The organism is Nesterenkonia lacusekhoensis (assembly GCF_017876395.1).
Classification (GTDB): domain Bacteria; phylum Actinomycetota; class Actinomycetes; order Actinomycetales; family Micrococcaceae; genus Nesterenkonia; species Nesterenkonia lacusekhoensis.
In genome coordinates this window covers 284742-513958 of sequence record NZ_JAGINX010000001.1, presented here as the reverse complement: position 1 = coordinate 513958, position 229217 = coordinate 284742, and the positions used below count along the sequence as shown (strand labels likewise).

Sequence of the window (229217 nt, the reverse complement as noted above, 5' to 3'; positions counted from 1 at the left end):
AGCCTTTCTCGCTTTACCTGACCGTATCTGCAGGGGTTTTCCGAGAAGTGGTTGGTAAAACGAGGGTGGGGTTCTCGGTAGGCTTCTGCTCATGAGCATCGAACTGACCGGCCGTGAGCGGGTGCGCGCCGACGCTGCGGCGCGCGGAGTGGAGATCGAGTTCGTGGACCGGGGGCCGGCGTCGTCGCTGCCGGAGGCCGCTGCGAACCTGGGCGTCGAGCCGCGGAACATCGTCAAGACGCTGGTCGCCAAGGCCAAACTCACCCAGACCACCACCGAGTACAGCTACGTCATCGCACTGATCCCCGGTGACAAAGCCGTGGACTGGGCCAAGCTGCGCCGGCTGGCCGGCATGAAGAAGATGTCCATGGCCTCACCCGAGGAGGGCTTCGAGGCCAGCGGCTACATGCCGGGCACCATCAACCCCTTCGGGCTGCGCAACCAGCTGCCGATCTACGCCGATGAATCCATCACCGGGCGCATCGCCATGGGCGCCGGTGAGCCGGATCTGAATCTGTTCGTCGACGCCGAACAGCTCTTCGCCGCCTTCGAGGTCACCACCGGCGACATCGGGAAGTGATCCGCGGGGGGCGGCACCCAGCCTGGACGATCGGCTCGGACGATCCGCCCCGCCTCAGGAGAACAGCCGGTTGACCACCGGTTTGCCGTGGACCAGGGTGGCGTACCACTCCAGGCAGGCGCCGTCGGTCATGGAGGCGATCTGGTCGATGATCGCGCGGTGGCGGCCGGACTCGTCCTGAGCATCGCGGAAGTCCGCCTGGAACTGCGGATCCAGGAAGCGGTCCCCGGTCTCGATCAGCAGGCTGTGCAGCCCTTCGATGACCTCGCGCTGACGCATGTAGACCGGCATCTGCTCGCGTGAGGCCATGATGTAGTTCGCCGCGATCCCCTTCATCAGGGAGATCTCCACCAGCGTCTCGCGCGGGACCACCAGATCCGCCTCGTGACGGACCAGCGGATGGTCACCGTGGGCCTCGCGCGTGGCACGGTAGATCGCATCGCAGAAGCGGCCGATGAACTGGCTGGTCATGTTCTTCAGCGCGGCCAGCGCCCGCCGGGACCCGTCCGATTCGCGCACCCAGTGCTCATCGGCGGCGAGCCGCGTCAGCGCCTCTTCGATCTCATCCTCCGGGGTGTCCGGCAGGTACCACTCCTGGGTGGTCTGGATGACCCGAGCGCGCTGGACCGCGTTGTCCAGCAGGGTCAGCTGGAAACGCCCGCTGACGATCCCGTCCTCCACGTCGTGGACGGAGTAGGCGATGTCATCGGCGGCATCCATGACCTGGGCCTCCATGGACTTTCGCCGGCCCTCGATCCCGCTGCGCAGCCAATGGAAGACCTCGAGGTCGTCCTCATAGGCGCCGAACTTCTGGCTGCGGGTGCCGTCGCCCTTCAGCGGTGCCTCGTGCGAGCGCCACGGGTACTTCACCGCCGCGTCCAGGGAGGCGCGGGTCAGGTTCAGTCCGGCGGAGCGGCCGTCGGGGTGGAACCGTTTGGTCTCCAGCTTGGTGAGGATGCGCAGGGTCTGGGCGTTGCCTTCGAAACCCCCACAGTCGGCGGCCAGCTCGTTGAGCACCGTCTCCCCGTTGTGCCCGAACGGCGGGTGCCCGAGATCGTGGGACAGGCATGCGCCGTCGACGACGTCGGGGTCGCAGCCCAGCAGGCGGCCCAGCTCCCGGCCCACCTGGGCGACCTCCAGCGAGTGGGTCAGCCGGGTGCGGGAGAAGTCGTCGATGTCCGGTGAGACCACCTGAGTCTTCGCACCCAGACGCCGCAGCGAGGAGGAGTGCAGCAGCCGGGCGCGATCGCGCTCAAAGCTGGAGCGGTACACGGATTTCCCATGCTCAGGGAGCCAGCGCTCCTCATCGGCCTCGGTGTAGCCGGGTTTGAGGGCCGCGTAGTCCCCCTCCAGTCGCTCGACGTTCTCAGTGCTCACCGCTCCAGCCTATCGGAGACATGACGGCGCACCGCAGGCGCAGGCCGGATCAGCCGCCGGAGGTGTCGACTTCGGCGGCCTGGATCATCTCGCGCTGTTCCTCGTTGAGCTCCTGAGACTCCAGCCAGTCCTCCGGCAGGTGGACCTTCTTCGGCGATCCGGCACGGCCGCGCGGACCCTCGGCGGGCTCCCCCGGGTAGCTGATCGACTGGTCCAACTGTCCCAGGAGGTCCTCGAGCTGGGCCAGGCTCTCCACTGTGACCAGCTGTGAGCGCAGCGCTCCGCCGATCGGATAGCCCTTGAAGTACCAGGCGACATGCTTGCGGATGTCCTGCATGGCCTTGCGCTCGTCTCCGTCGAAGTACGGGATCAGCATCTGCGCGTGGGTCAGCAGCGTCTGGATGACCATCGGCAGATCCGGACGGTGCCGGTCATCACGGCCTTCGAAGGCCGCCTGCAGGTCACCGAAGAGCCACGGCCGCCCCTGGCAGCCGCGCCCGACGACGACGCCGTCGACGCCGGTCTGCTCCACCATGCGCACCGCATCCTCAGCCGACCAGATGTCACCGTTGCCGAGGACCGGGATGTCGGGCAGCGAGTCGCGCAGCGCTGCGATGGCCGACCAGTCGGCCTGACCCGAGTAGTGCTGGCGGGCGGTGCGGCCGTGCAGCGCCACGGCGGCGACGCCGGAGTCCCGCGCGATCTTGCCAGCCTCGATATAGGTCAGGTGGTCCTCGTCGATGCCCTTGCGCATCTTCACGGTCACCGGGATGTCGTTCTTCGAGGCTTCGCGCACCGCAGTGGCCACGATGGATTCGAAGAGCCGGATCTTCCAGGGCAGCGCCGATCCCCCGCCCTTGCGGGTGACCTTGGGAACCGGGCAGCCGAAGTTCAGGTCGATATGGTCCGCCCGATCCTCCTCGACCAGCATCCGCACGGCATGACCGGTGGTGACCGGGTCCACAGAGTAGAGCTGCACGGAGCGCGGCACCTCGTCCGGCTCGTGCCTGATGATCCGCAGCGACTCCGGGCGCCGTTCGACGAGCGCCCGGGCGGTCACCATCTCATTGACGTAGAGGCCGCCGCCGTATTCGCGGCAGAGGCGGCGGAAGGCAGTGTTGGTGATGCCAGCCATGGGGGCCAGCACCACGGGGGTCTTCACCGTGATGGGGCCCAGTGTCAGGGCAGGCAGGAGCGCGGCCGACGTCGTACTGGTCTCTGCGGGGGCTGTGGTCACCCTCCTATTGTCCGCCAGAGCGCGGAAGTCTCAAAAACTCCGCCTCCCCCATGATTCGAGCGGGGTTTCAGCCCTTGTGAGACGCATCTGGGCGTCATAAGGGCCGAAACCCCGCTCGAATCCGGAGAGGGGGTCAATCAGTTCAGGCGCGGAAGCGCGGGAAGGCGCTCGCCCCTGCGTAGGCCGCGGCGTCGCCGAGCTCCTCCTCGATGCGCAGCAGCTGGTTGTACTTGGCCACACGCTCGGAGCGGGCCGGCGCACCGGTCTTGATCTGGCCGGCGTTGGTGGCCACCGCGATGTCCGAGATGGTGGTGTCCTCGGTCTCGCCGGAGCGGTGGGAGATCATCGTGGTGTAGCGGTTGCGCTGCGCCAGAGAGATCGCGTCGAAGGTCTCCGTCAGGGAGCCGATCTGGTTGACCTTCACCAGCAGCGAGTTGGCGGTGTCGTTCTCGATGCCCTTGCCCAGGCGGTCCGGGTTGGTCACGAACAGGTCGTCGCCGACCAGCTGGACCTTCTCGCCGATGGTCTCGGTCAGGGTCTTCCAGCCGGACCAGTCGTCCTCATCCAGCGGGTCCTCGATGGAGACCAGCGGGTAGGCCTCCACGAGCTCCTTGTAGTAGGCGCTCATCTGCTCGGGGGTCTTCTGCTCGCCCTCGAAGGTGTAGGCACCCTCGGCGTAGAACTCGCTGGCGGCGACGTCGAGCGCCAGCGCCACATCCTTGCCCGGGGTGTATCCGGCACGCGTGATGGCCTCGGTGATGAGGTCCAGCGCCTCGCGGTTGGAGGACAGGTCGGGAGCGAAGCCGCCCTCGTCGCCCAGGCCGGTGGCCAGGCCCTTCTCCTTCAGCAGCGACTTCAGCGCGTGGTAGACCTCGACGCCGGCGCGCAGCGCCTCGGAGAAGGTGGCCGCACCGATGGGCGCGATCATGAACTCCTGGATGTCCACGTTGGAGTCCGCGTGGGAGCCGCCGTTGAGGATGTTCATCATCGGCACGGGCAGCAGGTGAGCGTTGGGCCCGCCCAGGTACTTGTACAGGGACAGGTCCGAGGCATCCGCGGCGGCCTTGGCCACAGCCAGGGAGACGCCCAGGATGGCGTTCGCGCCCAGGGAGCCCTTGTTCTCGGTGCCGTCGAGGTCGAGCAGGATCTGGTCGATCACGCGCTGCTCGGTGGCGTCCTGGCCCTCCAGGGCGGGGGCGATGACGTCGTTGACGGCGGAGACCGCGCCGGTGACGCCCTTGCCCAGGTAGCGGCCCTTATCGCCGTCGCGGCGCTCCACGGCCTCGAAAGCACCGGTGGAGGCGCCGGAGGGCACGGCGGCCTGGCCGAAGCTGCCGTCGTCGAGGAGGACGTCCACCTCCACGGTGGGGTTGCCGCGGGAATCGAGGATCTCGCGGCCGTACACACTGGCGATCAGAGACATTGATGCTCCTTATGTCATGGATAGATGAAGAGTCCCCGTTGACTTAGGCACCAGCCTAGTCGACGGAATGGGTCAGGATCGGCCCTGCTCACCCGCAGCTTCCTCAGACTTCTCCTGCTGTTTGATCCGCTGCCAGGCGGCGTCGATCTCCTCCAGGCTCGCCTGGGTGGGCGAGAGCTCGCCCTCAGGGGTGAAGACGTGTGGGCTGCGGCGGATCAGTTTGGCGGTGATGGCCTCGGCCACCCCGCCGAAGTCGAAGTCTCCGCGCTCGGAGGCGATCTGGGCGTGCAGCACGATCTGCAGCAGCAGATCCCCCAGCTCGCGGCGCAGCGGATCTCCGAGGATGCCGGCCTCGATCTCGTCGATGACCTCCTGGGACTCCTCCGCCAAGTAGGGGGTCAGCGCCTCATGGGTGAGCTGCGCGGTCCACGGGCAGTGTTCGCGCAGCGAGGCGATGACCCACTGCAGCTTGGCGAAGGGATCCTCAGGGGGTGTGGTCATCTCAGGCTTTCGTGCTCAGGCGTTCCAGGCCTCGAGGATCACGCCGGCCAGCGCCTCGCGCTCCTCGTAGCCGAGGAAGGAGGACTCCAGGGCGTTGATCTGGAAGTCGGCCAGCTCGGCCAGGCCGTAGTCGAAGGTCACCGCGATCTGGGCCAGCTCATAGGAGAGCGTGACGCCGGAGACCAGGCGGTTATCGGTGTTGACCCCGATGTTGAAGCCCAGCTGGTAGAGCATGTCGAAGGGGTGGTCGGCCAGTGCCGCCTTGCCGCCCTCGGAGAAGCCGTCGGCGGCACCGGTCTGGAGGTTCGACGTCGGGCTGGCCTCCAGGTGGATCTGGCGGTCGCGGACCCAGCGGGCCACCGGACCGAGCTCCACCTCGACCAGCTCCTCCTCGCCGTCCTCGGCGGTCTTGCTGCGCGAGGACTCGCCCACGGTGACGGTGATGTCCTCGGCCACGCGGATGCCGTGGCCCAGGCGCTGGGCACGGCCGGAGACCAGGGCATCGCGAATGGAGTCGACGCCGTCGCCCTCTCCGGCATGGACGGTGGTCGGCAGCATCTCCTCGGCCAGGCGGGTGAAGGCGCCGGCGAACTTCGACGGCGGGAAGCCTGCCTCGGGGCCGGCGATGTCGAAGCCGAGCACGCCCTTGTCGCGGTGGCGCAGGGCGACCTCGACGATCTCATCGGCGCGGTCGGACTGGCGCATCGCGGAGATCAGCTGACCGACCACGATGATCCCGTCCTGAGCCTCCACGGAGGACATGCCCTCCTCCAGGCCGGTCTGGACGGCCTCCACGGCCTCATCCACGCTCAGGCCCTCGGCCTGGTGCTGCTCGGGGGCCCAGCGGACCTCGGCGTAGACGATGCCGTCGGCGGCCAGGTCCTCCACGTATTCCTTGGCCACGCGGCGCAGGTTGGCGGCGGTCTGCATGACCGCAGTGGTGTGGGCGAATGCCTCCAGGTACTTCTCCAGGGAGCCGGAGTTCGCGTTGCGGCTGAAGGTCTCGGCCAGCTCCTCCGGGTCCTGGCTCGGCAGCTCGTGGCCGATCTCAGCGGCGAGCTCCACCAGAGTGGCGGGGCGGAGGGATCCGTCCAGGTGATCGTGGAGGGAGACCTTGGGGAGGTTGCGAAGCTGCTCTTCGAGTTTTGCGGCAGCAGTACGATCTTCGGCTTCGGTGGAAGTCATGCTCCCAGCCTAATCGCTCTCCCCGTCCGTGTGCCGCTTTCGCCTCAGATGGATGGGCGCGGGCAGATCGATGGCTGCGGTGTCCTGGTAGCCCGCCGGGTCCAGCGGAACGCCCTTGCGGTCCAGCCAGCGGGCCAGCAGGCTGAACAGCCGCTCACAGAGCAGTCCCAGCAGCACCGCCATGACGATCCCCAGCGCCATGGCGATCAGTGTGTTGCCGAAGATGGCGTCACCGGCGATCCCCAGCCCGATCAGCCATCCGGCCCAGGCGAGGGAGGCCGCGGCATCGATCAGCAGGAACCGCGGCAGCGAATAGCCGGTGGAGCCTGCCACGAAGTTGATCGCCACCCGCGCCCCAGGGATGAACCGGCCCACGAAGATCACCATGACGCCGCGCTTGTCCAGCTCATGTCGGGCCCACATGAGCGTCTTGAGCATGGTCGGCCGGCGCATCCAGCGGAACCGGCCGCGCCCCTCCAGCATGCCGCGCCCGATGAGGGAACCGAGCCGATAGGCGGTCAGATCGCCGAGCACCGCGGCGGTTCCGGCGGTCAGCACCACCCAGGGCCACCAGGGGGTGCCCGGCTCGTCCTGGACGGAGCCCAGCGTGATGATCAGCGAGTCGGAGGGCAGCGGCGGGAAGAACCCGTTGACCGTGACGAAGCCGAACAGCGCCAGCAGCGTCCACCAGCCGGACGCGGCCTCGACCACCAGGTCCTGGAGCGCGTCGGAATATTCGATCAGGCGCATAAGTCCTCTGCCGTCGGCAGGTCAGAGGTCCTGAGCGGTGATGCGTCCCTGCAGCAGCGGCGGGAGCTCAGCGGGTCCGCCGGAGACGTCCACATCCACGGCGCCGTTCAGCGCTTCCTCAGCCCGGGCGATCCGCTCCTGATCATCGGTGAGCAGGGTGAACAGCGGCTGACCCGCGGCGACCTGATCCCCCGGCTTGGCATGCATCCGCACACCCGCTCCGGCCTGGACGGTGTCCTCCTTGCGCGCACGTCCCGCCCCCAGACGCCAGGCGGCCAGGCCCACGGACATGGCGTCCAGGCGGGTCACCGTCCCGCCGACCGCGGCGGTGATCGTGTGGGAATGGGCGGCCTGCGGCAGCGGGGCCTGCGGATCTCCGCCCTGGGCCGCGATCATCTTCTTCCAGGAGTCCATGGCACGGCCGTTGCGCAGGTTCTCTGCGGGGTCCACATCGGTGACCCCGACGCCGGCGAGCATCTCGCGCGCCAGTTCCACCGTCAGCTCGACGACGTCGGCGGGGCCGCCGCCGGCGAGCACCTCCAGCGATTCCTCGACTTCGATGCCGTTGCCGGCGGTCAGGCCCAGCGGCGTCTCCATCGACGTGATCAGCGCCGTGGTGTTCACCCCGGCGTCGGTGCCCAGGGCCACCATCGTGCGGGCCAGCTCCTCCGAGTCCTCGCGGGTCTTCATGAAGGCACCGGACCCGGTCTTCACATCCAGGACCAGGGCGTCGGTGCCCTCGGCGATCTTCTTGGACATGATGGAGGAGGCGATCAGCGGGATCGCCTCGACGGTGCCGGTGACGTCGCGCAGTGCGTAGAGCTTCTTGTCCGCCGGGGCCAGGCCCGCTCCGGCCGCGCAGATCACCGCGGAGAGGGAGTCCAGCTGGGCGAGCATCTCCTCATTGGTCAGCGAGGCGCGCCATCCGGGGATGGCCTCGAGCTTGTCCAGCGTGCCGCCGGTGTGGCCGAGTCCACGGCCGGAGAGCTGCGGGACCGGCACGCCGTAGCTGGCCACCAGCGGGGCCAGCGGGAGGGTGATCTTGTCCCCCACGCCGCCGGTGGAGTGCTTATCGGCGGTCAGCCGACGTGCGCCGTCGGCGGTCTTCAGGGAGCTGAAGTCCATCGTCTCGCCGGAGGCGATCATCGCGGCGGTCCAGCGGCTGATCTCCTCGCGGCTCATGCCGCGCAGCAGGATCGCCATGGCCATGGCGGACATCTGCTCATCGGCCACATAGCCGTCGGTGTAGGCGGCGATCATCCAGTCGATCTCGGCGTCGCTGAGGCGGCCGCCGTCGCGCTTGGTCCGGATCAGGTCGGTGGCGCTGAAGGCTCCGGGATCGAAGGCGGCGCCGGAGACGGACGAAGGGGTCATGGAGGCTCTCACTTCTCGAGGTCGCGGGGGCCGAAGGCTTCGGGGAGGAAGTCGTCCATGCTCACCACACCTTGGGCGGTGAGGATGAACATGGTCTCGGCACGGAATTCGTTGAGCAGCTGACGGCAGCGGCCGCAGGCGGTGATGTACTCGCCCTCGCCGTTGACGCAGGTGAAGGCGACGATCTTACCCCCGCCGTTCATCTGGAGCTGACCGACCATCGTGCACTCGGCGCAGAGCCCGACGCCGTAGGAGGCGTTCTCCACGTTGCACCCGGAGACCACGCTGCCGTTGTCCAGCAGGGCGGCGGCGCCCACCGGGTACTTCGAGTACGGCACATAGGCCTTGGTCATGGCGATGCGCGCCTGGGTGGTCAGCCGTTCCCAGTCCACATCCTCAGGGACCCGCGGGACCAGGCCGATGGCTCCTGTCAGGCTCAGTCCGGCGGTGTCCGGTCCGGTGGAAGAGATCTCGTCGCTCATGGACTCATCCTAGAACGTAGCGCCACAGCAGCCATCACCTTGACCCCGACGCCGATGGCACGCTCATCCGGAGCGTAGTCACCGCGATGCAGGTCGAAGGAAGGGCCGTCCGGGGTGCGGGTGCCCAGGCGGAACATGGACCCGGGGATCTCCTGAGTCATCCAGGCGAAGTCCTCCCCGCCCATGGACTGTTCGGCCAGAGCCAGGCATCCCGAACCCAGGATCTCCTTGGCGGCGGTGTCCACGCGGGCGGTCTCGGTCTCGTCGTTGATGACCGGGGGCACTCCGCGCACATGTTCGAGCTGGACGTCCACGCCATAGGAGTTCGCGGCCTGCTCCACGATGGGGGCGAGGACTCCCCCGGCCTCCTTCCACGCGTCGGCGTCCAGGATCCGCATGGTCCCGGCGAGAGTGCCGGCGGCAGGGATGGCATTGGCCGCGTTTCCGGCGCGGATGGTGCCCCACACCAGGGAGACGCCGCTGCGCACGTCGATCCGCCGGGCCAACACGGCCGGCACTGTGGTGGCCAGGTGCCCCAGCGCGCCCACCACGTCTTCGGTCAGATGGGGCCGTGAGGTGTGGCCGCCGCGTCCGCTGACGTCGATCCGCACCAGGTCCGAGGCGGAGGTGATGGCCCCGATGCGCGTCCCGACGGAGCCCACCGTGAGCTTGGGGTCGCAGTGCAGGGCGAAGATCCTCGGGAGCGGGGTCAGCAGCCCCTGGCTGACGACCTCCTTGGCACCGCCGGGCATGGTCTCCTCGGCGGGCTGGAAGATCACGCGGTAGCGGTTCTCCAGCCCGACCTCACGGTGCAGGTGGTCCAAGGTGAGCGCCAGGCCCATCATCACGGTGGTGTGGATGTCATGACCACAGGCGTGCGCCGCCCCGGGGTTCTGGGAGGCGTACGGAAGGTCGGTGACCTCATCGAGCGGCAGTGCGTCCATATCGCCGCGGAAGCCCGCTGCGAACGGAGCCTCCTGCGGCCCGATGTCCACGTAGAGGCCTGTGGTCTCGGGCAGGGTCTGCGGTTCCAGACCCGCCTCGCGCAGCCATTCCACCAGGCGTCGGGTCGTCTCCTTCTCCTGGAAGGAGAGCTCAGGGTGCTGGTGCAGCTCGCGGCGGATCTCCACCAGCCGCTCCCCGAGGGAGTCGACGACGCCGGCGGCGCGGGAGATCAGCGCGGGACCGGCACCGGTGGCAGCGGAACCGGTGACCGCGGAGCCGGTCACACCGGATTCGGTGACATCAGAGGACATCAGAATCTCCCTTCTTCTGCAGCGCCTCCACCGCCTGCTTCACGGACTGGGCGTGGTCGGTGGTGGTGACCAGCAGGGCGTCGTCGGTGTCCACCACCACGATGTCCCTGACCCCGATCAGCGCCACCACACGGTCGGTCTCGGAGACGACCACACCGGAGGACTCGTCCGAATAGACCCGGGAGGAATCGCCCAGCACGGTCATCTGATCTTCGTCCTCGGCTGGGTTGAGCCGGGCGATGGCGGCGAAGTCGCCGACGTCGTCCCAGGTGAAGTGCCCGGGGATGACGGCGACGTCGCCGGCCGCGGCGGCCGGCTCGGCGACTGCGTAGTCGATGGCGGTCTTGGGCAGGGTGGGCCAGATCCGGGCCATCACCTCCTGCTGCCGCTCGGTGCCCCAGGCGGCGGCGATCTCCACGAGGCCGTCATGCAGCTGTGGTTCGTTGGCCTTCAGATGTTCCAGCAGCAGGCCCACCGGAGCGACGAACATGCCGGCGTTCCACAGGTGGGATCCGCCGTCGACGTACTCCTGAGCCTTCTGCTCCCCGGGCTTCTCCACGAACTCGGCCACCTCGCAGGCATGCGGGGCGCCGTCGATGCTCAGCGCCTCACCCTGGCGGATGTAGCCGAAGCCGGTGGCCGGCGTCGTAGGTTTGATGCCGATGGTGACGATCCTGCCGGTGGCCGCGGTGACGGCGGCCTCCTTCACCGCCTCCTGGAAGATGTCCACCGGAGCGATGACCTGGTCCGCGGCGAAGGATCCCATGATGATCTCGGGGTCGCGACGGTGAAGGATGGCGGCGGCCAGTCCGATGGCGGCCGCAGAGTCTTTGGGTGAGGGCTCCAGCACCAGGTCTCCCCCGGCGAGCTCCGGGATCTGCTCCCGGACCGCATCCCGGTGGGACTCCCCGGTCACCACCATCACCCGGTCCCCGGTCAGCGGGGCCAGCCGTTCGAAGGTCCCACGGATGAGAGTCGTTCCGGCACCGGTCAGGTCGTGGAGGAACTTGGGCGCATTGGCGCGCGAGAGCGGCCACAGCCTGGTGCCCACTCCACCGGCAGGGATGACGGTGTAGAAGTTCGGGAGCGCTTGAGTCACTCCACCAGGGTACGGCAGGGCGCACTGAGCTGACATCGGAGAACGGCTTTTCCATGTTTCACATTCATTGCGATTTTCTACCGCGTGTAGAACAACATCGGCTCTGTGCGTCGTTTCGGTCCTGGAGCCGAGTTGTGCCTACCATGATCTGCGCAACGACGCGTCCGGGGCAGGAACGCGGTCCACGTCACTGACGGCGGTGCCTTACCCTGGTATGAGATCGCACTCGCACCGGCGTCACACGCCCGCACCGCCGAACGCGATCGACTACGCACCCAAGACAAGGCGGCGCGGAACGCCATGCGACGATGCAGGGAGGTTTGTACACAGTGACGCAGACAAAGAGCGCCCCGACCGGCCGGGGCACCCTCTACAGAGGCCGCGAAGGAATGTGGTCCTGGGTGGGGCACCGGATCACCGGAGTCGGCATCTTCTTCTTCCTTCTGGTCCACGTGCTGGACACTTCGCTCGTGCGAGTGTCCCCGGAGGCCTATGACGCCGTCATCGGCGCCTATAAGAACCCCATCATGATCGTCGGCGAGATCGGCCTGGTGGGCGCCATCGTCTTCCACGCCTTCAACGGCCTGCGGATCATCCTGGTGGACTTCTGGAAGCAGGGAACCCGTTACCACCGTCAGATGCTCTGGGCCGTGCTGGCCCTGTGGTTCGTGACCATGGCCGCATTCAGCGTCCGCCACCTGATGCTCTTCGTCCAGGGAGGATGACCGAATCATGACGACGACGAACTCTGACTCACTCCTCCCCGCGCAGGGCATCGAGGCACCGCGCTCCGGACGGATCGACCCCAAGTACCTCCGCACCAAGGGCTCCAACGGCAGCTTCGAGATGGCCACCTGGGTCTTCATGCGAGTCTCCGGCCTGGCCCTGGTGGTGCTGATCTTCGTCCACCTCTGGGTCAACCTGATGGTCGGCGACGGCATCCACCAGATCGACTTCGGCTTCGTGGCCGGCAAGTGGGCCAACCCCGTCTGGCAGTTCTGGGACCTGACCATGCTGTGGCTGGCCATGCTGCACGGCACCAACGGCATGCGCACGATCATCAACGACTACGCGGAGAAGGACTCCACCCGCCTGTGGCTGAAGTCCATCCTCTTCGTCAGCTCCACGGTGGTCATCGTCCTGGGCACCATGGTGATCTTCACCTTTGAGCCCTGCCTGGTGGACAACCAGACCGGCGAGCTGCTCGAGTCCGTGCCGGCGTTCTGCCACGACCTCTAGAGCGCCGACCGCACCCCTTCTTCACCGCACTGACTGACAGAAAGAGCCCCAAGTTCATGCAGGTTCACAAGTACGACGTGCTCATCGTCGGCGCCGGCGGCGCAGGTATGCGCGCCGCCATCGAATCCGGCCAGCGTGCGCACACCGCAGTGCTGACCAAGCTCTACCCCACCCGGTCCCACACCGGTGCCGCCCAGGGCGGCATGTGCGCCGCACTGGCCAACGTGGAAGAGGACAACTGGGAGTGGCACACCTTCGACACCGTCAAGGGCGGCGACTACCTCGTCGACCAGGACGCGGCCGAGGTCATGGCGAAGGAAGCCATCGACGCCGTCCTCGACCTGGAGAAGATGGGTCTGCCCTTCAACCGCACTCCTGAGGGCAAGATCGACCAGCGCCGCTTCGGCGGCCACACCCGTGACCACGGCAAGGCCGCAGTCCGCCGTGCCTGCTATGCCGCGGACCGCACCGGTCACATGATCCTGCAGACCCTCTACCAGAACTGCGTCAAGCACAACGTCGAGTTCTTCAACGAGTACTACGTGCTGGACCTGCTGACGGTGGACGAAGAGGTCACCGCCGAGGACGGCACCACCTACACCCAGAAGAAGACCGCAGGTGTGGTCTCCTACGATCTGGCCAACGGTGAGATCCACGTCTTCCAGGCCAAGTCGGTGGTCTTCGCCTCCGGCGGTCTGGGCAAGATCTTCAAGACCACCTCCAACGCGCACACCCTGACCGGCGACGGCATGGCCATCGCCTACCGCCGGGGCATCCCGCTGGAAGACATGGAGTTCGTCCAGTTCCACCCCACCGGTCTGGCCGGCCTGGGCATCCTGCTCTCCGAGGCGGCCCGCGGTGAGGGCGGCATCCTCCGCAACTCGGAGGGTGAGCGCTTCATGGAGCGCTACGCCCCGACCATCAAGGACCTCGCACCGCGTGACATCGTGGCCCGTTCCATGGCGAACGAGGTCCGCGAGGGCCGCGGCTGCGGTCCGAACAAGGACTATGTGCTGCTGGACCTGACCCACCTGGAGCCCGAGCACATCGATGCCAAGCTCCCGGACATCACCGAGTTCGCCCGCACCTACCTGGGTGTGGAGCCCTACACCGAGCCGGTGCCGGTCTTCCCGACCTGCCACTACGCGATGGGCGGCATCCCGACCAACGTCGAGGCTGAGGTCCTCCAGGACAACGACACTGTGGTCCCGGGCCTCTACGCCGCCGGCGAGGTCGCCTGTGTGTCCGTGCACGGCTCCAACCGCCTGGGCACCAACTCCCTGCTGGACATCAACGTCTTCGGCAAGCGCGCCGGCATCGCCGCCGCCGAGTACGCCACAACAGCCGAGTTCGTGGAGCTGCCGGAGAACCCGGCCGCCTACACCGAGCAGCTGCTCAACGTGGTCCGCGACGGCCAGGGCGGCGAGCGGGTGGCGACCCTGCGCTCCGAGCTGCAGGAGACCATGGACGCGAACATGCAGGTGTTCCGCTCCGAGACGACCATCAAGGAGGCGCTGGCCAAGATCGAGGAGCTGCGCCAGCGCTACCAGAACGTCCAGATCCAGGACAAGGGCAAGCGCTTCAACCTCGATCTGCTCGAGGCTGTGGAGCTGGGCTTCCTGCTGGATATGGCTGAAGCCATGACCGTGGCGGCCCTGCACCGTCAGGAGTCCCGCGGCGGTCACTACCGCGAGGACTTCCCGGACCGCGACGACGACAACTTCATGCTGCATTCGATGCTCTACAACGATCCTGAGGCCGAGACCGAAGGCACCAAGGGCATCCGCTTCGAGACCAAACCTGTCGTCTTCACCCGCTACGAGCCGATGGAGCGTAAGTACTGATGAGCACCCCCACCCAAGAAGTCGCAGAACCTGCCTCCAAGATCGATCTGGCCGAGGCCGGCGGATCCGGCGGTGAAGTGCCCAGCTTCGACATCACCCTGAAGGTGCGCCGCTACGATCCCGAACGTGCTGAGGATGCCTGGTGGGACGAGTGGACTCTCACCATGTACGGCACCGACCGCGTGCTGGATGCCCTGCACAAGGTCAAGTGGGAGATCGACGGGTCCCTGACCTTCCGCCGCTCCTGCGCCCACGGCATCTGCGGCTCCGATGCGATGCGCATCAACGGCCGCAACCGCCTGGCCTGCAAGACGCTGCTGAAGGACCTGGACACCTCCAAGCCCATCACCGTGGAGGCCATCAAGGGTCTGCCCATCGAGAAGGACCTGATCGTGGACATGGAGCCCTTCTTCCAGTCCTACCGCGAGATCATGCCCTTCCTGGTGAACAACTCCCCCGAGCCGACTGCTGAGCGTCACCAGTCCCCCGAGGACCGTGAGCGGTTCGACGACACCACCAAGTGCATCCTGTGTGCAGCCTGCACCAGCTCCTGCCCGGTGTTCTGGACCGACGGCCAGTACTTCGGCCCGGCAGCGATCGTGAACGCGCACCGCTTCATCTTCGACTCCCGCGACGACGCCGGCGACATGCGCCTGGAGGTCCTCAACGACCGTGAGGGCGTGTGGCGCTGCCGCACCACCTTCAACTGCACGGACGCATGCCCACGCGGCATCGAGGTCACCAAGGCCATCCAAGAGGTCAAGACGGCCATCCTGACCCGCAGCCTCTGAGCGGCTGACCGGCCGCCTCGCCGAGCACAGACGACTGAGGGCCCCTGGGATGTTCCCAGGGGCCCTCAGTCGTCTGTGCAGCTGTGTGCCGGGCTCTCCCCTACTCGCCCAGGGCGAAGCCTGCTTCCAGATCTTGGGAGGAGTAGGTGCGGAAGGCGACCATAGTCTCGGTCTCGTAGATGGTGGCCACTTTGGCGATCTTGGCGGGGATGACTTCGCTGAGGTCTTCGAAGTCGGCCGTCTTCACCGTGGCCACCAGGTCCCACTTCCCGGTGACCGAGTAGACGGCGTCGACCTCTTCGATATCCGCGATCAGCTGAGCCGATTCGGGGATCTTATGCGGCTCGGTCTTCATCATGACCAATGCTGTGACCATTGTGGCTGCTCACCTCTCTGCAGGCTTTCGAAGGGACAGCGGACGCTGTTCCCTACGAGCCTAGTCCAGAACTCAGCCCTGCCGGGTGGGGCCCTTGTGGTGGGCGTGGTCAGAGGCCGCCACAGCGCCCCACGCCGCCGCTACGAGGTAGACCAGCCCGAAGAGGTAGAAGTAGAAGAAGGCTCCCAGGACTGCACCGAAGCCGCTGAGCAGGGGGTTCGGGCTGTCGCTGAAGTTGCTCAGCAGCTGGGCCGAGAGCAGGCGCAGCAGCGAGGCCCCAATGCCGGCGATCAGAGCAGACTGCCACAGGGCGCTCACCGGGATCACCAGGTGCGAGGCCAGGCGCATCAGCAGCACGGCCACCACCATGTCCAGGCCGAAGGAGATGACCAGAGAGGCCAGGCGGGTCAGCTGGGCGAGGCCCCCTTGGGAGTCCCAGTCGAAGAGTTCGAAGATCTCCTCGATGAAGGTATGGCTGATGAAGCCGAGGATCGCCGAGGTCAGTGCGACCACACCCAGCAGAGTCAGGACACCGAGGTCCTTGACCTTGACTGCCACGATGTTCTCGGCCATCAGCGGCCGCTCCCAGATGCTGCGCATCCCGGAGCGCAGTCCGTGCAGCCAGCTCAGCGAGGTGAAGATCGCCAGGATCACCGCGATACTCAGGGAGAGGTTGAACCCGCCCACGTGGAAGAGGGCCTCGACCTGTTCCTCGGTCATCAGGCCGCCGTCGCTCAGCAGGCCGGGCAGCGCGTTGTTCACCGACTGGATGATCAGCTGCTGGTACTCCGGGCTGTTGCCCACCACGATTCCGGCCACGGAGAACCCCGCCCACAGCAGGGCGGCCACGGAGAAGAACATCATGTAGGCCGCACCGGCGGCCATGACCGTGCCGTAGCGGAAGAAGAACAGGTTCACGGCTCGGACGGGCCGAGTCCGGTTCACCCGGGCCAGCCTCCACCCCAGGAGCGCCAGCGCCACGGTGGGGAGTCCGGATCCGTCGCGCCTGCGCCGCCCGAACTCCATCCGCGCCTGCAGCTCGGCCTGGATCAGCTTCTCGGCGTGCAGGGGGTTGGTCTTCTGCGAGGTCTCCTGCGAATCATCGATCTTCTCGATCCGCGACTTCGCGGCGTCGACCAAGGCGTTGTGGTGGCCGGTCCGCGGCCTCAGCCGGCTGGGATTGGTCTGTGGCACTGTCGGACCTAGGACCCCGCCGGCAGGAAACCGATCCTGTCGTAGGCCTGAGCCAGCGTCTCAGAGGCCACAGAACGGGCCTTGGCCGCGCCCTTGGCCAGCAGCGCATCCAGCTCTGCAGGGTCACGGAGCAGCTCTTCGGCCCGGTCCCGCACCGGGCCCAGCTTGGCGACGACGACGTCGGCCAGGTCGACCTTCAGGTGCCCGTACATCTTGCCCTCGTACTCGGCCACCAGCTCATCGATGGTCGTGCCGCTGAGCACCGAGTAGATGCTCAGCAGGTTGGACACCCCAGGCTTGGCCTCACGGTCGAACCTGATCTCGCTGCCGTCGTCGGTGACCGCAGACTTGATCTTCTTGGCGATCTGCTGATCGGTGTCCAGCAGGTTGAGCAGACCGTTGGGCGACTCCGCGGACTTGGACATCTTGGCCGTCGGATTCTGCAGATCGTAGATCCGAGCTCCCTCCGCCGGGATGTAGGGCTCAGGCAGACGGAAGGTCTCGCCGTAGCGGTGGTTGAACCGCTGGGCCAGGTTGCGGGCCAGCTCCACGTGCTGCTTCTGGTCCTCCCCCACCGGGACGCCGTGGGGCTGGTAGAGAAGGATGTCAGCGGCCTGCAGCATGGGGTAGGTGAACAGTCCGACGCTGGCCGCATCGGCGCCTCCCTTGGCCGTCTTGTCCTTGAACTGGGTCATGCGGGAGGCCTCGCCCATGCCGGTGCTGCAGATCATCAGCCAGGCCAGCTGAGCGTGCTCGGGCACATGCGATTGGACGAAGAGCGTGGAGCGCTCCGGGTCGATGCCTCCGGCGATGTACTGGGCAGCGGTGCGCCGGACGCGCTGCCGCAGCTCCTCCGGCGGCTGGGCCACGGTGATGGCGTGCATATCCGGGATGAAGAAGAACGCGTCATAGCGCTCCTGCATCTCAACCCAGTTGACGAGCGCTCCGAGGTAGTTGCCCAGGTGGAGGGAATCAGCGGAGGGCTGCATTCCGGAGAGTACGCGCTCAGTCACAGTTCGTTCCTCAGTCTCGTCACGGCTATGCGGCGGGGCAGAAGAAGACCTGCGCCCGCGCGGAGATATCGCTGTCAGACTACCAAGCAGCGCGTTCTGAACGAATCTACGTCAGAGGCTCAGGGTCCTGTGTCAGGCAGCGGCAGCCTGCTCAGCGCATCACGGCAGGCGGTAGTCCACCATCAGCGGGGCGTGGTCGGACCAGCGCAGCGAGTAGTCCAGCGCGCGGTCCACCTTGGCGTTGGAGGCCAGCTCGGCCAGGGCCGGAGTGGCCATCTGATAGTCGATGCGCCAGCCGGTGTCGTTGTCGAAGGCCTTCCCGCGGTAGGACCACCAGGTGTAGGGCCCCTCAACCTCGCCGGCAAGGGAACGGGCGACGTCGACGTAGCCGGCCTCTCCGAAGTACTGATCGAAGTAGGCGCGCTCCTCCGGCAGGAAGCCGGAGTTCTTCCGATTTCCCTTCCAGTTCTTGATGTCCAGCTCGGTGTGGCCCACGTTGAGGTCACCCATGACCAGCACGTGATCCACTCGCTGGGCCAGCTGCGGCAGGTAGTCCAGCATGTACTGCAGGAAGCGCATCTTGTGGTCCTGCTTCTCGGTTCCGACCTCACCGGAGTGGACGTAGACGCTGACCACGGTCAGCGTGCTGCCGTCGCCCAGCTCATAGTCGGCCTCGATCCAGCGACCGTCGTCCTCGGGGTGGCCCTCGCCGATCCCGGTCCGGGTGGCCACCGGCGCCTGGGTCGAGAGGATGGCGACTCCGGCGCGACCCTTCTGGGCGGCCTCATGTTCGTGGATGTGCCAGGTCTTGCCGGTGGATTCGGTCATGTCCTGGACCAGCTTGGTCAGGGTGGCACCGTCGGCGCGCACCTCCTGAAGAGCGAGGATGTCGATCTCGCGGGAGGCCAGCCACTCCCCCATACCCTTGCGGTGGGCGGCTCGGATGCCGTTGACGTTGACGCTGCCGATCCGGGTCAGCCCGTCGCCCTTGGGGTCGACGATCCGATGCGGGAACTCGCCGAAGGGGTTCTCCTCAGTGGTGGCCTCAGCCATAGGTGCTCTCTCCTGTATCGGAACTGCGGGTCAGCGGACGATATCGCCTTCGATGGTTGCACCGCCGGCGTCGCCGTCGTCGCCCCCGCTCTTCTTCTCACCGCGGCCCACCAGATCGGCCAGCATGTCGCGGCCGTTGGTCGCGGTGATCTCGATGGTCTCCAGGGCGCGCTCGACCATCTCCATGTCGGCCTCCGCACCCTTCTGGAGCTCCTGAGTGATGACGCGCTTCTGGACCTGGACGATCTTGAAGGAGTGGTCCAGCTTCATGTTCCGGGCGTGGGTGTCCTCATCGACCACGGCTGCGGCCCCGGACTGGCCGGCGCGCTGGGCGGCGGCATCGGCGCGGGCCGAATCGAGCGTCTGCCCGACCTTCCGCGAGGCGCGGCGGACGGTGAAGACCAGGACGGTGGCCAGCAGCAGCCAGCCGGCCGAGATGACGACGATGATCCATCCGATGATGTCGTTCTGGTTGGCGGCGAAGATCAGCGCCACCAGCAGCACGGTGATCATCACGGCAAAGGTGATCCCGGAGGTGCGGCGACCGAAATTCCGGACCGCGTGGTCAGCACGTGATGCGCCCGACGACGGCAGAGAAGACTGGGAACTCATAGCCCAGATTATCCCCGGCCACGCACTCGGAACGCTAATCGGACTCCCGCCGGCGGCCCGTCAGGCATAGGCTGGTGTGCGGACCAGATCCGTTCCATCAGGAGGACACCATGACTGAGCTGCCCGAGGGCATCGCAGGAGCCGAACAGGCCGAGCGAACCACGATGATGCGCCGCTACACCACCGACCCGCAGCTGCTCGACGAGTTCGTCCAGTTCCTGCACACCGAGGTCTTCCCGGCCCGCGAGCAGCGCGGCTTCACCGTGGAATCCGTCTGGCTCTCCGCGGAGAAGGACGAGCTGACCTGGTTCGTCAGCCGTCCGGGGACGCGGGAGGAGTTCGACCGGGCTGAGAAGGAGTGGGAGGAGTCCGAGGAACGGGCCCGCATCTTCGACGGGCGTCCGGCCTATGTGCTGGCCAAGGATATCCGGCCGGTGACCCGCCTGCGCTGAGGCGACTCCTCAGGAGGCAGGCTCAGCCGCCCGCGCCCGCCGGGCGGCGAACACGGCGGCCGCCACAGAGCTGACCATGAACACGGCGATGCCCAGGGCGCCGACCACCAGCCCGTCCTGGTGTTCGCCGTGAGCACTGACGCTGAAGTAGATCCCGGTGATCAGGGCGACGCCCACGGCGGTGCAGACACGCTGCGCCGTCTGGGCCACTCCCCCGGCCGCCCCCGCCATCCGCTCAGGGACATCCTGCATGGACAGCGTCTGAGCGCTGGGGATGATCAGCGCTTGGGAGAGCCCTACGCCGGCGACGGCCGCGGTCAGCAGCCACAGGGAGCCGTAGTCGGTGCCCATCAGGGCGGCCGCTCCGGCCACGGCCAGCATCGCGAGCACGGCGAGCACCGTCCCCCACACGAGCATCAGGGAACCGCGGACGGCCACCCGCTTGCCGACAGACGATGAGAGCAGCATGACCATCAGCGCGCTGGGCAGGGTGACCAGCCCGGCGATCAGCGCGCCTTCGCCCAGTCCCTGCTGGACGTAGACCGCCACGATCGCCCAGATCGCGGGCATGCCGGTGAAGTACAGGCCCAGCACCAGGGAGTTCAGCGTGTAGCTGGGCACAGTGAACAGCGCCATGTCCACCATCGGCGCCCCCGCATGACGCCGACCGAGCCGACGCTCCCACAGGACCCAGACCAGCAGAACGGCGGCTCCGAGCACACCCAGCACAGCACCGAAGAGGCTGCGGAACTGGATGAACGGAAGCATGATCAGCACGACGGCGGCCGAGAGCAGCACCACGCCCACCGGATCCAGACGGTGGAGCCCCCGCGGCCCGAGCTCAGAGGCGGCCTCCTCATCCTCAGCCTGCGGGTCGGCGTCGTCATCCACTGACTTCGGCAGCCACATCAGCGCGAAGACCAGCGCAGTCACCGCCACCGGAACGTTGATGAGGAAGGTCAGCCGCCACCCGATCTCCGGGCTCGTGGTGTCGATGATCAACCCGCCCAACGCCGGCCCTGCTGCCACGGCCAGTCCGATCACTGTGGACATCAGCCCGTAGGCCTTCCCGCGTTCGGAGCCGGTGAAGAGGCGCTGAATCATGCCGATGATCTGCGGGGTCAGGATTCCGGCACCGATTCCCATGAGCACGCGGGCAATGTTCAGCAGCAGCGGGTCCGGAGCCAGAGCGGTCAGCAGCGAGGCCACGCCGAAGGAGACCACTCCGAGCAGGAAGAAGCGGCGGCGGCCCCACACATCCCCCGCCCGGCCGGCTGGCACCAGGGCCACGCCGAACGCCAACGCGTAGCCGGAGAGCACCCACTGCAGGTCCGAGTCGGAAGCTCCGAGCCCTGTCTCGATGGCGGGCAGCGCCACGTTGACGATACTGATGCTCAGCAGCGCAGCGAAGAGCGGCAGGAACATGGCAGCCAGCATCCGGCGGGGGTGAGAGGTCATGCCGCCATGCTAAGCGGTGGTCTGCGGGGCATGCTCACACTGCCTCGCCGCGCAGGGCAGTCTTGGCGCGGCGCCGCAGTCATCACGATTCGATGAACATTCCTCCCGGCAGGTCCCGCAGGAGCGCTGGCCTCAGGTGCTATGTATAGGGTGCTCATAGAACTCGCACCCGTTCCGGCGAGCAGATTTCGCGATAAGGAGAGACCTATGTCCGATCAGGACCAGACCATCGAGATGCTGACTACTGAGGGCCCCGCTGCGCGCGGCCTGCTGCGCCCGCGCCTGATGAAGGCGGCCGGCGTCGGCATGGCCGGCCTGCTTGCCCTGAGCGCCTGCGCCTCTGTCGAGGGAGGCGACGACGCCGAGGACGACGGCCAGGATCAGACTGAGGCCGCCGGCGAAGAGGCCAGCGAGGAGGAAGCCCCCGAGGAGGCCGAGGTCCCGGAATTCGAGGACCTCGCTGAGGACATGTTCGATGCCATGGAGGCCCAGGACAACGTAACCATGGTGGGCCAGGGCGCCATCTGGGACGACGAGTTCGAAGACCTCACCGACGAGGATATCGAGGACGTGGAGCAGAGCTTCACCGTCAAGGGTGCCATGGACGGCGAGACCAGCCACATGGAGATGGAGTATGGCGACCAGGTCATGAGCATCCTGGTGGCCGAGGGCGAAGCCTTCATGTCCGGTCAGTTCGTCGCAGACATCTTCCAGTCCGAGGCCGCGGACTACGGCGAGGAGGACTTGGTCGATTGGGATGCCCTCAGCTCTGATCTCGAGGGCACCTGGGTGGACATGACTGCCGAGCTGGGCGAGGGAGACGCAGAGGAGTTCTCCGTCGGGTTCCTGCTTGAGGAGATGCGCGAGGGCTACGAAGAGGGGACGTCGGATTCCGACGATATCTTCGGTGACATGGGCAACGCGCCCGAGGGCGAGGCTGACGAACGCGACGGCGAGGACGTCTGGGTCTACGCAGAGGATGACACCGAGGTCGTCGTCCGAGCCGACGAGGAGGAGCCGCTGCTGCTGGCCGTCAACACAGTGGACGAGGACGGCAACGACGTCGAGATGACTCTCGAGGACTGGAACGAGTCCGAGGTCGAGGCCCCAGACACCAGCGACGTCCTGAGCGAGTCCGACTTCGAAGAGCTTCTGCTCGAGCACGCCGACGAGGAGCTCATCGAGCAGATGTGAGGCACTCCGCAGGGCGAGGAGCGGGCGGCCTGGGCCGCGGCAGGAGACGATCCCCTGCCGCGGCCGCCGTCTACTTCCAGCCCAGCGGCTTGGCCACGTGCTCGATGATGTTCTCCAGCAGCCGGGCGTTGTACTCCACGCCGAGCTGGTTGGGCACAGTCACCAACAAGGTGTCCGACTCCTGGACAGCCGTGTCCTTCGCCAGCTCCTCCACCAGCTCGTCGGGCTCCGCCGTGTAGGAACGGCCGAAGACTGCCCGGGTCGTCTCGTCGATCATTCCGAACTGGTCCTGGCTGTCGCGCTGTCCCAGGAAGTAGGCGCGGTCCTGGTCAGAGACGATCGGGATGATGGACCGGCTCACTGAGACCCGCGGAGTCAAGCCGTGGTCGTGGTTGCTCCACTCATCGCGGAACTTCTGGATCTGCTTGGCCTGCTGGACGTGGAGCGGTTCGCCGGATTCGTCATCCTTGAGCGTGGAGCTCATCAGGTTCATGCCCTTCTGCGCGGCCCACTCGGCAGTGGCATCGGAACCGGCACCCCACCAGATCCGCTCGCGCAGGCCCTGGGAGTAGGGTTCTACACGCAGCAGCCCGGGAGGGTTGGGGAACATCGGGCGGGGGTTCGGCTCGGCGAAGCCCTGACCGGAGAGCACCTGCAGTGCGATCTCAGTGTGCCGGCGGGCCATGTCGGCGTCGCTCTCTCCCTCGGCCGGGTGGAAGCCGAAGTACTTATAGCCCTCCACCACCTGCTCCGGCGAACCTCGAGAGATGCCCAGCTGCAGCCGGCCCTCTGCGATCAGGTCAGCGGAGGCCGCGTCCTCGGCAAAGCGCATCGGCGGCTCATAGCGCATGTCGATCACGCCGGTGCCGATCTCGATGCTGGAGGTCTTCGCTCCCACCGCAGCCAGCAGGGGATACGGCGATCCCAGCTGGCGGGCGAAGTGGTGGACGCGGAAGTAGGCGCCGTCAGCGCCGGCCTCCTCCGCGGCCACGGCCAGGTCGATGCTCTGCAGCAGGGCGTCCTGGGCGGAACGTGTCCCAGAGTGCGGGGACGGAGTCCAATGGCCGAAGGACAGGAAACCGATCTTCTTAGCGCTCATACCTGAGCCAACCCGCTGAACGGCGCCGGCATTCCGAACCGATTCATCCCCCTCAGCACCGTCGGTGGACGGGCGATCGTGCTCGCAGACCTCCTGATCCGGCTCATGAGGCAGAATTGCAGGCATGCGTGATTCTGCCCGTACGCTCGGCGTGGCCGGCGTCGCCCTCCTGCTGCTGACCTCCTGCGGATCCGATGACCAGGAGCGCCCTCCTGAGGATCAGCCCACGGTGATGGAGGGCGCTGGCCACACGGCCGAGGGTGTGGAGCTGCCTGAGACTGCCTCCGGCGAGGCGGCCGGCGACGTGTTGGAGATCCTCAACGCTGAACAGGACAGCACCGCGAGCGACTGGGAAGATCGCCTGGCTGAGGCCTTCACCGAAGAGGTCAGCGCTGAGGAGCTGGCCCAGACCGTCAACAGCCAGTTCCGGCCGGTGGGCCCGTGGACCGCAGTGGAGCATGAAGACTTCGACGACGCTTCCCTCACCTCTTTGGAAGCCCCGGAAGGTCAAGAGCTCGAGATGCAGCTGACCTTGGACGAGGACGGACTGATCGAGACGCTGTTCTTCGCCGAGCCGCGCGAACCGGTGGAGCCCGCTGAGGGCTTCGAAGAGATCGACCAGCGGCTCACAGACCTCCCCGGCGAGGTCCATGCCGTCGTGGTTCAGGACGACGAGACCCTTCTGGAGGCCTCCGGCGGTGAGGCCGCACCGCTGGCCTCTGTGGCCAAGCTCTATGTGGTCCTGGCCCTGGTGGAGGCCGTCGACGCCGGTGAGGTCAGCTGGGATGACACGCTGGAGGTCACCGATCAGCTGCGCAGCCTGCCCTCTGGAACCCTGCAGGATCAGCCCGCAGGATATGAGACCACTGTCTTCGATGTGGCTCAGCGGATGATCCAGTTCAGCGACAACACCGGAACCGACATGCTCATCGACCTGCTCGGCCGTGACGCCGTGGAACAGGCCGTGGCTGATTCCGGTCACCATAATCCCGCGCTCATGGACCCTTTCCCCAGCACCCGTGAGATGTTCCAGCTGCGCTGGGGCTTCCCGGAGCTGGGCGAGGACTGGAAGGAGGGCGACGCCGAGGAACGCCGAGAGATCCTCGCGGAGATCGGTGAGGAGGAGCTGGAGATCACCGACGAGGACGTCGCGGCCGATGATGTTGACTTCGACATCGACTGGTACGCCACCCCGGAGGACCTGACCAGCCTCTACGACCAACTGTTCGAAGCGATGGAGGAACACCCTGAGCTCGAAGCGGTCCTGGCCAGCAATCCGGGGCTGACCTTCGGCGACTTCTCCCCCGAGGACCTCTGGTGGGACACATTGGCGTTCAAGGGCGGCAGCCTGCCCGGCGTCCTGAACGGCGCCTGGCGCGCCCAGGACGAGGACGGAACTGTGCGCACCGTCATCCTGCTGACCCAGCATGAGGACGCCGAGTCGCTCAGCGAAGAGGCCGAGGAGATCTTCTCCCTGGCCGAAGACGCCCTGACGCTGGAAGCTCCCTGACGCGCGGATACCCCTGACCGCCGTACGCCTTTCCCCTGGGGCGACCCTGAATCAACCCTGAACTCTCCCGTAATCATCCTTGCGGCCGATGTGCTCAAGCCTCTCCTCCGTAAGAATGAGTGCCATGACATCATCAGCGCCTGTTCTTGAGACAGAGAACCTGGTGAAGGTCTACGGCAAGGGAGCTTCACGCTTCGATGCCCTCAAAGGCCTCACCTTCGAAATAGCCCACGGCGAATCCGTCGCCATCGTCGGCAAGTCCGGCTCCGGCAAGTCCACTCTCATGCACCTGCTGGCACTCCTGGATCAGCCCACCTCCGGAGTCGTCGCTCTGGAGGGCGACCCGGTCACCGATCTGAAGCCCAAGCAGGTCTCTGCCCTGCGCAACGACACCTTCGGCTTCATCTTCCAGCAGTTCTTCCTCAACGCGAACCAGACGGTGTTGGAGAACGTGACCCTGCCGCTGAAGATCGCCGGCGTCGGCAAGTCCGAGCGCAACCGGCGCGGCATGGAGGTCCTCGAGCAGCTGGAGATGGATTCCAAGGCCAAGAACAAGGCCACGGACCTCTCCGGCGGTCAGAAGCAGCGGGTGTGCATCGCTCGCGCTCTGATCAACGAGCCCTCGGTGCTCTTCGCCGATGAGCCCACCGGCAACTTGGACTCCACCACGTCCGAGATCGTCGAGGACATCCTCTTCGGGCTGCACCGCGACCACGGCATCACCGTGGTGGTCGTCACCCACGACGACGACCTCGCCGCCCGCTGCCAGCGCCGCCTGATCATGCAGGACGGCGAGATCGTCCGCCAGGAGCACGGCGTCCTGTCGACCGGTCAGGAGGCCACCGCATGAAATCTCTGGATGTCACACGCACCGCTCTGAGCAACACCCTGCGGTCGAAGCTGAGGACCTTCCTGACCGTCATCGCCATCGTCATCGGCGCCTTCACCCTCGCGGTGACCTCCGGCCTGGCGGCCGGGGTGAACCAGACCATCGATGAGATGGTTGAAGGCTACGGCGCCCAGGACGAGCTCTATGTGATGACCGCCGACTCCATGGGCCAAGGCGAGGAGACCGGTCCCGGGCCGCAGGAGTACGATCCCGACGCCGCGGCCTCGCAGTCCGAGTTCGGCCAGTCCATGCTCACCGAGGAGGACATCGAGACCATCGAGGGTCTGGACCACGTCACTCAGGTGGACCCGATCTTCTTCGTCTCCCCTGACTACCTGGAGACTTCCGACGGCAACCAGTACACGCTCAACGACCTGGGCATCCCCGCCGATGCTCCGGCCATGGAGCTGGTGGCCGGAGAAGCCCCGGAGCGTGAGGCGATGGAGATCACCGTCCCTGAGTCCTGGCTGGCCGTCTTCGACGAGTCCACCGACGACGCCGAGGAGGCAGACCCTGAGACCGCGATCGGGGAGACCATCGAGGTGGGCATCTCCGATATGGCCTATGAGCAGCACACGGTCGAGGCGGAGGTGGTCGGCGTCTCGGCCCCGAACCTCGCGGGAATCGGCAGCAGCCCCATGCCCTCCCACGCGCTGAACGATGAGCTCTATGACATCCAGAGCACCGGGCTCGACGTGGACCAGCCCGACTCCTTCGTCCAGGCCGCGGCCACTGTGGAGGACTTCTCCGCCAACGAGGACGCCGTCAAGCAGGCTCTTCAGGAGGAGAACCTGGTGGGCATGAGCGTGGATGATCTGATGGGCATGATCCAGACCGTCATCGACGCCATCGCCTGGGTCCTCTACGGGTTCGCGTTCATCGCCCTGCTGGCGGCCTCCTTCGGCATCGTGAACACGCTGCTGATGTCGGTCCAGGAGCGCACCCGGGAGATCGGCCTGATGAAGGCCCTGGGCATGTCCAGCGGCCGAGTCTTCGGGCTGTTCTCCATGGAGGCGGTGATGATCGGCCTGCTCGGCTCGATCATCGGCGTCGGAGGCGGCGTGCTCACCGGCGTGGTCGCCAACGGGCTGCTGACCGGCAGCGGCGGGCCGCTCGGCGAGATCGGCGGGCTCTCCCTCTACGCAGTCAGCCCCACCGCTATCCTGAGCATCACCGCACTGATCATGGTCATCGCGTTCCTGGCCGGTACTCTGCCGGCAGCTCGGGCCGCGAAGAAGGACCCGATCGAGGCCCTGCGCCACGAGTGATCCAGTCACCCCCTGAGCCGCCGAAGCTCCTGCCCTTCGGCGGCTCAGGCACGTAGTATGCACAGCATAAGGACCTGAAGCAGTCGTCCCTCAGAAATGGAGAGAGCTCATGACGAATTCACCCTACGGCGCACCGGAGCCGAACGACCCCGGCCAGCAGCCCAACTGGGGAGCCCCAGCACCTCAGCCCGGCGGCTCCAAGTTCGGCACCAACCCCTATGATCCGGCCATGGCCGGGGCGCCGATGCCCAAGCCGGCCAAACAGAGCCTGCTGGAGAAGCTCACTCTGGTCTCCATGGTCCTGTCCCTGATCTCCACTGTGGCCTACAGCGCCGTCATGGCCGGCGATGACTTCGCCGACTTCATGCGGGAGAGCTACGCCGAGGTGGGCATGCCTGCCGAAGACATCGACGCCATGGTCGACATGATGGGCGGGGCAGCGATCGGTGGTGCCATCTTCGGTGTGGTGATCACCGTGGGCCTCTACCTGCTGGTCTACTTCCCGCTGACCAAGGGCAAGTCCTGGGCCCGTGTGCTGGGCCTGGTGTTCGCCTTCATCGGCGTGGCCGGAGCCCTGATGTCGATGCTCTCCAGCGGCGCATTCATGTTCGGCAGCGCCGTGGGCATCCTCGGCGCCGTCGCCTACCTGGCCTACGCCGTGGTCACCGTGTACTGGATCGTCCTCGCCTTCAGCCAGGACGTGCGCACCTATATGGAGCAGCAGAGCGCCTGAACCTCGCCCGCTTCAGAGACAGGTCCGCCCCGGGAGGTCATCCTCCCGGGGCGGACCTGTCTTCAGGGCCTCAGAGACCTCGGCCGCTCAGGCCCCCGCCGCGAGGGCCGGCACCTGCTGCTCCGCAGACTGGACCACGTTGGCCAGCAGCTCCACGCGAGTCATGGGGCCCACTCCCCCGGGGTTCGGTGAGTACCAGGAGGCCACGTCTTCGATGCCGGGGCCGACGTCGCCGTGGATCTTCGCCTTGCCGGTCTCTGGGTCCACCTCACGGGTCACCCCAACATCGAGCACGATGGCTCCGGGCTTGAGGTCCTTGGGGTCCACGACATGTTTGACCCCGGCGGCCGCGACCACGACGTCGGCCTGAGCCAGGTGCGCAGCCGTATCCCGAGTCCCGGTGTGGCACAGGGTCACCGTGGCGTTGACCTGCTTGCGTGTCAGCAGCAGACCGATCGGCCGTCCGATGGTCACACCGCGCCCGACGACGACCACATGCTTGCCGTTGAGATCCAGGCCGTAGTGCTCCAACAGATCGATGCACCCCTTGGGGGTGCACGGCAACGGAGTGGTGATGTCGCCGTCCACAGCGGAGACCAGACGGCCCAGGTTCATCGGATGCAGGCCATCGGCGTCCTTTTCCGGGGAGATCGCCTCCAGAATCTCATTGGTGTCCAGGTGCTTGGGCAGGGGCAGCTGCACGATGTATCCGGTGCAGGCGTCGTCGTTGTTCAACTTCTCCAGCTCCGCCAGCAGGTCTTCCTGGGAGATGTCCTCCGGAAGCTCCACCTGGATGGAGTTGATCCCGACCTCGGCGCAGTCCCGGTGCTTGCCTGCCACGTAGGTCTGGCTGGCAGGGTCTGCCCCCACCAGGACTGTGCCCAGTCCCGGGGTGACGCCCTGTTCCTTCAGCGCGGCCACCCGGACGGCCAGGTCCTGCTTCAGCGCCGCTGCGGTCGCCTTGCCGTCGAGCTTCTGTGCTGTCGCCTCAGTGCTCATGTCTCACCACTGCTCGAGGCCGTCGTAGAGCGGGAAGTCCGCGGCCAGCGTGGCCACGCGGGACTTCAGGGCCTCAAGGTCGGCCTGCGGCTTGAGGGCCTCCGCGATGATGTCTGCGACCTCGCGGAACTCAGCGTCTCCGAATCCGCGGGAAGCCAGCGCCGGAGTGCCGATGCGCAGCCCGGAGGTGACCATCGGCGGGCGCGGGTCATTGGGCACAGCGTTGCGGTTCACCGTGATGCCGACCTCGTGCAGCCGGTCCTCAGCCTGTTTGCCGTCCAGCTCCGAGTTCCGCAGGTCCACCAGGACCAAGTGCACATCGGTGCCGCCACTGAGCACAGAGACGCCGTGCTCTGCGACGTCGGAAGACTCCAGACGCTCGGCCAGGATGTGTGCGCCCTGAACGGTCCGCTGCTGCTTCTCCTTGAAGTCCTCCGAAGCCGCGATCTTGAAGGCGATCGCCTTGGCCGCGATGACATGCATGAGCGGGCCGCCCTGCTGACCGGGGAACACTGCGGAGTTGATCTTCTTGGCGTGCTCGGCCTTGGACAGGATCATGCCCGAGCGCGGACCGGCCAGCGTCTTGTGCACCGTAGTGGTCACCACGTCCGCATACGGGACCGGGTTGGGGTGCAGACCGGCGGCGACCAGACCGGCGAAGTGCGCCATGTCCACCCACAGCACGGCGCCGACCTCATCAGCGATCTCACGGAACTTCGGGAAGTCGAGCTGGCGCGGGTAGGCGGACCAACCGGCGACGATCATGTCCGGCTTCTCGGCCAGGGCCTGCTCACGGACCTTCTCCATGTCGATCACGCCGGTCTCCGAGTCCACCTCGTAGGCGGCGATCTCGTAGAACTTGCCGGAGTGGTTGAGCTTCATGCCGTGGGTCAGGTGTCCGCCGTGGTCCAGGGAGAGGCCCATGAGCTTGTCCCCCGGCTTGAGGAAGGCAGTCATCACGGCGACGTTCGCCTGGGCGCCCGCATGGGGCTGAACGTTGGCGTGCTCGGCACCGAAGAGGGCCTTGGCACGCTCGATGACCAGGTTCTCGGCCACATCCACGAACTCGCATCCGCCGTAGTAGCGGCGGCCCGGATACCCTTCGGCATATTTGTTGGTCAGCACGGACCCCTGAGCCTCGAGCACCGCACGGGGCACGAAGTTCTCGGAGGCGATCATCTCCAGAGTTCCGCGCTGGCGGCCCAGCTCATCGGCGATCGCCTGGGCGATGTCCGGGTCGACGTCGGACAGGGGCTGGGTGTTGATGTCTTTGCTCAAAGATTCTCCTAAGACCGCGAGGACGTGCCTCGGCCAGTCTAATACCGTCGAAGTCGCCGTCGCCCACCTGTCCTGAACAGTGAAAAACCCCTCCGGGGAGGAGCCGCAGGGCTCTCCCGGAGGGGCTTCTCAGCTCAGAGGCACACCGGAAGACTCGGCGCCTCGGATCTTCATGGGTCAGCCCTTGACCGAGGCCTCGATGCGGGCACCGATCTCAGCGTCCACGTTCTTCCAGTACTGGAAGGCGTTGGAGAGCACCGGCTCCTGAACGCCGTCCAGAGCGCCGGCCACAGTCTCGACCAGGCGGTCGCGCTGAGCGTCATCGAAGACCTCACGGACGAGGATTCCGGCCTGGCCGAAGTCGTCGTCGCCCTCGCGCAGAGCGTAGGCGGAGCGGACGAGCTCGCCGTCGGCCTCCCAGCCGTTGTCCACCGGGCCCTGCTCGTCGGACCAGGTGGAGCCTTCCACCGTGTTCGGGGCGTAGACCGGACGATCGCCGGTGTGGTCGAACCACATGTTGCCCTCGAAGTTGTAGGTGTGGACCGGGTTCTTCGGACGGTTGACCGGCAGCTGCTGGAAGTTGGTGCCGATGCGGTAGCGCTGAGCGTCCGCGTAGGCGAAGTTGCGGCCCAGCAGCATCTTGTCCGGGGAGTTGCCGGTACCCGGAACCATGTTGGCCGGGGAGAACGCCGCCTGCTCGATCTGGGCGAAGAAGTTCTCCGGGTTCCGGTTCAGGGTCAGCTTGCCCACCGGGATGCGCGGGTAGTCCGCCTTCGGCCAGGTCTTGGTGAGGTCGAAGGGGTTGATCCGGTAGGTCTTGGCGTCCTCGTAGGGCATGATCTGCACGTAGAGGGTCCAGCTCGGGTGCTCGCCGTTCTTGATGGCGTCGAACAGGTCGCGACGGTGGAACTCGGCGTCGGCGCCGGCCAGGCGCTCGGCCTCCTCACCGGACATGGTGTCGAAGCCGTCGTCGTTGATGAAGTGATACTTCACCCAGAAGCGCTCGCCCTCGGCGTTGACCCAGGCGTAGGTGTGGGATCCGTAGCCGTTCATGCGGCGCCAGGAGGCCGGCAGACCGCGCTCGCCCATGAGGTAGGTGACCTGGTGGGCAGACTCGGGGTTCTGGGTCCAGAAGTCCCACTGCATGTTCGCATCGCGCAGGCCGGAGTCCGGCAGACGCTTCTGGGAACGGATGAAGTGCGGGAACTTCATGGGGTCACGCACGAAGAACACCGGGGTGTTGTTCCCCACGATGTCCAGGTTGCCCTCTTCGGTGTAGAACTTCAGGGCGAAACCGCGGACGTCGCGCCAGGTGTCCGGAGAGCCGATCTCGCCGGCCACAGTGGAGAAGCGCAGCAGAGACTCGGTGGTCTTACCGGGCTGGAAGACGTCCGCCTTGGTGTACTGGGAGACGTCGTGGGTCACCTCGAAGGTGCCGAATGCGCCGGCGCCCTTGGCGTGCGGGCGGCGCTCCGGAACGTTCATCCGGTTGAAGTGAGCCAGGGTCTCCACGAGGTGGTGGTCATGCAGGACGATCGGGCCATCGGATCCCACGGACAGCGAGAAGCGGTCGCTGACGGCGGGGATGCCTGCCTGGGTCGTGGACCCAGTCGCATTCGGGGTGTTGGGTGCGCTCAAAGCTGACTCTCTCTCTTGTACTTCGGGGGAAACAGCGGGGCTCAGGCTGCGGCCTTGGCCGCGCACTCATCACAGACACCGCGGAAGACGACATCGGCGACGTCTACCTTCATCCCCAGACCTGCCGGTGCTTCGAGGCACGGAGCCTCGCCGTGGACACAGTCGACGTCCTCGATGCGCCCACAGACCGAGCAGATGGCGTGGTGGTGATTGTCATGGGTGCGGGTCTCGTAGCAGGCCGGAGACCCGGGTGGGTCGAACCGGCGCACGAGTTCCTTGGCAGTGAGGTCATGCAGCACGGTGTACACGGACTGGACCGTGATCTCCGGAAGCTGTTCGGTCACAGCGGCATGGACCGCCTCAGCCGGCTGATGCGGATGAGCTGCGACGGCGTCCAGGACCGCAAGGCGCTGACGGGTCACGCGGAGTCCGCGAGCACGCAGCTGTGCCGGCCAGTCCATCGTCTCAGTCATGAGGTCTAGTCTGCCCCAGATCTGAGTGATTCACAATTACGCCACACCACTCTGAGGTGCGGGAACCTGCAGCAACAGCTTCTCGCCTGCCGCAGGAGCGCACAGAGAAGCCCCTCCCGGGAGCCGGAGCTCCTGTCGGAAGGGGCTTCTCTTCGAGAGACCTGCGGCGCTCAGGCCGCGAGAGTCAGCTCAACCTCAGAGGCCGGAGTCCTCCTCAGCATCCTGCTCACCGTTGAGGTCATCCATCGGATCGTCCTCACCGGCCGGGTCCTGAGCCGGATCCTCCTGAGTCGGATCCTCCTCGGCGGGATCCTCAGCGGGGTCCTGTGCCGGATCCTCAGCCGGTGCCTGGGCCGGGTCCTCCTGGGCGGGGTCCTCAGCCGGCTCCTGGGCCGGCTCGTCGACGGTGCCGTCCTCCTCGGCCGGAGCGTCCTCCTCGGTATCGCAGGCGGTGACCCCGAACAGCGCCAGAGAGCCGACGCCGACTGCGGCAGCGAGGGAACGAAGCTTGTTTGCATCGGTGGTTGCCATGGAAGTGCACCTCCGTGGTCTGCATCGAATGGATGCTGCGCGGACTCTCCGCGGTTCCTTCTCTGTCATCCGTAGCGGATGACGTGGACCCATACTGACCAGATCGGAACCGCCTAGAAAAGGCCACAGCGGCAGTTTCGGCACACTCGGAGAAACCTATTACCAGCGTTGGAGGAACTGCTCACCCGAGCCCGCGTTCCTGGACGGGCGCTGGTCACCTCCGCACAGCGCGGGAGCAGCTCCTGGGCACCCCGTGATGGACCGGCAGACAGACTGCGGCCCCGCTCGGATATGTCCGAGCGGGGCCGCAGGCCAGACGCATCAGAGGAAGCTGCTCAGAGCCCCTCATCCTCCTCGCCGGCGGGATCCTCTTCAGCAGGATCCTCTTCAGCGGGATCCTCAGCCGGGTCCTCGGCGGGATCCTCAGCCGGGTCCTCGGCGGGATCTTCGGCCGGGTCCTCAGCTGGGTCCTCAGCGGGGTCCTCTGCCGGATCCTCACCGTTCTCAACTGCGTCATCCTCAGTGTCATCGGTGCCGCCATCGTCACATGCGGTCACGCCGAACAGTGCCAGCGAGCCGATGCCCAGAACGGCGGCGAGGGAACGAAGCTTGTTGTCATCGGTGGTAGCCATGCGGTTAAGTACCTCCGTGGGTGCGCATCGTATGATGCCGTGCGGACTTTCCGCTGCAGATCCGCCCAACATCCGATCTCCTCTGGGCGGTCTGAGACCATCATCACCTTATTCCTGCGTGGGAGAGAAGGCCTGAAAAGGCTTCTCCCCGAAACTCATAGCCAGCATTGATCCGGCATTCAGGCGACGCCGATGTCCGCCGATTCCCTGGGCAGAACCTGGACATTCTCCTGGGGGTTCCGGACGGACCAGCCATCCGGACATGTGACGCCTCTTTCCTCGCGGTGGGACGGGACCGTTCAGAGCTCCTCGACGATCTCCATGGTCTCTTCGGCGCTGTAGACCTCGTCGTCCTCCGGCGCTTCGGGGCCCTCGGACTCATTCCACTCGGTGAACTCGATGGTGGATTCGATGCCCTGGGTGTCGATGTCCATGACGAGCAGCAGCGGCTCCTCTTCATCGGCGAGCACGACGATCTCCACGTCCTCAGTCTCATAGATCCAGACGTCCTGGCCGTCGTGGGTGCCTTCGCTGGCCTCAGCATCCAGATCCGCCAGAGAGTCTTCCAGCAGAAGCATCTCCGTGCTGTCCTGCAGCTCCTCGAGGTACTGCTCGGCGGTGTGGTTCATCTGGATCTCGAAATCTGTGTGATCGATCCACTCGCGGTCGACCGCTTCCTCGATCTCGTCCTGTTCGGGTAGCTCGATGTCCTCAGGAGCGCTCAGCAGCAGATCGCTGATGAAGCTGTCGGCGCTCTGGAAGGCGCTGTCCTCGAAGGAGAGGATCTCTCCCTGATGCTCGACGCCGTCGACCTCGCCGTAGTCATACTCCACGGAGGACCCCGCGCCCGTCAGGTCACCGGTGTAGACCAGCTCGTACCGAGCCATAGCGTCTTCGTCGTCCCGGTCCGAGTCCTCGTCGTCCCGGTCCGAGTCCTCGTCGCCGTCCTGATCGGAGCCGTCGTCGTCATCGGCCTGCGGGGTCAGGCCGAGCAGTCCGTTGTCTTCGCGGTCGCCGAAGTCCTCCTCAGGCTGCTGCTGAACGACGTGGAGGGTCACCGACTCCTGGTCCAGGGAGGAGTCCCAGAGCTCATCCTCGATGTCCTCCAGGGCAGGAGCCTCACCGGCGGCGAGGTCGTCGCCCTCATCGTCCAGGCCTTCCTCGTTCTGACCCTCCTCGCCCTGATCCGATTCCGTATCATCCGAATCCGTGTCATCCGATTCGGAGGCGTCCGTCTCCGCAGCGTCTGAGTCCGGACCCTCAGCTTCGCCCTCGGCGCCGCCCTCATCCTGATCGGCGTCGTCGTAGCCCGCGTCCGCAGCCTCCTGATCGTCCACCCCTACACAGCCGGTCAGAGTCAGCATCCCGATGCCGACCAGCCCCGTGGCCTGAGAGATCCTGCGGTTCACGGTGCGCTTCTTCATCGTTCCTCCTCGCTCGGGATGTTCCTCACTGCCCATCGGGGGCGTCGTCATCGGCTTCGACGTCATCGACATCGTCGATATCATCGATCGGCCAACCCTGCTCCTCGGCCACAGCCTCGAAGATCTCATCGATGGTGATGATGTTCTCCGGCACCTCGGGCTCCTCGGCCTCATCCCACTCGGAGAACGAGTACCGGCTCTGCTCATCCTGCCAAGCCACCAGGTAGGGATCTCCCTGAGCCGCCACCACATACTCGCGGCTGTCGTCGTCCTCGGCGGTATAGACGAAGACTTGCTGGCCGTCGCGCTCCTCAACCTCGCCGGTCAGCCTGTCGAGGTCCTCTCTCTCCAGGTCGGACTGCCATTCGGCGAAGATGTCCTCCGCGGAGTAGGCGCCCCCGCCGTCCTCAGCCGGGAACTCCACCCACTGGTCCTCCATGACACTGTTGAGGAAGTCCTCGTCCACGGCGTCGGCGACCTCCTCGTCCAGCTCAGCCAGCAGCAGAGTGCCGAAGTCCTCGCCGCGGAAGTACTCGGTCCCCTCCACGGTGCGCTGGGTGAAGGTGTTGCCCTCGCCGGCGCTGTAGCTCATCTCAGCATCGTCGCCGTCCAAGGAACCGGAAATGCGGATGTCGCCGACAGCGTCCTCATCGATGCCGTCGAAGAGCTCGTCCAGATCGGCTTCCTCCGCCTGGACCTCTCCCTCGATGGTGACTGAGTCGGCGGCCTGCATGGCCTCCCACATCTCGTCCTGGATCTCACCGAAGGTGGGCGCCTCCTCGGGAGCCTCCTGAGCACCGGTCTCAGCCTCTGTTCCCTCTGCGCCCTCCACAGGTTGGTGGGTCTCCGAGGCGGAGTCTCCTGACTCGGCGTCGAACGGGTTGTCACAGGCAGTCAGGATCAGGAGCCCGGCGGCGGCCAGCCCGACCGGCTTGAGCAGGGCAGACCGGGACCCGGCAGTGTTGACATTCATCATTCCTCCAGTCTTGCAGAGGTTCCCTGGGAATCTCCGCACCGTCGGCACCACGCCGACCGAGCACACTGCCCGCCAGGCGCCCCGCCGCGAGGCTCAGACCAGCCGCGGGTCGCCGTCGCGACGGATGCGCAGCCAGCGGTAGCCGTAGCCCTCCAACGGGACCTCGGCGGCGTGGTCGCTGTCCAGAGCGCAGGAGACCTCGTCGAGCAGATCGATCAGCTCGGCGCCGACCTCCTCATCCTTGAGCGCGACGCTCACCGTGACCGGCTCGGAGCCCAGGTTGTGCAGCAGCACCATGGAACGCTCCTCCCAGGTGACCCGGTGAGCCATGACCTGGTCATGCTCCTGTTCGAGGACTTCGAAGGTGCCCCAGCCGATCTCGGGGGACTCGCGGTAGCGCTTGGCCAGGCGTGTGACGTGGTGGAGCAGGGAGTCCTGGTCACGACGGGCCTCGGCGGCGTTGATGTGCTCCGGAGCGTAAGGGCCCTCCGCCACAGCGCGGGCCAGCTGGGAGGGCTTGGCCGGGGAGAAGCCGCCGTTCTTGGCATCTGACCACTGCATAGGGGTCCGCACCGCTTCCCGACCGGGGACCTCCAGGTTCTCCCCCATGCCGATCTCCTCCCCGTAGAAGAGCACCGGGGTCCCCGGCAGAGAGAAGAGCAGCGAATAGGCCATCTTCAGCCGACGCGGGTCACCTTCGAACATGCCCGGCAGACGACGCCGGATGCCGCGCCCGGCGAAGCGGTGCTCCTCCTTGGGAGCGAAGGCGTCGAGCACCTCCTGGCTCTCGTGCTCCTCGAGCAGGTCCAAGGTCAGTTCGTCGTGGTTGCGCAGAAAGTTGGCGTACTGGGTCTCCACGTTCAGGTTCTGCGGACGCGAGGCCAGCGCGTCGGCCAACGGAGCGGCATCCTGGCGCGCCAGAGCCAGGAAGAGCCGCTGGTTGGTGAAGAAGTCAAACTGCATGGTCAGCTGATCGCCGTCCTCGCCGCCGAAGAAGGTGACCTGCTCATCGTGGGGCAGATTCACCTCCCCCAGCATGATCGCCGAACCGTGCCCGGAGGACCTCCGCTGCAGGAACGCCCGCAGGGCACGCAGGTAGTCATGAGGCTCATCGAGATCATGTTCGTCCCGGCCTTCGAAGGTGGACTGGTTGATGGCGAAGGGCACAGCGTCCACCCGGAAGCCGTCCACACCCACCTGCAGCCAGAAGCCCATGATCTTGGCGATCTCGTCGCGCACAGCAGGGTTGGCGGTGTTCAGATCCGGCTGAGTGTGCAGGAAATGGTGGAGGTACCACTCGTCGGTCTTGTCATCGAAGGTCCAGATCCCGCCCTCCGACTCCGGGAACATGGTCTCATCAGAGGTGTCACCGGGCTCTTCGCTGCGCCAGACGTAGTAGTCGCGGTACGGATTCTTCGTGGAGGCCCGGGACTTCCGGAACCAGGGATGCTGGTCGCTGGTGTGATTGATGACCAGGTCCACGATCACCCGGATGCCGCGATCATGGGCCAGACGGACCAGCTCGACGAAGTCCCCGTGATTGCCGTGACGACTGTCCACCCCGTAGAAGTCCGCGATGTCATATCCGTTGTCCCGCCGCGGCGAGGGGTAGAAGGGCATCAGCCAGATGCAGTTCACCCCGATCTCGGCCAGATAGTCGATCCGTTGGGTGAGTCCGTGGAGGTCACCGATGCCGTCACCGTCGGAATCCAGATAGGTCTCCAGATCGATGCAGTAGACCACGGCGTTCTTATACCAGAGATCTGCGGTCTCGGTGATGCGCATCAGTTCAGCTCCTCGTTCACGGCGGGCAGGATGGTCTCGGCGGCGACCTCCAGCCAGGGCGCCTGCTCCTGGCCCACATGGTGGAGGTAGACGGCGTCGAAGTCCTCGGCGGCCTGGACGATCCATTCGATGTGCTGCTGGGCAGACTCTGAGGTCCACACCGCATCCAGCACCGTCTGGAGCCCGACCTCCGCGGCGGCGGAGTCGAAGTGCTCGGGCGTGGGCAGGTCCTGGTCCAGGGGCGGACCGAAGACGTTGGTGCGCCACTGGTCGTAGGCGATCTCCTCGGCCCGAGCACGAGTCGGCGCCCAGCTCAGATGGGCCTGCAGCATCACCGGTCCGGTGCCCCCGGCCTCTCGGTAGGCCTTCCGGACCTCATGGTGCTGACCGCCGGGCTGGTTCAGCGTGATGATGCCGTCGGCCCAGACGGCGGCACGCTGCGCCGAGGCCGGGGTGATGCAGGCGCCGTAGGTGGGGATGGGGTCGGCCGGCCGGTCATAGAGATAGGCGGTGTCCACCTCGACCAGTCCGGAACGGCTGACCGTCTCACCGCGATGGAGCCGACGGATGATGTCCGCGGACTCCTCGAGCCGGCGTCGTCGGGTCTGATGGTCCGGCCACCGGTCCCCGGTGACGTGCTCGTTCATCGCCTGACCGGCGCCCAGGGCGGCCCAGTACCGGCCGGGGAACATCTCACCCAGCGTGGCCGTGGCCTGGGCGACCACGGCCGGGTGGTAGCGCTGGCCCGGGGCGATGACCGAGCCGATGTTGAACTCAGTGGATGCCAGCGCGGCTCCCAGCCAGGAGGAGGCGAAGCCGGAATGCCCCTGCCGCTGAGACCAGGGCATGAAGTGATCGGAGCACATGGCGGCGTCGAATCCCGCCTGCTCCGCCTGGACCACGTCCTTGAGCAGCTGCGACGGCGCGATCTGCTCATGGGAGGCGTGGAAGCCGATAGCCGTCATCAGTCAGTCACCCTCTTCTTCGTCTGGTCATGCACTCACAGAACCCAGCCTACTGAGAGGAACCTGGAAATCCGCTGGATGTTTCTCAGCAGACGATGCTCAGCCGAGGATCCCTTCCCGGATGGCGCGCAGCACGGCGTTGGTGCGGTCTCGGGCGCCGAGCTTGGTGAGGATCGAGGAGAGATGGTTCTTCACTGTGCCCTCGGCCAGGCGCACCAGAGAGGCGATCTGGCGGTTGGAGTACCCTTCGGCCACCAGGCGCAACACTTCGATCTCCCGGTCGGTGAGCTGCTCGACCACGGTGCCCTGGGTGCCGCTGGGTTCGGCAGAGCTCTTGATGGCCCGCAGCAGCCGGTCGGTGATGGACGGAGCGATGAGCGTCCCACCCTCAGCCAAGGTGTGCACGGCCTGAGACAGCTGATCGACGGTGACATCTTTGAGCAGATAGCCCCGAGCCCCGGCGCGCAGAGCCTCCAGGACCAGCGTGTCATCGTCGAAGGTGGTCAGCACCAGCACCGGGATGCCGTCCAACGGTGCTCCGACCTCCTGAAGCCGGTGCAGCAGCCAGATCCCGTCATACTGCGGCATCCGCAGATCCAACAGCACGACGTCGGGCACCGACTCCGCCTCCCGCAGCACGGCGAGCGCCTCCGCGCCGTCGCCCGACTCAGCCACCACGGTGATGCCGCCGAGCTCCAGCAGAGTGCGGATCCCCTGACGCACCAGAGTCTGGTCGTCGACGACGAGCACCCGCGGGCCGGCGACGGGGTCCGGCTCAGCGGCGTCGGTCATGGCAGCCTCACCTCCACGGTGAATGCGGGCCGAGTGGTCACCTGCAGCTCTCCGCCCAGCAGGCGGACCCTCTCCTGGAGTCCGGAGAGGCCGTTGCCGAAGGTGATGGTCTTGGGCGGGAAGCCGTCGTCGGTGCCGCGCAGCACGATCTCGCCCTGCTCCAGGCTCAGCGTCAGTGCAAGCTCCTGGGCCTCGGCATGCCGGACCGCATTGGTGATGATCTCCTGGGCCGCGCGCAGCAGAGCCTCCTGGCGCTGTTCGTCCAGTTCGGGCAGCTGCTCGGTTCCGACCTCCACGTAGATGTCCATCGACGGGACCGCGGCGGCGAGTCGGCGCAGGTGGGCCTGCAGGTCCCCGGGGCTGCGGCGTCGCAGCTCGCCGACTGTGCCGCGGACCTCGGCCAGCAGATCCTTGGCCACCTGCTGGGCGCGCTGAATATGGTCCCTGCCCGCAGAGGTCTGTTCCACGCGGTGCACGGCGGCCTCCAACTCCAGGTTCAGCACCGTGAGCTGGTGGCCGACGGCGTCGTGGAGCTCTCGGGAGATGCGCAGCCGTTCCGCCGCCTTGGCCGAGTCTTCCAGCAGCACTCCGGCGGTCTCCAGCTCCACGTTCTTCTCCTCCAGTTCGGCCCGCAGCACTGACTCCCGGTAGAGCGCGTAGGTGCTCAACACTGCCGCGATATGAATGATCGTGTAGAAGATGACACCGACGCCCAGATCCGCCAGCGGCGCATCATGGACCAGGAACATGATGAGCACGACGGTCATGTTCAGGGCGATCACAGCCCCGGTGGCCCAGAGCGGCAGCACGTAGCTTCCCACTGCGGCGACGACCACCAGCAGCACCACCAGCATGCCGAAGTTCTGCGCTGGCAGACTGGCGATCAGGACCCAGGAAGACACCACTGAGACTGAGTAGGCGGCCGTTGCCCGACGGCGGGACCGGTTGGGGTCTCCAGCGACGAACAGTCCCGCCACGCAGACCAGCAGGAGGGTCAGCCACAGAACTCCCGGTATAGAGGTCTCTTCCCCGGCGAAGAAGAGCACAGCACCCAAGCCGAGGCAGAGGACCAGGATGGCAGCGCCTGAGTACTGCTCGGCGAACCGGCGCTGCCCGGCTCTCATCCGCTGCCCCGCTGCCGAGGTCTGGTGCTGGTCCATAGGTGTTCAGCCTACTGAAAGCTCACACATGGCACCGGTGCCGAAAGTCATGGCGGCACTGATGACCAGCGGCACCTGTGCGCCCGCCTGCGGCCCGCGAGAGTGGAGCTATGACACAGCAGACTCCGCGACCGGCCATCGATGTTCAGCATCTGGTCAAGAGATATAAGCACAAGACAGCGGTGGACGGGATCAGCCTGGAGATCGGTGCGGGCGAGACCTTCGGGATCCTGGGCACCAACGGCGCCGGCAAGACCACCACCGTGGAGATGATCGCCGGACTGCGCCGCCCCTCGGAGGGGTCGGTGCGGATCCTGGGACTCGACCCGTTCACCGACCGGGCCCAGGTCAGACAGATCCTAGGAGTGCAGCTGCAGCAGGCGTATCTGCATGGTTCGCTGACCTGCCGCGAGCTGGTGGATCTCTACCGCAGCTTCTACCCCGACCCGCTGAGCACTGAGAAGGCGCTGTCGATGGTGGAGCTGACGGAGAAGCATAAGACGAAGTTCGACGACCTCTCCGGAGGCCAGATGCAGCGGCTCTCCATCGCCTTGGCGCTGATCGGGCAGCCCCGGGTGGTGATCCTCGACGAGCTGACCACCGGGCTGGATCCGAAGGCCCGGCGTCGGGTCTGGGGAACCATCGAGTCGCTGACCGACCAGACGGTGATCCTGGTCAGCCATGCCATGGACGAGGTGGAGCGGCTCTGCGACCGGGTCGCGCTGATCGACGAGGGGCGGGTCATCGCCCAGGGCAGTCCGCACGACCTCAGAGAGCAGGCCGGTGCTCCGACCCTGGAGGACGCCTTCGTCTCTCTGACCGGCAGAGATGTCCACGACGACGAGGAGGACGCCTGATCATGTCTGAGACCACCGTTGATGTGCGCAAGCCCGGGATGAGGGCCTGGACGAAGCTGATCGGCGCCGAAGCGAAGATGGTGATCCGCGACTATGCCGGGCTCATCGTCCCGCTGGGGCTTCCGATGCTGATCCTGGTGATGCAGGGCATCTCCATCGAGGAGAGGGGACAGGAAATCGCTGAGGGCGTCACCGTCTTCTCCTACTACGCCCTCCCGGTGGTGATCAGCATGGTGGTGGCCACGATCGCGGTGATCAACATGCCCAGCTTCCTGGCCACCTACCGCAAGACCAAGCTGCTGCGACGACTGGCCGTCACGCCTGCCTCTCCGGCCATGGTGCTGGTGGCCCAGATGGTGGTCAGCTTCATCCAGGTCATCCTGGGGATCAGTTTGGCCTTCGCGGTCGCGATGATCTTCTTCGACGCGGACCTGCCGCTGTCCCCGCTCACCGGTCTCGGCGTTCTGCTGGCCTGCTGTGCGGCGATGTACGGGCTCGGCATGATCGTCGCCTCCATCGCTCCGACTCCCAACTCGTCTGTTGCGATCGGGCTGGTGGTCTTCTTCGGCATCGCCGCCCTGGGTGGCATGTTCGGCCCGGCCGAGAACCTGCCGGACGCTCTGCAGACCCTGGGTTCGTGGCTGCCCTTCGGCGCCTCGGTCGAGGCGTTCCAATCAGCCTGGTTGGGTGAGACCGTGGAGGCTCAGAACTGGCTGGTGCTGGGCGGATCGGCCGTCGTGGGAGCCGGCGTCGCCGCAGCACTGTTCCGCTGGGAGTGAGGCGCTGCCGGAGTGAGGCGCTGCCGGGGTGAGGAGCTGCCGGGTACGGGCCCTGCGCCGGGGCGGTCGTCAGGCCTCCTCGGCACGGAGGTGCTCCTCCTTCAGGCGCAGATAGGTCTGTGCGTTGCGATGCAGATGGGCGACCTCATCCTCGGTCAGCTCACGCCGGACTTTTGCCGGCACCCCTGCCACCAGCGAGCGCGGCGGGATCTCCATCCCCTGAGTGACCAGTGCCCCGGCGGCGATCAGCGACTCCTCCCCGATCACTGCCCGGTTCAGCACGGTGGCCGACATGCCGATCAGGCAGTGGTCACCCACCCGGGCGCCGTGGACCACCGCGTTGTGTCCCACGGAGACGTGCCGGCCCAGCACCGTGGGCGCCCCAGCCTCGGTGTGGAGCACCACGTTGTCCTGAAGATTGGTGCCCTCCCCCACCTCGACGGCGTCGGTGTCTCCGCGCACCGAGACGCCGTAGAACGCAGAGGAGTCGTCGTGCATGACCACGTCTCCGGTGATGCTCGCGGTGGGTGCCAGGAAGACACCCTGGCCGATGCGCGGCGTCGCTCCGGCGACGCTGAGGATATGTGCCATGGTTCGCAGTATGCCACGGCCCTCGGCGCGGTTCAGTCGGCGATGTTCTCCGCCAGCACGTCCACCGTCTGCTGACCGGACAGGCCGATCCGCAGGCGAACCTGCTGAGCCAGAGCCTCCACCGCCACGGTGTAGTGCAGCCTCGACAGCGAGTACAGAGACTCCAGGAAGCTCGACGACGGCGGCACCAGCAGCAGAGTGCTGTCAGTAAGTTCAGCGCCCGGGGACTCCTCCTGGGAGGTCATCAGCACCAGATGCGCCGACGACTCCCTGGCCGCCTGCAGCGAGCGCAGGGTGATGTCGTTGGCTCCGCTGGAAGAGATGGCGAGGCACAGATCCTGCTGCCCCAGCAGACGCACAGACACCTGTTGGGCCAAGGCGTCGGCGAGGAACTCGGCGGGGCGTCCGGCGGCTGTCAGCCGCAGGGACAGATCCATCGCGCAGGGGGCCGACTGCCCGTTGGCCACCACCACGACCCGTCCCGCCTGGACGATCCGGTCCACCAGCTGTTCCACGTCCTCCTCCCGGACCGCGTCGAATGCATGGTCGAGCCCCTCGGTGATGCGCCGAGCCTCCGCCCGCAGGCCGGTCTCCCCATCGGTTGGCTCAGAGACGGCCGGAGACTCCCTGGCCAAAGCCACTCGGAACTGCGGATATCCGGTGAATCCCAGACTGCGGCAGGTGCGCACCACCGTGGTCCGCGACACCCCGATCAGATCCGCCAGCTGTTGGGCTGTGGACTCCACGATCCGCTCAGGCTCCTCCACTGCGAAGCGGGCCACCCGCTGCTCGCTGGGCTGCAGGGCACTCAGCCCGGCGCTGATCCGCCCCCGGACCGAGACGCGCGGCACCGCCGCAGGCTGAGACTGCCGAACAGTCTCGCCCAAGCCGCCGGCGTCGGGCCCCCGCACCTGGGCAGCCACCAGGGCAGAGCGGTCCTTGGGGAGGTGGTGGATGTCCTGGGCGGTGAAGCCCAGGGTGACATGCAGCGCGTGCGGGCCAAATCCCAGCTGATGACGGACCTGTTGGGCCTGAGCAGACTCAGCCACCACGAACCAGGACTCAGTCTCTCTGTCCTGCACCTTTCCCAGGCCGATCAGCTCGACCTCCACGGTCTGGGGCAGCTGCGGCGGCAGGTCGCCCAGCCGCTCCAGCTCCGGCGGGGTGATCAGTGTGATGTGATGCTCCAGATCGGCGTCGGGACTCGCGGTACGCCTCTGATCAGGCAGCTCGTCCCAGACCGCGCCGTCGCGGGTGCGTTTATGATCCTCGAGGAGCCGGGCGTGCTTCTCCCCCACCTGAGCACGGAACGCCTCCCGCCACGGTGCCATCGCCGAGGGCGGGACCGGGGCACCCAGGTATCGGTTGCCGGTGCGGTCCTCGCACAGCTCCACGGGGAGCCTGAGGGAGGCACCGTTCTCAGGTTCCGGCGTCATTTGATCCCCGACCGCATGAAGCTCTGCACGAACTGCCGCTGCATCACCACAAAGAAGACCAGCAGCGGGGTCACGATGATGAAGGTGCCCGCTGTCAGAGCGGCGAAGTCGATCCCGGACTCCGGGGCCATGAACCGCACCACACCCACCGTGACCGGGCGGGCCTCATTGGTGCGGGTGGAGATCATCGGCCACAGGAAGTTGTTCCAGTGGAAGCTGACCGAGACCATCGCGAAGGCCGCCACCGTCGAGCGGCACAGCGGCAGATAGACCCGCCAGAGCACCCGAAGCCGTCCCATACCCTCCATGACCGCGGCTTCGACCAGCTCCTTGGGAACAGTGAGGAATGCCTGGCGCAGCAGGAAGATCGCAAAGGCGCTGGCGGCGTAGGGAAGTCCGACTCCCAGGAGAGTGTCGTCCAGCCCCAAGCGGGAGACCATGAAGAAGTTCTCCGAGATCATGATCTCCGGGTAGATCACCAGCTGGGCCAGCACCACGAAGAACAGCACATCGCGGCCCGGGAATCGGAAACGCGCGAAGGCGTAGGCCGCCAATACGCCCAGGACGATCTGAGTCAGAGTCAGCGCGACCACAAGGATGAAGCTGTTGCGGAAGAACAGCTCGAAGTCCGCCGAGCCCCACACATACGTGATGTTCTCCAGGGTCCACCCGCTGAAGAGGTCCAGATCGGTGGCCGACTCGCGGAAGGCCATGATGAGCACCAGCAGCAGCGGCAGCACCCACACCAGGGCTGCTCCCCAGGCCAAGACGACCATGACCCGATCGCCCCAGGAAGCCTGTGCGTTCTCTGTCATCAGTCCCCTCATCGGTAATGGATCCTCTTGTCCAGCAGACGGATCTGCACAATGGCGATGACCATCAGAATGACGACCAGCAGCACGGTGATCGCAGCCGAGTACTCCTGACGGAACTGCCCGAACGCGGTCTGCCAGACGTAGTAGAGCATCAGGTTGGTGGAGTCGCTCGGCCCGCCCTGGGTCATCACGAACAGCAGGTCCACCTGCTTGAAGGAGTTTGAGGTGGCGATCACGCCCACGAACAGTGTGGTGGGCATCAGCAGCGGCCAGGTGACCCTCCGGAAGAAGGTCCACGGCCGGGTGCCTTCGATCCGCGCTGCCTCACGCAGCTGAGGATCCTGACTCAGCAGAGCGGCCAGGTAGAAGATGACGAACAGGCCGGCCTGCTGCCACACCGCGACCACCATCATCGCGCCCAACGCCGTCTCCGAGGAGCCGAGCCAGTTCATCCCGGGCAGACCCAGGACATCGGCCACCGCGTTGAGCGTCCCGAAGTTCGGCTGGTAGAAGTACAGCCAGATGGCACCCGCAGCCACAGTGGGCAGCATGGCCGGTGCCAGGAAAGAGACCCGGGCGACGGCCCTGCCCCGGACGACTTTGGCACCCAGAACCGCCAGGCCCAGGGATACCGCGATCGTGATCGGCACAGTGACCAGGGTGTAGATCAGCTGATTGGTGATGACCTGGTGGAAGACTCCGTCGTCGAGCATCCGCTGATAGTTCTCCGCACTGAGCTCGCCCCCGCGGCCCTGGACGCTGCGCCAGGCCGAGAGCAGGAAGGGCAGCACGGTGAACCCCACCAGGATGATGAAGGCCGGCGTGAGCGCGGCATAGGAGAAGAGCGCGTCGCCGCGGGCACGCTTGGCCAGCGCCCGCTCTGCCGCCGGGTTCTCCTGGGTCACGCTCATCGATACTCCTCGAGGAGGTCATCAGAGCTGTCCTGAGCCTCGGAGAGCGCCTGCTCCGGTGTGCTGCTGCCATCCAGCGCTGATTCCAAGGCGCTGTCCAACGTGGCCACGATCTCGGAACGGCGATACGGCGCGTACTCGCGGTAGGCCTCCTCAGATGCCTCCTGCAGCGCCTGCACCTGTGGGAGTTCCTCGCTGTGGTCGACCAGGACCTGCTCGTCCCACGCCTGCTGCTGAGGTGGGACGTATCCGGACTGAACCGTCCAGTCCGCTTGGATCTCCGGGCTGGAGAGGTAGCGGGTGAGTTCCACGGCGGCGTCCTGCTCCTCCTCCGAGATGCCCTCCATGATGTAGAGGTTCCCGCCTCCGGTGGGAGCCCCAGGCTGCTGCTGGGCAGGCAGCGGAGCCACGCCGAAGTCGAAGTCTGCGTTCTCCTGGATCTGGGTCAGCGAACCGGTGGTGTGCCACAGAACCGCTGTATCGCCGTTGGCGAAGTCGGTGGGAGCCGTGCCCCAGTCCACGTTGCCCGCAGGGTGGACCCCGTCCTCCTGCAGCCGGGTCCAGTTCTCCAAGGCCGAGACGGTTCCGGGATCATCGAAGCGGACCTCTGTGCCGGTCTCGTCGTCGAGCAGGACCTCGTTCTGGATGGCCATGGCCTCGAAGAGCCAGGAACTCGTGGGCACCTGAACACCCCACGAGGCCTCTGTGGAGTCCTGGACCTGTTGGCCGGCCTCCGCCATCTCCTCCCAGGTCTCCGGAGCGGTCTCAGGATCCAACCCGGCCTCCTCGAAGAGTTCCTTGTTCCAGTACATGACGATGGTCGAGCGCTGGAAGGGAATGGAGGCCACGGTGCCGTCGTCCAACGTCGAGTTGGCCATGAAACCCTCATCGAAGCTGTCGAACCATTCCGGATCCTCAACGACTTCCCCGATGGGAGTGATCAGCTCGGAATCCTCCAGGGATCGGACGTCGGTAGAGAGCAGCACAGTCGCCGCCGGGGAGTTCCCTGCCTGCGCCGCCGACTGCACGGAGGCCAATGTCTGTTCATAGTCTCCGGAGTAGACCGGGGTGACCTCGATGTCGTCATGTTCGGCGTTGAAGTCCTCGATATAGCCGTCCATGACAGATTCCAGGGGCCCGCCCACGGCGATCGGATAGTAGAAGTCGATCTCGGTGACGCCGTCCTCTCCGCCGTCGCCTCCGCAGGCGCTCAGCGCCAGACCGCCGACGACGGCCAGGCTCAGACCGTGCAGGGTCCGTGTGCTGCGGTGAGTGCGGTGGCTGTCGATAGGTGCGTTCTCGGTGTGCTCGTTCATCGTGTCCCCTCAGGCGTGATGCGTGCAGATGTCTGTCGGTCGTACCAATGCAGGTGTTCGAGTCGAGCGGTCAGCTCCACAGGCGAATCCACGGCCACGTCACGCTCCGGGTCTGCGCGGACCAGCACACGCTGCCCGTCCAGAGAGACGGTCAGGATCCGGTCCGCCCCCAACAGCTCGTTGACCTCCACCGTCCCCTCGCCCAGACTGATCCCGCCGTTCTGCGGATCCTTCGTCCGAAGCACCCGCAGATGCTCGGCACGTATCCCCACCGATCCCCCGTCCCGAGCGATCGCTGCCGGGGCACCCAGCACGGAGGCCCGGTGCGCATCGACCTCAAGGACGTTCATCGGGGGCGAGCCGATGAATCGAGCCACCGTGGTCGTGGCCGGCGCGCGGTAGAGCTCTTCCGGCGTGGCGATCTGCTCGATGCGGCCTTGGGAGAGCATCATTACCCGGTCCGCCATGGTCATAGCCTCGACCTGGTCATGGGTGACGTAGATGATGGTCAGACCCAGCTGACGCTGGATGCGCTTGAGCTCGACCCGCATCTCCGCGCGAAGCTTGGCGTCCAGGTTGCTGAGCGGCTCATCCATGAGAATCAGCTGCTGGCCGGAGACCAGTGCCCGAGCCAGAGCGACCCGCTGCCGCTGACCGCCGGAGAGCTCGGCCGGGCGACGGTTGAGCAGCTCCTCCAACCCGAGCAGCCCGGCAGTCTCGGCCAGTCGTTCCCGCTGGACCGCGCGGGACTCTCCGCGGGACTTCAGCCCGAAGAGCACGTTCTCCCTCACGCTCAGGTGCGGGAAGAGGGCGTAGTTCTGGAACACCATGGCGAGACTGCGCTGCTCCGGCGGCGTGCCGGTCACTTCCTCGCCGTCGATGGCGATGATGCCCCCGGAGGCGATCTCCAAACCGGAGATCAGCCGCAGCAGGGTGGACTTGCCGCACCCCGACGCCCCCAGGATGGCGAGGAACTCCCCCTGCTCTACTGCTACGTCGATGCCGCGAAGAACCTCGACCTGCTCCCCACGCCTACCTGGGAATGCTTTGTGCACCCCTGTGAGATCGACTGCCGACACGGAACCTCCTGGACGCTTTGTCCCAACTTCTGACTGTGCTGGGACAGAACGTACCTAGGCCAAGAGACCGGTGGGTTTCGACCTGATGAACGGGGGTCGAACGACTGCGCCGGACCTCGGGGCAGACTCAGCGATACTCCTCCAGGATCTCGTCCGCCCGTTCCTGCGCCTGCTCCAGAGACTCCTGGACATCAGCACCGCCCATGACGTCCTCGATGGCATTGGCCATCACATCGAAGACCTCCTGACGGCGGTAGGTGCCGAACTCGGGCTCTGCCACATCCAGCTGATCCCGGGCGACGCCGGCCTGCGGGAACTCCTCGACGTATCCGGTCAGCGGCTCCATCTCCCAGGCCTCATCCAGCGGGGCCACATAGCCGGACTCCACGCCCCAATCGGACTGGATCTCCGGGCTGGAGAGGTAGCGGGCCAGTTCCACGGCCGCGTCCTGCTCCTGTTCAGAGATCCCCTCCATCACGTAGAGGTTTCCGCCACCGGTGGGTGATCCCGCTTGCTCCTGGGCCGGCAGCGGGGAGACGCCGAAGTCGAAGTCGGCGCTCTGCCGGATGTTGCTCAGCTGACCAGTGGTGGTCCACGCGATGGCGGTGCCACCGTTCGCGAACTCAGTGGGCAGCGTGCCCCAGTCCACGGTGCCCTGCGGCTCCACGCCCTCATTCTGCAGATCCGTCCAGTTCTGCAGGGCGGAGACGGTGGCCTCGTCGTCGAAGGCCACGTCTGTGCCAGTCTCCGGGTCCCAGAGCATGGAGCCGTTCTGGATCACCATCCCTTCCAGCATCCAGACACCCCAGGTGGTCGAGGGGATCTGCACACCCCAGTCAGCTCCGGCCTGATCCTGAGCCTGTTCGCCGAACTCCACCATCTCCTCCCAGGTCTCCGGTGCCGCCTCAGGATCCAGGCCGGCCTCCTCGAAGAGATCCTTGTTCCAGTACTGGACCACCGTGGAGCGCTGGAACGGGATGGAAGCCACTGTGCCGTCGGGCAGGGTGGAATCCCCCATGAACGGCTCGTAGAAACTGTCGAACCACTCCGGGTCGTCGACGATCTCGCCGATCGGGGTGATCACTCCGGCCTCGTGGATGGTCAGCAGCTCATTCGAACCCAGCACTGTCAGGGCCGGGGTGTTTCCGGCCTGTGCCTGGGACTGCACGGAGGCCAGGGTCTGTTCGTAGTCTCCAGAGTAGACCGGGGTGACCTCGACGTCGTCGTGTTCGGCATTGAAGTCCTCGATATATCCATCGATCACCGACTCCAACGGGCCACCCACCGCGATGGGGTAGTAGAAGTCGATCTCGGTGACGCCGTCCTCCCCGCCGTCGCCTCCACAGGCGGTCAGCGCGAGACCTCCGGCCACAGCGAAGCTCAGACCGCGCAGCACGCGCGTACTTCTCCGGGACGGCCTCGCGGTGCCGACAGACGGCATGAGGGCAGGACGAGATGCAGTGATGTTCTCAGGCATGTCTGCGAGCTTCCACGCCGGAAGGATACAGAGGACGACGCCGCAACGGACTGCAGGTGAACTCAGAAGAAACTCACCCAGCCGCCTCCCAGAGACGCCGGGACGATCAGCGGGGAGGCCGCGGTCCCCCGCGGCACCTGCGACTCAGGAACGGGCTCAGTAGCCGTTGATCGGGTCCGCCACGCCGATCGGTGGTTCTCCGTCGCGCAGCCGCCGGTGGTTCTCCAGGATGCGGCTGCGCAGCAGCGGCACCACCATCTCCATCGTGTCCGCGGTGTGCGGGGTGATCAGACAGTTGTCCAGGCTCCAGAGCGGGTGGCCCTCGGGCAGCGGTTCCGGGTCGGTGACGTCGAGTCCTGCACCGAGCAGTCGGCCGGACTCCAACGCCTCCACCAGAGCGTCGGTGTCGACCAGACGGCCGCGGCCGACATTGGCCAGCACAGCACCGTCGGCCAACAGGTCGAGCTGGCGGCGACCGATCATCTTCTCAGTGGCCGGGGTGACTGCAGCGGCCAGTCCGAGTACGTCCGCCCCCTCGAGCACCTCGTCCAAACGGTCGAAGGTGACCGTCTCATCGGCACCTTCCAAGAGGGCCTCGGTGCGGCGGACCACGGTGATATGAGTATCGAAGGCCCGGTACAGGCGGACCATCTCCGCCGCCACGCCCCCGGCGCCGACGACCACGCAGCGCAGCCCGTTCAGCGAGATCCCGCCCTCTGCGCCCCAGCTGGTGGCCCGAGCCCGCACCGTGACCATGCGCAGGGCGGCCAGGGTCAGCAGCAGACCGTGCTCACCGACCGGTCTGGCATAGGCGCCCTTGGCCGAGGTCCAGGTCCGATCAGGATGCTCACTCATGACCTGGCTGTAGGCCTCGATGCCGGCGCTGGGGAGCTGGACCCAGCTGACCTGCGGGTTGGCCTCGAGGATCTCACCGAGATTGAACTCGGCGAACATCTTGGTCACGACGACGCCGGTGGGCCGCTCATCGGCTCCGACGATCTCCGCTCCCTGGTCCTTCAGGCCGGCGATGAGCTCCTCATCGCCGCCCGGCATCAGGTGTATCCGATGCGTCACTGACTCTCCCTTGCTCTGTACTCCGCATCACATCCTACGACACCTGGGCATGACAGAGGCCCGGCACTCCGCAGAGCACCGGGCCTCCATCGGACCTGGTCAGACCCCTGAAGGGTCCGAATGTTCGGCGATCAGGCCTTGATGCCGTCGATGACCGAGTTCAGGGTCTCGGAGGGACGCATAGCCGCGAAGGCCTTGGCGTCGTCGGGACGGTAGTAGCCGCCCAGATCCACCGAGCTGCCCTGTACACCGTTGAGCTCAGAGACGATCTGCTCCTCCCCGGAGGTCAGCGCCTCAGCGACCGGGCCGAAGACCTCGGCCAGGTCCGCGTCCTCGGTCTGCTGTGCCAGCTCCTGGGCCCAGTACTGGGCCAGGTAGAAGTGGCTACCACGGTTGTCGATGCTGCCCAGCTTGCGCCCCGGGGAGCGGTTCTCCATCAGGAAGGTGGCCGTAGCACGGTCCAGGGCGGAGGCCAGCACCTTGGCCCGCGGAGCATCGGCCTGCTCGGCGTACTTCTCCAGGGAGGGCACCAGCGCGAAGAACTCGCCCAGCGAGTCCCAACGCAGGTAGTTCTCCTGAGCCAGCTGCTGGACATGCTTGGGGGCGGAGCCGCCCGCACCGGTCTCGAAGAGGCCGCCGCCGGCCATCAGCGGAACGATGGAGAGCATCTTCGCCGAGGTGCCCAGCTCCAGGATCGGGAACAGGTCGGTCAGGTAGTCGCGCAGCACGTTGCCGGTCACCGAGATGGTGTCCTCGCCGCGGCGGATACGCTCCACCGAGTACTTCGTGGCCTCCACCGGGTCCAGGATCTTGATCTCCAGACCTGCGGTGTCGTGATCACCCAGGTACTTCTCCACCTTGGCGATCAGGTTGGCGTCGTGGGCGCGGTCCTTGTTCAGCCAGAACACGGCGGGAGCACCGGTCTCACGGGCGCGGTTGACGGCCAGCTTCACCCAGTCCTGGATGGGGGCGTCCTTGGTCTGGCAGGCGCGCCAGATGTCGCCGGCCTCGACCTGGTGCTCGATCAGCACATCTCCGCCGGAGCTGACCACCTGGACGGTGCCTGCCTCGGCGATCTCGAAGGTCTTGTCGTGGGAGCCGTACTCCTCGGCCTTCTGCGCCATCAGGCCGACGTTGGGGACAGTACCCATCGTGGTGGGATCGAAGGCCCCGTTGGCCCGGCAGTCATCGATGACGGCCTGGTACACCCCAGCGTAGGAGGAGTCCGGGATGACAGCCAGAGTGTCAGCGGTCTCGCCGGTCGGGCCCCAGCCCTTGCCGCCGTTCCGGATGACCGCCGGCATGGAGGCGTCCACGATGACATCGGAGGGCACGTGGAGGTTGGTGATGCCCTTGGAGTCATCGACCATGTACATGTCCGGGCCGTTCTCCAGGCCCTTCTGGTACTCGGCCTTGATGCCCTCGCCGGCCTCGCCGAGCTCCTCGGCGCCGGCCAGGATGGAGGCCAGGCCGTCGTTGGCCGAGAGGCCGGCCTCTGCCAGTGCCTCGCCGTACTTCTCGAAGAGGCTCGGGAAGAAGGCCTTGACGATGTGGCCGAAGATGATCGGGTCGGAGACCTTCATCATGGTGGCCTTCAGGTGGGCCGAGAAGAGCACGCCGCGGTCCTTGGCCTCCTGGACTGCCTCAGCCAGGAAGGCATCCAGGGCCTTAGCGGACATGAAGGTGCCGTCGACGACCTCTCCGGCCTGGACCTTCAGGCCCTCCTTGAGGACCTTGGTCTCGCCGGCCTCGGTGACCAGCTGGATGGTCAGGGTGTCCTCTGCCTCGAGGACCACCGACTGCTCGTTGGAGGCGAAGTCGTTCTCGCCCATGGTGGCCACGTCGGTCTTGGAGTCCGCGCTCCACTCGCCCATGCGGTGCGGGTTGGAACGCACGAAGTTCTTCACCGAGGCAGGCGCGCGGCGGTCCGAGTTGCCCTCGCGCAGCACGGGGTTCACTGCGGAGCCCTTGACCTTGTCGTAGCGGGCGCGGATGTCGCGCTCCTCATCGGTCTCCGGGGACTCCGGGTAGTCCGGCAGAGCATAGCCCTGGGACTGCAGCTCCGCGATGGCGGCCTTGAGCTGCGGCACCGAGGCGGAGATGTTCGGCAGCTTGATGATGTTGGCCTCGGGGTCCTTGGCCAGCTGGCCCAGCTCAGCCAGGGCATCCTCCTCAGCCTTGTCCTCACCGACGTAGTCGGGGAACTGGGAGACGATGCGGCCGGCCAGCGAGATGTCGCGGGACTCCACCTCCACCCCTGCAGTCGACGCGAAGGCCTCGACGATGGGCTTGAAGGAGTAGGTGGCCAGCATCGGGGCTTCGTCGGTGTGGGTGTAGATGATCTTTGCCATGGGCAGCATCTCCCTCGAGGTCGTTGCGGATTCTGTCATCCAGGTCTCAAATGTCCGCGTATCAATCTACCCGACGACGACGGCGCCCACCGCCCGGTGACGACCGGTCCCGGACTCAGACTCGGCCGGCGCACCGCCGCGTCCCCGCGCAGGGCCAGGGAAGGGCCAGGGCGGCTCAGATGCCCAGGATGGTCTGGGCGATCAGGAAGTAGATGACCAGACCGGTGGCATCGACGAACGTGGCGATGAAGGGGTTCGCGAAGACCGCCGGGTCGAAGCCGAGCTTCTTGGCCAACAGCGGCATCAGACCGCCCACTGAGGCCGCCAGGGAGCACAGGGTGAGCATCGTCAGCCCGATGACGGCGCCGACGTCCCAGCCATAGATCAGTCCCACCAGGATCACCGCGAGCACGCCGAGCGACCCTCCCAGGGTCACGCCCACACGGAATTCTCGCCAGAGGACTCTGAACACGTCTCTGGTGGCGACGTCCCCCAAGGCCAACGCCCGAGTGATGGTGGTGGCCGCCTGGTTGCCGACATTGCCGCCGGTTCCGATCAGCAGCGGCACGAACAGCGCCAGCACCACTACGGAGCCCAACGTGTCTTCGAACCGGTCCAGCACGGTCACCGTCAGCGTGGCACCCACGGCGAGGACCAGCAGCCAGACCACGCGCAGCCGCATCAGGTGCAGCACCGGAGTGGAGAGGTAGGGACGGTTCAGCGGCTCAGCACCACCGTGACGGGCCGCATCCTCGGTCTCTGCCCGTTCCAAGATGTCCAGCGCGTCATCCACGGTGAAGATGCCGACGACCCGGTGCTCCTTATCGGTCACCGGCATGGCCAGGTGCTTACGATCGGCACACAGGCGCGCGGCGTCCTCAGCGTCGTGGTCGGCGTCGACCGAGTCGGCCTCCGCCATGAGCTCTTCGATGAGGACGTCATCATCAGAGGAGACCAGCTCGCGCAGTGAGACCACCCCTTTGAGCAGCCGAGCACGGTCCACCACGGGAAGCGTGTAGAGGGTCTCTGCGTCCTGACCGGAGCGGCGGATCTTCTCCATCGCTTGGGAGACGGTCCAGCGTTCGGGCAGCGCCACGAACTCCGGGGACATCTGGCGCCCGATGGTTCCTTCCGGATAGCCCAGCACGATGTTGGTCAGGCTGCGCTCGCGCGGATCCAGATGACGCATCATCTTCCGCGCCACCGACGCCGGCATCTCGTCCATCAGACGGACACGGTCGTCCGGGTCCAGGGATTCGAAGAAGTGCGCGACGTCGAGGTCTTTGAGCCCCTCGATGATCTCGCGCTGCAGGGACTGGTCCAGCATGTCCAGGACTTCGACAGCGGTGTCTTTGGGCAGCAGACGGAAGGTCACCGCACGGTCTTTGACGCCGAGGCGCTCCAGAAAATCGACGACGGCGCCTGTGCTCAGGGCATCCAGCGACGTACGCAGATCGCGCAGCCGCTCGCCACGGATCATGTCCTCCAGGTCATCGAGCTGTTCGGTCATCGAACAGTGCCTCCTTCATCAGCTTCAGAGGTCTGCTAGTGGTCACGGCATGCCCCACCGGCGCCATGACCCAAGCAGGTCTGCGCCGAGGGGCTAGGTACTGGATCGACTCATCTCACGCTCGCTCTCTGGAGGACTCCTGCGCCCCTGTCTCAGCCCGGCCGCTGCGGGCAGCTGGAGAATGTCTCTCAGTGGAAGAAGTGACGGGCCCCGGTCAGATACATGGTCAGGCCAGCCTCCTCAGCGGCGGCGACGACCTCCTCATCACGCTGAGATCCGCCAGGCTGCACCACGGCGCGCACTCCGGCGGCGATCAGGCTCTGGAGCCCGTCGGCGAAGGGGAAGAAGGCATCCGATGCCGCCACGGAGCCGCGAGCACGGTCCACGCCGTCGCCGGCCAGCGTGTTGGCCCGCTGCACGGCCAGACGGCAGGAGTCCAAGCGGTTGACCTGTCCCATGCCGATGCCCACCGTGGCCTCCTGATCGGCCAACAGGATCGCGTTGGACTTCACCGACCGCACGGCGCGCCAGGCGAAGGCCAGATCGGCCAGAGTCTGCTCATCGGCGGCCGGGCCGGCGGCTAGCTTCCAGTTCTCCGGGTGGTCGCCGTCGGCGTCCAGAGCGTCGGAGGCCTGCAGCAGCATGCCACCGGAGATCTGCTTGTACTCCACGCGTTCGCGGCTGTGCCCCTCGGCCAGCTTCAGCAGACGGATGTTCTTCTTGCGGGAGAGGATCTCCAGCGCCTCATCCTCGAAGTCCGGGGCCACGACCACTTCGGTGAAGATCCCGGAGACGGTCTCGGCCATCTCCCGGGTCACCGGACGGTTCGCGGCGATGACGCCGCCGAAGGCAGAGAGCGGATCGCAGGCGTGCGCCTTCTGGTGAGCCTCTGCCACAGTGGACGCCGTGGCAACACCGCAGGGGTTGGCGTGTTTGATGATCGCCACCGCCGGCTCAGAGAAGTCGAAGGCGGTGCGGACCGCCGCGTCGGCGTCGACGTAGTTGTTGTAGCTCATCGCCTTGCCGTGCAGCGTCTCCGCCTGAGCCAGGCCGGGCCGGCCCTGGGTCTCGGCGTAGAGCGCGGCCGGCTGGTGGGAGTTCTCTCCGTAGCGCAGGCCGGTGACCCGCTCCAGCGCCAGACCGGCATAGGGCGGGAACTGCAGCTTCTTGTCATCGGTCCCCAACGGGGAGGCGGGGAGGCTGGAGGCGTCGAAGTCGTCGTCGAACTGCTGCGAGGTCCAGCGGGCCACGGCCGTGTCATAGGCGGCGGTGTGGGCGAAGGCCAGGGCGGCCAGACGCTTGCGGGCCTGCAGGGTGAAGCCGCCGTCCTGTGCGGCCGCGAGGACCTCTCCGTAGCGCAGCGGGTCCACGACCACGGCCACTGAGGCGTGGTTCTTCGCAGCGGCACGGACCATGGAGGGCCCGCCGATGTCGATCTGCTCGACGATCTGGTCCTCGGATGCTCCCGAGGCCACCGTGTCGGCGAAGGGGTAGAGGTTCACGATCACCAGGTCGAAGGGCTGGATCTCCAGCTCGTCGAGCTGCTCCCGGTGATCCTCACGGCGGCGGTCGGCCAGGATGCCGGCATGCACGCGAGGATGCAGGGTCTTGACCCGACCGTCCAGGCACTCCTGGAAACCGGTGACCTCTGAGACCTCCGTGACCGGGACGCCGGCCGCGGCGATCCGCTTGGCGGTGGAGCCGGTGGAGACCAGCTCGACGCCGGCGCTGTGCAGACCCTTGGCAAGGTCATCCAGACCGGTCTTGTCATAGACGGAGATCAGAGCTCGGCGGATCGGCTGGCTGTTCTCTGTGGTGCTCATACACACTCCTGACCTCAAGACCGGATCTGACCAGGGTCCAGTCTAACGCGCTCTGCGGTGCCGGGAATCTCCGAAGTCGGCGCAGCTGCCTGCCTCCCGCAGGTCATGCCTCGAACTTATAGCCCAGGCCGCGGACGGTGATCAGGTAGCGAGGGTTGGAGGGGTCCGGCTCCAGCTTGGCCCGCAGCCGCTTCACATGGACGTCGAGAGTCTTGGTGTCCCCCACATAGTCCGAGCCCCAGACGCGGTCGATGAGCTGTCCACGGGTGAGCACACGGCCGGCGTTGCGCAGCAGCATCTCCAGCAGTTCGAACTCTTTCAGCGGCAGGGAGGCGGCCTCTCCCCCGACCTCCACCGTGTGACGCTCCACGTCCATCCGGACAGGCCCGGCAGAGACCATCGAGCCCTCGTCGATGTCGGTGTCCACGTGACGGCGCAGCACGGCGCGGACCCGGGCCAGCAGCTCGCGCGAGGAATACGGCTTGGTCACGTAGTCGTCGGCTCCGAGCTCCAGCCCGACCACCTTGTCGATCTCAGAATCTTTGGCGGTCAGCATGATCACCGGGACCTGCGAGCGCTGCCGGATCTGCCGGCAGACCTCAGTGCCCGGCTGTCCCGGGAGCATCAGGTCCAGGAGGACCAGGTCGGCGCCCTCCTGGTCGAAGACATCGACTGCGGAGACTCCATCTTCGGCCACAGTGACGTCGTACCCCTCCTTCTCAAGGGTGTACGCGAGAGCCTCTGAGAATGAGGCCTCGTCTTCGACGATGAGAATCCTGGTCACTCTTTTCCTCCTGCTGGATCAGATCCTGGGCTGTCAGGTGCTGGTGTGCGGTGCGGTGTCTCCGATGCAGCGTGCCGCTGCGGGTTCTGATCGGACGGCTGCCCCTCCGGCTCCGTCCGTGAGCTGCTGGGCAGGTCCACGCTGTCCATGGACTCGTCGAGCTCCGGCAGACGGACGGTGAAGGTGGACCCCCTGCCCTGCTGGGACCAGAGGGAGACCTCACCGCCGTGGTTGCTGATCACGTGTTTGACGATGCTCAGGCCCAGCCCTGTCCCGCCGGTCTGGCGAGAGCGAGCAGTGTCCACCCGGTAGAAGCGTTCGAAGATCCGCTCCTGGTCCTCCTGGGCGATCCCGATCCCCTGGTCGGTGATGGTCACCTGGGCGATCCCATCCCGAGAGGACAGCCCGATCCCCACCCGGGTGTTCTCCGGTGAATAGCGTACGGCGTTGTCGATGAGGTTCCGAAAGGCCATCATCAGCTGGTCGCCGTCGCCGTGGACCCGTCGGGGCAGAGACCCGCCGAGGCGGATCTCGATGTTCTTCGACTCCGCGGGCAGCCGGGAGCGGTCCGCAGCCTCGGAGAGGACCTCGTGGAGATCCACCGGAGTGCCCTGGTGGACGATGTTCTTGCCCTGGACGCGGGAGAGCTCGATGATGTCCTGGACCAGGGCCGCCAGGCGACGGGACTCTTTGTGGAGGCGCTGCGAAAAGCGGGTGACGGCCTCGGGGTCGTCGGCCGCGTCCTCGATGGTCTCGGTGAGCAGACTGATCGCGCCGACCGGGGTCTTCAGCTCGTGGGAGACGTTGGCGACGAAGTCATTGCGGACCGCCTCGATCCGCGAGAACTCGGTGCGATCGTCGGCCAGGATCAGGATGTATTCGTCGCCCAGCGGGGCCACCCTCAGGTGGACCACGATGGACATCTCCCCGCGCAGGCCGCGCGGGAGCTCATATTCCTGGTCGATGATGACGCCGTCGGCGCGGACCCTGGCAGTCAGGTTCAGCAGCTCCTGATGCACCACCGTGTGACCACGGACCAGGCCGAAGGCGTAGGCCGAGGGATTGGCGCGCACGACGCCGTCCACGGTGTCCACCACGATATAGGCCAGTCCCAGCGAGGCCAGGACTTCGGTGGCGCCCTCCGGCATCGTAGGCTCGTCCACATCGATGCCCGCGGCGCGCTGCCGTTCGCTGACCCGGAAGGCGTGCATCCCGACGACGCCGAGTGCGAGGCCGACGACGCCGGAGATGGTCGCGATGATCAAGGGGTCCACCCCTACAGCTTATGCATGCGTTCATATGCGCGTCGCCCTGAGCCGGACACGATGCCAGGCGTTCAACTGACGTTCACCTGAGCGTCGACTGCTGTGATCCGGAGCGTTCACCCGCGGGGAGCAGACTGTCCCGATGGGGAGCAGCCCCAGTCGGGCACCGGCCCATGATGCTCAACGAAAGGACCCCGTTCACGTGCGCAAGCTCTTCCAAGCAGATCTGCAGAACCTCGGCGAACAGCTGATCGAGATCTCCTCTTTGGTGTCCACTGCCATGGACCGGGCGTATGTGTCCTTCGAGAGCGCTGACGTGCAGCTGGCTGAGGAAGTCATCGCCGCTGACACGCAGATCGACAGACTGCAGGTCGAGCTGGACGAGAAGGCGATCGACCTGCTCGCACTCCAGGGACCGGTGGCCTCGGACCTGCGCGTGATCGTGGGCGCACTCCGAATGAGCACCTCCCTGGAGCGCATGGGCGACCTGGCCCGGCACATCGCACAGCTGGTACGGCTGCGCTACCCGGACCAGGTCGCCCCGGCTCAGCTCCACTCCACCTACGAGCAGATGGCCAAGCACTCCTTCGCCGTGGCCGACCACGTCACGAAGCTGCTGGAGACTCGCGAGATGGATCTGGTGGAGAAGATCATGTCGCTCAATGAGCAGATCAACGAGCTCCACGCCGGGATCTTCACCGTGATCGCCACCGATGAGTGGGACGCCTCGGCGGCGACGACGGCCGACTGTGTGCTGACCAGCCGCTTCTTCGAACGCTTCGGGGACCACGGCGTCGCCGTCGCGAAGAAGGTCGAGTACCTGGTCACCGGCGAGTGGGACTCCCGCTACAGCGAGTGACGTCGGGCAGCGCGGGCGGCTGAAGCCGCGTCGAATTGTGTACCCAATTGAAGTGATTGAAGGACGCAATCCCCCTATTCACACTGGTGCGGCACACAATTCTGCTCATCTAGAGGAGTGGAGTCGAAGAACGCGTCGGGTGAACGCTGCGAATCCATCTCGGAAGTCCGTGCGATTTGCGAGCAACACGTCCCACCCGTCAGCCCGGAATTCGGCATTACGACGCTCGTCCTTCGCCTGCTGCTCCGGGACGAAATGGTGCGCGCCCTCGTACTGCAGGGCGATTCTCTTCTCCCGATACCCGGCGTCACTCACCGGAGAGTAGCGCTCCTGCGGCCTCAGCCGGACCTGCAGCTCCGGTTCAGGCAACCCAGCCCTGAGCAGAGCAAGGCGCATCAGCGTCTCCGGCGGCGAGTCGGCGCCCACGCGCACCATCTCCGCCGCCTGGCGGGCCCGGGCGATGCCGGTCCGCCCCCTGCCACGTCGCACCGCTGCGCGGATATCCCCGACGCCGGCCATCGGCTCAGTCTGTACCTCCAGGTCCCGGTGCGGTTCCCTGACCAACCGGTCGCCGAGCACGACGAGCTCATCCACCGTCAGCAGAGCGGCCATCTCGACGAAGACCCAGTGCGCTTGGGTGACACGGACGCCGTCGTGATGCGCCAACGGCGCCGCATGCCGTGCCCGATGAAGGCGGATCTGCGGGTCTTCCGAGCTCCGATGTGACCGACCGAAGCCGCTCAGATGCAGGGGCCACGCACCGAATCGCGGCGGAAGAGGCAACTCATAGAGCTGGGCTGCAGTGACGTGACTGACCCAGACCTGCGGACTCCTCGAGCAGAGAGCGCGCAAAATACCCAGGTCAGGGGCCTGCGACGCGTCGCCTGCGTCGACTGACACCCCCGCGCTGCTGCCCGGACCGAGCCGGTCCAACACCTCGTAAGTCCCATGGGCCACACGGCGGATGTCTTTCGCACGCAAGCGGCTGTCAGTGACTCCGAGCGCGAGGGCTTCGGCTCTGGTGAAAGGCCCGTCTCTCAGGACTGACGGAAGGAGGCCAGGAGTTCGCATACAGGGAGCATGGGGCGTGAGGATTCGACTGCTGTCGAACGCTTCAAGAACTGTGGATTCCCGCGCGCGGCGCAACTCCCATCCGCCGTTTCTGGAGGAATCTCCGTCCCGAAACGTGTACCGACCGAATCGCGTACCGGATTGTCGCGAATAGGAGAGTCGGGGACGGCATTGTCGAGAATGAGGTACGCAATTCGCGAGCGAGCGGCGGGAATCCCGTACGGTGGCAGTGTGAGCAGCGAGAACCAGCACCACCGGCAGACTGAGCGGACCTTCGTCGTCTCCGCCGGCCGGCCCCATGAGCCCAACTCCCCGGTGAACCCGCCGGTGGACTTCACCTCCACCTACACCTACCGCCCCAGCGTGGACCAGCCGCAGGTCTACGCGCGCGAAGGCATCCCCTCCTTCAGGCCCTTGGAGGAGCTGATCGCGGGACTCGAAGCCGGGACCCGCTCGTCTCTCGCCGGCGCGGGCTCGTCGGCCGACGGCAGCCGCGCAGCCAACGACGGCGGCGCAGCAAGCGACAGCGACGTCAGAGCCGGAGCCCCGCAGTCCCCGGAGATCCCGCCGGCTCTGCTCTTCTCCTCCGGACTCTCGGCCATCTCCGCCGTGCTGAACCTGCTGCCCCTGGGCAGCCACGTCATCCTGCCCACGCACTCCTATATGGGCTTCTTCACGATGGCCCAGCAGATGGCCGACAAGGGCATGATCACTCTGCATCGGGTGGACATCGCCGAGACCGACCAGGTCAGGGCCACGTTGGATGAGGTCGCCTCGCTGGCCCGCGGTCAGGAGGCGGAGGTCCTGCTCTGGATCGAGTCCCCCACCAATCCGATGCTCGAGGTCGCCGACCTCCCCGCCCTGACCGCCGAGGCCCGGCGCCACGGCATCCTCACCGCCGTGGACAACACGTTCGCCACCCCGCTGCGCCAGCGGCCGCTCGAGCACGGCGCCGACATCGTGGTCCACTCGGTGACCAAATTCCTCTCCGGCCACTCGGACGTCATCATGGGGGCGGCCGTCACCTCAGATCCGGAGCTGCACCGACGCCTGCACGCCCACCGGAACCTCCACGGCACCATCCCCGGACCGATGGAGGTCTTCCTGGCACTGCGCGGGGCCCGCACCCTAGCCATCCGCCTGGATGCCGCCGAGAAGAACGCCGGCGACCTGGCCCGACGGCTGGAGGCCCTGACCTCTGAGGCCACGCTGCCGCTGCGCTCAGTCTCCTACCCAGGTCTGCCCAGCCATCCCCAGCATGCGCGCGCCTCGGCGCAGCTGGGCGGATTCGGCGCCATCGTCACCCTCGACACCGGCAGCAGACAGGCCGCCGACGCCGTGCTGGAGAACCTGCGCCTGTGGACCCCCGCCACCAGCCTGGGCGGCGTCGAGTCTCTGGCTGAGCGGCGTCGTCGTCACCCCGGAGAGCCCGAGACCGTACCGGAGGGGCTGATCCGACTCTCCGTGGGGATCGAGGACGCCGAGGACCTCTTCGACGACCTGCTCGGCGCGCTGCGCACAGCCGCCGACATCCTCCGCGAGAACGGATAGCATCTACATATGACTTCCTCGCCCATCTGGCATTTCGTCGCGATCGCCGAAGGCTGGCTCTTCCTGGCTTTCGGCCTCGGCTGCCTCGCACTCTCGGTGGTGGCGCTGATCAAATGCCTGCCGAAGAACGCGCAGCGCTTCGAAGCTGCATTCAAACGGACCAAAGGGTTCTGGATGGCGATGACCGGAGGTGCCGTAGCACTGTCGTTCTTCGGCATGATCGGAGGCCCCTTCGGCTTCCTCTTCCCGGTGATCGGCGCATGCATGGCCTCGGTCTACCTCGCCGACGTCGACCCTGAAGTCTCCGGCTGACCTCTCACCCTGCACACGTCTCGAAGGGACCCCACCACTGATGGCATACAACCTGATCCTGCTCCGCCACGGACAGAGCGACTGGAACGAGAAGAACCTGTTCACCGGCTGGGTCGATGTCCAGCTGACCGAGAAGGGCCGGGCCGAGGCCGCCCGCGGAGGCGAGCTGCTCAAGGAGAACGGGCTGCTTCCCGACGTCGTCCACACCTCTCTGTTGCAGCGTGCGATCACCACCTCGCACCTGGCCCTGGAGACCGCCGACCGCCTCTGGATCCCGGTCAAGCGCAACTGGCGGCTCAACGAGCGCCACTACGGCGCGCTGCAGGGCAAGGACAAGACCCAGATCCGCGAGACCTACGGAGACGACCAGTTCATGATCTGGCGCCGCTCCTACGACACCCCGCCCCCGGAGATCGACGCCGATGACGAGTTCTCCCAGGCAGGTGACCCCCGCTATGCAGACCTCGGCGACTCGGCACCGAAGACCGAGTGCCTCAAGGATGTCGTCGAGCGCTTCCTGCCCTACTGGGAGGCCGAGGTCATCCCGGACCTGAAGTCCGGCAAGACCGTCCTGCTGGCCGCCCACGGCAACTCGCTGCGTGCACTGGTGAAGTACCTGGACGGCATCAGCGACGAGGACATCGCCGGGGTGAACATCCCCACCGGAATCCCGCTGCACTACGAGCTGGATGAGAACTTCGCGCCGGTCACCACCGGCGGGACCTATCTGGACCCGGAGGCCGCTGCAGACGCCATCGAGGCTGTGGCCAACCAGGGCAAGAAGTAAGACCGGGCACACCGCCCACTGTGCCGAAGCTGCAGGATCTGCCCGTCTGTGACGGGTACGGTCCTGCAGCTTCTGTCTGTCCGGCGGGTCGGGCCCCCGGACCAGGTCGGTGCAGGTGGGTAGGCTGGTCTCCGTGAACGAGACACCACGGGGACGCTTCCTCGCCGTCGAAGGCGGGGACGGCGCAGGAAAGACCACTCAGATCGACCTGCTCGAAGCCTGGCTGACCGAGCGGGGACTCTCCTGCGACCGCACCCGTGAGCCTGGCGGCACCCCTGTCGGAGAGAAGATCCGCTCGCTGCTGCTGGAGCACGGCCAGGGTGAGATCGACCCGCGGACTGAGGCGCTGCTCTTCGCCGCCTCCCGCGCAGCCCATGTGGTCCAGCGCATCGAGCCGGCCCTGGCCGCCGGCGCCTGGGTGCTCACCGACCGCTACGTGGACTCCTCTGTGGCGTATCAGGGTCTGGGCCGAGAACTCGGCACCGAGGCCGTGGCTCAGGTCAACGAATGGGCCATCGGAGGTCTCCAGCCGGACCTGACCATCGTGCTGGACCTGGATCCGGCGGTGGCCCGTGAGCGCATGGCCTCCCGCGGCGACGGCCGGGCCGACCGGATGGAATCCGCCGGGGAGGAGTTCCATGCCCGGCTGCGTTCGGCCTTCCTGGACCGTGCCGCTGCCGAGCCCCACCGCTACCTGGTGGTCGACGCCGCTCAGGACTCCCAGACCGTGCAGGCCCAGATCCGTGCCCGCACAGAGGAGCTGTTGCATGACTGAGACAGAGACGACGCCGACCTCGGTCTTCGACGAGTTGGTCGGCCAGGACGCTGTGGTGGAGCAGCTGCGGCGCGCCGCCGGCAGCGGCGCCCCGGCCCACGCCTGGCTCTTCACCGGACCCCCGGGGTCCGGACGCTCCAATGCCGCCCGCGCCTTCGCCGCCGCGCTGAACTGCGAACGCCGGGACTCCCCGGGCTGCGGAGAGTGCTCCTCCTGCCGCCTGGTGGCCGCTGAGGGGCACCCCTCGGTGAAGATGGTCTCCACGGAGAACGTCTCCTACCGGATCGAGGACGTCCGCGAGCTGGTGACCACCGCTCAGGACCGGCCGCAGAACGCCCGCTGGCGCGTGATCGTCGTCGAGGATGCCGACCGGATGACCGAGCGGGCCACCAATGTGCTGCTGAAGTCCATCGAGGAGCCGCCGCCGCATACCATCTGGATCCTGTGCGCTCCCAGCCCTGCTGATGTGCTGGTGACCATCCGCTCGCGCTGTCGTCTGGTGAGCCTGCGCATCCCACCGGCTGACGCGGTGGCCGAGCTCCTGGCCGCCCGCGACGGGCTGAACCAGCAGCAGGCCCATTTCGCCGCCCGGGTCTCGCAGAACCATATCGGCGTGGCTCGGCGGCTGGCTCGGGGCCCGGAGGCACGGACCCGCCGTGAGGACATCGTCACCCTGCCGCTGCGCGTGCGCAGCTCCTCAGACGCCGTGCAGGCCGCAGGCAAGCTGGTGGAGATGACTCAGGCCGACGCCGAATCCGATGCCGATCAGCGCTTGGCCCAGGAGCAGGCGGCGCTGCGCCGATCCCTGGGTCTGGACCCGGAGGAGAAGATCCCGCCGAAGCTGCGCAGCCAGTTCAAACGCTTGGAGGAGGACCACACCCGCAGGACCAAGCGTGCTGTGGCCGACTCCCTGGATCGGGCGCTGATCGATCTGACCGCGGTCTACCGGGACGTGCTGAGCCTGAAGCTGGCGACCGGCGTCGAGCTGATCAATGAGCATCTGCGCCGTGAGATCACCGACTACGCCGAGGGCACCAGCCCCGAGCACGCGCTGGCCTGCCTGGACTCCATCAGCACCGCGCGGACACGGATCGCCCAGAACGTCCCGCCGCTGCTGGCGATGGAGGCTCTGATGATGGCCTTCACCTCTGCCCCGAAGTCTGCCTCTGTGAAAGGAAGCCGCTCCGCGTGACACGCTCCTCGTCCCGTTCCCTGCTGGCCGCAGGCTCCGCGCTCGCCCTGCTGCTGACCGCCTGCGGAGCTCAGAACGAGCCCGACCAGTCCTCCGGGGACGAGGAGACGCCGCTGGCGGAGCGGGAGGAGTTCGCTGAGTACTACGGCCAGGAGCTCTCCTGGGAGGACTGTGAGGGCTCGCGGGCCTGCGCCTCGGTCACCGTGCCCATGGACTACTCCGACCCTGAGGGCGAGCAGATCGAGATCGAGATCATCAGCTCAGAGACCGCACAGCACGACGACGCCGACTACCTGCTGACCAATCCTGGCGGTCCGGGATCCTCCGGCTATGACATCGTGGCCGACCAGCTCAACGGCACCTTCACCGACGCGGTGACCGATGAGTATGACGTGGTGGGCTTCGACCCGCGCGGGGTCCACCGTTCGGCCCCGGTGCAGTGCCTGGACGATGAGGGGATGGACGCCTACCGCGAGCAGGTCCAGGAGGACGACCTGGATGAGGAGCAGGCCCAGGAGGAGGCTCGCGAACAGGCCGCCGAGCTCGCCGAAGACTGCGAAGAGGGCACCGGTCCGGTGCTCGAACATGTGGACACCGTCTCCGCGGTCCGGGATATGGACATCATCCGTGCGGCTCTGGGCGAGGACGAGCTGAACTATCTGGGCTTCTCCTACGGGACCAAGCTGGGCATGACCTATGCCGAGCACTATCCGGGGACGGTGGGACGGTTCGTCCTGGACGGCATGATGGACACCTCCGTCGACTCCCATGAGCTGGAGCTGGCCCAGGCGCGCGGCTTCGAGGACGCGCTCCAGGGTTACGCCGAATGGTGCGTGGAGCAGGAGGACTGCCCAGTGGACGGAGAGCCCGACGAGGTGATCAGCACGGTCCAGGACCTCTTCGAGCAGGTCCACCGGGAACCGTGGGAAGCACCCGATGGGCGCAGCGTGACGATCAGCGTGTTCGTCAGCGGCTTCATCCTGCCGATGTATGACCCGCAGGGCTGGGAGTTCCTCAACGAAGGACTGAGCGCGGCCCTGGACCAGGGCCACTTCTCCCATTTCCAGTACTGGGCGGACCAGTCGGCGGGCCGGGCCCAGGACGGCAGCTATGACTGGATGAGCCAGCTGGCCTTCGGTGCCATCATGTGCCTGGACTACCCGGTCTCCTCGGATGCGGAGGACATCGAACAGGAGGTCGAGGAGCTCACAGAGGCAGCTCCGACCTTCGGCCCGTATCTGGGGCATTCGGGCGTGACCTGCGACGAATGGCCGCATGAGCCGGTCGGTGAGCCGTGGGAGCCGGAGCAGGCACAGCAGGCCGGTGAGATGCTCATGATCGGCACCACCGGCGACCCGGCCACTCCGGTGCAGTGGGCGGAGAACATGCACGCACTGGTCCCCGAGTCCTCTCTGCTGATCTCCGAAGGCGAGGGCCATCTGGCCTACCGGCCCGGAGCCGAGTGCGTGACCGACCTCGTCGAGGGCTACCTGCTCGAGGGCGAGCTCTTCGAAGGCCGCCAGGAGTGCCCCGCGCCGGCCTCCTGAGCCTCAGACAGGGCCTGCAGCGTCCTGATGGTCGAGAGTAGACTGGTGCCCCGGCGGCACTGAGGCCGTCGGAACTGATCCAGGAGGCTCTGATGAACGACGAAGTTCAGAACACCGTCCACCCGCTCGGCGTGATCCTCGGTTTCGACGGCTCCCAGCAGGCCACCCGCGCCCTGCACTGGGCCGCACGCGCCGCTCAGCGCCGCGGACTTCCACTGACTGTCATCACCGCCTACACCGTTCCCGCGGCGATCTCGGGCTACAGCGACCCCACCACTGATCTCACCGGTGACTCGCTGGCCCGCCAGGGAGCAGAGGACATCATCGACGAGGCCCGCCGCTACCTGGTCGACTATCCGGGAGAGGTGAGCTTCCGGATCGAGTACGGCGATGCCGCCGGAGTGCTCATCGGGCTCTCCACCCAGGCTTCCTTCGTCGTGGTCGGCAGCCGCGGTCGCGGCGGCTTCATCGGGATGATGCTGGGTTCGGTGGCCTCATCGGTTCCGGCCCACACCGAATGTCCCTGCGTGGTCGTCCCCGCCAGCTATGACCCGCAGGCCCACAGCGGACAGACGCTGTTCTCCCCGTCCGAAGATCCCCGGCCGGTCACAGTAGGCGTCGACGGTTCACCGCACAGCCGCGCTGCGGCCTGGGCAGCAGCAGAGGCAGCCGTGGGACGTGGCACGGTGCTGCGCGTGATCCTGGCCATGCCGCCGCTGGATGCTGCGTTGATCTGGTACCCGGAACTGGCCCCGCGCGATCCCGAATTCACCCAGCGTCATCGCAAGCAGCTGCAGAAGCGCCTCCGTGACGAAAGCAGCAGACTGCTGGAGCACTTCCCGCAGCTGAGGCTCGAGCAGGACGTGGTGGAAGGCTCTGCGGCCGAGGCCCTGGTGGCTGAGACGCCGAAGTCCCAGCTCACCGTGGTGGGGACTCGCGGCCGTGGAGGGATCGCCAGCACGCTGCTGGGCTCGGTGTCCCGCGGCCTGCTGCTCAAGGCCGACGGCCCGGTGATGGTGGTTCCGCAACGCTTTGACCAGTCTGAGCCGCCCGAGTAAAGTGATGACTCGCGCGCTTCGCAGCGCGCAGGCCTCCATAGCTCAGCTGGTAGAGCATTCCACTCGTAATGGAAAGGTCACCGGTTCAAATCCGGTTGGAGGCTCCACTCCGAAGCCCGGAATGACAGGGATGCAGAGCCACCAGCTCGAAGCCGTTCCCCAAAAAATCGGTTCTGTTCCCCAAAGCGGCGGTACAATGGCCCTATGGCAAGCATTGAAGCGCGCCCAGGTAAGCGCGCAACCTCTTACAGGGTCATTTGGGTACACAAGGGTCAGCGAAAGTCAGCAAGCTTCAAGTCTCAGCAGGCCGCGGAAAACTGGAAGCACCTGATCGAGCAGACCGATGGCGACCAGGACGCGGCAGAGCGAGCGCTCCTCAAGTCAGCCTCAGCCGCGCCGCTACTCTCCGAAGTAGCAGAGCTCCACATGAGCCGCCTCATCGACGTAGCACCATTCACGCTCCGCACCTACAGGCAGACACTCCGTCTGCACCTGCACCCGCTGGATGTACCCGTAGACACCATCACAGAAGACGACGTGGCGCGCTGGGTGTCCTGGATGCAACGGGAAGGCAAGCAGACGATCAGCCAGCGCACTGGCGAGGTGGTCTCACGTTCCGGGTACAGCCCGAAGACCATCAAGAATAGCCACGGCTTCCTGTATAGCGTGCTCCAGTTCGCCATCAAGCGCGGCCACATCAAGACCAACCCGGCGGCAGACACCCGACTCCCACGCAAGGGCATCACCAGCGAGCGTGACAAGTTCCTCACCGTGGAGGAGTTCTACGCGCTCCTTCCCCACGTTCCCCAGAAGTACCAGCCTCACGCGCTCTTCCTGTTCTTCACAGGCATGCGTGCCGGTGAGATGCTGGCACTCACCCCGGAGGACTTCACCGTCGCGGATGGGGTCACATACGTCACTGTGAACAAGGCGGTGAAGCACGACGCGGACGGGAAGACGGCCATCATCGGGGAACCAAAGACAACCCGATCACGCCGCCGCATCGATGTGGACGAAGCCACAATGGGCCACGTGTGGCCGCTCATTCGGGCAGCAGCGCACGGAGAACAGGTGTTCAAGGTGCCGAAGCCTCACACGTCGGTTGCCCTGTACAAGTGCATGTGGAAGCCAGCGATGCAGCGAGCCAAAGACGCTGGATTCACAAAGTCGCCCACTGTGCATTCACTCCGGCATTCCCACGCCTCCAACCTCCTCGCGCTCGGCTTCCCGATGCACGAGGTGTCCCGACGACTGGGGCACTCCTCGCTGTCGTTCACTGACGCCGTGTACACACACATGACACCTGCGCGCCAGTCGGCAGCGTCGGCGCTTCTATCCGCTCAGATCCCTGCCGCCTCCACTCCCCCATCGCAGTTGGAAGCCAGCTAGACACAGAAAAAGCGCCCCCTGAAACTAGGATCACCTAGTCTCAGGGGGCGCTTCTGTGTGTTAGCTCATGTCTTGCTCTGTGCCTTGTTGCTTGAGCTTATCGGACGGAGTGTTCGGGAGTGCGAGGACTGCTGATGCGAGACCGAGGATAGCGCCCCCGACTGTGACAGCCTGCTCCTCTGTCAGGAAGCCCAGCACAACAGCCACAGGGATAGCCGCAGAGATGACACCGTAGATGTACTTACGGGTCTTATCGCTCTTGATGATGTGTCCCATGATCAGTAGACCTTTCCGTCGTATCCACGTGTCTTGGAGTGTGCGCTGGGCGGCTGGGGTGCCAGATGCCTTCGCTGGTCGTTGAGGAAAGCCTTCTCTGCCTTCGTCAGTTCGTCGGTCCATGCGCCGTTGGTCACGTCACCGGAGAAGAATCCTCGGTCCCGGAGTGCGCGCTTGAGGCCGCGCCCGTACTTGCCGGTCTGCTTCTTGCCCCAGCCGACGCCGTATCCCTTGCCGGACTTCGCAGAGGGGTTCCAGGCACCGCGTAGCCAGCGTTTGATGGCCGCGTGTACGCTGCCGTCCCGGTCGCTCCAGTCGCCGGTGCGGCGCAGAAGGTCCTCCCAGGCGAGGAAGAACTCGCGGGACCTGTCAGAGGTCAGCGGGAGGTCTCGGTCGGGCCACTGTCCGTGATGCAGGACGTCAGTGGACCCGCCGTACTTGCGCTTCTCGACCGCGGATTTCGGCACCCACAGGTCACCGACGCCGGTCCACCACCGGGAGTCCTGGCCGGACCCGATCAGCAGCTCACCCTGCTTCACGTCCCGGACTTTCTTGTGCGTGGACAGTGGGCCGCTGCGCAGCTCGGTGTCGCGGGTGGCGCGGAGGAAACCGGTCAGGTTGTTCTTCGGCTTGGTGGTGGCCGGGGTTGCGCCGCTGTCGGCCCGGACAGCGCGGAGCGGGCTGACGGAGTTCTTGCCGGAGCAGGCCGTGGCGAAGACATCGCGGTGCAGCGCGGTGAATCGGTCGGTGGTCCACCAGCCCTGCTTCCGGCCGTAGTCCAGAAGCCATGCCGCCGCCGCGACCTGCGCCGCAGTCAGCTGCTCCCGCTCGTAGTTGCCGATGAAGCAGATGCCCACTCCGCCGGTATTCCGATTGATCGTGTGAGCAGAGACCCGACCGATACTCACGCCCTGGAAGATCCGACCCGAGGGCGGGATCAGGAAGGTGTAGGACATGCCGACCCGGTAGATGCTCTGGCCGACCTGCTCCACGGTGCGCACCGCGGCACAGTCCTGGGCGAAGGTCGCCTTCGGGCCGGAGTGTCCGGTCACACTGTGGTGCCCGTAGACGGACAGTCGGCCCACGGGTCGGTTGCCGTATCCGTCCTGGAACCGTGCGCCCCAGGAGGCGCGGGAGATGATCGTGCTCATGCCTCCACCTCCTCTGCTTCAGCCAGCTCCTCGGCGTAGACCTTCTCCAGGTCCAGGCCGCTGTCCTTGTCGTCCGGGTCCGCGTCGAGCAGCGACACATCTACGTCGTCGTCAAGCTCGATAGGGATGTCGTCATGGACCATGTGCTTACCCATAGGCTCCTCCTTCAGGGACATGAGAAAACCCCCGTCCATATGGAGCGGGGGTCAGTTGGTGTGGTCAGTGGCCTTCAGGCCAGGGCGGCAGGCTGTCCGGGTCAGCCTGGTAGGTGACAATCGTGTGCTGTCTCAGTCGGTAGGCGTACTCCCAGTACAGTGCAGTTCGGCGCTGGTGGCGGATGGACTCTGCCCGAACCTCATCGGCCTCAGCCTCAGCGTCCCGGACCTCCTGCTTCAAGGTGGCGATGGTGTCACGGCGGTCCTTAGCCTGGGCTCTTTCTCGCTCGTGTCGGCCTTTGAGCCAGTCCCACGCGCCTTTGATGAACGCGGTCAGCAGTAGTGAGAGTGATCCGCCGCCGAGTAGGTAGATCAGAGGATTCTCGTCCCCCATGAGAGCCCTCCTAGGTCACGGGGTCGTAGTTCGCTTTCCGGATTCTCAGCCACCTTGCGGCGAGCCCTCCGAGGGCGATGATCACGAATCCCAGCTGTAGCCACCGGTTCCCGTCGCTGAGGACTTGGGCCTCGACGATGCTATAGAGGTAGATGCATCCGGCGACGAATAGGAACCCGACTGCCAGGGGTCTTTCGACCCACCACCAGCCGGTGATGCTTGTGACCACACCGATGACCCCGGCGAAGATCATCAGCGAGGAGATACTGGTGACGGTGAAATCACCGAGGATCACTGAGGTAGTGCGTGGCGGGTGCAGGAATGAGAGCGCACCGAAGATTATTGCGGTGGTGTAGACCCCGATTGCTTGGACGAGTGTGACCGACTTCGGTTCCTCGATGAACGCCCAGACCCTCGATACGAGCCCGAGTGGTGCGCGTGGCTTACTCATCGCCCCTCCTCATTGTGGTCAGGCTGTTAGGCATCCTGATCACCTCCACTCATGTACCGCTCACGCGCCATCTCTTCCGGCGACTTGTTCGGCTGGGGCTGCTCATCATCTGCGGTTACTGCTAGGTGCGGTTCGAGAGGGTCAAGCTCGATGCTGGTCTGTGAATGCTGGAACCGTGTCTCCCGATACGCGATATCTAGAGCGTGTTCACGTAGCACCTGCACACACTTTGCCCGGTCCTCTTTGCAGAGGAACCCCTCACGATCACACTGTGATTCTTCTTCACAGGTGGGCGCGGAAATCTTCATCTCCCCCGCCTCCTTGTCCACGCGTGTGACCACAGTGCGACGCACGAGCGACGGGGTGCGCTTCGGCTTAGGCACGCCCAGCGCTTCGCATGATGCTTCTCGCGCCCGGTCCAGTGCGCACACGCCCTGCTCATCACGGGGCAGAGCGTGGAAAGCTGCCAGGGTGCTGCGGAGGAGAGGAGAACGCGGGTCATCGGCGGTCTTGCCTTCGGCCTGAGCCTTCAGGTATTCGCGCTCCCGGGCCTCCTCTCTCTCCCGCAGCATCTCGTAGGGCGCTGTCCACACGTCGTTATACCCAGTGACGGGGCATGACTCCGGCTCCTTCGCGTTCACTCGTGCGTCTATGATCGCGTCTAGGCAGTCGGCTAGGTCGTCGTACCCCAGCAGTTCGGACCATGACGCGACTGCCTGAAGCGGAACCGCAACACCGCGCGACCCCCCGTCGCTGGGCACCTTCTCCAGGTCCACCAGGAATGAGCGAGACTCATCATCATAAGTAATCTTCATAGGTCAGCCTCTCCAGAAAGACACGTAGCGACACCGGAACGTCTCGGCGGCGAGGGGGTCCGCGTACAGTGGCATGAAAATGGCAGTGAAGCCCGACGGCCCCACCCCTACCGTATTCACAGACAGATGCCGCCTCGAGTCGTTCGGCAAAGGCGTCATGACCGGGCCAGAGTTGGAATTAGGGCGCGGCTCCGGATACACCACGTCCCACATAGCGACAGGCCCCTCGGAGCCGCTGAAGTGGAACGCGGGACTCAGCCCGTACACGAACATGTCCCGCGCCGTGCCATCGTCGAACGGCATCCGCCCCTGAACACGAAGTCGCCCCCGGTCTGGGACTAGGCCGCCCTCTGCTGAGCGCGAGCCCATGCGAAGATCGCCCGTGATCGCCAGATATGCCAGCTCATTGCGGCCGCCGCCGAGGCGTGCCACGACGGTGCCGCTGTCGTCAGCCGCGACGAAGTTTCCGTGAGTCCCGTCCTGCCGCATGGTCGCGCCACCGCTGGAAGGCCAGTTGGATGACGTGCGGAATTCCCCGCCGGTGAAGGTGGAGCCTTCCACATCGGCGCCGACGATCCGGGCAGAGCGGATCGTCATAGAATCAATCGCGTTTGCCGCGATCTGATCGGCTTCCACCGTCAGGAACCGGGCAATCTCAGCAGTCAGCGCCGAAGTGACGTTGATGTGAGACACATCGATAGTGCCGGTGGCGATGATGTCGCCCGTGATGATCCGCTCTGTGGTGAGCTGGATTGCCTCGATCACACGTGAGCGCAGGGTGTTGACGAACGCCGAGTCTGCGAACAGGCTGTCAATATCGATCCGCGCCGCTGAGAGCTGCCCGGCAGTGATCCTGCTGGCGTTGAGCTGGATCACATTAGCGATCCGGGCCGCCAGATCAGAGACATTCAGCAGGTTGGTGTCAATCGTGCCTGCCGTGATCTGATCTGCGTGCAGCTCCAAGAACTGCGCCACCGCACCGGCGATCTCTTCTGCGATCACATGACGGGCACGAATCGAGCCGTCCACGATCAGCTCGCCGTTGGTCATGTGCCGGAATTTGAAGTCCTGCCAGTGACCACGCATTGCCTCACCGGAGGGCACGTCAAACTCCACCCGCATGAATTGCTGCGAGTAGACATCGTTGTGGAACTCCAGGGAGTATTCATTCCACCCCGACTGCACCGTCACGGTGTCAACGCGACCGACAAAAGAGCCCGAGGCATCACGCACCAGCAGTGAAATACTCGGCGCTGCACCGGACCCCCCAGCCCATCCGTAGAAGGTAAGCCGGAACGACTCACCACCGCTAATAGGGATGCCCAGGCCCTCGCCCGGCGCATACTCCATAGTGGTACGCGCATGCGATGCTGTTCCGTCGTTGATGCGGATAGCACGCATACCCCGGCCCTGCCCGGTGATGGTGTACCACCTGTTGGTATTGCCGCGAATCCTGGTCCAGGGGGCAGTGTTGTCCCCGTTGGTGGCAAGGTCTTCGATGGCCTGCTGTGGGAGCAGGTTCTCGAAGTCCCCGATAGCCAGGTGCCGTGTACTGATAGCACCGGAAGCGATGGATTCGGCTGTGACCTCAATGATATTGGCGATCTCACCGGCGAGCTGTTCGACGTTGATCTCCAGGGCATCCAGTGCCAGGAAGTTCGCAACCTCGGCGGCGACCTGCTCAGCGTTGAGCCGTGAAGTGTCGATCTTCCCAGAGGTGATCTGGCCAGCGTCCAGCTCAATGATCGTCGCCAAATATGCGGCCAGGTTCTCGGTGTCAATTTGGTCCGCAGTCAGGTTCAGGAACTCACCGACAGCGCCTGCGATTTCTTCGGCCATGATGTGGCGAGCCTGGATCGACCCGTCCACCACCAGATCACCGCCGACGCGCTCGCGCATCTGGAACCGGCTATAATGACCGCCACCAGTGCCAGCATCGGCGTTAAAGGTGATGCACATACGAGCGATACTGTCGTCATCGGGGACCACAAACGTCAGCGAATGTGACGACCACCCATCATCAAGCACATAATTCTCTGGCCCCACGCCGCTGCCTGCGAACTCGCCCGTCTCGGTGTAGTAGCGTGCGCGTGACCGAATCCTCCGGCCACTGCTCTTCCAGCCGTAGAAGCTGACCTGAAACTGCTGTCCGGGCTGCACCCGCATCCCGTTGACGTGACCTGTGGGCCGGTACTCGGTAATACTGGTGAAGCTTGTCTCGCCCTCGATGCACCGGACCAGTCGCGGCATCCCGCCTTGGTCTGTAATGGTTGACCAGTTTGAGCCAAGATTCCAGAACGGTGATGCGCTGCCGCGCTCATGCAGGTCATCCGTGCCGGGATCATCCCAGAGGTTTGACCAGTTGCCGACCCTCATGCTGCTGGCGCTGATCGCGCCAACATCGCGCCACTCGTTGGCATCCTCAAGCCCGGAAGCAAGATCAGACTCCAGGCCAGGCAGTCGCACATCGCGCAAATTGTCAATGTCACCCCGAGCGGAACTCAGACGCCCTTCCGCTTCACCCAATGCCTGCTCATTATCAGCCAGCCGCCCATCCAGGGCAGGCAGAACCTCACCCTCAAGATGCTGACCCGTAGCCTGCGCCTGATCTGCCGCGCTCTGAGCATTGGTGATCCGCCGGTCATAATCCGCGACCGCCGACTCAATCCCATCAAGGGCACTATCCAGCGCAGGCAGACGATTCTCCCGCAGATCGGCCAGGTCAGCCTGAGAGGCAGCGACATCCTGCTCAGCAGCATCCAGGCGAGACTCAGCCTCACTGACTGCTTGCTCTGCGGCCTCCAGGTCAGCCTTGAGCTGCGGGAAATCAACCTCATCCCACTCATCAGCAACCTCATCGACCCGGCCCATCGCCGCATCAATATCATCCTGGGCCTGGTCGATCCGCTGCTGAGCCTCATCCAGATCAGCGCGCATCTGCTCAGCATCCACCAGGTCCGGAACAGGGACGATCAGCGGCTCAGAGAACTCACTGACAGTGATCCCGTCACGGCCCACCATCTGGAACCACACGGCAAACTCGCCACCAGCACCGAAGCCGATAGTTGAGACTCCGCCGCCACGGGTGTGGATATCAGACCCGGTGAAAGCGTCCTCACTATTAGGGGACGGCACCACACCATCAACCAGAGCGGCAACAATGGTCCGGACCCGTCCGAAGCGCTCCGGGATCGTGTCATAGTTACCCTCATGGTCCTGCCCGTTCCACCGGACCTTGCCCGAACCGATAGCCTCAAGAGACTCGAGAATCGGCATGGACGGGCGCGGCTGAGGCCCAGAACGATCCACAGGCCGCGCGTTAGGACCATCCGCAGGACGGCCACTGTCACCGAAGAACGTTCCTTCATTCCGCTCAGACAGGGACTCCGGCACATAGGCAAGCGTCAGATTATTCTCAGACGCATCGCTAGACGTAGTGACAACGCTGACCTCAGCGCGCAGCTTCGCGTCAACCTCGTCATCCCACACATACACCTGATCACCCAGGGACAGGCCAGACAGCTCGAAGTCATCCGAGTAGCTACTACGAGTAGCCGCCGCAGTCAGCTCATAGGTGATCGCCGGGTACGCCTCCTCCTGAAGCCGCTTCTCAGCGTCACGCTTCAGGTTCTCCGGCACCTCGTACCGCTGATCCCGCCAGCGGTCCTCTTTACGGTACAGCTCACGGGCGTCCGCCAGGCTAATCCCCTGCGCCGTGTAGTAGCCGTAATCCTCCACATACGGCACGCCGTCATTCACCGACTCGATACCCATGTCATCGGCACCAGTCGGATAGATGACAGTGGTGATCGGGGCGCGGGACTGCTTGACGATATCGGTCAGCTCACGCTTATACGTGAACACGATTTCGTGAGTCTCACCCATGTCCGGCGCGATATTCACCCGACGCCGCAGAGAGTCAAAGGACAGTCGCGCGTCCTGGTGCCGGGCAAGGAACCGCAGCCCCTCGAGAACGCTCAAGTCTTCGAACTGTGCGCGCCCATACCGGACGCCCATGATGCGGCCCATAGTCCACCGCGTGCCAGACAGAAGCTCCTGCACAGCCTCCTCGAGGGTCCACGCGTTGGGCGCGAACTCCTCGAGCACACGGCCGCTAAGCTCTACCTGAGCCTCATCCGCAGTGACCTCAGCACGATCATCAGACCTCGTGCGACGGACCTGCTGCACGATGAATCGGCGCTGCTTAAAGATCAGCTCCTGCTCATCCTGAATGCCCTCAGCCTCAGCGAGCGAGCACGTCACCCGAAGCTGATTCGTCGAGTCGTCCCGGTCCTCCAGCTTCCAGTGAGCGTCCTGGATCACCCGCTCAGGTGTGCCGTTCCAGTTCAGGACGGCGATTGCATCATCAGCAGGGCGCGACGACATAGGGGAACCTCCAAAAGGGTGAAGAAAAAGCGGCCTGGCTTACAGCCAGCGCCGCTCATAAGAGACCGAAATCGTCCCGCCCGTATTAGTGGTCAGGACGGAGCCGGGACGGAGCCGCGGATACCTGCCGCGCACGTCCTCCACATTCAGGACACCGCCAACACGGGTTTCCATGCGGCGTGCATCAACACGGATCTGCTGCCCAGCCGAGACCGCAGTGTCGATAGTGAGCCGCCGCCCATCCACAGCAACCCACGCGGACCCGACCGCCTCTGTGGTCTCCCACGTCAGCACCGGCTCCACGTAGTAGTTAGTCAGCACGTTCACCACGCCCTCAGCGTCAGGCTCAAGGGTCTCCTGATCGCCATATCGGAACGGGTCAGGGCAGAGGAACGTCATAGTGCCCACATGCATGTGCGCGTGGTTCTGTGTCTTGCCCAGGGCTTGGAGGGTGCCACGGAATAGGCCGTGCTGGTGGGAGAACCGGAGAGGCCGGGGAGCATCAGAGAAGAGCACGCCCTGAAGAACCTCCTCAAGGCGTGCCTGCTCCTCCATCGCATCATGGCCAGGACTCTTACCAGCCTGCGCCTGGTACTCGATAGTGATCTGACGCGGACCCACACGGGTATCCACCCAGCGTGACCCGTCGCCGGGCAAGTCCACCGTGTGAGGGTCACGAGCGATCAGGCCCTCACCCTCGATGTTCCTCACGCCAAACCGGAAGCCCTCATCCTCAAGCACCTCATTGACACTGTTCCCGTTGAAACGGATATCAATATCACGCACGGCTACCCCTTCCCCGGCGGTCACGATTAACCTGACCTTGCAGCGCCTCAGAATTCACACGTGCCACACCCGGATCACGGACAGCGGCCTTCACCTCGCCCAGGAACGAGCCCGAAGAAAGGTAAAGCTCACCAGAGAACTCGCCAGGGCCAGACGGCGCAGACGAAGACCCGCCACCAGCAGAAGCCATTGCCCCCGCCAACTGACGCGCCTGAGCCACCGGCTGATACGCGTCCACCATCGCCCCATCGCCCGAAGCATGGAGCCGCTGACGCATCTCATATACGCCACTCTGACCACCCATAGCGGCCACATCAGCCGCCGTCAGAACATGCTCACCAGGCGACAAAAGCGCAGGAATGTTATCCTGCACCGGGCCGCCCACAGCATCAACAGCGCCACCAGTCGAATAGGTGCGGCCCGTGATGTTCGCCCAGCCGCGGGAAGCAAAGTTCTGTGCCGCACCAATCGTGCGCTGCCTCACCGTGTGGACATGCTCGGTGAAGATCCTCCACCCATCCAGACCAAGCAAGGTGAGGCGGGTCCGTTCAGCCGTTTGCAGAGCCTGATCACTCATCCACGAGTCAATGGTCACGCCATCAGGGACGCCCAGAATCGAGCGGGTCAGGTCTGTGGCCTCCTGCTCAGTAAGGCCGAAAGCCATAGCGCCCGCTACCAAGTCGTCATACGTCCGTTGAAGCTGGCCCTGAAGCTCCTGCTGAGTCGCCCCGTTAGCGGCCATCGACTCCAAAACGCGTTGGCCAGCATCCGCGATACCGTCCAACGCGGCTTCGTTATTTCGGCCCGCCTCAGTAGTCGTGTCTAGCGTGTGCCCGTTCTCAGCGATACTGTCCGTCAGGTTGTCAAGCGCCGCCTCATAATCACGAGACGCCGCACGAGCATCACGAGTCAGCACACCGGCCTCCATGAGTGAATCGACAAGCCCGCGCATAGCTTCCTCCGCAGATTCAGCCTCATCGCCCATGCCGCCCAGTGCGTCATCAAGATCCTCAACGCCCAGCTCAGCCGCCAGGGCCTCGCGCTCCGCGTCAGACATGCGATCAGCAAGATCACCAAGCGTGACCCCGCCATACTCCGAAGCCGCGCCAGCCTCAGTGATGCCCTCAGCCGCCCAGCTAGTAGCCTCAGAAAGCTCCTCAGCAGAGATACCAGCCGACTCAAGAGCCGTCTCGAGCTGTGGAAAATCCTCCATAATTTCGCCAATGGAAGCGTCCGCGTAGTGGGCCTGGTGCCGGATCTCATTGAACCCAGCCGCCAGCGCGTCAATAGACCCAGCCGACACGAGACCGGCCATCGCCCCATCAAGCTCCTGAATGGCCGCATCAGCTTCAGCCGCACCATCTCCGACACCTGGGATAAGCCCACCGATATGCATGATGCCACGGGCAAAAGTGTTATCGTTCTTCAGATTCAGCGCATGGTCCAGGCTCTCAATCCCCGTGCCGGCCACAATCGTCTGCTCAAACAGCTCGTCAAGGCCACCGCTCGCGCCACCAAGCTGGACCTCCATGCCGCTAAGGGCATTAGTGAAGTCCTCGGCGTTACCAGTGGTCCGCTTAGGGTCAAACACATCGTTAGCGATAGAGAGGCCAGCGATAGCGGCGGTGGCGATGCCCGCCGTGCGCCCAAGCCTGCCCATGACGCCACCGGTTCGCCCGGCAGTGCCACGCAGCGCACTAAGCGCCGTCTGAGCCGCAAGCAGGCCAGGAGCAAGCATGATCGCGGCACCCGCAAGCAGAGACAGGCCGCTAGCGAGTCCAGCCACCGCAACAATACTTCCCTGCACCCAACCGGGAAGATCCGCGAACCACGTCACCAGCTCAGACAGCCCAGTGACAACCATCTCAATAGCAGGAAGGAGCACTTGGCCCAGCTCGATAGCCGCATCATTGACGCGGTTTTTGAAGACCTGGATCTGCGCACCCAGCGTCTCCTGAATGTAGGCGTACTCAGCAGACATCGCTGTGTTGTCTTCAAACGCGTCATTGCCGCGACGGATCGAATCGCCCAGCATGTCACCAGCAGCCGCCATCTGAGTCATAGCCGCAACAGTCCGTTGCTCACTGATGCCCAGCTCTGCCAGCACCTCAGCGACGGAGCCGCCCTCCTCTGTGACCCGGCCCAGACCAGAGACGAACGCTTCAAGCCCTGCGGCGGCGTCGTCCTGCCACAATTGCGAGAACTCATCCGCGGACATGCCAGCAACCTCAGCGAAAGCCTCAAGAGACTCGCCACCTTGAGACACCGCGGCATCAATGTCATACATGGTCCGGCTGATCGCAGTACCGCCCGCAGCGGCCTCAACACCCACCGAAGAGAGGGCCGCAGCGATACCGAGCACATCGCCCTCAGTCATGCCCATAGCCTGACCAGCACCAGCCAGCCGCTGAGCCATCGTCATAATCTCTGACTCAGTAGTAGCCGCGTTGTTACCCAAATCCACCACAGCAGACCCGAGACGGTCCATGTCACTAGTGCTGGTGCCCATGACGTTAGCGAATCGAGCCATAGCAGTAGCCGCCTGATCCGCAGTCATATCAGTGGTCGAACCCATCATGACCATCGTCCGCGTGAAGTCCTCGACGTCTTCCACGCTCACGCCCAGCTGAGCCGCAGACGCCGCAACCTCAGCAATCTCCGCATGAGTAGCAGGCATCTCACGAGCAATCCCCCGCAGCCCATCCTCAAGAGCCGCGAGCTGCTGAGGCGTACCATCAGTACGCCGCATAACGTCAGTCCAAGAGGTCTCCCAGTCCATCGCTGACTTCGCCGCCGCACCCAGCGCGGCAGTAGTCACCGCGCCGAAAGCAGTCAGCGCGCGGCCCATCTGCTGGACCTCCGGCTGATTCACCGCCGTCCGCAGAGAGCTGCCCAAGCCGTCAGCAGACTGCCGAGCCGAAGCCAAACGCTGATTAAAGCTGTCAACCTGGGCCTCAAGGATCATCCTTACGCGACGATCAGCCATAACGAAACCTCCAAAAAAGAGCTAAGATGATCGAATGATCAAGAGGGGATTCACACTGGCCATCGGCGCATCACTCGCACTGACAGTCACCGGATGCGGAGGCGTAGAGCCTGACGCGCATTACGAAACCGTTGACGACTTCCACGAAGCGCTAGAGAGCGAAGGCTTCCCCTGCCCTGAGCAGGGGCGCGCTGACGTGTTCGAAGGGCACGGCGAAGAGCTTCGATGCAGCTCAGGAATGGCCCTCATCGCGTGGGAAGAGGACATGCCGGATTACGCGGGGAGCACCACCAGGATTTCCTTTGGGGCGTCGCTCAACGGCAACCAGACGTTGGTCTCGGATACGTGGATGATCATTCACGACAATCCGAACTTGCTGGATGAGATCGCCGAGACATTTGGCGGGGAGCGGTTCGACTAGGAGCCGGAGGGTTTCTGGTCTAGCTCGCTCACCGGAAACACCTTCGCGCCCTTCTCCACGTCATCGCCCTTGTCCTCGCGGTGATCCTCCACCGCGGCACACGCCACACACACAGACTCCTGAGCCACAAACCAGCCGGAATTCTCGTCATCGTGGGCAAGGATGATCGGCTGACCACACGAACACAGCCCATCCTTATAGAGCGTGTAGACCAGAGTCAGCACCTGGTCCTTCTCGCCCCATTCACCATCAAGACCGCCCAACCACGTGGACGGCGGACGACCATACTTCTCGGCCGTCTCTAGCACCTTGGTCAGCCGTCGGTATCGCCGTTGCTGGTGCCAGAGACTGTGAGCAAAAAATCCGGGTCCGGCTCCTGAAGCTTCCCATCAGCACGCTTACGCGCCTCAAGCAGCTCCCCGAACTGGCCCGGACCGATGCGGTCTTCTAGCTCACGAAGAATGTCGGCGTCCCATTCGGCAGGATGACGCACACCATCAGGGCCTTCAACGCCGACAACGGCGGCAGCAACCATCGAGTAAATGAACTCCTCGTTGCCCCATACCTTGGCATCCTGGCGGGTCGCACCGGCCTTAACCTTGGCTTCCTCTGCCTCGTTGACCCGCCTGCGGATCTGGCGAGTCTTCCGCGACGGGACAGCCTGCAAGAACACGGTCAGGCCCGACTCGCCAAACTGGGTCAGCAGCTCCTCATACTCAGAGCGAGCCTGAGACAGCTCCCGCGTGAACGCCTTCGTGTCATCCAGATCAGTGGAAGAGTCCACCGCCGTAGTCAGCTCCCTGATGCGATCCTGAAGCGCGTTAATAGAGCCGAGCAGGTCGCCGCGCCGGTAGATACGGGCAGACTCTTCAGGCAGGTGCGCGTCGTTAAGCCACGCCTCAATATCGTACGTTTCCGGGCTAATGGTCTCAGCGGCGTTCTCAGTCATGGTTCCCTTTCGGATACACGAAAAGGCCCCGCCCTGGTCATCCTCACGATGACCAGACAGCGGGGCCTCCTCTCAAACAATGTGTATAAAGTTGTCAAAAGCTGATCGCGGTATCAGCCTTCAGATGATTCGGGGTAGACCCCCGACCCTGGGTAAACCTCAGAGTCGGGGTAGGTCAGTTTCCCTCTTCACCGCCGCCATCAGAATCTTCCGCAACCTCAATATTGTCGTGAACAATCTGAGGCAGAAGAACAGCGTGACGCTTAATGAAGTCATCACCGTTCTGGCGCTGAGGCACATCGGTCAGGAACGACCCGCCCATGTAAATCTCATCGCCAGCCTCCCAAAGCTCAGCGGAGTCCTTGGAAGTCTCACGCGCATACACGTAAATTTCCTCGTTGTACTCACGAAGAGCCGCATGAAGAGCATGCTGATCCTCAGCCGAAATCTCGCCAGCAGGAGGAACGCTGCGCCCGTCCTCATCGAAGTACAGGTCATAAGTGAACTCCGACTGGTGCTGCTTCTGAGTAGGCGCGTTAGCCTGATTCTTCTGACACAGCAGAGTAACGTCCTGAGTAGTGGACGCCTGCGCCGAGAAATTGAAATCAGCGGTACGAATCAGGCACGACGCATCAATGCCCTCATTCAGCTCAGTCGCAGTAGGTGCTTCCGGGTTAGCCGGCGCAGTAGTCAGCACCGCGAACTTGATCTTTCCCATAGCCAGAACACGACGGCTCATGAATCCTCCTTAGAGTCAGTAGCGCTGTCAGTAACGACAAGCGCAGTAGTATGTGTGGTGGGCTTATTCCGCTTAGCCTTGCGCTGACTCGGAGGAACCCGGAAACCAAATTTCTTCACGTCCAGCCACGCGGCTGGAACCCAGACCTTGCGCCCGTTCTTATCGACGGCACGAACCTTGCCGTCATTCTTTTTACTCACCATCAGGAAGCCTCCTTCGCCCTTGTACCGACCAGCTCGACCTCATCCACCGCATACACCGGGGAGATACCTCCCTCGAGTGTGATCGTCCGATCAATCTCAGACGGGAAGAGGGAGCGCGGACGAAGCCGCCCAATCTGATAACCATCGATGACCAGCTCTGCGTCTTCCAGTGAGGGACGGACACGGTTCACCAGCCAGAACAGCGACGCCGCAGAGGTCGCCGCGTACGTCAGCCGCACAGTCGCTGAGAAAGCGTCAGGCCGATCCGACAACGACGGCTCATCGAACCCGCCACCACTGAACCGGGTAGGCAGATCCGACCAGATCACCACGTAAGGGAAGTCAGACAGCGCAGGCGGCATCGACAGTGGCGCGCTGCCCTGAGCAACGTTCACGGCCGGGTCACTGATCAGCGCCGCGATAGCCTCGAGCGGGTTAGGGACACTCACAGCAGCCCCCTAAGTTCTTTCTCGATCCAGTCCACCGCGTTATCGGCCTCGGCCTCGAGAATGTAGTCCGGCTCCTGCACGGTCCCGCCGCCTCCTCTTGCGCCACCGAAGTAGGCGATGCCAGAAAGCGGAGCAGACGACGACCGGGCCGCATCAGTACCAATCTCAACGGTGGTAGCGCCTCGCCGCTCAACAACGTCATACGTCACCGACCGGCCAACATGACGGAAAGACCTGGACCCCCGGAAATCCGCCTGCATCTTCTTTTTCATCTCCTGGCCACCGCGCTTCATCACCCTGCGGATAGCCCTGTGCGCCTTGTTAGGGGCTACACCAAGATCGCGCACCAGCGCATCCAGATCACCCAGCCCCTGAATGTTCGCGCTCATCCCGTGATCACCTCCACGTTCCAGCGCTGTGCCGTCCGGTGAGTGCCACGGTTCAAATCCCTGAGCCGCATACGCGCACCAACAGACGCGTTCTCAGTCTCAGTAGCCGTCACCACGGCCTCATCCCCCGGCCGCACAGACACATCAATAGGCAGATGCAGCCGCGGAGACTCCACCAGGTAGGAATGCTCACCAGACTCATACGTCTCACCAGTAGACGGAGTAGACGACAGCTTCCCGCGCCCCGCATACACCGTCTCGAAGACCGGCACATCACGGCCCGTCTCCGGATCCAGCGTCGTCCCACCGGTTCGCCGCTCAACACGCACAGTGTCAGTCATCAGCCGCTCAGCGGCCTCCCGGCCACGAGCCAAAAGAGCACGAGTAGGCATCAGTAGCTCCCCGTCACATATGCCTGATTGCCGAACCGGTTCCGCAACCACTCGCGGGTACGGTCCGGAATCTCGGTCAGGTCGATAACCTCGTCCTCGCCACGGACATAAGACTCTTGGAGGCTGTAGTCATCAATGGATTCCTGACGCGACACAAGACCACGCCGGGAAGCAAGACCACCCTCGCTGGTGGCCTCATTCAGGCCAGCCGCCACCAGGTTCACGCCCAGTTTGACCACATCAGGCGGCACCGGGTCCCACCCATGCGAGAACGTGACCGTAACGTCATCCTCAATATCGCCCCACCCGTAACGACGCCAAAGCATCCCGTCACGAATCTTGAAATCCTCAATCGGCTGGGCATTTACAAGCACCTTCTCGACACTCACAACAGGCCCACCAGGCAACGGTAAGAACGCCGTACGCACCCCGTACAATTCGACCGTGCTAGTAGTCCGACTAATCGGCACGCCAGCAGCAGCACGAATACCCGCCGAAACAGACTTAGCTACCTGCTTAGCAAGCTCCTCATCCTCAACATCGACGTTGAATGCAACAAGGTCGGCCACCGTGACCAACGGCGGCAACACATCATCAGCCACGGTGGCCCCCTCTCACATCACACGAAACGATTAGCCCTCAGCATCAGCGGACTCGAGAGCCGCCACACGAGCAACCAGGTCATCCCACTGGGCTTCGGTAGGGAAACCGTCAGACCCGTCAGAGCCGTCAGAGCCCGCCGGTCCGGCCTCGCCCTGCGGTCCCTGCGGACCCTCCGGACCCTCAGGGCCTTCAAGCAGCTCAACCTCAGCGATACCCTGCTCAAGGCTGTTCAGACGCTCCGCAGTAATCGGAGTGCCACCCTCTTCACCATCCGCCCATGTATAAGGCACATAAGCCATCAAAAATCACTCACTCTCAATAGCGGGGAAAACCCCGGCTCCTGGGTAAACCTCAGAGTCGGGGTAGGTCAGTTTCCCTCAGCGCCGCCTTCATCACCATCCGGATCAACCTGCACAGTGCCGCCAGCAAGCTTGTCCCCACGAATAACCTTCGCGCCATACAAGTGAAGGCCGCGAACACCATCAGCGAAAGTGTTCTGAAGCCGCATAGCCTCGGTCTGAGTGATCTGCTCAGCGAAGGTAGTAGCGATACCGTGACCAGCGATGACCCGGTAGCCGCCATCAACTTCAGGCACCCGGTTAGCTTCGATCACGTCGAAGCCAGCAGCGCGACCCACAGAACCATTACGCAGACCCTCAGTAGTGCCAGCAGCATCCGCACGAATGAAACGGTCATCCTGAAGCAGCAGCGCGTAGAACTCCGGCGGCACGATCACCCAACGGCCCTCATCCGGAGCGTTAGAGCGAGTCAGACGAGTGCGCAGCCGCACCAGGTACGCATACGCGTCAGCAGCAGTCAGAACACCGTCATCAGGCAGCTCATTGTCACCAGTGATAGCGTCAGACATCAGGCCAGCGAGGTAAGCGTCAGCCTCAGCAGCCAGGTTGTAAGACGCGCCAGTAGTGGACTCCTCGACGAACCCGCTCAGCGCCTGGCGACGATCAATGTCATCAACGCTGAAAGCAAAGTAGTTCGCCTGGTCCACAACCATAGTCTGCTGAGAAGACTCCAGCAGATCCCAATCAATAGAACCGTTCTTCGTGTAAGAACGAACATCAGGGTCAGCGAACTGAGTAATGTGCACAGTGTCACCAGCGTTAGCAATCTCGCCCTCATACTGGCGATTGATCACACCATCCTGACCATACACAAGACGATCACGCAGCGACTGAAGAAGTGCAGCGCTCCAAATTTCAGGGACAAAGTTCTCAACAGACATGAGACCTCCTAAGAGTTAGCGGCCGAGGAGGTCATCAAGCCGACCCTCAGCGCGCGCACGATTAATTTCTGTAGATGACATTCCAGCCAAATCCGACTGGTGAAGCTGCGCCGGACGAGACTCACCACGTGGGCCACCGTCAGCGCCGCCCTGAAATTTCTTGCCACCTTGCGCGGCTAGGTAGGGCTTCTGCTCTGTAAGGTCGCTAATAGCCGCCGCGATTGCCTCAGAATCAACGGCACCGTCCTCCCCGACCTCAAAGGAAGACAAATCAATATAGAGGAGCGCGTCACCGGGATCATTCAGCTCACCCTTAGCCGCCGCACGAACCTCAGCATCAAGGATGCGTTTGTTAGCCTTCTCGAGAGCCGCCGCCTCAGCTTCACGCTGAGCCTGAGTCTGCTTAAACTCTTCCTCACGGCCCTCCAGCTTCGCCCGAAGCTCCTCATTCTCCTGCTTCAGTGTGCCCGCCTCGCCCTTGAGTTTCTTCTCAAGATCGCGGTTCACCTTCCGCTGAGCCTCATACTTCTCACGGAAATCAGGCTCAGACTGTTCCTGCTCAGTGCCGCCTTCCGCGGGCGAGCGTTCGCCGCCTGGAGATGCCAGCGCTCCTCCAACTTCGGCGTTCTCCTGCTCAACGGGCACACTATTCTCTTCAGGCATTTTCGTTCCCCTTTCGGGACTATAAGTAGTCATTCATTCCATAAGACGGGCGGGAGGCGGCAGCCCCATACCAGCCCGACAATTGCGGGTTGATCCCGCCGTCCGAATCGCGGCGATACTGCGGGTCCGGGTCGCCCTCAACCCCAGACCGGCGCGCATCAGGAACTATGTACCCGTACCGCTCAAGCTGCTCACGAATCAGACGCTGATTACCGTTAGCGCGCTTGTAGATCTCTTCCGGCATCATGCGAGGACCAGAAATGCCATGACGGTCCATCTGCCGCTGCGCGTAGCCTCGAGCCCTGCCGCGCCGGTGCCCAGCGCCAGACTCTGTGATCAGCGATCCGCCAGCCGTCGTGGACATGCCCCGGCGCGCATTCACCACCTGGTAAATATCCGCACCATCACGGATCGCCTGAGCGCCATCCTTCGTGAAGATCCGGTCTTGATCCGCCTCAGACAGGTCATTGAAAAGCTCATAGCTATCCTGGATCGGCGGCGAACCCTGCCCCGAAATAATCGGCACATGCTCACACAAGCAATTAGGGTGCCGAGAAAAGCCCTCAGAACTCCGATAACGGCGACCAGCAAGGATTATGCACCTGGAGCACGCGTTAGCCTCCACCTGCCGCACATAGCCCGTAATGCGCTGATCCGCAGCCGCGATAGCACCATCAGCCGCACGCCCAGCATCAGCAACAGACGACCCACCAATAGTCACCAAAGAATCAAGACCCGAAGCCATCGACCGAGACGACGACGCACCACGCCGCCGACCGTCAAGAGCCGTGAAAGCCGGAAATTCTAACGACTCCTCAAGCGGGCGCGGAGGAGCGTTGCGAGTCGGATACGTGAACCCAGAAAACCCAACCGGATTCACCGCCACGCCAGCCGGACCCATGCCAGCTTGCATAAGCGCCGCATCCATGTAGTTCTGGCCATCCGACGCCGCGCGCTCCTGGCCCTCAGCAACAACCTCAACAGCCTCAGGGATCGTCGCACGCCAAGACCGGAAAATGTCATCCGGATCAACACTGCGAGACCACAACCGAGACAACCGGGCACCAGTAGTAGCAGTCAACAACCGGCGCGCGTTGAAATGCTGATCAGCTAACCCCGCCAGACTCATCAGGAACCCCCTGGCGCACAGCCTCAGTAGCAGCAAACAGCGGATCAGATGCCTGCTCGTCCTTGATCATGTTCATAATCTCTTCAGCCTCTTCAGGAGTATTGCCATCCTGCAAGAGCAGCCACTTCATCGGATAGCCCATCTGTTTCTTCTTGATCAAAGAATCAGCCCGCTGAGACTCAGACCTGATCTCTTTATCCGCCCAAATGATCGAATCAGAAGAAATCTTGTCGGCAAAACCATCCCAGCCGCGAACCTTAGAGCCCAGACGGAAAACCTCAGCAAGAGCAGGCGACGAATACAGCTGAAACTCATCACCCTTCTTCACAAGAGGCGTCTCAGTAGCCTTCAGAGTCTCACCGTTAATGTTACTCATGCCCTTATTCGCAATGAAGTAATGGGCAGGCGTCCTGGTCTGCGCCGCAATGTGGTTAATGTTCTCATTGATAATGTCAGTGAACACGTCCAGCTTCGCGGAATCCCACTGACCAATCGACGCATCCTTGCCAGTCAGCCATAGAAGACGCTTCTGCTGAAGATCATCATTATCAACAGCACGCTCACCAATCTGCTTACCAGAATTATCGAAGATAGGCATCTTCGGCGGTTCCTGGCCCATCACCACACGAGCAGGCATCGACGCATGATCCGCGGCAGAGAACAGGTAAGCCCAAAGCAGGTTAGTAGCGTCCTGCATGGCCATAGTCCCCGAAATATCCGAGATAGGCCCACGATTCAGGCGAGGACGCTTAGGAACCTCCACCATCGGAACCTCACCAATCGGGTTAGGAATCACCCAATCAGCATCAGAACGCTCAGACCAGCCGCCAATAGCGGAAACACCTGAGTAGCCTTCGCGCTGGCCACGCGGCTCCGAAGACGGCCGCTCGAGCTTATACACATAATCACGCGTAAACAGCGTCACGCACTCACGGTCATCCTCTTTCCAAGCCTTAATAGCCGAACGACGACGCCGAGTAACCTCAGGCTCATACTCAACATAAGCCTGCCCCGGATGCTCCCACGAATAAACCGGAAGCCCCTCATCATCGCCCCACACCAGGACAAACGACCGAGACGAGCCAATAGTCTGCAAGAAACCCTGAGACGACTGCGCATCCATCTCATTACGCTTCCAGTCATCCCACAAGGTGCGTGACTCCGTAGTGAGCTCAGAGCCCACCTGGAAGCCGCGAACCTGCAAACGCTCATTCAGCGCATCAATAACAACGCTGCACCAGTTGTCAGCAAACCCCTTATAACGCTCCTGGTGGAACTTCGCCCACTCCTTAGAAGCATACTTAAGCGGCTGCTCACCCTCGTAATACCGGTCATACTGATCAATCAGAGGGCGGCGCTTACGCAACTTCTCATAAAGCTCGTCAGCCTCAGCAGCGGCACCAGCAAACGACAGCACAACACCGCCTCCAATCAGAAAAACACGTACTCTTGTTTAGGCTCCGGCCAACCAGCCGCACGAGCATCAGCCGCAGCCTCATGAGCAAGCACCGAAGTCACCGCAATATCAATCTTCTGATTATTCGCAGGCTTCCCCAGAATGTACCGGTCACCAGGCTTAGCCAACTTCTTGCAATTCTTCAGATGCAACCGGGTCGGCAAACACCCATCAAGCTCAATCTGACGCTTCTGAATATCCGCATGGAACCGAGTCAACGCGCCAAACATGCGCATAACCTGGTTAGTAGGCCACGGAACAAACACGTCAGGCCCATAATCCTGGTCCCACTGCTCGATATCCGACTCCCAAGACCGCTCATCATGGAAACCCGGATCGCAGTAGACGCGCACAAGCTCATAGCGCCGGGAAATCTCTTCCCACGCCGCTTCTACCTCGCCCCGCGGAATTTCACCGTTCCACTCAGACGGATTCCAGTACGCCGGGCGCTGATCAGGCCCATACAGAGGAGTGAACAGCAGCCCTTCCCGCGTCTCGAGCTTAATAGCCGTCCAGTCATCATTCATGGAGCCGTCAAAACCGCCAGCAACCGCAGTACCGTCCGGCGGCAAATCCTGATCAACCGTCAAACCCTCAAAATCAGAATCATGCAACCACGAACCAGACCCATACACCACGCGATTCCCAAAGAAACGCTCAGCCTCAGTTGGATCAGTCCGGATCATCTCAGCCGCCTCAGCCTCAATATCACCCAGATTCACCCACGGAGACCCCGCATAGACATGCTTATGGATCTTCCGGCGCTCACTCTTCACGTGATAGCTCAGATCAGCAGGCGGAGTCCGGTAAAACTTGAAAATATCCTTCGCCGGAGACTCAAACGTCTCCTGCGCATAAGACTCCATCGACGGGTCCCACGCGTTAGTAGTCGCAATCGACCGGCCACCCATACCAGCAAGACCACGACGCTGAGTATTCGCAACCTCAGTCAGCTTGTTCCGCTTCGTATACAGGCCAACCTCATCCTGCACCGCGAAAGTAATCGGCTGACCAAGACGAGACTTAGCAGACGACGACACAACATCGATCCGGTCCGACTTAGGACCGCCATCACCATCTAGTACGCGGATAAAACCCTCACGGATCGCCATAAGATCCGACAACGGCCCATCCATCACAATGGTGGACAACGGCCCGTACACGTTCCCCGCCTGGCCTTCAGACGAAGCTAGGAGCTGAATCAGCGGCCCAGGACGACGCCTGCCCATCGGCTCACCAGGCTCATACTCGAAATACCAGCCACACGAGCAACCGTTGTCCTCGCACCGGTACACGTCACCAGCTCGAGCCCACCCAGCAAACAGCGTCGGCCCAACAGCCTCACCCGCAGTAATAGCAGCAGACCACGGACCCTTACCAGTCTTCTGAGGCGCAACAATCAAAGACCGACGATAAGTGAACGCCTGAGCCAGAAGCGGCTGATCAGGATTCCACACAGCGTCCTCTTTGACACGGTAATGATTCGCCGTACACCAGAACTGCCAATCCGACTGCTGAAACCTAATCCGGCGACCCAAGCTATCCGGGATCGTGCAATGCTGTTCATACCAGGCGTCCAACAGATCGCCCAAAGTCGGAAAGTTCACAACCCCAACATCAGTGTTCTGATTCAATCGCCCACCGCCCTAAGTCGTCGCTGACGCTTAGCCGTGGGCACCTCCTCAGAATCCTCACGGCGCGGCGAAACCTCATCGCGCACAATCTGCCAGCCATTCTCTTTCAACCCAGCAGGAGTCAACCCCAACTGATCACCAAACCGGTGCAAGGCCGTCTTATCCGCCGCCTTAGCCTCCGGACCAGACGCAGTAAGGAACGTGCGACACCACATCGCCACGATGTTCCACCGCCACGGCTCCCGCTCCCACGCAACCGCCTGCGGATACGTCCAAACCTGCTCCCACAGGGACAACTCCGCCTCTTTACGCTCCTCCGAAGCAACAGGATCAAGCTCCTTAACAGGCTTCCCATTGCTCATCGTCTCGATATACACCTGCGGATCAGACAACGGCCAACCAGTCGGAGGCGCACCAACGCGCCCCTCAGAAGGCAACCTGTCAAAGCTCAAGCCCCTACCCTCAGAGCGACCCGACGACGGATCAGCAGCAGGACCAGACCTATTACGCGCACCACCAGAAGCCACAAAATCACCCTTTCGGCGCTGAATCGGCGTTTGCAAACGGCAAGCCGCAAAATGTTTGAACCCTCCGGACCATAGAGATCCCTACCCGGCGGCTAGGGTTGCTATCGCAAACAGGGGGTATCCCCCGCCGTTTTGTTTGGGCTCGCAAATTTTGCGGCCCTATTTTTTGCTCACGAAATTTGCTCGGGGTTTGCTCGCATTTTGTAGTGTGAGCCACCGAAGCCGAATGTTCTTGCTGTCTTGCTGTTGTGACAAGTAACGCAAAGTCCACGACCGAACGTTGGATCGTTCGGGTTGAGTCCTTGGTCTACTAGGTCTCGGCGCTCGGTGGGATAGTGGTCGGCTACGGTAGCCCTGGTGGCTCGGCATAGGACGCATACAGGGTCTTTGGCTAGGACCGCTTCACGGAACTGCTTGTGTCCTGTGGTGCTGTATGGGTTGCCGTCCGGTCGCCGGTCCCTGTCCGCTTTGGCCCTGCATGTTGGGCACCGGCCTGCCTTCCCCTGGTTGCCCCCGTCTTTGGGTAGCAGGTTGGGGCAGCCTGGTGTGCTGCATACGCGTGCGGTCATGCGGGTTTGGCTCCGGGTTAGGGGGTGGTGGTGTTGCCCCTATTGGGTGGGGCCTTTATGGGTGCCCGTGTCTTGGCCTGGGTCTTCGCCCTCGTAGTAGTGCTGGCACTCTGGGTAGACGGTGCCTCCGCAGCAAACAGGTGCCCCGCAGTAGGTTTGGTGCTGGCCGCTCATTGTGCGCCCCCCTTTTCGCTCATCCTCGCGCGTCGCATACGTGCATGGGCGTCTCCCTTGTTCAGAAGAAGGGACCGGCTAACAGGGTGGCGGTGCACTCGCTGGCCCTGACGCTATTTGAGCTTCACTTGGAGAGGCCAGCCCGGTCATTGTGGTGCCTCGTGGACTTGAACCACGCGCCTGATGATCTTCACTCAGCCGCTCTACCTGATGAGCTAAGGCACCGCGTAACCCCGGCCGTTTGATCGACGCCTGAGCGTTACAGGGACGGCTCCGGGGTGTTGGCGTCGTGCGCTTCCCGGTCATGATCCGGGCTTGCCTCGTCAGGCTTTGGCTACCGTGCAAGCGCACCGCACGTTCATCGGCGTGCGGGTTATGCGCCACTGGGACTTCCCTGCGCTTGGCTGAGCATTGAGGAATCGAACCCCAGTTGGCGGGTTTGGAAGCCGCTGTCTTACCACTAGACGAATGCCCATTGAGAACCCGCCCGCGTCTCAGCCTGGAGAAGCGGACGGGCCATAGCACGCTTCCGGGAGTTGAACCCGGCACCACGTCTGGTGGACTCGCGTTGCCTATCCCGTCGCTTCTTGGGCGGCTGGGAAGATGAGCTGTCATCTTGTCGGGCGCGATTCCAGTCAAGCGCTCGGCAGGGCGAGCGGCGGCGGGATTCGAACCCGCGACCCAGTGGCACTGGGTGCAATCACGGCGCGACCCGTGTCGCTCATTTGTCCGCTCTGACACGCCTTCACCCTGCCGATATATGCGCCGCGAATCCCAGCAGGGACCACGGCGAACTAGGGTTGGCCTAAGACGGCATCCTCGTCTCCCCTGGGGTGACTGTGCCCGGCCTTACCATAATTCCCAGGCAGTGGCGTTGGACCCACTTAAGGGGTGCGGTGGCAGCACCGCCCAACGTGACGCCCTGGGAGGAGTGACCCGCGGTCGTTGGTGTTGTGGCCTGCGCGGGTGTTTTAACGCGGCTTAGCGCACCGATAGGGTGACCTTGCCGCAGCCTGCTCGTCGGCGCGTGCGACATGGGCGCACTGTCCCCGTGATAGCCGGGGCGTCAACGGGCGAGGCTGATTTATTCAGTTATGGGTGCAACCATCCTAAGTTGCAGCCCTTCTGCCGGGAGTCGAACCCGGTGCACTTCCCAGCGGTTCTTATGTTTGCTGGGCGCGCGCCGTGCGCAGTCAGAAGGTTGGGGGCGTGTGCCCCAGGAGACTAGATGAGTCGCCGTCTGGGGCACACGCGAGAGGAGAGAACAAGCACAGCTGACCACCACGACAGCGCGCATAAAAAAGACCACCAGTCCTCGTGGGACGGTGGCCAGCTAGAACCGGAGTTGGATACGACTGTATCGCCCGGATGTCACAACTATACCACAGGTTTTCGTTTCTTGTCGTAGTGGAGCCAAATTTCTTTGATGGTGTAGGCGGTGATGTTGCCTCGTGTCTTCCATTGCCGGATTGCGTCGGCGGTTAGGTCGGTGATTCCTGCGTGGTCTTGGAGGTAATCAACGATCTCTTGGGGCTTCTTCTCTGTTTCGAGTCCTACCGCTTTGACTCGCAGCTTGTTGTATTCCTCACTGTTCCCTGCCTCGGTTTCGCCGTTGACCATGAGGTCGGCGTCGTGGACCCATTGGAGGATTTGGGTGTGTGATCGCCATGCGTCTTGGTGTTGTGCGTATTCCTGCGGGGTGAAGATGAGTGCTTGTGAGAGGTTGAGGGCGAGCTGGTAGGCGGACAGGTTCATGGGTGGCTTGCTGCCGGTGGTGCTGCCGCCTCGTTTCTCGGCGTTGGGGAGGCTGAATGCGGTGTCTTGTCCTCGGCTGATGTCTTCGAGGACCGGGATGAGTGGTGGGATTTGGTTCCAGGCTTCTTGTAGTTCGTTGGTGCAGTGGTGGCAGAGGTATTCCTGCGTTGGGGTGTCGCAGGTGTTGACGGTGCAGATCCCTGGTTCTGGGTTCATTTGTTCTCCTCTGGTGTGAGTGTGGCGATGGCCCATAGTGCTGCTACGAGTGCGAGTGCGGCGAGGATGCTGCTCACTGGTCGCCTTCCTGGATTCGCTGGTCTGCGTATTCGCGCACTCGTTTCTTGAAGGTGTAGAACAGGTATGCGGTGAGTGCGGCGAGGACGAGAGTGGCCCAGTGCATGTTGGGTGCGCCGAATCCCCAGGCGATGAGTGCGACGAGAGTGAAGAAGAAGTTCGCGAAGACGAGGACTGCGAGGGGCCCATATTCCTGGTTGATTTCGTCGCGGTGGTTGTTGATGCACTGGCGTCGCTGTTCACGTGTTGTCATTGTTTCTCCTTTTGGGTATAGAAGTGCCCCTGTGCGCTTGTGTGGCGCTTCCAGGGGCTGGGGTGGACGGGTCACTCATCGTCGGCGTCCTCCCTGCCTGCCGTGCAGACGCCTCCGCAAGTGGCGCAGTGTAGGTCTTCGTCATGAGACCAGATCTGTCCGTTTACGGGCCTGCCTTGATCTAGCAGGAACGGTCCTGACCAGTCGTGCATTCGCCCGAATCGGCAGTTGTCTGAGTGGGTCTCACAGCAGGTTCGGGGCTTCACGTGTCCACTCACTTCATCCTCCTGTGGGCTGTCAGTTGATGCCATTGAAGCTGCAGCTTGGCCTTCCACTTCGGCGTTACGAGTCGCTCGTGGAATCCGAATCCTTGCGTTTTGAAACCGCAGTCTCCGCATTGATAGGCGACCCTCTGAGTTGCCCAGTTGAGCAGGATAATCAGGACTACGAGGGTCACTTGTAGTGCAAGCATTGTCAGCATTCCTAGCCAGAACGGTGCGCTCACTTCATCCTCCTTTTGGGTATTAAAAAAGCACCCTCCGTGGGGTGCTCGGTGTGTGGTCACAGCGGGTGTCACATGGGTGTGATGATGATTTCTGTGTGCGGTTCGCTGGTGACGTGTTTGGTCGCCTCGATTCGGTGAATCTGTGTGTCGTCGTGGTAGGCGATGCCGTTGAGTGCGTCGGCGGCGAGTTTGATGAGGTTGTCGATGTCTCTTCTGCGTCGGTCGGGGAGCACGAATAGGAACCGTGCTTCTACCGGCCCGTCGAGTGGTTCGCGCCGGTTCATTGCTGCTTTGGCGTGCCAGGCGATGAGCGCTTCATGGTCGCGCGTGTCTTGGGGTGTGTAGGTGCGACCTGAGCGGGTGAACCGTGGCCGACCTTTGCCGATAGGCTTACCAGGGATGACGATTTCGATCATGGTCATTCGCCCTCCACCCATTCGGGTTTCTTGATCCATTCGGGGCCGATCCCTGTGGCTTCGGAGAACTCGGCCAGCCCTATGATGTATGCGAAAGAAAGGAGTAGTCCGAGCACCAGGCTGATCACACCCTCCCCGATGTTGCGCACCGCGAAGCAGTGTGCGGACACCAAGAGAACAGCCAGGGGTCCGGCTGTGATGGTCAGGAAGACCGCGATGCCGATAGTCCATATGAAGATATCGATGAGAGTCATTCGTCCTCCTGTTCCTTGATGTAGGTGCGTGCCCAGAGTGCGCCGATGTAGAAGTATTCGAGCTGTGCGGCGCGTTCGAACATGGCTTCCCAGTCGCCCTGGGGCACACTGGCTTCTGCTGCTTCCCAGGCGTCTCCTGCGAAGTGGTCGAGGTTCCCGCGCTTGGGCATGGGAAGAGCGCTATTTTCTGGCTTCGGGTAGGTCATGCGCCTTCCCCTTTCTTCATTTGGATGGTCGCCTTGGCAAGGTGGACTTTGGCTTGGATCAGCTCGCCCATTGCCTGCTGGTGGTGGCGCTCCATCTCCTGCACTTCTCGGTCCAGGCGGACGACGAGGAGGTACTGAATCGCGCTGAAGGCGTAGATAACTCCCAGGGCAAGGATGTAGCTGGTACTCATTTGTCCTCCTTGTAGCCGCTGAGCTGGTCGATGCGGTGGGTGTAGTACATCCACCGGCTCTTTGTTCCTTCATCGCCGATCAGGACTGTGTCGTTTTCCATAATGGTTTCTGCGTTGCCGCTGTCTCGTGCGGCTACTAGTGCTTGTAGTTCGAGTGCGTCCGCGATCCTGTTGAGTGCTTCCGTGGTGTCGTCGCTCATGGGGTGCTCCTTCTAGACCCAGATTCCTGGCAGCATTTTTCCTAGCCGGGCGAATAGCTCGATGCGTCGGGCTTCAATCGCGGCCTTCTCGTCGTCGGTCACGATGCCGTGGACGTCGAACATGCGCACGTAATCGAGCTCTGCCTGCTCGAAGTCATCGGCCAGCTGCTCTTCTTCTTCGCTGATGACGGTGATGCCGTTTTGTGTGAATTCACGGATGATTGCGGAAAGGTGTTTCAGTAGCGCGCTGTCGAGATTGCCGTGGCGCTCTGTCTCGAAATCGTTGATGCGTTCCTCGGCTGGTCGCTCCTGGTCGTTTTTGACTCGCTGGATTTCGCGGTCAAGGTTCTCTTGGTGCCGTTGGTCTTCGGTGATGCCACGCTCGGCCAGCATGGCGGCTAGTTCCTCTTTTAGCTTCTCCGCTAATGTGCGGGTGTCGTCGCTCATTTCTGCTCCTTGTCGTTGAGTTGGCTGGCGGCAAAGTGGTCCCAGTCGTCCATAGGCGGCAGTTCCTCCGCTGGGGGCACTTCTGCGGTCAGTCCGCGTTCCTGCTCGTACCGGTCGAGTGCTTCGCCTACGTGTCGGTAGAAGACGCGGATGGACGTGTTCAGCCGGTCTACGGTGTCGCCGTTGATGTATGTGTCGCGCTCTTCGGGGGTCATGCGGCTGGTCTGGCTGACGAGCACGTAGCATGACCGGTCGTCGTCGTGGCAGTAGGGTTTGCCGTTGATGCTGGCTCCCATGAATCCGTGGCGGCCGCAGTGGGTGCAGGTCTTGTTCGGCCCGATGCTCATTTCTGCTCCTGTGGTCGGTGGGTGGCGATGATGTGGTTCTTGTTGATTTTTGGTTTGTCGTATCCGGGTGGCGCGTCGATGGTGATGGTCTTCTGGTTGTTGCGTATGACGCGGCCGAGGTTGCGTGGGCTGCCGTATTTCTCGTAGCGGATGATGTCGCCGGGATGGAGGTCTTCGATGGGTGTTTCGGTGACGGCGGTGTCTCGTATCCGCTGGTTGCGTTCCTGCGCGGATAGCTTGGCTTCTAGGGCCTCCACTTCCCGTTGCGCGTCGATTGCTTCACGCGCCGCGTTGCTTGCTTTGCGGATGTTGTGTGTGACGCGCGCTTGGGTGTCGTTGTATCCCTTGATGCCGGATAGTGCGCCGGGGTCTCGTGTGGCTGGTCCGGTGCGGTCCCATGCGGCTTCTGCTTGTGCGAGTCGCTTCCGTGCTGCTTCGAGTTGCTGTTCCGTGGTCCGGCTCATTTCTGCTCCTGCTCCTTCCTGAGTTCTTGCTGGTGGTGTCGTATGGTGTCGGCCCATTTGCGTGGGTCTAGTGCTCTCAACGCGGCTATGTCGTTGCGCCGCTCCTCGGGGGTCAACGGCATGGCCTATTCCTCCCAGTTGTTTGCGTCGTCTACGGGGGCTGTGTGCTCTTCTGCGGGCCTCGTGGGGCGTTCGTGTGTGGTTGTCCCACCCTGGCCTTGTTCGGCTGTGAGGGCGGCTATGGCCTTGTCTAGCTCGTACGCGGCGCGAGACGTGTCGGAAAGCGAGGCGCGGATACTCTTCAGCTGCTCAATGCACGTCACGATGCTTCCTCCTCGATGGTCCGGATGATGCCGTGTACGACGCCGAGCGCGTAGTGCTGGTCTAGGTGCTTGTCGTAGGCGTCGTCCGTGTTGAGTGATTGGCCTGCTTGGTATGCGGCCTCATTCAACTCCTCGATGGCGGCGAGCATGGCGCGCTTCTGCTTCGTGTTCATGCTTCCCCCTCCACGTAGAAACCAGCCGCACGGAACTGCTCGCGGGCATAGGCGCGGTATCTGGACCGCAGATAATCCGGTGCGTCTTCCCACGGGGTCGGACAGTCCTGCCCGTGGCGGTTGTAGTCATATGCCGCCGCCTGTTCTACCTGCACGATGCTCACGGTTCGGGCGCGGACGTGTACTTGTCGGCAGAGGTGGTCAATCTCGGTCGGGTATGGGTACAGCTCTGCGGCTTCGGCTTCAAGCTGTTCGAGGGTGCTCATGGTGTTTCTCCTTAACTAGGAAGACCCGCCACTGTTGGGCGGGTCATGGTCGTTTCAGGATTCGGTCTAGCTTCTCTTTGATGTGCGTCGGTGGTGCCGTCCCCTTCCTGGTCGGAGGCTCTAGCTGGCGCTGCTTCGTCTCGATCATCGTCTTGTGCTTGATGAGAATGCGGCGGCACTCGGCAGGGGTCAGCACTGGTGGGCTGTCGGGTGCTAGGCGTCCGTAGTATTCACGGATGCCCCAGGTGACTTGGTCGTAGGTGTAGTCCTTGAGGCCCTGGTGCCATGTCTCGGGCAGGGCGGTGATTTCTTTCGAGATGGTCACGCGCCCGTCTACGTTGGACAGGTAGACGACTGCAGCCTTCGCTCCTTCTGGGGTCAACCGGTCTTCTTCTAGTGTCACTCTTCTATCTCCTTCCAGGTGTTGGGTGTGATCGCCCACGGGTCGACGGGGGCTTGGCTGGTGGGCTGTGAGAGCCAGTGCTTAGCGACCTCCACCTTCTTCTCAGCCGCGTTCTGGTATTGCTTCGGGCCGGTGTCTGGTCGGGCTTTGGTGAGCCACATGCTGAAAGCTGAGTTCCAGTTCACGCAGCGGCGGTCGTGTGTCTCAGCGTGGAGCCTGAATGCTTCTGCCTGCTGTTCGAGGTTCACTCCTCTCTCGTGCGCTTTCGCCTTGTGCGCGTCGGTGGGCAGCCAGTCGTCGGGGATGGTGGTGGCTGGTTTCTTGCCGCGTGGGGGTTTGGGGGAAGAAGTACCTTTAGGTACTTCTGGCACGGGTTCGGGTACGGGAGCATCGCTATCCCATACCCCATCCCATCGGTCACTTATAGGTGAGCTATAAGAGGTCTTATAAGTGGTGTTATGGGTGGAGCTATCGCAGTACTCGCAATCCGCCACCGATTTACCCTTGCCCACGTGCCACCGGTTGTGCGCCGAGAGCTTGCCGCCACGCGACTTGTCATCCCGACCCTGCTTCACTGAATCCGCCGTGGGCTGGTACTCGTGCCAGTCACGAAACTGCCAACCACCCTCCACCGGCTCCCAGAGACCAGCCTCTACAAGCTGCTGAGACTCCTCCTCCGTGCCCCCGAGACGACGAATCTGCCCCGTCCTGATGAACCCATCTGTGAGGTAGTCAGCGCACCAAGCACCGGCGAGAGTCCACAACCCGACCGCACTAGGGGTTAGCTCCATTACTTTCGGGTGACTGTGGAACTTGTCATCTACCTTGAACCAAGGCATTAGTCCTCCTCTCTAGTTGAGTCGTTTGATGGTTGATGGTCGTCCGTCGGTGATGTGGATGATGAGTGAGCCTGGGTTTCCTGGTGTGCCGGTGGCGTGTTTCCACCAGACGGATTCTTTCTCCATTGCTGGGGTGCAGATCCGTGTCCGGTGGCCCTGTTCTTCCACCTGGTAGTGGTGCTGGTGCCCGTGCAGTAGCACGTCTGCTTGCCCTTCGTCCTGCCCTCCGAATGCTTGGCCCTGCCACCACTCATATTCTTTGCGTGGTCGGAACTGGTGGCCGTGCACGTGGGCGATGGTGCAGCCGCCGATGTTCATGGTTACGCCGTGCTGGTCGGCTCCAGGCACGTAGCACTCGACTTTCTCTAGCGCGGGGTTGTCGGACAGTGTGAGGGCGTCCTCTACTGATACGAGCGCCTGCACTGCCCATGAGTCATCGGAGCGGGTGGACAGGTCGCGGTGTGCTGCTTCATCGTGGTTGCCGGGCACTGAGATGACGGTGAGCCGGTCGCATTGTGCAGAGAATGCTTTGATCGCGTAGATCATGAAGCGCTGGAGCACGCGGACTTGTTCGGTCATGGTGAGGTTGGTCCGCCACCTGTTCTTGCCGCCCTGTGATTCCTGCCCTTCGATGCAGTCCCCGAGCCAGGCAATATGCACGTGTCCGGGCCGATCCGGTGCGGCAAGGTACTCAGCGAGGGCCTGGTCCACATGGCGGGTGAACAGCTCCCCCAGCTCGTCTACCGGTGATTCGAGTTTCCCGATCTGGGTGTCTCCGATGGCGAGGATGAACGCGCCCGGCCCTGTGGTGCCCTGTGCTGGTGCTGGCGTCCATGCGTCCATTGAGGAGACCAGGGCAGCGACCTCGCTGGCGGTGCTACCTTCGGGCCGCTTGGTCACCTTGAACTTGTACGCCTTCGCGGTGAACGTGTAGGCGTCCTGGTCGTCGTTGCCGCCGGTGTTCTGCCGGTATTCCTTCGGCTTGTGCGCGGTCCACGCTGAATGACGCCACCCGCCGACAATCATGTGGGTGTCAGGGTCGTAGCCGTGGTCCTCCAGAAGTGCGGCCTCAGACGCCTCATAGCTGCCCTCATACGGGCGGCTGGTTACGTCGGTGGTGCCGTCGTCGTTGTGCCGCTCCCCGGCTCTCCACGTCTTTGGGATACGTGCCTCAGCCTGCCTGCGGACAGACGCCTGTGTGGTCTTCAGAAGGTCGTCTTTGATGTTCATGCTTCTCCCCTTTTGAGCTTTCGGGCGTAGTCTGCGACCTGTTTCCCGTTGATGGTGTCGCCGGTGTTGTCGCGTGTGTGCCGGGTGAGCCAGTCGGCCACATCGGCGTGCGTGTAGTCGTCGCTGAGGATGACCTCTCGCACGTCTTCCTGCACTTCTGGTGGGAGTGTGCTGATTGCGTTGGCGGCTTTGTCGTATCGTCGGGATGGCTTCAGGTCGGCTTTGATGTTCACTTGTTGGCTCCTCTGCATTGGTAGGTTTCGCCGTACACGGTCATGGTTCGCATGCACTTGTCGGGCATTCGGGTGATGCAGTATCCGCATTGGAATGTGTTCATGTGCCGATGCCCTTGGTGGGGATTCCGCGTCTGCGCCTGTTGTCGATGAGTGCTTTGAGGTCGGCGGACATTTTGCGTACCTCGGGGTCTGGGTCGTGCAGGGCCGGGTAGGTCATGGGCGTCATCATGTGCTCTTCCAGTTCGGGTAGCAGGCTCCACGTGCCGTCACGGTTCTTGGCGGTGCGGCAGGATCGGCAGTATCCGCGGCCGTCGTGTACTGCTGTGCCGGGGTAGGTGGTTTCGGGTGCGCGTGCTGGTCGCATGGGGCGTTCGCAGTTGTGGCAGGGCGTGTATGGGGTGATGGGTGTTCGAGCCAATGGGTGTCTCTTTCGTTACCGGCGTGTCTGTGCTACTTGGTGGTTGTAGCGGTGTGTGTCTTGTTGGCCGGATTGTGTGAGGTCGTACAGCTCTTGGTCCCATTGGGCGGCCCGGTGGTGATCGCACGCGCCCTTAGTCGCACATACGCCGAAGGGGGTCTTGCAGCAGGACGATTTGCAGGGGTCGGATGGTCGTGTCATGGTGTCTCCTTAACTAGGAAAGACCCGCCGTGGCGAGGCTGCTCATGTGGTTCTCTGCGTCGTTGAGGATGCTCAGCCCCACGCACGGGGGGACCATGTTGCGGAGCACCTGTCTTTTGTTCGGTATCCGGTACTTGCTCAGGTCGATCCCGTGGAGCTCTTGAAGGTCTGGAATCTGTGCCTTCCTCAGTTTCTCCACCTGCTTCGGCGCGTCGGACAGCTCGAAGTTGGACCAGTACAGGTGGCGGTTCAGCTGTCGGGCGGGGATCAGCGGCTCGTACCAGGGCAGGACGTTCTCGATCACCCAAGGCCTCTCCTGCCTCTTGGCGCGAAGGAGCACAATTTCCTCGTACAGGCTCATGTCCGGGTACTTCGGCTCGAACCCCTTGGCCGATCCCAGGTGGTAGCGCATCCGGGAGTGGGTCTGGCAGGGCGGTGATGACCAGATGAAATCAAATTCGTCGTGGTGGTGCAGCAGGTATTCGTGTGCGTCGCCGGTGATGACCTCATCGTCTGGGTAGAGGTCGGCGTATGCGGCTGCGATGGTCGGGTCGTATTCGACGGCGGTTACTTGGTGGTGGCCGGGCCAGAGTCTCCGGTTCCCGCCTACCCCGGCGTATAGGTTCAGGATTCTCACGTGGTGGTCTCCTCTCAAAGGGTGCCCCCGGTAAGACGTGTGCCTTACCGGGGGCATGAGAAAAGCCCCAGCCTTATCGGCGTGGGGCTTGGTGTGTGTGCTGTTTGTGCGTTGCGTGGTGTGCTATGTGCGCACCGGTGATGATCCATTTCAGAATGCTGGCTGTCCGGTGTTGGGCGTGTCCCAGCCGCCACCGGTAGAGGGCTGTCCTCCCCAGGGGTCTGCGGCGTTGTTCTGCTGCCCCCACGGGTCCGCGGCAGGCTGCTGAGCCTGACCCCCGCCGAACCCGCCGCCCTGCTGAGCCTGCGGCTTCCTCTTGGGGATAGCCGGGCCGATAGCGTTCACCAGGATTTCCCGTGACTCCCGCTCCTCTCCCTGCTGGGTGGTGTAAGTGCGGGTGACCGGTGTCCCGGTGACGATGACGCGGGTGCCCTTCTGGAGCTGATCGGCGGCAAGCTCGGCCTGCTCTTCCCACAGGGTGGCGCGATACCAAGAGGTGCCGGCGTCTTCCCATTCGTCGGTCTGCTGGTTCTTCCGGCGATGGTTCTCTGCGAGGCTGAGGTTCAGTGCGGCTTTCCCGGACTGTGTGAACTTCAGCTCTGCGCTGCCGATGTTGCCGATGACGGTGATGCTGCTCATGCTTACTTCTCCTGTGTGGTGTGGCTGGTGATGTGCTCAGCGATCTTGTCTGGTCGGAATCCTGACCAGTGTTCTGCTGTGCCGTCCGCGTATTCGGCAATGACGACGGGTGCCTGCATGTAGCCCATCTCAGTGCGTACTAGCTCGAGTGATTCTGAGTCGGTGGCTAGGTTGATGACCTCGTACTCGACCCCTGCCTTATCCAGCGCCATGTATGTGGCGTTGCACTGCACACACGCTGGTCGGCTGTACACGGTCACGATTGGCTGGGTCACTCGGTCTCCTTTAGCGGTCGGATCTGGATGTATGGGCCGATGAGCGGATCTTTCTGGTCCTCATAGATCGGCTCGGTGTGCTCCTCGCACAGGCGGTTCGGGGTAAGGGGCGATCCCCAGTGGACCCAGTGGGTCGCGGGCCTGTCGCAGCCGTCTGGCTCCAGCTGCCCGTAGTCGCAGGTCATGCGGCCCACGTCCTTTCGACGGCGGTCAGGTACGCGGCCACCTGCTCCGGTTGCGACGTGCGCAACAGGGCAAGGCCGATGTGCTCCCAAACGTCACGCATCATCCGCCCTCTCGTAAGTGGCCTCGAAAATGTCAGGCTTGCACGGGTAGAACTCCCCCTGGACCCCGCGAATGATGTAGTCGCCAGGCCTCGCGAGCATGGAGCCTTCCAAGGTCTCAATGGAAAGCACGTCGGTGAGCAAATCCAGGCTTACTTCTCCGCCGTTCTCCTCGATCCAGTCGGCAATGTCGCCAGCGACCTGGGGTGTCTTGTATTGCATGGCCTCGATGGTGACGGGGCGCTTCCTGTACTTGGTCGGCTCGCTCATGCTGTTCTCTCCTCTAAGCTGTTCATGAGTTGTGTTGCTTCGTCTGCGGTGATCTGCTGGGGTCCGTCAAGTTCTCGTGACAGGAACCCAGCGGCCCACTCCAGCGGCTCGGTGATCCCGCTATTAGCCGCCGCTGTGGTGATCTGCTCCCACTGCCCACGACTGATCATCGCCGGGCCCGTGGGGGACGTGGGCGCGTCAGGAAGCGGGTGGACGGTGACGTGCTCGATCTTCCCCTTCGCCACCTGCAACGGGATCTTCACCGGCGCGTCAATATCACTAGCGCGGCTGATCCTGATCCCACCCACCGGCTGACCCGCCCACTTCACAGACGGCTCGTTATACAGCTCCAGACGACGCCCCACATACACGGATGCGTCCTTGTCCCACACCTTCACGAGCACGCGACGCATGCTCTTAGACGGCTTGTAGGGCTTACCCGGATGCTCCACCAGGTGAAGCTCCACTGGCTGATCCGCGTTACCCTTGCGGACCTCCGAGATAGTCACAACTCGCGGCCCTGAAACATAATCCACAGCGTTCTGCTGGTCGCTCTTCGCCTCAATCGTGTTCGAAATGTCCATCACAGCAAGATCTCCTCCTCTTCAAATACGTCCCGCCATTCAGTAGCCGGGTGCTTGCTGGCGGCTGCGTTGTATGCGGCCATCAGCTCCCGTGCCTGCTGCTCTGCCCGCTCAGCCGCTTGCAGGATTGCCCGGTCCCACACGAGCGACCGCTCTACCCGCGTCACGTACAGGGGCAGGCCGGGGCTGTAGCTGATGTAGTCGATCCATTCCCTATCGCTCACCATCAGGCCCTGGTGGAGCTGGGGCAGGTAGATGCCGGGAACGCGGTCTTCGGTGAGGGTGCGCAGGTGGTGGTGCGGCTTCGGGCTCTTGATTTCAATGAGTCCTTCCTCGCTCACCATGCCATCGGGTGAGTAGCCGAGGGTGAAGTCTCCGAAGTCGCGGGTGATGAACCCGACCTCATCCACCGGTGTGTGGTGCTTCTCGTATTCTTCTCGGGCGTGCGGCTCAGACAAGGAGCCGCGTAGCATGTCGTATGACTGGCTCGTCTCCTCCGGCCTGCCCGTGATCCGCTCAGTGACCAGGCTCCGAATGAGCGTGCGGCTGGTGTCATTGTCCGCTGGCGCGTAGGTTTTCCCACTGAGCAGCTTGCCGACAGTGCTCGCGGTGATGATGCCAGCACGCGCCTGCAACCACGCATCGCTTCCCTGCTCAAGCTCCTCGTACACGGTGATAGTCATGCGTCCTCCCCTTCTCCTGTCAGCTTGCTGGTAAGGGTGCGGACGGTCGGGCAGGGCCATTCGGGCGGTCCGGCCAAACTGGCGGCGTCCTGCATGTCAGCGCATTCGCCACAAGTCCAGTCCTCGACCAGTTCGTGGCAGTAGAACTCCCCGGCATCGTCATCGGATTGGATGTGCTCTTCGCGGTGCTCTTCGTCGGTGTTGGTGCAGTCGTCCTCGTGGCCGTATAGAGGCACCTTCCGATGCTCCTTCAGCACCGCCTCTACGGAGGCGACCAGACGGGGGACGTCGGCCTGCGACTTCTCCATTGCGCCGATAGCGTCCAGGGCGTCATTGGTGGACTCGATTTCCTCCACCCGTGCCTTGATCCGGGCCAGCGCGTCCTGTAGGTCGCTCATGTTGTCGTCTCCTTTTGTGGTTCGGGTAGTAGTGCGCTGATGCCGATGCTGAGCAGCACGATGCCGAAGATTGCTGCCTCACTGGTCTGTGTGAGGGCGATGAAAAGGACTCCCAGCACTGTGGCTGAGAGTCCAAGTAGGTTCTGGAAGTTGAGTGTCTGGCTCATCTGTTATTCGCCCACTCCCACGCGGCTTCCTTCGCCGCTTCCTCATCGTGTGGCGTGTTCCCGTTATCCGCGTCGGCCTGACAATCACCACACAGAAGGAACCCGTAATGCTCCTCGACCTCTTCGAGCAGGTCGCCGTCCTCCTGGACCAGGTTCATGCACTGCCAGCCGCCCGGCGCGGTCCCTTCACAAGGGGCTGTCACGTATGGCCGGGTGTCCTCGCTAACTGCTCTCATGTTTCTCTCCTCTGTTTTTGGGCATGAGAAAGGCCCCCACATGGTGAGGGCCTGAATGTAAGTGGTTGGGTGGTTTGCTTTAAGAGCGCGCCAGAACTGTTAGTAAGCTTGGGTTCCTACTAACAGTTCCGGTCATGCGTCCTCCTCGGGCAGGTGCAGGACAGTGAGCGGAGCATGACTGAGCGCCAGTGAGCTGGAGGCCTGACCCGGCCCTCCAACCATCCACCAGCCTTCACTGCCCCGCTCGAGCGCGTCACCGTAGCGCCCTCGGAGGATGGTTCCCTTCGGCAACTCCTCCAGTTGCTCCAGGGTGCTGATCGTGTCGCCCACCTTCACCGTCTCCGGCTCCTCGGCGGGGGCATCCTCCAGCAGGACGAGGGCGCGCAGGTTGTCCATGCGGGTATAGATCGTCGTGGAGTACTGGCGCTCGAAGACGGCACTTGCTTCATTCGCGTCAAGTACTCGGCCACCAGACACCATCCCGCGCTTGTCGATAAGCGCCACTGACTGCCCCCCCTTCAGCTTGTCGGCGGTGATGACGCGGGGCACGGAGTTCTCTCTGTCGCAGCACTCGGCCGCGACGCCCATCTCCTGCTCCTCGTATGACTCGCAACGGCGCTTGAACTTATCTCGCTCTTTCTTCAACACCTCGTTGCGAAGCTTCTGCTGCTCCATGTTGTGTTCGAACATGTTGATGATGCTGCGAACTTGGTCTGCTGGTTTCTGGCTCATACTGTCTCCTCCTCGTGCTTGTTGCACCTGTTCTTGTTCTCGTACTGTGCTGCTTGCCTGCGCGCCGTGCACTCGGACACATAGAAGTCCGTGTCACACACCGCGCAATGAACCAAGATCCCGAACATCAGCCGATTGGCTCCGGCTCATATCCGGCCAACATCGCCATGACCCGGCGCACAACCTTCTCTCCAACCGGGTCTGTGTGGTTGAAGTTCTTGAAGTTGTCCGTGTTGTGGTGCCACTGGTCGCGGCTGGTCTTGTCGATGATCGCCTGTGCAAGCGCCTTCGACTTACGGTTACTGATCCGCTCCCCCGCCGCGAGAGCCTCGGCCTGCACCTGGCGGCGGATCTCGGTGAACGACATTTGGGCATGGGTAATCAACATGTGTCTCTCCCTCTTGTGGGATGCCGCCTAACAGCGGACTTGGGGGGGGGTGTTCTTAGAGGCCCAGTAGCAGGGCTTCTCGTCGCTTGGGGTCGAGCGCGCTGGGTGGTCGCTCGCGTCTCTGAGCTTCTAGCTCGTGAATGTCGGTCTCTGGTATGCGCCACTCGCTACGTGGCTTGTCGTCTGGGTACTTGCGTGCGTTCGGGAACACGCCTTTTGCGCACCATGCCCGAATCGTCTTCGGCTTGAAGTGCAGAAGCTCAGCCGCATCAGTGACACTCAGACTCCGGGCACTCATGCGGCCTCCAGCTGCTTGCTGGCGACACCGAGCTTCCGGCGGATGAAGTCCACGCCGGACGGCTGAACGCGGGTGGTGTAACTGGTTCCCCGTGTCCCATCGGATCGCTTGTAGTCGTACGCCTTCACTGCGAAGTGGTGCATGTACTGCTGGTAGGGGGTGTTCCTCATTGCGCCCTTGCTGATCAGTACGCCGCTGTTCCGGAGTAGGGTGAACAGTTTGTTCTGGGAGAGGCCCAGCATTTTGGCGACTGCGCCGATGCTGTACAGCCCGTCACCGTCGATGAACTGGTCATACGCCTCTGCCTTGGGTGAGAGTTCCGCGATTTCATCTGCCTGGTCGGCGGCGAGTCGGAGAGCTTCTGAGAGTGACTGCGGGATCCGGAAGTTGTTGGGCTGGACCTGGAGCACTTCGGCTTCTCGGGTGCGGATAGCGAAGTAGGACTGCGCCGCCGCAACCTCCGGCTTCCGCGGGTCGCCATTCATCGCAACCAGATAAGCCGCGTACCGAGTGAGCCGGTAGTTCTGCCGGGGACGGCCACCAGTCTTTTCGGTGGCGTCAACGAAAAGGGCCGGAACAGGCTGGCCTTGGCTCTCCGCTGTGGATTTTGCCCGATCAATAGCTTCCCGGAAGTTTCGCCAGTCGGCCCCGTACCCGAGCAGTGGCATCAGGTCGCGTGCCGCCCAGAACTCGTTCCCGTCCGGGGTGGTCGTCTTGATCTGGTCGAACGGTGCTTCGTGAACCGTGATCATCAGATCGTTCATGGTGTCCTCCTCTGTGGTGTTCATTCGTTGTCTCCCTCAATGGATTCGGCGGTGTCAGTGCACGTGCCGCTCTGACTAAGCGGCGCGCCTTCCCCGCTGGTAGGTGGAACTTGCGGCAGTGGACACCTTGGGCAAAAAAAGAGAACCGATAGGGGCATCGAGTGCTTTCTCGATGCTCTTGGCGATCTCTGGCCCAACGGTGCGCCGCCCCCCGCTATGGAGGTGTCCGATAGTTGCCTTGCTGACTTTGATCCTGTCGGCCAGTCCTTTGACGCTGTAGCCGCGGTACTTCATGTACTGCCGCAGCGCGTCTGTGCTGATGAGTTCCACGTAGAAAACTCCTCGTTTCGTGATGGTCGGTGCCGTCATGGCTCCTCCTGATATGTAAACCCTACTGGACTTTGGCATGTGCCGCAAGCATCAGTGTACACGGATGCGATTACATTGCAAGAAGTTTTTTCTGGCGAGATTTCAGGGAACCGCCGGGCATCCCCCAACTCACTTGTAATCGCCGCGTTTACACTGATGCTTGCTACATTCTCCAAGCCTGATCGAAAGTTGGGACATGGCACGTAGACGAACGCCTCCCGAGTGGCAGGCACTGATGGACGCGGCAGGCGTCAGCTCTCTTCGGAGACTGTCAGAGGCCGCAGGGATCGCCCACACTGGCGCTACCCGAGTGGTCCACGGTGACAACCTGCCAAGCGCGGAGACAGTCGATGCTCTAGCCGGAGCGCTCAACGTGCCTGCGTCCACTATCTACAAGCTGACGCACGGGCAGGACATCAGCACCCGAAGCTGGGAGCCGCCTGCCGACGTGCACAGGCTTACGAAGCGGGAGCAAGACCTGGTGACCGAGATGATCCGAGTCCTTGCTTCCGCTCACGATCAGTCAGGAGAGGGTGAGGAACATGCAGACGGTTCCGCCGCCATGAATCGGGCCGCAGGGAGTGCGGCAGAAGATGAGCTTGAGGCACGCCGCGCAGAGCGTGGCGTCACACGCAAGCACACGCCGCCGTGGGAGCGGGAAGAGACCGCGGCGACGGAAGGCCCGGACGATGGGACCCCCCATGATGATCCGGGCATAGAGGACCCGTAAGGCGCGGCCCCATGTCACCGGTCACACTTAGCCTGCTGGCATGGGGACGCTGATCGATTACTTAGAAGCATTAGGTGTGAAAGTGCTCCACCAGGCACCAGAAGCGCAGCGACGGTGGGCAGAGTGGTGCTCACGGTCTAAGACAATCAGGATCAGGCCGGACTTAGGGGCGGCGCAGTACGCCTACGCACTGGCTCACGAGGCGGGGCACGCCTTCCATGGGCACTCGTGTTCGTGGTCGCGCTGGGAGTGGGAGGCCGACGTTTTCGCCGCGACCTGGCTAATCCGCCCGTGCGAGTGGGCGGCAGCTGTTAAGATCCATGAGACGGTGCAAGGTGTCGCGCACGAGCTGGGAGTGATCCCGCACTTAGTGAGGGTGTATCACTCGATCTGAACATCAGCGTTCCCCGGCGTTTCCCATTGGGGAAACTGAGGGGGTCACCAGGGGGTTATGAGGGACATACTGACCCTCTGCCTTGGGTGGCTGTGATGCCGCTACTTCCCTGTAATGGCGGGGAAGTGGCGGCATTGTAGTGTGTGGTGGGCGGCTGGTTCAAATCCGGTTGGAGGCTCCACTCCTCACTCGCCGCCTCCGGCATCCTTCACACAGGCCAGAACCTGATCAGCACGACGCCGCACAGCGGTCACCTCCGCACTACCCAGCCGCACCATCGCCGCAGCCTCAGCTGCGGTGGCCAGGTGGTTCGCCGCCCGGGAGAGTGCCGCGTGAAGCGGCCTGGCCGCACCAGGAACGTGCATGCCCTCCCCCGGATGCTGAGCGTGGGCCTTCCGGCAGAGCTCATAGATATCGGTGAGGCGTTCGGAGAGCTCATCACCGATCAGCACCAGCTGGTTGTAGACGGCGTCGTCCTCCACGCCTTCGATCACCTGGTGGTAGCGGTCCAGCCCACGGACGTACCGGTCGTGGGCCTGACGCCAGAGCCCCTTGCCGAGATCCTTGTCCAGCCGGCGGGCGCGGCGTCGTCGGGTGAACAGCTTCATAGTGTGGGAAGTCTACCGGCTCATCTCGAGCAGGACCTTGCCGGTGTGCTCGCCGGAGTCGAAGTACTCGTGGGCCTGCTGCGCCTCATCCAGCCCGAAGACCCGGCCGGTCTGCACCGCGATGTCCCCGCTGCTGATCAGCGGCCAGATCTCCTCACCGACGCCGCGGACGATCTCGCCCTTGGCGGCGGCGTCGCGGGAGCGCAGAGTGGTGGCGATGATCCGCAGCCGCCTGCCCAGCATCAGGCCCAGATCCAGCTCAGCCTTCCGGCCGCCCTGCAGCCCGATGACGACCATCCGCCCGTCCACGGCCAGGGACTTCAGGTTGGTCTCCAGGTACTTCGCCCCGACCACGTCGAGGATCACGTCGACGCCGCGCCCCTCGGTGATCTCACGGACTCGGTCCTGCACATCTTCGGCGCGGTAGTCGATCACATGATCGGCACCGAGCTGCGCGGCCAGCTCCGCCTTCTGCGGGCTGCCCACTGTGGTGATGGTGGTGGCCCCGACGTGGCGCAGATATTGCAGAGCGAAGCTGCCGATGCCTCCGGTTCCGCCATGGATGAGGACGGTGTCCTCTGCGGTGACCCCGGCCTCCCCACGCAGATTGGAGTGGACGGTGGCGGCGACTTCGATCAGCCCGGCGGCGTCGGTGAGGCTGACTCCTTCCGGCGCCGGAAGCACCTGACGGGCGTCCACGACGACCTTCTCCGCGTAGCCGCCGCCGGCCAGCAGGGCCACGACATCCGTCCCGATGAGGTCGCGGACTGATTCCTCACTGCCCTCACCGGCGGCCGCCACTGTGCCGGAGACCTCCAGCCCCGGGATGTCAGTGACGCCCTGCGGCGGCGGGTAGACGCCCATACGCTGCATGGAATCGGCACGGTTGAGCCCTGCCGCGGCCACCTCGATCAGCACTTCTCCGGCGGCGGGGACGGGGTCCTCGACGTCCACCGTCCGGATGACCTCTGGGCCTCCTGCCTCTGCGTAGCGGACTGCGCGCATGCGTGGACTCCTCACCTCACGTATAGTCAGTATCTGGAGTTTTCACGATACCGTCGTAGGGCTCAAAAATTTCATCCAGGAGCGTTGTCCGAGCGGCCGAAGGTGACAGTCTTGAAAACTGTTGTGCAGCGACCCTGCACCGTGGGTTCGAATCCCACACGCTCCGCCGATCCACGCAGTGAGGGCCCCGAACCAGTCGGTTCGGGGCCCTCACCGCGTCCGGCGGAAGATGCCTTCCTCACCCCATGGACTCAGGACCCCGCCAGCGGCCAGAATCGAAGTGGTTGAAGCAGTCGCAGCAGACCCTGGTCTGCACAGCGCACACTCCCCAGGAGGGTTCATGACTGAGAGCACCCGCGCTCGGCTTCGGAGGATGCCTTCGTTGACCGGCACCAAAGAGCCTGTGGACCCGGCGTCCTTCCCCGATGAGCCGGTGAGCGCATTTCTGACCTGGCTGGATGAGGCAGAGGCTGCCGGTGTCCCTGAGCCGCACGTCATGTCTCTGAGCACTGTGGATGCCGCCGGCGTCCCGGACACTCGGATGCTCATCCTCAAGGACGTCGACGAACGCGGCTGGGCGTTCGCCACCACGGACTCCTCGCGCAAAGGCGGACAGCTGGCCGCCAACCAGCTCGCCGCTCTGACCTTCTGGTGGCAGCCCCAGATCCGTTCGGTGCGCATCCGCGGGTCCGCCGTGTCGGCTTCACCGGAGGAGAGCCTCAAGGACCTCCGCGCCCGTGCGCCTGAAGCTCAGGCTGAGATCGACCCGGATGATTGGACGCTCTGGTGGGTCCAACCCACACGGGTGGAGTTCTGGCAGGGATCTCCGGACCGCCGCGACACCCGATTGATCTACACCAAAGAGGAGGGCGAGTGGCGGTTCAGCCCTCGTTCTTGAAGACCACCAGGAACTTATGGGCCTCTTCGGGGGTCAGCGGTGAGTGCTCCGCCAGCAACTGGGCCGCCTCGGTCACGTGGTCATCGCGCAGCAGCGCGTAGAGCTGGTCGTGGACCCAAGGCTCCAAGTCCTCATGAGAGAGGGTGATGGTCTCTCCGCCGCGCTGGACCTCCAGGTGGAAGCCGGCCATCTCGTCATCCTCTCGGGCCCATTCCTCCGGGATGGTCAGCTCCTCATCGGGGTCGAAGCCCGATTCGGCCATGAGTTTGCGGGCCTGCTCATCGACGTCCTCCGCCGGTTCGGAACGCTTCTCGCGCGGCTCCTCGCCGCCAGGGATGTCCGGAACGTCGCCGCGGTTCCCGCCGAGGATCTCGCCGGTGTTGGGATCAGCTTCAGCGACCAACCCGCTCTGATCCTCGCCGACGTCGTCGCGCACGCCGTCGATCATGTCCTCCACCGACTCGCCCTCGTCCTCAGCCTCGGGCGCGCTGTGCTCGCTGGAATCGGCACGCGCCCCGCGCTCAGACTCCTCAGAGTCCTCGCGCCCCTGCCAGGAGAGGTCCTCATCCCGGGGATCTGCGGAGGTTCCGGAGGCGCTGTCGGCCGCTGAGACGGCGTCGCCCCCGCCGAGCTCCTCCTCCAGCCGGATCTCAGAAGGCAGCGGCTGGGGGTAGGTGTGCAGAGCCTGCACGGCGATGATGCAGTCCTGGATGGAGGCGCCGCTGTACTGACGGTAGAGCGTCAGGGCGCGGCGGCCGTCCTCGGCCGCGATGGCGCGATAGACCTCGCGGTGCTGCTCATCATCGAGCTGCAGGGCCGCGATCCGGGCGTTCTCCGGAGTCACGCTCTCTTCGATCCGGCTGTTCATCTTCGAGGCCTGACCGCGCATCAGCCTGCGCAGCCCGAAGAACAGCAGGACACCGAAGAGGAGCATCACCAGTATTTCCATGAACCCAGTCTAGGAGTTTCTTGCGCTCAGCGCGCGGTCCAGCGGCCCCTGTTCCCGTACGATGAATGCCGTGAGCATCGATCTGTCTGCATCCTTCAAGGCCTATGACGTCCGCGGACTCGTGGGCGAGACCATCACTGCCGAATCTGTGCGCGCCGTCGGGGCGGCCTTCGTCGACGTGCTGGGCCTGTCCGGCCAGCAGGTCCTGGTCGGAGGGGACATGCGCCCCTCCTCCAGCGAGTTCTCCGAGGCCTTCACCGAGGGGGCCACGGCACGAGGCGCCCATGTCACCCAGCTGGGCCTGATCTCCACCGACCTGCTCTACTTCGCCTCCGGCACCCTGCAGGCCCCCGGGGTGGTCTTCACCGCCAGCCACAACCCGGCCGAGTACAACGGGATGAAGATGTCCAAGGCCGGCGCTGTGCCGCTCTCGGCCGACAGCGGTCTGATGGAGATCCGCGACGCCGCCCAGGCGCTGCTCGACGCCGGCCAGGCCACCGATGCGGGCGCGCTCCCCCAGGCAGGGACCACCGGCCGCGTCGATGCAGCCGATATGCTCACCCCCTACGCCGAGTACCTGCGCTCCCTGGTGGACCTCTCCGGCATCCGCCCGCTGAAGGTGGTGGTGGATGCGGCCAACGGCATGTCCGGGCTGACCACTCCCGCCGTGCTCGGCGATGACACCTTGGACGCCCTCCCCCTGGAGATCGTGCCCCTGTACTTCGAGCTGGACGGCACCTTCCCCAACCACCCGGCCAACCCGCTGGAAGCCGAGAACCTGCGCGACCTGCAGGCCGCGGTGACGGAGCACGGCGCTGACATCGGCCTGGCCTTCGACGGTGACGCCGACCGCTGCTTCGTCATCGACGAGCGCGGCGAGCCAGTCACCCCCTCCGCGGTGACCGCCCTGGTGGCCAAGCGTGAGATCGCCCGGGCACGTGCCGAGGGCGAGGAGACTCCGGTGGTCATCCACAACCTGATCACCTCCAAGGCTGTGCCGGAGACGGTGGAGCGGGAGGCCGGCCGCGCGGTGGAGACCCGGGTGGGTCATTCCTTCATCAAGGCGGTCATGGCACAGGAGGCGGCCGTCTTCGGCGGGGAGCACTCGGCCCACTACTACTTCCGGGACTTCTTCAACGCAGACACCGGCATGCTCGCCGCCATGCACGTGCTGGCCGCGTTGGGTGGCCAGGACCAGCCGCTCTCCGAACTGGCGGCCGAGTACGACCCCTACTTCGCCTCCGGGGAGATCAACTCTGAGGTCGAGGACAAGGAAGGCGCGGCGTCGCGGGTGGAGGCGGCCTTCGCTGAGCGTGAGGTGACCGTCTCCCGCATGGACGGGCTGACCATCTCTGATGCCGAGGGCACCTGGTGGTTCAACCTGCGGCCTTCCAACACTGAGCCCTTCCTGCGGTTCAACGGTGAGGCCCACGATCAGCAGACCATGGAGCAGATCCGCGATGAGGTGCTCTCCATCATCCGCCAGAGCTGAGGGGCTTCAGGCTGCGCCTTCTCAGGTCTGGCCCGAGGTCCTGCGGAACTCCAGCAGGAGCAGATATCCCAGGTAGAGCCCGCCGGCGCCGGCGGTGACGATCCCCACCGGCAGTCCGTCCAGGCCTGGCATCTGTTGGACCAGCAGGTCCGCGCTGACCAGGATGAAGGCGCCCACGGCTGCCGAGACCGTCAGGTTGGGACCCGGAGCGCGGGTCAGCTTCCGGGCGATATGCGGTGCGGTCAGCGCGACGAAGGCCACCGGCCCGGCCACGGAGACCGCAGCCGCCGCCAGCAGGACTGCCAGCAGGATGGCCCAGGTGCGGGTCGCCGTCGCCCGTGCACCCAGGGACTGGGCGAGTTCGTCGCCCAGGTCCATCAGCAGCAGGCGACGGCTGATCAGGAAGACCAGCGGGATCAGCACGGCCAGGGAGACGGCGATGATCAGCACGTGCCCCATGTTCCGAGTGCCCAACGATCCCACCAGGTAGGCGGCCAGATCATGGGCGGAGTCGCGCAGCGCCACCGCCACCACATAGTGGGTGACCGCTGTGGCCATGGCGAAGACTCCGATGCCGGTGATGATCACCCGGGCGGGCGAGGCGAAACCCATCCCGGTGGACCACCACACCACCGCCACGGCCAGCCCAGCGCCCAGCACCGCCCCCACGGGGGCCGGCACCATCCCGGGCCACAGCAGAGTGCTCACCGCGACGCCGGCCCCGGCTCCGGCACCCAGCCCGATGACGTCCGGGCTGCCCAGAGGATTGCGCGTCACGCATTGGAACAGAGCTCCGGCCAGACCGAGCGCGACGCCGGCTCCGACGGCGGCGAGCACCCGTGGGCCCCGCAGCCGCTCCAGGACGAAGAGCGTGGTGGCCTCAGCCTCGCCTCGCAGCGCTGCCAGAAGGTCCCGCGGCCCGGCGCCCATGGGTCCCCAGGCCAATGTGGCCAACCCCAGACCGACGATCAGGGCGGTCAGCCCGGCCAGCACCCAGCCGCTCCGGACCCGCCAGGGCAGCCGGACGCGCTCTCCCCAGCGGAAGACGCGTGCACCATGGATGGGCCTCTCTGCGGTGGCCTCTGTGGTGGTCGTACCTGCAGCTGTCGTGCCTACAGCTGTCGTGTCCAGCGTGCTCATCCGCGGACCTTCCCCTTTCGCACGGCCGCCAGCAGGAAGGGCGCTCCCACGAAGGCGGTGACCACTCCCACCATCAGCTCCTCCGGACGGGCCACGATCCGGGCGGCCACGTCTGCGACCAGCAGCAGGGCAGCGCCCAGGATCAGCGCCAGGGGAAGCTGCCAACGGTGATCGCTTCCCACCAGAGCACGGACCAGATGCGGGACGGCCAGCCCGACGAAGGCGATGGGCCCGACGGCGGCGGTGGCCGCGGCCGCCAGCAGAGTGGCGGCCGCCAGAGCCATGAGCCTGAGCCTGCGGACCTTCACTCCGAGCCCTGCCGCCAGATCCTCCCCCAGGGCGAGAGCGTTGAGCCCACCCACGGAGGCCAGGGCCAGCAGCAGCCCGAGCAGCAGAGCCGGCAGCACCGCCCACAGAGTCTCGAATCGGGCCCCGGCGAGTGAGCCGACCACCCAGTGTCGGTAGGAGTCGAAGACCTCGGGACGAGCGAGGATCATCGCTTGGACATAGGCTCCCAGCACGGCCGAGACCACTGCTCCGGCCAGGATCAGCGGAATCACTGACCTGCTGCCGGAGCGGCTGCCCAGCAGATACACCGCCGTCACGGCCAACACGGCTCCGGGCATGGCCGCCCCGACGACGGCGAAGCCACCGGCTGCGCCGAAGACGGCGGAAGCGGTCACCACCGACGCCGAGGCTCCCATGGTCACGCCCAACAGGCCCGGCTCCCCCAGGGGATTGCGCATCACCGATTGGATGAGTATTCCGGAGACGGCCAGAGCCGCCCCGACCGCGGCACCCATGACGGTGCGCGGCCAGCGGGCGGCCAGGACCTGCTCCATGAACTGGTCGCCCTCCCCCATCAGGACTGCCAGCATGCGCTCGGGCTCCGTCTCGCGGTTGCCCAGGGTGAGGCTGAGGGCTGCCACGATCAGCAGCAGCACCGCCGCCCCGGACAGGGCGAGAGCTCTAGTCGATGTTCTCAACGGCCTCTTCGACGAGCGGCTCGTAGCGTTCGATCACCCACGGCACCGTGAGCGGGGTGATGATCGAGGACGCGGTGACCAGGGAATTGTCCTGTGGGGCGACCACCGCTCCGTCCTCGATGGCGGGGATGGAGGAGTAGAGATCCTGAGCCTCGATCTCCTCACGGTTCTCGTCATCGGAGTACCAGGTGAAGATCAGATCGGAGTCTTCGAGCATGTCGGCGTTCTCCAGGCCGATCATGGCCGAATCGGTGCCCTCGACCTCGTACTCGCCCATCTCATCCACCACCGGGTCCACCGTCAGGCCGAGCTTGCGGACCATGGCCACGCGCTGTTCGTCCTCGAAGAAGACGCCGAGGGTGCCGGGACCGTCGTTATAGACGAAGGAGAAGGTGTGCTCCTCCCACTCGGGCTGGGCGGCGTCGTCGAACTGCTGCTCGATGTCAGCGATGAGCTCATCGGCCCGCTCCTCATACCCCAGAGCCTCGGAGACTGTGTGGATCTGCTCCTCCCAGGTGATGGTCCAGGGCAGCTCCGGGTAGGCCACAGTGGGCGCGATGTCCGAGAGGACGTCGTACTGCTCCTGCGTGATGCCGGACCAGGGGGCGAGGATGACATCGGGCTCGAGCTCCAGGATGGCCTCGACATCGATCTCGGTGCCTCCGGTGAAGAGCTCCGGCAGCTCCTCCCCCTGCTCCGTGACCTCCTCATGGATCCAGGGCAGGTGCCCGGTCTCATCGGCGCCCCACTCGTACTCCTCCATGCCCACCGGGACCACACCCAGGGCGATGGCGGTCTCGGCCGATCCCTGGCCCAGGGTGACCACGCGTTCCGGCTGCTCCTCGATGACGGCCTCGCCGAGGGCGTGCTCGATGGTGGTGGCCTCGAAGTCGCCGTCGCCGGCGGCCTCCGGTCCTGCGGCCTCACCTTCGCCGCAGGCCGAGAGCAACACTGCTCCAGCTGCGGCCGCGGCGAAGATTCGGACAGTGGGGGCTCGGCGGTCCCGCAATGCGCTCATGGATCATCCTCCATTACATGACATGAATCAGAAGTATCGGGGTGAGCCTAACCTAAGTCGAGCGAGGGAAGAAGGCGCGTGTCACATCGCATCAGGTATTGCTCAGACCGCGCCCAGCACCTAGGTTCATCGATATGACTCAACCCATCGGCCCCCGCGACAGCAGCGCCACCCCGCGCTTCGCCGGACGGGCCAACTACGCCCTGCTGCCGAGCCTGGAGGAGGTCGGCACCGCTGATGTGGCGGTGGCCGGTATCCCCTTCGACTCGGGCGTGAGCTACCGCCCGGGAGCTCGCTTCGGCCCCAGTCATGTCCGTGAGGCCTCCCGGCTCCTGCGCCCCTACAACCCGGCGCAGGACATCTCTCCCTTCGCAGTGCAGCAGGTCGCCGACGCCGGCGACATCGTCGCCAACCCCTTCGACCTGGATGAGGCCGTCCGGCAGGTCCATCAGGGGGCGGTCGACCTGCTGGAGAGGGCCGGACGGTTCGTGATGATCGGCGGCGACCACACGGTGGCCTATCCGCTGCTGAAGGCGATGTACGAGAAGCATGGCCCTATTGCAGTGCTGCACGCCGATGCCCACCTGGACACCTGGGACACCTACTTCGGTGCCCCGATCACCCACGGCACCCCCTTCCGCCGGGCCAGCGAGGACGGGTTCATCGACCTGACCGCGAGCGCACACCTGGGCATCCGCGGACCGCTCTACGGCAAGGGCGACCTGGAGGATGATCAGACGCTCGGGTTCGAGATCACCACCACCGACTTCATCGAAGAGCACGGTGTGCTCGCCGCCCTGGAGCGGCTGCGCGCACGGCTGGGCGATAAGCCGGTCTACATCTCCATCGACATCGATGTCCTGGACCCGGCCCATGCCCCCGGAACCGGCACCCCGGAGGCCGCGGGCATGACCAGCCGCGAGCTGCTGAGGATCATCCGCGGCCTCACGGATCTGAACATCGTCGGCGCCGACGTCGTCGAGGTCTCCCCCGCCTATGACCACGCGCAGCTGACGGCCATAGCGGCGGCCCATGTGGTCTATGAGCTGATCTCTGCGATGGGCGCTCAGGCCGAGGGTCGGTGAGCTGCCCTTCCGCTCAGATAGATCCGGATCAGCTGCTCGGCCGCGCAGCTGACCCGGGTCTCCGCCTCAGCAGAGAGCTGGTTCAGAGTCTCGGGGCCCCGCGCAATGGACAGTGCCGCCGACAGCCCCGCGGCGTCGAGCTCCGCAGCCGAGATCTCTACCGATCCGGCCAGCACGAACACCGGAGTCTGATCGGGGGTCAGGCGCCGCACCGTGTCCACCACTTTGCCGCCCAGGGACTGAGAGTCCAGCCTGCCTTCACCGGTCAGCACGATCTCGGCCTCTGCCACGACCTGCTGGACTCCGAGGACCTCGGCCACCAGTTCGCCACCTGGGGCGATCTCTGCGTCGAAGAGGCTCACCAGTGCCATCGGCAGTCCTCCGGCCGCACCCATGCCGGGGGTCTCACGGACGTCCTGCCCGGTCTGGGCGGCCAAGACATCAGCGAAGTGGCCCAGGGCGGCGTCGAGCTCTATGACGTCCTGTGGGTCCGCACCCTTCTGTGGGCCGAAGACCGCAGCCGCACCCTCAGGACCCAGCAGGGGGTTGGTCACGTCGCAGGCGATCCGCCATCGAAGTCCCGGCACCCGCGGATCCAAGCCCTCTGTGTCGATATGTGAAAGATCGGCGAGCGCCCCTCCTCCGGGCCCGATCTGCGCACCGGAGCTGTCGAGGAGCCGTGCGCCCAGTGCCTGCAGAAGTCCCGCACCGCCGTCGGTGGTGGCCGATCCGCCGATGCACAGCAGCACCTCCTCGCAGCCGGCGTCCAGGGCGGCCGTGACCAGAGCGCCCACGCCATAGGTGGTGGCACGCTGAGGCTGCAGCGGCACGTCACTGACAGCAGGCAGACCATTGGCCTCGGCCGCCTCGATCACGCCTGTGGTCCTGCCCTCCACTGTGTGGACCGCGTAACGGCCCTCCGCAGGACGACCCAGCGCATCAGTCACAGCCACCCGCTGAGGCTCGATCCCCCACGCGCTGCAGATCGCGTCCAACGTCCCCTCACCGCCGTCGGCGAAGGGCACGACTGCGCTCCGGGCCGATACCCTGGCGGAGGCGCAGGCTCGCTCCACCCCCTCGGCCATGGCGCGGGCCACCGCACCCGCGGTCGCACTGCCTTTGAAGGAATCCGGGATGACGGCGACGCGCAGTGCTGAGGAGGAGGTTCGGGTCAGTGACATGAAACACAGACTACTAGTGTGTAGTGTCTGTGCGAACGAACCCCACCGCTCAATGACGACTGTGAGGAAGACTTCTTATGACGGCGTATCCACATCCTGCGCGCCGGATCTGGGATGAGCTCTGGAGGTCCCACCACCAGATCAAACGGTTGCTGACCTTCTCCGTGGAGAAGGAGCCCGAACGGCACCGCCAGCACGCCGACGCCGGCAGCCCGGGCCAGCGCTCCAGCGCCTCGGCCCACCGGCCGGACCATCAGGAGCCCGAACCCTCAGTTCGTCCCAGGAGCGGTCCCCCGGGCGGCTATACCCGAGCACGGCTCGTCGGGCTCATCCTGGGGCCCACGCTGTTCCTGCTCACGATGCTCTTCCTCCGCCCAGAGGGCCTCTCCTCCGAGGGTGTGGCCGTGCTGGCCAGCACCCTGTGGATCGGCACCTGGTGGGTCACCGAGGCCATCCCCATCCCAGCCACCTCGCTGCTTCCGCTGATCCTGCTGCCGCTGACCAATGCGATGCCGGGCGACGATGTGGCCTCCTCCTACGGCGATGACATCGTCTTCCTCTTCCTGGGCGGCTTCGCCCTGGCCATCGCCATGGAGAAATGGAACCTGCACCAGCGCATCGCCCTGACCATCGTGCTGATGATCGGCACCAGCCCGCGGCGCATCGTGCTGGGCTTCATGGTGGCCGTGGCCTTCCTGTCCATGTGGGTGACCAACACCGCCGCCGCCATGATGATGATCCCTGTGGCCCTGGCCGTGACCTACCAGGCCGCCCAGGTGATGAAGGGCGGCGAACATGAGAGCGAAGTCCCCAAGTTCGAGAAGTGCCTGATCTTCGGCGTCGGCTATGCCGCCACGATCGGCGGTCTGGGCACCCTGATCGGAACCCCGCCGCTGGCCTTCCTCTCCGGGGTGGTGCGGGAGACCTTCGGCGAGACCATCACCTTCGCCCAGTGGATGCTCTTCGGTGTACCCATGGTGGTCCTGCTGTTGGCCTTCTGCTGGTTCTACCTGACCTTCGTGAAGTTTAAGTTCCGGTTCAAGACGCTGCCCGGAGGCCGTGACGTCATCCGCGACGAGAAGGAGGGACTGGGCAGCCTGGCCACGGAGGAGAAGGCCGTGCTGACGGTCTTCGTCGGTGCCGCCTTCTTCTGGGTCACCCGCGGGTTCATCTGGGACGACCTGATCCCCGGCATCTCCGACGGGCTGATCGCGGTGACCGCCGCCGTCGTGCTCTTCGCCCTGCCCAGCCGCAGCGCCGAGCAGCCGCGGATCCTGGAGTGGGATGACACCAAGAAGGTCCCCTGGGGCGTGCTGCTGCTCTTCGGCGGAGGCCTGGCCGTGGCCGGCGGGTTCACCGAGACCGGGCTCTCCGACTGGATCGGCGAACAGCTGCTGGTGCTGGAGAACGTCAACTTCATCATCACTGTGCTGGTGGCCGCGGCCCTGGTGCTCTTCTTGACCGAGATCACCTCCAACACCGCCACCGGCACGATGATCCTTCCGGTCATGGCGGCCCTGGGCCTGGCCCTGGGCGTCCACCCCTTGGCGCTGATGGTCCCGGCGGCCATGGCCGCGAACTGCGCGTTCATGCTGCCGGTGGGGACTCCGCCGAACGCCATCATCTTCGGCACCGGCAAGATCACCATCATGGACATGATCAGGATCGGGTTCTGGCTGAACGTGACCACGCTGCTGCTGATCGTACTGGCTACCTTCACGCTGCTGCCCCTGCTGTGGGGCATCGAGCTGACCGTCACTCCGGAAGGCTGGTGAGCGGCTGGCGTGGCGCGGGTACTGATCACCACCGACTACCTGAAGCCCGACGACGACGTCGACCGTCTGCTGCGCCGGCACGGCCACCACACCGTCCACCTGCCCCACACCGGTCCGCGTCCGGCCCAGGAGCAGGCACTGCTGCTGCAGGACGTCGACGCCGCGATCCTCGCCAGTGAGCCGATCACCTCGGAGATGCTCGAACGGGCGGATCGGCTGAAGGTCCTGGCCCGCAGCGGAGTCGGCTATGACTCCATCGATGTCTCAGCCGCGTCCGCCCGGGGCGTCCAGGTCTGCAACGCCCCGGGGACCAACCACCATTCGGTGGCTGAGCTGACGCTGGGGCTGATGCTCGCCTCCGTCCGGCAGATCCCCCAAGTCTCTGCGGCGGTGCGCGGGGGAAGCTGGCCTCGGGACGCGGGCCAGGAGCTGCGCGGCAGACGGCTCGGAGTCATCGGCTATGGACCCAGCGGACGTGCGGTGACCCAGTTGGGCGCGGCCTTAGGTATGCACGTCCAGGTGACCACAGCCCATCCTGACCCGTCGGCCGCGGCGGCCTTCGTCGGGCTGGAAGAGAACCTGCGCACTGCCGATGTGCTCACGCTGCACACTCAGGCTCAGATCGGTGCGGGCCCCCTCCTCGACGCCGGACGCTTGGCTCTGATGCAGCCCACCGCCATGCTCATCAACACCGCCCGTGGGTCCCTGGTAGACGAACAGGCCCTGGCCGCAGCCCTGCGCAGCGGGGTTCTCTCCTCCGCCGCCCTGGATGTGCTGGAGGCCGAGCCGCTGCCCCAGGACAGTCCGCTGCGCGGCCTGGACAACGTCATCATCACCTCACATCTGGCCGGGCAGACCGCCGAAGCTCGACGCCGAGCAGGCCTCTCGGCCGCTCAGGCCGTACTCGACGTACTCGACGGCCAGGAGCCCGAGCACCCAGTGGGCAGATGAGCTGCATATGCGTCTGGGCAGCTGAGTGCCTGGCCCGCTCGGCTCATTGCGGCGGTGGGGGCGGCGTCGGGGCACCGCGCGGCGGAATGATCTTCGGATAGGAACCCGCGGTCCCCGCGGAGCTGCCTGCCGGGGCGCCCTCCTGGCCCTCAGCGGCGCCGTCAGCGGTCGGTGCCGGGAACTCCCGGTGCGGTGAGGGGTCCCACCCGCCTCTGACCACGCGCAGCTGGACCAGGATCGCTGAGGTCAGGATCAGCGCTCCGAGCAGAGCGACGACGATCAGTCCGCCCACTGAGCCGATCCCCGCGCCGTAGCCGATCAGCACGCCGAACCACCCGAAGTCGGTGTCCCCGAAGGTGGTGTTGGCCGTGCCGAAGTCGCCCAGCACCAGCAGCAGCACCGCCGGCAGGAAGGTGATCAGCAGGCCGTTGACGAAGCCGCCGGCCGCCGCACCGATGCGTCCGCCGGTGGCATTGCCGTAGACACCGGCCGCACCGCCGGTGAAGAAGTGCGGGACCAGGCCCGGCAGGATCAGTGCCAGACCCAGGGCCGGATTCAGCCACAGCGAGAGCACGGCCAGGCCGATGAGCCCGCCGGAGAAGCTGGTGAGGAAACCGATCAGCACAGCGTTCTGGGCGTAGGGGAAGACGATCGGCGCGTCCAGGGCCGGAGTCGCGCCGGGGACGATCTTGGCGGCGATTCCTTGGAACGCCGGCAAGATCTCGCCCAGGATGGTGCGCACGCCGAAGAGGATCACGGCCACGGCGATGCCGAACTGCAGGCCCTGTGTCACCGACTGCATGACGAAGTTGCCCGAACCGGTGGCGCCGCCGTCGAAAGCCTCATAGGCCGTCTCCCCCTCGCGGGCGAAGAAGACCAGGGACACGACCACGTACATCAGAACCATGGACAGGGCGGTGGCCACCATGGAGTCGCGCAGGAAGCGCAGACCCTCAGGCAGCTTCAGGTCCTCCGTGGATCGGCTGCGCCTGCCACCGGTCAGACGCCCGACGGCGCCGGCGGCCACGTAGCCGGCGGTGCCGAAGTGACCGATGGCGATGCTGTCGTCTCCTGTGATCCGCCGGGTCCAGGGGTGAGCGAAGGCCGGCAGGGAGACCATGAGGATGGCCAGCAGCGCGCCGCCCACCAGGACGGTCACCGAGCCCGAGTAGCCCGCAGTGGCCAGCACGATGGTCAGCAGTGTGGCCATGAACAGGATGTGGTGGCCGGTCAGGAACACATAGCTCAGCGGGGTGAACCGGGCCAACACCAGGCTCAGCGCGAAGCCCAGGATCATCAGCCAGGCCACCTGGGCACCGTACTGCTCCTGGGCGATGCCCACGATCGCCTCATTGGTGGGGATCACGCCCTGAGCCCCGGTGGCGCCCTGGATCATCACCCCCAGCGGATCCAAGGAGGCGACCACCAAGTCGGCGCCGGCCCCGATCAGCAGAAAGCCCAGAGTGGCCTTCACCGCCCCGCCGATCACCTGGCCTGCAGAGCGGCGCAGTGCGATCAGCCCCACGGCGACGATGATGCCGATGAGGAAGGCGGGAACGGACAGGATCTCGTTGACCAGGAATTCTGCGATGACGATGAGCCACTCCATGGTGCTCTCCTCAGATCTCGTAGAGCTCGCGCAGGGCGGCGTCGAGCTCAGTGGTGCTGGTGAAGTTGGTGATCACACGGACGGGGACGCCGACGTCGCCCAGGGTCTTGGCGATCTCTCCGGAGGTCAGAATCGCCTGACACTCTTTGGCACGGCCGCGGGCGGAGATGGTGTCCGTGGCCTCCACGGTGACGTGACGGTCCCAGCCCCACGTGTTCAGCACCGTCTCCAGGGTGTTCTTCAGAAACAGAGAGGTGCCCAAGCCGTTGCCGCAGACGGTGAGGATCAGGTGCTGGTCGAGGGCCGCCGGCTGCTCGGCCGAGGCGCTGTGGTCCTGCTCTCCCGTCAGCACGGCGCGCAGCTGCTCAGGTGTTCTGGCCGCCTCCAGCTGGGCCTGCTGGTGCGCATCCGCGAGCACCCCGGCGAGCTCAGCCATCGCGCTGGTGTGGGCGGCGTCGTCGACGGCGGCCAGGGCGACCACCAGCCGCACCGGATCATTCTCCGGGTGCCCGAAGCTCACCGGTTCGGCCAAGCGGACCCAGGACAGACCGGTGCGGACCACCGAGCTGTCCGGGCGAGCGTGGGCCAGGGCGAAGCCAGGGCTGAGGACGATGTAGGGACCGTGCTCGACCACGCTGTCGATCATCGCGGCGGTGTAGCGCTCATCGGCCACGCCGGTCTGTTCCAACAGCTCCCCGGCGCGACGGATGGCCTCCTGCCAGTCCGAGGCTTCGGAGTCGAGCAGGATCGCCTCCTCCGGAAGCAGGTCAGCCAGAGCTGTACTCATCGAAGTCTCCTTGGTGCGTGCATGCTGAAGCGGCACGTGCGGTGCGACGTGCTTCACAATGATGGCACGCACACAGCACTGAGGCCGCCCCTCCCCGTCCGGGAGAAACGGCCCCAGTGCTGTGTGTTCTGAGCTGCAGGCTCGGCCGCGCGCCGACCGACGAGCTCCGGCGAGCGCCGTCAGGCCACCCGGCTGCGCAGCTCCTCGAGCTCATCCTGGATGGACTGTGGCAGGGACTCGCCGAACCGGGAGAACCAGGCGTCGATGTCCTCCAGCTCGGTCCTCCACTCCTCGGGCCTGACCGTGATGGCGTCCTCGAGCTCCTCCTGCGTGATCTCCAGGCCCTCGACATCCAGGGCATCAGGGGTCGGGGTGAAGCCGATCGGGGTCTCCACGGCCTCGGCAGTTCCTTCCAGACGCTCGATGATCCACTTCAGCACGCGAGTGTTCTCCGCGAACCCGGGCCAGGCGATCGTGCCGTCACGGCCCCGGCGGAACCAGTTGACCAGGAAGATCGCCGGAAGCTTCTCCGGATCCGCTTCAGAGGAGACCTCCACCCAGTGCTTGAGGTAGTCGCCGGCGTCGTAGCCGATGAACGGAAGCATCGCCATCGGATCCCGGCGCAGCGTGCCCACTGCGCCCTCGGCGGCGGCCGTGGTCTCCGAGGAGAGTGTGGCGCCGTAGAAGATGCCGTGGTTCCAGTCGCGGGCCTGAGTCACCAGCGGAACGGTGGTCTTGCGGCGCCCGCCGAAGAGGATGGCATCCAGCTTCACCCCGTCGGGAGCGAAGTACTCGTCAGCCAGCATGTCGGTCTGGTCGATGGGGGTGCAGAACCGGGCGTTGGGGTGGGCCGCAGGCTCCGCAGAGTCAGGGGTCCAGCTGTTGCCCTTCCAGTCGGTCAGGTGCGCCGGAGGCTCCTCTGTCATGCCTTCCCACCAGACGCCGCCGTCGTCGGTCAGCGCGCAGTTGGTGAAGATGCTGTTGCCCTTAGCGATGGCGCGCATGGCGTTGGCGTTGGTGTGCCAGCCGGTGCCCGGAGCGACGCCGAAGTAGCCGGCTTCCGGGTTGATGGCCCGGAACTCGCCGTCCTTGCCGGGGCGGATCCAGGTGATGTCATCTCCGAGGGTCTCGGCCTTCCACCCCTCCAGCGTGGGATCGATCAGCGCCAGGTTGGTCTTTCCGCAGGCGGAGGGGAACGCGGCGGAGAGGTGGTAGCTCCTGCCCTGGGGGCTGGTGAGCTTCAGGATCACCATGTGCTCGGCCAGCCAGCCCTCGTCACGTGCCATGGCAGAGGCGATGCGCAGCGCGTAGCACTTCTTGCCCAGCAGAGCGTTGCCGCCGTAACCGGATCCGTAGGACCAGATCTCCCGGGTCTCCGGGAAGTGGACGATGTACTTCTCCTCATTGCAGGGCCACGGCACATCCTCCTGTCCGGGCTCCAGCGGAGCGCCGACCGAGTGGACCGCGGGGACGAAGAACGCGTCCAGCTCCTCGATCTTGCGCAGGACATCGGCACCGATGCGCGCCATGATGCGCATGCTGGCCACCACGTAGGCGGAGTCGGTGATCTCCACACCGAACTTGGGATCCTCCGCCTCCAGGTGGCCCATGACGAAGGGGATCACGTACATGGTGCGGCCCCTCATGGCGCCGTCGAAGACCCCGCTGAGCGTCTGGCGCATCTCTGAGGGGTCCACCCAGTTGTTGGTGAAGCCGGCGTCGCGCTCCTGCTCTGAACAGATGAACGTACGGGACTCCACCCGGGCCACATCGGCGGGATCCGAGAAGGCGGCGAAGGAGTTCGGGAAGTCCGGACTGGTGAGCCGGGTGAGCGTGCCGGCCTCGACGAGCTCGTCGGTGAGCTGCGTGTATTCCTGCTCAGAACCGTCCACCCAGTGGATGCGATCAGGTGTGGTGAGCTGTGCGATCTCCGTGACGAAGTCCAGCAGCTTCTGGTTGTCAGTCGGAGCTTCTGCCGCGATCGTGGCTGAATCACCGGGCGCCGTTGCAACGGTGTTGACCATCGTTTCCCTCCATTGGGTACTGGTTTGTCAGCTGACCCGGATGGGAATGCACGCGGAAGAACACCGTCGTTCGTCCGCCCCATCGCAGACCAGTCGTCTCCACTGTAGCGCGAGAGAAACGCGCTGGGGCAAAAGACAGCGTGATGATGACCACGTTTTGGAATTCGGGTGTGGTCAGCGAGGCTGATGGCGGCTGCGGGCCCGATCACCCCGCACTCTTCCTCAGAATCGCCGGCGGATTCGAGTGGTTGTCGCAACAACAGTGAACTCAGCTGGTCGTGAGCAACTCTTTCATGCGGTCTGCGGGACTGTCCCATCCCAATGTCTTCCTAGGCCTGCCGTTGAGCTTGTTCGCGACCAGCTCCAGATCCTCTGGGCCATGGACTGAAAGATCAGTTCCCTTAGGGAAGTACTGGCGAAGCAACCCGTTGGTGTTCTCATTCGATCCCCGCTGCCAGGGTGAAGCCGGGTCACAGAAGTAGATCGGAAGATCAGCAGCCACGCTGATCGTGTGATGAGCGGCCATCTCGGCTCCCTGATCCCACGTCAGCGAACCGCGAAGATGCTCAGGAAGCGTCTTCATCCGCTGGGTCAGCGCGGCCGCGACCGTCTGGGCGGTGTGATCACCAGGAAGATGGCAGAGCATCACAAACCGGGTATGACGCTCCACCAAAGTCGCGATCGCGGACTTACTGCCAGCACCGATGATCAGGTCTCCTTCCCAGTGCCCCGGCACTGCCCGGTCCTCGACCTCAGCAGGACGCTGGCTGATCATGACCATCTGCCCACCCAGACTCCGGGATCTGCGCTGGTCACCGGCAGGCTTGCGCATCGCCCGACCAGTGCGCAGCGCGGCTTGGACTTCACGCTTCAATCCACCACGAGCCTGTAGGTACAGGGCCTGGTAGATCGTTTCGTGGCACACACGCATCTCCTGATCTTCGGGGAACTCTTCAGCGAGCTTTCCACTGATCTGCTCCGGGGACCATTCCAGCTGCAGCTTGTCCCAGACGTAGGCGAAGATCCGGCTGCCAGGCACCAGTTTCCTGGGCTTGGGCCGTGCCCGCCGGTCGACGCTCTGCTGATGAGCGAGGTACGGGTGGTAGAGGCCTCTGTGGCTGTTGCGGGTGACCTCTCGGCTGATCGTTGAACGGCTCCGTCCCAGCTCAGCAGCGATCTGAGCGTAGGAACAGCCTCGTCGCAGCAGGTCAGAGATCGCGAGTCTGTCTGCCGCGTTGAGGTACCGCCGGTGAGTCGCGGGCGCGGCGGGATCAGGGAAGGTGCTGTGCATCTTCTTGTTATACCCATTGGGCGCACTCTGACGGTCCCAATTCCGCGCCGATCGCGCAGATGCACCGACTCGTTGGGCAGCCTCTGCACGGCTGAATCCCTCTAACCGCAGTCGATGGTACTCATCTCTGCGTGGATGCGCCCGGCCGGGACGTACCAGGTGATACATCCCGGCGGCTCTGACCCAGTCAGACAAGGTCCTGGCAGAGACTCCGGTCTCAGCTGCGACTGCAACCAGGTTTGGGGTCTGGCCGAAGCGGTGAAGGCAGTCAGCCTTCACCGCTTCGGTATAAGGCTCTCCTCGGGAGGGTTCGCGTGCGGGCATCGCAACTCCTGAACGGTCAGGTCGTTGCGACGTTCACTAGAACCCGAGGCCCGGAAGCGCCGCTTCTCAGGAAGATCCCGGGGTGATCCGCTTATACGACGGCCCCAGACACGAAAAGACCCCTGGTCGGAAGGGTTCTCACCTTCTGACCAGGGGTCTGTCTCTGTGCGCCCATAGGGATTCGAACCCCAGACCTTCGGTTCCGTAGACCGACGCTCTATCCAGCTGAGCTATAGGCGCAAGCACTCTCTCGAGCACTCCGTCCCGATCACTCTGTCGTGATCGCGACCTAGAAGACTATACACACCTCTGAGCCGCCATGCAAAATCGAGCTCTCCACCAGGCCCCTCCTGCAGGATCACAGGCAGCGGAGGGCCGCCTGGAGCCGGACATTCAGGATCCAATCCCTCAGGAGCCGGGCACCTGAAATGCGACCAGGCGCGCGTCGCGTCCATCGAGCTCTGCCCAGGGCTTGTCGAACTGCAGGTGCGCGACGCCGGCAGTGGGCCAGGAACCAGCCATACGGATCACCGGGTCCTCCTCGGAATACACAGAGGCCAGCTCCATGCTGACCTCTTGGACTCCGGGCATATGGGCCACGACCAGCAGAGATTGGACCGTCTCCGGGGTCTCGTTGATCACCGAGAGCACCTGCCGCGGTGCGGCCAGATAGAGCCGGTCGTCCAGATAGGCCGTGGGAGCCTTCTCCCCCAGCTGTTCATTGACCCAGATGCAGGTCTGACGGGTGCGCATGGCATCGGAACAGATCGTGGCATCAGGCACCAGCCCGGAGTCGCGCAGCCACGACCCCACCTGGCGAGCCTGCTGCTCGCCATGAGAGGTCAGCGTGCGGGCGTGATCGTCTCCGGAGAAGGAGTGGCCGGCCTCGCCGTGGCGGAGGATCAGCAGAGATCTCACAGGGATCCAGACTCAGATGGAGTACTCAGGTGCGGCCCAGACCGTCACCTCAGGGTGTTCATAGAAGCGATAGCCCTGGCCCCGCACTGTGCGCACGGTGTTGGCCAGGCGGCCCAGCTTGGAGCGCAGGCGACGGATGTGGACGTCGATGGTCCGCTCATTGGGCATCTGGTCCTCGTCGATGTTGCGCCAGAGGGTCTTGAGCAGCTCTTCGCGGCCCACTGTCCGGGCGCCGTTCTCCACCAGGTAGTTCAGCAGCTCAAACTCCTTGTAGGTGAGGCTCAGATCCTCTCCGTCGAGCTTGACCTCACGACGGGAGAGGTCGATCAGCACGCCCGAGTTCGACGGCGCCGGCGGCGCAGGCACCTGGGCCTCCATCGTGCGGTGAGTGACCGTGGGATCACCGAGCGCCTGACGGACCACGTCCAGGTCGCTGCCCTCGGTCAGCGCTGAGGCCATAGCCATCGCGATGTGAACCTGGGACTCCGGAGCGATGGATTCGACATAGTCGCGCAGCTCGGTGGCGATCTTATGCAGCGAGGTGCCTGCCGCCGTGGCTGTGTCCTCATCGAGGCCCACGTAGACCACGAAGCCGCGGGCGACCACATCGGGCTGAACGACCTGAGGGCCGCCGCCGTTCTGTGCCAGCACGGGCACCGGAGAGGTGGCGGGGTGACCGTTCGCCTGAGCTGAGTCAGATGTCGGCGCCGCGCCGTCGGCGCCAGCTCCGCCGCCCTTCATCCTCCGAGCGATCTCCGCGCGGCGTGCGGCGTTTCGCACGGAGACATGAACGTACCCTGGATTCTGGGCCTGACTCAGATGCGCGGACATAGCCATGCTCTCTCCCTGGCGGTGCTGCCGGTGGACTTGTCACCCCAGACTCTCTGTCATATAAAGATTTTGCAAGTAACATACGGACAGATATTCCGCATATTGAGACAAGTCAGCTTGTACGTGACGAGAAACACATCATCATCGCGATGGACACAGCGTACCCGGATAGCGGACGAGGCCACGGTCTCACAGAAAAACCCCTGGTCAGGGCACCTCACACACGCGAATGCGCGGAGGCAGACAGGCGCTGAAAGCGGCCCATCATAGATGGCTATCGCAGAGTAACCTTAACGGCTCCTCAACGCGCTCGACGCCGACCCACGGTCAGCCCCAGCAACGGTCAGCCCACCGGCGGTGAGCCCCCGGTTCACTCAGCCAGGCCGTAGAGCCGATCTCCGGCGTCGCCCAGACCCGGCACGATGTAGGACTTCTCATTGAGACCCTCGTCGATGGCTGCCACGTAGAGGTCCACGTCGAGATCACCGACGCCCTCACGCAGTCGATCGATCCCCTCCGGGGCGGCGACCAGGCAGATGCAGGTGATCTTCGCAGCGTTGGCGTTCTTCAGGAAGCGGATGGACTCCACCAGCGTGCCTCCGGTGGCGAGCATCGGGTCCAGCACAAAGACGTGGCGGCCGGTCAGGTCATCGGGCAGACGCTCCGCATACGTGATGATGTCGAGGGTCTCCTCGTTCCGGGCCATGCCCAGGAAACCGACCTCGGCCGTGGGGACCATCGCAGTCATCCCCTCCAGCATGCCCAGACCGGCGCGCAGGATCGGCACCACCAGCGGCTTGGGGTCGGAGAGCTCCGTGCCGGTGGTCGTGGCCACCGGAGTCTGGATCTCCACGGGTTCGGTCGCGATGTCGCGGCTTGCCTCATAGGAGAGCAGGGTCACCAGCTCGCCGGTCAGCTGCCGGAAGACGTTGGAGGGAGCCTCCTTGCGGCGGAGCTGGGTGAGCTTATGGGCAATGAGGGGATGTTCCACGACCTGTACGCGCATAGGTCAAAACTACCAGGAGCTAAGCTGGCACCATGCCTTTCTCGCCCCTGCCCGCGCGCGACCCGCAGACTCGGCACCGGCTGATCGGACGCTGCCTGGAGCTGGCTGAGCAGGCGAAAGGTTCCGGCGAAGTGCCGGTGGGCGCCGTCGTGGTCTCCCCCGACGGTGAGACGCTCGGTGAGGGATACAACACCAGAGAGCGCGACGCCGACCCGGCCGGTCATGCTGAGATCGCAGCCCTGCGCGCGGCCGCCACAGCCACAGGCCAGTGGCGCATGGAGGGCTGCACACTCGCGGTGACATTGGAGCCGTGCCCGATGTGTGCCGGGGCGATCAGCCAATCACGGATTCGTACCGTGGTCTTCGGCGCCTGGGACGAGAAGGCGGGGGCGGCCGGGTCAGTGTTCGACATCCTGCGCGAACCCCGACTCAACCACTGGGTGGAGGTCCATCCCGGTGTCCGCGAGGAGGAATGCGCCGCGCAGCTCACCTCGTTCTTCCAGCAGTTCCGGTAGTTCGGCGGACCGCACAGACGTTGAGTCGCACGGGGCGGGATCAGGCAGAGACAGGCTGGAGCAGCTCAGCGTTGTCATTGCGGACGTTGCCGACGGCGCGGCTCACCGGGTAGACCTCCCATCCGGAAGCCACATGGAGCGCCTCCGAGCGGACTCGGTTCACCAGATGCTCGGCGTCGGGTTTGGTGAGCTTCCCCGGAGCCAGCCATTCCTCCAGCGTCTCCTCGGACAGCGGGAGGGGCATCCGATCATGCAGCCAGGCCAGCTCACCCAGGACTCCGTCGTGGCCGTGGTCAGGCGACGGTCCGGTGAGAATGGTGCAGGAGAGCACCCACGGATCGTGGGCTTCGGCGTCCTGGGGGCGCCACCATTCGTAGAGCCCGGCGAAGAGATGGGAGGCGCCGTCGGCCCTCCGCACAGCGTAGGGCTGTTTGGAACCGCCGGAGGCATGCCACTCATAGTAGGCATCCGCTGGTACGGCGCAGCGTTTGGACCGCACGGCCGAGCGGAACGTGGGCTTATCGGCTACCGTCTCGCTGCGTGCGTTGAAGGCGCGGGCCGACTGCGCCTTGTCTTTGGCCCAGATCGGCAGCAGGCCCCACCGTGCGGTGTGCAGCTCCCGGTGTGCCCGATCGCCGTCGGGGCGGTCCACCAGAATGGGCACCGCCGCAGTGGGCGCAATGTTCCACGAGATCGTCTCCTGAAGACCGTCACCGAAACCGGCGCGGAGGTCCAGAGAGAGCTGCCCGGCTGCCTTGGACTGCACATATCGTCCGCACATGGGGCCAGAGTAGCTCAGCGGCACCGAGGTGACGCAGAGAAGAGAATCTGCCGTTCATCGGCAAGACTGAAGAATAAGGATGATCCGTCCGCTCACATTATTGAGGGGCAGTGATAGCCTGCAGATATGGCTACTCGAACTATTCTCCTGGACGATATCGATAATTCGATCACAGAGGATGTACAGACCGTTCAGTTCTCCGTAGGCAACCGCTCTTATGTGATCGACCTCGGGCCTGATCATCGGAAGCAGCTCGAGGAAGCACTGGAACCGTTCATCAAGCATGCGGCCTCCGGCACAGCAGCGACCACGGCCAAGCGTCCTTCTGTCCCTGCCAAGGAGATCCGCGCATGGGCGAAGCAGCAGCCGGAGAAGATCAGCGGTCTTCTCAAGAGCGACCGCGGAGCGGTTCCGAAGGCCGTCATCGAGGCCTACAACAAGGCACACGGCACCAAATACTGAACTTCATACTGATCTTCGGTCCGCCGAGTCTGAAAGAGTCCTTAAGGAATCATGACCAGTAGGCCCTGGTGACGAACCGCTGATTCAGGAAAGGCCCCGAACCTCAACGATCCGGGGCCTTTCCTGTGTTCTCCGAATCATCCGTCCTGGTCTGCAACGATGACGAGATCGCGACGAATACCTCCGTGATCATCGGATCACTCAGACCCGGGGAAGGAAAGCCACCCATGACACTGACGCTTGGTTCCATCATGGACACCGCGGAGATCGATCCGCAGGACGCCCAAGTGATCCGTCACGTGTACATCAAAGAGCACGAGGATTCCGGAAACAGCGGCATTCACCCTGAATCCACTGACACTGAGATCCTCGAGTACACGAGGGAACAGTCCGCGAATCCACGGATCTTCCCCGCTGTGCCGCCTCGAACCTGGGTCGTGTTTCTCCGCGAAGGTGGCGACCGAGCCAGACTCTGGGCAGTGGTCGAGAATCACGGTGAAATGTCGAACGACGGGACACGACGTACCTTCGACCTCGTGGTCTCCGAGCGCATGACAGACCTGCGGAACCGACTCGTGATCGGTTGGAGGTCGCCACGCACCTGGCGACTCAACGCATCCACGGCCGCCGACTACCCGGTTGTGGAGATCGCTGACGCGCGGCCAGTTCCGTTTCCAGGATTCGACGATCTCGTACTGGATCACGCGCAGCTGCAGGCGGTGATGCGCGACCACCGCTATGCCTCATGGCGTACGGCGCTGGCATCTGTGGCTGCCGTCTATCTGATCACCGATCGTCGGGACGGACGGCAATATGTCGGCAAGGCTGACGGCTCGGAGAGCCTGCGACAGCGCTGGAGCGTATACGCGGCCAATGGACACGGTGGCAATGTCGAGTTGCGCGGCCTGGAACCGTCAACGTTTCGCTTCTCGGTCCTGCGCGTGTTCGACCCGACGACACCGACCTCTCGGATCAACGCGGCAGAGAATCACTTCAAGCTCGCCCTCGACTCACGGACGCACGGCCTGAATCGAAACTGAAGCCTGTCACCGGGCCTGAAGGAGTCGATGGCATGAGAAAGGCCCCGGGCCCTTGAGAGATCAAGGGACCGGGGCCTTCGAAGCTGGCGGTGACGGTGGGATTTGAACCCACGGAGCGGGGTTACCGCTCACGACATTTCGAGTGTCGCACCTTCGGCCGCTCGGACACGTCACCAGGCCCGTCTACTATACGAGACGAGACCACGCCTGCCCAAAACGAGACAGCCGCCGGCGACGCCGCGCCCTCCTGCAGGGCCTTGAACCGGCCATTCGCCGGTCCTTCTTCTCCAGTTAACACAGCCTTGATGGGATGGAGCTCACTCGACCGACACCCGCCCTGACGATGAGGGATCCCCTACATGACAGCTGCACCTGATTCTGCCGAACGCACCCCTGACGAGGACGCCCGACAGCGGCGTCCCTGGCCCCGCAGAGCCACGGCCGCCGGCCTGGCCGCCGTGCTCCTGGCCCCCGCCCCCAGCGCCGCGGCCAGCACTGCGGAGAGTCCTCAGGCAGAAGATGCAGAGTCGCAGGCCCAGCAGGCAGAGGAAACTCAGGAGGACGGAGCCACCCAGGAGGGCCCTGATCAGGACGAGGCCTCCAGCCAGGAGGACACCGCTGACCAGGAGTCCGGCCAGGACGACGAGCTGGTGGACTTCTCCATCGTCGCTTCCAATGATTTCCATGGTCGGGTGGAGGAGTCGGCGTCGGTGCTGGCCTGCACGGTGGATGACTACCGTGCGCAGAACCCGAACACCCTCTTCGCCTCGGCCGGAGACAACATCGGGGCATCCACCTTCACCAGCTTCATCCAGCAGGACGAGCCCAGCATCGAAGCGCTCAATGCCATGGACCTCGATGTCTCCGCTCTGGGCAACCATGAGTTCGACCAGGGTGCAGCCGATATGGATGACCGGGTCATCCCGATGTCCGACTTCCCCTGGATCGGCGCGAACATCCGCGACGCCGAAACCGGCGAACACCTCTATGGCCCCTACTCCATCCACGAGGTCGGCGGGGTTCGGGTGGCCTTCATCGGCCTGATCACCGAGGGCATGCCCAGCCTGGTCAGCCCGGATGGGATCGAGGGCATCGAGTGGACCTCCATGAGTCAGGAGGCCAACCACTACGCCGAGCACCTGACCGAGAACGACCTGGCCGATGTGGTCACCGTCCTGGTCCACGAGGGCCTGCCCAGCACCAGTCCCGACAGCGCCTCCGGGCTTCCCTTCGGGGGCCTGATCGAGAACGCACATCCGGAGATCGACGCGATCATGTCCGGCCACACCCACCAGAGCTATGTCCATGACGTGGACGGCACATGGCTGGCCCAGGCCGGCGAGTACGGCGACTACGTGAACGTCCTGGACTTCTCCTTCGACCCCTCCACCGGGGAGCTCGTGGAGTCCGAGGCCGAACTGGTGGAGCTCTTCCCCGGGGGCGAACCCCGCTGCGAGGGCCACCCCGAGGTGGACCAGATCGTCTCCGATGCAGTGTCCACCGCTGATGAGCTCGGCAGTGAGGTCATCGCGGAGACCGCCGGGGAGGTACCCTTCGCCCGGGCGGTCAACAGCGAGGGCTCTGAGAACCGAAGTGCCGCTTCCACACTGGGTGAGCTGATCGCCGATGCCCAGCTCTGGGCCATCCGCCAGAACCAGCCCGACGTCGACTTCGCAGTGACCAACGCCGGCGGCCTGCGCGGCGATCTGCCCCTGGGTCAGCTGACCTACAGGGACCTGGGCGATGTCCAGCCCTTTGCCAACACGCTGGTCAACGTAGAGCTGACCGGGGAGCAGGTTTACCGCCTCTTCGAGGAGCAGTGGCGCGAGGACGGCAGCTTCTCCAAGCACGCCCAGTCCTCCGAGGTCCGCTACACCTATGACGCCTCGGCTCCTGACGGCGAGCACATCGAGCAGGTCATCATCGAGGGCGAGCCGGTCGACCCCGACGCCACCTACACCGTGGGCATGAACTCCTACATGGCCTCCGGCGGAGGCGTGGAGGTGCCGTTGGAGGCTGCCAGCACCCAGGACACGGGCATGAACGACCTGGAGGCGTTCGTGGAGTACGCCCGCGAGCAGGAGGTCCTGGAGCCAGCCTTGGACCGCCGAGCGGTGGGTACCACATGGGTCTCCGGCCACCCCTCGGAGACGGTCTACGCCCCCGGTGACGAGCTCGCCCTGGACCTCTCGGGGCTGGCCTACAGCTCGGAGGACGTCCCGGTCGGCGAATCGGTCAGCGTCTCGCTGGCCGGATTCGACCTCGACGACTTCGACATCGACGCCGAATATGCCGATGCCAGCGATCTGCGCGGCACTGCGGAGATCCGCGCCGAGGTCCCCGCCGCACTGGAGTTCAGCGGCTCAGTGAGCCCCGGGCTGGGCGCGATGAGCGCCAGCTCCGACGGTGCGGAGCAGACTGAGATGCCCCTGGTCATCCAGGAGGAGACCACCGGCACGGAGCTCACCATCCCGATGACGGTGCAGAGCTCGGCGGCGGGCCAGGACAGCACCGGAGGCGACGCCGACGAAGGCGCCCCGGCCGGCACTGACGGCCCTGATAGCTCTGATGGCTCTGCCGGCACTGACGGCACTGACGGCTCCGAAGACACTGAGGAGGCAACAGACACCGACTCCGCCGGGACCGATCCCGCCGGCGCCGATCCTCAGGACGCGTCCGTTGAGGACTCGCCTGACGAAGAGTCCGCGGACCAGCAGGCCGCCTCCGGTGAGGAATCCGAGGACCCTGCCGCAGGCGCTGATGGGCCTGCCGCCGAGACTTCCGCGGCCGGTGCTGGAGAGGCACCTGCACAGGAGTCCGCCGCGGCCCAGGACGGCAGCCTTGCGGTGACCGGTGCTCAGGTGGCCTGGATCGCGATGGCAGCGGCTCTCCTGCTCGGCGTCGGGACTCTGCTGCTGGTCCGTTCCCGTCAGCGGCGAGCCGGCTGACCTGGGAGGACGGCGGCAGGGGCGGCCTACGGCAATTCGCCTCGACGTAGCACGGCGTTCACACGGGCCTGATTGGATCGGAGACTGACTCCTGCCCGCATCACTCGACCTGCTGAGGACTCTGCATGCCGACCCCTGACCGTCCCACCACCGACGCCTCCGGCCGCCGGCTCCCCCGCCTGCTGACCGCAGCGGTGCTGAGCGGAACCATGCTGGGCCCCGCCCCGGCGATGGCCTCTCCGGCTCAGGACGCCGAGGGAGCCGACTGCATCCTGATCGACGAGGTGAACACCCGCGGCGGAAGCAGCGCCCAGGACCTCCCCCGCTACGTGGAGCTGACCAACAGCTGTGACACCGAGGTGGACCTCAGCGATTGGTCCATCCAGGGCTACCAGAGCAGCGGCACCCCCTACAGCGGCGGCAACACTCAGCTCAGCGGCTCCGTCCCTGCCGAGGGCAGCTACCTGATCCTGGGACCGGCTGCCGCGGGCGGGCCGGTCACCGAGCTCCATGCCGACCACGTCGCCGGAGCAGCGCTGAACATGGCAGGCGGCGGCGCCTCTGTGGCCCTGTTCTCCACCGCAGAACCACCCGAGGGCGTCTCCGGCGACCTCACCGATCATCCCGCTGTGGTCGACGCCTTGGGCTGGGGCGAGGCGGAGGTCGGCCTGGGCGACTCCCGTGCGGTCGCTGCGGAGGCTTCCTCCGGGGAGACCCTTCAACGCACCGGCTCCTCCGGGGAGAACGGCGAGGACTTCGGCCCTGCGCCCGCGGCTCCCCGGTACAGCGGCGGCGACGCTCTGATCACGCAGGACCAGGATGAGCCTGAGCCTGCTGATCCTGAACCGTCGGAACCCGCACCGTCAGAGCCTGAGCCTTCAGAGCCGGAACCTTCAGAACCCGAGCCTTCGGATCCGACCGACTCGTCGACCGCAGCGGAGGTCTCGATCTCCGAGGTCCGCGGCGAAGCCGGCACGGATCCCGCCGCCAGCCCCTATATGGGCGAGGAGGTCACCACTCGCGGTGTGGTCACCGCGCGCTACGCCGACACCGAGAACACCTCGCGTCCCTGGGACGGGTTCTACCTCCAGGAGGAGGCAGCCTGCGGCAGCGAGGACTACAGCGATCACGACGTTTCCTGTGCGGTCTTCGTCTGGATGGGCACCGGCTGGGACGGCGCCGTGGTCGAGGAGGGCGACTACGTCGAAGTGACCGGGGAGGTCGGCACCTGGGAGGAGTCCAGCTCCACCAGCTCTGCTCAGCTGCAGATCACCCAGCCCGAAGTCGGAGTCATCGAAGACGAGAGCGTCGACGCTCCGCTCCCCTACCCCGTGGATGGCTTCCTGGAGATCGAGGAGCGCGAGCAGCTGATCGGCATGACGCTCAGCCCGGAGGGCGACTGGACGGTCACCGACAACTACGGGCTGCTCCACGGCGAGGCCGACAGCGTAGGCGGCGTGCTCGGCGTCGTGGACGGCACCGACCCTCTGGTGAACCCCACCGCACAGCACCACCCGGACACCCAGGAGCGCGAGGAGCTGGCCGCCTCCAACGCGGAGCGCTACATCCGACTGGGCCACGGCGGCCGCAACCGCTGGACCAGCTGGTCGGATGAGGCCGATATGCCCCTCCCCTATCTGAGCACAGGGCAGGTCCCCCGCGTGGGCACCTCAGTGGAGTGGAACGCCCCGGTGATCCTGGAGCATCGCTATGACGAGTGGCGCTTCGAGCCGACCTCCTTCCTGCCCGGGAACCCGGAGCAGGAGCCGGTCACCTTCAGCGACACCCGCCCCGAGGCAGACCTTCCCGGACGCGCCGGGGATGTCCGCGTGGCCGGCTTCAACGTCCTGAACTACTTCCCGCACGTCGGTGAGTACGAGGAGGACTGTGACTACCACGAGGACCGGCACGGCGAGCCCACCACAACTGACTACTGCACCAGCCGTGGGGCCTACACCGAGGAGCACTTCGCGGTGCAGCAGCAGCGCATCGTGAACACGATCGTGGGCATGGACGCCGATGTCATCGCGCTGCAGGAGATGGAGAACTCCGTCCACTTCGGCGAGGACCGCGACTACGCCCACCAGGTGCTGGTGGAGGCGCTCAACGCGGTCGAGGGAGAGGGCACTTGGGACTATGTCCCGGTCGAGGACTTTCCCGAGGATGAGGACGTCATCCGCAACGGATACATCTATCGGCCCGAAGCCGTCGAGCTGGTGGATTCGCTGATCCTCTTCGAGGAGGGCGTGGAGCACCTGGCTTCCGATGCCCTGGACGAGTACGACGTGGACGAGATCTACTCCAACGCCCGCGAGCCGATGGCCGCGCTGTTCCAGCCGGTCGACGGCGATGAGGACGACCAGTTCGCCCTGGTGGTCAATCATCTGAAGTCCAAGGGCGGCGAGGGCGAGGGCGACAACGCCGACTCCGGCGACGGCAGCGGCTCCTTCAACGGAGACCGCACACGCCAGGCCGAGGCGATGGTGGCGTTCACCGAAGCTATGCGGGAGGAGTACAGCACCGACCGCTTCTACCTGATGGGCGACTTCAACTCCTATGCGGCCGAGGCTCCGATGGTCACCATCGAGGACGCCGGTTTCACCAACCTCTCGGCCCAGCATTCCGAGGAGACCGGCAACTACTCCTACAACTACAGCGGTGAATCGGGTTCGCTGGACCACGTAGTGGCCTCCGACGCCGCAGTGGAGACAGTGGCCCAGACCCACATCTGGAACACCAACGCTCCGGAGCCCATCGCACTGGAGTACAGCCGCTACGAGGCCTCAGGGACTCCCGGGCTCTACGACGAGCCCGCGTGGAGCGAGTCTCTCTGGCGGGCCTCCGACCACGACCCGATCATCGCGGACATCGTCGTGGGTGAGGAGACCGACGGCGGCGCCGAGGAGGAGGGCGCCACTGAGGAGGACGACGCAGGCCAGGAAGACGATGCAGATCAGGGGGCCGGCACAGGCTCCGGTGAGGACGGGGTGTCTGAAGACGGACCGTCGGCTGGGGAGGAACCGGTCGACGACGAATCCTCAGCCGCAGAAGCGCCAGCCGGCTCCGAAGCAGGCGACGAACGTGCGGACGCCGAGGCCGGAACGGATCTGGGAGCCGCAGGCTCGAACGCTGCTCCCGACGACACCTCCCCCACAGCTGCCTCCAGCGAGGGAGACCTGGCGCTGACCGGTGCCCAGAACTTCTGGATCGCCGCGATCGCGGCCGGGCTGCTCGGCGTCGGGACTCTGCTGGCCTACCGTTCCCGCCTGGGCCAGCCCTGACCGAAGAAAAGATTGGGCGAAGAACCACCGTCCCAGAGCAGATCTGCTGCTCAGACGGCGGTTCTTCGCCCAATCAACTGTGGGAGACGATCAACGGTGAGGGCTGCTCAGCGGTCCTGCTGGCTCAGCGGGGAGACGATGGCGTCGACCCGCTGGAACGACTTCACGTCCACGTAGCCGGTGGTGGCCATGGCCCGCTTGAGCCCGCCCATCAGGTTGGAGGTCCCGTCGGTGTGGTGGCTGGGGCCCCAGAGGACCTCCTCCAGCGGCCCGACGGTGCCCACGTGGGTGCGGTGGCCGCGCGGGAACTCCTCATGGACGGCTTCCAGGCCCCAGTGCCAGCCCCGGCCGGGGGCCTCCTCCGCCCGGGCCAGAGTGGCCCCGAGCATCACGGCGTCGGCGCCCATGGCCAGAGCTTTGACGATGTCGCCGGAGGTGCCCAGGCCGCCGTCGGCGATCACATGCACGTAGCGCCCGCCGGACTCATCCAGGTAGTCCCGGCGCGCGGCTGCGATGTCGCTGATGGCCGTGGCCATCGGCACGCGGATGCCCAGTGCCCGGCGAGTGGTGGTGGACGAGCCGCCGCCGAAGCCCACCAGGACACCGGCGGCACCGGTGCGCATCAGGTGCAGCGCCGGGGTGTACCCGGCCGCACCGCCGACGATCACCGGAACATCAAGCTCGTAGATGAACTTCTTCAGGTTCAGCGGCTCAGTGCCGTCCGCACCGTTGTCCGTGACGTGCTCGGCCGAGACAGTGGTCCCGCGGATGACGAACATGTCGACGCCGGCGTCGACCACTGTCTGGTAGAACTCCTGGGTCCGCTGCGGAGTCAGGGACCCGGAGACCACGACGCCGGCCTCACGGATCTCTGCCAGCCGCGCAGTGATCAGCTCCGCCTTGATCGGCTCGGCGTAGAGCTCCTGCAGCCGCTGAGTGTTCTCCGGAGAGACGTCGCTGGCCTCCAGCGCGGCGATCTCCTCGAGGATGGGCTCGGGGTTCTCATACCGGGTCCACAGACCCTCCAGGTTCAGCACGCCCAGGCCGCCCAGCTTGCCCAGGGCGATGGCCGTCGCCGGGGACATGACCGAGTCCATCGGCGCACCGATGACCGGCATGTCGAACTTATAGGCGTCGATCTGCCACTCCAGGCTGACGTCCTGCGGGCTGCGGGTCCGGCGGCTGGGCACGACGGCGACATCGTCCAGTGCCCAGGCCCGGCGCGCGTTCTTGGCCAGGCCGATGGGGAGTTCGTTGCTCAAGAGGTGGTGTCCTTACTTCCGGCCGTAGTTGGGGGCTTCGACGGTCATCATCACATCATGCGGGTGGGATTCCTTCAGCCCGGCCGAGGTGATGCGGACGAACTTGCCCTTGGCCTTCAGATCATCGGTGGTGTGGGCTCCCACGTAGAACATGGTCTGGCGCAGGCCGCCGGTCAGCTGGTGCACCACGGCCGAGAGCGGTCCGCGGTAGGGCACCTGACCCTCGATGCCCTCGGGGATGAGCTTCTCATCGGTGGGGACATCAGCCTGGAAGTACCGGTCCTTGGAGTAGGAGGTGTTCTTGCCGCGGGTCTGCATGGCACCCAAGGAGCCCATTCCGCGGTAGGCCTTGAACTGCTTGCCCTGGTAGAAGACCAGATCGCCCGGGGACTCCTTGGCCCCGGCCAGCAGAGAGCCGAGCATCACTGAGTTCGCACCGGCCACCAGCGCCTTGCCGATGTCGCCGGGGTGCTGCAGCCCACCGTCGGCGATCAGCGGCACACCGGCCGGGCCGGCTGCCTTGCTCGCCTCATAGATGGCGGTCACCTGGGGCACGCCGACGCCGGCGACCACGCGGGTGGTGCAGATCGAGCCCGGTCCGACGCCGACCTTGATGGCGTCGGCGCCGGCGTCGACCAGTGCCTGAGCACCCTCACGAGTGGCGGCCTGGCCCCCGATCACGTCCACATGGGCGGCCTTGGGCTCAGCCTTGAGCTTGGCGATCATGTCCAGCACACCGCGGGTGTGACCGTTGGCGGTGTCCACCACCAGCGCGTCCACACCGGCCTCCACCAGAGCCATGGCACGGTCGAAGCCCTCTCCGAAGAAGCCCACGGCGGCTCCGACGCGCAGCCGGCCCTCGTCGTCCTTGGTGGCCTGGGGGTACTTATCGGCCTTGTCGAAGTCCTTGATGGTGATCAGGCCGGTGAGCCGATCTTCGTCGTCGACCAGCGGCAGCTTCTCCACGCGGTGCTTGGAGAACAGCTCCAACACCTCAGCGTTGGTGATGCCCTCCTTGGCGGTGATCAGCGGCTGAGGAGTCATCTTCTCGTAGACCTTGGTGGTCAGGTACTCCTCATGCGGGATGAACCGGATGTCCCGATTGGTGATGACGCCCAGCAGCTTCTTCTCCTCGTCCACCACCGGCAGGCCGGAGACGCGGTAGTGGGCGCAGAGGTCGTCCAGATCCTTGATGGTCGCATCCGGGGTGATGGTCACCGGGTCGGTGATCATGCCGGACTCGGAGCGCTTGACCTGATCCACCTGCTTGGCCTGCTCCTCGATGGAGAGGTTGCGGTGCAGGATGCCGATCCCGCCCAGGCGCGCCAGGGCGATCGCCATCGGCGCTTCGGTCACCGTGTCCATAGCGGCTGAGACCACCGGCGAGGCGATGTCGATGTTCCTCGACAGCCGGGTGGTGGTGTCAGCGTCCGAGGGGATGACGTCGGTGGCGCCGGGCAGCAGCAGGACATCGTCATAGGTCAGGCCGACGAAGCCGAAGGGATCGTTCGCCTCTGCGGGGGTATGTGTCACGGTGGACCTCTCGAATATCACGGCGGCGGAAAGAATGTGAGACCACAACAAGTCTACTGGGCAGGCGATTCCCTTTTCATGCTGAGCCCCTGCACCTCACCACCAGCCGGCATGGAGCATCCGTTGTGCTGCAGGCCCTACGGTGCAGACTTGTCCACGTGTGAGGAGAACGCTGTGCATAAGAAACTGCTGACCGGTGCGGCCGCCACCACCCTGCTCCTGGGATTGGCCGCCTGCGACCAGAACGCCGAGCCCGACGCCGAAGCCTCCGGAGGAGCCGAGGAAGAGGGCCAGGAGGCCCCCATGGGCCAGGAAGACATGGAGATGCCTGAGCCGGACACCGAGGACATCCCTGATGTCGTCGCCACTGTCAACGGCGAGGAGCTCTCCAGCGAGGAGTTCATCCCGCTCTATGAGCAGCAGTTCCAGCAGATGGCCATGCAGGCCCAGATGTCTGGCGAGGAGCCGGACGAGGCCACCATCCAGGAACAGGTCCTGGACACTGCCATCGGCACTGAGCTGCTCCTCCAGGACGCTGAGCAGCAGGGCTTCGAGGCCTCGGAGGAGGACATCGACGCCGCTCTGGAGGACGCCGCCGAACAGGGCGGCATGGAGTCGGCCGACGAACTCATCGAGGCCTATGAGGAGCAGGGCAACTCCGAGGAGGAGCTGCGTGAGGATGCCTCCGATCAGGCCCTGATCAACCAGGTCACCGAGAGCCTGGACATTGAGGAGCCCTCGGAGGAGGAGCTCCAGGAGCTCTATGACCAGCAGGAGCAGCAGCAGGAGATGATGGCTGAGGCTCAGGGCGGCGAAGGCGGCGGCGAGGGCGCCCCCGGCGCCGAGCAGCAGGAGATGCCTCCCTTCGATGAGGTCCGCGATGAGCTCGAGGAGCAGGCCGCCCAGCAGAACGAGAATGAGGCCCTGATGTCTCATATCGAGGAGCTGCGCGAGGACGCCGACGTCGAGACCCACCTGTGAGCCGCACTCGTTGAACCGTTGAGGAATCGCTGAACCGTTGAGGAGCCGCTGACGCTCCGGCGTCGGGACCGACACCCGACGCGCCCAACCGGATATCGCCGCTACGACTCCCTTGGCACTCTCCTTGATCGAGTGCTAAGGGAGTCATATAGTTTGTCCTAGCACTCGCCGTCACCGGGTGCTAATGCCAAAGGGGCGCTAACCGGCGGAGGCACGCCTCCGGTACCCGCGACGACGGTTGGTCACTCCCACGGCGCGCAACCTGTACCGATTCACCATCTGCAAAGGAGAGAACTGACGTGTCAGTCTCCATCAAGCCCCTCGAGGATCGTATTGTTGTCCGCCCCCTGGAGGCCGAGCAGACCACCGCTTCCGGCCTGGTCATCCCGGACACCGCCAAGGAGAAGCCCCAGGAGGGCGAAGTCGTCGCAGTGGGCCCGGGTCGCGTCGGCGACTCCGGCGATCGCCTGCCGGTCGACGTCTCTGAAGGCGACGTCGTCATCTACTCCAAGTTCGGCGGCACCGAGGTCAAGGTCGGCGGCGACGAGTTCCTCGTCCTGAACGCCCGCGACGTCCTCGCTGTCATCGAGAAGTAAATCCGGAGGTATCCACACCTATGGCAAAGCAGCTTGAATTCGACGATGCCGCCCGGAAGGCTCTCGAGGCCGGCATCGACAAGCTCGCAGACACGGTCAAGGTCACTCTGGGCCCCAAGGGCCGCAACGTGGTCCTGGACAAGTCCTGGGGCGCACCCACCATCACCAACGACGGTGTGACCATCGCCCGCGAGGTGGAGGTCGAGGACTCCTACGAGAACCTCGGCGCCCAGCTCGCCAAGGAGGTCGCCACCAAGACCAACGACGTCGCCGGCGACGGCACCACCACTGCGACCGTGCTGGCTCAGGCCCTGGTCAAGGAAGGCCTGCGCAATGTGGCCGCCGGTGCAGCACCCGGTGAGATCAAGCGCGGCATCGAGACCGCGGTCGACGCAGTGACCCGCCGTCTGCGCGAGAACGCTGTGCCCGTGGAGGGTCAGCAGGTGGCCAACGTCGCCGCCATCTCTGCTCAGAACGACGAGGTCGGCGAGCTGCTGGCCCGCGCCTTCGATTCGGTGGGCACCGACGGCGTCATCACCATCGAAGAGTCCTCCACGACGTCGACCGAGCTCGACATCACCGAGGGCATGCAGTTCGACAAGGGCTACCTCTCCCCGCACTTCGTCACCGACGCAGAGCGTCAGGAGGCCGTCCTCGAGGACCCGCTGATCCTGATCAACCAGGGCAAGATCTCCAACATGCAGGAGTTCCTCCCGGTCCTGGAGAAGGTCATGCAGGCCAAGAAGCCCCTGTTCATCATCGCGGAGGACGTCGAGGGCGAGGCCCTGTCCACCCTGGTGGTCAACAAGCTCAAGGGCACGCTGAACGTGGTGGTTGTGAAGGCTCCCGGCTTCGGCGACCGCCGCAAGGCCATGCTCGAGGACATCGCCGTGCTGACCGGCGGCCAGGTCATCTCCCCCGACCTCGGCCTGAAGCTGGACCAGGTCGGCATGGACCAGCTGGGCACCGCACGCCGCGTGACCGTCACCAAGGACGCCACCACCGTCGTCGACGGTGCGGGCTCCAAGGAGGACGTGGACGCACGTGCCGCTCAGATCAAGGCCCAGGCTGAGGCCACCGACTCCGAGTGGGACCGCGAGAAGCTCCAGGAGCGCCTCGCCAAGCTCGCCGGCGGCATCGGCGTCATCAAGGTCGGCGCCGCCACTGAGGTGGAGCTCAAGGAGCGCAAGCACCGCATCGAGGATGCCGTGGCCTCCACCCGCGCCGCACTGGAAGAGGGCATCGTGGCCGGCGGCGGCACCGCACTGATCAACGCGCTCTCCTCCCTGGATGAGGACGCCGAGGTCAAGGCGCTCTCCGGCGACGCCGCCGCTGCGGTGGGCATCGTCAAGCGTGCCCTGGTGCAGCCGCTGCGCTGGATCGCTCAGAACGCCGGCGAGGACGGCTTCGTGGTCGCCTCCAAGGTTGCGGAGCTGGAGCCGAACCACGGCTTCAACGCCAAGACCGGTGTCTACGGCGACCTGATCGCCGACGGCGTCATCGACCCGGTGAAGGTGACCCGCTCTGCTCTGCAGAACGCCTCCTCCATCGCCGCCCTGGTGCTCACCACTGAGACCCTGGTGGTCGAGAAGAAGGACGAGGAAGAGGAGTGATCCTCTCCCTCTGAAGCTTCTTCAGGCTGCGAGAAGGCCGGTCCGGGATACGCTCCCGGGCCGGCCTTTTTCGTGCTCGGGAGGACTTTCCGCGCGTCTGATGGAATGGAGGCATGGATCGCTCGCCCCACTCCCCTGCCGCCGACCCTGACGCCGTCAGCACGCTCAGCCAGCCCGAACGCCCGGCCTATGTGCTCATCTATGGCCTGCTCGGCTTCACCGCGCTCATCGTGCTGACGGTCTTCCTGCTGGTCCCGGAGGAGTCGGGCCTGGCCGACCTGGTGCTGACCTTCAGCGTGATCGGCACCACTGCCCTGCTGTGCACTGTGCTGGTGAAGGCCTGCGTGGTCCATGTGGAGGCCTCTGCCCAGAGTGGGCTCACCATGTCCATGGGACATGTGGTCACCCGGAACCTCCCCTGGGAGGCCATCGCCTCCATCGAGGAGGCACCGCGCGGCGGCAGCTTCGACGTGGGCTGGAAACTCATGGGCGGAGGCCGCATCGGCTACCTGGCCGGCTCTGAGACGCTGCTGGTGAAGATCCGGCCGGAGTTCCGCCAGGCGGTCCGCAGCGGCGAGATCAGCATCGGCGGAAGTCCCCGCCTGGCTGAGTGGTATTACGTCTCAGCGCCCGACGCCAGCCGCGTGGCCGCCCAGTTGGAGCAGCTGAGGATGCGGAACTCGCCCTCTGCCTGAGCGCCCCCGTTCAGCCGATCACCAGCTTGTTGTATCTGCGAACTATGAAAGAATCGTGGCGTGACTGATGATGCGAGGCTCTTCACCAAGGACTTCTTCCTCGCGATCATCATCAATCTCTTCCTGGCCATCGTCTTCTTCCTGCTGGTCACCGGCATGGCCGTCTATGCGACCGAAGAGTTCGCCGCCGGAGAGACGGCCGCCGGCTTCGCCGCCTCCGCATTCGTGGTCGGAGCCCTGTGCGCCCGGGTCTTCGCCGGCAAGTATGTGAACTTCCTGGGCCGGCGTCGGACCATCCTGGCCTGCCTGGTGGCCTATGTGATCGCCGGACTGGCCTATCTGGTGGTGGACTCCTACACCACGCTGATCCTGCTGCGCCTAGCTCACGGCGCGGCCTTCGCCTTCGGGCAGACCGCGCTGAACGCCGCCGTCTTCGAGCTCATCCCCAAGTCGCGCCGCGGCGAAGGTGCCGGCTACTATCTGCTGGCCAATGCGCTGCCGCCCGCACTGGGTCCGCTGGGTGCCATCCAGCTGACCGCCCACTACGGCTTCTGGGCGATGTTCGTGGCCACCACAGTGCTCTCAGCCGTGGCTCTGGCCGCCGCGCTGCTCATCCGCCTTCCCGAGCAGAAGACGCGGCAGGCCAGGCTGCGCGACCGGCTGATGCTGCGCCCGCAGGACATCATCGAGCCCGGAGCCTTCGCCATCGCCCTGGTGGCCGCCCTGCTGGGCCTGGGCTTCGCCTCGGTGATGACCTTCCTCAACGGATTCGCCCACAGCGAGGGGATGGTCGACTCCGCCTCCATCTTCTTCGTGGTCTACGCCTCCGCCGTGCTCGCCTCCCGCCTGTTCATGGGCAAGATCCAGGATCGGTTCGGCGACAATGTGGCCGTCTACCCGGCCATCCTGGCCTATGCGGCCTCACTGGTCCTGCTGGCCTGGACCCCCAACCAGGCGGTGCTGCTGACCGCCGGAGCGCTGGCCGGGTTCGGTTTCGGCTCCATCCTGCCGGTGCTGCAGGCGATCATCGCCTCGGCCCTGCCGGCCCACCGGACCAGCATCGGCATATCCACCTTCTTCCTGATGATGGATATGGGTTTCGGCCTGGGACCGCTGGTGCTGGGCCAGCTGGTGGAGCTTGGCAGCTACCGCACCATGTACGCCAGCTGCGCCGGCGTCGTCGCCGTCTCCCTGCTGCTCTACTGGTTCGTCCACGGCCGCTATGACGTGAAGCAGGGCGAGGCCCGGAGGCCCCGCCCAGGCCGCTCGCCGGAGTAGTCAGCGCATCAGCCGACGCACGAACACCGAGAGCCCCTCGATCAGCAGCACGATGGCGACCACGGTGATCAGGATGTAGGTCACCACCTCCCACTGCAGGGTCCGCCGGGCCATCTCCAGCTGATAACCGATGCCTCCGGCTCCGACGATCCCCAGCAGGGTGGCCGAGCGGAAGTTCACATCCAGCTGGTAGAGCACGTGGGAGACCACAGCGGGGGCGGATTGGCGCATCGTCGCGGCAAAGAAGACCTGTGCCCGTCCAGCCCCGCCGGTGACCAGGGCGTCCTGGACGCGTACGTCAGTCTCCTCGATCGAGTCGGCCACGAGTTTGGAGAGCAGGCCCATAGCGCCCAAGGCCAGAGCCAGCGTGCCGGCCACCGCTCCGAGACCCATGATGATGATCAGCAGCAGCGCCAGGATCAGCTCCGGGATGCCACGGGTCACCACGATGATCATGCGGAAGAACTGGGCCACACCCGGGCGCGGAGCAACGTTCCGCGCCGCCAGCGCGCCCACCGGCAGGGCCAGCAGCGCACCCAGGAAGGTGGCGGCCAAGGCGATCTGGATGGTCACCAGGATCTGAGCGAAGATCGTGGATGGGATGTCACCGTCTTGGGGTGGGAACCACCGCTGACTCTCCTCCGGCATCTCCGCGAACCCGGCGAAGAAGGCAGAGATGTGGAACTCCCCGGTCAGCACCTCCCAGGAGCTGACATCGGCGTCGGTCCAGGAGGCGGCGAAGGCCAGCAGGGCGCTCCACTCGATGTAGATGATCGAGGCCAGGATCAGCGCCACGGTCAGTCCGATGTAGCTGAATCGGGCGATCCGCGCGCCGTCCCAGGGCGGGATGGTCCGGCTGCCCAGCACGGGCCGAGATTCCAGCCGCTCCCCCGACCAGCGGCCCCGCAGCTTCTGCCAGGCCCACAGCACGCCGAATCGGCTGGGTTCAGCCCGTCCGAGCAGCTTCATGCGCAGGCGCCCAGAGATGATCTCCACCAGGATGCACAGCAGCAGGACGACCAGGCCCAGGGCCAGCAGCCGCGGATAGTTGCCCACGCCCTGGGCGGCACGCAGGTCGGCACCCAGACCGGCCACACCGACCCAGCCGAGGAGCACCGAGGCACGCAGGTTGATGTCGAACCGGTGCAGAGCGTGAGCGATGATCGCCGGCATGATGCCCGGCAGGACCGAGCCGAAGATCTGCTGGACCCGCTTGGCCCCGGCGGTCTCCTGCGCTTGGCGGGGGCCATCGTCGTGGTCCTCGATGGCATCGGCGTACATCTTGCCGAGCATGCCGACCGAGTGCAGACCCAAGGCAAGGATCCCGGCGATGGCACCGGCGCCGAATCCATAGACGCGCAGGAAGAACAGCGCGAGGATGAGCTCGGGGATGGCTCGCATGATCACGATGAACACACGGGATGAGGTCCGCAGCGCCGCCGAACGGCAGGTGCTCCGCGCGGCCAACAGGGCACACGGGATGGAGAGCAGCACTGCCAGCAGCGTGGCCAGCAGCACGATGCTCAGAGTGGTCAGTGTCCCCTGCAGCAGCTCTCCCGCCGCCGGGAAGTCCAGCGGCAGGGCACGCTGCATGAAGTTCTGAGTGTTGGACCAGGAGTCCAGCAGGGAGGCCAGGTTGATCCGCAGATCGATGACCGACCAGATGCCCCCTGCCAGGAACAGACCCATCACCACCGCGACGGTGATGCCGCGGGGCGAGGGGCTGGGCAGAGTCCGGCGGTCGCTCGGGGGCGCAGGGGTGCCGGAGCCGGCGTCGGCGTCGGGCGCTGGGACTGTCCGTGGACGTTCGTCTGTCGGGACGGCCATGATCAGACTGGGGCTCCGCTCGATGCGGGGACCGCGGGCAGCACGGCGGAGTTCCCATAGATGGACATCGCCCGTTCGTGGGTGATGTTGGCCGAGCTGTCGTCGAGGACCAGTTCCCCGTGCCGCAGGCCGAAGACGCGTTCGCCCCACTGCAGAGCCAGCTCCACCTGATGCAGACTGCACACCACGGTCAGGCTGTCCTCCCGGGCGATACGCGCGATCAGCGACATCACCTGGTTGCTGGACTCCGGATCCAGGGACGCCACCGGCTCATCGGCCAGCAGGATCTTGGGCTGCTGCACCAGGGCGCGGGCTACGGCCACACGCTGCTGCTGGCCGCCGGAGAGGGTGTCGGCGCGCTGGAAGCGCTGATCGGCCAGCCCCACGCGCTCCAGCTGCTCCAGGGCGCGCTCACGCACGTCCTTCGGATAGCTGAAGAGCCCGACGCGCGGCCCGCGCAGGCTCCCCAGCGCCCCGGTGCATACGTTCTCCAGAGTGGACATGGAGCCCACCAGGTGGAACTGCTGGAAGACCATTCCGATGTCCCTGCGGAGCCGGCGCAGCTCAGACCTGCCGGCCTGGGCGACGTCGGTGCCCAGCACACGCACCTCCCCCTCGGTGGGGAGGTGCAGTCCGTTGAGCAGGCGCAGCAGGGTCGACTTCCCTGAGCCTGAGAGTCCCAGGAGGATGGTGAAGGTCCCCGGGCTGACATCGAAGCTCACGTCCTGCACCGCGGTGGTGGAGGGCGCGAAGAGCTTCGTGACGCCTCTCAGGCTCAGGTCATAGTCGTTCGGCACAGACAATGGGTCTCCTTGAAGGGGCGGCGAGGGGCGGCGTCAGCTGTCGCAGGCTTCGGCTTCGGTGATCTCGCAGACTTCGCGGATGCCGTCGTAGAGCTCGTCGTCCACCGGGGTGTACTCGTAGGACTCCTCCGGCAGGGAGCACTCCTCAGCGGAGTCGCAGTAGCCGGCCTCCACCAGGTTGTCCACGTTGATCAGCTCGTCCTCGAACAGGCCGCGCAGCGTCTCCTGGGTCTCCTCATCGAGCGTCTCAGTGTTCATAAAGATCGGGGAGGCCGGGATCATCGGAGACTCCCAGACGATCTCGTAGTCGTCCTCCTCGAGCTCACCGCGCTCAGGAAGCAGCGTGGTGACCATGGAGTCATAGGCGAAGGCCATATCGCACTGCCCGTCCAGCATGGCCAGCACCGAACCGTCGTGGGAGCCCGGAAGCTGAGCGTCCACGTCCTCCATCGGGTCCAGACCGGCCTCCATCATGCCGGCCGAGGGGTAGAGGTAGCCGGAGGTGGAGCCCTGCTCCACGTAGCAGACGCTGCGTCCCTCGGCGTCCTCCAGCGACTCGATGTCCGAGCCTTCGGGGACCAGTGCGTAGGAGACGTAGCCGGCCTCCTCGCCCTCCTCCTCGACGCGGCCGCCGAGGACCTCGACCTCGGCGCCCTGGTCACCGGAGCGGACATAGGTGAAGGGGGATCCGATGGCCATGTCGGCCTGACCTGCGATCAGCGACTCGATGACGGCGTTGTAGTCGGTGACGCTGCTGAACTCGACCTCACGACCGGTCTCCTCCTCGAGGACCTCCATGAACAGCTCGAAGCCGGCCTCGAGATGGGTGGAGTCCTCGGCGGGCACACCGGTGAGGGTGATGACGTCGTCGCTGGTCTCCGAGGCCTCGGCGTCGCCGTTCTCCGCCCCGTCGTTCTCATCGGCGGCGGATTCGCCGCAGGCGGTCAGGGCGAAGATGCCGGCGATCCCGACGGTGGCCAACCGCGCAAAAGGGGTCCTTCGGACGGTCTCGGTGGTCTCAGCTGACATACGTCGGCTCCTCCTGCTCGAATGTGAGTGATTCGGATCTGGGCACAGCAGAACTGCGCACATTCGGCCACTGAACCGATCCGAGGTGAACAGGAGGAGGCCCTGATGCGGGACCGCGGTGAACCCTCGGCAAAACCGGTGAAGCCGCTCGATGCCCGAGGAGACCTGGGACGGGCGGCCCTGCCAGGCCGAACCTCAGCGGGCAGTTCAGCGGACCTGTGAGGACGCCAGATGCCTCGGCGCCAGCACCGCGGAGATCAGCGCGACGCCGGCGGCCGCAGTGAAGGCCGGCGCAGCGCCGAGCCCTTCTAGAAGCCCACCCACCAAAGAGCCTCCGATGCTCTGCCCCAGCGCCAGCATCAGGAAGGCCACCCCGACGCCGGCCGCCGGCTGCTCGCAGTAGGTGGCCGCCGCGGAGATCAGGATCAGACCGCTCATCGCGATATAGACCGCGCCGAAGGCTCCGCAGGCCGCTGCGGTGAGCCCCACCTGGCCGGGCAGCAGACCGATCACCGCAGTAGCCAGGGCGATGAGCACCGCACTGCCGCCCCAGGCCACGCGCATTCCGACACGATGGGCGATGTCCCCCACGGCCGCTCCGAGCAGCCCGCAGAGTCCCAGCCCCGACCAGGCCACCGTGGCGGTGAACTGACTCTGACCGCCGCTGCCGGTGAGGACGTCCTGGCCGAACACCCACACGGCGGCGGTGGCTGCGCCCATCAGCACGGCGGTGGCGTGGAGCCGCAGCGCGCCGTCGGGAAGCAGCGGATCCGGCAGCAGAGAACGCAGGCGCTCGCCCGTGCCCTGCCGCTCCGCACCAGGGCGGGCGAGCCGAGCATGGGGCACGCTCTGAGCCGCCCAGAGCGTGGCCAGCAGCGCGACGGCGGCGAAGATCAGCCAGGCGCTGCGCCAGTGGGCCAGGGTCACAAGGGCCACCGGACCGGAGACGGCCACACCCAGTCCGGTGCCGGCGTTGATGATGGTCTGCACCCGGTCCCGGTGGGGCCATGCGACCCGTGCGGACACGGCGTGCGCCAGCGGTGGAGAGGCCAGTCCGGTGCTCATCCCACCCAGCACCACACCCACAGCGAGCACTGCCGCATGGGGAGCCAGGCCCACCAGGGCCGTGCCGAGTGTGGCCAGCGTGCCGGTGATGACGACCATGGTGCGGCTGCCCAGCCGCGGAGTGAGCATCATGGCCGGATAGATGGCCAGACAGTAGGCCACGTAGCTGGATGAGCCGATCAGACCGACCACGCCGGGGTCCAGGCCGAACTCAGCGCGAAAGGCCGGCACGAACAGCCCGTAGGCGAAGCGCGCCAGCCCGTAGGCCACTGCGATCAGCACCAGCCCGGAGGCTGCCAGCTGTGCGGTCTGCCGCGGACCGAGCGGCGCGGCGGTGGTCTGGAGCAGGGCAGGGGTCGTCACGGCGGGCCTCCTAGACTGGGTGGGAAAGGACAGCGCCAGAGGTATACAGATCGGTAACCGCAAGCCCTGTCAGACTAGGTATACAGACCTGTTAAGTCAAGGAGTCCACGTGGCCATCGAGACCGCCCCGATCGAGAACCTGACCCCAGGAGCCCACCGCATCCTGGACGTGGCCTCGCGGCTGTTCTACGAACAGGGAATCCACTCGGTGGGCGTCGACACCATCGCCGCCGAGGCGGAGGTGACCAAGCCGATCCTGTACAAGAACTTCGGCAATAAGGACGGCCTGGTCCAGGCCTATCTGACCCAGCGGCACCACAGCTGGTGGCCCACGCTGGAGGCCGCCGTCGAGGCAGCGGAGGCGCCGCGGGCGCTCTCGTTCTTCGACGTCTATACGGAGGACGCGAAGACGATCACGCGTGGCTGCGCCTATCTGAATGCGGCCGCAGAGCTGAGCGAGGACCACCCCGCCTACCCGATCATCCACGAGCATAAGCACGCGATCTGCCAGCGGCTGCGCGAGCTGATCGAGGAGGACTGCCCGCAGATCTCCGATCCCCAGCGCACCGCCGACCACCTCTTTCTCCTATTGGAAGGCGCCTTCACCCACCACCGCATCTACGGCGGACAGCTTCTGACCGAGGCCCGCGAGATCGCAGAGGGCATCCTGCGCGCCTGAGGCAAGCTCGACGCAGACAGGATCCGACTTCACCCTCCGAGACTCGCGCGGACAGCAGGAGGCCCCGCAGGATCTCCTGCGGGGCCTCCTGTGTCGACTGAGACTGAGCCTGCCGCTCAGATCACTCGCCGGTCAGCTCCTCGATGATCTCAGGGTGAGCCTCGGCCCACTCCACGGCACCCTCGGCGTCACCGTCGTGCTCCTCCACGACCAGACGCTCCAGCTCAGCGTACTCATCATCGCTGAGCTCGAGAGCACTCATCCACTCGGCGACATCCGGGAACTCCTCCGAGAAGTCCGCGCTGGCCACGAGGTTCAGCGTCTCCTCCTCGCCGTAGAGGCCCTCCGGATCCTCGAGATCCTTCAGGTCCCAGGAACCGTAGGCCCAGAAAGGACGCCACAGGGTGACCACGATGTCCTCTTCGGCCTCGATCGCGTTGTCCAGCTCAGAGAGCATGGCCGCGGTGGAGGACTCCACCAGATCGAAGTCGTCCAGACCATAGCCCGGCATGACGTCATTCTCCGTAGTGGCCATGTGACCGGCGCCGGCCTCGATACCCACGATCTGGCTGTCGAAGTCGGCGGCGTTCTCGCTGAGCTCCTCGATGGAGTCGATCTCGGTGTACTCCGGCACCGCCAGCGTCAGCACAGCACCCTCGTAGTAGGCGCCGAGGTCCTCGAGGTCGTCTCCGTGGGAGTCCATGTACTCGGCGTGGGTTCCGGGCAGCCACGCCGAGGGGTAGACGTCGATATCTCCGTCGGCCAGACCCTGGTAGACCGGGGCGGCGTCGCCGAGCGCCTCGATCTCGACGTCGTAGCCCTGCTCCTCCAGGATGTGCTGCCACAGGAACGTGGTCGAGGAACCGTCGGTCCATCCGTCGATGTAGCCGAGGGTGATGGTGCCGCCGTCACCGTTTCCGCCGTTGTCGTCACCGTTGCCGTCGTCCCCGCCGTCGCCGCAGGCGCTCAGCGCCAAGATGGCGGCGGCCGAGAGTCCGGTGAGGGTGGTGAGCCTTCCGTTGCGTACTGCCATTGTTCTGTTCCTTCTCTCCTCTGGTGCGTTGTGTACTGCCTGTAGGTCTGTGTGGTGCCTATAGGTCTAGACGGAGGCCGGCCCGGCGGCCTTGCGGAAGCCCATGCCCTTGGTGCGGAGAAGGCGTCCCGCCAGGCTTCCCCCGGAGCCGATGGAGGCGGTGACGCGGTCGAGATAGATGGCCAGCATGACCACGCAGAGGCCGGCTTCCAGCCCGAGGCCGAGGTCCAGGGTGTTGATCGCTCGGCTGACCTCATTGCCCAGCCCGCCGGCGCCGACGAACCCGCCGAAGACCGCCATGGACAGGGCGAGCATGATCACCTGGTTGACTCCAGCCATGATGGTCTTGGTGGCCAGGGGAAGCTGGATGCGCATCAGGATCTGCCAGGGTGTGGAGCCGAAGGCATGGCCGGCCTCCACGACTTCCTGGTCCACTTGGCGGATCGCCAATTCGGTGAGGCGCACCCCCGGAGGCAGCGCGAAGATGACCGTGGCGAAGATGCCGGCTGCCATGCCGAGGCCGAACATGGCCATGGCCGGGATCAGCCAGACCAGAGCGGGCATAGTCTGCATCAGGTCCATCACCGGTCTGACGGCGTTGGAGACCACGCTGTTCTTCGCCGCGAGCACGCCCAGAGGGATGCCTATGATCAGCGCGACGACGGCGGCCACCGCCACCAGCGCCAGGGTCTCCATGGTGTTCTCCCACTGGTCCGCACTGATGATGAAGAACATCAGCGGGGCGGTCAGCAGGGCCATCTTCCAGTCGCGCAGGAGCCAGCCGACCAGTACGAAGATCAGTGCCAGCACCAGCGCATCAGGTCCGGCCAACAGGTCGGCCAGGCTGCCGGAGACCGTGCTGAGGGCGGCGTCGGCACCATCGACCACTGCACTGAACGTGCCGGTGAGCCAGTTGAAGCCGTCCTCCAACCAGGTGTCGTATGGGATCCGCGGGACTCCGGTGCCCTCGGTCTCCTCGGCCAGGATCACGCCCTCATTCATGCCGCACCTCCCGGAGCCGGAATGCTCGCCGGATCGATCTCCTCGACGAACCGTGCCACGTAGTCATCGGCCGGCTGGGTCACCAGCTCGTAGGCGGTGCCCTGCTGAACGATCCGCCCGTCCTTCATCATCGCGATCCTGTCCCCCAGACGGATGGCCTCATTGAGGTCGTGGGTGATGAAGACGATGGTCTTTCCCAAGTCCTTCTGCAGCTCCAACAGCTGGGTCTGCATATCGCGACGGATCAGCGGATCCAAGGCGGAGAAGGCCTCATCCATGAGCATGATGTCGGTGTCGGCGGCCAAGGCACGGGCGAGTCCCACGCGCTGGCGCATGCCGCCGGAGAGCTCATCGGGACGGTGGTCGCCCCACCCGTCCAGGCCGACCATGGCCAGAGCCTCCTCGGCTCGCTGCCGCTGCGCCTCTTTGGACTCGCCCCGGACCTCCAGGGCGTAGGCGGCGTTCTGGGCGACTGTGCGGTGCGGAAGCAGTGCGAAGTGCTGGAAGACCATCGCAAGGTGTTCGCGTCGGATGGCGCGCAGCTCAGCCGGGGAGGCCGCGGTGATGTCCTGGCCCATGATCTCCACGACGCCGTCGGTGGGCGGCTGGAGCCCGTTGAGCGTACGGATGAGCGTGGACTTGCCGGAGCCGGAGAGGCCCATCACCACGTAGATCTGTCCGGGTGGAATGTCGAAGCTGGCGTCGATCACCGCTGCCGTGCCGAGGTGGGTGAGGTCAGAGCGCTCAGCACCCTCCTTCACCTGGCGCACGATCTCCTGAGGCCGCTTTCCGAAGGCCTTATACACATTCCGAACACTCACTGCCGGTTCGGCGGTGCTGGAGGTCACGTCATTTCCTTCGTCGAGGCTGAGAACTCTAGTGACCTTACCAAAACCTGGGAATCATCGTTTTACATGCTAGTAACAATAAATGCGTGTGATGCCGCTGTCGCGCTCTGACCTGCGACGACGCACCAGAAGTCACACAGAGAGCCGCACGGATCCACGCTCCCACCGCGCAGAGATGAGCCCTCAGCACGCACAGAGGCCCCAGGATCTCCTGCGGGGCCTCTGTGCGTGCTGATGTCCCGCGTCAAGTAGTTGGCAGGATTTCCTTGGTTTTGAATGTCGGGGTGGTGGGGTCGGCCAGGCCCAGGTGCACCTCCTTGGGCCGGTTCCATGAGATGGCCTCGTGGGGCCGGAGCTCGTTGTACTCGATCCGGTAGTCCTCGGCCCGCTCGGCGAGCACGATCGCGTCGTCGATCTCGTCCAGGTAGAGCCGTTCGTACTTCAGCGTGCCGAAGCCGCGTTCACGGGACCCGTTCTGCCCCGGGGTCTTCACTCGGGTGCGCACGTGGTGTAGCTCGGGGTGGGCGGCGATGAAGGACTCGAAGCGGAAGGACCGGAACGGCCCGCCGTTGTCCGTCACGATGGTCACCACGGGCAACAGCTCACCGGTCTCGGGATCGACCGGGCAGGCCTCGACCAGCGGGTGACCGAACATGGCCTCGTAGTCGGCCAGGGCCAACTCGATCGCGTCGATCGCGTCGTGCTGGTTCCCGGTGGGCGAAACGTGGAAGGGGTGCTCGTACTTGGACCAGTAGTCCCGGCACCCGGCCAGCCGCCAGGTCCCTCCGGTGGTGGTCTCGAACTCGCTGAAGTCCAGCTGCCAGACTTGGTTCGGGCCTGAGGGCTCGGTGGCGAACGCGGCCTTGCGCCGCTCGGCCAGCTTCCGTCGCTCCCGTTGGTACTGCGCGGGCAGAATCAGCCCCTCGTCGCGCAGGATTCGCAGCACGGTCGCCTCGGAAACCACATGCCCGTCGTGGCGGACCATTGCCCAGATCTTCCGATGCCCCCACGCCGGATGGGCCAGCGCGTGCTTGACCACCAGTTCCCTGGCGGCCTGCCGTCCCGGTTGCGGCCACGGTCCCTTCACCGCCGTCCCGGTGCGGGCCTTGGCCTGCCAGCGGCGCCAGGTCCGCTCGGGCATGTCGAAGAGCTGGCAGAACCTCGCGGTCGACATGCCCGCTTCCACGCGGATCACCTCGAGGTCCTCGAAGGGCCCAGCCGGCCCTCCGCGGACTTCTTCCACACCCTGGCTTCCAGGTGTGCCTCGCCCAAGGCCTGGGTCAGCTCGGCGACCTCGGCCTCCAGCTGTTCCTCTCGGGAGGATGGTCCGGACCTGCCGGCCACCAGGGCGGTCTTGCCGGCTTCCAGGAACTCGGCCTTCCACCGTCCGATGGACTGCTCACTGACTTTCTCCTTGCGTGCCGCTTCGGCGATGGACATCTCGCCGGCCAGCACGCTCAGCACTATCCGGGTCTTCTTCTCCGCCGGAATCGAGGGTGGTCTACCCATGACTGACTCTCCTTCAGGACCTACATAACGGCCCTGCCACTAAGTCTGACGCGCGACACTGACCAGGCGGAACTAATGGATGGAGAAGATCCCCAGAGCCAGAGCGGCGAGCATCATCAGGATCGAGAAGCCCCAGATGATGAAGAACGAGTAGCGCAGATGAGAGCCCAGGTTTGCTCCGGAGAGCCCCAGAGCCAGCCACAGCGCCGGCGAGAACGGGCTGACGAAGGTGCCGATGATGTTGCCGACCAGCATGCCGTGGGCGATCTCCATGGGGCCGGTGCCGAACTGACCGGCCGTGGCGTCCACCAGGGGCAGCACGGAGAAGTAGTACGCATCGGTGGAGGTGAGCAGGTCCATCGGAACACCCAGGACTCCCATGGCCAGATGCAGGTTGGGGCCCAGCCCCTCGGGCAGCACGGCCAGGGTGGACAGAGCGACCGATTCGAGCATCTCGGACTCATTGAGCACGCCCAGGAAGACCGCGGCGGCCAGGATGACGGCGCCCATCATCAGAGCATTGGGAGCATGGGCGCGGATGCGCTCCATCTGCAGGTTCGATCCCTTGAAGTTCAGCGGAAGGGCGATGGCCACACCGAGCATGAAGGCGAACTGCGGCGGCAGGATGTCAGCAAGCATGAGCGCGATGACACCCAGTGCCAGCACCACGTTGGCCCAGTAGACCCACCGCGCCGAGTTCATCTTCTCGACGATGTCGGCCCGCTCCTCGCGCTGACGGCGGCTGAAGTCATCGGCGATGCCGCGGACGTCCACGTCCTCGGGAACCTCGATCTCGCCGGCGGCGACCCGCCGGTTGATGCGCCGGGTCTCACGCAGACCCAGCAGCACCGCGAATATCAGGATCAGCACGATGCCCACGATCTGCAGCGGGATCAGCGGACGGTACAGCTCCACCGGATCGATGCCCTGCACGGAGGCGGCGCGGCCCAGCGGCCCGCCCCAGGGGATCATGTTCACGATGCCGGCAGAGATGGCCAACAGCAGGAGCAGCAGGTACCGGCTCATGTGCAGCGCCTGATACAGCGGCAGCAGAGCCGGCACGGTGAGCAGGAAGGTGGTCGCTCCGGCACCGTCGACATGCGCCACCACGCCGATCAGCGCAGTGCCCACGGTCACCAGCACGACTTTTCCGCGTGTGGCCAGGATCAGCGCCCGGACCACAGGGTCGAAGAGCCCGGCGTCGGTGAGGATCCCGAAGAAGAGGATCGCAAAGATGAACATCACGACGACGTTCATCACCTGGGAGACGCCGGCGTCGAAGAACTCCGTGATCTCGCTCAGGCCGAAGCCGACCAGCAGCGCTCCCACGATGGGGGTGACCACCATGGCCACCACCGGGGAGACTTTGTTCCACATCAGCAGGCCGACGGTGACGGCGATGATTCCCAGACCACCGAGGGTCAGCAGTGTTGACGGCTCGTCCATGAGCGGGCGCTCCCTTACGTCCATTTGCCAGATCGTGCGGCTCATCAGCACGGGGTGACGGGACACTCCGGCCTGCGAGCCGCATCACACCTTATATACTGGATCACATTCGTGCACATTTCGATCATCATATGAGGGGCGTCACAGGGCGGGCGGACTGTCCTAGAATGGAGGACTATGCGGACGGCACAGGCGCTCCCGGCGGAGGACTCTGAGGACGAGATCGACCTCATCGCTCTGGGCCGCAGGGTCAGACACCTGCGCAAGCGCGCCGGCATGACACTGGACGACCTGGCCGCCGCCCTGGAGACCGCCCCCTCCCAGCTGTCCCTGCTGGAGAACGGCAAGCGCGAACCCAAGCTCTCTCAGCTCAATCAGCTGGCGAAGACCTTCGGCGTCACCTTGGACGATCTCTTCGGCGCAGAGCCTCCGTCCAGGCGGGCCGCCCTGGAGATCGAGCTGGAGAAGGCCCAGCGCGGTCCCCTCTACGCCGCCCTGGGGCTGCCCGCTGTGCGCATCAGCAACCGCCTGCCCATGGACGTCTTGGAATCTCTGGTCTCGCTGCAGCGGGAGCTGCGCCGCCGCCTCGAGGAGCAGGCGGCCACTCCGGAGGAGGCCCGGCGGGCCAACACGGAGCTGCGCGAGGAGATGCGTCAGAAGAACAACTACTATCCGGAGATCGAGGCGGCCGCCCAGGAGCTGCTCGACGCCGTCGGGCACACCTCCGGACCGCTCTCCCACCATGTGGCCGCCGATATCGCCGAACATCTGGGGTACTCACTGCGGTTCGTGCCGAACCTGCCCAACTCCACCCGATCGGTGACCGATCAGCGCAACAGAATCATCTACCTGACCCAAGGGCGCTCCCGAGACTGGGACGCACGCTCCGTTCTGCTCCAGGCCCTGGGCCACGAGGTCCTGGGCCACACCGAGCCGGAGGACTACTCCGCGTTCCTGCGCCAACGGGTCTCCTCCAACTACTTCGCCGCCTCGCTGCTGATGCCCGAGCGCACCACGGTGGAGTTCCTCCGCCAGGCCAAGCAGCGCAAGGAGCTGGCCATCGAGGACCTGCGCGATGCCTTCGCCGTCTCCTACGAGTCGGCTGCCCATCGGTTCACGAATCTGGCCACTGAACACCTGGGCATCACCTGCCACTTCCAGAAGGTGCACGAGTCCGGGATCATCCATAAGGCCTATGAGAACGACGGCGTAAACTTCCCGGCTGATCATTCCGGGGCCATCGAGGGTCAGACCATCTGCCGGGAGTGGACCTCTCGGCAGGTGTTCGATGTGGAGGACAAGTTCCGTTCCTTCCACCAATACACCGACACCGCCGTCGGGACCTTCTGGTGCACGGCGCGGACGGAGGCGCACTCCTCAGGGATCTATTCGCTGAGCATCGGGGTGCCCTTTGACCATGTGAAGTGGTTCCGCGGGCGGGACACGCCCGCGCGGTCGAAGTCGGGCTGCCCGGAGGATCCCACCTGCTGCCGGCAGCCCCCGCCCGAGCTGGCCTCAGCCTGGGACGGCAACGCCTGGCCGGCCGCGCGGGCCAACACGCACCTTCTGGCCGCCATGCCCCAGGGAGCATTCCCCGGTGTGGACACCCGCGAGGTCTACGAGTTCCTCCAACGCCACTCCGGCTGAACGCCTCCTCCCCGTGGATGAGTGCGGAACGCAGAAGACCGCCGCCCAGGGGACCTCGAACCCTGGGCGGCGGTGGTCTGCGGAGTGAATCCGGGTCAGGCAGCGGCACTCATGCGGCGACTGGCTCCGGTCAGCACCGCTGCGCTGCTGGCATCGCCGTCCTCGTCATCGTCCTGATCCGGCTCCCCCGGGCCCAGATGGATGGCCCGGATCGTGCCGTCGGGAAGACCCGCCAGCTCCTCAGCCCGGATGAAGAGGTCCTGCCAGAGCTGCAGCTCCTCCTCCGACTCCAGGCCCAGCAGGGAGATGAACGGCGCCCTGCCATCTGCTATCAGGGTGCGCGCGTTGCGGAAGATGTGCAGACCGAAGTCCACCACGCCGGCCGAGAGCGGCTGACCTTCACAGAGGATGCGGCCTTCCGGCCGAGCCAGGCCGCGCGGGGTGATGAAGGTGCACGGCGGCTCGGACAGCTGCTTATCGATCAGCGCGTACCAGGAGGCGGCCACCTCTTCAGCTTCTCCCAGCGCCTCGTCGGAGGCACCGTCGACGGCGTCGAGCGCCTCGATCCGGGGTCCGAACTCACGGTGCAGCGTGGCCAGGAAGCTCAGCACATCTGCGGTGAGGACCTCGTTCTGGCGCGGGGCCTGCGGTCCGGTCAGTGTGATGCCGTTGATGGTGATCGAGCTGGGGGTGTTCATCTCTCCGACTCCTTTGTCAGATTCCGTCCACCTGAGTCATCGACTCAGTGGAACTGTCCTTCTTCGGTGGAGCCCTTCAGCGCAGTGGTGGAGGACTCGGGGTTCAGCGTGGTGGAGATGGCGTCGAAGTAGCCGGTGCCGACCTCACGCTGGTGCTTGGTGGAGGTGTAGCCGTCGGACTCGGCGGCGAACTCGGCCTCCTGCAGCTCCACATAGGCCTTCATCTGCTCCTCCTTGTAACCCTTGGCCAGGTTGAAGGCGGAGTAGTTGAGGCTGTGGAAGCCTGCCAAGGTGATGAACTGGAAGGTGAAGCCCATCTTGCCCAGCTCGTTCTGGAACTTGGCGATGGTCTCGTCGTCGAGGTGCTTCTTCCAGTTGAAGGAGGGCGAGCAGTTGTAGGCCAACATCTGGTCCGGGTACTCGGCCTTCACCGCCTCGGCGAACTGACGTGCCGCCTCCAGGTCCGGGGTGCCGGTCTCCATCCAGATCAGATCCGAGTACGGAGCGTAGGCCTTGGCGCGCTCGATGCAGGGCTCGATGCCGTTGGTGACCTTGTAGAAGCCCTCAGCGGTGCGCTCACCGGTGATGAAGGGCCGATCGCGCTCATCCACGTCTGAGGTGATCAGCGTGGCGGCCTCGGCATCGGTGCGGGCGATGATCAGGCTCTCGACGTCGTGGACGTCGGCGGCCAGACGTGCTGCCTGCAGCGTGCGGATGTGCTGACTGGTGGGGATGAGCACCTTGCCGCCCAGATGCCCGCACTTCTTCTCTGAGGCCAGCTGGTCCTCCCAGTGCACCCCGGCGGCGCCGGCGTCGATCATGGCCTTCATGAGCTCGTAGGCGTTGAGAGGACCGCCGAAGCCGGCCTCGGCGTCGGCGACGATCGGGACCACATAGTCATCCACGGAGCGGATGCCTTCGAGGTATTCGATCTGATCAGCACGCATCAGGGCGTTGTTGATGCGCCGGACCACGGTGGGCACCGAGTTGGCCGGATACAGCGACTGATCCGGGTAGGTGTGGCCGGAGTTGTTCGCGTCGCCGGCGACCTGCCAGCCCGAGAGGTAGATGGCACGCAGGCCACCTTTGACGTAGTTCACGGCCTGGTTGCCGGAGAGTGCGCCCAGCGAGTTGGTGTAGCGCCCTGCGGCGTGCTCCTCGGTCAGCTGCTTCCACAGCTTCTGCGCACCGCGCTTGGCCAGGGTCTTCTCCTCCTGCACCGTGCCGCGCAGCTTGATGACCTCGGCAGCGGAGTAGTCGCGGGTGATGTTCTTCCAGCGGGGGCTGGTCTCCCAGTCCTTCTGGAGAGCATCCACCTTCCTGCGGAACTCCGACTGAGGCTCCGGCTGGGGAGCGGTGCCGTTCTGTTCAGCGGCGGGGCGGGCGATCGTCTCGGTCATGAGAATCTCCTTCGAATCGTGGACCGTGCGGTTGGCGCTCTTCCAGTTTTGCGCCCTCTTCAACCCCTGATCCACATCAATCCAAAGAAAGATCTGCATTTCTTCGCTTTTTCGAAGAAACCCCGGATGCATCAGCTGATCTCGCGATACCACGTAGTGTTGAATGTTCACCAGAGAGCGACGGATACTTACCTGAAAGGGACCGACGGTGACCCAGCACCCGCCTGAGAACGAGGACAGTCCCACGAACTCCGGGGACATGCCCTCCCCTGACGGGCAGCCGGAACAGCAGCTGCCCGTCGGCGAGCAGCCCACCCAGGCGATGCCCCCACAGCACGACGTCGGCGCTCAGCCCACTCAGGCGCTTCCGCCCCAAGGACCGGGCTCACCGCAGGACGCGCCCTTCAGCGCAGGCTCGGCCCACGAGCCCGGCCACAGCGTCCCCACCTTCGGCACTGCGCCGCAGCCCGGCAGCCCCAGCTATCCCGGCACCCCGCACGGCGGTCCCGGCCACCCCGGAGCACCTCAGCAGCCCGGCGGTCCCAGCTTCCATCCTGAGGGGCCCGGCCACCCCGGCGGACCCGGCTACCCCGGCGGACCACAGGGCCCGGGCGGCCCCGGTCACCCCGGCGGACCGCAGAGTCCCGGCGGCGACGACCCGCAGGAGAAGGGCTTCTTCGCACGCTTCTGGTGGGCTCTCGTGCTGCTCGGCGTGCTCTTCGCCGCACTGGTCGCACTCGTGATCGTCCTGCTCACCATGGGTGATGGAGAGGATGAGGACCAGCAGACCGAGACCAGCGCGCAGGACGAGACCGTCACCGAGGACGCCGACACCGACGCCGAAGAGGAGGCCCGTCAGGACGAGGACAGCGGAGAGCTCCCTGAGGCCGGCGAGGGCTTCGGCGACGGTGAGGACATGGTCGTGGGCGAGGACATCGAGCCCGGCGTCTACCGCCAGGTCGAGGGCGAAGAGGACCCCGACTTCGGCTGCTCCTACTCCGTCTACGAGAACGAGGATGACATCCTCCTCTTCGAGCGCGTCCCCGGCGGCGTGGTCGAGCTGGAGGACGGCTTCCTCATGAGCTCCCGCGACTGCGGCGAGTGGGAGCCCATCCAGGACAGCTATCCGGACAGCCCCGCAGACACCTTCGGCGACGGCGTCCACGAGATCGGCCAGCATGTCGAAGAGGGTACCTATGAGCTGAGTTGGGATGAGGACGCAGAAACCTGCCACTTCGCCATCTACACCAGCTTCACCGAGTTCGGCGACTACGAGGTCTACGAGTTCTACCTCGAGGACGACGATGTGTGGGGCGGCGAGATGGACCTGGGCATCGGCGGCCCCCGCGACACCTACGTGATCAGCGAGGGCTGCGGCGAGTGGGAGCTTGTGGAATGACCACCGCTGCCTGATCCGCCCTCCGGCGGCACACACCCATATCGACAAGGGGTGGGTTTCTTCTACACTGTGTAGAAGAAACCCACCCGTCGTCGCCCCCTTCAGGAGAAGCCCTATGTCGAACACACCCGCACCTGCCAGCCCGATGCCGAAGCTGACCCTGGGAGTCGGCGGAATCCTCGTAGCCGTTGGCATCATCGGCTACGTGGTGTCCATGGCCAACGACACCCAGCACTTCACCGCCCTCATCCCGGGGGCTCTGGGCGTCCTGCTGCTGATCAGCGGCTTCATCGCGCTGAAGAACACCAAGCTGGGCGTCCACATCGGCATGGTCATCGCCCTGCTGGGCGCACTGTCCATGGGGATGCCGCTCAGCGGACTGGGCGAACTCTTCGCCGGTGAGGCAGAGCGGCCCGCCGCCGTCGTCTCGGCCCTGGTGACCGCGATCGTGCTGGTGGTCTACATCGTGCTGGGCGTGCGCTCCTTCATCGCGGCCAAGCGCTGGAAGGACTCAGGTTCCGCCTGAGCTCACTGCCCGGCTGAGCAGCTGATGCGGCCTGGAGCGATCTCCACCTCGTGGGGATCCTCCAGGCCGTCATAGTCTGCGCCGAGGACCAGATCGACGCTGAAGTCATCGCGGCCGTCGATGTCGACCAGCGTGCTCGGCAGATGCTGCTGCAGGGTGTAGGCCTGACGCAGGCCCCGCTCCCCCACACGGATGATGCCTTCGAAGTCCGTGTCGGCGAGGTAGTCGTTGTCCACCTCGTCCACCCGGAAGCTGCGCTCCTCGAGATCTGCAGCGACGTCGCCCGCTAAGCCCGGTTCATTGGTGGTGTTATAGACGCTGACCTCCACCCGCTCAGCCACCACCGGCTGCTGGATTCCGGAGGGGCAGTCCCCCTCCGGCACGCCGGAGGCACCGGTGAGCGAGCTGGTGTCGATGGCCCCGGAGACCATCAGCCAGCTGCCCAGGGTCACCGCCGCCAGCGCGCCGGCGGTCCCCACAGTGATCAGGAGACGTTCCCGGCGGGTGCTGCGTTCGGTCATGAGGAGATTCTAGAAGGTCAGCGCGGACGCCACCTACGGCAGCTCCGGCTCGCAGTCCAGGTCATCGGCGAAGACACCCACGCCCTCGGCCTCTGCCTGGTTCCAGGCCTCCTCGATCTGGTCGAGGAAGCGGTCATTCGGCGCGTAGTAGACCGGCGCCCCGAAACCATCGCGGGCCATCTGTTCGTTGATGAAGACCTCGTCGAGGAAGACCCCGGCCAGCAGCCGGTCGTAATGGTCGGTGCGTTCTTCATCGAACTCCAAGACCAGCTGATCGCCCGGACTGACCAGCTCCTCCATCCGCTCCGTGGACTCGGGCCCCATACACTGAACCGGCTCCTGCGGATGCACCGTCTCCGGAGTGTCGATGTTGAGCAGCCGGACCCGCTCCTCCTCGCCGTCCAGGTCCACCAGCAGGGTGTCGCCGTCGATCACTCGGACCAGCGTGGCGGCTTCCCCGTCGCCGTCGGGGGCTGCGCCGCCCTGTTGGAACCAGCTGACCACCGCACCTGCCAGCACCACGAGGAGCACGATGCCCAGCCAGCCGAATATTCCCTGGCTGGACTGCCGACGACGGCCTCGCCCTCCGACTGCGCGCTGATTGCGCCGGATGCCGCGACGAGCCGCCCGCCGGACATGCCGCTGGAGGTTCCGATCGAAGTATCTGCTGCTCACCGGACCAGCCTATCGAGGGCCACAGACACAGAGCCGCGCCGCCGCCGAGAATCGCGCCAGCCGGCCAGCAGCTGCCCCGCGACCGCACACCCATACCCATACCCGCGAGTAGTTTGAACACTGTTCAAAAATCCGGTTGGATACCCTTTATGACCGCCTCTACCCTGCGCCGCCACAACGCTCAGAGCGCGCACCGGACTGTAGACATCGCCCTGACCGGAGTCTTCGCCGCGCTGATCGCCGTGCTGGCCTTCGCTCCGCCCATCCCAGTGGGAGGGGCGGGAGTGCCGATCACCCTGCAGACTCTCGGCGTGGCACTGGCCGGCCTGGCCCTGGGCCCCTGGCGCGGAATGGCGGCAGCCGGGCTCTACGTCTCCCTGGGCCTGCTGGGCCTGCCGATCTTCGCCGGCTTCTCCGGGGGCCTCGGCGTATTGGCCGGCCCCTCAGCCGGCTACCTGCTCTCCTTCCCGCTGACCGCACTGATCACCGGGCTGCTGGCTCGTGCCGTTCTGCGCCGATCCCCGCCCCGCTGGTGGATCCCGCTGCTGTTCTGCGCAGCGGCCGCGGGCAGCGTCTTCGCCACCCACCCGCTGGGCATCCTGGGCATGAGCTTCACCTTGGACGTCAGCCTGCAGGAGGCCTTCCTCATGGACATCGTGTTCTGGCCCGGCGATCTGGCCAAATCCTTGGCAGGCGCCGGAGCGGCCGCCCTGCTCCATCGCACCTACCCCACTCTGCTGGCACGCCGGTGACACGCCCCGCCCCAGGGATCCAGCTCGAGTCGGTGCGCGTCCGCGCCGGGGAGCGCGAGCTGCTGACGGTCCCCGCCCTGGAGCTCCCGGAGCGCCGGATCAGCGTCATCGGCCCCAACGGCGGCGGCAAGTCCACCCTGCTGCAGCTGTTCAACGGGCTGGTCGAACCCACCGAAGGCTGGGTGACCGTCGGCGGCATGGACACCATCGAGCAGGGCCGCGAGGTGCGGCGGCAGGTGGGCTTCGTCTTCTCCAATCCGGCCGCCCAGCTGGTCATGCCCACTCCGCAGGAGGATGTGGAGCTCTCTCTGCAGCGCACCGTCCGCGATCGGGCACGACGACGCCGACTGGCCGCCTCCTGCTTGGCAGAGCTGGGGATCGGGGAGCTGGCCGACCGCAGCTCCCACGAGCTCTCCGGAGGTCAGCAGCAGCTGGTGGCCCTGGCCACTGTGCTGGTGCTGGAGCCGGCGATCGTGGTGCTGGACGAGCCCACCACACTGTTGGACCTGGTCAACGCCCAGCGCTTCACCGGGATCCTGGACCAGCTGGCCACTCAGAAGGGCCTGCAGATCATCACGGCGACCCATGATCTTCAGCTGGCCGCCCAAGCTGACCGCTGCCTGCTCATCGACGACGGCGGACTCCGGACCGACGGCGCCCCACAGTCGGTGATCGAGACCTATCGCAGCATGGCCCGAGAGCGAGCCGCCGGATGAGCCGACGCCGCCCCCGGCCGCTGCGCCCCCGGGACCAGGTCTTCGGCCGCACCGCCGTCGGCGACGGATTCCTCCATCGCACCCCGGCTTGGGCGAAGGTGGCTGTGCTGGCGGCGGTGACGGTGACGGTGCTGTTCCTACGCTCGCCCACGGTGAGCCTCGGCGTCGCCGTCGGGGTGCTGGCCCTGGGCGCGACCGCGGGCGTCCCCGCCTCCCGCATGCTGCGGCTGCTGCGCAGGATCTGGCTGCTGCTGGCCGCCGTACTGGCCGCCCAGCTGGTCTTCAACGATCTGGCCGGCGCCGGGGAGGTGCTCAGCCGGATCATCGCCTGCCTGCTGGGAGCCCAGCTGCTGATCCTGACCACCCGCCCGCACGACCTGCTCGGAGTCTTCCGGACGCTGGTGCTGCCGCTGCGCTGGGTGGGTCTGTCCCCGGGGCGCATCGCGCTGGCCGGACTGGTCATGCTGCGAGCGATCCCCTATCTGGCAGATCTGGCGCATCTGGCCCACCGTCAGACGCAGGCCCGAGGGCTGGAGCGCAGCATCCGCGCCCGGACCGTCCCCCTGCTGACCGGCTCTGTGGACTACGCCCGGGACACCGGACGAGCATTGGCCGCCCGAGGCATCGATGAGGTCCGGCGATGAGCACGCACCTGACGGACGACGGCCCGACGGCGGACCTGTGCGTGACCCGCCTGGGGCTCTCTCCGATGAAAGGCACTCGGCACCTGCCCCATGAGCGCGTCACCGTAGACGCCCGGGGTCCGGTGGGCGATCGGCAATTCTGCCTGGTGGACCCGCAGACCGGCCGTGTCCTGCGCACGGTGCAGCACCCGCAGCTGCTGGAGATCGCCGCAGAGCTCACGCCGGTCGGGCTGCGGGTGACAGCCCCCTGCGGGGCGCAGGCCATCGCTGCTGACCCCGCTCCCGACGCCGGCGCGGCGGCCCACACCGCCGCCGAGCCCCACATGAGGGTGGACTACTGGGGCCGGGAGGTCACTGTCCGGACCCTGCCCGGTCAGGTCTCGGAGCTGTTCTCCGAGCACCTGGGCCGCGAGGTCCTGCTGGCCCGCGCCCCGCGGGGCGAGGTGGTCTACGGCGGGCAGGTCACCCTGCTGCATGAAGCCTCCCTCCAGGCTCTCCAGGCAGCTTCTGAACTGCCGCAGGAGGATCACCTGTGGCACCGGTTCCGCCCCACGGCAGTGCTCGGCGCGGGCGCTGACTCCGCCTCTGCGTTCGCCGAGGAGTCCTGGCAGGGGCGGGAGGTCGACGTCGGGACGGCTCGGCTTCTGCTGGGCGCCCCGGTGCCGCGGTGTGCAGTGATCGACATCGATCCGGTGACCGGCCGGCGCGACGGCGATCTGCTGCGGACGCTGGCCGCGGAGCGACCGCTCAATGAGCGCGGAGAACCCTCCTTCGGGCTGTTCGCCACGGTGCTGAGCCCCGGCACCATGGGGCTGGGCGACCAGTTCGCCTTCTGACCGGGGCACACGATACGATGGTCTGCGGCCCCACGTGTGGTGTCATCCTGCTGAACTCCCCCAGGACCGGAAGGTAGCAAGGGTAGGTGGGCTCTGGCAGGTGCACGTGGGGCTCTTAATATCTCCAGAAGGACCGGTGGGGCTCAGATCACGCCTTGTGCGATCATCGCGTCGGCCACCTGGGTGAAACCGGCGATGTTCGCCCCGGAGACGTAGTCTCCCGGCACCCCGTACTCCTCAGCCGTCGCGGCACAGCGATCATGCACGTTCTCCATGATCTCCGCCAGCCGCTGCTCGGTGTACTCGAATGACCACGTGTCCCGGGTGGCGTTCTGCTGCATCTCCAGGGCCGACGTGGCCACACCTCCGGCGTTGGCCGCTTTGCCCGGGCCGAAGAGCACCCCGGCCTCACGCAGCAGACGGATCGCTTCCGGAGTGGTGGGCATATTCGCGCCTTCGGCCACCGCCGCAGTTCCGGCTCGAACCAGCAGCTCAGCGTCTTCCGTGGTCAGCTCGTTCTGAGTGGCGCAGGGAAGCGCCACGTCCACCGCGGTCTTCTCCGCGACGGCCCACACCCGTTGGTCCGGGATGAACTCCGCCTGGGGGCGCGCCTCGGCGTACTCAGTGATCCGCGCCCGGCGGACCTCCTTGACCTCTCGGAGAAGGTTGATGTCGACGCCGTGAGGATCGTAGACCGAGCCTGAGGAGTCCGAGGCACCTACGACTGTGCCGCCGAGCTCCTGGACCTTTTCGATCGCATACAGAGCCACGTTGCCGGATCCGGAGACCAGCACCTTCGCACCGTCGAGGGACCGCTCCCGGGTGCGGAGCATGTGTTCGGTGAAGTAGACCGTGCCGTAGCCGGTGGCCTCGGTGCGGACCAACGATCCGCCCCAGGTGATGCCCTTACCGGTGAGGACGCCGGACTCGTAACGGTTGCTGATCCGCTTGTACTGCCCGAAGAGATAACCGATCTCGCGCCGGCCCACCCCGATGTCACCTGCCGGGACGTCGACGCGATCGCCCAGATGGCGGTATGCCTCTGTCATGAAGGACTGGCAGAAACGCATGATCTCTCCGTCGCTGCGTCCCTTGGGATCGAAGTCGCTGCCGCCCTTTCCGCCGCCGATGGGCAGGCCGGTCAGGGCATTCTTGAAGATCTGTTCGAAGCCCAGGAACTTCACAGTCCCCGCCAACACGGTCGGGTGGAAGCGCAGGCCTCCCTTATAGGGACCCAGCGCCGAATTGAACTGCACTCGGAACCCGCGATTGATCTGGACTCTGCCCTGGTCATCGGTCCACGGGACGCGGAAGATGATCTGGCGCTCCGGCTCGCAGATGCGCTCCAGGATCGATTCGTCGGTGTACTCGGGAAACTTCGTCAGCACCGGCCCCAGAGAGTCGAAGACCTCCTTGACCGCCTGGTGAAACTCCGTCTCCCCGGGGTTGCGGTCGATGACCTGCTGAAACACGCTGCTGATCCGTCTGTTGGTCGGGCTCAAACTGCCACCTATCGTGAGTTTTCGTTCACATCCGTGGAACAGGTTAGTCCATCATGGACCCCGGCCCCGGCCCCGGTAGAGTCGTCCCCATGAGCATCACCGTCCTGGCCATCGGCAAGAAGCACGAGAAATGGGCCGTGGACGGCATCGACCGCTACACCCAGCGCCTGCGCAAGCCCTATGACCTGCAGTGGAAGCTCCTCCCCCACTCTTCCCGCGAAGGCGAGGCCGCCCGTGACGAGGAGTCCGGACGCATCCTGGGCGCCGTCAAGGCTGATGAGCATGTGGTGCTGCTGGATGAGCGTGGGAAGAACATCAGCTCCCCCGCCCTGGCCACGCACCTGCAGGGCCAGTTCGACTCGGGCCGCTCCGTGACCGTGGTGATCGGCGGAGCCTACGGTGTCAACGCCGAGATGCACGCCCGGGCGGACTTCACCTGGTCGCTCTCCCAGCTGGTCTTCCCGCATCAGTTGGTGCGGATGATCCTGGCCGAACAGGTCTACCGAGCCCAGGAGATCAGCGCAGGAAGGCCCTACCACCATGTCTGAGCAGAACACCGCACCGCGCACCGCCTCCCCGCCCGTCGTCGGGATCCTCGGGGCCGGCCGGGCAGGCACCGCCTTCGCCCGCACTCTGCTGGCCGCCGACGTCGGCGTCGACATCTGTTCCACCCGCCCGCCGAAGGCGCTGCAGCACCACCTGAAGATCTACGCCCCGGGGGCCGAGCCGGTGGCGCCGGAGCAGATCGCAGAGCGCACCCGGCGCAACGGTCCCGGGATCGTGATCCTCGCGGTGCCGCAGGAGGAGCTGGACGAGGTGGATCCGGCGTGGATCGGCGAGTCCATTCTGATCGATGCCACCAACACCTGGACCTACTCCGGCGAGCGCGAGCCGCTGCCGGGCTGGCTGGAGGCGGCGGTCACCGAACAGCTGCCCAGCTCCATGGCCATCGCCGGGCACTTCAGCCCGGCCCGGACGGTGAAGGCGCTGAACCACATCGCCCACTCGGACCTCGACGACGCCGCCGGCCGGGACCTGCCCATGACACAGCGCCGAGCCCTGGCAGTGGCGGCCGATGACGACCAGGCCCGCGGGCTGGTCATGGGGCTGCTGGTGCGCATGGGCTTCGACCCGGTCTCGCTGGGGCCGTTGGCCGCCGGACGGGTGATGGAGCCTGACGGCCCGCTGTTCAATCGGCCGCTGCGGCGTGAGGACCTGCTGCCCTACGCCCGCTGAGCTCCGCCCGCTGAACCCGGCGGCTGTGCTGTCACCGGAGCGTGGGTCGTGCGGTCACAGGAGCGTGTCCGGACAGCCGACTAGAGTGGGAATGTGACCGGACTCGACCAGTTCTCTGAGGCGACGCGCGAGTGGTTCCGGGCCTCCTTCGGCTCCCCCACCGACGCTCAGGAGGGCGCCTGGCATGCCGTCGCCCAGGGGAAGAACGCCCTGGTGATCGCTCCCACCGGCTCCGGCAAGACGCTCTCGGCCTTCCTCTGGTCCATCGACCGGCTCTTCTCCTGCCCTCCGGAGGCCGCAAAGACCACAGTCCTCTACATCTCCCCGCTGAAGGCCCTGGGTGTGGACATCGAGCGCAATCTGCGCAGCCCTCTGGTCGGCATCGGGCACACGGTTCGGCGGTTTGCCGGCGAGCGCGGGCACACCGACGACGCCGGCTCGCTCCCTGAGCCCCCGCATATCAGCGTAGGGGTGCGCACCGGAGACACCAGCGCCAAGCAGCGGCGCGACCTGGTGCGGACACCGCCCCATATCCTGATCACCACGCCGGAGTCGCTGTATCTGATGCTGACCTCTCAGGCCCGGGAGACTCTGGCTGAGGTGGAGACGGTGATCGTCGATGAGGTCCATGCCCTGGCCGGCACCAAACGCGGCGCGCATCTGGCAGTCTCCCTGGAACGGCTGGACTCCATGCTGCGCGACGCCGGGAACCCCACGGCTCAACGGATCGGGCTCTCGGCCACGGTGGAGCCCCGGGACGAGGTGGCCAGGTTCCTGGGCGGACGACAGCCGGTGGAGGTCGTCGCGCCGGAGTCCCAGAAGGAATGGGACATCACCGTCTCCGTCCCGGTGGAGGACCTCGCCTCCCCGACAGCCGTTGCGGGACCGATTGAGCCGAGCGGAGACCCGGAGCTTGCGCAGAGGTCTCCCGAGGCGATTGAAGGGCCGGACACCGAAGGTGTCCAGCCCTCGATCTGGCCCCATGTGGAGCACAAAGTGGTGGATCTGGTGGCCCAGCGGCGCTCCACGATCGTGTTTGTGAACTCCCGACGCCTGGCGGAGAAGCTCACCGGCCGGCTCAACGAGATCTGGGCGGAGAAGACCGGCAGTGCTGCTGAGCCCGACGCCGCCCACGCCGGGGAGGCCGATCCTGCAGAGCCCGCTGAGCTCGCCCGCGCCCATCACGGCTCCGTGTCCAAGGAGCAGCGCGCGCTGATCGAAGAGGATCTCAAGTCAGGGCGGCTGAGATGCGTGGTCGCCACCTCCTCGCTGGAGCTGGGCATCGACATGGGCGCGGTGGACCTCGTCGTCCAGGTGGAGGCCCCACACGCCGTCTCGGCGGGCCTGCAGAGGATCGGCCGCGCCGGGCACCAGGTGGGCGAGGTCTCCGTGGGCTGGTTCTTCCCCAAGCACCGCGGGGATCTGGTGAGCACCGCCGTCGTGGTGGAACGCATGCTCTCCGGGCACATCGAAGCCCTGCACATCCCCAAGAACCCGTTGGACATCCTGGCCCAGCAGACCATCGCCGCCTCGGCTCTGGAGTGTCTGGACGTCGAGGAGTGGTTCGAGACGCTGCGCCGTTCGGCCCCCTTCGCCTCGCTGCCGCGCTCAGCCTATGAGTCGGTCTTGGACCTGCTGGCCGGGAAGTACCCCTCCGACCGTTTCGCCGATCTGCGGCCCCGGATCATCTGGGACCGCGACGCCGGCACCCTGAGCGGACGCCCCGGGGCCCAGCGCCTGGCCGTCACCTCCGGAGGGACCATCCCGGACCGAGGGCTCTTCGGGGTCTACCTGGTGGGCTCAGAGGAGAGCGGGGAAGGCACCGGGGCCGTGTCAGGCTCTGCCCGCACCGGAGGCCGCCGTGTGGGCGAGCTGGATGAGGAGATGGTCTACGAGTCCCGGGTGGGCGATGTCTTCGCGCTGGGCACCAGCAGCTGGCGGATCGAGGAGATCACCTTCGATCGTGTGCTGGTCTCCCCTGCCTTCGGTCAGCCGGCCAGCCTGCCGTTCTGGCGCGGCGACGGGCTGGGCCGTCCCGCCGAACTGGGCCGTGCCCTGGGCGCCTTTGTCCGCGAAGTCCACGCCGGCGGGCAGGAGGAGGCCGTCCAGCAGCGGCTGCAGCGCCTGGGCATGGACCAGTGGGCCCGGGAGAACCTGGTCCGGTACCTGGCCGATCAGCAGGAGGCCACCGGGGCGCTGCCCACGGACCGCCGTCTGGTCGTGGAGCGGACCCGCGATGAGCTGGGCGACTGGCGGATCATCCTGCACTCCCCCTACGGTCTGCAGGTCCACGCGCCCTGGGCACTGGCCGTGGGTGAACGCCTGCATGAGCGCTATGGGCTCGACGGGGCTGCCATGGCCAGCGACGACGGGATCGTGCTGCGGGTCCCCATGATGGATGAGGAGCCGCCCGGGGCCGAGCTGTTCCGCTTTGAGCCGGAGGAGCTGGAGGAGCTGGTGACCTCACAGGTCAGCGCCAGCGCGCTCTTCTCCGGACGATTCCGCGAGGCCTCGGCGCGGGCCCTGCTGCTGCCGCGGCAGAACCCTGGCCAGCGCACTCCGCTGTGGCAGCAGCGTCAGCGGTCCTCCCAGCTGTTGGAGGTCGCCGCGGGCTACCCCGACTTCCCCATGATCATGGAGGCTATGCGCGAGGTCCTCCAGGACGTCTATGACATGGACGCGCTGCTGGAGCTGACCCGCGGGATCTCTCAGCGGCAGATCACCCTGGTGGAGGCGACCACGCACCGGCCCTCCCCCTTCGCCCAGTCCATCCTCTTCGGCTACATCGCCCAGTACCTCTACGAGGGCGATTCTCCGTTGGCCGAGCGCCGGGCCGCCGCCCTGTCGGTGGACCCGGAGCTGCTGGGCGAGCTTTTGGGCCGAGTGGAGCTGCGCGAGTTCCTGGACCAGCAGATCATCGACGAGGCCGAGGCTCACGTCCAGCGGCTGAGCCCCGCCCGGCGGCTTCCCACCTCCCCCGGGGCTCGTGGGGAGGACCGCGCCGCAGAATCGGTGGCGGATCTGCTGCGGCTGCTGGGCCCACTGACATCTGAACAGCTGGCACAGCGTCTGGAGTCTCCGCACAGTCCTGCTCACGAGGCCGAGGCCGAGGAGATCGACGGCGGGGAGGCGGGCAGCCAAGAGGCCGACGGCCAGGCCGCTGACGCTGAGGCAGCAGCCCATGCGTCTGTGCCGGAGGCGGAGGCCTGGGCCGAGCAGCTGGTCTCCTCCCAGCGCGCGTTCCGAGTCTCCTGGCAGGGACAGCCGGCCTATGCCGCGGTGGAGGATGCAGCTCGTCTCCGCGATGGGCTCGGCGTGCCGCTTCCTCCCGGGATCCCGCAGACCTTCCTGGACCCGGTGGCCGATCCGCTGGGCGATCTGGTGGGCCGCTTCGCCCGCACCCACGGGCCTTTCACCATAGGGGCTGCCGCCCGCGCCCTGGGGCTGGGCCGGGCCGTGGTGGCCGATGCGCTGCGCCGCCTGACCGAGGAGCACCGGGTGGTGGAGGGCCTCTTCCGCCCTGAGGGTCTGCCGGCGGGCGAGGAGACCGAATGGTGCGAGGTGGAGATGCTGCGTCGGATCCGGCGTCGCTCGCTGGCCGCCCTGCGAGCCGAGGTGGAGCCGGTCCCGGTGCGGGCCTACGCCCAGTTCCTGCTGCAGTGGCAGGGAGTGGCTGAAGCAGACGACGACGCCGGTTCCGCTGATCTGCGTGCGGCCGATCTGAGTGCGGTGCTCTCCCAGCTCTCCGGGGCGGCGGCACCGGCCAGTGCCTGGGAGTCCTTCATCCTTCCGGCACGGCTTCCCGACTATCGGCCCGGCATGTTGGATGAGCTGTTGGCCTCCGGTGAGGTGGTGGCTTTGGGCCGTGGTGCGCTCACCGGCCATGACGGCTGGGTGGCCTTCGCCCCGCGGGAGGATGCGGAGACGCTGCTGAGACCTGCTCCCGCCCAGGGCGAGGAGGAGGGTTCGCTGCGCCAGGCCGTCGTGGAGACGTTGGGGCGCGGAGGTGCCTGGTTCGCCGACGCTCTGCATGACCAGCTGGTCCGCGACGGTGTGAGCACCTCAGCTCAGCAGACTGCTGATGCTCTGTGGGAGCTGTTCTGGGAGGGCCGGGTCATCCCGGACAGCTTCGCCCCGGTGCGCAGCTTCCTGGCCTCCGGCAGCACGGCGCACCGGCAGAAGCCCAGGCCGTCGCGCAGCCGGCATGCCTCACGTCGGATGGCGCTGCGGCAGTCGGTGCAGGCCCACCGGGGACGGCTCGGCGCTGAGGCCTCGAGCACAGGCGCCGAAGTCGGCGTCGGAGGCCGCTGGTCGCTGCCGCCTGCTGCGGAGACGGCTCCCACAGTGGCGTCCCATACCCAGGCGGAGATCCTGCTGGACCGCTACGGAGTGGTCACCCGCGGCTCGGTGATCAGTGAGCAGCGGACCGGCCGCAGCCCCAAGGAAGCCGCTGGCGAGGGGCCGCTGGCCGGTGGTTTCGCCGCGGTCTATAAGGTCCTGGCCGCGGCGGAGGAGGCCGGACAGATCCGGCGGGGCCATTTCATCGAACAGCTGGGCGCCGCTCAATTCACCAGTTCGGCCACCATCGATCAGCTGCGCGCGATCTCCGAGCGCCTGGAGGACGCCTCCGGTGAGCAGCGGTCAGCTGGAAACGGTTCCCGTGGCGCGCGGACTCGGGGGCAGGAGGAGTCTGCGGCGCCGATCGCTCTGGCAGCCACGGATCCGGCCAACGCCTACGGTGCGGCGCTGGACTGGCCGGCGGTGCCGGGCGCCGAGGAGCCGGGCTCAGGGGTCTCCGCGCGGCCGGGCCGGAAGGCGGGCGCCGTCGTCGTGCTGTGCCGCGGCGAGCTGGTGATCTATATGGAGCGCGGCGGACGGACGCTGCTGCTGTTCACCGAGGACGAGGAGCTCCTGGACGCCGCAGCGGTGGCGCTGACCGCGCGGCTGCGGGCGGCGAAGGTCGGGCGGATCGCGGTGGAACGGGTCAACGGGCAGCGGATCCTCGAGCATCGGTTTGCGAAGTCCCTGCGGGCAGCTGGGTTCCATTCCTCCCCGTCAGGGTTGCGGTTCGCCGGCTGAGCGCAGCGTTGCTCCAGGTCAGATTCAAGAGTTCCCCGGCCGCGTCGGCTACGCTGATCCCATGACTCTTAGCTTTCCGTTCCTGATGTTCCAGGGCCGTGCCCAGGAAGCGATCGATCACTACCTGGAGACCTTCCCGGACGCAGAGCTCGTCGCGATCCAGCACCACCTCGAGGGAACTGAGATCTTCGACCCTGCCACCGAGCAGGAGGAAGAGGAGCAGGAGATCGCACGGGACCGTGAGGAAGAGTCCGGCGAGGACACGGAGAGCACCGAAGAGGACGCTGAGGCGGACTCTGTGGACGAGGGTTCTGTGGACGAAGACTCTGACGATGCGGCCGGGTCCGAGGATGCGACGGACTCTGCTGCTGAGGACTCGGCGGAGACGCCGGAGGGCTCCGCTGAGGAGGACTCGGCTGGCGAGGATTCCGACGAGAGCTCCGCTGAGCAGGACTCTGGTGAGGAGGACTCCGCGGAGGAAGCGGAGGCGGAGACCGCGCAGGACGACGCCGAGCAGACCGCTGAAGAGCCGCCGGTGCTGGTGGCTACGGCACAGCTGAAGATCGGCAACCAGGTGCTGATGATCCAGGACAGCCTGGTCAGGCACGCGTTCAGCTTCACCCCCTCCACCTCGATCGCGGTGGTGGTGGATTCGGCCTCCGAGTTCGACCACATCGTGGGCAAGCTGGCCGAGGGCGGCCACTACCTGATGGAGCCGGGCAGCTATGAGTTCGCCCAGAACTACGCCTGGGTCACCGACCGCTTCGGCTTCTCCTGGCAGGTCAACCACCCGCTGGGAACCCCTGAGGAGACCGCGCAGGCCAAAGCCCCCGAGTGGGGCTGAGACTCGCCGCCGGCTTCGCCCGCGAGATCTTCTGCCCGGTCAACCTCCTCCTCAGGAGTGATCCTGACCAGGCCCACCGCCCGATAGGCTGAGGCTGATGTCTCAACGCTCCCCTCTCCCCGTGCGCAACGGCGTCAACGCCACGCGCCTGCGCCTGCCCCTCAGCGGCCCCTGGGAGACCATCCACGACTACGTCCTGGAGAAGTTCGGGCATATCGACCACGGCGGCATCACCGAGCGCTTCCAGCAGGGCGAAGTCGTCGACGCCGAGGGCTCCCCGCTGAGCACCCACACTCCCCTCGGTGCGGCCGAGTTCCTCTGGTACTACCGCTCCGCCGGCGTCGAGACTCCCCTGCCGGTCACCGAAGAGATCCTCTTCGAGGATGAGCACCTCATCGCCGTGGACAAACCCCATTTCCTGCCCACCACCCCGGCCGGGAGATACGTCCAGGAATCCCTGCTGGTCCGGCTGCGCAACCGTCTGGACCAGCCGGACCTCATCCCCATCCATCGCCTGGACCGGGGCACCGCCGGCGTCGTGCTGCTCTCCAAGGAGCCCAGCACGCGCGGGGCCTACCAACTGCTCTTCGAGAACCGAGCCGTCTCCAAGACCTACGAGTGCGTCAGCGCCCTGCCACGCGGCACGGATCCGCAGGCTCTGGCCGCGCGCTTCCCGCTGAGCGTGCGCAGCCGCATCCACAAGACCAAAGGCGTGGTCGTCTCCGAGAGGGTCGCCTACGACGTCGCCGACTCTGGACGGCGACCCCAGGACCGCCGCGCGCCCAAGAAGGGCCGACGCCGGACCACGCCCGTCCCCGGAGCCAACTCCTCCTCCGCTGTGGAGCTGCTGGCCACCGGTCCGGCGCCCCGCGGGCCGGACACCGGAGTCCTCGACGTCGGGCACTTCCGGCTGACCCCGCACACCGGCAAGACCCACCAGCTGCGGATCCACATGGCACTGCTGGGCCTCGGCATCCTGTACGACCGCTTCTACCCCGAGCTGCTCGACGACGCCCCTGATGACTTCGATGCACCGCTGCAGCTGCTGGCCAAGACGCTGAGCTTCACCGACCCGATCACCGGGGAGCACCGCACCTTCACCTCCCGCCGACGCCTGCAGGAGGCCCCCGATGCATGAGCTGGGCGATGCCTCCCTCTACGAGACCTGGGGCTTCTGGTACTTCCTGGTCCAGGCGGTGGCCGTGGCGCTGACCGCCTTCGTGCCGCCCTTCCCCTCCGAGGTCATGGTCATCGCCTCGGGCACGATGGCCGCCGATGGGATCATGCCGCTGAGCATGGCGCTGACCGTGACCTTCCTGGGGTGCCTGCTCGGGGATCTGGGCGTCTACGCCCTCTTCCGCTACCAGTTCATCCGGGTGCTCTACCGCTGGAGATGGGGACGGCTGCTGCACCGCAAGATGCTGCGTGTCTCCATCCGCGCCGGAGGCGCCTCCACCTGGGTGGGGCTGCTGCTGATCCGCGGGATCCCCGGCGGCCGCTCAGCCTCCATGGCCACCGCCGGTATGATGCGTCTGCGTCGGGGCGGGCTGATTCCGCTGGCGTTGGCAGGTGCCGCGACCTGGACCCTGTGGCTGGTCGGATTAGGTTACATTACGGGAACAACTACCGGGCTGCCCCCGTGGGCCAGCACAGCCGCGGCAGTCGTTGTGGGTACCCTGGTTGGGTTGATCATCGCGATGATCGTCGCCCGTGCACGGCGCAGGCGACCACCCCACCGATCCGCAGAGGGAGCGTAGCACTTGAGCGAGAAGCCGACCGAGACGTCATCGTCGGCTGACGAGTCTGCCCCTGCGGAGGAGACCTCCACAGACAACACTGCCGCCGAGGCCCCCGATCCGCGGGAGAGCTCCGCACCGGAGGAGACCGAGGCAGAGTCCACTCAGATCCTGCCTCCGATCGACGAAGCAGATGACGACGAGAGCGCGGACGAACCGTCCCTGCCCTCTCCCCCGCCGCCGCCTCCTGCGCCGCGTGAGCGCAGCGCCCGGGATGCGCGCCCGCTGCCCTGGGACCCCGACGCCCCGCGTGCCGGGCGTGTCCGCCCGGATGCAGACGCCGACCGGCGCCGCGAGATCATCCTGGAGAAGGCCTCCGCCATCGAGGCGGCCACGACTGTCTCGCCCGCGCCCTCCCCGGACGAGGCCAGCGACGACGAGGATGACCTCTACACCTACATCCCGCCCTATAACCTGCCCTCCCGGGACCCGGATCCGCCGGCCCAGAAGAGCGACCTGCACCGGCAGATCTTTGTGACCGTCGGAGCGGCCGCCTCCTTCGCCGCCATGCTCTGGATGTTCGGCGCCTTCGGTCAGCAGGCCATCTTGGGCGGAGGTGCCCTGGATGTGCTGGTGGACGGCTGGTACTCCGGCGAACAGGCGCTGCTGGCTCCGGACGCGAGCTTCTTCTGGCTGTGGCCGGTGGTGGTCAGCGCCATCATCGCCCACACCGTCTTCCAGTGGCAGAGCTCGCAGAAGTCCACCCCGCGCCAGCAGCGCTCGGGATGGCGCATCGGTCTGGCCTCCCTGCTGATGCTCGCCTGGACCGCTGCGGTCTACCTGGATCTGCTGACCGTGGCGGTGCTGGCCGCGCTGGCCATGGCCCTGGCGCTGATGGACGCGGTGCGGCAGTTCAACTTCCACACGGCGCGCAGCAGCACCGAGCGTCGCCTCACCGACGCCACCGCCGGTCTCTTCGCCGGCTGGGCTCTGGTGCTGGCCATGTCCTCCTTCTCGGTGTGGCTGACCGCCCTGGGGATCCGCATCCCCGGCATCCCCGCCCTGCTGTGGGCTCTGATCGGCCTGCTGCTGTGCATCTGGGTGGGCGCGTTCTACGCGATGACCGAACGCGGCCGGATCACCATCGCCCTGGGTCTGGGCTGGGGCATGTTCTGGCTGATCTTCCCGCGCCTGCTCTCCGACCTGACCTCCGTGGGCGTGGCCATCGGCGCCGCCATGGGTGCCTTCATCGTCATCCTGGCCACCGAGTCCCGCCGTCACCGGATCAATCACGCCGAGCGCCGCGCGGCCATGGGACGCCCGGTCGAAGACATCATCTGATCCGCTCCCCCACGGATCACTAGACTGACTGGCATGCTCTGGCTCATCACCGTGAAGGTCGTCCTGGCCGTGGGCATCTATGCTCTGACCTCCGGGGCGCTGAGCATCGCCGGCCAGCGGCCGCTGAGCTGGTTCCCGGGGTGGACCCAGGCCCCCGCCGGAGTGATCGGCAAGGCCCGCGCCCGCTCCTTCAAAGCGGAGACGCTGCGCCATACCGACTACGGCTCTGCGTTCATCGCCCCGGCCCAGGGCGGGCACTGGCGCGTCGTGGTCCCCTCCCGACAGTTCGAGGCTGTCGTCCCCGGCGACAAGGACCAGGCGATCTCCACCGCGACCACCCGCGCACAGAGCTGAGCAGAGGGATAGCATGGTGCCATGTCAGTGCGCACCCCTGATCCGAACCCCGGATGGCTCAATGAGGATGACCTCTACGAGGCCCGTCGCCGCCTGCCGATGGTCTATGTGGAGGCCATCCCGGTCCGCCAGGACGCCCTGGGCTACGTGACCGAACTGGGCCTGCTCTACACCGCTGACGAGGACGGACGGTTCTCCCGCAGCGTGGTCTCCGGCCGGGTCATGTACCGCGAGACCATCCGGGCGGCCCTGCTTCGCCACATCGAGAAGGATCTGGGCTCCCTGGCCCTGCCGCAGCTGCCGCCGTCGCCGGTTCCCTTCACCGTGGCTGAGTATTTCCCCTACCCCAGCGAGACCGGACTGGTGGACAACCGCCAGCATGCGGTCTCCCTGGCCTACGTGGTGCCGGTCTCCGGGGAATGTTCCCCGCGCGAGGACGCCCTCGAGCTCAGCTGGGTCACCCCGGAACAGGTGCTCTCCCCCGAGATCCAGGCCGAGTTCGTCGGCGGCCGTGAGCAGCTGGTCCGCCAGGCGCTGGCCCATATGGGCCACGTGAGCTGAGGTCCTGTCCGTACAGGTCAGAACCCGCTTCGGCGCTGGGTTCTACCAGCGGTAGAATCAACGTCTATGACGACGCCCGCTCCGGAGAAGACCACTGCGCGACGCCGCGCCGCGCGCACCGAGGACACCGGCCCACGGCCCCGGGTCCGGCTGGGACTGACCGGCTGGGTCATCTCCTGGCTCGGCCCCACCGCAGCGATGGGAGCCCTGCTGCTGGGGCTCACCTTCGTCCCGGGCCTGGACGACGAGGGCTTCCTGACTCCGCTGATCCCGCTGATCGCAGGTGCGGCCGTCGGCGTCGGGATCCCCGGCACTCTGCTGGTGAACTGGCTGTACCGGCACCATCTCAATGTGGTCCTGCATGTGCTGGGCTACGTCGTGGTGGGCCTGCTCTACGGACCGGTGATGCTCTTCGCCGGCACGGGGGGCCTGATGCCGATGCTCATCCCGCTGGTCGGCTTCCCCTCCGGCCTGCTGCTGGGAGCCGGTCGCTGGATCGCCCAGCCGCTGGCCACTGTCGAGGACCCTGCCACACAGGCCGCTGAGAACGAATCCGTCGGCGACGACGCCGCCGAAGAGCCCACTGCTGAGGAGACCCAGAATGACTGATGCACCCACGCCCGCGATGACCCTGACGATCGCCGGCTCCGAAGCCACCGGCGGGGCGGGTGCCCAGGCTGACCTGAAGACGTTCCAGGAACTGGGGACTTTCGGGATCATCGCGCTGACCTGCATCGTCTCCTTCGATCCGAAGAACAGCTGGAACCACCGCTTCGTGCCGGTGGAGGCCCAGACCATCGCGGACCAGATCGAAGCCATCTTCGCCGACTACGACGCCGAGTCCCTGGCTACGGTCAAGCTGGGCATGATGGGCTCCCCCGCCACCATCTCCACCGTCTCCGAGGCCCTGGCACAGCGTCAGCCCCGGAACGTCGTGCTGGACCCTGTGCTCATCTGCAAGGGGCAGGAGCCTGGCCACGCTCTGGACACCGACAACGCACTGAAGGCGGAGCTACTGCCGAAGGCGACCTTCGTGACGCCCAACCACTTCGAGGCTGAACAGCTCTCCGGCATGACCATCGAGTCTCTGGAGGACCTCAAGGCTGCCGCCCAGGAGATCCACCGCATCTCCGGTGCAGCCGTGCTGGCCAAGGGCGGCGTGCGCCTGGAGGGCTCCGAGGCCGTGGACGTCTTCGTGGACGAGAACGGCCTGGAGGTCCTCTCCGCACCGAAGATCGGCGAGCACGCCGTCTCCGGCGCCGGCTGCTCCCTGGCCGCCGCGGTGGCCGCTGAGCTGTCCAAGGGTGCGGCTCCCCTGGAGGCCGCACGCCGGGCCAAGGAGTTCGTCACCGAGGGCATCCGCCAGCGCGTGGCGGGGAACACCCCGTTCGACGCACTCTGGCAGGGCGGCCTGCGCGGCTGAGGCATCTTCACTCAGTACTCCACCCAGTTCGCGACATTTCGCCCGTCACAGAGGGGCAGAGATGTCGCCAACTGGGTGGAGTTTTCTGTTCTATGAGGGGTCAGTATCGTTGGCCCGAGGGTCAGTCCCCACAGGGCCCTGACACGCATCGATTGGCATATCTGAGTCGTCAGACCGGCGGTCTGGACACTCAGACATGCCAATCGATGCGGATGTGCGCAGATCAGGCGAAGGCGGAGAACCCGGTGAGGTCGCGGCCGATGATCAGCGACTGCACGCTCTCGGTGCCCTCGTAGGTGTGGACCGCCTCGATGTCGGCCATATGCCGAGCCACCTTGTTCTGGAGAAGAATCCCGTTGCCGCCGAGCATGTCCCGCGCCGTCTGAGCGATGGCCCGGGCCTTACGGGTGTTGTGATACTTGGCCATCGACGCCTGCGGACCGGTCAGCAGCCCCGCCATATCCCGTTCCGCGGCCTGGCGGACATGCAGCTGCATCGACGTCAGCTCAGAGACCATCCAGGTCAGTCGCTCCTGAACCTGTTGGAACTGCCCCAGCTTCTTGCCGAACTGCTCGCGCTGCGTGGCGTAGTTCAGCGCTGACTCCACGACGGCGCAGGCATGCCCGACGGCGGACCAGGCCACGCCCAGCCGGGTGGCGAACAGAACCTTGGAGGTGTCCTTGAAGCTGGTGGCCCCGGGCAGCACGGCCGTCGCCGGCACCTCCACATCTTCGTACTGGATCAGCGCCTGGTGGATGGCCCTCAGGGAGTACTTGCCCTCGATCACCTGCGCACGGTAGCCGCGGGTCTGCTGGTCCACCATGAAGCAGCGCACCTGGCCGTCGTGGACCCCGCCGCTGACCCGCGCCCAGGTGAAGGTCAGACCACCGGAGGCCCCGTTGCCGATCCACTTCTTGGCACCGTTGATCACATAGTGTCCAGAGTCCTCATCACCGACCAGCCGGGCTGTGGTCTCCAGGGAGACCGAGTCCGAGCCATGGGTGGGTTCGGTCAGGGCGAAGGACCCCAGAGTCTCTGCAGTGGCCATCTTCTTCAGATGCTGAGCCTTCTGCTCCTCCGAGCCGAAATAGGCCAGCGTCCGCAGCGCCAGCCCGCCTTGGACCGCCAGCGCCGTGGCCAAAGAGCCGTCGATCCGTGACATCTCCATGTTCACCAGCCCGGCCGCCAGCGGCGACATGGTCTCCAGCCCGACGTCGTCCACCTCGACACCGTCGGTGAGCAGACCGCGGCGGCCGGCCTCAGCCACCAGATCCAGTGGATACTCGCCGCACTCCCAGTGCTGGTTCATCCGCGGCTCGAGGCCTTCGGCGTAGTCCCGGGCCCCCTGCCACCAGCGCCTGTCCTCGTCGGGGACGTCGGCGAAGACCCCGTAGTAGTCGAGGTCCAGCGGCGTGGAGACGTCATAGGTCGGATCAACAGAGGAATCTGGAGCAGAGTGTGTCATGAGACACATGTTACCCATGAGTCACGTCGCCGTCACCAGTGCCACCCAGGTCCGGCGGAAGCACTCACTCCAGCGAGGGCTCCACCACACCCAGCTCCACCGCACGGATCAGCAGCTGCACGCGGTCGCGAACACCCAAGCGCTGCATAAGACGTCCCATATAGGCCTTCACGGTGGCCTCCGAGACCATCATCTGCTCTGCGATCTCCGCGTTGGAGCAGCCGGTGGCCAGCAGTCGCAGTCCTTCCAGCTCCCGCTCCGGCAGCCGCGGCATCTCCGGATAGCGCTGCAGCAGCGAGGTCACCTGGGACGGATCGTTCTTCACCGAGACCATCAGCTGGTGGGCCACAGAGGGAGAGAACGGCGCCATCCCGTCATCGACCTGCCGGATCGCGTCGATGATCTCCTCCGGCTCGGCATCTTTGACGATATAGCCGCCGGCACCGGCCCGCAGCGCGGGAATCACATAGCGCTCCGTGGAGAAGGTGGTCACTGCGAGCACCGCCACGGACTCAGACATCCGGCGGATCTGCCACGTCGCCTCGATGCCGCCCACACCGGGCATATGCATATCCATGACCACCACATCGGGCATCAGCCGGCCCACAGATTCGACGGCGCCGGCCCCCTCACGCACCTCCCCCACACAGCGCATCCCAGGAGTGGAGTCCACATAGGTCCGCAGGGCCCGACTCATAACCGGATGGTCATCGGCGATGAGCACCCGGATCTCCGGCAGGTCGTCCTGCCCTTCGGAAGGGGGAGCCGAAGAATCCACAGGGCAGCACATGAGAGCATCCTAATGACGGGACCCTAGGATGGGCATATGCCGTCTATCGCCGAAGAGTTCGAATCCGGCGGCTTCTGGTCCTGTCGCGACCTGAACAAATGGCCCCTGGTGATCGCTACCCTGCTCTTCGGCGTCGCAGTGGGCGCAGACATCATCCTCGAATCCATCGACGATCAGGTCTATCCGGTCCTGCTCACTGTGATGGGTGCGCTGAGCATCAGCTGCGTGGTGCTGCTGTGGGTCTCGGTGACCTGGGCATGCGCCGTCGGGCTGGCCATGCTGGGACTGAGCCTGACCGTGGACGGCGGCTTCGTCTATTCACTGGTGCTGAGCCTGTTGCTGACCGCCCTCGCCGCCATGGCCGCCACCAAGGTCTTCCGCCGGACGTTCCTGGCCGCCGTCGTGATCTGGTTGATGATCATGTCCGCACTGCTGCCCGACCTGGCCCGCGGTGCGGTGTTGGCGCCGGCAGGCACGCTCCTTCTGCTGCTGGTCTATGCCGCGGGCAGCGCCTTCCGGCGCCTGACCAATGCGCGCCTGCAGTCCCAGCGGGAGCTGGAGGCCGCCGAGGAGAAGCACCGGGCGTCTGTGGCCTCCGAGCGGCAATCCATCGCCCGGGACCTGCACGACATCGTCGCCCACGACATCACCATCATCGCCATGCAGTCCCGAGCCGCGCGGATGGCTGGCACTGAGGACGCTTATCGGGTGGCAGTGGACACCATCGGCGATTCCTCCCGTGCCGCGCTGAAGGACCTGCGGCGCATGCTGGCCCTGCTGCAGGAGGAGGACCAGGACCTGGATCCCCACCCCACCTCTGCCACAGAACTCGACTTCGCCACCGGGGCGGCGTCGTTCACCGACCAGCTGCAGCAGCTGGGGATCCAGACCGAACTGACCATCGACGGCGACGTCCGCGGCCTGTCCCGATCAGTCCATGCTGCGCTGTACCGCATCCTGCAGGAGTGCACCACGAACGTGGCCAAATACGCCGGGGCCGGTCAGCGGTGCTGGATCAGCCTCGGAATCGGGGAGGACGACGTGAGTATGAGTGTGAGCAACACCGTCGCGTCCCGCCGCCGCACGATGACCGGATGGTCCAGCTCCGGTGCGGGCCTGGTCGGCATCCGAGACCGGGCGCAGGCCTTCGGCGGCACTACGCGTGCAGGATTCGACCGCCACGGTCAGTGGACGGTCACTGTGCAAGGGGTGAAGAAGGCCTGATGCTCCCTGTCCGAGCTGACCTCCACAGGCCCTGATGACCAATCGGCCACGTCTGCGGTCATCAGGCCAAAACCTAGACGAAAGTCGACTGGTGGCACCTCGAACCTGCTCGAGACAATGGAGGAGACGTGCAGAATCGGTGCACGCTCCACACAGTGTCGGTTTCGAGATCCGCCGGGTTTCGGTGCAACGTTCCGGCCGGAGACAGTCTCAACCGATGCGAAACAGCCCGGGCGGCGGAAACGGCGCCGCCCGGGCTCTCTCATGCCCCTGGAGTCTGCTGAGCCTCGGCAGTCAGCCCGGTGAAGGGCCCACGGCAGGCACCCGGGCTCTATGTCCGCACGTAGAACGGCAGCTCCACGACCTCGAAGGGCTGGGGCTTGCCGCGCAGGTCGATGTCCAGCCGCGTACCGGGCTCGAGGTGCTCCACGTCCACATAAGCCATGGCGATCGGATATCCCAGCGTCGGGCTGGGCTGCCCGGAGGTCACGACGCCGACCACACGACCAGGCCCCTCGGCATCGGCCGCCGCACCGGCGTCGGGGGCCTCCTCCGGCAGCACCACGGAGTAGCCGGACCGGCCTGCCCGCCGACCCAGGCCCTTCAGGCCGACCAGACGTTGCCCGCTGGTCCGGCCGCGGCCCTCGGCTTTGGCGGCCTCCAGGGCGGCTCGGCCCACAAAGTCTTCCTCCTTGGAGAACGAGACCACGGGCAGACCGGCCTCAAAACTGGTCCGCTCGGTGGAGAGCTCGTTGCCATAGAGCGGCATGCCGGCCTCCAGACGCAGCGAGTCCCGGCAGGCCAGGCCGCAGGGAGTCAGGCCGGCGTCAGAACCGGCCTCGCGCAGCGCCCGCCACAGGGCACCGGCCTTGTCATGGGGCAGGAAGAGCTCAAAGCCGTCCTCACCGGTGTAGCCGGTGCGGGCCAGCAGCACCTCCTGACCGCCGATGGTCACCGTGGTGGAGGCGTAGTAGCCCAGCTCCTCGACGATGAAGGTCTCATCGAGCCGGACCACCGAGGAGATGATCTCTTGGGACCTCGGCCCCTGCACGGCGATCAGGCTGATCCCGTCCGACTCATCCCAGACCTCGGTCTCGCTGCCGTGCGCGGCGTTGAAGGCCCAGACGCGTTCCTCCAGAGCGGCGGCCACCAGCTCGCGGTTGGCCGCATTGGGCACCACCAGGTACTCCTGTTCGGTGATCCGGTAGGCGATGAGGTCATCGAGGATGCCTCCGTCCTCCCGGCAGATCAGGGAGTATCGTGCCTTGCCCACAGCGAGGGCGGCCAGGTTGCCCACCAGGGCGGTGTTGAGGAAGGTGCCGGCCTCGGGCCCGACCACTCGGATCTCCCCCATATGGGAGAGGTCGAAGAGCCCGGCCGCAGTGCGCACCGCATGGTGTTCCTCCAGCTCAGAGCTGTACTTCAGCGGCATCCTCCACCCGCCGAAGTCGGTGAAGCTGGCGCCCAGCTCCTCATGCTCGCCGGCGAGGGCGGTCTCTCTCAGGGCCGGATCCGGGGACTGGCTCGTGGTCTGTTCTGCGGGTTCAGTCATCACAATTCCTTCGTCGTACCAAGGGGTTTTCGATTTACCTCCACGTATACGGGTAGGTAAACCGAAAACCCCTTGGTAAAGCGTGGGTGGGTGGGCAGGTCAGTGGGCGGTAGGTGGGTGGGAGGTCCGAGCGAGACCTCCTCAGAGCTCGAAGGCTTCCGGCGGCGGGCAGGAGCACACCAGGTTCCGGTCACCGTGGGCGCCGTCGATCCTGCTCACCGGCGGGAAGTACTTGTCCTGGCGCAGCCCCTTGACCGGGAAGGCGGCCTGTTCGCGCCCGTAGGTGCGGTCCCACTGATCGGCACCGACGACGGCGGCCGGATGCGGCGCCCAGCGCAGCGGCGACTCCTCCTGGCTGAGCGTCCCGTCGACGACCTCCTGAATCTCCGCGCGGATCGAGATCATCGCCTCGATGAACCGTTCGATCTCGCCCAGATCCTCGGATTCGGTGGGCTCCACCATCAAGGTCCCGTTGACCGGGAAGGCCAGCGTAGGAGCGTGGAAGCCGTAGTCGATCAGCCGCTTGCACACATCCTCCGCGGTGATGCCTGAGGCCTTGGTCAGCTCACGCAGGTCGAGGATGCACTCGTGGGCGATCAGACCGCCTTCCCCGGTGTAGAGGGTCGGGAAGTGATCGGCCAGCCGCGCGGCGATGTAGTTCGCGCTCAGCAGCGCATACTCCGTGGCGCGGGTCAGACCTTCAGCACCCATCATGGCCATATAGGCCCAGCTGATCGGCAGCACCCCGGCCGAGCCGAACGGTGTGGCGGTCACCGGGGCTCCCTCACGGACCTCGCCCTCGGCCTCCGTGGCCCATCCGGCACCGACCTCAGTGGTGGGCAGGAACGCACGCAGGTGCTCGGCCACCGCCACCGGCCCGACGCCGGGCCCGCCGCCTCCGTGCGGGATGCAGAAGGTCTTGTGCAGGTTCAGGTGGGAGACGTCGCCGCCGAACTCTCCGGGCTGGGCCAGGCCCATCAGCGCGTTGAGGTTGGCGCCGTCGATGTAGACCTGACCGCCGGCGTCGTGGACCTTCCCGCAGACCTCACGGACATCGGCCTCATAGACCCCGTGGGTGGAGGGATAGGTGAGCATGATCGCCGCGATCCGCCCGGGATGCTCAGCGATCTTCGCGTCCAGATCCTGCAGATCGATGGTGCCGTCCTCCGCGGTGGCCACCACGGCCACCTGCAGCCCGGCGAGCACGGCGGAGGAGGCGTTGGTGCCGTGGGCTGAGGCGGGGATCAGGCAGATGTCACGCTCGGCGTCGCCGTTGGAGAGGTGATACCGGCGGATGGCCAGCAGCCCGGCGTACTCGCCCTGAGAGCCGGCGTTGGGCTGGATGGAGACCTCGGCGTAGCCGGTGACGGCGGAGAGTCTGGACTCCAGATCCTCGATCATCGCCCGCCAGCCGGCGGTCTGATGGGCCGGCGCATAGGGGTGGATGCCTGCGAACTCCGGCCAGGAGATGGCCTCCATCTCTGTGGCAGCGTTGAGCTTCATCGTGCAGGAGCCCAGCGGGATCATAGTCCGGTCCAGGGCCAGATCCCGGTCCGCGAGCCGCCGCAGATAGCGCATCATCTGCGTCTCGGAGCGGATCTCGTGGAAGATCGGATGCGTCATGAACTCGCTGGTGCGCACCATGGACACCGGGAAGGACACGCCCTCCTCCAGCGTCCGAGCGGCCTGCTCCGCGACTTCGCGGCCCGCGTCGGCGGATCCGGCCAGACCGAAGGCATCGAGCACCACACCCAACTGAGCCGGCGTGGTGGTCTCGTCCACGCTGATGCCCACTGTGGTGGGGTCCACGCGGCGCAGGTTCACCCCGCCGGCCTCGGCGGCGAAGAGCACGGCCTCGGCCGAGGCGCCGGAGGCGAAGCGGACCTGGACGGTGTCGAAGAACTCCTCGGTGACCAGGTCCCGGCCGGCCTCCTTGAGCGCGGCAGCCAGCGTCTGCGCCTTGGCGTGGACCTCCCCGGCGATCCGACGCAGTCCTTCAGGGCCGTGGTAGACCCCGTACATGGAGGCGGCCACGGCCAGCAGGGCCTGGGCGGTGCAGATGTTGGAAGTGGCCTTCTCTCGGCGGATGTGCTGCTCGCGGGTCTGCAGTGAGAGCCGGTAGGCCGGACGCTCCTGGGCATCCTTGGAGACTCCGACCAGGCGACCGGGCAGCTGTCGCTGGATCCCGGAGCGGACAGCCATATAGGCGGCATGCGGACCGCCGAAGAACAGCGGGATGCCGAAGCGCTGCGAGTTGCCGACTGCGATGTCCGCACCTTGCTCGCCGGGCGGGGTGATCTGAGTCAGGGCCAGCAGGTCCGCGGCCACGGTGACCAGGGCGCCGCGCTCCTTGGCCTCGGCGATGACCTCGCGGTGGTCCACCACGGCTCCGGAGTTGCCGGGCTGTTGGAGGACCAGGCCGCTGATCTCACCCTCGGGCAGTCCCCGGCCGAGGACGTCGTGGAAGATCACCTCGATGCCCAGGGCGTCTGCGCGGCCCTGCACCACTGCACGCGTCTGCGGGAAGATATCGGTGTCCACCACCACCGGGGCCTCGGCCTTCTTCCGGTTGGCCCGGCGCATCAGCAGGATCGCTTCGACCACGGCGGAGGACTCGTCCAGCAGGGAGGCGTTGGCGATGTCCAGCCCGGTCAGATCGGCCACCATCGTCTGGAAGTTCAGCAGCGCCTCCAGTCGGCCCTGGGAGATCTCCGGCTGGTACGGCGTATAGGCGGTGTACCACGCGGGATTCTCCAGGATGTTGCGCAGGATCACCTGTGGGGTGTGCGTGCCGTAGAAGCCCTGGCCGATCATCTGCGCCTTGACCGTGTTCTGCGAGGCGTAGTCGCGCAGGGCCTCCAGCGTCTGGGCCTCGGTGAGCGGCTCGGGGAGGTTCAGCTGCTGCTCCTGCCGGATCCCTGCGGGCACGGCGCTGTCCACCAGCTGCTGCAGGGAGTCATAGCCGAGGGTGCTGAGCATCTGCTCGGCCGCGGAGGCCGAGGGGCCGATGTGCCGGGCCGCGAAGCCGGTCAGCGGCTCGGTGGAGCCGGGGTGCTGGGAACTCATGGGGAACCTTCCGGGAACGTATCCGTTGCTGGGTGTCCCTCCCCCGCTCTGTAGAAGACCTGAGAGTTTCACCGAAGCCCGCCTGCTCAGACGGGGCGCCGGTTTGCACCTTGGGTGAACAGAGGCCGCGCGGTGCGGACCTCTGCTGCTTTCCAGAGTTGCCACCCCTGCACGGTACTGGTGCCTGAGAGATTCCCGGGGAGGAGATTGCTCCTTCGGCGCCGGCGAGCGCGGGGCCCGCCGAGCTCTCCCGCACAGGGGGCGTGGCGTATGCAGTTGTGGGTGTGTCAACGCCTATCGCCAGTCTACGCGTGCTCCGGTTACGCAGACATGACGCCTGCCTCCGGGGCCCTAGGACTGGAACCGGGGCGCAGCGTCTCAGCGCCGCGATGATGGACCCCGTCGAAGAGGACATCCTGCCGGAGGGGCCCGCGAGGAGGTCGGGCTGAACCCTGCCGCGTCCGGAAGGTCCACCTGAGCCTCTGCTGAACAGAGTCTGGGGCGAGTGTGCTGTGATCCAGGTTTCACCCTCTAGACTGTCCCCCTGCCCCCGCCCGGGGCGCCTGCGAAGAATGGCCCGTGACCCGGGAGAGAAGGTTCCTGTATGAGTCCCGAATCAGTCGGTTTCGCCGTCGTGCTGCTGGCGGCTGTGATGCTGCTCGGCAAGTACCTGCGCGTGAAGGTGCCCGCCCTCCAGAAGCTGCTGCTGCCCAGTGCCATCGTGGCCGGCTTCCTGGGTCTGATCCTCGGACCGCAGGTGCTGGGGAAGCTGGGCGAGCCGTTGGGCTGGGGATGGCTGGAGAACGGCGGTCTGTTCACCGAGGAGATCTACGAGGTCTGGGGCATGCTGCCCGGACTGCTGATCTCCGTGGTCTTCGCGACCCTCTTCCTGGGCGCGCGCATCCCCTCCCCCAAGCGCGCGGCCAAGCTCGTGGGCCCCCAGCTCTCGGTGGGTGTGGCCTACGGCTCCGGCCAATACGTGGTGGGCATCCTGTTGGCTCTGCTGGTGCTGGCTCCGCTGTTCGGCGTGGATCCGCTCTTCGGCGCGCTGATCGAGATCGCCTTCGAGGGCGGGCACGGCACCGCCGCCGGCATGCAGCCGGCCTTCGAGGAGATGGGCATCCCGGAGGCCACCGACCTGGCGCTGGCCATGGCCACAGTGGGCCTGGTCGCGGCGATCCTCATCGGTATCGCCGTCATCAACTGGGGCGTGCGCACCGGCCGGACCAAGGTCATCAAGAACGTCACCGAGCAGTCCGACTCCGAGCTGCGCGGCCTCTACTCCGACGACGAGACCGTCCACACCGGTCGGATGACCGCCCGGCCGGCCTCCATCGAGCCGCTGACTCTGCACGTGGCCGTGGTGGGCCTGGCCATCATCCTGGGCTGGCTCATCCTGGAGGGCCTGGTCTGGGTGGAGGACCAGCTGTGGGGCCAGCCCGATTCCCTGTGGCCCGGCGCCGACGGTGAGGGCCTGACTCTGCTGGGCTATGTCCCGCTGTTCCCGCTGGCGATGATCGGCGGTGTCCTCATCCAGGTGATCCTGGACCGGACCGGCAACTCGCGCCTACTGGACCACGAGACGATGAAGCGCATCCAGGGCCTGGCTCTGGACATCCTGATCGTCGCCGCTCTGGCCACCATCTCCCTGACGGTGATCGCCGACTACTGGCAGACCTTCCTCATCCTCTCCATCGCCGGTGTCGCCTTCTGCACGTTCATGCTGCTCTACTTCACCCCGCGGATCATCCCGGCCTACTGGCTGGAGCGCGGCATCGCCGACTTCGGCCAGTCCATGGGTGTGACCGCCACCGGCCTGGCGCTGCTGCGTGTTGCCGACCCGGACGATAAGTCTCCGGCGCTGGAGGCCTTCGGCTATAAGCAGCTGTTCTTCGAGCCGTTCTTCGGCGGCGGCCTGATCACCGCGATCTCGATCCCGGTCATGTTCGCCACCGGCAGCGTCCTATGGATCCTGATCCCCATGGCCGTACTGTTCGTGATCTCACTGAGCGCAGGCATGATCTACCACCGAGGCGTGAAGTCCGGGAAGTGGAGCGACCCGGCCGCGGAGGTCACACAGGTCTGAGCTGCCTCAGCGCGCTGGGCCGGCTAGGCTGAAGAGCGCAGCGCCTCGATGATCCGCTGCCGGTCCTGCCTGCCCCAAGCTGTGGGCAGCAGCGCGTAGACGTGCACCTCGCCCTCGCGCTCATAGAAGTCCACCTCCACGCCCGCGGTCTCGGCAGCCTGGAGCAGCAGCTGCGTATCCGGGTTGAGGATGTCCCGGGTGCCGATGAACACCGAGAGCGGGCCCAACCCGGCGAAGTCTCCGTGGAGCGGGCTCACTCTGGGATCGGTGACCTCGAGGGCGTCGCGCCAGAGCTCGCTGAAGTGCCTGCCGCCCGGCCGCGCCAGCCACGGGTCACTGGGCTGGACCAGGTCGATGCCCGGATTGCTCCAGGTCAGGTCCAGCGCTGGGGAGAGCAGCACGGTCCGGGGCAGCACGACGCCGGCGTCGCGCAGCTGCAGAGCGGCCGACAGTGCGATCTGCCCGCCGGCGGAATCGCCGAAGAGCCGCGTCTCCACTCCGCGGTCGACGCTGTCCCGGACCAGGGACGCAACGCCGGGGACCACCTGCTCCGCGGTCCCCAGCGGAACCAACGGGTAGATCGGCACGGTGACCGTGGTGGCGCTCTCCGCGGCGATGCCAGCGGCCAGCCGCCAATGCTGCGCCGCGATCTCACTGACCCAGCCGCCGCCGTGGACGAAGACGGTGTTGCCCTGCGGTTCGCCCTCGGCGGCCCGGGGCGTGATCGTGTAGACGGGCCAGCCGCGGATCTCCTCGCGGGTGATGCTGACCTCGGCGCGAAGCCGCTTGGGCGGGGCGAAGGAGCGTGGGCGCAGCACTCGGTCCTCCACGCGCTGCTCGGCGGCCTCGCGGTCCCAGAAGACCTTGTTGCGCCCGGTGAGCTTCAGGATCGCCGGAACGGCGCGCTGCGGGAGCGTGACCATCAGTGGGCGGCGTCGGCGTCGCGCTACTGCTTCTTCACCAGGCGGGCATCCACGATCACCAGAGCGGCGACCACCACGAATCCGGCCACGCCGAGCCCCAGGGCCGTGGGCCACTGCGATCCGACGGCCTCCAGGGTGCGGTCCTCAGCCTGCCAGGGCCAGAGCACGCGCAGGGCACCGACCATGACGCCGGCCAGCACGATCAGGGTGAACGTGTGGTGATGGGCCAGCAACCAGCGCAGGGCCTTCACGATCACGATGCCGCCGATCAGCATGCCCACCGCGAAGAGGCCCAGATAGCCGAAGTCGCGCTCGGAGACGGCGTTCATCGTGGGCTCGTAGAGACCGAAGGTCAGCAGCAGGAAGGAACCGGAGAGTCCCGGCAGCATCAGCGCGGAGACGGCGACGGCGGCCGCCGGGATGATGGTCAGCGCGCTGGCCTCCACATCGGTGGGCGGCAGCGAGACCAGCCAGAAGGTGAGCACGGCGGCCACGATGCCGGCCAGGATGTGCTTCCCCCCAACCTTGCCGGCCATGCGCAGCGGAACAGCCAGGGAGGCCAGGACCATGCCGAAGAAGGCCGCGCGGGTCAGCTCGGGATGGTTCTCCACGGCGGTGGAGATGGGGCCGGCGATGGTGAAGACCGCCAGCGCCATGCCGATCACCACCGGCACGATGACCCGCCAGCGGACCTCGGCCAGGTGCGCTGTGGCACCGCTGACGCGGTCGGGGCCCGTGATCAGCGTACGCAGCGCCGAGACCATATGGGAGGCCGAGGCGATCAGCTGCTCGTAGATCCCGACCACCAGCGCCACTGTGCCGCCGGAGACGCCGGGCACCGTCTCCACGATGCCGATCAGGCCGCCGCGGATGAGGTTCCCGGGCAGGGAGGTCTTGCGTTCGCGGGGTTCCTGCTCAGCGGTTTCAGCCGGAGAAGTCATAGGTGGCGGCACTTTCGCGACGGCGATGGGGACACTTCAGGATAAACGCCCGGCCTGGGAGTCCGATGAGGGGTGGCTTCCTCGTCGATTGGCACGCCTGAGTGGGGTCCGGGCCGTTCTGACGACTCATCCGTGCCAATGGATGATGAGTCCCGACGCCGGCGCGGTCAGGTCCGCGCGGGGTTCAGGGGGACGCGTGGGCGTGCGGGACCGGGCGCAGGCCGTTGCGTCCGTCCTTGCCCTGATAGGCCGCCGTCGCCGGTGACTCCCAGCCCTGCAGGACCTCCTCCTCGAGCGTGAAGACCTCCACGCGCAGCGGGTGGCAGTGTTCCAGCTGCTCTTCGGTGCTGGCGGCCTCCGGGCCCCACATGTGCACTGAGAGGTCCCCTCCGGGACAGGTGGACAGGGCGCAGAGCAGATCGATCTCGGCGAAGAATTCGAAGTGATCCGCCGGGTGCCCAGCGGAGGCGGGTCGGGCCGGGCAGGAGTCCATGAAGTACTCCCGGTTCTCGTTGAGCCCGGCGAACTGGAAGACGTTGAGCACATCGTGGACGTCGAACTCGGTCAGCCCGTACGGCTGCACGGCCCGGGTCAGGTTCGAGTGGCAGTGGTGGTCGAAGTCGTAGCCGGCCAGCATTCGGTTCACATACGGGTCGCAGCGGGTGCCCAACAGGTCGTGGATGACCTCGGCGTCGGGGTGTTCCGCCAAGGAGTCGGCGATCACCGTGGCCATCGGCCGCAGGTAGGGCAGCGTGGACCAGAAGCGGTCGTAGGTGGTCATCGACGCCCGCTGCAGCTGACGTGTCCGGGAGGCCCAGAATCGTTCGCGCGGGTTGTGCCGACTCCACATGTTCAGGTCACCGACCTGCGGGCCCTCCACCGAGCTGATCCTCACCACCGAGCCGGCCGGCACCTCCCAGGCCTGTCCGGAGCGCACCGGGATCTCGAACTCCTGGGTGAGCGTCCGGCCCGCAGCGGCCAGACGGTCATAGAAGGAGCGGTCCGCGTCCAGCGGACCTCCGGGCAGCGACTGGTATGCAGCAGGCTGGGCGTAGGTGTTCATGCACCTCAGCCTAGCGAGCCTGCGGACCGCGACGTCACGGAACCTGAAGCTCGGCGTCGGGAAGATCAGTGATCAGCATGTGTCCCGGGGCATGGCTGATGGCCAGCTCGGGCGCTGATTCCATGACCGCGGCCTGCGGAGTCACCCCGCAGGCCCAGAACACCGGGGTCCAACCCTCGGGGACCTCGACGGCGTCGCCGAAGTCCGGGGCCGAGAGATCCCGGATCCCGATCTCCCGCGGGGAGCCGATGTGCACCGGAGCGCCGTGGACGCCCGGATAGCGCGAGGTGATCCGGACGGCGTCGGCGATCCTGTCTGCCGGAAGCGGCCGCATGGAGACCACCAGAGGTCCAGACAGCGCACCGGCGGGACGGCACCGGACGGAGGTCTTGTACATCGGGACATTCACGCCCTGCTCCATATGAGCGATCGGGATTCCGGCGGCCAGCAGCGGTGCCTCGAAGGTGAAGCTGCAGCCGATGAGGAAGGCCACCAGGTCCGGGCGCCACTGCTCGATGACCTCGTTCGGCTCGGCGACCAGCTCCCCGTCACGGTAGACGCGATAAGCGGGCAGGTCCGTACGGATGTCCCCGCCCTCCAGCGGCTCCGAATTCACCTGGCCGGCTTCCAGCACGCCGAGCACCGGGCAGGACTTCGGGTTGCGCTGGGCGAAGAGCAGCATGTCGAAGGCCAACTCGCGCGGCACCGCCAACAGGTTGGCTTGAGCATATCCGGGACTGAAGCCGCTGGTGGGCCGGCGCAGTCCCGCTCGGAACAGGGCGCGGGACTGAGCGGGCGAGAGCTGACCGGGGTCCAGCTCCGCAGGGCTCGTCTGCCCACGATCCCTCGGTCCGGTGTGGAAAGTGCCGACGTCGCTCATGCTCATCCTGCCTGCCAGAGCTCAGCCAGACCGGTCAGCGAGTTCGCGCCCATGTAGATGGTCAGCAGCCAGACCGCCGTGCCGGAGATCAGCAGCCACTTGGGGTAGCGGTAGCCGCCCAGCAGGGACTTCTGCTTGAACCAGGCGGCGATCAGGATCACCGCGAAGCCCAGCGGCAGCACCACGCCGTTGAAGGCCCCGGCCATGATCAGCAGGGTCTGCGGAGCCTGGCCCAGGGAGAGGTAGACGCCGCAGGTCAGCACCAGGAAGCCGGCGAACATCCACGCCCGGACCCGCGGAGAGGTCTTCTGCGTGGTGATGAATGAGACCGAGGTGTAGGTCGCCCCCAGGATGGAGGTGATGGCAGCGACCCAGAAGGCGATGCCGAAGACACGCAGGCCCCATTCGCCCAGCACGGTGAGGAAGGCGGAGGCGGCGACGTTGTCATAGTCGGTGGACTGCAGGGTGCCGTAGGCGGTGATCGCGCCCAGGATGGCCAGGAACAGCAGGTAGCGGATCACGCTGGCCACGATGATCCCCATCACCGAGGTGCGGCCGATCTGCTGGGCGTTCTCGCGGCCGGTGTGGCCTGAGGCGATGAGCCGGTGCGCGCCGGCGTAGGTGATGTAGCCGCCCACTGTGCCACCGATCAGCGTGGTCACTGCGAAGAAGAAGGTGTTGATGTTCTCGCCCTCGGGCAGCACCGGGGCGACCGTCTCGGTCAGCGCCTGGCCGACCGGAGGGTTCGTGGTGATGGCCATGTAGCCCATCAACAGGATCAGCACGGCACCGCAGAGGACCACGATCCGATCCAGTGCCACTCCTGCCTTCTTGGAGAGGAAGATGACCAGGGCGATGGCCACTGAGATCACGCCGCCGAGCTCAGCGTTGACGCCCAGCATGGCGTTCATGCCCAGGCCTGCGCCGGCGATGTTGCCGACGTTGAAGACGATGCCGCCGAAGAAGATCAGCGCGGCCAGCGCCCACCCGAGACCGGGCAGCAGCCGGTTCCCCAGCTCCTGGGCGTAGAGTCCGGAGACGCCGAGGGTGCGCCAGACGTTCATCTGGATGGCGATGTCAACGACCACCGAGATGAGGATGGCGCAGGCGAAGGCCGCGCCGAACTGCATCGTGAATTCGGAGGTCTGGGTGATGAACCCAGGGCCTACGGCACTGACGGCCATGAGGAACATGGCCCCGAGCATCGCTGTACGCCGGGTGGCAGCGAAGGTAGGCCCCTTCTTCGCAGTGGAGTCTGTCATGGAGATCACACTAATGGTTGTCCAACAATCTGGGCAACGGATTGTTGGACAATGCTGCTCTTTTTACGCGGATTTAACATTGCCCCGCGGCCTGCCGCGACGCCGCAGTCTGCCGTGGCGCCGCAGTCTGCCGCCCCGCTACCCTGCCGCAACGCTCAGCGCCGCGGGGAACGACCCTCTCCTGGACGGAACAGATGCTCCAGGAGCTCCTGCTCCGCGGCGTTGAGGTAGTCGAGCAGGTACTCCTCCGCCTGTTGGCGCTGATCGGTGGCCAGCATCTCAGCCAGCGTGCCGTTGCGCTCCACATAGGCGTGGTGGAAGGAGAGCTCGCCTCGCTTGGCGTGGAAGACCAGCCGCATCCGTGCCAGCACCTGCTCCATCAGACGCTCCAGCGTGCTGCTCTGCGCCTGGGCGATCAGGGTGCGGTGGAACTGCTGGTTGGCCTGGCCCATCCCGTCCACGTCCCCGGCGTCCTTGGCCTGCCGCGCCTGAGCCACGATCGCCTGCAGCGCCTGGATAGCTCCTGGGGTGAAGACGGAGGCCCGGACCGCTCCGGTCTCGAGGATCCGCCGGACGCGGTAGATCTCCTGGATGTCCTCCGGGGTCGGCGAATGCACGAAGACACCGCGATTGGGCAGCCGCTCGACCAGCCCTTCCCCGGCGAGGATCTGAAACGCGCTGCGCAGCGTGTGCCGGGAGACGTGCAGCTGCTGGGTCAGCCGAACCTCGGGCAGCTTGGTGCCGGGCCGGATCAGCCCGTCCGAGATCCTCTCACGCAGGGCCTCGGCCACACGATCAGGCCCGTAGGCGTGCTCGCTGATCCCTTCGACGGACAGCTCGCTCCAGACGACGTCGTGACTCATCCCACCAATCTATCGGGGAAAAGCCCCCGCGGTCGCGGCGAAACCGACCCAGCAGGTCCCGACGCCGCCCGGCCGGGCTGGTCATCAGGCCAGACCAACGCGACTCAGCTGATGCGGCCCAGCACATCTCCGGCGCGCAGCGAGGCTCCGGGCTCCAGCGCCTCACGGCTGAAGGTCCCGGAGACGGGCGCAGTCAGCGTGGACTCCATCTTCATGGCCTCCACGACGGCGAGCGCCTCGCCTTCTCCCACCTCGGCTCCGTCGCCGACGGACCAGCTGACCAGGCTTCCGGCCATCTGCGCGGTGACGGCACCGTCCCGGGCCGCCGCAGGACCGGACCCTGCGGCGTGGGCATCGGCGTCGGCGGCTCCGGAACCCAGCAGTCGGCGCAGCGCAGCCGGCAGACCCAGGGTGACCGCGCGGCCGTCGAGCTCCACGGTGACCCGTTCCATCCCGTGTTCGCGGTGGCGGACCGCGGCGGCGAGGTGCTCAGAGGCGGCCAGGTGTTCGCCGAATTCGCTCTCAATCCACCGGGTGTGCACGGCGAAGCTCTCCGGGCCCTGTTCTGCACGGAAGTCGGCGGCCCCCAGGACCGCACGGTGGAAGGGAAGGACGGTGGGCAGCCCCTCGATCCTCATCTCGTCCAAGGCCATCTGGGCCCGGCGCAGCGTGGTCTCCCGGTCCGGGCCGGTGACGATCAGCTTGGCGATCATGGAGTCGAAGGCTCCTGAGACCTCGTCGCCGGTGCGCACGCCGGTGTCCACACGGATGCCCGGGCCCGTAGGCGGCTGGAAGAGCTCCACCGGACCCGGGGTGGGCAGGAATCCGTGGGCGGGCTCCTCGGCATTGAGCCGGAACTCCAGGGCGTGACCGGCCGACGTCGGGTCCTCCGTGATCGAGAGCCGCTCGCCTTCGGCGATGCGCAGCTGTTCGGCCACCAGATCCAGCCCGGAAGTCTCCTCGGTGACCGGGTGCTCCACCTGCAGACGCGTGTTGACCTCCAGGAAGGACAGGACGCCGTCAGGGCTGAGCAGGTATTCCACGGTCCCCGCCCCCAGGTATCCGGCCTCAGCACAGATGGCGCGGGCGGATTCATGGATCCGGTTCCGGGTCTCCTCGTCCAGGAAGGGTGCCGGCGCCTCTTCGACCAGCTTCTGGTTGCGGCGCTGCAGGGAGCAGTCGCGGGTGCCGGCCACGACCACGTTCCCGTGGGCATCGGCGATGACCTGGGCCTCCACGTGGCGCGGGCGGTCCAGGAAGCGCTCCACAAAGCACTCGCCGCGACCGAAGGCGGTCTCGGCCTCGCGGACGGCGGAGGCGTAGGCCTCCTCGATCTCAGCCTCGGTGCGCACGATCCGCATGCCGCGGCCGCCGCCTCCGTGGGCGGCCTTGATGGCCACGGGCAGGCCGTGTTCGGCGGCGAAGGCACGGACCTCTTCGCTGCTGGAGACCGGGCCGTCGCTGCCGGGCACCAGCGGGGCGCCCACCTTCACGGCGAGCTCGCGGGCGGTGACCTTGTTGCCCAGCTGCTCGATGGTCTCCGGCTTGGGGCCGATCCACACCAGCCCGGCATCGATCACCGCGCGGGCGAAGTCGGCGTTCTCGGAGAGGAAGCCGTAGCCGGGGTGGATGGCATCAGCGCCGGTGGTCCGGGCGGCTTCGAGGATCTTCTCCCCGTCCAGGTAGGTCTCGGCGCCGGTGGACCCGTCCAGCGGCACGGCGGTGTCGGCCAGCTGCACATGCAGGGCCGCGGCGTCCTGGTCCGCGTAGACGGCCACAGTGGAGTAGCCGGATTCGCGGGCGCTGCGGATCACACGGACGGCGATCTCGCCGCGGTTGGCGATGAGGATGCGCTTCATGCGGGAGCCTCTCAGGTCAGGGGTTCGAGTGTGTCAGGGTCGACGGCGGCCAGGCGGATGCTCTGCCCCGGTGCCAGCTGGGCCGCACGGGGCAGGTCCTGATCGATCACGACGCCGATCACTGGGTAGCCGCCGGTCACCGGGTGATCGTTGAGGAAGAGCACCGGCCTGCCCGCCGGGGGCATCTGCAGCGAGCCGCGGACCACGCCTTCGCTGGGAAGCTCACCCTCGGCGGAGCGCTCCAGAGCGCGGGCCTGTGCGTCCTCGGGATCGACGTCCAGGCGGATGCCGATCCGGTTGGACTCCTGGGTGACCAGCCAGTCCTGTTCGGTGAGCCGACGGGCCTCGGCGCTGCTGAACCAGTCCTCGCGCGGACCATAGGTGAAGCGCAGGGTGACCGGGCCGGCGTCGGGGATCTCCGCGGCAGGCTCCCAGTCGCCCGACTCCGGCTCACCCACGGAACGGGCAGGCTCCGGGCCCACGCGCAGGGACTGCCCGGCCTGCAGCGGGGCGGGGCCCAGTCCGGACATGGTGTCCGCGGAGACGCTGCCCAGCACGGGCTCGGCCTGGAAGCCGCCGCGCACGGCCAGGACAGTGCGCATCCCGCGGCGGGGAGCGCCCACCGAGAGGGTCTCCCCTGCCACGAGGAGGAAGGGAGCGCGCAGCGGTGCAGTGCGGGAGGGCGCAGTGCGTGCGGGTACGGGGGCACCTGGTGCTGCACCGTCGGAATCTGAGCTGCCAGCGTCGGGAGTGATGGTGAGCTCCGACTCAGCACCCGAGGCGGCGAGGACCAGGTCGCGCTCGGCCCGCAGCTGCAGACCGGAATGGAGCACCTCGAGCACAGGGGTCTCGGCGGTGTTGCCCACCAGCCGGTTGGCCTGCAGGGCGGCGGCCTCATCGGCGACGCCGGCCCGGGAGACGCCCAGATCGCTGAGTCCGCCGCGGCCGAAGTCCTGGAAGAGGCTCTGCAGGCCGGGGCTGAGGACGGTCAGCGCCGGAGCCTCCTGCCCTACCTTCTCCCCTTGTTTGGGCGAAGACTTGCCGTCTGAGGGCGAAGAAGTCGCTGAGACGGCACGTCTTCGCCCACTCAACTCGATGGCCTCGGGCGCCACGGCCCGGTAGCGGACGGCGTCTCCGGGGCTGACCAGAGCGGGCGACGACGGCTGCTCGCCTGTACCTGCGGACTCAGATCCTGCCGACGTCGCGTCCTGCTCGGCGCGGGAGAGGTCCCACATGACCTGCGGGGTGCGGCCGATCAGCTGCCAGCCGCCCGGGGAGACGCGCGGGTAGACCGCCGAGAACTCACCGGCCAGGGCCACGGAGCTTTCGGGAACCGCAGTGCGCGGAGTGCTGCGCCGAGGCACGGCGAGGGCCTGGGCCCGCTCCCCCTGCGGCACGCAGTAGGTGAAGCCAGGCGCGAAACCGCCGAAGGCGCCGGTCCAGCTCTGGCCGGTGTGCCAGGAGATCAACGCCTCCACGCTCATGCCCAGGGTCTCAGCGAGCGCGGGCAGGTCCTCACCGTCGTAGACCACCTCCAACTCCACCTGCCGGGCATCCCCAGCGGAGAACGCTCCGATCTGCAGAACGGCCAGCGCCTCGCGCGCCGCACGGACCGATGCCCGGCAGGAGAAGCGCAGGAGGATCGTCCGGGCAGCAGCCACGGCATCGATCTGTCCCTCCAAGGGACTGGTGGTGAGCTGCTGATGGCAGGCGAGGACGTCGTCGAGGGTGGCGAACTCGAGCAGCAGGGCCCGCGGGCCCGCCTCTCGCAGCCCACGGATCAGCGTGCCGGTCTGCTCCGGCGCCGCAGCTGCGCCGGGGGCCATCCTCCGGGAGCTCATGCGGCGGCGGCGAAGCTGCGGATCCCGACGCCGGCCCTCTCCAGGGCCTCCCGCACGGAGCGGGCCATCTGCACCGCCCCGGCGGTGTCCCCGTGGGTGCAGATGGACTCGGCCTCGGTCTCGATCCGAGTGCCGTCGCGAGCGATCAGCACGCCCTCTTCGGCCAGGCGGAGCATGTTCTCCACCACCTGGGAGGTCTCGTGCAGGACGGCGTCGGGCTCGCGGCGGGAGACCAATGTGCCGTCGGGGTTGTAGTTGCGATCTGCGAAGGCCTCGGCCACCCCGCGCAGGCCCTGTTCGCGGGCATAGTCCAGAGCGTAGCCGCCGGGCAGCAGCAGCACCGGCAGCGTCTCGTCGAACTCGGCGATCGCGTCGATGACCGCGCGAGCCTGGACCTCGTGGGTGACGATGGTGTTGTACAGGCCGCCATGAGGCTTCACGTAGCTGAGGCGGGTGCCGGCGGTGCGGGCCAGCCCGTCCAGGGCGCCCAGCTGGTAGAGGACGTCGGCGGCGAGCTCGGCCGGGTCGTAGTCGATGAACCGGCGCCCGAAGCCGACCAGGTCCCGGTAGCCGATATGGGCTCCGACCGCCACCCCGTTGGCCGCGGCGGTGCGCACGCTGGAGAGGATGGTCTTGGGATCGCCGGCGTGGAAGCCGCAGGCGATGTTGGCGCTGGAGACCACGCCGAGCATGTCTTCGTCCGGAAGCCGCCAGTTGCCGAAGGACTCTCCGACGTCGCTGTTGAGATCGATGCTGCGCTGGTCAGTCATGTCATCCTGCCTTCCGTGGCCGCTGCTTTTCGACCAGCATGCCCCAGATCACACGATTGTTCAACAATCTGACGGAATGAGAACGCGGGACGGGAGAGACAACGGGCACAGCGGCATCAATCACCCTTTCCCGGCTGCGCATGGGCATTCTGCAGATGCATGCAGCGGGAGAACCGGGCTGCACCGCACGCTACGGGGCCACTCTGACGCAGTGAGCCACCCCACGCGAAGGATCAGCTGATCCCCACCGCCGCCACCAGCAGCGGGAAGGCCAGGAAGCCCACCACATCCAACAGGAAGTGGGCGATCAGCAGCGGCATCACCCGGCCATAGCGCAGATACAGCCAGCCGAAGATCACGCCCATCAGGAAGTTCCCGACGCCGGGGCCGAAGCCCTGGTACAGGTGATAGGCCCCACGCAGCACCGCGCTGACCAGCACCAGCACCCAGAGTCCGCGGTGGCTCAGCGGCGGCCGCACGGTGGAGACCTGCAGCGCCGGCCAGATCCGGCGGGCCCGGTCGAAGAGGTAGGCGACCACGATGATCTCCTCCAGCAGCGAATGCCGCAGCGCGGTCAGCAGCAGCATCGGCGTGGTCCACCAATGCTCGCCCACATCCGCCGGGATCAGCTCCACTGTGGCCCCGGAAGCCCGGCCGATCCCGTAGATCACCAGCGTGCCCGCCCCGATCAGCACAAACAGCCCGACGCCGAGCACCCAGTCCCGGCCCGGTCGCCCGAAGTCCAGACCCCAGCGGCGGAAGGGGTTTCCTCCGTGGACGAAGAAGAGATAGAGCACCAGCGCCACCGGCGCCAGGGCGAAGAGGTTGTCCAGCAGCTGGTAGGTGAAGTCGAAGGCCTCGTGGCGGGACTGACTGGACTGCACCGTGGCGGTCTGCTCACCCAGCGGCTCGCGCGTCAGGCGCTCCGTCAGGTTCAGCACCGCGTAGATCGCACTGCGTCCCAGGGAGAGCGCCAGCACGATACCTACCTCCCAGGCATAGAAGCGCGGCGAACGCCCCTCAGGAGAGCGGCTGGGCTGTGTCGGGGCAGGACGTGAGGAGGCTTCCACAGCCTTCAGCCTAGTCATCTCGCCCGGGGTCTCCCTGAGTGCCCGGCCCTCTGAGTGTCGACATCACAGAGGCGGTGCTAATCTTCAGACCTCTGCGCTGCTGTGATCCGCCGCACCTGCGGAACCGACGAGGAGAATCATCGAATGGACGCAATTCTGGAGTGGGCCGACGGCGTCGTCTGGAGCCCCTGGCTGGTCTGGCTGTGCCTGTTGGCCGGGCTCTTCTTCACCCTTCGCGCCAAGCTGGTGCAGTTCAGCCAGATCCCCAACATGATCAGGAACCTGCGCGAGGGCACCAGCTCCAAAGACGGGATCTCCTCCTTCCAAGCGCTGACCATGTCGCTCTCTGGACGAGTGGGAGCCGGCAACATCGCCGGCGTGGCCGTGGCGATCGCATCCGGCGGCCCCGGTGCCGTGTTCTGGATGTGGGTGGTGGCACTGTTGGGTGCGGCCACCTCCTTCGTCGAGTCCACACTGGGCCAGATCTTCAAGGAGCGGGACCCGCGCACCGGTGAGTACCGCGGTGGTCCGGCCTTCTACTTCGAGAAGGCCTACCAGCACACCAGAGCGGCCGTTCCGATGAAGATCTACGCTTGGATCTTCGCCGTGGTCTCGGTGATCGCCCTGGGCATCTTCCTGCCCGGCATCCAGACCGACACCATGTCTGGGGCGCTGACCTCCGCCTTCCCCGTGCTAGACCGGTGGATGATCGGCGTCGTGCTGGCCCTGGTGCTGGGCGTGATCATCATCGGCGGGGTGAAGCGCATCGCCCACTTCACCTCAGTGGTCGTGCCGTTCATGGCGGCGGGCTACATCGTCATCGCGCTGATCGTGCTGCTGGCCAACGTCTCCGAGGTCCCGGCCATGCTGCAGCTGATCTTCGAATCGGCCTTCGGCGCCCACGCCGTCTTCGGCGGCATCCTGGGTGCGGCCATCGATCAGGGCGTGCGCCGCGGCATCTACTCCAACGAGGCCGGACAGGGAACCGGCCCGCACGCAGCCGCTGCCACCGAGGTCTCCCATCCGGCCAAGCAGGGCGTGGTCCAGGCCTTCGCCGTCTACATCGACACTCTGATCGTCTGCTCCGCCACAGCCTTCCTGATCCTCTCGACCGGCATGTTCCAGGTCTTCGACGCTGATGAGAACATCATCGGCGACGGCGGCGGACTGCCGGCCGAGGGTGCTGAGGCCGGCGCCGAGTACACGCAGTTCGCCTTGGGGACCACCTTCGGTGGAGCAGGAGCGGCCTTCGTGGCGCTGGCCCTGACATTCTTCGCCTTCTCCACGCTGGTCTATTACTACTACATGGCCGAGACCAACCTGACCTACGCAATCCGCCGGGTCCAGAACCCCAGCGTCCAGCGCGCGCTGCTGGCCATGCTGCAGGTCTCGATCCTGCTCATCGTCTTCTACGGCGCGATGGGTGCTGACGGCAGAGCCTGGTCCATCGGTGACATCGGCGTGGGCATCATGGCGTGGCTGAACATCGTGGGCATCCTGATCATCCAGCAGCCGGCGTTCAAGGCGCTCAGCGACTACCGCGCCCAGGTCAGAGCCGGCAAGGACCCGCAGTTCGACCCGCGCCTGGTCCAGATCCGCAATGCCGGGTTCTGGGAGGAGCGGGCCGACCGCCTGGCCGGCGGGGAGCGGACCGAGGACTGATCACCGCAGGGCATCTGCCAGAGCCTCGATGGGTTCGCGCAGCTGGCGGAAGGACTCGTCGTAGACGTCGTCCGGGAGCATATAGGGATCGACGACGTCGTCCTGACGTCCGCGGCCATTCCTCCCGCTGGAGGCCGCACCGGTGCGCCGCTGGGCCACCAGCGGCACCAGTGCGGCCAGACGATCCGCCACGGCGGCGTCTTGGCCTACGGTCTCGGCGATCTGGCTGGTGTCCACGGCGCTCAGCAGCCGTCCGAACTCGCGGATGGTGAAGGTCCGGTCCTCCGCCTCAGGAACATCAGCCAGGATGTCCTCCACGTGGACGCGGGTCGCGGTCAGGATGAGGTCCGAGTCGCGCACCATCTGCGGGGTCAGCTGATCAGCCACGAAGTTCTGCGCATCGGCGCCGTAGTCGGAGACCCGCTCCTTCATAGCAGGCTGCATGTCCTCGCCGTCGTGGGCGTGGGTGCCTCCGGAGTGCACGCGGATGCCCTCCTCCCCCAGATGGTGGGTCAGCAGGCGCTCCATCGCCGGTGAGCGGCAGATGTTGCCGGTGCAGACGGTCAGCACAGTGTAGGGCTCAGTCATACCCCTATCCCACCACAGCAGCCGTGGATCCTGCAGGAGCGCGGGCCGCTCCGGCCTACCGGATCGACCTGATGAAGAACGGGAAGCTGGCCCCGCTCTCCTCGAGGCGGAAGTCGCGCTCAGGGACCTCCACAAAACCTTCTGATCGGTAGAGCGTGTGGGCGTCGGTCATCGTCTTCAGGCTGCAGAGGGTGACCGCCTCGATGTCCGGGCGAGCCTCCGCCATCGCCAGGATGTGCCGGACTAGGCGGCGGGCGATCCCCCGGCCCTGGAAGTCCGGGTGCACCGCCAGCATGCGGAACTCCATCTCCCCGGGCCGGGAGACCTCTGCCAGGAACTTCCCAGCCTCGGTGATGGAGACCGACGCCGCCACCACCGGGCTGCCGGACTCATCCTCCACCTCAGCCACCAGGACCGTGGCATGGGTGGCTCGGGGGCCGACGTCGGCCAGCTGGGCGATGTAGTCATCGCCCGAGGAGAGGAAGCCCCCGCTGACATAGGCCGTGACGGTCAGCTCCGCGATGCGCTCCCAGTCCTCGCGACGCGCCTCACGGATGACCGGTTCGGCCTGGGGCTTCTGCTGACCAGCGGCTGCGTTGCCCATGCTCATATCTGAGGAGCTCACAGCCCGGTGGGCAGGGGCCGCAGCTGGCTGTGCGGGATGCCGATGTCGCCGGCCACACACCAGTCTGGGGCCTCAGCGCTGTTCGGGTCAGCCGGTCGACGAATCTCCACGCCGGCCTCCTCAGCGATGAGCGCTCCGGCGGCCCAGTCGTGCTCCCAGAGGCCGTACTCGGCGAAGGCGTCCATGGTCCCGTCGGCCACCATGCAGATGTCCAGGGCCGCAGCTCCCAACCGGCGCAGGTTGCCGAAGAGCGGGAGCATGGCAGTGACCGCCTTGGTCTGCTCCTCGCGGCGTTCCGGGTCATAGCCGAAACCGGTGGCCAGGATGCCGGCTGCTCGAGATCCCTGGGGACCTTGGAGCTTCACCGGCTCACTCTCCCCCTCTGCGGTGGTGCCTGTGGTCCAGGCCCCGCCCTCGCGGGTGGCCCACCAGCGTCGGCCGACGGCGGGGGCGTCCACCACCCCGGCCAGCCAGTGCGCGGAGGGGCCCTGAACTGCCACTGAGGTCCCGTAGTAGACGATGCCGCGGACGAAGTTGGTGGTCCCGTCCAACGGATCGATGGACCACCGGTAGCCGGAGGGGTCCTCGGCGGCAGTGGTGCCATACTCCTCACCGGAGACGCCGTCGTCGGGACGACGCCGGGCGATCACCTCGCGCACGGCCCGCTCGGCCCGCCGGTCGAAGTCGGTGACCAGGTCAGATTCGGAGCTCTTGGTCTGCAGACCGGCCTGCTCCTGGCCCAGGGCCACACCCGCAGGTGCCACCTCAGGACGCTCAGCCAGGACGGCCGCGCCCGCTGCCGCGGCTTCACGGGCGATGTCGAGGAGTTCCTCAGTGGTGGTCATAGTGTCCGTTCTCTCGGCGTCGTGTGCGGGGGATCGTCGGTGGTTGCGGGTACGGCGGACACGGCCTCCTCAGAGGTCCTCCGGTCCGTTCTGCAGCAGGCGCTCGAAGCCTTCCTCGTCCAGAACCGTCAGGCCCAGGGTCTCGGCCTTGGTCAGCTTGGAGCCGGCGTTCTCACCGGCCACCACGAAGTCGGTCTTCTTGGAGACCGAGCCGGAGGCGCGGCCGCCGCGGGCGATGATCGCCTCCTCGGACTCATCGCGGGACCAGTTCTCCAGGCTGCCGGTGACCACCACGGTCAGGCCCTCAAGGGTGCGCGGGACGGCCTCGTCCTGCTCATCCTCCATACGCACCCCTGCCGCGGCCCAGGCGTCGAGGATCCGGCAGTGCCAGTCCACGGAGAACCATTCGCGCACGGCAGAGGCGATGGTCGGCCCCACCCCGTCGATGCCGGCGAGCTCCTCCTCAGAGGCGTTGCGGATCTTCTCCATGGAGCCGTAGGCCTGGGCCAGGGCGCGGGAGGCGGTGGGACCCACATGCCGGATGGACAGCGCCACCAGCACGCGCCACAGCGGCTGCTCCTTCTTCTTGACTTCCAGCTGCTCCAGCAGAGAAAGCCCGGCCTGTCCTGGGCGATACGAGTCCTCCAACTCGCCTTTCCCCGAATACTTGGGACCGTTCCAGAAGTAAGGGATCGGAACCCAAAGACCGTTCTTCTCCCAGTGGCCTTTCTTCCCGACCGCCTTCTCCTCATCAGTCGGCGGAACCCAATCCCTGTCTTCACGCCACCGATAGACATCTTGCAGGTCGTCGATAGTCAGCCCGAACAGCCCCGCTTCGTTACGCAGCACAGGAACCTGGGGCTGTGGCTCGCCAAGGTCGTTATAGACAACTCGAGCTCCCGTGTCTTTATCCCTGTTGATCTCATCGGGACGTGGCAGGACATCGGAGTACAGATCTTCTGCAACCTTTCGCCGGTCAGGGCGAGTCAATGCATCGGCACCTTCATCGCCCAACCCTTCGACATCCAAAGCCCCCCGCGACCCGATATGAGCGACCCGCTCAGCCAACTGATCTGGACACGATTCTGCGTTAGGGCAGCGGTAATCGACGTCCTCGTCTTTCGCAGGCGCAAGCTCTGCTTCGCAGGCAGGACAGCGCGCAGGGAACACGAATTCCTTCAAGCGGCCCCGTTCCCTCTCTCGCTTCTCGCGCTCCGGCAGGACCGGCCCCAGGATCTCGGGGATGACGTCGCCGGCTTTGCGGACCCAGACCTTATCCCCGATCATGAGGTTCTTTACCTTCACGACCTCTTGGTTATGGAGCGTAGCTTTCGACACCTCCGAGCCGGCCACCAGGACCGGTTCCAGCACGGCGAAGGGGGTCACTCGGCCGGTGCGGCCTACCTGAACCCGGATGTCGAGCAGCTCGGTCGATTTCTCCTCCGGCGGATACTTATAAGCGGCCGCCCAGCGGGGTACCCGGGAGGTGTGGCCCAGGGCGCGCTGGAGGTCGAAATCATCCACCTTGATGACCACGCCGTCGATCTCATGGATCAGCTCATGACGCTTCGCCTGGAAACGATCCAGGTAGTCGTCGATCTCCTCGAAGTTGGCGAGGATCTCGGTGTAGGGGCTGACCGGCAGCCCCCAGGCGGCCAGCTGGTCATAGGTCTCATGTTGGGAGCTCAGCGTGACGCCCTCGCGTGCTCCGACCCCGTGGACGAACATCGCCAGCGGACGCTCAGCGGTCTTGGCCGCATCCTTCTGGCGCAGCGAGCCGGCGGCGGCGTTGCGCGGATTGGCGAACTCCTTCTGTCCGGACTCGCGCAGCCGCTCATTGAGCGCGCGGAACTCGGCTGTGGGCATGAAGATCTCGCCCCGGACCTCCAGCTCGGCGGGATGACCCTCCCCGGCCAGCTGGTTGGGGATCTCCTCGATGGTCAGCACATTGTGGGTGACGTCCTCGCCGGTGGTGCCGTCGCCCCGGGTGGCCGCACGGACCAGTCTGCCGCGGCGGTAGAGCAGGTTGATGGCCAGGCCGTCGATCTTGACCTCCACCAGCCATTTGGGACCCCTGCCGGAGGTCACGCGGTCCGGGCGCAGCTGTTCCAGAGAGGCCACGGCGCGGTCGTACCAGGCGCGCAGCTCCTCGCGGGAGAAGACATCCTCCAGGGAGTACATCCGCTGGATGTGCTCCACCGGCGCGAAGGCGGTGGAGACCTCTCCCCCGACCTCCTGGGTGGGGGAATCTCCGGTGACGATCTCCGGGTGCTCGGCCTCGATCTGCTCCAGACGCCGCCAGAGTTCGTCGAACTCGGCGTCGGAGATCAGCGGGGCGTCCTCCTGGTAGTAGGCGGTCCGATGCTTCCGGACCTCCTCGACCAGCTGGTCGTACTCCTCGCGCAGCCCCTGAGACGGTGTGGTCGGGGCGTCTTGGATCTGGTCGTCACTCACATATCCGAGTCTAATCGGCACAGCACCATCCCATGAGGTCTCCACCGTCGCTTAATCCTGGGAGTAAGCTGAACGAACCCCTATATGCTGTGGTCAACTGCACACCGAGGTGAGGGGTTCGTTCTAGTGACATCGTCCTTTGAGCTCACCGATGAGTTCCGTCATGCGCTGGACCTCTTGGAGGCCGGAGAGCACCTCTTCCTCACAGGTAAAGCAGGAACGGGCAAATCGACCCTCATCCGCGAGTACATGAGACGGACCCAGCGCAACGTCGTCGTCACCGCGCCCACCGGGATCGCCGCACTCAACGTCGATGGCTACACTCTCCATCGCCTGTTCAGCATCCATCCTCACCACACTGGTTTCGAAGATATCCGCAGCGGCCGCTACTATCCCGGTCGCTTCGCCTCGGTGATCAAGAACCTGGAAACGCTGATCATCGACGAAGCGTCCATGGTCCGTGCTGACCTCTTCGACAAAGTGGCTCTGGCACTCCAACGGTATGGCCCCCGCCCGGGCGAACCGTTCGGCGGAGTCCAGATTGTTCTCGTCGGTGACCTGTTGCAGCTTCCCCCCGTTGTTCAGGAGACCGAGCGGGACTATTTCGAGACCACCTACTCAACGCCCTACTTCTTCTCCGCAGAGCACTACGATGAGCAGGCGTTCCCAACAGTCGCCCTGAACAAGGTCTTCCGTCAGCTCGGTGACGACCGCATGACGTCGATCCTCAACTCCATCCGCGAGGGCGTGCTCCTCGGATCCGCGGCTCACAACCTCCACATGCGTCTGGATCCGGACTTCGAGCCCGCCGAAGAAGAGTTCTGGCTGACCCTCACCACGACCAACCCGATCGCGGATTCCCGAAACCGCAACCGGCTGGCCACGTTGCCCAGCGAGCTGCTGCATCATCAGGCTCGCGTGACAGGTGACATCGCCCGTTTCGATCTCCCGACTGCGGAGAAGCTGGACTATAAGGTCGGGGCACAGATCATGCTCCTCAACAACGACCCGATGGAGCGGTGGGTCAACGGAACCCTCGGCAAGATCGTAGACACCGGAATCGAAGACGACGGTGAGCCCTACGTCGAAGTCGATGTGCCTTCACAGGATGAGAAAGGACCGGGGCGCCGAGTCTTCGTCCACCCTCACACATGGGAGGTGACCGAGCCTGTCCTCGACGGGGGATCTCTGACCCACCGGGTGATCGGCACATTCACACAGTTGCCGTTCCGCTTGGCGTGGGCCATCACCATCCACAAATCTCAGGGACAGACCGTGGATCGCCTGATCGTCGACCTCAGCGGCGGCACCTTTGCACCCGGTCAGCTCTACGTTGCGCTGAGCCGTGCGACGTCCCTTGCTGGCCTTGTGCTGCGCCGCAAGGTCTTCCCGAAAGACCTGAAGACTGACCGGACCGTCCTGCGCTTCCTCGCGCGCAGCACAGGAGCGACACATGACCACAAGTACTGCGCCGTTCGGGTGCTGACTGTCGGCGATGAAGCGCGCATGTCGCGTCCGCGGCCCGTGGAGCTGGCCGTGGCCTTCGAAGACGGAACCTCGATCAGCACGCTGATCAACCCTCAACGTGATATCGTAGCCGCGCGCCAGGCCTACAACATCTCAGCAGCCGATGTTCTCCTGGCCCCCACGTTGTCTGAAGCATGGTCCCTCATCGGCCCTGCGGTGGAGGGATTCACCCCCGTTGGAGTCGGTATAGATCAGACGCTGGGGCTCATCGACTCTGAGCTCAAACGCGTCGGCGAGATCGTGCCGCTTCCGCTGGGGATCGAGATCGGCTCCCCCACGTCGTCGCGCACTCCAGCTGATGCGCTCGAGGCCGCTCAGCGCGATCTTCAGACGTGCAGCACACAGAGGATCGAAGACCTCAGTGCCGGCCCCTTCACCGACGCTGACCTCACCACCGTTGATGTCGGCTACGTCTTGACTCGTCATCACACAGCCCTCACTCCATCCTTCGAGCACCTTCCCGGAGTGGCAGCACTGATCGAAGTATGCCGCGACGTGAGCCCAGCACTTCTGGGAGAGGGAGACGCAAGGCTGTCCACGCCCATCCGCGGGATGGAGTCTTGGCAATCTGCAGCCATCCAAGGACTAGGTGAACAGCTCCAACTGATCGCCGACCGTCAGGTCCTCTCTCCCGAAGCCGCTCGTCGGCTGAGGAAAGCTGGAGAGGCGTTGAATCACCCCATTACTGTCGGCGACGACTCCTCCGACCCTCCCTCGCCTGACGACATACTTATCCCGGGAGCGAGGATCTGTTTCACCGGCACCGCAGTCGGACCCGGCGGAACCACCTGGGACCGCAAGGACATGGAAGCGCTGGCTTCCCAAATGGGTCTCGCCCCCGTGTCCTCAGTGACGAAATCGCGCTGCGAAGTCCTCGTCGTAGCCGAGCTCGGCACGCAATCAGGAAAAGCGAAGCTGGCCCTGGCCTACGACAAACCAATCCTGTCTGCCGAACAGTTCTTTGAGTGGGCAGGGGTGGACTTCACGCTCCCAGCAACCTAGATGCTAGAGGTCCAGGACCGTCTCCGCCGCTGCGAGAGTCGGACTCTCATAGGCTCCGCCGAAGAGCACCCAGTGGGCCAGCAGCGGGAAGAGCTGATGCATGGGAGTGCGGTCGGCCCAGCCCTCGCGCAACGGAGCCACCTCGTCATAGGCGTCCATGACCTCCTCGAGATGGTCCAGGCCGAAGAGGTCCAGCATGGCCAGATCCGCTTCACGGTGACCGGCGTGGGCGGCCGGGTCGATCAGCACTGCGCCCTCAGCGGTCCACAGCACGTTACCGGTCCACAGGTCGCCATGGATGCGGGAGGGAGTCTCGCCGTCGTCGAGCTCTCCGGAGGCGATCCGGTCCCGGGCCTGCTGCAGCAGCTTCAGATCGGCGGAGGAGGCACGCGCGCCGTCGGCGGTCAGCCGGTCCAGCAGCGGGTCCAGGCGCTCCTGGGCGTGGAAGGCTCCCCAGGAGAGGTGCGTTCCGTCGCCCATCTCCAGCAGCTGCTCAGCCGGGCCGAACAGCGGGGCGACGTCGTCGGGATGCTCTGCCGGAAGCTGACCGAACAGAGCGTCCTCCGGCAGCGAGCGGTGGGTGCGGGCCAGGGCCGCGCCGAAGGCCTGCGCGGCCTCCTCCGTGGCCGGAGCGGCGTCGAGCTGCTCGAGCTCCAGGCGCCGCTCCTCCACAGAGAGGACCTGAGCGATGCGGGCCCCGCCCTGCTCCGTGGCCTCGGCCAGCCAGCGCAGCCCGGCGGCCTCGGCCTGGGCGGCACCACGGATCCCGGACACGACGTTCTTCGTATAAGCCATGCCCGCCACTCTAGAACCCTGGAGGCGATTCGAGCGGGGTTTCTGCCCTTCTGACGCCGAATCTCAGCTGAAAAGGGCGAAAACCCCGCTCGAATCGCAGGGGAAAAGGTCAGCCCTCGATGCCCAGCTTCTCCAGGACGATCTCGCGGACCTTGCCGGCGTCGGCCTGGCCCTTGGTCTCCTTCATGACCGGACCGATGAGGGCGCCGATGGCCTTGAGCTTGCCGCCCTTGACCTTCTCCACCACATCGGGGTTCTCCTCCATGGCCTTCTCCACAGCGGCGGAGAGCGCGCCGTCGTCGGAGACGACCTCCAGACCGCGGGCCTCCACGATGGCCTCCGGGGAGCCTTCCCCGTCCACGTGGAACTCCAGGACCTGGCGGGCGATCTTGTCATTGATCCGCTCAGCCTCGATCAGGCCGTTGAGCTCGATGATCGTCGCCGAGGCCACGCCCAGTGCGGCCGGCTCCAGGTCCCGGGCGTTGGCCAGACGCGAGATCTCACCCATCCACCACTTGCGGGCGACGGCGGGCGAGGCGCCCTTCTCCACGGTCTCCTCGATCTCATCGAGCAGATCCGCGGCCACCACATCGCGGAACTCCTTGTCCGCATAGCCCCAGGCCTCACGCAGACGACGCCGGCGCTGCGCCGGCGGCTCCGGCAGCTCGGCACGCAGCCGCTCGATCCAGTCCTGGGTGGTCACCACCGGCACCAGGTCCGGCTCCGGGAAGTAGCGGTAGTCGTCGGCGTCGGACTTCGGACGGCCCGAGGTGGTGGTCCGGGAGGTCTCCTGCCAGTGGCGGGTCTCCTGGACGATGGACCCCCCGGCCGAGAGCACACCGGCGTGGCGGCGGATCTCGTAGATGACCGCGTGCTCCACAGCGCGCATGGAGTTGACGTTCTTGGTCTCCGAGCGGGTGCCGAACTCGCTGCTGCCCTTGGGCATCAGGGAGACGTTGGCGTCGCAGCGGACGTTGCCGCGCTCCATCTTGGCCTCAGAGATGTCCAGGCTCTTGACCACGTCGCGGATGGCCGAGACGTAGGCCCGAGCGATCTCCGGGGCACGCTCCCCGGCGCCGACGATCGGCTTGGTGACGATCTCGATCAGCGGCACACCTGAGCGGTTGTAGTCCACCAGCGAGTAGTCCGCGCCCTGGATCCGCCCTGAGGTTCCGGCGTGGGTCAGCTTGCCGGCGTCCTCCTCCATGTGGGCGCGCTCGATCTCCACCCGGAAGACCTCGCCGTCGTCGAGCTCCACGTCCAGATAGCCGTCATAGGCGATGGGCTCGTCGTACTGGGAGGTCTGCCAGTTCTTCGGGGTGTCCGGGTAGAAGTACTGCTTGCGCGCGAAGCGGCAGGACTCCGCGATCTGGCAGTTCAGCGCCAGGCCCAGCCGGATGGCCGACTCCACGGCGGTGCCGTTGACCACCGGCAGGGTGCCGGGCAGGCCCAGGCAGACCGGGTTGACGTTGGTGTTCGGCTCGTCGCCGAAGGCGTTCGGCGCCGAGGAGAACATCTTGGTCGCGGTGTTGAGCTCCACGTGGACCTCGAAGCCGAGGACCGGGTCGAAGCGTTCCAGCGCCTCCTCGTAGGACAGCGGCGCTGCTTCTGCGATGGTGTCAGTCATCCTCAGGCCTCCTGGGACTCGAGCTCGGGGATCTGGGCCCACAGGGGCTCGGATCCGTCGTTCAGCAGCTTCTCCAGCGCACCGGCTGCGTGGTAGATCCGGGCGTCCTCGCGGGCAGGGGCCAGGAACTGGATGCCCACGGGCAGTTCGGCGCCGGTCTCGTCGGCGGCCAGACCGCCGGGCACCGAGATGCCGGGGATGCCGGCCAGGTTGGCCGGGATGGTGGCGACGTCGTTGAGGTACATCGCCAGCGGATCATCCAGCTTCTCCCCCAGCGGGAAGGCCACCACCGGCGAGGTCGGCGAGATCAGCACATCGGCCTTCTCGAAGGCGGCGTCGAAGTCGCGCTGGATCAGGGTGCGGACCTTCTGCGCGGAGCCGTAGTAGGCGTCGTAGTAGCCGGCCGAGAGCGCGTAGGTCCCCAGGATGATGCGGCGCTTGACCTCTTCGCCGAAGCCTGCGGCGCGGGTGGCCCCCATGACGCGTTCGATGGTCAGCGGCCCCTCGTCGGGGGTCACACGGGTGCCGTAGCGGACGCCGTCGAACCGTGCGAGGTTCGAGGAGGCCTCCGAGGGCATGATCAGGTAGTAGGCGCCCAGCGCGTACTCGAAGCTGGGGCAGTCCACCTCCACGATCTCCGCCCCGGCGGCCTTCAGCGCGTCCAGGGACTCCTGGAAGCGGGCCAGCACACCGGACTGGTAGCCCTCGCCCTGCAGCTGCTTGATCACACCGATCCGCAGACCCTCCACGCTCTGCCGCCGGGAGGCCTCGCCGAAGGCGGGGACCTCATCGGGCAGCGAGGTGGAGTCCTTGGGGTCATGTCCGGCGATCAGCTCGTGCAGCAGCGCGGCGTCCTCGGTGGTGCGGGCCACCGGGCCGATCTGGTCCAGTGAGGAGGCCATCGCGATCGCACCGTAGCGGGAGACCGAGCCGTAGGTTGGCTTGGTGCCCACTGTGCCGGTCACGGCGCCGGGCTGGCGGATGGACCCGCCGGTGTCGGTGCCCAGGGCCAGCGGCGCCTCGAAGGCGGCGACGGCGGCCGCAGAGCCTCCGCCGGAGCCGCCGGGGATGCGGCTGGTGTCCCAGGGGTTGCGGGTCACGCCGTAGGCCGAGTGCTCGGTGGAGGAGCCCATGGCGAACTCGTCCAGGTTGGTCTTGCCCAGGATCGGCAGCTTGGCCGCCCGGATCTTCTCCACCACAGTGGCGTCGTAGGGGCTCATCCAGCCCTCGAGCATCTTCGAGCCGGCCGTGGTCGGCTGGCCCACGGTGACGATGAGGTCCTTGACCGCGATCGGCACACCGGCCAGCGGATGCAGGGCCTCAGCCTCGGCGCCGCCGGCGGCACGGATGGCGTCCACCTCGGCGGCAGTGGCCAGCGCCTCCTCACCGGAGACATGGATGAAGGCGTTGATGCCCTGCTGGGCTCCATCCTGCTCGCCCCCGTCCACGGCGGCGATCCGGTCCAGGTGGGCCTGGGTGAGCTCCACCGAGGTGATCTCCCCGGCGCGCAGCCTCTCCGCCATCTCGGCGGCGGTCAGCCTGATCAGTTCAGCGTTGTCAGCCACGTGTCACTCCTCATCCAGAATGGCCGGGACCTTGAAGCGGCCGTCCTCGGCGTCGGGGGCGTTGCTCAGCGACTGTTCGGCGGTGAAGACCTCACCGACCACATCCTCGCGGAACACATTGGTCAGGGGCAGCGGATGCGACGTGGCCGGAACGTCGCCGGAGACCGCCTCAGAGACCGTCTTGACGGAATCGACGATGACGGCCAGCTCTCCGGCCATCTTCTCCAGCTCCTGCTCCGTCATGCTGATGTGCGCAAGCTTCGCCAGATGCTCGACGTCGGCGCGCGAGATGTCAGACATGCATCTCCCTCGGATCGGGGTTCGGGTATCCCCCACATACTATCGGGGACTGCGGCCCCGACATCCCGCTCAGTCCTGCTGCTCTTCCTTCACATCCACCACGACGACGGTCACGTTGTCCCGCCCGCCCCGGCGCAGAGACCGCTGGATCAGAGCGTCCACGGTCTCCTGCGCCGATTCGCCGCGATCCAGGATCTCGGCGATCTTGGCATCCTCGAGCTCGCCGGTCAGCCCGTCGGAGCAGATCAGCATGCGCTGTCCGGCGTTGACCGTGGCGGCGAAGAAGTCGGCGTCGAAGGCGTCCCCGGCACCGAGCGCGCGGGTGATCACGTTGCGGTTGGGGTGATTGTGGATCTCATCAGCAGTGATGATGCCGGACTCATACATCTCCTGGACCTGCGAGTGGTCGCGGGTCAGGCGGACCAGGCGGCCCTCCTCGAACATGTAGGTCCGGGAATCGCCGATGTTGAAGACCAGCCACTGCAGCTCACCCTCGGCCTCGATGAGCGCGGCTCCGGTCAGCGTGGTGCCAGCTTTGGAGTCTGTGGCCTCACGGATGCGGGCGTCGGCACGATCGATGAACTGCTGGAGCTCGTAGCGGCTGATCAGGCCCTGGGCGGCGTCCCAGCCCTCGGCCAGCGTCTGGACCGCCAGGGAGGAGGCGACTTCGCCGGCTTCATGGCCGCCCATGCCGTCGGCCACAGCGAAGAGGGTGTCGGTGACCACGGAGGAATCCTCGTTCAGCTCACGGCGCAGGCCGACGTGTGAGCCGTACCCGTAGTCCAGATAGAGAGAGGTCACTCAGCCATCTTGTCACGAAACGATCACACGGTGCACCGGATGTCGCAGAGGATCGCACCAGGTCAGCAATTCCAGCCCGATCACGGCCCCGAGCACCCGCCTCTCGGACCCCGGTGCTCTGCGCCGGTCCCCTCAGGAATCCAGGACGATTCCCGTGCCGTTGGCGCGCAGCAGCATATTGGGCTGGACCTCGCCGAATCCGCGGACGATGCGCGGCGGCTGCGGGACCAGCAGATAGTCGTCATCACGTTCCAGGGCTGCGGCCGTGACCGAGTCCACCAGGATGGTGCCCGGGTCTGCCAGCGCGGTCAGCCGCGCCGCCAGGTTCACCGTGGGGCCGTAGATGTCGCCCATCCGGGAGAGCACGCGGCCCCAGACCACAGAGACCCGCGCCTGGGGCAGCACCTCATCGGCGGCGATGGTCTCAGCCAGGGCGAGGGCGATCTCGGCGCCTGCCTCCGGCGTCTCGGCGTTGTAGAGGACCTCGTCGCCCACGGTCTTGACCAACCGTCCGCCGCCGATGCTGATGATCTCGGCGCATTTGGACTCGAACCGCTGCACCATCTGGGCCAGGGTCCGCTCGTTCATCTGCCGGGAGAGCGAGGTGTAGGAGACCAGGTCGGCGAAGCCCACCGCGCGCGCCAGCGGCAGCGGGGTGTCGTGCTCCTCGCCGGTGCGTCCTCGGGAGCTGGCGGCCAGGCCTGACTCCACCCGGACGGTCAGCCGCTGCAGGGCGGCCGAGAGCTGGCGGCGCCACGCGTAGCCCATCAGGCGCTGGATGGGGTCGATCAGCTCAGGAAGCGTCTCCACCACCTGCGAGCGGGCCACAGCGTCGGAGAGCTGCTCGTTGGTGATCTTGTCCTCCACCAGCGCCTCGATCTGCCAGACCACCATACGGTCGGTCATCTGCCCCACCGAGCGGGTCAGAGAGATCGCCGTCTCCTCGTTCAGGTAACCCTCGCGGACCAGTCCGACCATCGTGGCCAGGGCCTCCACATCGGCCTGGGTGAAAGCTTTGACGTCGTCGTCGAGATTGGGGAACCCCAGCGCGCGCCACAGTTTGCGCGCCGAGTGGGTGGAGACTCCCATCTCCTTGGCCATCTCGCGGTAGGTCAGAGTGCGTTCGGCTCCGAGGAGCCGGTGTTCGAGGTCGCGGATGTTGCGGTGCCACTCCCGCTGCTGCGAGGTGGGGGCGGGGATCGACGCCGTCTCGGGCGCACGTCGTCCGCCGAGGCCCCCGGCCGCCCCTGCGGCCTCGAAACCAAGCTCCGCGCCGGATACGAGCCCTGAACCTGATCCGATCTGCGTGTCCGGGCTGGGCCCGGCCTCGTCATCAAGCCCGGTCTCGTCTTCAAGCCCCGTGCCGGCGAAGCTGCGGGCCGCCGCGCGGCTCTCCTCCGAAGGCTCCTGGGACGGCGGGGCCACGATCTCGTCAGCTCCCAGAGAGGGCATCCGGCCGTTGAGCCGCGCGGAGCGGAAGTCGGACCAGTCCGAACGCGCCTCCTCCAGCTCCTTCTCGCTGTACCGGGGCGGGCCGTCCAGGCCCTCCTCCGCGTAGCCGGCCGTGTCATCGGTCATTCCACCGAACCCGCGGCGTCGCGCCAGCTCCCAGGCCCTCTGGCCTTCGTCGGTGTGGCCCTCAGGGCCTCTGCGGCCCTCGTCCTGATGTTCCTCACGCATAGTGCGTCCCGTGGTCGAACTCGTAGGGGCGGGCCCCAGCACTCTGCTGTGCGGCGTGCTGAGCGGCCGCCGACCGACGGTAGGACGCCAGCTCCTCCACCACGACGGGATGGAAGCGTTCGACGTCGGGCATATCCTTCAGCTTGGTGCGCTGCTGCTGGCCGTAGGCGCCGTGGGAGATCAGCAGGTCGCCGGCTCCGGTCATCTCCTGAACCTTGGACTGACGCATCTGCGCCTCGGTCACCAGGCCCAGCGGAATGACCAGCGGCTGCGGAGCACCCAGGAAGTTCTTCTGAACGATCCGCAGATTGGTCAGGTAGGTGATCCGGTTGCCCCAGGCCAGCACCGGACGCAGCGAGCCGAAGACCAGGGACAGCAGCCCGCCGGCCCACACCAGGAAGGTGCCGATGTAGCTGTAGTGCTGCACCCATTCGGGCTGGGAGCCCCGGGCGATGTAGCCCAGCAGGAAGCTCATGACCGCCAGAGTGACCAGAAAGTTCACCAGCGCGGGGATCAGCACACGGTGATGGGAGCGCGTGCGAACGATGACCTGTTCGCCGGCGGCCAGCTTCAGCTTCATCGCCCCGAGCACTCTCCTCACGTCTCTGGTCCTGTCCAGCCCTGTTCCGACTCCCGGTGATCCTGTCATCCTCGAGCCGACCGGGCGCCTTCCCCTGTCTGCGTCAGTTTACCGGCGACGCAGGTGCACCACATCGCCCGCTGAGAAGGACCGCTGAGTCACAGGCTGCTCCTGCCAGAGAGCATCCGCGGCACGACGCCGATGCCTCACCTCCACCCGCAGCGCACCGTCGGCATCCAGCGCCGTGGCGGTCCCGCGCTCAGCTGAGCCGTCAGGGAGCTCGATGCGGACCTCCTGGCCGATGGTGTCCATCACTGCGGCGATGCGTGGGCGCAGCGCTGCGGCCGATCCCTGCCGCTCCGCCTCGGCCAGGATGGCGGCGAAGCGTTCGAGGAAGGATGCCAGCAGCCCGGTGCGGAGATCCGGAGAGGAGGCTTCGGCAGTCAGGGCCGAGGGAAGCGTCAGATCCGACTGAGAGGCCAGATCCGGCTGAGACCGCTGATCCGGTTGAGACCGCTGGGCCCGCTCCAGCTCCAGCAGCGCGGAGGTGGAGGTCGGCGTCGGGAGCTGGTCCTCGGTGAGCAGCACGTTGATCCCGCAGCCCAGGATGAGGGCACCGCCGACGTCGGGACCTCCTGCGGCGAGCGCGGCGAGGATGCCACTGATCTTGCGGCCATGGATGTGGACGTCGTTGGGCCACTTCAGCTGGGCCTCGAGGCCGCAGTCCTCGCGCAGCACCTCCGTCAGCGCGGCTGCTGCCAGCAGGGAGATCCAAGCCAGGTCCTGCCCCGCAAGGGCCGGGCGCAGCACGATGGAGGTCGAGAGCGAGGAGCAGCGGGGCGAGACCCAGGAACGCCCCAGCCGCCCCGATCCGCCGGTCTGCTCCTCAGCGGTCAGCACGGACAGATGCGGCCAGTCGGACTCGGCGCCGACCGTACCGGCGCTCGCCGAGCGGGAGAGCTCCTCGACCAGCCACGCATTGGTGGAGCCGATGGATTCCACCCGCTCCAGCCGAGCGAAGGGCCCGCACTGGACCAGTCGGCGTCGCAGGTGGTCCTCATCCAGAGGCTGGAGGTGGGGCGCGGGGCGGTCAGTCATAGCCCTATTCTCCCTGCCCACTTTCTCCGCCGGGCTCAGAGGAAGATGTCCGGGGCCGGGGCGGCCTCCGGGTCCACGGCATAGCTGCTGAAGTCCTGCACTCCAGCGGCCCGCAGAACCTCCTCATCAGTGAGGAACCGGCCCGTGACCAGCTCCCCACCTTTCGTCACCGCACCGGCGAGCAGAGCCGCGGCCGCATCGGCGACGATCTGCGGACGCCGCGACCCGCGCAGCATCGCCTCACCCTGCTCCTGCTGTCCGGCGCCGGCTGACTTCTCGGCCAGGGAGCGGATGGCCGCAGTCTCGATCAGCGTGACCGGCCACAGCGAGTTCACCGCGACGCCGGGCTGCCCCTCTGTCCCCGCCAGCTCCTGAGAGAGGCCGATCGTGGTCATCGACATCCCGTATTTGGCCATTGTGTAGGCCAGGTGCCTGCCGAACCAGCGGTGGTCCAAGCGCCCGTCGGAGCCGGTCAGCGGCGGAGAGAGCGTGAGGATCTGAGGGCTGCGACCCCTCGCGGCGCTGGCCCGCAGATGCGGGGCCGCCAGCTTGGAGAGCAGAAAGGTGCCGCGGACGTTGATGTCATGCATGAGGTCATAGCGCTTCATGTCCAGCGCCTCAGTGGGCGAGAGGTCGATGGCGGAGGCGTTGTTGATGACGATGTCGATCCCGCCGAAGGTCTCCACGGCTGCCTCCACGGCACGGGCGACATCCTCATCCCGGCGCAGGTCCCCGACCACGGCCAGGCCGCGGCCGCCGGCGGCCTCGACGTCCTCCACGGCAGTGTGGACGGTCCCTTCCAATGTGGGGTGCGGCTCGCCGGTCTTGGCCAGCAGGACCACCTGGGCCCCGGCCGCGCCGAGCTGCACGGCGATGGAATGCCCGATGCCGCGGCTGCCCCCGGACATCACCACGGTCTTTCCCTGCAGGCCGGTCAGGTCGCTCGCACTCTGGTGCTCATCATTCTGGTGTCCCATGCTCCGATCCTACTGGCCAGTAATCACTTTGTGTATCCCAGATCACAGCGCACGGGGGTGCTCCCCCAGGATTTGTAGGGTTTCCACAGCAGAATCGCGGGTCTCTCCCATTAGACTGGCGGCTGGATTGTGGAGACTCTCTATGAAAGGCACCACCGAAGCACGATGACGCGCGACCTCACCACCACTGCCGGCAAGCTCGCCGACTTCCGCGACCGCCGGGACCAGACCCAGGCGCCTGCCGGAGAGGCCGCCGTCGCGAAGCAGCACAACCGCGGCAAGCACACTGCCCGCGAACGGATCGACATGCTGCTCGACGAGGGATCCTTCGTCGAATTCGACGCCCTGGCCGTCCACCGCACCACCTCCTTCGGCATGGATGCCAAGAAGCCGCTGGGCGACGGCCTGGTCTCCGGCTACGGCACCATCGACGGCCGCCTGGTGGCCGTCTACTCCCAGGACTTCACCGTCTTCGGCGGCTCCCTCTCCAAGGTCAACGGAGAGAAGATCGTCAAGGTCCAGGAGTTCGCCGCCCGCAATGGCTGCCCCGTGATCGGGATCAACGACGGCGGCGGCGCGCGCATCCAGGAGGGCGTGGCCTCGCTGGCCATGTTCGCCGACATCTTCCGCAACAACGTCCACTCCTCCGGCGTGATCCCGCAGATCACCCTGATCATGGGCCCGGCCGCCGGCGGCGCCGCCTACTCCCCCGCGCTGAACGACTTCGTGATCATGGTGGACAAGACCTCCCACATGTTCATCACCGGCCCGGACGTCATCAAGTCCGTCACCGGCGAGGACGTGGACATGGAGACCCTCGGCGGCGCCGAATCCCACAGCCGGACCACCGGTACGGCGGCCTATATGGCCTCGGATGAGGAGGACGCGATCTCCTTCGCCCAGGAGCTGCTGGAGTTCCTGCCGCTGAACAACCTCGCCGAAGGCCCGGTGGAGGATTTCGAGGAGCGTCCCAAGATCGAGGCCGAGGATGAGGCGCTCAACGGCCTGATCCCCGATTCCGCCAGCGCCCCGTATGACATGCGTGCGGTGATCGAACAGGTCCTCGACGACGGTCACTTCCTGGAGCTGCAGTCCCTCTACGCTCCCAATGTGGTCATCGGCCTGGGGCGCGTGGAGGGCCGCAGCGTGGGCGTGGTCGCCAACCAGCCCAGCCAGTTCGCCGGAACTTTGGACATCGCCGCCAGCGAGAAGGCCGCCCGCTTCGTCCGCTTCTGCGACTCCTTCAACATCCCGGTGGTCACCCTGGTGGACGTGCCCGGCTTCCTGCCCGGCACCGACCAGGAGTTCGGCGGGATCATCCGCCGCGGCGCCAAGCTGCTCTACGCCTATGCCGAGGCCACCGTCCCGAAGATCACGGTGATCACCCGCAAGGCCTTCGGCGGCGCCTACATCGTGATGGGCTCCAAGAAGCTCGGCGCCGATGTGAACCTCGCCTGGCCCACCGCGCAGATCGGCGTGATGGGTGCTCAGGGCGCGGTCAACATCCTCTACCGCCGGAACCTGGCTGAGGCCGAGAAGAACGGCGAGGATCTGGAGGCCAAGCGCTCCGAGCTGATCGCCGACTACGAGGCCGAGCTGCTCAACCCGTACCAGGCCGCCGAACTGGGCTACATCGATGCGGTCATCGAGCCCGCCGAGACCCGCTGGCAGATCACCCAGGCCCTGCGTGCCACCTACCACAAGCGTGAGTCCCTGCCCGCCAAGAAGCACGGAAACATCCCGCTGTGACTGAGCCTGCCCACACCCATCGATTGGGCGGAGAATTGCCGTCCCAGGCCGACGAGGCCGCTGAGACGGCACATCTGCGCCCAAACAACGAGGATGAGCAGCCGCTGCTGACGGTGTCCGGAGCTGAGCTGACCGAGGAGGAGCTGGCCGCCGTCTCCGCCGTCGTCGGGAAGCTGGCCGCCGCGGACCCTCTCCAGGACAACGACGCCGGCAGCACCGGTCCCCGGGACCGCCGACTGCAGCGACGTCGCAGCCTCTCCTTCAACCGGCTGGGCCTGTGGGGACGCCCGGGCCCAGACTCCTGGAAGAACGCAGGAGGACTGCGATGAGCCGCGGGCCCGGCAGCACCGGACGCATGCCCCGGCTGATCCTGGCCTCGGCCTCGCCCGCCCGGAAGGAGATCCTCTCCGCGGCGGGGATCGAGTTCGACGTCGTCGTCTCCGATGTGGACGAACGCGCCGCTGTGGAGACCTACGTGGAGAACGCCGGGCCGCTGAGCCCCGCTGATGAGGCCCTCATGCTGGCCCGCACCAAGGCCGAGGATGTCGCCTCCCGCAACGAGGCCCGCAACGCACTGGTGCTGGGCTGCGACTCGGTGTTCGAACTCGACGGCGCTGCCTACGGCAAGCCCTATGAGGTGGAGGTGGCCGTGCAGCGCTGGCAGCAGATGCGCGGGAACACCGGAACCCTGCACACCGGTCACTGGCTGGTGGACACCACCGGGGCCTCTCTGCGGACGGCCACCAGCTGGCTGGACCGGGCCTTCGGCGTCTTCACCGGCGGCACCCTGGCAGTGGACGGCGAGCTGACGGCCGCGGCGGAGACCGTGTCCTCGGACATCGCCTTCGGCCAGCCCACCGACGAGCAGATCCGCGCCTACGCCGAGTCCGGCGAGGGGCTGAACTGCGCCGGGGCCTTCACCCTGGAGGGACAGGCCGCCGAGCACATCGAGAGGGTCGACGGCGACCGGGAATCGGTCATCGGCGTCTCCACCGCTGCCCTGGGGCGGCTGCTGGAGCGCCTGGACCACGACATCACAGAGTTTCAGACGAGCTAGAGCAGGAGCGACCACGACGATGACCGACTTCTCCAAGGTGCTGATCGCCAACCGCGGCGAGATCGCTGTGCGCGTGATCCGCGCAGCCCACGACGAAGGCCTGACCGCGGTGGCCGTCTACGCCGAGCCGGACCGCGAGGCCGTGCATGTGAAGATGGCCGACCAGGCCTTCAGCCTGGGCGGATCCTCCGCGGCCGAGAGCTACCTGGTCATCGACAAGATCCTGGAGGCAGCCCGGGCCACCGGCGCCGATGCCGTCCACCCCGGCTACGGCTTCCTCTCCGAGAACGCCGAGTTCGCCCGCGCCGTGATCGACGCCGGCCTGGTGTGGATCGGCCCCTCCCCGGAAGCCATCGAGACCCTGGGCGACAAGGTCTCGGCTCGCCAGCTGGCCGAGAAGGTGGGCGCTCCCCTGGCCCCGGGCACCAAGAAACCGGTCAAAGACGCCGATGAGGTCGTGAAGTTCGCCGAGAAGCAGGGCCTGCCCATCGCGATCAAGGCCGCCTACGGCGGCGGCGGACGCGGCATCAAGGTGGTCCGCGAGAAGGAGGAGATCGTCGAGCTCTATGAGTCGGCGGTCCGTGAGGCCGTCTCCGCCTTCGGCCGCGGCGAGTGCTTCATCGAGAAGTTCCTGGACCGGCCCCGCCACGTGGAGACTCAGTGCCTGGCCGACGAGCACGGCAACGTCGTGGTGGTCTCCACCCGAGACTGCTCCCTGCAGCGCCGCAACCAGAAGCTCGTGGAGGAGGCTCCGGCCCCCTTCCTGAGCCGCCAGCAGAACCGGCAGCTCTACCGGGCCTCCAAGGCGCTGCTGAAGGAGGCCGGCTATGTGGGCGCCGGCACCTGTGAGTTCCTGATCGGCCAGGACGGCACCATCAGCTTCCTGGAGGTCAACACGCGCCTGCAGGTCGAGCACCCGGTCTCCGAGGAGGTCGCCAGCCTCGACCTGGTCCGCGAGCAGTTCCGGATCGCGCGCGGCGAGAAGCTCGGCTACGACGACCCGGAGGTCCGCGGCCACAGCTTCGAGTTCCGCATCAACGGCGAGGACCCGGGCCGCAACTTCATGCCCGCACCGGGCACTCTGGACCGCTTCGAGCTGCCCACCGGCCCCGGGGTCCGTGTGGACTCCGGCGTCCGTGCCGGTGAGACCATCTCCGGATCCTTCGACTCCATGGTCGCCAAGCTGATCGTCACCGGCGCCGACCGTGAGCAGGCGCTGCGCCGCGCCAAGCGCGCCCTGACCGAGATGACGGTGGAGGGCATGCCCACTGTGCTGCCCTTCCATCGCGCTGTGGTGGAGGACCCGGCCTTCGCTCCCGAGGTGGGCCAGAAGGCCGCCACCCCTGCCGCCCGCAAGCGCATCCCGGAGTCCTTCTCCGTGCACACCCGGTGGATCGAGACGGAGTTCGACAACACCATCCAGCCGTTCAACACGCTGACCGCCCACCCCGGCGCTGAGTCGACCGAGGGCCGCGAGTCCGTGGTCATGGAGGTCAACGGCAAGCGGGTCACCGTGAATCTTCCCGAGTCCCTCTCCGCAGGCAAGCTCGGCGGACGCCCGGCCGGGGCCAAGAAGCAGCGCAAGGCGCGCCGCTCCGGAGGCGCCGTCGGCGCCTCCGGCGACCAGCTGACCTCTCCTATGCAGGGCACTGTGGTGAAGCTGGCCGCCAAGGAGGGCGCGAAGGTCGAGGAAGGTGACCTGGTGCTGGTCCTGGAGGCCATGAAGATGGAACAGCCGATCACCGCCCATAAGACCGGCAAGCTCAAGGGCCTGAAGGTCGAGGCCGGCAAGACGCTCAGCGCCGGCGAGGTCATCGCCACCATCGAGTGACGGTCCCGCACCGCGGCTGATCCGCCCGCTCCATACGACGACGGCGGCCCCTCACCTGGGATTCCAGGTGAGGGGCCGCCGTCGTCGTCTCACCCTGCTGTGCTGGCACGGTCAGGCGGCACGGCCAGCATCCACTAGCCCTACGGCTAGGCCTGATCGAAGGGGCAGTTGTTCTGGTCTTTCGGCGAGCTGTGCGCGGGCTCCGCGGCGGCGCATGATCGAGATGTGACCACTTCGAAACAGACAGTGACAGCCTCCCTGGAGCTCATCAGCGACGAGCTCTCCCGTACGGCCGCGACCGTCGCCGGAGGTGGGCGGCTCGAGGAGCTCGCTGGGCTCATCGAGGGCGCCGAGCGCATCTTCGTCGTCGGGGCCGGGCGCTCCGGCCTCGCTCTGAAGATGACGGCCATGCGGCTGATGCACCTGGGAAAGACGACCTACGTGGTCGGTGAGACCACCACCCCGGCCATCGGCCCAGGCGACGTCCTGCTGGCGGCCAGCGGCTCCGGGACCACCGGCAGCATCCTCAGAGCAGCTCAGAAGGCCAAGGAGGTCGGGGCGCGAGTGGCCTCGGTGACGATCGCCCCGCAGTCTGCGCTGGGCGAGCTCTCCGACGCCGTCGCCGTCGTCCCTGCCGCGGAGAAGCTGGACCGAAGCAGCGCCTCCTCAGCGCAGTACGCCGGGTCGCTCTTCGAACAGACCGTCGTCCTCCTGGGCGATGCCCTCTTCCATACTCTCTGGCACCGCAGCGACCAGAGCGGCGAGGACCTCTGGCCCCGCCACACCAACCTCGAATAGACCCCGGCGGCCAGACCGGCCGCCGACCTCTCCCCGACGACCCTCGACACAAAGGAACCCGCTATGAAGATCCAATTCGCCATGGACACGCTGACCACCGAGCAGGCGCTGGAGTGGGCTGATGCCGCTGCGCCCCACGTGGATATCCTTGAGCTGGGCACACCGCTGATCAAGTCCGCCGGGCTCT

The 229217-nt window shown here is 65.8% G+C and carries 223 protein-coding genes, 6 tRNA genes, 1 other RNA gene, 1 pseudogene and 1 riboswitch (1 of these 232 only partly in view); of the genes and pseudogenes, 71 read left to right on the top strand and 160 right to left on the bottom strand.

Annotated elements, in window-relative coordinates:
• Positions 1-91 precede the first annotated feature (91 nt).
• On the top strand, positions 92-580 hold the full coding sequence (locus tag JOF45_RS02515; RefSeq protein ID WP_210047684.1) for an aminoacyl-tRNA deacylase: 489 nt from the start codon (positions 92-94) through the stop codon (positions 578-580).
• A gap of 54 nt (positions 581-634) precedes the next feature.
• Here JOF45_RS02515 and JOF45_RS02510 read toward each other — a convergent pair whose 3' ends face one another.
• The 10 genes from JOF45_RS02510 to JOF45_RS02465 form a co-directional block, all read right to left on the bottom strand.
• Positions 635-1957 (bottom strand): deoxyguanosinetriphosphate triphosphohydrolase, encoded by a 1323-nt coding sequence (locus JOF45_RS02510; RefSeq protein ID WP_378579123.1) that lies wholly within the window; start codon positions 1955-1957, stop codon positions 635-637.
• A gap of 49 nt (positions 1958-2006) precedes the next feature.
• The gene (gene dusB, locus JOF45_RS02505) at positions 2007-3194 is read right to left on the bottom strand and encodes a tRNA dihydrouridine synthase DusB (RefSeq protein ID WP_342591371.1); all 1188 of its coding nucleotides are present in this window, start codon (positions 3192-3194) and stop codon (positions 2007-2009) included.
• A 142-nt stretch (positions 3195-3336) separates the two neighbouring features.
• Complete coding sequence (gene eno / locus JOF45_RS02500) at positions 3337-4617, bottom strand: phosphopyruvate hydratase (RefSeq protein WP_210047682.1); 1281 nt, start codon at positions 4615-4617, stop codon at positions 3337-3339.
• Positions 4618-4689: 72 nt separating this feature from the next.
• Positions 4690-5118, bottom strand: coding sequence for a MazG nucleotide pyrophosphohydrolase domain-containing protein (locus JOF45_RS02495; protein ID WP_210047681.1), 429 nt, complete (start codon positions 5116-5118; stop codon positions 4690-4692).
• A gap of 15 nt (positions 5119-5133) precedes the next feature.
• Positions 5134-6303: an adenosine deaminase gene (locus JOF45_RS02490; protein ID WP_210047680.1), complete on the bottom strand. Its 1170-nt coding sequence runs from the start codon at positions 6301-6303 to the stop codon at positions 5134-5136.
• A gap of 9 nt (positions 6304-6312) precedes the next feature.
• Complete coding sequence (locus tag JOF45_RS02485; protein ID WP_210047679.1) at positions 6313-7053, bottom strand: DedA family protein; 741 nt, start codon at positions 7051-7053, stop codon at positions 6313-6315.
• A 21-nt stretch (positions 7054-7074) separates the two neighbouring features.
• Positions 7075-8427, bottom strand: coding sequence for a thymidine phosphorylase (locus JOF45_RS02480; RefSeq protein WP_210047678.1), 1353 nt, complete (start codon positions 8425-8427; stop codon positions 7075-7077).
• Positions 8428-8435: 8 nt separating this feature from the next.
• Complete coding sequence (locus tag JOF45_RS02475) at positions 8436-8909, bottom strand: cytidine deaminase (protein WP_210047672.1); 474 nt, start codon at positions 8907-8909, stop codon at positions 8436-8438.
• Positions 8906-10165, bottom strand: coding sequence for an amidohydrolase (locus JOF45_RS02470; RefSeq protein ID WP_210047669.1), 1260 nt, complete (start codon positions 10163-10165; stop codon positions 8906-8908). The genes JOF45_RS02475 and JOF45_RS02470 overlap by 4 nt, the downstream gene beginning before the upstream one ends.
• On the bottom strand, positions 10155-11264 hold the full coding sequence (locus JOF45_RS02465; protein WP_342591370.1) for a mannose-1-phosphate guanylyltransferase: 1110 nt from the start codon (positions 11262-11264) through the stop codon (positions 10155-10157). The genes JOF45_RS02470 and JOF45_RS02465 overlap by 11 nt, the downstream gene beginning before the upstream one ends.
• A 308-nt stretch (positions 11265-11572) precedes the next feature.
• On the opposite strand from JOF45_RS02465, the gene sdhC reads away from it, so the two are divergent.
• From sdhC to JOF45_RS02445, 4 genes are read left to right on the top strand one after another with little or no spacing between them, the layout of a single operon-like run.
• The gene (sdhC, locus tag JOF45_RS02460; protein WP_210047666.1) at positions 11573-11989 is read left to right on the top strand and encodes a succinate dehydrogenase, cytochrome b556 subunit; all 417 of its coding nucleotides are present in this window, start codon (positions 11573-11575) and stop codon (positions 11987-11989) included.
• 7 nt (positions 11990-11996) lie between these two features.
• Positions 11997-12503: a succinate dehydrogenase hydrophobic membrane anchor subunit gene (locus JOF45_RS02455; protein WP_210047664.1), complete on the top strand. Its 507-nt coding sequence runs from the start codon at positions 11997-11999 to the stop codon at positions 12501-12503.
• 56 nt (positions 12504-12559) lie between these two features.
• Complete coding sequence (sdhA, locus tag JOF45_RS02450; protein ID WP_210047662.1) at positions 12560-14347, top strand: succinate dehydrogenase flavoprotein subunit; 1788 nt, start codon at positions 12560-12562, stop codon at positions 14345-14347.
• On the top strand, positions 14347-15138 hold the full coding sequence (locus JOF45_RS02445; protein ID WP_210047660.1) for a succinate dehydrogenase iron-sulfur subunit: 792 nt from the start codon (positions 14347-14349) through the stop codon (positions 15136-15138). Before sdhA ends, JOF45_RS02445 begins: the two co-directional genes overlap by 1 nt.
• A 100-nt stretch (positions 15139-15238) precedes the next feature.
• Here JOF45_RS02445 and JOF45_RS02440 read toward each other — a convergent pair whose 3' ends face one another.
• From JOF45_RS02440 to JOF45_RS02420, 5 genes are all read right to left on the bottom strand, one after another.
• The gene (locus JOF45_RS02440; RefSeq protein ID WP_210047656.1) at positions 15239-15514 is read right to left on the bottom strand and encodes an Lrp/AsnC family transcriptional regulator; all 276 of its coding nucleotides are present in this window, start codon (positions 15512-15514) and stop codon (positions 15239-15241) included.
• Positions 15515-15586: 72 nt separating this feature from the next.
• The gene (locus JOF45_RS02435; protein ID WP_210047650.1) at positions 15587-16708 is read right to left on the bottom strand and encodes a YihY/virulence factor BrkB family protein; all 1122 of its coding nucleotides are present in this window, start codon (positions 16706-16708) and stop codon (positions 15587-15589) included.
• An 8-nt stretch (positions 16709-16716) separates the two neighbouring features.
• Complete coding sequence (gene trpS, locus JOF45_RS02430; protein ID WP_342591368.1) at positions 16717-17721, bottom strand: tryptophan--tRNA ligase; 1005 nt, start codon at positions 17719-17721, stop codon at positions 16717-16719.
• 159 nt (positions 17722-17880) lie between these two features.
• Entirely contained in the window at positions 17881-18774 is an 894-nt protein-coding gene (locus tag JOF45_RS02425; RefSeq protein WP_210047648.1) for an exodeoxyribonuclease III, read from the bottom strand.
• Between the two features lie 30 nt (positions 18775-18804).
• Complete coding sequence (locus JOF45_RS02420; RefSeq protein ID WP_245324108.1) at positions 18805-19386, bottom strand: hypothetical protein; 582 nt, start codon at positions 19384-19386, stop codon at positions 18805-18807.
• A 110-nt stretch (positions 19387-19496) separates the two neighbouring features.
• On the opposite strand from JOF45_RS02420, the gene JOF45_RS02415 reads away from it, so the two are divergent.
• Positions 19497-19838, top strand: a complete 342-nt coding sequence (locus tag JOF45_RS02415; RefSeq protein ID WP_210047646.1) for a hypothetical protein — start codon at positions 19497-19499, stop codon at positions 19836-19838.
• 9 nt (positions 19839-19847) lie between these two features.
• Here the strand turns inward: JOF45_RS02415 and JOF45_RS02410 are convergent, their stop codons facing one another.
• On the bottom strand, positions 19848-21296 hold the full coding sequence (locus tag JOF45_RS02410; protein WP_210047644.1) for an MFS transporter: 1449 nt from the start codon (positions 21294-21296) through the stop codon (positions 19848-19850).
• 207 nt (positions 21297-21503) lie between these two features.
• Here JOF45_RS02410 and JOF45_RS02405 point away from each other — a divergent pair, with 207 nt between their 5' ends.
• A complete protein-coding gene (locus tag JOF45_RS02405) occupies positions 21504-22490 on the top strand; it encodes a hypothetical protein (protein ID WP_210047642.1) in 987 nt (328 codons plus the stop codon).
• Positions 22491-22560: 70 nt separating this feature from the next.
• On the opposite strand, the gene JOF45_RS02400 is transcribed toward JOF45_RS02405, so the two are convergent.
• A complete protein-coding gene (locus JOF45_RS02400) occupies positions 22561-23589 on the bottom strand; it encodes an LLM class flavin-dependent oxidoreductase (protein WP_210047640.1) in 1029 nt (342 codons plus the stop codon).
• A 124-nt stretch (positions 23590-23713) separates the two neighbouring features.
• Here JOF45_RS02400 and JOF45_RS02395 point away from each other — a divergent pair, with 124 nt between their 5' ends.
• From JOF45_RS02395 to JOF45_RS02380, 4 genes are all read left to right on the top strand, one after another.
• Positions 23714-25099: a serine hydrolase gene (locus JOF45_RS02395; protein ID WP_210047633.1), complete on the top strand. Its 1386-nt coding sequence runs from the start codon at positions 23714-23716 to the stop codon at positions 25097-25099.
• 124 nt (positions 25100-25223) lie between these two features.
• The gene (locus JOF45_RS02390) at positions 25224-25949 is read left to right on the top strand and encodes an ABC transporter ATP-binding protein (protein WP_210047631.1); all 726 of its coding nucleotides are present in this window, start codon (positions 25224-25226) and stop codon (positions 25947-25949) included.
• The gene (locus JOF45_RS02385; protein WP_210047629.1) at positions 25946-27256 is read left to right on the top strand and encodes an ABC transporter permease; all 1311 of its coding nucleotides are present in this window, start codon (positions 25946-25948) and stop codon (positions 27254-27256) included. The genes JOF45_RS02390 and JOF45_RS02385 overlap by 4 nt, the downstream gene beginning before the upstream one ends.
• 109 nt (positions 27257-27365) lie before the next feature.
• Complete coding sequence (locus tag JOF45_RS02380; protein ID WP_210047627.1) at positions 27366-27989, top strand: hypothetical protein; 624 nt, start codon at positions 27366-27368, stop codon at positions 27987-27989.
• Between the two features lie 87 nt (positions 27990-28076).
• Here JOF45_RS02380 and JOF45_RS02375 read toward each other — a convergent pair whose 3' ends face one another.
• The 12 genes from JOF45_RS02375 to JOF45_RS02320 all read right to left on the bottom strand — a co-directional run bounded on the left by JOF45_RS02375 (position 28077) and on the right by JOF45_RS02320 (position 40642).
• Positions 28077-28988: a bifunctional methylenetetrahydrofolate dehydrogenase/methenyltetrahydrofolate cyclohydrolase gene (locus JOF45_RS02375; RefSeq protein ID WP_210047623.1), complete on the bottom strand. Its 912-nt coding sequence runs from the start codon at positions 28986-28988 to the stop codon at positions 28077-28079.
• 3 nt (positions 28989-28991) lie between these two features.
• The gene (glyA, locus tag JOF45_RS02370; RefSeq protein WP_210047622.1) at positions 28992-30266 is read right to left on the bottom strand and encodes a serine hydroxymethyltransferase; all 1275 of its coding nucleotides are present in this window, start codon (positions 30264-30266) and stop codon (positions 28992-28994) included.
• 177 nt (positions 30267-30443) lie between these two features.
• Positions 30444-31904, bottom strand: a complete 1461-nt coding sequence (locus JOF45_RS02365; RefSeq protein ID WP_210047621.1) for a catalase — start codon at positions 31902-31904, stop codon at positions 30444-30446.
• Between the two features lie 41 nt (positions 31905-31945).
• Positions 31946-32377, bottom strand: coding sequence for a Fur family transcriptional regulator (locus tag JOF45_RS02360; RefSeq protein WP_210047617.1), 432 nt, complete (start codon positions 32375-32377; stop codon positions 31946-31948).
• Between the two features lie 195 nt (positions 32378-32572).
• Positions 32573-32908, bottom strand: a complete 336-nt coding sequence (locus JOF45_RS02355) for a hypothetical protein (RefSeq protein ID WP_210047615.1) — start codon at positions 32906-32908, stop codon at positions 32573-32575.
• Between the two features lie 335 nt (positions 32909-33243).
• Positions 33244-33540: a hypothetical protein gene (locus tag JOF45_RS02350; protein ID WP_210047614.1), complete on the bottom strand. Its 297-nt coding sequence runs from the start codon at positions 33538-33540 to the stop codon at positions 33244-33246.
• Between the two features lie 299 nt (positions 33541-33839).
• Positions 33840-34964 (bottom strand): hypothetical protein, encoded by a 1125-nt coding sequence (locus tag JOF45_RS02345; protein ID WP_210047613.1) that lies wholly within the window; start codon positions 34962-34964, stop codon positions 33840-33842.
• 25 nt (positions 34965-34989) lie between these two features.
• The gene (locus tag JOF45_RS02340; RefSeq protein WP_210047612.1) at positions 34990-35937 is read right to left on the bottom strand and encodes a hypothetical protein; all 948 of its coding nucleotides are present in this window, start codon (positions 35935-35937) and stop codon (positions 34990-34992) included.
• 96 nt (positions 35938-36033) lie between these two features.
• Positions 36034-37725 (bottom strand): alpha-amylase family protein, encoded by a 1692-nt coding sequence (locus tag JOF45_RS02335; RefSeq protein ID WP_210047611.1) that lies wholly within the window; start codon positions 37723-37725, stop codon positions 36034-36036.
• Positions 37725-38690 carry a TIGR03885 family FMN-dependent LLM class oxidoreductase gene (locus JOF45_RS02330; protein WP_210047610.1) on the bottom strand — a complete coding sequence of 322 codons (966 nt, stop codon included), beginning with the start codon at positions 38688-38690 and terminating at the stop codon, positions 37725-37727. Before JOF45_RS02330 ends, JOF45_RS02335 begins: the two co-directional genes overlap by 1 nt.
• A 99-nt stretch (positions 38691-38789) precedes the next feature.
• Positions 38790-39482, bottom strand: a complete 693-nt coding sequence (locus JOF45_RS02325; protein ID WP_210047609.1) for a response regulator — start codon at positions 39480-39482, stop codon at positions 38790-38792.
• Positions 39479-40642: a sensor histidine kinase gene (locus JOF45_RS02320; protein WP_210047608.1), complete on the bottom strand. Its 1164-nt coding sequence runs from the start codon at positions 40640-40642 to the stop codon at positions 39479-39481. Before JOF45_RS02320 ends, JOF45_RS02325 begins: the two co-directional genes overlap by 4 nt.
• A gap of 110 nt (positions 40643-40752) precedes the next feature.
• On the opposite strand from JOF45_RS02320, the gene JOF45_RS02315 reads away from it, so the two are divergent.
• Positions 40753-41499, top strand: a complete 747-nt coding sequence (locus JOF45_RS02315; RefSeq protein WP_210047607.1) for an ABC transporter ATP-binding protein — start codon at positions 40753-40755, stop codon at positions 41497-41499.
• 2 nt (positions 41500-41501) lie between these two features.
• The gene (locus tag JOF45_RS02310) at positions 41502-42278 is read left to right on the top strand and encodes an ABC transporter permease (RefSeq protein WP_210047606.1); all 777 of its coding nucleotides are present in this window, start codon (positions 41502-41504) and stop codon (positions 42276-42278) included.
• A 69-nt stretch (positions 42279-42347) separates the two neighbouring features.
• Here the strand turns inward: JOF45_RS02310 and JOF45_RS02305 are convergent, their stop codons facing one another.
• From JOF45_RS02305 to JOF45_RS02245, 13 genes are all read right to left on the bottom strand, one after another.
• Positions 42348-42869: a gamma carbonic anhydrase family protein gene (locus tag JOF45_RS02305; protein WP_210047605.1), complete on the bottom strand. Its 522-nt coding sequence runs from the start codon at positions 42867-42869 to the stop codon at positions 42348-42350.
• 32 nt (positions 42870-42901) lie between these two features.
• Positions 42902-44305 (bottom strand): MurR/RpiR family transcriptional regulator, encoded by a 1404-nt coding sequence (locus tag JOF45_RS02300; protein WP_210047604.1) that lies wholly within the window; start codon positions 44303-44305, stop codon positions 42902-42904.
• The gene (locus JOF45_RS02295) at positions 44302-45120 is read right to left on the bottom strand and encodes a carbohydrate ABC transporter permease (protein WP_210047603.1); all 819 of its coding nucleotides are present in this window, start codon (positions 45118-45120) and stop codon (positions 44302-44304) included. Before JOF45_RS02295 ends, JOF45_RS02300 begins: the two co-directional genes overlap by 4 nt.
• A gap of 8 nt (positions 45121-45128) precedes the next feature.
• Positions 45129-46031: a carbohydrate ABC transporter permease gene (locus JOF45_RS02290; RefSeq protein WP_210047602.1), complete on the bottom strand. Its 903-nt coding sequence runs from the start codon at positions 46029-46031 to the stop codon at positions 45129-45131.
• On the bottom strand, positions 46028-47347 hold the full coding sequence (locus tag JOF45_RS02285) for an ABC transporter substrate-binding protein (RefSeq protein WP_210047601.1): 1320 nt from the start codon (positions 47345-47347) through the stop codon (positions 46028-46030). The genes JOF45_RS02290 and JOF45_RS02285 overlap by 4 nt, the downstream gene beginning before the upstream one ends.
• The gene (locus JOF45_RS13580; protein ID WP_210047600.1) at positions 47344-48426 is read right to left on the bottom strand and encodes an ABC transporter ATP-binding protein; all 1083 of its coding nucleotides are present in this window, start codon (positions 48424-48426) and stop codon (positions 47344-47346) included. The genes JOF45_RS02285 and JOF45_RS13580 overlap by 4 nt, the downstream gene beginning before the upstream one ends.
• Before the next feature lie 127 nt (positions 48427-48553).
• On the bottom strand, positions 48554-49822 hold the full coding sequence (locus JOF45_RS02275; RefSeq protein WP_210047599.1) for an ABC transporter substrate-binding protein: 1269 nt from the start codon (positions 49820-49822) through the stop codon (positions 48554-48556).
• A 237-nt stretch (positions 49823-50059) separates the two neighbouring features.
• The gene (locus JOF45_RS02270) at positions 50060-50977 is read right to left on the bottom strand and encodes an NAD(P)-dependent oxidoreductase (protein WP_210047598.1); all 918 of its coding nucleotides are present in this window, start codon (positions 50975-50977) and stop codon (positions 50060-50062) included.
• A 131-nt stretch (positions 50978-51108) separates the two neighbouring features.
• Positions 51109-53328: an NADP-dependent isocitrate dehydrogenase gene (locus tag JOF45_RS02265; protein WP_210047597.1), complete on the bottom strand. Its 2220-nt coding sequence runs from the start codon at positions 53326-53328 to the stop codon at positions 51109-51111.
• 175 nt (positions 53329-53503) lie between these two features.
• On the bottom strand, positions 53504-54838 hold the full coding sequence (mgtE, locus tag JOF45_RS02260; RefSeq protein ID WP_210047596.1) for a magnesium transporter: 1335 nt from the start codon (positions 54836-54838) through the stop codon (positions 53504-53506).
• A 188-nt stretch (positions 54839-55026) separates the two neighbouring features.
• The gene (gene purH / locus JOF45_RS02255) at positions 55027-56661 is read right to left on the bottom strand and encodes a bifunctional phosphoribosylaminoimidazolecarboxamide formyltransferase/IMP cyclohydrolase (protein WP_210047595.1); all 1635 of its coding nucleotides are present in this window, start codon (positions 56659-56661) and stop codon (positions 55027-55029) included.
• Positions 56662-56764: 103 nt separating this feature from the next.
• On the bottom strand, positions 56765-57445 hold the full coding sequence (locus tag JOF45_RS02250) for a response regulator (protein ID WP_210047594.1): 681 nt from the start codon (positions 57443-57445) through the stop codon (positions 56765-56767).
• The gene (locus JOF45_RS02245) at positions 57442-58710 is read right to left on the bottom strand and encodes a sensor histidine kinase (RefSeq protein ID WP_210051240.1); all 1269 of its coding nucleotides are present in this window, start codon (positions 58708-58710) and stop codon (positions 57442-57444) included. The genes JOF45_RS02250 and JOF45_RS02245 overlap by 4 nt, the downstream gene beginning before the upstream one ends.
• A gap of 202 nt (positions 58711-58912) precedes the next feature.
• On the opposite strand from JOF45_RS02245, the gene phoU reads away from it, so the two are divergent.
• Entirely contained in the window at positions 58913-59569 is a 657-nt protein-coding gene (gene phoU, locus JOF45_RS02240) for a phosphate signaling complex protein PhoU (protein WP_210051238.1), read from the top strand.
• 105 nt (positions 59570-59674) lie between these two features.
• Here the strand turns inward: phoU and JOF45_RS02235 are convergent, their stop codons facing one another.
• Positions 59675-60235: a hypothetical protein gene (locus JOF45_RS02235; protein ID WP_210047593.1), complete on the bottom strand. Its 561-nt coding sequence runs from the start codon at positions 60233-60235 to the stop codon at positions 59675-59677.
• Positions 60236-60871: 636 nt separating this feature from the next.
• Between JOF45_RS02235 and JOF45_RS02230 the strand changes: the two genes are divergently transcribed.
• From JOF45_RS02230 to JOF45_RS02190, 9 genes are all read left to right on the top strand, one after another.
• Positions 60872-62191, top strand: coding sequence for a trans-sulfuration enzyme family protein (locus JOF45_RS02230; protein WP_342591367.1), 1320 nt, complete (start codon positions 60872-60874; stop codon positions 62189-62191).
• Between the two features lie 9 nt (positions 62192-62200).
• On the top strand, positions 62201-62503 hold the full coding sequence (locus tag JOF45_RS02225) for a DUF2516 family protein (RefSeq protein ID WP_210047591.1): 303 nt from the start codon (positions 62201-62203) through the stop codon (positions 62501-62503).
• A 40-nt stretch (positions 62504-62543) separates the two neighbouring features.
• Positions 62544-63290, top strand: a complete 747-nt coding sequence (locus JOF45_RS02220; protein WP_210047590.1) for a phosphoglyceromutase — start codon at positions 62544-62546, stop codon at positions 63288-63290.
• 133 nt (positions 63291-63423) lie between these two features.
• The gene (tmk, locus tag JOF45_RS02215; RefSeq protein ID WP_210047589.1) at positions 63424-64065 is read left to right on the top strand and encodes a dTMP kinase; all 642 of its coding nucleotides are present in this window, start codon (positions 63424-63426) and stop codon (positions 64063-64065) included.
• Positions 64058-65257, top strand: a complete 1200-nt coding sequence (locus tag JOF45_RS02210) for a DNA polymerase III subunit delta' (protein WP_210047588.1) — start codon at positions 64058-64060, stop codon at positions 65255-65257. The genes tmk and JOF45_RS02210 overlap by 8 nt, the downstream gene beginning before the upstream one ends.
• The gene (locus JOF45_RS02205; protein WP_210047587.1) at positions 65254-66804 is read left to right on the top strand and encodes an alpha/beta hydrolase; all 1551 of its coding nucleotides are present in this window, start codon (positions 65254-65256) and stop codon (positions 66802-66804) included. The genes JOF45_RS02210 and JOF45_RS02205 overlap by 4 nt, the downstream gene beginning before the upstream one ends.
• 92 nt (positions 66805-66896) lie before the next feature.
• Positions 66897-67862 carry a universal stress protein gene (locus JOF45_RS02200; RefSeq protein WP_210047586.1) on the top strand — a complete coding sequence of 322 codons (966 nt, stop codon included), beginning with the start codon at positions 66897-66899 and terminating at the stop codon, positions 67860-67862.
• Between the two features lie 31 nt (positions 67863-67893).
• Positions 67894-67969: transfer RNA gene (locus tag JOF45_RS02195), tRNA-Thr, on the top strand.
• 97 nt (positions 67970-68066) lie between these two features.
• On the top strand, positions 68067-69251 hold the full coding sequence (locus tag JOF45_RS02190; RefSeq protein ID WP_210047585.1) for a tyrosine-type recombinase/integrase: 1185 nt from the start codon (positions 68067-68069) through the stop codon (positions 69249-69251).
• Between the two features lie 60 nt (positions 69252-69311).
• Here the strand turns inward: JOF45_RS02190 and JOF45_RS02185 are convergent, their stop codons facing one another.
• The 9 genes from JOF45_RS02185 to JOF45_RS02145 all read right to left on the bottom strand — a co-directional run bounded on the left by JOF45_RS02185 (position 69312) and on the right by JOF45_RS02145 (position 80651).
• A complete protein-coding gene (locus JOF45_RS02185; protein WP_210047584.1) occupies positions 69312-69527 on the bottom strand; it encodes a hypothetical protein in 216 nt (71 codons plus the stop codon).
• Between the two features lie 2 nt (positions 69528-69529).
• Complete coding sequence (locus JOF45_RS02180) at positions 69530-70678, bottom strand: peptidoglycan recognition protein family protein (RefSeq protein WP_210047583.1); 1149 nt, start codon at positions 70676-70678, stop codon at positions 69530-69532.
• Positions 70675-70833 carry a hypothetical protein gene (locus tag JOF45_RS02175; RefSeq protein WP_210047582.1) on the bottom strand — a complete coding sequence of 53 codons (159 nt, stop codon included), beginning with the start codon at positions 70831-70833 and terminating at the stop codon, positions 70675-70677. The genes JOF45_RS02180 and JOF45_RS02175 overlap by 4 nt, the downstream gene beginning before the upstream one ends.
• A 64-nt stretch (positions 70834-70897) precedes the next feature.
• Positions 70898-71227 carry a hypothetical protein gene (locus JOF45_RS02170; RefSeq protein WP_210047581.1) on the bottom strand — a complete coding sequence of 110 codons (330 nt, stop codon included), beginning with the start codon at positions 71225-71227 and terminating at the stop codon, positions 70898-70900.
• Positions 71228-71237: 10 nt separating this feature from the next.
• Entirely contained in the window at positions 71238-71678 is a 441-nt protein-coding gene (locus JOF45_RS02165; RefSeq protein WP_210047580.1) for a hypothetical protein, read from the bottom strand.
• Positions 71679-71704: 26 nt separating this feature from the next.
• Complete coding sequence (locus JOF45_RS02160; protein ID WP_210047579.1) at positions 71705-72493, bottom strand: hypothetical protein; 789 nt, start codon at positions 72491-72493, stop codon at positions 71705-71707.
• 3 nt (positions 72494-72496) lie between these two features.
• The gene (locus JOF45_RS02155) at positions 72497-76879 is read right to left on the bottom strand and encodes a phage tail spike protein (protein ID WP_210047578.1); all 4383 of its coding nucleotides are present in this window, start codon (positions 76877-76879) and stop codon (positions 72497-72499) included.
• A 39-nt stretch (positions 76880-76918) separates the two neighbouring features.
• Positions 76919-77665: a distal tail protein Dit gene (locus JOF45_RS02150; RefSeq protein WP_210047577.1), complete on the bottom strand. Its 747-nt coding sequence runs from the start codon at positions 77663-77665 to the stop codon at positions 76919-76921.
• Entirely contained in the window at positions 77658-80651 is a 2994-nt protein-coding gene (locus JOF45_RS02145) for a phage tail tape measure protein (RefSeq protein ID WP_210047576.1), read from the bottom strand. Before JOF45_RS02145 ends, JOF45_RS02150 begins: the two co-directional genes overlap by 8 nt.
• Positions 80652-80685: 34 nt before the next feature.
• Here JOF45_RS02145 and JOF45_RS02140 point away from each other — a divergent pair, with 34 nt between their 5' ends.
• Positions 80686-81072, top strand: coding sequence for a hypothetical protein (locus JOF45_RS02140; RefSeq protein ID WP_210047575.1), 387 nt, complete (start codon positions 80686-80688; stop codon positions 81070-81072).
• On the opposite strand, the gene JOF45_RS02135 is transcribed toward JOF45_RS02140, so the two are convergent.
• The 47 genes and pseudogenes from JOF45_RS02135 to JOF45_RS01915 all read right to left on the bottom strand — a co-directional run bounded on the left by JOF45_RS02135 (position 81069) and on the right by JOF45_RS01915 (position 108333).
• Positions 81069-81380: a hypothetical protein gene (locus JOF45_RS02135; RefSeq protein ID WP_210047574.1), complete on the bottom strand. Its 312-nt coding sequence runs from the start codon at positions 81378-81380 to the stop codon at positions 81069-81071. The two genes, JOF45_RS02140 and JOF45_RS02135, sit on opposite strands and share 4 nt — an antisense overlap.
• A gap of 5 nt (positions 81381-81385) precedes the next feature.
• Positions 81386-82021: a hypothetical protein gene (locus JOF45_RS02130; RefSeq protein ID WP_210047573.1), complete on the bottom strand. Its 636-nt coding sequence runs from the start codon at positions 82019-82021 to the stop codon at positions 81386-81388.
• 175 nt (positions 82022-82196) lie between these two features.
• Positions 82197-82760 (bottom strand): phage tail tube protein, encoded by a 564-nt coding sequence (locus JOF45_RS02125; RefSeq protein WP_210047572.1) that lies wholly within the window; start codon positions 82758-82760, stop codon positions 82197-82199.
• Positions 82761-82962: 202 nt separating this feature from the next.
• A complete protein-coding gene (locus JOF45_RS02120; protein ID WP_210047571.1) occupies positions 82963-83412 on the bottom strand; it encodes a hypothetical protein in 450 nt (149 codons plus the stop codon).
• The gene (locus JOF45_RS02115; protein WP_210047570.1) at positions 83409-83801 is read right to left on the bottom strand and encodes an HK97 gp10 family phage protein; all 393 of its coding nucleotides are present in this window, start codon (positions 83799-83801) and stop codon (positions 83409-83411) included. The genes JOF45_RS02120 and JOF45_RS02115 overlap by 4 nt, the downstream gene beginning before the upstream one ends.
• Positions 83798-84193 (bottom strand): DUF6093 family protein, encoded by a 396-nt coding sequence (locus JOF45_RS13705; RefSeq protein ID WP_378579173.1) that lies wholly within the window; start codon positions 84191-84193, stop codon positions 83798-83800. Before JOF45_RS13705 ends, JOF45_RS02115 begins: the two co-directional genes overlap by 4 nt.
• Entirely contained in the window at positions 84193-84795 is a 603-nt protein-coding gene (locus JOF45_RS02110; protein ID WP_210047569.1) for a hypothetical protein, read from the bottom strand. Before JOF45_RS02110 ends, JOF45_RS13705 begins: the two co-directional genes overlap by 1 nt.
• 368 nt (positions 84796-85163) lie before the next feature.
• Positions 85164-86036 carry a major capsid protein gene (locus JOF45_RS02105; protein ID WP_210047568.1) on the bottom strand — a complete coding sequence of 291 codons (873 nt, stop codon included), beginning with the start codon at positions 86034-86036 and terminating at the stop codon, positions 85164-85166.
• A 15-nt stretch (positions 86037-86051) separates the two neighbouring features.
• Entirely contained in the window at positions 86052-86699 is a 648-nt protein-coding gene (locus JOF45_RS02100; protein ID WP_210047567.1) for a phage scaffolding protein, read from the bottom strand.
• A 19-nt stretch (positions 86700-86718) separates the two neighbouring features.
• Entirely contained in the window at positions 86719-87225 is a 507-nt protein-coding gene (locus JOF45_RS02095) for a hypothetical protein (protein ID WP_210047566.1), read from the bottom strand.
• A gap of 580 nt (positions 87226-87805) precedes the next feature.
• Entirely contained in the window at positions 87806-89245 is a 1440-nt protein-coding gene (locus JOF45_RS02090) for a phage portal protein (protein WP_210047565.1), read from the bottom strand.
• 14 nt (positions 89246-89259) lie between these two features.
• Positions 89260-90918, bottom strand: coding sequence for a condensation domain-containing protein (locus JOF45_RS02085; protein ID WP_210047564.1), 1659 nt, complete (start codon positions 90916-90918; stop codon positions 89260-89262).
• Positions 90915-91310 carry a hypothetical protein gene (locus tag JOF45_RS02080; RefSeq protein WP_210047563.1) on the bottom strand — a complete coding sequence of 132 codons (396 nt, stop codon included), beginning with the start codon at positions 91308-91310 and terminating at the stop codon, positions 90915-90917. The genes JOF45_RS02085 and JOF45_RS02080 overlap by 4 nt, the downstream gene beginning before the upstream one ends.
• 1030 nt (positions 91311-92340) lie before the next feature.
• Positions 92341-92413: transfer RNA gene (locus JOF45_RS02075), tRNA-Phe, on the bottom strand.
• A 176-nt stretch (positions 92414-92589) separates the two neighbouring features.
• A tRNA-Trp gene (locus JOF45_RS02070) sits at positions 92590-92663 on the bottom strand.
• A gap of 177 nt (positions 92664-92840) precedes the next feature.
• Positions 92841-92939, bottom strand: a pseudogene (locus tag JOF45_RS02065).
• A 626-nt stretch (positions 92940-93565) separates the two neighbouring features.
• Positions 93566-94159: a hypothetical protein gene (locus JOF45_RS02060; protein ID WP_210047562.1), complete on the bottom strand. Its 594-nt coding sequence runs from the start codon at positions 94157-94159 to the stop codon at positions 93566-93568.
• Positions 94160-94232: 73 nt separating this feature from the next.
• On the bottom strand, positions 94233-94490 hold the full coding sequence (locus JOF45_RS02055; protein WP_210047561.1) for a hypothetical protein: 258 nt from the start codon (positions 94488-94490) through the stop codon (positions 94233-94235).
• 573 nt (positions 94491-95063) lie between these two features.
• On the bottom strand, positions 95064-95417 hold the full coding sequence (locus JOF45_RS02050; protein WP_210047560.1) for a RusA family crossover junction endodeoxyribonuclease: 354 nt from the start codon (positions 95415-95417) through the stop codon (positions 95064-95066).
• A complete protein-coding gene (locus tag JOF45_RS02045) occupies positions 95414-95665 on the bottom strand; it encodes a hypothetical protein (RefSeq protein ID WP_210047559.1) in 252 nt (83 codons plus the stop codon). Before JOF45_RS02045 ends, JOF45_RS02050 begins: the two co-directional genes overlap by 4 nt.
• Positions 95662-95835 carry a hypothetical protein gene (locus JOF45_RS02040; protein WP_210047558.1) on the bottom strand — a complete coding sequence of 58 codons (174 nt, stop codon included), beginning with the start codon at positions 95833-95835 and terminating at the stop codon, positions 95662-95664. The genes JOF45_RS02045 and JOF45_RS02040 overlap by 4 nt, the downstream gene beginning before the upstream one ends.
• A gap of 32 nt (positions 95836-95867) precedes the next feature.
• The gene (locus JOF45_RS02035) at positions 95868-96062 is read right to left on the bottom strand and encodes a hypothetical protein (protein ID WP_210047557.1); all 195 of its coding nucleotides are present in this window, start codon (positions 96060-96062) and stop codon (positions 95868-95870) included.
• A complete protein-coding gene (locus tag JOF45_RS02030; protein WP_210047556.1) occupies positions 96059-96262 on the bottom strand; it encodes a hypothetical protein in 204 nt (67 codons plus the stop codon). Before JOF45_RS02030 ends, JOF45_RS02035 begins: the two co-directional genes overlap by 4 nt.
• 12 nt (positions 96263-96274) lie before the next feature.
• Positions 96275-96709 (bottom strand): hypothetical protein, encoded by a 435-nt coding sequence (locus JOF45_RS02025; protein ID WP_210047555.1) that lies wholly within the window; start codon positions 96707-96709, stop codon positions 96275-96277.
• Complete coding sequence (locus JOF45_RS02020) at positions 96706-97056, bottom strand: hypothetical protein (RefSeq protein WP_210047554.1); 351 nt, start codon at positions 97054-97056, stop codon at positions 96706-96708. The genes JOF45_RS02025 and JOF45_RS02020 overlap by 4 nt, the downstream gene beginning before the upstream one ends.
• Positions 97053-97520, bottom strand: coding sequence for a hypothetical protein (locus JOF45_RS02015; protein ID WP_210047553.1), 468 nt, complete (start codon positions 97518-97520; stop codon positions 97053-97055). The genes JOF45_RS02020 and JOF45_RS02015 overlap by 4 nt, the downstream gene beginning before the upstream one ends.
• A gap of 319 nt (positions 97521-97839) precedes the next feature.
• Complete coding sequence (locus tag JOF45_RS02010) at positions 97840-98016, bottom strand: hypothetical protein (RefSeq protein ID WP_210047552.1); 177 nt, start codon at positions 98014-98016, stop codon at positions 97840-97842.
• Positions 98013-98282 (bottom strand): hypothetical protein, encoded by a 270-nt coding sequence (locus JOF45_RS02005; protein ID WP_210047551.1) that lies wholly within the window; start codon positions 98280-98282, stop codon positions 98013-98015. The genes JOF45_RS02010 and JOF45_RS02005 overlap by 4 nt, the downstream gene beginning before the upstream one ends.
• Positions 98283-98325: 43 nt before the next feature.
• The gene (locus JOF45_RS02000) at positions 98326-98685 is read right to left on the bottom strand and encodes a hypothetical protein (RefSeq protein WP_210047550.1); all 360 of its coding nucleotides are present in this window, start codon (positions 98683-98685) and stop codon (positions 98326-98328) included.
• Positions 98682-99524, bottom strand: coding sequence for a hypothetical protein (locus JOF45_RS01995; protein ID WP_210047549.1), 843 nt, complete (start codon positions 99522-99524; stop codon positions 98682-98684). Before JOF45_RS01995 ends, JOF45_RS02000 begins: the two co-directional genes overlap by 4 nt.
• Positions 99525-99536: 12 nt before the next feature.
• Positions 99537-100754, bottom strand: coding sequence for a metallophosphoesterase (locus JOF45_RS01990; RefSeq protein WP_210047548.1), 1218 nt, complete (start codon positions 100752-100754; stop codon positions 99537-99539).
• Positions 100751-100987: a hypothetical protein gene (locus JOF45_RS01985; protein ID WP_210047547.1), complete on the bottom strand. Its 237-nt coding sequence runs from the start codon at positions 100985-100987 to the stop codon at positions 100751-100753. The genes JOF45_RS01990 and JOF45_RS01985 overlap by 4 nt, the downstream gene beginning before the upstream one ends.
• A gap of 100 nt (positions 100988-101087) precedes the next feature.
• On the bottom strand, positions 101088-101219 hold the full coding sequence (locus JOF45_RS13465) for a hypothetical protein (RefSeq protein WP_281069668.1): 132 nt from the start codon (positions 101217-101219) through the stop codon (positions 101088-101090).
• Positions 101220-101622: 403 nt separating this feature from the next.
• Positions 101623-102246: a DNA cytosine methyltransferase gene (locus JOF45_RS01980; protein WP_210047546.1), complete on the bottom strand. Its 624-nt coding sequence runs from the start codon at positions 102244-102246 to the stop codon at positions 101623-101625.
• A gap of 150 nt (positions 102247-102396) precedes the next feature.
• Positions 102397-102885 carry a single-stranded DNA-binding protein gene (locus tag JOF45_RS01975; protein ID WP_210047545.1) on the bottom strand — a complete coding sequence of 163 codons (489 nt, stop codon included), beginning with the start codon at positions 102883-102885 and terminating at the stop codon, positions 102397-102399.
• Positions 102886-102887: 2 nt separating this feature from the next.
• Entirely contained in the window at positions 102888-103160 is a 273-nt protein-coding gene (nrdH, locus tag JOF45_RS01970; RefSeq protein WP_342591366.1) for a glutaredoxin-like protein NrdH, read from the bottom strand.
• A gap of 278 nt (positions 103161-103438) precedes the next feature.
• Positions 103439-103714 carry a hypothetical protein gene (locus JOF45_RS01965; RefSeq protein ID WP_210047544.1) on the bottom strand — a complete coding sequence of 92 codons (276 nt, stop codon included), beginning with the start codon at positions 103712-103714 and terminating at the stop codon, positions 103439-103441.
• Complete coding sequence (locus JOF45_RS01960) at positions 103711-104298, bottom strand: hypothetical protein (protein WP_210047543.1); 588 nt, start codon at positions 104296-104298, stop codon at positions 103711-103713. The genes JOF45_RS01965 and JOF45_RS01960 overlap by 4 nt, the downstream gene beginning before the upstream one ends.
• Complete coding sequence (locus JOF45_RS01955) at positions 104298-104981, bottom strand: lambda exonuclease family protein (protein ID WP_210047542.1); 684 nt, start codon at positions 104979-104981, stop codon at positions 104298-104300. The genes JOF45_RS01960 and JOF45_RS01955 overlap by 1 nt, the downstream gene beginning before the upstream one ends.
• Positions 104978-105379, bottom strand: a complete 402-nt coding sequence (locus tag JOF45_RS01950) for a hypothetical protein (RefSeq protein WP_210047541.1) — start codon at positions 105377-105379, stop codon at positions 104978-104980. The genes JOF45_RS01955 and JOF45_RS01950 overlap by 4 nt, the downstream gene beginning before the upstream one ends.
• Positions 105376-105546, bottom strand: a complete 171-nt coding sequence (locus JOF45_RS01945; protein ID WP_210047540.1) for a hypothetical protein — start codon at positions 105544-105546, stop codon at positions 105376-105378. The genes JOF45_RS01950 and JOF45_RS01945 overlap by 4 nt, the downstream gene beginning before the upstream one ends.
• Entirely contained in the window at positions 105543-105782 is a 240-nt protein-coding gene (locus JOF45_RS01940) for a hypothetical protein (protein WP_210047539.1), read from the bottom strand. Before JOF45_RS01940 ends, JOF45_RS01945 begins: the two co-directional genes overlap by 4 nt.
• 132 nt (positions 105783-105914) lie before the next feature.
• Positions 105915-106514 (bottom strand): hypothetical protein, encoded by a 600-nt coding sequence (locus tag JOF45_RS01935; protein WP_210047538.1) that lies wholly within the window; start codon positions 106512-106514, stop codon positions 105915-105917.
• Positions 106515-106641: 127 nt separating this feature from the next.
• The gene (locus JOF45_RS01930; protein WP_210047537.1) at positions 106642-106902 is read right to left on the bottom strand and encodes a hypothetical protein; all 261 of its coding nucleotides are present in this window, start codon (positions 106900-106902) and stop codon (positions 106642-106644) included.
• A gap of 55 nt (positions 106903-106957) precedes the next feature.
• Entirely contained in the window at positions 106958-107200 is a 243-nt protein-coding gene (locus JOF45_RS13700; protein ID WP_210047536.1) for a helix-turn-helix domain-containing protein, read from the bottom strand.
• A complete protein-coding gene (locus JOF45_RS01920; protein WP_210047535.1) occupies positions 107197-107988 on the bottom strand; it encodes a phage antirepressor KilAC domain-containing protein in 792 nt (263 codons plus the stop codon). The genes JOF45_RS13700 and JOF45_RS01920 overlap by 4 nt, the downstream gene beginning before the upstream one ends.
• A gap of 51 nt (positions 107989-108039) precedes the next feature.
• A complete protein-coding gene (locus tag JOF45_RS01915) occupies positions 108040-108333 on the bottom strand; it encodes a helix-turn-helix transcriptional regulator (protein ID WP_210047534.1) in 294 nt (97 codons plus the stop codon).
• 770 nt (positions 108334-109103) lie between these two features.
• Between JOF45_RS01915 and JOF45_RS13695 the strand changes: the two genes are divergently transcribed.
• Positions 109104-109457 carry an ImmA/IrrE family metallo-endopeptidase gene (locus JOF45_RS13695; protein ID WP_210047533.1) on the top strand — a complete coding sequence of 118 codons (354 nt, stop codon included), beginning with the start codon at positions 109104-109106 and terminating at the stop codon, positions 109455-109457.
• A gap of 185 nt (positions 109458-109642) precedes the next feature.
• Here JOF45_RS13695 and JOF45_RS01905 read toward each other — a convergent pair whose 3' ends face one another.
• Complete coding sequence (locus tag JOF45_RS01905; RefSeq protein ID WP_210047532.1) at positions 109643-110065, bottom strand: hypothetical protein; 423 nt, start codon at positions 110063-110065, stop codon at positions 109643-109645.
• A gap of 12 nt (positions 110066-110077) precedes the next feature.
• A complete protein-coding gene (locus JOF45_RS01900; RefSeq protein WP_210047531.1) occupies positions 110078-111070 on the bottom strand; it encodes an NAD(P)H-quinone oxidoreductase in 993 nt (330 codons plus the stop codon).
• Positions 111071-111148: 78 nt separating this feature from the next.
• On the opposite strand from JOF45_RS01900, the gene JOF45_RS01895 reads away from it, so the two are divergent.
• Positions 111149-111236, top strand: a tRNA-Ser gene (locus JOF45_RS01895).
• Positions 111237-111410: 174 nt separating this feature from the next.
• A complete protein-coding gene (locus JOF45_RS01890) occupies positions 111411-111968 on the top strand; it encodes a pyridoxine/pyridoxamine 5'-phosphate oxidase (protein WP_210047530.1) in 558 nt (185 codons plus the stop codon).
• Here the strand turns inward: JOF45_RS01890 and JOF45_RS01885 are convergent.
• Positions 111952-112917 carry an ICP22 family protein gene (locus JOF45_RS01885; protein WP_210047529.1) on the bottom strand — a complete coding sequence of 322 codons (966 nt, stop codon included), beginning with the start codon at positions 112915-112917 and terminating at the stop codon, positions 111952-111954. The genes JOF45_RS01890 and JOF45_RS01885 overlap by 17 nt on opposite strands.
• A gap of 61 nt (positions 112918-112978) precedes the next feature.
• Here JOF45_RS01885 and JOF45_RS01880 point away from each other — a divergent pair, with 61 nt between their 5' ends.
• Positions 112979-114409, top strand: a complete 1431-nt coding sequence (locus tag JOF45_RS01880) for a phosphomannomutase/phosphoglucomutase (protein ID WP_210047528.1) — start codon at positions 112979-112981, stop codon at positions 114407-114409.
• 21 nt (positions 114410-114430) lie between these two features.
• Here the strand turns inward: JOF45_RS01880 and JOF45_RS01875 are convergent, their stop codons facing one another.
• Genes JOF45_RS01875 through JOF45_RS01865 form a run of 3 tightly spaced genes read right to left on the bottom strand, consistent with a single transcriptional unit; the run spans position 114431 to position 117553 of the window.
• Entirely contained in the window at positions 114431-115549 is a 1119-nt protein-coding gene (locus JOF45_RS01875) for a FecCD family ABC transporter permease (RefSeq protein ID WP_210047527.1), read from the bottom strand.
• Positions 115546-116535, bottom strand: a complete 990-nt coding sequence (locus JOF45_RS01870) for a FecCD family ABC transporter permease (RefSeq protein WP_210047526.1) — start codon at positions 116533-116535, stop codon at positions 115546-115548. Before JOF45_RS01870 ends, JOF45_RS01875 begins: the two co-directional genes overlap by 4 nt.
• Positions 116519-117553 (bottom strand): iron-siderophore ABC transporter substrate-binding protein, encoded by a 1035-nt coding sequence (locus JOF45_RS01865; protein WP_210047525.1) that lies wholly within the window; start codon positions 117551-117553, stop codon positions 116519-116521. The genes JOF45_RS01870 and JOF45_RS01865 overlap by 17 nt, the downstream gene beginning before the upstream one ends.
• 134 nt (positions 117554-117687) lie before the next feature.
• Between JOF45_RS01865 and speB the strand changes: the two genes are divergently transcribed.
• Entirely contained in the window at positions 117688-118638 is a 951-nt protein-coding gene (gene speB, locus JOF45_RS01860) for an agmatinase (protein ID WP_210047524.1), read from the top strand.
• Here speB and JOF45_RS01855 read toward each other — a convergent pair.
• Entirely contained in the window at positions 118620-119819 is a 1200-nt protein-coding gene (locus JOF45_RS01855; RefSeq protein WP_210047523.1) for a glycerate kinase, read from the bottom strand. The genes speB and JOF45_RS01855 overlap by 19 nt on opposite strands.
• Positions 119820-119896: 77 nt before the next feature.
• Here JOF45_RS01855 and JOF45_RS01850 point away from each other — a divergent pair, with 77 nt between their 5' ends.
• Together JOF45_RS01850 and JOF45_RS01845 are read left to right on the top strand one after the other, a co-directional pair.
• Complete coding sequence (locus JOF45_RS01850; RefSeq protein WP_210047522.1) at positions 119897-121594, top strand: SLC13 family permease; 1698 nt, start codon at positions 119897-119899, stop codon at positions 121592-121594.
• Positions 121595-121603: 9 nt separating this feature from the next.
• Entirely contained in the window at positions 121604-122545 is a 942-nt protein-coding gene (locus tag JOF45_RS01845) for a phosphoglycerate dehydrogenase (protein WP_210047521.1), read from the top strand.
• A 43-nt stretch (positions 122546-122588) separates the two neighbouring features.
• Here the strand turns inward: JOF45_RS01845 and JOF45_RS01840 are convergent, their stop codons facing one another.
• The 8 genes from JOF45_RS01840 to upp all read right to left on the bottom strand — a co-directional run bounded on the left by JOF45_RS01840 (position 122589) and on the right by upp (position 131335).
• Positions 122589-124154, bottom strand: coding sequence for a PTS ascorbate transporter subunit IIC (locus JOF45_RS01840; RefSeq protein ID WP_210047520.1), 1566 nt, complete (start codon positions 124152-124154; stop codon positions 122589-122591).
• Between the two features lie 10 nt (positions 124155-124164).
• Complete coding sequence (locus tag JOF45_RS01835; protein WP_210047519.1) at positions 124165-124941, bottom strand: PTS sugar transporter subunit IIAB; 777 nt, start codon at positions 124939-124941, stop codon at positions 124165-124167.
• Between the two features lie 179 nt (positions 124942-125120).
• Positions 125121-126965, bottom strand: a complete 1845-nt coding sequence (locus JOF45_RS01830) for a phosphoenolpyruvate carboxykinase (GTP) (protein WP_210047518.1) — start codon at positions 126963-126965, stop codon at positions 125121-125123.
• A gap of 268 nt (positions 126966-127233) precedes the next feature.
• A complete protein-coding gene (locus tag JOF45_RS01825) occupies positions 127234-128424 on the bottom strand; it encodes an IS30 family transposase (RefSeq protein ID WP_425352346.1) in 1191 nt (396 codons plus the stop codon).
• Between the two features lie 322 nt (positions 128425-128746).
• Positions 128747-128820, bottom strand: a tRNA-Arg gene (locus tag JOF45_RS01820).
• A gap of 168 nt (positions 128821-128988) precedes the next feature.
• The gene (locus JOF45_RS01815; protein WP_342591365.1) at positions 128989-129498 is read right to left on the bottom strand and encodes a SixA phosphatase family protein; all 510 of its coding nucleotides are present in this window, start codon (positions 129496-129498) and stop codon (positions 128989-128991) included.
• A 12-nt stretch (positions 129499-129510) separates the two neighbouring features.
• A complete protein-coding gene (locus JOF45_RS01810; RefSeq protein WP_210051231.1) occupies positions 129511-130329 on the bottom strand; it encodes a winged helix-turn-helix domain-containing protein in 819 nt (272 codons plus the stop codon).
• Positions 130330-130699: 370 nt separating this feature from the next.
• Positions 130700-131335, bottom strand: coding sequence for a uracil phosphoribosyltransferase (gene upp, locus JOF45_RS01805; RefSeq protein WP_210047517.1), 636 nt, complete (start codon positions 131333-131335; stop codon positions 130700-130702).
• 32 nt (positions 131336-131367) lie between these two features.
• Between upp and tadA the strand changes: the two genes are divergently transcribed.
• A complete protein-coding gene (tadA, locus tag JOF45_RS01800) occupies positions 131368-131850 on the top strand; it encodes a tRNA adenosine(34) deaminase TadA (RefSeq protein WP_210047516.1) in 483 nt (160 codons plus the stop codon).
• A 40-nt stretch (positions 131851-131890) separates the two neighbouring features.
• Here the strand turns inward: tadA and JOF45_RS01795 are convergent, their stop codons facing one another.
• Positions 131891-132631, bottom strand: coding sequence for an SOS response-associated peptidase (locus JOF45_RS01795; RefSeq protein WP_210047515.1), 741 nt, complete (start codon positions 132629-132631; stop codon positions 131891-131893).
• A gap of 126 nt (positions 132632-132757) precedes the next feature.
• Here JOF45_RS01795 and JOF45_RS01790 point away from each other — a divergent pair, with 126 nt between their 5' ends.
• Both JOF45_RS01790 and JOF45_RS01785 read left to right on the top strand, forming a co-directional pair.
• Complete coding sequence (locus tag JOF45_RS01790; RefSeq protein WP_210047514.1) at positions 132758-133093, top strand: histone-like nucleoid-structuring protein Lsr2; 336 nt, start codon at positions 132758-132760, stop codon at positions 133091-133093.
• A gap of 227 nt (positions 133094-133320) precedes the next feature.
• Positions 133321-134133: a GIY-YIG nuclease family protein gene (locus tag JOF45_RS01785; protein WP_210047513.1), complete on the top strand. Its 813-nt coding sequence runs from the start codon at positions 133321-133323 to the stop codon at positions 134131-134133.
• 84 nt (positions 134134-134217) lie between these two features.
• Here JOF45_RS01785 and JOF45_RS01780 read toward each other — a convergent pair.
• A tRNA-Ser gene (locus tag JOF45_RS01780) sits at positions 134218-134308 on the bottom strand.
• Positions 134309-134492: 184 nt separating this feature from the next.
• On the opposite strand from JOF45_RS01780, the gene JOF45_RS01775 reads away from it, so the two are divergent.
• Both JOF45_RS01775 and JOF45_RS01770 read left to right on the top strand, forming a co-directional pair.
• Positions 134493-137081, top strand: coding sequence for a 5'-nucleotidase C-terminal domain-containing protein (locus JOF45_RS01775; RefSeq protein ID WP_210047512.1), 2589 nt, complete (start codon positions 134493-134495; stop codon positions 137079-137081).
• Between the two features lie 125 nt (positions 137082-137206).
• On the top strand, positions 137207-140362 hold the full coding sequence (locus JOF45_RS01770; RefSeq protein ID WP_210047511.1) for an ExeM/NucH family extracellular endonuclease: 3156 nt from the start codon (positions 137207-137209) through the stop codon (positions 140360-140362).
• A 107-nt stretch (positions 140363-140469) separates the two neighbouring features.
• Here JOF45_RS01770 and JOF45_RS01765 read toward each other — a convergent pair whose 3' ends face one another.
• Together JOF45_RS01765 and guaB are read right to left on the bottom strand one after the other, a co-directional pair.
• Positions 140470-141624, bottom strand: coding sequence for a GuaB3 family IMP dehydrogenase-related protein (locus JOF45_RS01765; RefSeq protein WP_210047510.1), 1155 nt, complete (start codon positions 141622-141624; stop codon positions 140470-140472).
• 12 nt (positions 141625-141636) lie between these two features.
• Positions 141637-143157: an IMP dehydrogenase gene (guaB, locus tag JOF45_RS01760; protein WP_210047509.1), complete on the bottom strand. Its 1521-nt coding sequence runs from the start codon at positions 143155-143157 to the stop codon at positions 141637-141639.
• 174 nt (positions 143158-143331) lie between these two features.
• Here guaB and JOF45_RS01755 point away from each other — a divergent pair, with 174 nt between their 5' ends.
• From JOF45_RS01755 to JOF45_RS01735, 5 genes are all read left to right on the top strand, one after another.
• Positions 143332-144138, top strand: coding sequence for a SurA N-terminal domain-containing protein (locus tag JOF45_RS01755; RefSeq protein ID WP_210047508.1), 807 nt, complete (start codon positions 143332-143334; stop codon positions 144136-144138).
• A gap of 299 nt (positions 144139-144437) precedes the next feature.
• Complete coding sequence (gene groES / locus JOF45_RS01750) at positions 144438-144734, top strand: co-chaperone GroES (RefSeq protein WP_210047507.1); 297 nt, start codon at positions 144438-144440, stop codon at positions 144732-144734.
• A 20-nt stretch (positions 144735-144754) separates the two neighbouring features.
• On the top strand, positions 144755-146347 hold the full coding sequence (gene groL, locus JOF45_RS01745) for a chaperonin GroEL (protein WP_210047506.1): 1593 nt from the start codon (positions 144755-144757) through the stop codon (positions 146345-146347).
• A gap of 113 nt (positions 146348-146460) precedes the next feature.
• Positions 146461-147042, top strand: a complete 582-nt coding sequence (locus JOF45_RS01740; protein WP_210047505.1) for a hypothetical protein — start codon at positions 146461-146463, stop codon at positions 147040-147042.
• Positions 147043-147102: 60 nt separating this feature from the next.
• Entirely contained in the window at positions 147103-148320 is a 1218-nt protein-coding gene (locus JOF45_RS01735) for an MFS transporter (protein ID WP_210047504.1), read from the top strand.
• On the opposite strand, the gene JOF45_RS01730 is transcribed toward JOF45_RS01735, so the two are convergent.
• The 4 genes from JOF45_RS01730 to JOF45_RS01715 all read right to left on the bottom strand — a co-directional run bounded on the left by JOF45_RS01730 (position 148321) and on the right by JOF45_RS01715 (position 153407).
• Positions 148321-150147 carry a PhnE/PtxC family ABC transporter permease gene (locus tag JOF45_RS01730; RefSeq protein WP_210047503.1) on the bottom strand — a complete coding sequence of 609 codons (1827 nt, stop codon included), beginning with the start codon at positions 150145-150147 and terminating at the stop codon, positions 148321-148323. It lies immediately after the preceding gene.
• A 2-nt stretch (positions 150148-150149) separates the two neighbouring features.
• Positions 150150-150944: a phosphonate ABC transporter ATP-binding protein gene (gene phnC, locus JOF45_RS01725; protein ID WP_342591500.1), complete on the bottom strand. Its 795-nt coding sequence runs from the start codon at positions 150942-150944 to the stop codon at positions 150150-150152.
• Between the two features lie 39 nt (positions 150945-150983).
• The gene (gene phnD, locus JOF45_RS01720; protein ID WP_210047501.1) at positions 150984-151979 is read right to left on the bottom strand and encodes a phosphate/phosphite/phosphonate ABC transporter substrate-binding protein; all 996 of its coding nucleotides are present in this window, start codon (positions 151977-151979) and stop codon (positions 150984-150986) included.
• A gap of 207 nt (positions 151980-152186) precedes the next feature.
• Positions 152187-153407 (bottom strand): MFS transporter, encoded by a 1221-nt coding sequence (locus JOF45_RS01715; protein WP_210047500.1) that lies wholly within the window; start codon positions 153405-153407, stop codon positions 152187-152189.
• Positions 153408-153516: 109 nt separating this feature from the next.
• On the opposite strand from JOF45_RS01715, the gene JOF45_RS01710 reads away from it, so the two are divergent.
• Positions 153517-154086, top strand: a complete 570-nt coding sequence (locus JOF45_RS01710) for a TetR/AcrR family transcriptional regulator (RefSeq protein ID WP_210047499.1) — start codon at positions 153517-153519, stop codon at positions 154084-154086.
• A gap of 121 nt (positions 154087-154207) precedes the next feature.
• Here the strand turns inward: JOF45_RS01710 and JOF45_RS01705 are convergent, their stop codons facing one another.
• The 6 genes from JOF45_RS01705 to JOF45_RS01680 all read right to left on the bottom strand — a co-directional run bounded on the left by JOF45_RS01705 (position 154208) and on the right by JOF45_RS01680 (position 159924).
• Positions 154208-155119 carry a glycine betaine ABC transporter substrate-binding protein gene (locus tag JOF45_RS01705; protein WP_210047498.1) on the bottom strand — a complete coding sequence of 304 codons (912 nt, stop codon included), beginning with the start codon at positions 155117-155119 and terminating at the stop codon, positions 154208-154210.
• Positions 155120-155185: 66 nt separating this feature from the next.
• Positions 155186-156121 carry an ABC transporter permease gene (locus JOF45_RS01700; RefSeq protein ID WP_210047497.1) on the bottom strand — a complete coding sequence of 312 codons (936 nt, stop codon included), beginning with the start codon at positions 156119-156121 and terminating at the stop codon, positions 155186-155188.
• Entirely contained in the window at positions 156118-156969 is an 852-nt protein-coding gene (locus JOF45_RS01695; protein WP_210047496.1) for a quaternary amine ABC transporter ATP-binding protein, read from the bottom strand. Before JOF45_RS01695 ends, JOF45_RS01700 begins: the two co-directional genes overlap by 4 nt.
• A gap of 244 nt (positions 156970-157213) precedes the next feature.
• Positions 157214-158143 carry an IS3 family transposase gene (locus tag JOF45_RS01690; RefSeq protein WP_152744531.1) on the bottom strand — a complete coding sequence of 310 codons (930 nt, stop codon included), beginning with the start codon at positions 158141-158143 and terminating at the stop codon, positions 157214-157216.
• 17 nt (positions 158144-158160) lie between these two features.
• The gene (locus tag JOF45_RS01685; protein WP_010080477.1) at positions 158161-158478 is read right to left on the bottom strand and encodes a transposase; all 318 of its coding nucleotides are present in this window, start codon (positions 158476-158478) and stop codon (positions 158161-158163) included.
• Between the two features lie 72 nt (positions 158479-158550).
• Positions 158551-159924: a CitMHS family transporter gene (locus JOF45_RS01680; protein WP_210047495.1), complete on the bottom strand. Its 1374-nt coding sequence runs from the start codon at positions 159922-159924 to the stop codon at positions 158551-158553.
• Between the two features lie 177 nt (positions 159925-160101).
• Here JOF45_RS01680 and JOF45_RS01675 point away from each other — a divergent pair, with 177 nt between their 5' ends.
• The gene (locus JOF45_RS01675; protein ID WP_210047494.1) at positions 160102-161571 is read left to right on the top strand and encodes a helix-turn-helix domain-containing protein; all 1470 of its coding nucleotides are present in this window, start codon (positions 160102-160104) and stop codon (positions 161569-161571) included.
• A 95-nt stretch (positions 161572-161666) separates the two neighbouring features.
• Here the strand turns inward: JOF45_RS01675 and JOF45_RS01670 are convergent, their stop codons facing one another.
• Together JOF45_RS01670 and aceA are read right to left on the bottom strand one after the other, a co-directional pair.
• Positions 161667-162269 (bottom strand): aldolase/citrate lyase/malate synthase family protein, encoded by a 603-nt coding sequence (locus JOF45_RS01670; RefSeq protein WP_210047493.1) that lies wholly within the window; start codon positions 162267-162269, stop codon positions 161667-161669.
• 44 nt (positions 162270-162313) lie between these two features.
• Positions 162314-163669 (bottom strand): isocitrate lyase, encoded by a 1356-nt coding sequence (gene aceA / locus JOF45_RS01665; RefSeq protein WP_210047492.1) that lies wholly within the window; start codon positions 163667-163669, stop codon positions 162314-162316.
• 208 nt (positions 163670-163877) lie between these two features.
• On the opposite strand from aceA, the gene JOF45_RS01660 reads away from it, so the two are divergent.
• Entirely contained in the window at positions 163878-165068 is a 1191-nt protein-coding gene (locus JOF45_RS01660) for a hypothetical protein (RefSeq protein WP_210047491.1), read from the top strand.
• Between the two features lie 115 nt (positions 165069-165183).
• Positions 165184-165594 (top strand): hypothetical protein, encoded by a 411-nt coding sequence (locus JOF45_RS01655; protein ID WP_245324106.1) that lies wholly within the window; start codon positions 165184-165186, stop codon positions 165592-165594.
• A gap of 2 nt (positions 165595-165596) precedes the next feature.
• Here the strand turns inward: JOF45_RS01655 and JOF45_RS01650 are convergent, their stop codons facing one another.
• A complete protein-coding gene (locus tag JOF45_RS01650; RefSeq protein WP_210047490.1) occupies positions 165597-166115 on the bottom strand; it encodes a LytR C-terminal domain-containing protein in 519 nt (172 codons plus the stop codon).
• A 33-nt stretch (positions 166116-166148) separates the two neighbouring features.
• Entirely contained in the window at positions 166149-166790 is a 642-nt protein-coding gene (locus JOF45_RS13575) for a thermonuclease family protein (protein ID WP_210047489.1), read from the bottom strand.
• A gap of 149 nt (positions 166791-166939) precedes the next feature.
• Here JOF45_RS13575 and JOF45_RS01640 point away from each other — a divergent pair, with 149 nt between their 5' ends.
• From JOF45_RS01640 to ffs, 5 genes are all read left to right on the top strand, one after another.
• Positions 166940-167542 (top strand): biotin transporter BioY, encoded by a 603-nt coding sequence (locus JOF45_RS01640; protein ID WP_210047488.1) that lies wholly within the window; start codon positions 166940-166942, stop codon positions 167540-167542.
• The gene (locus tag JOF45_RS01635; RefSeq protein WP_210047487.1) at positions 167539-168258 is read left to right on the top strand and encodes an energy-coupling factor ABC transporter ATP-binding protein; all 720 of its coding nucleotides are present in this window, start codon (positions 167539-167541) and stop codon (positions 168256-168258) included. Before JOF45_RS01640 ends, JOF45_RS01635 begins: the two co-directional genes overlap by 4 nt.
• On the top strand, positions 168255-168902 hold the full coding sequence (locus tag JOF45_RS01630; protein WP_210047486.1) for an energy-coupling factor transporter transmembrane component T family protein: 648 nt from the start codon (positions 168255-168257) through the stop codon (positions 168900-168902). The genes JOF45_RS01635 and JOF45_RS01630 overlap by 4 nt, the downstream gene beginning before the upstream one ends.
• The gene (locus JOF45_RS01625) at positions 168899-169738 is read left to right on the top strand and encodes an MOSC domain-containing protein (RefSeq protein ID WP_210047485.1); all 840 of its coding nucleotides are present in this window, start codon (positions 168899-168901) and stop codon (positions 169736-169738) included. The genes JOF45_RS01630 and JOF45_RS01625 overlap by 4 nt, the downstream gene beginning before the upstream one ends.
• 23 nt (positions 169739-169761) lie before the next feature.
• Positions 169762-169858: signal recognition particle sRNA small type (gene ffs, locus JOF45_RS01620), an RNA gene on the top strand.
• Positions 169859-169881: 23 nt separating this feature from the next.
• Here ffs and gdhA read toward each other — a convergent pair.
• Positions 169882-171240, bottom strand: coding sequence for an NADP-specific glutamate dehydrogenase (gene gdhA / locus JOF45_RS01615; RefSeq protein ID WP_210047484.1), 1359 nt, complete (start codon positions 171238-171240; stop codon positions 169882-169884).
• Positions 171241-171329: 89 nt separating this feature from the next.
• On the opposite strand from gdhA, the gene JOF45_RS01610 reads away from it, so the two are divergent.
• The 11 genes from JOF45_RS01610 (at position 171330) to thiD (ending at position 183814) form a co-directional block, all read left to right on the top strand.
• Positions 171330-171788 carry a 23S rRNA (pseudouridine(1915)-N(3))-methyltransferase RlmH gene (locus JOF45_RS01610; RefSeq protein ID WP_210047483.1) on the top strand — a complete coding sequence of 153 codons (459 nt, stop codon included), beginning with the start codon at positions 171330-171332 and terminating at the stop codon, positions 171786-171788.
• A complete protein-coding gene (locus JOF45_RS01605) occupies positions 171781-172476 on the top strand; it encodes an NADPH-dependent F420 reductase (RefSeq protein ID WP_210047482.1) in 696 nt (231 codons plus the stop codon). The genes JOF45_RS01610 and JOF45_RS01605 overlap by 8 nt, the downstream gene beginning before the upstream one ends.
• Before the next feature lie 93 nt (positions 172477-172569).
• Positions 172570-177555 carry a DEAD/DEAH box helicase gene (locus tag JOF45_RS01600; RefSeq protein ID WP_210047481.1) on the top strand — a complete coding sequence of 1662 codons (4986 nt, stop codon included), beginning with the start codon at positions 172570-172572 and terminating at the stop codon, positions 177553-177555.
• 61 nt (positions 177556-177616) lie between these two features.
• The gene (locus JOF45_RS13460) at positions 177617-178399 is read left to right on the top strand and encodes a VOC family protein (RefSeq protein ID WP_210047480.1); all 783 of its coding nucleotides are present in this window, start codon (positions 177617-177619) and stop codon (positions 178397-178399) included.
• 97 nt (positions 178400-178496) lie between these two features.
• Positions 178497-179537, top strand: a complete 1041-nt coding sequence (locus JOF45_RS01590) for a pseudouridine synthase (protein ID WP_210047479.1) — start codon at positions 178497-178499, stop codon at positions 179535-179537.
• A complete protein-coding gene (locus tag JOF45_RS01585; RefSeq protein WP_210047478.1) occupies positions 179530-180156 on the top strand; it encodes a DedA family protein in 627 nt (208 codons plus the stop codon). Before JOF45_RS01590 ends, JOF45_RS01585 begins: the two co-directional genes overlap by 8 nt.
• A gap of 3 nt (positions 180157-180159) precedes the next feature.
• Positions 180160-181476: a hypothetical protein gene (locus tag JOF45_RS01580; RefSeq protein WP_210047477.1), complete on the top strand. Its 1317-nt coding sequence runs from the start codon at positions 180160-180162 to the stop codon at positions 181474-181476.
• Between the two features lie 33 nt (positions 181477-181509).
• On the top strand, positions 181510-181830 hold the full coding sequence (locus JOF45_RS01575) for a hypothetical protein (protein ID WP_210047476.1): 321 nt from the start codon (positions 181510-181512) through the stop codon (positions 181828-181830).
• A 21-nt stretch (positions 181831-181851) separates the two neighbouring features.
• Complete coding sequence (locus JOF45_RS01570; RefSeq protein WP_210047475.1) at positions 181852-182391, top strand: NUDIX hydrolase family protein; 540 nt, start codon at positions 181852-181854, stop codon at positions 182389-182391.
• 66 nt (positions 182392-182457) lie between these two features.
• Positions 182458-183000: a hypothetical protein gene (locus JOF45_RS01565; RefSeq protein WP_245324105.1), complete on the top strand. Its 543-nt coding sequence runs from the start codon at positions 182458-182460 to the stop codon at positions 182998-183000.
• Positions 182993-183814, top strand: a complete 822-nt coding sequence (thiD, locus tag JOF45_RS01560; RefSeq protein ID WP_210047474.1) for a bifunctional hydroxymethylpyrimidine kinase/phosphomethylpyrimidine kinase — start codon at positions 182993-182995, stop codon at positions 183812-183814. Before JOF45_RS01565 ends, thiD begins: the two co-directional genes overlap by 8 nt.
• 223 nt (positions 183815-184037) lie before the next feature.
• On the opposite strand, the gene JOF45_RS01555 is transcribed toward thiD, so the two are convergent.
• Both JOF45_RS01555 and JOF45_RS01550 read right to left on the bottom strand, forming a co-directional pair.
• Positions 184038-185279, bottom strand: a complete 1242-nt coding sequence (locus JOF45_RS01555; protein WP_210047473.1) for an acyl-CoA dehydrogenase family protein — start codon at positions 185277-185279, stop codon at positions 184038-184040.
• A 64-nt stretch (positions 185280-185343) separates the two neighbouring features.
• Positions 185344-186069: a response regulator gene (locus JOF45_RS01550; protein ID WP_210047472.1), complete on the bottom strand. Its 726-nt coding sequence runs from the start codon at positions 186067-186069 to the stop codon at positions 185344-185346.
• A gap of 36 nt (positions 186070-186105) precedes the next feature.
• Between JOF45_RS01550 and JOF45_RS01545 the strand changes: the two genes are divergently transcribed.
• Positions 186106-187293, top strand: coding sequence for a sensor histidine kinase (locus tag JOF45_RS01545; protein ID WP_210047471.1), 1188 nt, complete (start codon positions 186106-186108; stop codon positions 187291-187293).
• A gap of 331 nt (positions 187294-187624) precedes the next feature.
• Here the strand turns inward: JOF45_RS01545 and gcvT are convergent, their stop codons facing one another.
• Positions 187625-188845 carry a glycine cleavage system aminomethyltransferase GcvT gene (gene gcvT / locus JOF45_RS01540; protein WP_210047470.1) on the bottom strand — a complete coding sequence of 407 codons (1221 nt, stop codon included), beginning with the start codon at positions 188843-188845 and terminating at the stop codon, positions 187625-187627.
• A gap of 141 nt (positions 188846-188986) precedes the next feature.
• Positions 188987-191911 (bottom strand): aminomethyl-transferring glycine dehydrogenase, encoded by a 2925-nt coding sequence (gene gcvP, locus JOF45_RS01535; protein WP_210047469.1) that lies wholly within the window; start codon positions 191909-191911, stop codon positions 188987-188989.
• 162 nt (positions 191912-192073) lie between these two features.
• Positions 192074-192174: riboswitch (glycine riboswitch) on the bottom strand.
• A gap of 341 nt (positions 192175-192515) precedes the next feature.
• On the opposite strand from gcvP, the gene JOF45_RS01530 reads away from it, so the two are divergent.
• The gene (locus JOF45_RS01530; RefSeq protein ID WP_210047468.1) at positions 192516-193997 is read left to right on the top strand and encodes a sodium/glutamate symporter; all 1482 of its coding nucleotides are present in this window, start codon (positions 192516-192518) and stop codon (positions 193995-193997) included.
• Between the two features lie 23 nt (positions 193998-194020).
• Here JOF45_RS01530 and JOF45_RS01525 read toward each other — a convergent pair whose 3' ends face one another.
• The 10 genes from JOF45_RS01525 to JOF45_RS01480 form a co-directional block, all read right to left on the bottom strand.
• Positions 194021-194920, bottom strand: a complete 900-nt coding sequence (locus tag JOF45_RS01525) for an alpha/beta hydrolase fold domain-containing protein (protein ID WP_245324104.1) — start codon at positions 194918-194920, stop codon at positions 194021-194023.
• Positions 194921-194943: 23 nt separating this feature from the next.
• On the bottom strand, positions 194944-195861 hold the full coding sequence (locus JOF45_RS01520; protein ID WP_210047467.1) for a DUF368 domain-containing protein: 918 nt from the start codon (positions 195859-195861) through the stop codon (positions 194944-194946).
• A gap of 184 nt (positions 195862-196045) precedes the next feature.
• On the bottom strand, positions 196046-196924 hold the full coding sequence (locus tag JOF45_RS01515; RefSeq protein ID WP_210047466.1) for an urea carboxylase-associated family protein: 879 nt from the start codon (positions 196922-196924) through the stop codon (positions 196046-196048).
• A gap of 34 nt (positions 196925-196958) precedes the next feature.
• The gene (locus JOF45_RS01510; RefSeq protein ID WP_210047465.1) at positions 196959-197804 is read right to left on the bottom strand and encodes a putative hydro-lyase; all 846 of its coding nucleotides are present in this window, start codon (positions 197802-197804) and stop codon (positions 196959-196961) included.
• A gap of 2 nt (positions 197805-197806) precedes the next feature.
• Positions 197807-199066, bottom strand: a complete 1260-nt coding sequence (locus tag JOF45_RS01505) for an NRAMP family divalent metal transporter (RefSeq protein WP_245324103.1) — start codon at positions 199064-199066, stop codon at positions 197807-197809.
• 155 nt (positions 199067-199221) lie between these two features.
• Positions 199222-199929, bottom strand: a complete 708-nt coding sequence (locus JOF45_RS01500) for a GntR family transcriptional regulator (RefSeq protein ID WP_210047464.1) — start codon at positions 199927-199929, stop codon at positions 199222-199224.
• Between the two features lie 104 nt (positions 199930-200033).
• A complete protein-coding gene (locus tag JOF45_RS01495; RefSeq protein WP_210047463.1) occupies positions 200034-201788 on the bottom strand; it encodes an acetyl/propionyl/methylcrotonyl-CoA carboxylase subunit alpha in 1755 nt (584 codons plus the stop codon).
• Between the two features lie 11 nt (positions 201789-201799).
• Complete coding sequence (locus tag JOF45_RS01490; protein ID WP_245324102.1) at positions 201800-203629, bottom strand: 5-oxoprolinase subunit B/C family protein; 1830 nt, start codon at positions 203627-203629, stop codon at positions 201800-201802.
• A complete protein-coding gene (locus JOF45_RS01485; protein ID WP_210047462.1) occupies positions 203626-204399 on the bottom strand; it encodes a LamB/YcsF family protein in 774 nt (257 codons plus the stop codon). The genes JOF45_RS01490 and JOF45_RS01485 overlap by 4 nt, the downstream gene beginning before the upstream one ends.
• Positions 204400-204632: 233 nt before the next feature.
• Positions 204633-205469 carry a CPBP family intramembrane glutamic endopeptidase gene (locus JOF45_RS01480; protein WP_342591364.1) on the bottom strand — a complete coding sequence of 279 codons (837 nt, stop codon included), beginning with the start codon at positions 205467-205469 and terminating at the stop codon, positions 204633-204635.
• A gap of 144 nt (positions 205470-205613) precedes the next feature.
• Here JOF45_RS01480 and JOF45_RS01475 point away from each other — a divergent pair, with 144 nt between their 5' ends.
• The gene (locus tag JOF45_RS01475) at positions 205614-207131 is read left to right on the top strand and encodes an alanine/glycine:cation symporter family protein (protein ID WP_210047460.1); all 1518 of its coding nucleotides are present in this window, start codon (positions 205614-205616) and stop codon (positions 207129-207131) included.
• On the opposite strand, the gene JOF45_RS01470 is transcribed toward JOF45_RS01475, so the two are convergent.
• From JOF45_RS01470 to ligA, 4 genes are all read right to left on the bottom strand, one after another.
• Positions 207132-207719: an arsenate reductase/protein-tyrosine-phosphatase family protein gene (locus tag JOF45_RS01470; protein WP_210047459.1), complete on the bottom strand. Its 588-nt coding sequence runs from the start codon at positions 207717-207719 to the stop codon at positions 207132-207134.
• 55 nt (positions 207720-207774) lie between these two features.
• On the bottom strand, positions 207775-208344 hold the full coding sequence (locus JOF45_RS01465) for a GNAT family N-acetyltransferase (protein WP_210047458.1): 570 nt from the start codon (positions 208342-208344) through the stop codon (positions 207775-207777).
• Positions 208341-209189 carry an inositol monophosphatase family protein gene (locus tag JOF45_RS01460; RefSeq protein ID WP_210047457.1) on the bottom strand — a complete coding sequence of 283 codons (849 nt, stop codon included), beginning with the start codon at positions 209187-209189 and terminating at the stop codon, positions 208341-208343. Before JOF45_RS01460 ends, JOF45_RS01465 begins: the two co-directional genes overlap by 4 nt.
• A 69-nt stretch (positions 209190-209258) precedes the next feature.
• Positions 209259-211643, bottom strand: coding sequence for an NAD-dependent DNA ligase LigA (ligA, locus tag JOF45_RS01455; protein WP_342591363.1), 2385 nt, complete (start codon positions 211641-211643; stop codon positions 209259-209261).
• Positions 211644-211769: 126 nt separating this feature from the next.
• Here ligA and JOF45_RS01450 point away from each other — a divergent pair, with 126 nt between their 5' ends.
• On the top strand, positions 211770-214172 hold the full coding sequence (locus tag JOF45_RS01450) for an AAA family ATPase (RefSeq protein ID WP_342591362.1): 2403 nt from the start codon (positions 211770-211772) through the stop codon (positions 214170-214172).
• 3 nt (positions 214173-214175) lie between these two features.
• Here JOF45_RS01450 and JOF45_RS01445 read toward each other — a convergent pair whose 3' ends face one another.
• The 9 genes from JOF45_RS01445 to JOF45_RS01405 all read right to left on the bottom strand — a co-directional run bounded on the left by JOF45_RS01445 (position 214176) and on the right by JOF45_RS01405 (position 223595).
• Positions 214176-214967: a fructosamine kinase family protein gene (locus tag JOF45_RS01445; protein WP_210047455.1), complete on the bottom strand. Its 792-nt coding sequence runs from the start codon at positions 214965-214967 to the stop codon at positions 214176-214178.
• Positions 214968-215076: 109 nt separating this feature from the next.
• On the bottom strand, positions 215077-216594 hold the full coding sequence (gene gatB / locus JOF45_RS01440; RefSeq protein ID WP_210047454.1) for an Asp-tRNA(Asn)/Glu-tRNA(Gln) amidotransferase subunit GatB: 1518 nt from the start codon (positions 216592-216594) through the stop codon (positions 215077-215079).
• 2 nt (positions 216595-216596) lie between these two features.
• Complete coding sequence (gatA, locus tag JOF45_RS01435) at positions 216597-218117, bottom strand: Asp-tRNA(Asn)/Glu-tRNA(Gln) amidotransferase subunit GatA (protein WP_210051214.1); 1521 nt, start codon at positions 218115-218117, stop codon at positions 216597-216599.
• Between the two features lie 45 nt (positions 218118-218162).
• Complete coding sequence (gene gatC, locus JOF45_RS01430) at positions 218163-218459, bottom strand: Asp-tRNA(Asn)/Glu-tRNA(Gln) amidotransferase subunit GatC (protein WP_210047453.1); 297 nt, start codon at positions 218457-218459, stop codon at positions 218163-218165.
• A gap of 69 nt (positions 218460-218528) precedes the next feature.
• Positions 218529-219260, bottom strand: a complete 732-nt coding sequence (locus tag JOF45_RS01425) for a PP2C family protein-serine/threonine phosphatase (RefSeq protein WP_210047452.1) — start codon at positions 219258-219260, stop codon at positions 218529-218531.
• A gap of 132 nt (positions 219261-219392) precedes the next feature.
• Entirely contained in the window at positions 219393-220460 is a 1068-nt protein-coding gene (locus tag JOF45_RS01420; RefSeq protein ID WP_378579579.1) for an adenylate/guanylate cyclase domain-containing protein, read from the bottom strand.
• Positions 220461-220932: 472 nt separating this feature from the next.
• Complete coding sequence (locus tag JOF45_RS01415) at positions 220933-221520, bottom strand: hypothetical protein (protein ID WP_210047451.1); 588 nt, start codon at positions 221518-221520, stop codon at positions 220933-220935.
• A 108-nt stretch (positions 221521-221628) separates the two neighbouring features.
• Positions 221629-222618, bottom strand: coding sequence for a biotin--[acetyl-CoA-carboxylase] ligase (locus JOF45_RS01410; RefSeq protein ID WP_210047450.1), 990 nt, complete (start codon positions 222616-222618; stop codon positions 221629-221631).
• Between the two features lie 35 nt (positions 222619-222653).
• Positions 222654-223595, bottom strand: a complete 942-nt coding sequence (locus JOF45_RS01405; protein WP_210047449.1) for an SDR family oxidoreductase — start codon at positions 223593-223595, stop codon at positions 222654-222656.
• Positions 223596-223760: 165 nt separating this feature from the next.
• On the opposite strand from JOF45_RS01405, the gene JOF45_RS01400 reads away from it, so the two are divergent.
• The 6 genes from JOF45_RS01400 to hxlA form a co-directional block, all read left to right on the top strand.
• Complete coding sequence (locus tag JOF45_RS01400) at positions 223761-225344, top strand: acyl-CoA carboxylase subunit beta (protein WP_210047448.1); 1584 nt, start codon at positions 223761-223763, stop codon at positions 225342-225344.
• Positions 225341-225673, top strand: a complete 333-nt coding sequence (locus JOF45_RS01395; RefSeq protein WP_210047447.1) for an acyl-CoA carboxylase epsilon subunit — start codon at positions 225341-225343, stop codon at positions 225671-225673. Before JOF45_RS01400 ends, JOF45_RS01395 begins: the two co-directional genes overlap by 4 nt.
• Complete coding sequence (locus JOF45_RS01390; RefSeq protein WP_245324101.1) at positions 225670-226401, top strand: Maf family protein; 732 nt, start codon at positions 225670-225672, stop codon at positions 226399-226401. Before JOF45_RS01395 ends, JOF45_RS01390 begins: the two co-directional genes overlap by 4 nt.
• Before the next feature lie 19 nt (positions 226402-226420).
• Positions 226421-228232 carry an acetyl/propionyl/methylcrotonyl-CoA carboxylase subunit alpha gene (locus JOF45_RS01385; protein ID WP_210047446.1) on the top strand — a complete coding sequence of 604 codons (1812 nt, stop codon included), beginning with the start codon at positions 226421-226423 and terminating at the stop codon, positions 228230-228232.
• A gap of 225 nt (positions 228233-228457) precedes the next feature.
• Positions 228458-229030: a 6-phospho-3-hexuloisomerase gene (gene hxlB, locus JOF45_RS01380; RefSeq protein WP_210047445.1), complete on the top strand. Its 573-nt coding sequence runs from the start codon at positions 228458-228460 to the stop codon at positions 229028-229030.
• Between the two features lie 63 nt (positions 229031-229093).
• Positions 229094-229217, top strand: the 5' portion of a protein-coding gene (gene hxlA / locus JOF45_RS01375; protein ID WP_210047444.1) for a 3-hexulose-6-phosphate synthase. 515 nt of this gene lie beyond the right edge of the window; the window shows 124 of its 639 coding nt (coding positions 1-124); it begins with the start codon at positions 229094-229096; its stop codon lies off the right edge, out of view.

Coding starts and splice junctions, on each gene's coding strand:
- JOF45_RS02020 (WP_210047554.1), bottom strand. CDS start 97,056: ATGAGCATCGGGCCGAACAAGACCTGCACCCACTGCGGCCGCCACGGA.
- JOF45_RS01490 (WP_245324102.1), bottom strand. CDS start 203,629: ATGAGCTCCCGGAGGATGGCCCCCGGCGCAGCTGCGGCGCCGGAGCAG.
- JOF45_RS02290 (WP_210047602.1), bottom strand. CDS start 46,031: ATGAGCGTGACCCAGGAGAACCCGGCGGCAGAGCGGGCGCTGGCCAAG.
- gatA (WP_210051214.1), bottom strand. CDS start 218,117: ATGGCGGAGAGGCTGCGCGCCGGGGAGATCACCTCGGTGGAGCTCACC.
- JOF45_RS01415 (WP_210047451.1), bottom strand. CDS start 221,520: ATGAAGCTGAAGCTGGCCGCCGGCGAACAGGTCATCGTTCGCACGCGC.
- JOF45_RS02140 (WP_210047575.1), top strand. CDS start 80,686: ATGATCAAGAGGGGATTCACACTGGCCATCGGCGCATCACTCGCACTG.
- JOF45_RS02050 (WP_210047560.1), bottom strand. CDS start 95,417: ATGACCATGATCGAAATCGTCATCCCTGGTAAGCCTATCGGCAAAGGT.
- JOF45_RS02330 (WP_210047610.1), bottom strand. CDS start 38,690: ATGACGGCTATCGGCTTCCACGCCTCCCATGAGCAGATCGCGCCGTCG.
- JOF45_RS02130 (WP_210047573.1), bottom strand. CDS start 82,021: ATGACTGAGAACGCCGCTGAGACCATTAGCCCGGAAACGTACGATATT.
- JOF45_RS01520 (WP_210047467.1), bottom strand. CDS start 195,861: ATGACTTCTCCGGCTGAAACCGCTGAGCAGGAACCCCGCGAACGCAAG.
- JOF45_RS02005 (WP_210047551.1), bottom strand. CDS start 98,282: ATGAGCACCCTCGAACAGCTTGAAGCCGAAGCCGCAGAGCTGTACCCA.
- JOF45_RS01900 (WP_210047531.1), bottom strand. CDS start 111,070: ATGCGCGCAGTCCGCTACGCAGAGGCAGGAGGCCCAGAGGTCATCCGG.
- gcvT (WP_210047470.1), bottom strand. CDS start 188,845: ATGACTGAACCCGCAGAACAGACCACGAGCCAGTCCCCGGATCCGGCC.
- JOF45_RS01940 (WP_210047539.1), bottom strand. CDS start 105,782: ATGAGAGCAGTTAGCGAGGACACCCGGCCATACGTGACAGCCCCTTGT.
- JOF45_RS02345 (WP_210047613.1), bottom strand. CDS start 34,964: ATGAAGAAGCGCACCGTGAACCGCAGGATCTCTCAGGCCACGGGGCTG.
- JOF45_RS02045 (WP_210047559.1), bottom strand. CDS start 95,665: ATGACTCTCATCGATATCTTCATATGGACTATCGGCATCGCGGTCTTC.
- JOF45_RS02210 (WP_210047588.1), top strand. CDS start 64,058: ATGACTGAGACAGAGACGACGCCGACCTCGGTCTTCGACGAGTTGGTC.
- JOF45_RS01675 (WP_210047494.1), top strand. CDS start 160,102: ATGCGGACGGCACAGGCGCTCCCGGCGGAGGACTCTGAGGACGAGATC.
- JOF45_RS02360 (WP_210047617.1), bottom strand. CDS start 32,377: ATGACTGAGACGATGGACTGGCCGGCACAGCTGCGTGCTCGCGGACTC.
- JOF45_RS02015 (WP_210047553.1), bottom strand. CDS start 97,520: ATGAGCCGGACCACGGAACAGCAACTCGAAGCAGCACGGAAGCGACTC.
- JOF45_RS02375 (WP_210047623.1), bottom strand. CDS start 28,988: ATGAGCACTGAGGCGACAGCACAGAAGCTCGACGGCAAGGCGACCGCA.
- JOF45_RS02480 (WP_210047678.1), bottom strand. CDS start 8,427: ATGACCCCTTCGTCCGTCTCCGGCGCCGCCTTCGATCCCGGAGCCTTC.
- JOF45_RS01585 (WP_210047478.1), top strand. CDS start 179,530: ATGCATGAGCTGGGCGATGCCTCCCTCTACGAGACCTGGGGCTTCTGG.
- JOF45_RS02420 (WP_245324108.1), bottom strand. CDS start 19,386: ATGAGTTCCCAGTCTTCTCTGCCGTCGTCGGGCGCATCACGTGCTGAC.
- JOF45_RS01770 (WP_210047511.1), top strand. CDS start 137,207: ATGCCGACCCCTGACCGTCCCACCACCGACGCCTCCGGCCGCCGGCTC.
- JOF45_RS02285 (WP_210047601.1), bottom strand. CDS start 47,347: ATGAACGAGCACACCGAGAACGCACCTATCGACAGCCACCGCACTCAC.
- JOF45_RS01955 (WP_210047542.1), bottom strand. CDS start 104,981: ATGACTATCACCGTGTACGAGGAGCTTGAGCAGGGAAGCGATGCGTGG.
- phnD (WP_210047501.1), bottom strand. CDS start 151,979: ATGTCAGCTGAGACCACCGAGACCGTCCGAAGGACCCCTTTTGCGCGG.
- JOF45_RS01775 (WP_210047512.1), top strand. CDS start 134,493: ATGACAGCTGCACCTGATTCTGCCGAACGCACCCCTGACGAGGACGCC.
- JOF45_RS02125 (WP_210047572.1), bottom strand. CDS start 82,760: ATGAGCCGTCGTGTTCTGGCTATGGGAAAGATCAAGTTCGCGGTGCTG.
- JOF45_RS01975 (WP_210047545.1), bottom strand. CDS start 102,885: ATGAGCAGCATCACCGTCATCGGCAACATCGGCAGCGCAGAGCTGAAG.
- JOF45_RS02265 (WP_210047597.1), bottom strand. CDS start 53,328: ATGGCAAAGATCATCTACACCCACACCGACGAAGCCCCGATGCTGGCC.
- JOF45_RS01575 (WP_210047476.1), top strand. CDS start 181,510: ATGCTCTGGCTCATCACCGTGAAGGTCGTCCTGGCCGTGGGCATCTAT.
- JOF45_RS01505 (WP_245324103.1), bottom strand. CDS start 199,066: ATGACAGACTCCACTGCGAAGAAGGGGCCTACCTTCGCTGCCACCCGG.
- JOF45_RS13700 (WP_210047536.1), bottom strand. CDS start 107,200: ATGAGTGCCCGGAGTCTGAGTGTCACTGATGCGGCTGAGCTTCTGCAC.
- JOF45_RS01995 (WP_210047549.1), bottom strand. CDS start 99,524: ATGCCTTGGTTCAAGGTAGATGACAAGTTCCACAGTCACCCGAAAGTA.
- JOF45_RS01610 (WP_210047483.1), top strand. CDS start 171,330: ATGAGCATCACCGTCCTGGCCATCGGCAAGAAGCACGAGAAATGGGCC.
- JOF45_RS02310 (WP_210047606.1), top strand. CDS start 41,502: ATGTCTGAGACCACCGTTGATGTGCGCAAGCCCGGGATGAGGGCCTGG.
- tadA (WP_210047516.1), top strand. CDS start 131,368: ATGCCTTTCTCGCCCCTGCCCGCGCGCGACCCGCAGACTCGGCACCGG.
- aceA (WP_210047492.1), bottom strand. CDS start 163,669: ATGACCGAGACGATCGCCCGCCCCGCCGCTGAACAGAACGGCACCGCT.
- JOF45_RS02115 (WP_210047570.1), bottom strand. CDS start 83,801: ATGAGCGCGAACATTCAGGGGCTGGGTGATCTGGATGCGCTGGTGCGC.
- JOF45_RS13465 (WP_281069668.1), bottom strand. CDS start 101,219: ATGATGACGCCCATGACCTACCCGGCCCTGCACGACCCAGACCCCGAG.
- JOF45_RS01850 (WP_210047522.1), top strand. CDS start 119,897: ATGACGGCGTATCCACATCCTGCGCGCCGGATCTGGGATGAGCTCTGG.
- JOF45_RS01385 (WP_210047446.1), top strand. CDS start 226,421: ATGACCGACTTCTCCAAGGTGCTGATCGCCAACCGCGGCGAGATCGCT.
- JOF45_RS02515 (WP_210047684.1), top strand. CDS start 92: ATGAGCATCGAACTGACCGGCCGTGAGCGGGTGCGCGCCGACGCTGCG.
- JOF45_RS02380 (WP_210047627.1), top strand. CDS start 27,366: ATGACGAATTCACCCTACGGCGCACCGGAGCCGAACGACCCCGGCCAG.
- JOF45_RS01590 (WP_210047479.1), top strand. CDS start 178,497: ATGTCTCAACGCTCCCCTCTCCCCGTGCGCAACGGCGTCAACGCCACG.
- JOF45_RS02055 (WP_210047561.1), bottom strand. CDS start 94,490: ATGACAACACGTGAACAGCGACGCCAGTGCATCAACAACCACCGCGAC.
- JOF45_RS02315 (WP_210047607.1), top strand. CDS start 40,753: ATGACACAGCAGACTCCGCGACCGGCCATCGATGTTCAGCATCTGGTC.
- JOF45_RS01905 (WP_210047532.1), bottom strand. CDS start 110,065: ATGAAGCTGTTCACCCGACGACGCCGCGCCCGCCGGCTGGACAAGGAT.
- JOF45_RS02325 (WP_210047609.1), bottom strand. CDS start 39,482: ATGACCGACGCCGCTGAGCCGGACCCCGTCGCCGGCCCGCGGGTGCTC.
- JOF45_RS02490 (WP_210047680.1), bottom strand. CDS start 6,303: ATGACTTCCACCGAAGCCGAAGATCGTACTGCTGCCGCAAAACTCGAA.
- JOF45_RS01825 (WP_425352346.1), bottom strand. CDS start 128,424: ATGTATCACCTGGTACGTCCCGGCCGGGCGCATCCACGCAGAGATGAG.
- JOF45_RS01705 (WP_210047498.1), bottom strand. CDS start 155,119: ATGGCAGTACGCAACGGAAGGCTCACCACCCTCACCGGACTCTCGGCC.
- JOF45_RS02035 (WP_210047557.1), bottom strand. CDS start 96,062: ATGAGTACCAGCTACATCCTTGCCCTGGGAGTTATCTACGCCTTCAGC.
- JOF45_RS01855 (WP_210047523.1), bottom strand. CDS start 119,819: ATGTCACTGACCCGAACCTCCTCCTCAGCACTGCGCGTCGCCGTCATC.
- JOF45_RS01960 (WP_210047543.1), bottom strand. CDS start 104,298: ATGGACATTTCGAACACGATTGAGGCGAAGAGCGACCAGCAGAACGCT.
- JOF45_RS02155 (WP_210047578.1), bottom strand. CDS start 76,879: ATGTCGTCGCGCCCTGCTGATGATGCAATCGCCGTCCTGAACTGGAAC.
- JOF45_RS02105 (WP_210047568.1), bottom strand. CDS start 86,036: ATGTCTGTTGAGAACTTTGTCCCTGAAATTTGGAGCGCTGCACTTCTT.
- JOF45_RS01650 (WP_210047490.1), bottom strand. CDS start 166,115: ATGACCGAACGCAGCACCCGCCGGGAACGTCTCCTGATCACTGTGGGG.
- JOF45_RS01840 (WP_210047520.1), bottom strand. CDS start 124,154: ATGGAGTGGCTCATCGTCATCGCAGAATTCCTGGTCAACGAGATCCTG.
- JOF45_RS01875 (WP_210047527.1), bottom strand. CDS start 115,549: ATGAGCACGCTGGACACGACAGCTGTAGGCACGACAGCTGCAGGTACG.
- mgtE (WP_210047596.1), bottom strand. CDS start 54,838: ATGACCGAACAGCTCGATGACCTGGAGGACATGATCCGTGGCGAGCGG.
- JOF45_RS02405 (WP_210047642.1), top strand. CDS start 21,504: ATGTCCGATCAGGACCAGACCATCGAGATGCTGACTACTGAGGGCCCC.
- JOF45_RS02190 (WP_210047585.1), top strand. CDS start 68,067: ATGGCAAGCATTGAAGCGCGCCCAGGTAAGCGCGCAACCTCTTACAGG.
- JOF45_RS02180 (WP_210047583.1), bottom strand. CDS start 70,678: ATGAGCACGATCATCTCCCGCGCCTCCTGGGGCGCACGGTTCCAGGAC.
- JOF45_RS01500 (WP_210047464.1), bottom strand. CDS start 199,929: ATGAGTCACGACGTCGTCTGGAGCGAGCTGTCCGTCGAAGGGATCAGC.
- JOF45_RS01605 (WP_210047482.1), top strand. CDS start 171,781: ATGTCTGAGCAGAACACCGCACCGCGCACCGCCTCCCCGCCCGTCGTC.
- JOF45_RS01640 (WP_210047488.1), top strand. CDS start 166,940: ATGACCGCCTCTACCCTGCGCCGCCACAACGCTCAGAGCGCGCACCGG.
- JOF45_RS01410 (WP_210047450.1), bottom strand. CDS start 222,618: ATGACTGACCGCCCCGCGCCCCACCTCCAGCCTCTGGATGAGGACCAC.
- JOF45_RS01510 (WP_210047465.1), bottom strand. CDS start 197,804: ATGAGCGACGTCGGCACTTTCCACACCGGACCGAGGGATCGTGGGCAG.
- JOF45_RS02440 (WP_210047656.1), bottom strand. CDS start 15,514: ATGGTCACAGCATTGGTCATGATGAAGACCGAGCCGCATAAGATCCCC.
- JOF45_RS01470 (WP_210047459.1), bottom strand. CDS start 207,719: ATGACTGAGCCCTACACTGTGCTGACCGTCTGCACCGGCAACATCTGC.
- JOF45_RS02300 (WP_210047604.1), bottom strand. CDS start 44,305: ATGACGCCGGAACCTGAGAACGGTGCCTCCCTCAGGCTCCCCGTGGAG.
- JOF45_RS02040 (WP_210047558.1), bottom strand. CDS start 95,835: ATGCCCAAGCGCGGGAACCTCGACCACTTCGCAGGAGACGCCTGGGAA.
- JOF45_RS01880 (WP_210047528.1), top strand. CDS start 112,979: ATGAATGCCGTGAGCATCGATCTGTCTGCATCCTTCAAGGCCTATGAC.
- JOF45_RS02335 (WP_210047611.1), bottom strand. CDS start 37,725: ATGCGCATCACCGAGACCGCAGATCTCTGGTATAAGAACGCCGTGGTC.
- JOF45_RS02160 (WP_210047579.1), bottom strand. CDS start 72,493: ATGAAGATTACTTATGATGATGAGTCTCGCTCATTCCTGGTGGACCTG.
- JOF45_RS01690 (WP_152744531.1), bottom strand. CDS start 158,143: ATGTCGACCGCGAGGTTCTGCCAGCTCTTCGACATGCCCGAGCGGACC.
- JOF45_RS01525 (WP_245324104.1), bottom strand. CDS start 194,920: ATGGTCACGCTCCCGCAGCGCGCCGTTCCGGCGATCCTGAAGCTCACC.
- JOF45_RS01790 (WP_210047514.1), top strand. CDS start 132,758: ATGGCTACTCGAACTATTCTCCTGGACGATATCGATAATTCGATCACA.
- gatC (WP_210047453.1), bottom strand. CDS start 218,459: ATGTCTGACATCTCGCGCGCCGACGTCGAGCATCTGGCGAAGCTTGCG.
- JOF45_RS01515 (WP_210047466.1), bottom strand. CDS start 196,924: ATGAACACCTACGCCCAGCCTGCTGCATACCAGTCGCTGCCCGGAGGT.
- JOF45_RS01965 (WP_210047544.1), bottom strand. CDS start 103,714: ATGAGCGAGCCGACCAAGTACAGGAAGCGCCCCGTCACCATCGAGGCC.
- groL (WP_210047506.1), top strand. CDS start 144,755: ATGGCAAAGCAGCTTGAATTCGACGATGCCGCCCGGAAGGCTCTCGAG.
- JOF45_RS01655 (WP_245324106.1), top strand. CDS start 165,184: ATGTCGAACACACCCGCACCTGCCAGCCCGATGCCGAAGCTGACCCTG.
- JOF45_RS01915 (WP_210047534.1), bottom strand. CDS start 108,333: ATGACGGCACCGACCATCACGAAACGAGGAGTTTTCTACGTGGAACTC.
- JOF45_RS02400 (WP_210047640.1), bottom strand. CDS start 23,589: ATGAGCGCTAAGAAGATCGGTTTCCTGTCCTTCGGCCATTGGACTCCG.
- JOF45_RS01445 (WP_210047455.1), bottom strand. CDS start 214,967: ATGGCTTATACGAAGAACGTCGTGTCCGGGATCCGTGGTGCCGCCCAG.
- JOF45_RS02200 (WP_210047586.1), top strand. CDS start 66,897: ATGAACGACGAAGTTCAGAACACCGTCCACCCGCTCGGCGTGATCCTC.
- speB (WP_210047524.1), top strand. CDS start 117,688: ATGACTCAACCCATCGGCCCCCGCGACAGCAGCGCCACCCCGCGCTTC.
- JOF45_RS01920 (WP_210047535.1), bottom strand. CDS start 107,988: ATGAACACCACAGAGGAGGACACCATGAACGATCTGATGATCACGGTT.
- JOF45_RS02495 (WP_210047681.1), bottom strand. CDS start 5,118: ATGACCACACCCCCTGAGGATCCCTTCGCCAAGCTGCAGTGGGTCATC.
- JOF45_RS02165 (WP_210047580.1), bottom strand. CDS start 71,678: ATGAGTAAGCCACGCGCACCACTCGGGCTCGTATCGAGGGTCTGGGCG.
- JOF45_RS02485 (WP_210047679.1), bottom strand. CDS start 7,053: ATGCGCCTGATCGAATATTCCGACGCGCTCCAGGACCTGGTGGTCGAG.
- JOF45_RS01680 (WP_210047495.1), bottom strand. CDS start 159,924: ATGGACGAGCCGTCAACACTGCTGACCCTCGGTGGTCTGGGAATCATC.
- JOF45_RS01945 (WP_210047540.1), bottom strand. CDS start 105,546: ATGAGCCAGACACTCAACTTCCAGAACCTACTTGGACTCTCAGCCACA.
- JOF45_RS01810 (WP_210051231.1), bottom strand. CDS start 130,329: ATGTCCGCGCATCTGAGTCAGGCCCAGAATCCAGGGTACGTTCATGTC.
- JOF45_RS01990 (WP_210047548.1), bottom strand. CDS start 100,754: ATGAACATCAAAGACGACCTTCTGAAGACCACACAGGCGTCTGTCCGC.
- JOF45_RS01890 (WP_210047530.1), top strand. CDS start 111,411: ATGACTGAGAGCACCCGCGCTCGGCTTCGGAGGATGCCTTCGTTGACC.
- JOF45_RS01930 (WP_210047537.1), bottom strand. CDS start 106,902: ATGTTGATTACCCATGCCCAAATGTCGTTCACCGAGATCCGCCGCCAG.
- JOF45_RS02475 (WP_210047672.1), bottom strand. CDS start 8,909: ATGAGCGACGAGATCTCTTCCACCGGACCGGACACCGCCGGACTGAGC.
- JOF45_RS01740 (WP_210047505.1), top strand. CDS start 146,461: ATGGATCGCTCGCCCCACTCCCCTGCCGCCGACCCTGACGCCGTCAGC.
- JOF45_RS01475 (WP_210047460.1), top strand. CDS start 205,614: ATGGACGCAATTCTGGAGTGGGCCGACGGCGTCGTCTGGAGCCCCTGG.
- JOF45_RS01485 (WP_210047462.1), bottom strand. CDS start 204,399: ATGACTGACCAGCGCAGCATCGATCTCAACAGCGACGTCGGAGAGTCC.
- JOF45_RS01545 (WP_210047471.1), top strand. CDS start 186,106: ATGCCGTCTATCGCCGAAGAGTTCGAATCCGGCGGCTTCTGGTCCTGT.
- JOF45_RS02220 (WP_210047590.1), top strand. CDS start 62,544: ATGGCATACAACCTGATCCTGCTCCGCCACGGACAGAGCGACTGGAAC.
- JOF45_RS01390 (WP_245324101.1), top strand. CDS start 225,670: ATGAGCCGCGGGCCCGGCAGCACCGGACGCATGCCCCGGCTGATCCTG.
- JOF45_RS01495 (WP_210047463.1), bottom strand. CDS start 201,788: ATGAAGCGCATCCTCATCGCCAACCGCGGCGAGATCGCCGTCCGTGTG.
- JOF45_RS02320 (WP_210047608.1), bottom strand. CDS start 40,642: ATGGACCAGCACCAGACCTCGGCAGCGGGGCAGCGGATGAGAGCCGGG.
- JOF45_RS01460 (WP_210047457.1), bottom strand. CDS start 209,189: ATGACCACCACTGAGGAACTCCTCGACATCGCCCGTGAAGCCGCGGCA.
- JOF45_RS02170 (WP_210047581.1), bottom strand. CDS start 71,227: ATGGGGGACGAGAATCCTCTGATCTACCTACTCGGCGGCGGATCACTC.
- JOF45_RS01795 (WP_210047515.1), bottom strand. CDS start 132,631: ATGTGCGGACGATATGTGCAGTCCAAGGCAGCCGGGCAGCTCTCTCTG.
- JOF45_RS02355 (WP_210047615.1), bottom strand. CDS start 32,908: ATGGCAACCACCGATGCAAACAAGCTTCGTTCCCTCGCTGCCGCAGTC.
- JOF45_RS01785 (WP_210047513.1), top strand. CDS start 133,321: ATGACACTGACGCTTGGTTCCATCATGGACACCGCGGAGATCGATCCG.
- JOF45_RS01950 (WP_210047541.1), bottom strand. CDS start 105,379: ATGAGCGACCTACAGGACGCGCTGGCCCGGATCAAGGCACGGGTGGAG.
- JOF45_RS02145 (WP_210047576.1), bottom strand. CDS start 80,651: ATGGCTGATCGTCGCGTAAGGATGATCCTTGAGGCCCAGGTTGACAGC.
- JOF45_RS01830 (WP_210047518.1), bottom strand. CDS start 126,965: ATGGTCAACACCGTTGCAACGGCGCCCGGTGATTCAGCCACGATCGCG.
- JOF45_RS02060 (WP_210047562.1), bottom strand. CDS start 94,159: ATGAACCCAGAACCAGGGATCTGCACCGTCAACACCTGCGACACCCCA.
- upp (WP_210047517.1), bottom strand. CDS start 131,335: ATGCGCGTACAGGTCGTGGAACATCCCCTCATTGCCCATAAGCTCACC.
- JOF45_RS02455 (WP_210047664.1), top strand. CDS start 11,997: ATGACGACGACGAACTCTGACTCACTCCTCCCCGCGCAGGGCATCGAG.
- JOF45_RS01885 (WP_210047529.1), bottom strand. CDS start 112,917: ATGGAAATACTGGTGATGCTCCTCTTCGGTGTCCTGCTGTTCTTCGGG.
- sdhC (WP_210047666.1), top strand. CDS start 11,573: ATGCAGGGAGGTTTGTACACAGTGACGCAGACAAAGAGCGCCCCGACC.
- JOF45_RS02350 (WP_210047614.1), bottom strand. CDS start 33,540: ATGGCTACCACCGATGACAACAAGCTTCGTTCCCTCGCCGCCGTTCTG.
- JOF45_RS02390 (WP_210047631.1), top strand. CDS start 25,224: ATGACATCATCAGCGCCTGTTCTTGAGACAGAGAACCTGGTGAAGGTC.
- JOF45_RS02415 (WP_210047646.1), top strand. CDS start 19,497: ATGACTGAGCTGCCCGAGGGCATCGCAGGAGCCGAACAGGCCGAGCGA.
- JOF45_RS02305 (WP_210047605.1), bottom strand. CDS start 42,869: ATGGCACATATCCTCAGCGTCGCCGGAGCGACGCCGCGCATCGGCCAG.
- JOF45_RS02030 (WP_210047556.1), bottom strand. CDS start 96,262: ATGAGCGACGACACCACGGAAGCACTCAACAGGATCGCGGACGCACTC.
- JOF45_RS02185 (WP_210047584.1), bottom strand. CDS start 69,527: ATGGGACACATCATCAAGAGCGATAAGACCCGTAAGTACATCTACGGT.
- JOF45_RS02225 (WP_210047591.1), top strand. CDS start 62,201: ATGACTTCCTCGCCCATCTGGCATTTCGTCGCGATCGCCGAAGGCTGG.
- JOF45_RS02385 (WP_210047629.1), top strand. CDS start 25,946: ATGAAATCTCTGGATGTCACACGCACCGCTCTGAGCAACACCCTGCGG.
- JOF45_RS01570 (WP_210047475.1), top strand. CDS start 181,852: ATGTCAGTGCGCACCCCTGATCCGAACCCCGGATGGCTCAATGAGGAT.
- JOF45_RS01625 (WP_210047485.1), top strand. CDS start 168,899: ATGAGCACGCACCTGACGGACGACGGCCCGACGGCGGACCTGTGCGTG.
- JOF45_RS01555 (WP_210047473.1), bottom strand. CDS start 185,279: ATGACACACTCTGCTCCAGATTCCTCTGTTGATCCGACCTATGACGTC.
- JOF45_RS01935 (WP_210047538.1), bottom strand. CDS start 106,514: ATGAGCCAGAAACCAGCAGACCAAGTTCGCAGCATCATCAACATGTTC.
- gcvP (WP_210047469.1), bottom strand. CDS start 191,911: ATGAGTTCCCAGCACCCCGGCTCCACCGAGCCGCTGACCGGCTTCGCG.
- JOF45_RS01730 (WP_210047503.1), bottom strand. CDS start 150,147: ATGGCCGTCCCGACAGACGAACGTCCACGGACAGTCCCAGCGCCCGAC.
- JOF45_RS01565 (WP_245324105.1), top strand. CDS start 182,458: ATGACGACGCCCGCTCCGGAGAAGACCACTGCGCGACGCCGCGCCGCG.
- JOF45_RS01400 (WP_210047448.1), top strand. CDS start 223,761: ATGACGCGCGACCTCACCACCACTGCCGGCAAGCTCGCCGACTTCCGC.
- JOF45_RS02340 (WP_210047612.1), bottom strand. CDS start 35,937: ATGAATGTCAACACTGCCGGGTCCCGGTCTGCCCTGCTCAAGCCGGTC.
- JOF45_RS01670 (WP_210047493.1), bottom strand. CDS start 162,269: ATGAACACCCCCAGCTCGATCACCATCAACGGCATCACACTGACCGGA.
- JOF45_RS02425 (WP_210047648.1), bottom strand. CDS start 18,774: ATGGCTGAGGCCACCACTGAGGAGAACCCCTTCGGCGAGTTCCCGCAT.
- JOF45_RS02025 (WP_210047555.1), bottom strand. CDS start 96,709: ATGAGCGACGACACCCGCACATTAGCGGAGAAGCTAAAAGAGGAACTA.
- JOF45_RS01835 (WP_210047519.1), bottom strand. CDS start 124,941: ATGAGTACAGCTCTGGCTGACCTGCTTCCGGAGGAGGCGATCCTGCTC.
- JOF45_RS01405 (WP_210047449.1), bottom strand. CDS start 223,595: ATGGGACACCAGAATGATGAGCACCAGAGTGCGAGCGACCTGACCGGC.
- sdhA (WP_210047662.1), top strand. CDS start 12,560: ATGCAGGTTCACAAGTACGACGTGCTCATCGTCGGCGCCGGCGGCGCA.
- JOF45_RS02295 (WP_210047603.1), bottom strand. CDS start 45,120: ATGACAGAGAACGCACAGGCTTCCTGGGGCGATCGGGTCATGGTCGTC.
- JOF45_RS01700 (WP_210047497.1), bottom strand. CDS start 156,121: ATGAATGAGGGCGTGATCCTGGCCGAGGAGACCGAGGGCACCGGAGTC.
- JOF45_RS02445 (WP_210047660.1), top strand. CDS start 14,347: ATGAGCACCCCCACCCAAGAAGTCGCAGAACCTGCCTCCAAGATCGAT.
- JOF45_RS01530 (WP_210047468.1), top strand. CDS start 192,516: ATGAGTCCCGAATCAGTCGGTTTCGCCGTCGTGCTGCTGGCGGCTGTG.
- purH (WP_210047595.1), bottom strand. CDS start 56,661: ATGAGCACCACAGAGAACAGCCAGCCGATCCGCCGAGCTCTGATCTCC.
- JOF45_RS01865 (WP_210047525.1), bottom strand. CDS start 117,553: ATGAGCGCATTGCGGGACCGCCGAGCCCCCACTGTCCGAATCTTCGCC.
- JOF45_RS02010 (WP_210047552.1), bottom strand. CDS start 98,016: ATGAACACGAAGCAGAAGCGCGCCATGCTCGCCGCCATCGAGGAGTTG.
- JOF45_RS02100 (WP_210047567.1), bottom strand. CDS start 86,699: ATGCCTGAAGAGAATAGTGTGCCCGTTGAGCAGGAGAACGCCGAAGTT.
- JOF45_RS13695 (WP_210047533.1), top strand. CDS start 109,104: ATGGGGACGCTGATCGATTACTTAGAAGCATTAGGTGTGAAAGTGCTC.
- eno (WP_210047682.1), bottom strand. CDS start 4,617: ATGTCTCTGATCGCCAGTGTGTACGGCCGCGAGATCCTCGATTCCCGC.
- JOF45_RS13460 (WP_210047480.1), top strand. CDS start 177,617: ATGACTCTTAGCTTTCCGTTCCTGATGTTCCAGGGCCGTGCCCAGGAA.
- JOF45_RS02175 (WP_210047582.1), bottom strand. CDS start 70,833: ATGGGTAAGCACATGGTCCATGACGACATCCCTATCGAGCTTGACGAC.
- JOF45_RS02395 (WP_210047633.1), top strand. CDS start 23,714: ATGCGTGATTCTGCCCGTACGCTCGGCGTGGCCGGCGTCGCCCTCCTG.
- JOF45_RS01630 (WP_210047486.1), top strand. CDS start 168,255: ATGAGCCGACGCCGCCCCCGGCCGCTGCGCCCCCGGGACCAGGTCTTC.
- JOF45_RS02470 (WP_210047669.1), bottom strand. CDS start 10,165: ATGTCCTCTGATGTCACCGAATCCGGTGTGACCGGCTCCGCGGTCACC.
- gatB (WP_210047454.1), bottom strand. CDS start 216,594: ATGACTGACACCATCGCAGAAGCAGCGCCGCTGTCCTACGAGGAGGCG.
- JOF45_RS13705 (WP_378579173.1), bottom strand. CDS start 84,193: ATGCCTACTCGTGCTCTTTTGGCTCGTGGCCGGGAGGCCGCTGAGCGG.
- JOF45_RS01550 (WP_210047472.1), bottom strand. CDS start 186,069: ATGTGCTGCCCTGTGGATTCTTCGGCTCCCCCTTCCGAAGGGCAGGAC.
- thiD (WP_210047474.1), top strand. CDS start 182,993: ATGACTGATGCACCCACGCCCGCGATGACCCTGACGATCGCCGGCTCC.
- JOF45_RS02410 (WP_210047644.1), bottom strand. CDS start 21,296: ATGACCTCTCACCCCCGCCGGATGCTGGCTGCCATGTTCCTGCCGCTC.
- JOF45_RS01685 (WP_010080477.1), bottom strand. CDS start 158,478: ATGGGTAGACCACCCTCGATTCCGGCGGAGAAGAAGACCCGGATAGTG.